The organism is Enterococcus sp. AZ077, from assembly GCF_051714965.1.
Taxonomy (GTDB): Bacteria; Bacillota; Bacilli; order Lactobacillales; family Enterococcaceae; genus Enterococcus_B; species Enterococcus_B hirae.
This window is the reverse complement of record NZ_JBIOSX010000001.1, coordinates 2,503,186-2,665,000: the sequence shown is the minus strand read 5'-3', so window position 1 is coordinate 2,665,000 and position 161,815 is coordinate 2,503,186. Positions and strand designations below refer to the sequence as shown.

119 protein-coding genes, 20 tRNA genes, 5 pseudogenes, 1 riboswitch and 1 other annotated feature (2 of these 146 running past the window's edge) are annotated in these 161,815 nt (G+C 38.0%); of the genes and pseudogenes, 121 read left to right on the top strand and 23 right to left on the bottom strand.

Features of this window, described 5'->3' with window-relative positions:
* The 24 genes from IGL28_RS12360 to IGL28_RS12245 form a co-directional block, all read left to right on the top strand.
* Positions 1-78: transfer RNA gene (locus tag IGL28_RS12360), tRNA-Leu, on the top strand; it begins 8 nt to the left of the window's first position.
* Positions 79-88: 10 nt separating this feature from the next.
* Positions 89-162: transfer RNA gene (locus IGL28_RS12355), tRNA-Arg, on the top strand.
* 10 nt (positions 163-172) lie between these two features.
* Positions 173-246, top strand: a tRNA-Pro gene (locus tag IGL28_RS12350).
* A 19-nt stretch (positions 247-265) separates the two neighbouring features.
* Positions 266-338 (top strand) — tRNA-Ala (locus tag IGL28_RS12345).
* Between the two features lie 28 nt (positions 339-366).
* Positions 367-440: transfer RNA gene (locus tag IGL28_RS12340), tRNA-Met, on the top strand.
* A 14-nt stretch (positions 441-454) separates the two neighbouring features.
* Positions 455-528: transfer RNA gene (locus tag IGL28_RS12335), tRNA-Ile, on the top strand.
* A gap of 24 nt (positions 529-552) precedes the next feature.
* A tRNA-Ser gene (locus tag IGL28_RS12330) sits at positions 553-642 on the top strand.
* 46 nt (positions 643-688) lie between these two features.
* Positions 689-762 (top strand) — tRNA-Met (locus tag IGL28_RS12325).
* A gap of 47 nt (positions 763-809) precedes the next feature.
* Positions 810-886: transfer RNA gene (locus IGL28_RS12320), tRNA-Asp, on the top strand.
* Between the two features lies 1 nt (position 887).
* Positions 888-958 (top strand) — tRNA-Gly (locus IGL28_RS12315).
* Positions 959-972: 14 nt separating this feature from the next.
* Positions 973-1,046 (top strand) — tRNA-Ile (locus tag IGL28_RS12310).
* A gap of 24 nt (positions 1,047-1,070) precedes the next feature.
* A tRNA-Ser gene (locus tag IGL28_RS12305) sits at positions 1,071-1,158 on the top strand.
* A gap of 16 nt (positions 1,159-1,174) precedes the next feature.
* A tRNA-Glu gene (locus tag IGL28_RS12300) sits at positions 1,175-1,246 on the top strand.
* Positions 1,247-1,264: 18 nt separating this feature from the next.
* Positions 1,265-1,354, top strand: a tRNA-Ser gene (locus tag IGL28_RS12295).
* A gap of 46 nt (positions 1,355-1,400) precedes the next feature.
* Positions 1,401-1,474 (top strand) — tRNA-Met (locus IGL28_RS12290).
* 43 nt (positions 1,475-1,517) lie between these two features.
* Positions 1,518-1,591, top strand: a tRNA-Asp gene (locus tag IGL28_RS12285).
* 3 nt (positions 1,592-1,594) lie between these two features.
* Positions 1,595-1,667: transfer RNA gene (locus IGL28_RS12280), tRNA-Phe, on the top strand.
* 4 nt (positions 1,668-1,671) lie between these two features.
* A tRNA-Gly gene (locus IGL28_RS12275) sits at positions 1,672-1,742 on the top strand.
* Positions 1,743-1,756: 14 nt separating this feature from the next.
* Positions 1,757-1,830, top strand: a tRNA-Ile gene (locus IGL28_RS12270).
* Positions 1,831-1,842: 12 nt separating this feature from the next.
* A tRNA-Glu gene (locus IGL28_RS12265) sits at positions 1,843-1,914 on the top strand.
* Between the two features lie 343 nt (positions 1,915-2,257).
* Positions 2,258-2,336, top strand: a riboswitch (SMK box riboswitch).
* The gene (gene metK, locus IGL28_RS12260) at positions 2,334-3,527 is read left to right on the top strand and encodes a methionine adenosyltransferase (RefSeq protein ID WP_034868017.1); all 1,194 of its coding nucleotides are present in this window, start codon (positions 2,334-2,336) and stop codon (positions 3,525-3,527) included. Its footprint overlaps the riboswitch before it by 3 nt.
* 168 nt (positions 3,528-3,695) lie before the next feature.
* Positions 3,696-5,171: an MDR family MFS transporter gene (locus IGL28_RS12255; protein ID WP_081128890.1), complete on the top strand. Its 1,476-nt coding sequence runs from the start codon at positions 3,696-3,698 to the stop codon at positions 5,169-5,171.
* Between the two features lie 154 nt (positions 5,172-5,325).
* Complete coding sequence (locus tag IGL28_RS12250; protein ID WP_010736957.1) at positions 5,326-6,114, top strand: alpha/beta hydrolase; 789 nt, start codon at positions 5,326-5,328, stop codon at positions 6,112-6,114.
* 131 nt (positions 6,115-6,245) lie between these two features.
* Positions 6,246-6,791, top strand: coding sequence for an acyl-CoA thioesterase (locus IGL28_RS12245; protein ID WP_010736958.1), 546 nt, complete (start codon positions 6,246-6,248; stop codon positions 6,789-6,791).
* Between the two features lie 153 nt (positions 6,792-6,944).
* Here the strand turns inward: IGL28_RS12245 and IGL28_RS12240 are convergent, their stop codons facing one another.
* Positions 6,945-7,601, bottom strand: a complete 657-nt coding sequence (locus IGL28_RS12240; protein ID WP_081128888.1) for a TetR family transcriptional regulator — start codon at positions 7,599-7,601, stop codon at positions 6,945-6,947.
* Between the two features lie 117 nt (positions 7,602-7,718).
* Between IGL28_RS12240 and IGL28_RS12235 the strand changes: the two genes are divergently transcribed.
* The 6 genes from IGL28_RS12235 to IGL28_RS12210 all read left to right on the top strand — a co-directional run bounded on the left by IGL28_RS12235 (position 7,719) and on the right by IGL28_RS12210 (position 19,959).
* Positions 7,719-9,431 carry an ABC transporter ATP-binding protein gene (locus tag IGL28_RS12235; protein WP_081204229.1) on the top strand — a complete coding sequence of 571 codons (1,713 nt, stop codon included), beginning with the start codon at positions 7,719-7,721 and terminating at the stop codon, positions 9,429-9,431.
* Between the two features lie 2 nt (positions 9,432-9,433).
* Positions 9,434-11,203: an ABC transporter ATP-binding protein gene (locus tag IGL28_RS12230; protein ID WP_081128884.1), complete on the top strand. Its 1,770-nt coding sequence runs from the start codon at positions 9,434-9,436 to the stop codon at positions 11,201-11,203.
* 236 nt (positions 11,204-11,439) lie between these two features.
* Complete coding sequence (locus IGL28_RS12225) at positions 11,440-16,254, top strand: prealbumin-like fold domain-containing protein (protein WP_438743404.1); 4,815 nt, start codon at positions 11,440-11,442, stop codon at positions 16,252-16,254.
* Positions 16,255-16,305: 51 nt separating this feature from the next.
* Positions 16,306-17,598, top strand: a complete 1,293-nt coding sequence (locus IGL28_RS12220; protein ID WP_081128880.1) for a pilin N-terminal domain-containing protein — start codon at positions 16,306-16,308, stop codon at positions 17,596-17,598.
* Positions 17,591-19,105 (top strand): SpaH/EbpB family LPXTG-anchored major pilin, encoded by a 1,515-nt coding sequence (locus IGL28_RS12215; protein ID WP_081128878.1) that lies wholly within the window; start codon positions 17,591-17,593, stop codon positions 19,103-19,105. Before IGL28_RS12220 ends, IGL28_RS12215 begins: the two co-directional genes overlap by 8 nt.
* A 26-nt stretch (positions 19,106-19,131) precedes the next feature.
* Positions 19,132-19,959, top strand: a complete 828-nt coding sequence (locus IGL28_RS12210) for a class C sortase (protein WP_081128876.1) — start codon at positions 19,132-19,134, stop codon at positions 19,957-19,959.
* A gap of 180 nt (positions 19,960-20,139) precedes the next feature.
* Here the strand turns inward: IGL28_RS12210 and IGL28_RS12205 are convergent, their stop codons facing one another.
* The 3 genes and pseudogenes from IGL28_RS12205 to IGL28_RS12195 form a co-directional block, all read right to left on the bottom strand.
* Positions 20,140-20,709, bottom strand: a complete 570-nt coding sequence (locus tag IGL28_RS12205) for a class I SAM-dependent methyltransferase (RefSeq protein WP_010721030.1) — start codon at positions 20,707-20,709, stop codon at positions 20,140-20,142.
* A pseudogene (locus IGL28_RS12200) lies at positions 20,709-21,664 on the bottom strand (TIGR01212 family radical SAM protein). The gene IGL28_RS12205 and the pseudogene IGL28_RS12200 overlap by 1 nt, the downstream one beginning before the upstream one ends.
* A gap of 246 nt (positions 21,665-21,910) precedes the next feature.
* On the bottom strand, positions 21,911-22,561 hold the full coding sequence (locus IGL28_RS12195; RefSeq protein WP_010721028.1) for a phosphatase PAP2 family protein: 651 nt from the start codon (positions 22,559-22,561) through the stop codon (positions 21,911-21,913).
* Between the two features lie 381 nt (positions 22,562-22,942).
* Here IGL28_RS12195 and IGL28_RS12190 point away from each other — a divergent pair, with 381 nt between their 5' ends.
* The 8 genes from IGL28_RS12190 to celB all read left to right on the top strand — a co-directional run bounded on the left by IGL28_RS12190 (position 22,943) and on the right by celB (position 37,301).
* On the top strand, positions 22,943-24,943 hold the full coding sequence (locus IGL28_RS12190) for a muramidase-2 (RefSeq protein WP_063627621.1): 2,001 nt from the start codon (positions 22,943-22,945) through the stop codon (positions 24,941-24,943).
* Between the two features lie 99 nt (positions 24,944-25,042).
* Positions 25,043-25,253, top strand: a binding site (T-box leader).
* Between the two features lie 125 nt (positions 25,254-25,378).
* Positions 25,379-27,793: a leucine--tRNA ligase gene (leuS, locus tag IGL28_RS12185; protein WP_081128873.1), complete on the top strand. Its 2,415-nt coding sequence runs from the start codon at positions 25,379-25,381 to the stop codon at positions 27,791-27,793.
* Between the two features lie 1,071 nt (positions 27,794-28,864).
* The gene (locus tag IGL28_RS12180) at positions 28,865-32,554 is read left to right on the top strand and encodes a hypothetical protein (protein WP_081128871.1); all 3,690 of its coding nucleotides are present in this window, start codon (positions 28,865-28,867) and stop codon (positions 32,552-32,554) included.
* A gap of 221 nt (positions 32,555-32,775) precedes the next feature.
* A complete protein-coding gene (locus IGL28_RS12175; RefSeq protein ID WP_010736972.1) occupies positions 32,776-33,090 on the top strand; it encodes a PTS cellobiose transporter subunit IIB in 315 nt (104 codons plus the stop codon).
* A 16-nt stretch (positions 33,091-33,106) separates the two neighbouring features.
* On the top strand, positions 33,107-35,086 hold the full coding sequence (locus IGL28_RS12170; RefSeq protein WP_081128869.1) for a BglG family transcription antiterminator: 1,980 nt from the start codon (positions 33,107-33,109) through the stop codon (positions 35,084-35,086).
* A gap of 24 nt (positions 35,087-35,110) precedes the next feature.
* Positions 35,111-35,425, top strand: a complete 315-nt coding sequence (locus IGL28_RS12165; RefSeq protein ID WP_014834421.1) for a PTS cellobiose transporter subunit IIA — start codon at positions 35,111-35,113, stop codon at positions 35,423-35,425.
* A gap of 14 nt (positions 35,426-35,439) precedes the next feature.
* Positions 35,440-35,958, top strand: a complete 519-nt coding sequence (locus IGL28_RS12160; protein WP_081128867.1) for a hypothetical protein — start codon at positions 35,440-35,442, stop codon at positions 35,956-35,958.
* Positions 35,958-37,301, top strand: a complete 1,344-nt coding sequence (gene celB, locus IGL28_RS12155; protein ID WP_010721020.1) for a PTS cellobiose transporter subunit IIC — start codon at positions 35,958-35,960, stop codon at positions 37,299-37,301. The genes IGL28_RS12160 and celB overlap by 1 nt, the downstream gene beginning before the upstream one ends.
* 157 nt (positions 37,302-37,458) lie before the next feature.
* On the opposite strand, the gene IGL28_RS12150 is transcribed toward celB, so the two are convergent.
* Together IGL28_RS12150 and IGL28_RS12145 are read right to left on the bottom strand one after the other, a co-directional pair.
* Positions 37,459-38,961 carry a UDP-N-acetylmuramoyl-L-alanyl-D-glutamate--L-lysine ligase gene (locus IGL28_RS12150; RefSeq protein WP_034700494.1) on the bottom strand — a complete coding sequence of 501 codons (1,503 nt, stop codon included), beginning with the start codon at positions 38,959-38,961 and terminating at the stop codon, positions 37,459-37,461.
* A gap of 277 nt (positions 38,962-39,238) precedes the next feature.
* Positions 39,239-39,832 carry a YitT family protein gene (locus IGL28_RS12145; protein ID WP_010736976.1) on the bottom strand — a complete coding sequence of 198 codons (594 nt, stop codon included), beginning with the start codon at positions 39,830-39,832 and terminating at the stop codon, positions 39,239-39,241.
* A 241-nt stretch (positions 39,833-40,073) separates the two neighbouring features.
* Between IGL28_RS12145 and IGL28_RS12140 the strand changes: the two genes are divergently transcribed.
* The 18 genes from IGL28_RS12140 to IGL28_RS12055 all read left to right on the top strand — a co-directional run bounded on the left by IGL28_RS12140 (position 40,074) and on the right by IGL28_RS12055 (position 59,109).
* Complete coding sequence (locus IGL28_RS12140; RefSeq protein WP_081128863.1) at positions 40,074-41,720, top strand: putative polysaccharide biosynthesis protein; 1,647 nt, start codon at positions 40,074-40,076, stop codon at positions 41,718-41,720.
* A gap of 83 nt (positions 41,721-41,803) precedes the next feature.
* Positions 41,804-42,529 carry a pseudouridine synthase gene (locus IGL28_RS12135; protein WP_010721016.1) on the top strand — a complete coding sequence of 242 codons (726 nt, stop codon included), beginning with the start codon at positions 41,804-41,806 and terminating at the stop codon, positions 42,527-42,529.
* A gap of 626 nt (positions 42,530-43,155) precedes the next feature.
* Positions 43,156-44,103, top strand: a complete 948-nt coding sequence (locus tag IGL28_RS12130; RefSeq protein WP_010721015.1) for an ABC transporter permease — start codon at positions 43,156-43,158, stop codon at positions 44,101-44,103.
* A 13-nt stretch (positions 44,104-44,116) separates the two neighbouring features.
* The gene (locus IGL28_RS12125) at positions 44,117-45,037 is read left to right on the top strand and encodes a carbohydrate ABC transporter permease (RefSeq protein ID WP_010721014.1); all 921 of its coding nucleotides are present in this window, start codon (positions 44,117-44,119) and stop codon (positions 45,035-45,037) included.
* Positions 45,038-45,074: 37 nt separating this feature from the next.
* Positions 45,075-46,529, top strand: coding sequence for an ABC transporter substrate-binding protein (locus IGL28_RS12120; protein ID WP_010721013.1), 1,455 nt, complete (start codon positions 45,075-45,077; stop codon positions 46,527-46,529).
* Between the two features lie 223 nt (positions 46,530-46,752).
* Positions 46,753-47,367 carry a YesL family protein gene (locus IGL28_RS12115; protein ID WP_081128861.1) on the top strand — a complete coding sequence of 205 codons (615 nt, stop codon included), beginning with the start codon at positions 46,753-46,755 and terminating at the stop codon, positions 47,365-47,367.
* Positions 47,360-49,087: a sensor histidine kinase gene (locus IGL28_RS12110; protein ID WP_081128859.1), complete on the top strand. Its 1,728-nt coding sequence runs from the start codon at positions 47,360-47,362 to the stop codon at positions 49,085-49,087. The genes IGL28_RS12115 and IGL28_RS12110 overlap by 8 nt, the downstream gene beginning before the upstream one ends.
* A 4-nt stretch (positions 49,088-49,091) precedes the next feature.
* Positions 49,092-50,540, top strand: a complete 1,449-nt coding sequence (locus tag IGL28_RS12105) for a response regulator transcription factor (RefSeq protein WP_034867981.1) — start codon at positions 49,092-49,094, stop codon at positions 50,538-50,540.
* Positions 50,541-50,726: 186 nt separating this feature from the next.
* A complete protein-coding gene (locus tag IGL28_RS12100) occupies positions 50,727-51,362 on the top strand; it encodes a DUF998 domain-containing protein (RefSeq protein WP_081128857.1) in 636 nt (211 codons plus the stop codon).
* Between the two features lie 132 nt (positions 51,363-51,494).
* A complete protein-coding gene (gene truA, locus IGL28_RS12095; protein WP_081128896.1) occupies positions 51,495-52,235 on the top strand; it encodes a tRNA pseudouridine(38-40) synthase TruA in 741 nt (246 codons plus the stop codon).
* A 192-nt stretch (positions 52,236-52,427) separates the two neighbouring features.
* Entirely contained in the window at positions 52,428-53,240 is an 813-nt protein-coding gene (msrA, locus tag IGL28_RS12090) for a peptide-methionine (S)-S-oxide reductase MsrA (RefSeq protein ID WP_081128855.1), read from the top strand.
* Between the two features lie 168 nt (positions 53,241-53,408).
* Positions 53,409-54,248 (top strand): GH25 family lysozyme, encoded by an 840-nt coding sequence (locus IGL28_RS12085; RefSeq protein WP_081128853.1) that lies wholly within the window; start codon positions 53,409-53,411, stop codon positions 54,246-54,248.
* Positions 54,249-54,427: 179 nt separating this feature from the next.
* Complete coding sequence (locus IGL28_RS12080) at positions 54,428-55,420, top strand: aldo/keto reductase (protein WP_081128851.1); 993 nt, start codon at positions 54,428-54,430, stop codon at positions 55,418-55,420.
* 53 nt (positions 55,421-55,473) lie between these two features.
* Complete coding sequence (locus tag IGL28_RS12075; RefSeq protein ID WP_081128849.1) at positions 55,474-56,148, top strand: DUF1003 domain-containing protein; 675 nt, start codon at positions 55,474-55,476, stop codon at positions 56,146-56,148.
* A gap of 280 nt (positions 56,149-56,428) precedes the next feature.
* Positions 56,429-56,749, top strand: a complete 321-nt coding sequence (locus IGL28_RS12070) for a PTS sugar transporter subunit IIB (protein ID WP_010721003.1) — start codon at positions 56,429-56,431, stop codon at positions 56,747-56,749.
* Between the two features lie 15 nt (positions 56,750-56,764).
* Complete coding sequence (locus IGL28_RS12065) at positions 56,765-57,082, top strand: PTS lactose/cellobiose transporter subunit IIA (RefSeq protein WP_010721002.1); 318 nt, start codon at positions 56,765-56,767, stop codon at positions 57,080-57,082.
* A gap of 34 nt (positions 57,083-57,116) precedes the next feature.
* Complete coding sequence (locus tag IGL28_RS12060) at positions 57,117-58,370, top strand: PTS sugar transporter subunit IIC (RefSeq protein ID WP_010721001.1); 1,254 nt, start codon at positions 57,117-57,119, stop codon at positions 58,368-58,370.
* Between the two features lie 271 nt (positions 58,371-58,641).
* The gene (locus tag IGL28_RS12055; RefSeq protein WP_010737001.1) at positions 58,642-59,109 is read left to right on the top strand and encodes a GNAT family N-acetyltransferase; all 468 of its coding nucleotides are present in this window, start codon (positions 58,642-58,644) and stop codon (positions 59,107-59,109) included.
* A gap of 296 nt (positions 59,110-59,405) precedes the next feature.
* Here IGL28_RS12055 and IGL28_RS12050 read toward each other — a convergent pair whose 3' ends face one another.
* Both IGL28_RS12050 and IGL28_RS12045 read right to left on the bottom strand, forming a co-directional pair.
* The gene (locus IGL28_RS12050) at positions 59,406-59,720 is read right to left on the bottom strand and encodes a YrhK family protein (protein WP_081128847.1); all 315 of its coding nucleotides are present in this window, start codon (positions 59,718-59,720) and stop codon (positions 59,406-59,408) included.
* Positions 59,721-59,747: 27 nt separating this feature from the next.
* The gene (locus tag IGL28_RS12045; RefSeq protein WP_010737002.1) at positions 59,748-60,881 is read right to left on the bottom strand and encodes an alcohol dehydrogenase catalytic domain-containing protein; all 1,134 of its coding nucleotides are present in this window, start codon (positions 60,879-60,881) and stop codon (positions 59,748-59,750) included.
* 250 nt (positions 60,882-61,131) lie between these two features.
* Between IGL28_RS12045 and IGL28_RS12040 the strand changes: the two genes are divergently transcribed.
* Positions 61,132-62,016, top strand: coding sequence for a hypothetical protein (locus tag IGL28_RS12040; protein WP_241546326.1), 885 nt, complete (start codon positions 61,132-61,134; stop codon positions 62,014-62,016).
* Between the two features lie 127 nt (positions 62,017-62,143).
* On the opposite strand, the gene IGL28_RS12035 is transcribed toward IGL28_RS12040, so the two are convergent.
* Positions 62,144-63,838 carry an oleate hydratase gene (locus tag IGL28_RS12035; RefSeq protein WP_081128845.1) on the bottom strand — a complete coding sequence of 565 codons (1,695 nt, stop codon included), beginning with the start codon at positions 63,836-63,838 and terminating at the stop codon, positions 62,144-62,146.
* Between the two features lie 53 nt (positions 63,839-63,891).
* Positions 63,892-64,020: a hypothetical protein gene (locus IGL28_RS12030; RefSeq protein WP_010720995.1), complete on the bottom strand. Its 129-nt coding sequence runs from the start codon at positions 64,018-64,020 to the stop codon at positions 63,892-63,894.
* A 674-nt stretch (positions 64,021-64,694) separates the two neighbouring features.
* Here IGL28_RS12030 and cas9 point away from each other — a divergent pair.
* The 6 genes from cas9 (at position 64,695) to IGL28_RS12000 (ending at position 72,016) form a co-directional block, all read left to right on the top strand.
* Positions 64,695-68,705: a type II CRISPR RNA-guided endonuclease Cas9 gene (gene cas9 / locus IGL28_RS12025; RefSeq protein ID WP_438843964.1), complete on the top strand. Its 4,011-nt coding sequence runs from the start codon at positions 64,695-64,697 to the stop codon at positions 68,703-68,705.
* Positions 68,687-69,553, top strand: a complete 867-nt coding sequence (cas1, locus tag IGL28_RS12020) for a type II CRISPR-associated endonuclease Cas1 (protein ID WP_081128841.1) — start codon at positions 68,687-68,689, stop codon at positions 69,551-69,553. Before cas9 ends, cas1 begins: the two co-directional genes overlap by 19 nt.
* Entirely contained in the window at positions 69,550-69,894 is a 345-nt protein-coding gene (gene cas2, locus IGL28_RS12015; RefSeq protein ID WP_081128839.1) for a CRISPR-associated endonuclease Cas2, read from the top strand. The genes cas1 and cas2 overlap by 4 nt, the downstream gene beginning before the upstream one ends.
* Positions 69,884-70,543: a type II-A CRISPR-associated protein Csn2 gene (gene csn2 / locus IGL28_RS12010; RefSeq protein WP_081128837.1), complete on the top strand. Its 660-nt coding sequence runs from the start codon at positions 69,884-69,886 to the stop codon at positions 70,541-70,543. Before cas2 ends, csn2 begins: the two co-directional genes overlap by 11 nt.
* Positions 70,544-71,295: 752 nt before the next feature.
* Positions 71,296-71,667 carry a DUF1622 domain-containing protein gene (locus IGL28_RS12005; RefSeq protein WP_010720990.1) on the top strand — a complete coding sequence of 124 codons (372 nt, stop codon included), beginning with the start codon at positions 71,296-71,298 and terminating at the stop codon, positions 71,665-71,667.
* Positions 71,657-72,016 (top strand): DUF1622 domain-containing protein, encoded by a 360-nt coding sequence (locus IGL28_RS12000; RefSeq protein ID WP_081128835.1) that lies wholly within the window; start codon positions 71,657-71,659, stop codon positions 72,014-72,016. The genes IGL28_RS12005 and IGL28_RS12000 overlap by 11 nt, the downstream gene beginning before the upstream one ends.
* A 233-nt stretch (positions 72,017-72,249) precedes the next feature.
* On the opposite strand, the gene IGL28_RS11995 is transcribed toward IGL28_RS12000, so the two are convergent.
* Positions 72,250-73,680 carry a helix-turn-helix domain-containing protein gene (locus tag IGL28_RS11995; RefSeq protein WP_081128833.1) on the bottom strand — a complete coding sequence of 477 codons (1,431 nt, stop codon included), beginning with the start codon at positions 73,678-73,680 and terminating at the stop codon, positions 72,250-72,252.
* Positions 73,681-74,175: 495 nt separating this feature from the next.
* Here IGL28_RS11995 and tdc point away from each other — a divergent pair, with 495 nt between their 5' ends.
* The 4 genes from tdc to IGL28_RS11975 all read left to right on the top strand — a co-directional run bounded on the left by tdc (position 74,176) and on the right by IGL28_RS11975 (position 81,743).
* The gene (gene tdc, locus IGL28_RS11990; RefSeq protein ID WP_081128831.1) at positions 74,176-76,008 is read left to right on the top strand and encodes a tyrosine decarboxylase; all 1,833 of its coding nucleotides are present in this window, start codon (positions 74,176-74,178) and stop codon (positions 76,006-76,008) included.
* Positions 76,009-76,323: 315 nt separating this feature from the next.
* Positions 76,324-77,754 (top strand): amino acid permease, encoded by a 1,431-nt coding sequence (locus IGL28_RS11985; RefSeq protein ID WP_063627606.1) that lies wholly within the window; start codon positions 76,324-76,326, stop codon positions 77,752-77,754.
* 16 nt (positions 77,755-77,770) lie between these two features.
* Positions 77,771-79,090 carry an amino acid permease gene (locus IGL28_RS11980; protein WP_081128829.1) on the top strand — a complete coding sequence of 440 codons (1,320 nt, stop codon included), beginning with the start codon at positions 77,771-77,773 and terminating at the stop codon, positions 79,088-79,090.
* Between the two features lie 109 nt (positions 79,091-79,199).
* Complete coding sequence (locus tag IGL28_RS11975) at positions 79,200-81,743, top strand: HAD-IC family P-type ATPase (protein WP_081204235.1); 2,544 nt, start codon at positions 79,200-79,202, stop codon at positions 81,741-81,743.
* Between the two features lie 137 nt (positions 81,744-81,880).
* On the opposite strand, the gene IGL28_RS11970 is transcribed toward IGL28_RS11975, so the two are convergent.
* Entirely contained in the window at positions 81,881-83,335 is a 1,455-nt protein-coding gene (locus IGL28_RS11970; RefSeq protein WP_081128825.1) for a helix-turn-helix domain-containing protein, read from the bottom strand.
* A gap of 256 nt (positions 83,336-83,591) precedes the next feature.
* Here IGL28_RS11970 and IGL28_RS11965 point away from each other — a divergent pair, with 256 nt between their 5' ends.
* From IGL28_RS11965 to IGL28_RS11895, 15 genes are all read left to right on the top strand, one after another.
* Entirely contained in the window at positions 83,592-84,191 is a 600-nt protein-coding gene (locus tag IGL28_RS11965) for an NUDIX hydrolase (protein ID WP_010720982.1), read from the top strand.
* Positions 84,192-84,288: 97 nt separating this feature from the next.
* A complete protein-coding gene (locus tag IGL28_RS11960; RefSeq protein WP_053766210.1) occupies positions 84,289-84,741 on the top strand; it encodes a MarR family winged helix-turn-helix transcriptional regulator in 453 nt (150 codons plus the stop codon).
* A 13-nt stretch (positions 84,742-84,754) separates the two neighbouring features.
* Positions 84,755-85,279, top strand: coding sequence for a GNAT family N-acetyltransferase (locus IGL28_RS11955; RefSeq protein ID WP_034700466.1), 525 nt, complete (start codon positions 84,755-84,757; stop codon positions 85,277-85,279).
* A gap of 13 nt (positions 85,280-85,292) precedes the next feature.
* A complete protein-coding gene (locus IGL28_RS11950) occupies positions 85,293-86,003 on the top strand; it encodes a B3/B4 domain-containing protein (protein WP_010737015.1) in 711 nt (236 codons plus the stop codon).
* Positions 86,004-86,291: 288 nt separating this feature from the next.
* Entirely contained in the window at positions 86,292-86,648 is a 357-nt protein-coding gene (locus IGL28_RS11945) for a VOC family protein (protein WP_010720978.1), read from the top strand.
* 102 nt (positions 86,649-86,750) lie between these two features.
* The gene (locus IGL28_RS11940) at positions 86,751-87,011 is read left to right on the top strand and encodes a hypothetical protein (RefSeq protein WP_010737016.1); all 261 of its coding nucleotides are present in this window, start codon (positions 86,751-86,753) and stop codon (positions 87,009-87,011) included.
* A 229-nt stretch (positions 87,012-87,240) separates the two neighbouring features.
* Positions 87,241-88,554 (top strand): NCS2 family permease, encoded by a 1,314-nt coding sequence (locus IGL28_RS11935; protein WP_010737017.1) that lies wholly within the window; start codon positions 87,241-87,243, stop codon positions 88,552-88,554.
* A 266-nt stretch (positions 88,555-88,820) separates the two neighbouring features.
* Positions 88,821-90,446 carry a glycoside hydrolase family 13 protein gene (locus IGL28_RS11930; protein ID WP_081128823.1) on the top strand — a complete coding sequence of 542 codons (1,626 nt, stop codon included), beginning with the start codon at positions 88,821-88,823 and terminating at the stop codon, positions 90,444-90,446.
* Positions 90,447-90,512: 66 nt separating this feature from the next.
* Positions 90,513-90,974: a LytTR family DNA-binding domain-containing protein gene (locus tag IGL28_RS11925; protein ID WP_010737019.1), complete on the top strand. Its 462-nt coding sequence runs from the start codon at positions 90,513-90,515 to the stop codon at positions 90,972-90,974.
* A 98-nt stretch (positions 90,975-91,072) separates the two neighbouring features.
* On the top strand, positions 91,073-91,489 hold the full coding sequence (locus IGL28_RS11920; protein ID WP_010737020.1) for a DUF3021 family protein: 417 nt from the start codon (positions 91,073-91,075) through the stop codon (positions 91,487-91,489).
* A gap of 3 nt (positions 91,490-91,492) precedes the next feature.
* Positions 91,493-91,930 (top strand): hypothetical protein, encoded by a 438-nt coding sequence (locus tag IGL28_RS11915; protein WP_010720972.1) that lies wholly within the window; start codon positions 91,493-91,495, stop codon positions 91,928-91,930.
* 424 nt (positions 91,931-92,354) lie between these two features.
* Positions 92,355-92,789 (top strand): MarR family winged helix-turn-helix transcriptional regulator, encoded by a 435-nt coding sequence (locus IGL28_RS11910; RefSeq protein ID WP_081128822.1) that lies wholly within the window; start codon positions 92,355-92,357, stop codon positions 92,787-92,789.
* A 79-nt stretch (positions 92,790-92,868) separates the two neighbouring features.
* On the top strand, positions 92,869-93,975 hold the full coding sequence (locus IGL28_RS11905) for an NADH-dependent flavin oxidoreductase (RefSeq protein ID WP_053766213.1): 1,107 nt from the start codon (positions 92,869-92,871) through the stop codon (positions 93,973-93,975).
* Between the two features lie 35 nt (positions 93,976-94,010).
* A complete protein-coding gene (locus IGL28_RS11900; RefSeq protein ID WP_010720969.1) occupies positions 94,011-94,688 on the top strand; it encodes a type 1 glutamine amidotransferase domain-containing protein in 678 nt (225 codons plus the stop codon).
* A gap of 345 nt (positions 94,689-95,033) precedes the next feature.
* Complete coding sequence (locus IGL28_RS11895; protein WP_081128820.1) at positions 95,034-95,855, top strand: hypothetical protein; 822 nt, start codon at positions 95,034-95,036, stop codon at positions 95,853-95,855.
* Positions 95,856-95,976: 121 nt separating this feature from the next.
* Here IGL28_RS11895 and IGL28_RS11890 read toward each other — a convergent pair whose 3' ends face one another.
* Both IGL28_RS11890 and IGL28_RS11885 read right to left on the bottom strand, forming a co-directional pair.
* Positions 95,977-96,606, bottom strand: coding sequence for an RNase A-like domain-containing protein (locus IGL28_RS11890; protein WP_143353211.1), 630 nt, complete (start codon positions 96,604-96,606; stop codon positions 95,977-95,979).
* On the bottom strand, positions 96,542-97,882 hold the full coding sequence (locus IGL28_RS11885) for a hypothetical protein (protein ID WP_438843963.1): 1,341 nt from the start codon (positions 97,880-97,882) through the stop codon (positions 96,542-96,544). Before IGL28_RS11885 ends, IGL28_RS11890 begins: the two co-directional genes overlap by 65 nt.
* 404 nt (positions 97,883-98,286) lie before the next feature.
* Here IGL28_RS11885 and IGL28_RS11880 point away from each other — a divergent pair, with 404 nt between their 5' ends.
* From IGL28_RS11880 to IGL28_RS11850, 7 genes are all read left to right on the top strand, one after another.
* Complete coding sequence (locus IGL28_RS11880; RefSeq protein WP_081128816.1) at positions 98,287-99,582, top strand: FAD-dependent oxidoreductase; 1,296 nt, start codon at positions 98,287-98,289, stop codon at positions 99,580-99,582.
* Positions 99,572-101,032 carry a helix-turn-helix domain-containing protein gene (locus IGL28_RS11875; RefSeq protein WP_053766217.1) on the top strand — a complete coding sequence of 487 codons (1,461 nt, stop codon included), beginning with the start codon at positions 99,572-99,574 and terminating at the stop codon, positions 101,030-101,032. The genes IGL28_RS11880 and IGL28_RS11875 overlap by 11 nt, the downstream gene beginning before the upstream one ends.
* Before the next feature lie 112 nt (positions 101,033-101,144).
* The gene (gene glpK / locus IGL28_RS11870) at positions 101,145-102,641 is read left to right on the top strand and encodes a glycerol kinase GlpK (protein ID WP_438843962.1); all 1,497 of its coding nucleotides are present in this window, start codon (positions 101,145-101,147) and stop codon (positions 102,639-102,641) included.
* A gap of 14 nt (positions 102,642-102,655) precedes the next feature.
* Positions 102,656-104,479, top strand: a complete 1,824-nt coding sequence (glpO, locus tag IGL28_RS11865; RefSeq protein WP_081128814.1) for a type 1 glycerol-3-phosphate oxidase — start codon at positions 102,656-102,658, stop codon at positions 104,477-104,479.
* Positions 104,480-105,196, top strand: coding sequence for an MIP/aquaporin family protein (locus IGL28_RS11860; protein ID WP_010720960.1), 717 nt, complete (start codon positions 104,480-104,482; stop codon positions 105,194-105,196). It begins immediately after the preceding gene.
* Between the two features lie 512 nt (positions 105,197-105,708).
* Positions 105,709-107,607, top strand: a complete 1,899-nt coding sequence (locus IGL28_RS11855; protein WP_081128812.1) for an endonuclease MutS2 — start codon at positions 105,709-105,711, stop codon at positions 107,605-107,607.
* A gap of 203 nt (positions 107,608-107,810) precedes the next feature.
* The gene (locus tag IGL28_RS11850) at positions 107,811-108,359 is read left to right on the top strand and encodes a CDP-alcohol phosphatidyltransferase family protein (protein WP_081128810.1); all 549 of its coding nucleotides are present in this window, start codon (positions 107,811-107,813) and stop codon (positions 108,357-108,359) included.
* A 141-nt stretch (positions 108,360-108,500) separates the two neighbouring features.
* On the opposite strand, the gene IGL28_RS11845 is transcribed toward IGL28_RS11850, so the two are convergent.
* A complete protein-coding gene (locus tag IGL28_RS11845; protein ID WP_010720957.1) occupies positions 108,501-108,812 on the bottom strand; it encodes a DsrE family protein in 312 nt (103 codons plus the stop codon).
* Positions 108,813-108,824: 12 nt separating this feature from the next.
* A complete protein-coding gene (locus IGL28_RS11840; protein ID WP_010737033.1) occupies positions 108,825-109,085 on the bottom strand; it encodes a metal-sensitive transcriptional regulator in 261 nt (86 codons plus the stop codon).
* Between the two features lie 171 nt (positions 109,086-109,256).
* On the opposite strand from IGL28_RS11840, the gene IGL28_RS11835 reads away from it, so the two are divergent.
* The 6 genes and pseudogenes from IGL28_RS11835 (at position 109,257) to IGL28_RS11810 (ending at position 117,602) form a co-directional block, all read left to right on the top strand.
* A complete protein-coding gene (locus IGL28_RS11835; protein ID WP_010720955.1) occupies positions 109,257-109,568 on the top strand; it encodes a rhodanese-like domain-containing protein in 312 nt (103 codons plus the stop codon).
* Positions 109,569-111,224 (top strand): FAD-dependent oxidoreductase, encoded by a 1,656-nt coding sequence (locus IGL28_RS11830; protein ID WP_081128808.1) that lies wholly within the window; start codon positions 109,569-109,571, stop codon positions 111,222-111,224.
* 75 nt (positions 111,225-111,299) lie between these two features.
* A pseudogene (locus IGL28_RS11825) lies at positions 111,300-113,434 on the top strand (HelD family protein).
* Positions 113,435-113,727: 293 nt separating this feature from the next.
* Positions 113,728-114,237: a hypothetical protein gene (locus tag IGL28_RS11820; protein WP_081128804.1), complete on the top strand. Its 510-nt coding sequence runs from the start codon at positions 113,728-113,730 to the stop codon at positions 114,235-114,237.
* A complete protein-coding gene (locus IGL28_RS11815; RefSeq protein ID WP_438843961.1) occupies positions 114,237-115,541 on the top strand; it encodes a glycosyltransferase family 2 protein in 1,305 nt (434 codons plus the stop codon). The genes IGL28_RS11820 and IGL28_RS11815 overlap by 1 nt, the downstream gene beginning before the upstream one ends.
* A 189-nt stretch (positions 115,542-115,730) precedes the next feature.
* Positions 115,731-117,602 carry a glycosyltransferase gene (locus tag IGL28_RS11810; protein ID WP_081128802.1) on the top strand — a complete coding sequence of 624 codons (1,872 nt, stop codon included), beginning with the start codon at positions 115,731-115,733 and terminating at the stop codon, positions 117,600-117,602.
* Positions 117,603-117,666: 64 nt separating this feature from the next.
* Here IGL28_RS11810 and IGL28_RS11805 read toward each other — a convergent pair whose 3' ends face one another.
* On the bottom strand, positions 117,667-118,545 hold the full coding sequence (locus IGL28_RS11805) for a cation diffusion facilitator family transporter (RefSeq protein ID WP_081128800.1): 879 nt from the start codon (positions 118,543-118,545) through the stop codon (positions 117,667-117,669).
* A 295-nt stretch (positions 118,546-118,840) separates the two neighbouring features.
* Here IGL28_RS11805 and IGL28_RS11800 point away from each other — a divergent pair, with 295 nt between their 5' ends.
* Positions 118,841-120,298 carry an NAD-dependent succinate-semialdehyde dehydrogenase gene (locus IGL28_RS11800; protein ID WP_010737042.1) on the top strand — a complete coding sequence of 486 codons (1,458 nt, stop codon included), beginning with the start codon at positions 118,841-118,843 and terminating at the stop codon, positions 120,296-120,298.
* A gap of 75 nt (positions 120,299-120,373) precedes the next feature.
* On the opposite strand, the gene IGL28_RS11795 is transcribed toward IGL28_RS11800, so the two are convergent.
* A complete protein-coding gene (locus IGL28_RS11795; RefSeq protein ID WP_002317103.1) occupies positions 120,374-121,330 on the bottom strand; it encodes a glycosyltransferase family 2 protein in 957 nt (318 codons plus the stop codon).
* Positions 121,331-121,500: 170 nt separating this feature from the next.
* Positions 121,501-121,854, bottom strand: a complete 354-nt coding sequence (locus tag IGL28_RS11790) for a PepSY domain-containing protein (protein WP_002317104.1) — start codon at positions 121,852-121,854, stop codon at positions 121,501-121,503.
* Positions 121,855-122,052: 198 nt separating this feature from the next.
* Between IGL28_RS11790 and pepA the strand changes: the two genes are divergently transcribed.
* The 4 genes from pepA to ytpR all read left to right on the top strand — a co-directional run bounded on the left by pepA (position 122,053) and on the right by ytpR (position 125,156).
* A complete protein-coding gene (gene pepA / locus IGL28_RS11785; protein WP_010720947.1) occupies positions 122,053-123,132 on the top strand; it encodes a glutamyl aminopeptidase in 1,080 nt (359 codons plus the stop codon).
* A 291-nt stretch (positions 123,133-123,423) separates the two neighbouring features.
* The gene (locus IGL28_RS11780) at positions 123,424-123,744 is read left to right on the top strand and encodes a thioredoxin family protein (RefSeq protein WP_002317106.1); all 321 of its coding nucleotides are present in this window, start codon (positions 123,424-123,426) and stop codon (positions 123,742-123,744) included.
* Between the two features lie 29 nt (positions 123,745-123,773).
* Positions 123,774-124,241, top strand: coding sequence for a universal stress protein (locus tag IGL28_RS11775; protein WP_002317107.1), 468 nt, complete (start codon positions 123,774-123,776; stop codon positions 124,239-124,241).
* A gap of 309 nt (positions 124,242-124,550) precedes the next feature.
* The gene (ytpR, locus tag IGL28_RS11770) at positions 124,551-125,156 is read left to right on the top strand and encodes a YtpR family tRNA-binding protein (protein WP_081128798.1); all 606 of its coding nucleotides are present in this window, start codon (positions 124,551-124,553) and stop codon (positions 125,154-125,156) included.
* 57 nt (positions 125,157-125,213) lie between these two features.
* On the opposite strand, the gene IGL28_RS11765 is transcribed toward ytpR, so the two are convergent.
* Entirely contained in the window at positions 125,214-126,497 is a 1,284-nt protein-coding gene (locus tag IGL28_RS11765; protein ID WP_002324312.1) for a S1C family serine protease, read from the bottom strand.
* Between the two features lie 452 nt (positions 126,498-126,949).
* On the opposite strand from IGL28_RS11765, the gene rlmH reads away from it, so the two are divergent.
* The 3 genes and pseudogenes from rlmH to IGL28_RS11750 all read left to right on the top strand — a co-directional run bounded on the left by rlmH (position 126,950) and on the right by IGL28_RS11750 (position 130,766).
* Complete coding sequence (rlmH, locus tag IGL28_RS11760) at positions 126,950-127,429, top strand: 23S rRNA (pseudouridine(1915)-N(3))-methyltransferase RlmH (protein WP_002317110.1); 480 nt, start codon at positions 126,950-126,952, stop codon at positions 127,427-127,429.
* Positions 127,430-127,592: 163 nt separating this feature from the next.
* On the top strand, positions 127,593-129,398 hold the full coding sequence (locus IGL28_RS11755) for a DUF262 domain-containing protein (protein WP_081128796.1): 1,806 nt from the start codon (positions 127,593-127,595) through the stop codon (positions 129,396-129,398).
* Positions 129,399-129,683: 285 nt separating this feature from the next.
* A pseudogene (locus IGL28_RS11750) lies at positions 129,684-130,766 on the top strand (ISL3 family transposase).
* Between the two features lie 304 nt (positions 130,767-131,070).
* Here IGL28_RS11750 and IGL28_RS11745 read toward each other — a convergent pair.
* A pseudogene (locus IGL28_RS11745) lies at positions 131,071-131,561 on the bottom strand (transposase); the annotation flags it as partial.
* 665 nt (positions 131,562-132,226) lie between these two features.
* On the opposite strand from IGL28_RS11745, the gene IGL28_RS11740 reads away from it, so the two are divergent.
* The 18 genes and pseudogenes from IGL28_RS11740 to IGL28_RS11655 all read left to right on the top strand — a co-directional run bounded on the left by IGL28_RS11740 (position 132,227) and on the right by IGL28_RS11655 (position 158,774).
* Complete coding sequence (locus IGL28_RS11740) at positions 132,227-132,430, top strand: helix-turn-helix domain-containing protein (protein WP_081128794.1); 204 nt, start codon at positions 132,227-132,229, stop codon at positions 132,428-132,430.
* A gap of 24 nt (positions 132,431-132,454) precedes the next feature.
* Entirely contained in the window at positions 132,455-133,405 is a 951-nt protein-coding gene (locus tag IGL28_RS11735; protein ID WP_232088603.1) for a restriction endonuclease, read from the top strand.
* Positions 133,406-133,407: 2 nt separating this feature from the next.
* Positions 133,408-137,646, top strand: a complete 4,239-nt coding sequence (locus IGL28_RS11730) for an Eco57I restriction-modification methylase domain-containing protein (RefSeq protein WP_081128792.1) — start codon at positions 133,408-133,410, stop codon at positions 137,644-137,646.
* Positions 137,647-139,697: 2,051 nt separating this feature from the next.
* Positions 139,698-140,659: pseudogene (locus tag IGL28_RS11725) on the top strand (type I restriction endonuclease subunit R, EcoR124 family); the annotation flags it as partial.
* Positions 140,660-141,456: 797 nt separating this feature from the next.
* Positions 141,457-143,106, top strand: coding sequence for a hypothetical protein (locus tag IGL28_RS11720; RefSeq protein ID WP_081128788.1), 1,650 nt, complete (start codon positions 141,457-141,459; stop codon positions 143,104-143,106).
* Positions 143,107-143,666: 560 nt separating this feature from the next.
* Complete coding sequence (locus IGL28_RS11715) at positions 143,667-144,362, top strand: DUF4767 domain-containing protein (RefSeq protein ID WP_081128786.1); 696 nt, start codon at positions 143,667-143,669, stop codon at positions 144,360-144,362.
* Positions 144,363-144,789: 427 nt separating this feature from the next.
* On the top strand, positions 144,790-146,430 hold the full coding sequence (locus IGL28_RS11710) for a hypothetical protein (RefSeq protein WP_081128785.1): 1,641 nt from the start codon (positions 144,790-144,792) through the stop codon (positions 146,428-146,430).
* A 388-nt stretch (positions 146,431-146,818) separates the two neighbouring features.
* Complete coding sequence (locus tag IGL28_RS11705; RefSeq protein WP_010720936.1) at positions 146,819-147,637, top strand: toll/interleukin-1 receptor domain-containing protein; 819 nt, start codon at positions 146,819-146,821, stop codon at positions 147,635-147,637.
* A gap of 733 nt (positions 147,638-148,370) precedes the next feature.
* On the top strand, positions 148,371-149,114 hold the full coding sequence (locus IGL28_RS11700) for a hypothetical protein (RefSeq protein ID WP_081128783.1): 744 nt from the start codon (positions 148,371-148,373) through the stop codon (positions 149,112-149,114).
* A 364-nt stretch (positions 149,115-149,478) separates the two neighbouring features.
* On the top strand, positions 149,479-149,796 hold the full coding sequence (locus IGL28_RS11695) for a PTS sugar transporter subunit IIB (protein WP_196763502.1): 318 nt from the start codon (positions 149,479-149,481) through the stop codon (positions 149,794-149,796).
* 6 nt (positions 149,797-149,802) lie between these two features.
* Positions 149,803-151,086, top strand: a complete 1,284-nt coding sequence (locus IGL28_RS11690; RefSeq protein WP_218619969.1) for a PTS sugar transporter subunit IIC — start codon at positions 149,803-149,805, stop codon at positions 151,084-151,086.
* A 14-nt stretch (positions 151,087-151,100) separates the two neighbouring features.
* Positions 151,101-151,448, top strand: a complete 348-nt coding sequence (locus IGL28_RS11685; RefSeq protein WP_010720932.1) for a PTS lactose/cellobiose transporter subunit IIA — start codon at positions 151,101-151,103, stop codon at positions 151,446-151,448.
* Positions 151,449-151,458: 10 nt separating this feature from the next.
* On the top strand, positions 151,459-152,904 hold the full coding sequence (locus IGL28_RS11680) for a glycoside hydrolase family 1 protein (RefSeq protein ID WP_010737052.1): 1,446 nt from the start codon (positions 151,459-151,461) through the stop codon (positions 152,902-152,904).
* A 113-nt stretch (positions 152,905-153,017) separates the two neighbouring features.
* Complete coding sequence (locus IGL28_RS11675) at positions 153,018-154,916, top strand: BglG family transcription antiterminator (protein WP_096708709.1); 1,899 nt, start codon at positions 153,018-153,020, stop codon at positions 154,914-154,916.
* Positions 154,917-155,253: 337 nt separating this feature from the next.
* Complete coding sequence (locus IGL28_RS11670) at positions 155,254-156,192, top strand: 2-dehydropantoate 2-reductase (protein ID WP_010720928.1); 939 nt, start codon at positions 155,254-155,256, stop codon at positions 156,190-156,192.
* Positions 156,193-156,205: 13 nt separating this feature from the next.
* The gene (locus IGL28_RS11665; RefSeq protein WP_081128778.1) at positions 156,206-157,258 is read left to right on the top strand and encodes a PTS sugar transporter subunit IIC; all 1,053 of its coding nucleotides are present in this window, start codon (positions 156,206-156,208) and stop codon (positions 157,256-157,258) included.
* Positions 157,259-157,519: 261 nt separating this feature from the next.
* Positions 157,520-158,437 (top strand): hypothetical protein, encoded by a 918-nt coding sequence (locus tag IGL28_RS11660; protein WP_010737054.1) that lies wholly within the window; start codon positions 157,520-157,522, stop codon positions 158,435-158,437.
* A 13-nt stretch (positions 158,438-158,450) separates the two neighbouring features.
* Positions 158,451-158,774, top strand: a complete 324-nt coding sequence (locus tag IGL28_RS11655; protein WP_010737055.1) for a hypothetical protein — start codon at positions 158,451-158,453, stop codon at positions 158,772-158,774.
* Between the two features lie 105 nt (positions 158,775-158,879).
* On the opposite strand, the gene IGL28_RS11650 is transcribed toward IGL28_RS11655, so the two are convergent.
* Both IGL28_RS11650 and IGL28_RS11645 read right to left on the bottom strand, forming a co-directional pair.
* On the bottom strand, positions 158,880-161,030 hold the full coding sequence (locus tag IGL28_RS11650; RefSeq protein ID WP_081128776.1) for a GH92 family glycosyl hydrolase: 2,151 nt from the start codon (positions 161,028-161,030) through the stop codon (positions 158,880-158,882).
* Between the two features lies 1 nt (position 161,031).
* Positions 161,032-161,815 carry the 3' portion of a GntR family transcriptional regulator gene (locus IGL28_RS11645; protein WP_010720919.1) on the bottom strand. It continues 263 nt past the right edge of the window, so the window shows 784 of its 1,047 coding nt (coding positions 264-1,047); the start codon falls outside the window, past its right edge; it ends in the stop codon at positions 161,032-161,034.

The following is a 161,815-nucleotide window of genomic DNA, read 5'->3' as shown; positions in this document are numbered from 1 at the left end:
GGCGGAACTGGCAGACGCACAGGACTTAAAATCCTGCGGTGAGTGATCACCGTACCGGTTCGATTCCGGTCCTCGGCATTACAAATATGCGCCCATAGCTCAACTGGATAGAGTGTTTGACTACGGATCAAAAGGTTAGGGGTTCGACTCCTCTTGGGCGCGTTTATATCAACGGGAAGTAGCTCAGCTTGGTAGAGCACTTGGTTTGGGACCAAGGGGTCGCAGGTTCGAATCCTGTCTTCCCGATAGATAATAATTTTCACACGGGGCCTTAGCTCAGCTGGGAGAGCGCCTGCTTTGCACGCAGGAGGTCAGCGGTTCGATCCCGCTAGGCTCCATTTCATTTGAATAATGAATATCTTTTTTCGCGGTGTAGCTCAGCTGGCTAGAGCGTCCGGTTCATACCCGGGAGGTCGGGGGTTCGATCCCCTCCGCCGCGATTTTTAAAGAGCCTGGACCTTTAGCTCAGTTGGTTAGAGCAGACGGCTCATAACCGTCCGGTCGTAGGTTCGAGTCCTACAAGGTCCATAGTGACGTTGTAAGTTCCATATTGGAGGATTACCCAAGTCCGGCTGAAGGGAACGGTCTTGAAAACCGTCAGGCGGGTAAAACCGTGCAAGGGTTCGAATCCCTTATCCTCCTTACTTTGTGAGTTACTATAAAGTAGTTGATTCGCAAATCATATTATCGCGGGATGGAGCAGTCTGGTAGCTCGTCGGGCTCATAACCCGAAGGTCGTAGGTTCAAATCCTGCTCCCGCAATTGACTTTGAATTTTTCAAAGTCGACAATTAAAAAAACTAAAATCATGGTTTGGTAGTTCAGTTGGTTAGAATGCCTGCCTGTCACGCAGGAGGTCGCGGGTTCGAGTCCCGTCCAGACCGCCATGCGGGTGTAGTTTAGTGGTAAAACCACAGCCTTCCAAGCTGTTGTCGCGAGTTCGATTCTCGTCACCCGCTTTTAGTTTTTTTATGGGCCTATAGCTCAGCTGGTTAGAGCGCACGCCTGATAAGCGTGAGGTCGATGGTTCGAGTCCATTTAGGCCCATTAGTACAAAACTTTATTGGTTTTGGGGAAGTACTCAAGTGGCTGAAGAGGCGCCCCTGCTAAGGGTGTAGGTCGGGAAACCGGCGCGAGGGTTCAAATCCCTCCTTCTCCGTTTCAATATTTTACCTGGCCCGTTGGTCAAGCGGTTAAGACACCGCCCTTTCACGGCGGTAACACGGGTTCGAATCCCGTACGGGTCATGATTATAGTTTTATATTGGAGGATTACCCAAGTCCGGCTGAAGGGAACGGTCTTGAAAACCGTCAGGCGGGTAAAACCGTGCAAGGGTTCGAATCCCTTATCCTCCTTTCTTTGAGAGTTACTACAAAGTAGTTGATTCGCAAATTATATTATCGCGGGATGGAGCAGTCTGGTAGCTCGTCGGGCTCATAACCCGAAGGTCGTAGGTTCAAATCCTGCTCCCGCAATTGACTTTGATTTTTCAAAGTCACCAAATAAGAAACTAAATATGGTCTGGTAGTTCAGCTGGTTAGAATGCCTGCCTGTCACGCAGGAGGTCGCGGGTTCGAGTCCCGTCCAGACCGTTTGGCTCGGTAGCTCAGTTGGTAGAGCAATGGATTGAAGCTCCATGTGTCGGCAGTTCGATTCTGTCCCGCGCCATAATGCGGGTGTAGTTTAGTGGTAAAACCACAGCCTTCCAAGCTGTTGTCGCGAGTTCGATTCTCGTCACCCGCTTTTAGTTTTTTTATGGGCCTATAGCTCAGCTGGTTAGAGCGCACGCCTGATAAGCGTGAGGTCGATGGTTCGAGTCCATTTAGGCCCATTAGTTTCACCTGGCCCGTTGGTCAAGCGGTTAAGACACCGCCCTTTCACGGCGGTAACACGGGTTCGAATCCCGTACGGGTCATTAAAGATACTTTCTAAAGTATCTTTTTTTATTTGTAAGAATGATTTCAAAAGACTTAAGATAGTTATCGTAGGCGATGATTGTTTTAGGTCTTTTTATTTGATTCTATAGGTGATCAGAAATAGAATGAAAAAAATTTGATTCTGCTACAAGGGATTTGTTGTATACTTATGCTCCTAAACTTTGAACCTTTTTTATTTGCTATTCTTTAAACATGTAGCATAGTGAAGCGAAATGATTACCTGGGATAAAGGAAATAACCAGCATAATCAGTGAACTATTCAAATTTTTAAGTAATTACGTTAAAAAAACAAGCGTAAATTTCAAATATCTGCTATACTTGGTTCGTTGCAAGTTCCCGAGAGGATCCGTCATCGACGGAGATGCCTTGTAACCGAATTTAACTAGGGGGAATCACTATGGGAGAAAGACATTTATTTACCTCAGAATCTGTTTCTGAAGGACATCCAGATAAAGTTGCTGATCAAATCAGTGATGCAATCTTGGATGCAATTTTAGCAAAGGATCCAAATGCACGTGTGGCTTGTGAAACATCTGTTACCACTGGTCTTGTATTGGTATTTGGAGAAATCTCAACCACTGCCTACGTGGATATTCAAAAAGTGGTACGTCAAACGATCAAAGAGATTGGCTACACACGAGCAAAATTTGGCTTTGATGGAGATACAGTAGCTGTATTAGCTGCAATTGATGAACAATCACCAGATATCGCTCAAGGTGTTGATGAAGCACTTGAGATTCGTGACGAAGCGAAGAGAGATGTATTGGATGAAATCGGTGCTGGAGACCAAGGATTGATGTTTGGTTTTGCAGTCGATGAAACACCTGAATTAATGCCTTTACCAATTGCATTAAGCCATCGTCTAGTTCGTCGTTTAGCTGATTTACGTAAATCCAATGAATTAACTTATCTACGTCCAGATGCAAAATCACAAGTAACAGTTGAATATGATGACAATGGTCAGCCAGAACGAGTGGATACCATCGTTATTTCAACACAACATGATGATGCAGTGGACAATGAAACAATTCGTCATGACGTCATTGAAAAAGTAATAAAAGAAGTTATTCCAGCTGAATTACTTGATGACAACACAAAATACTACATCAATCCTACTGGTCGCTTTGTTATTGGGGGACCTCAAGGAGATGCTGGGTTGACGGGAAGAAAAATCATCGTTGACACATATGGCGGCTATGCTCGTCATGGTGGTGGAGCATTTTCTGGGAAAGATGCTACTAAGGTTGACCGTTCAGCAAGTTATGCCGCTCGTTACATTGCGAAAAACATTGTAGCAGCTGGTTTGGCAAGAAAAGCTGAAGTTCAGTTAGCCTATGCGATCGGTGTTGCACAACCTGTATCTATTTCAATCAATACTTTTGGTACGTCAACTGTTCCAGAAGAAGACTTGATTGCCGCTGTGAGAGAAAACTTTGATCTACGACCTGCAGGTATTATTGAAATGCTTGATTTACGTCGTCCAATTTATCGTCAAACAGCAGCTTATGGTCATTTCGGTCGTACGGATATCGAATTGCCATGGGAAAAAACAGATAAAGTTGATGCAATTAAAGCAAGCTTAGCAAAATAGCTTTTTGATGGCTGGAATGGTTCTCTTTATGGGATCATTCCAGTTTTTTTTATCCAAACGACTGAAGAGAAATCCATGGTCGTTTTTGATTCGTGTTTTTGATAAATGATAAAGCCTATTTTTTTTGGCTAAAATTTATTTGGCAACAATAAAAAAAGGAGGAATAAGATGAAAAGAGAAACAAACGTCAAATTAGTAACGATCAGTGTGTTTATTGCAACTTTCATGACAGCAATTGAAGGAACGATCGTGACCACTGCGATGCCTACGATCGTCGGCTCTCTTCACGGTATGGAGATCATGAATTGGGTATTTTCGATTTATTTACTAACGAATGCGATGCTGACACCGATCTATGGCAAACTTGCAGATAAAGTGGGGAGAAAACCTATTTTTATCTTTGGAACGCTATTATTTATTATTGGTTCTTTATTTTGTGGACTTTCTCAAACCATGATGGGGTTGATTGCTGCTCGTGCTGTTCAAGGAATGGGCGCTGGAGCAATGATGCCAGTGGCGTTAACGATCATTGGCGATTTATATACGATTGAAAAAAGAGCAAAAGTTTTAGGTTTGAACAGTTCGGCTTGGGGAATTGCTAGTGTTTTTGGACCATTAGCTGGAGGTTTTATTGTAGAAACGATCAGTTGGCATTGGATCTTTTTTATTAATGTACCGATCGGGCTTTTATTGATGGTTTTGATCTGGCTTTATTTGAACGAGCCACAGAGAGAACATGAGTCGAAACCGATGGATCTATTCGGGAGCTTTAGTTTGATGGCGATGTTGGTTGCTTTACTTCTTGGATTTCAATTGTTAGGGGATCAAGGATTTACTCCAGTAGTGATCGGGCTTTTGATCGGAAGTCTTCTTCTATTATTTTTATTTATTGCAGCCGAAAAAAGAGCCAAAGACCCTGTGATCATGTTGCATCTTTTTGCTAATCCACTATTTGTGGTCGTGAATCTAGCAGCAGCTTTAGCCAGTGGGTTCTTAATGGGCATCGATGTGTATATCCCAATGTGGATGCAAGGGGTATTGGGGCTAAATGCTGCAGTAGGGGGATTGGTCTTAGCACCGCTTTCACTTGTTTGGATGGTCGGTTCTTTCTTAGCAAGTAAGTGGATGACTCAAATGGCAACGAATTGGGTATTACGAATTGGTCTGTTAATTGCTTCTCTAGGTGGTGCCTGGCTCTGGTTAATGCCATTTGAAAGTAATTTTTTATGGTTCTTTGCTATTTCAACGGTCATTGGTGTAGGACTAGGAATCACCATGACTACCTCAACTGTTAGTGCCCAAAATAGTGTGTCTCGAGATCAACTAGGGGTAGCTACCTCGTTCAATACATTGGTGCGGACGATTGGACAAACTGTGATGGTAGCAGTCTTTGGCTTATTGATCAATGGAGTAACACAACGGGAGCTGAATGCGACTAATTTGACGAATGATGCAGATATCATGAATAAGCTAGTCAACCCACAAACAGCTAAAAACATTGCGTCAGAGTTGATCACGCCTTTACGGAAGATTTTATATGAAGGATTGCATCAAGTCTATTTTGTGGGGCTATTACTAGTAGTGATCGCTTTTGCATTGACATTTGTCGTTCGTGAAAAAAGTGATAGAATAAGAGAGTATTAGTACAAGAAAGTAGTACTAAATGTTACTTTGTGAGGTCGTTTGACCAATTATTTCACAACGATAACCGGTGTTAGAATAGTTGTTTTATCAAAATTTGTCATTATTGGTCAGGTCAAAAACACTATTTTTCACACCTTAGAGAGGATGTTTCAACGTGGCATTTATTCAAGCAAATATTTATTCGAATGTTTTAGAGATGGAAGTAAACCTGAATGTAATCCTTCCACAAACAACAAATAAAGTGATCGGTACGAGTTCACAACAAGCGACAACAGATGTTCCTGTCTTATACCTTCTGCACGGAATGGGAGGAAATCATAGTGTCTGGGAGCGTCGGACGTCGATTGAAAGATATGTCGCAGACCATGGATTAGCGGTCATTATGCCTTCTACTGATCTAGGTTGGTATACCGATACGGCATATGATATGAAATACTGGACGTTTATTTCAGAAGAGCTTCCCGAAATCTGTCATGAACTGTTTCCACAATTAACGACAAAAAGAGAAAAGACTTATGCTGCTGGATTATCAATGGGTGGCTATGGTGCTTTGAAACTTGGACTAGCAAAACCAGAAAATTTTGCTGCAATCATTTCTTTATCAGGAGCCATTTCAGTAGGCAATCGGATGGATGATTTATTGATGATTCGAAAGGCAAAATTCTGGGAGGGCGTATTTGGACCGTTAGATCAGATTAAAGGTTCAGTTAATGATCCTCAGTATTTATTAGAAGAATTAGTAAAGAGTGACAAAACAGCACCTCGTATCTACTTGGCATGTGGGGAATCAGATTTTCTTTATCAAGCAAATCAAGAAATGACTGATTCATTGAAAGCAAATGGGATTGGCGTAACCTTCGAACATGGTCCTGGCGAACATAACTGGGTATTTTGGGATCAGTGGATTCAACGTGCTTTGGAATGGTTATTTGAAGAAAAATAGGTGAAGAACCCTTGATCTTTCTTAGCTTTTGAGACTATTTTTCAGGACGATCGCTAAGGCTGGGACATTGTCTTGGCCTTAGCTTTTTTCTAAGACGAATCATAAGGTAATAATTTGAAAGAGGTGTTTTTTTGGAAGAGATAAAACATTGTAAAGAATCGATAGTCATCCAAACACATCGGATTTTTCCATTCGATCTTAATCCTTTTGGGTTTTTATTTGGTGGAAAATTGATGACGATGATCGATGATGCTGCGTCGATCTCTGTGACAAGACATTGTCGTAGAGGTGCAGTTACTGCTTCTTTAGACAGCTTGAATTTTTTGAAGCCATTGCATGAAAACCATTCTGTGTGTGTAGAATCTTATGTAAGTGGTACTCATCATAAATCGATGGAAGTATTCGTTAAAATTATTGGGGAAAATCTGACAACTGGGGAGCGTTACTTAGCCGCAACTTGTTTTACAACATTTGTCGCTGTTCCGTCTCATATGAATGAAGAAACGGAATTTACAGTACCTAAAGTCATACCTGACACGGCAGAAGAAAAACTAGTGTGCGCAGGATACGAAAAACGGCGCAAACAGCGCTTACAAGAACGAGAAGACTACCGAGCTTTTGCTGCTCAATTATCAACAGATCTTCCTTGGTTAAAAAATGAAGGAATAGATGATTAGACTGCTTCATCTAGGATAAGTGAGATGGCTAAACTAGTAGCTAAACTGACTATTACTTGTGGAATAGGAAGTTTTATTCACGTAGTCAACTCAAACAGTAAACAAAAAATCATGAAGACAAGTTCGCGAACTTGCCTTCATGTCTTTTTTTGTTTACGATTCTTTTTGTACAGCCAACCCTTGAAGATAGATCGTCACGCTATCAAGAAAGAGTTGTTTTTCATTTTCTTGGTTCTGGTGAGCGGTGATACTAGCCTTTAGTCCAACTAGTGCATTTTCTTCGACATAACTTCTCATAGAAAGAATAGCATCTTTGAGTAAGTGATTACCGGCCATGATTTTGTGCCGAAGATTCTGTTCATGCTGTTGATCCAACAGTTGACCAATCAACAAGTGATGAAGAGCAAACACTGCTTGACGACTACGGTCAATCGAAAAGCCCGCTTGGATAAGAATCTGGATCATCATTTCTAAGTGTTCCAAACGACTCGCATAAGAAGGAACGGTATTGATTTCTAGCTCTGCACCACAAGGAAAGTGGGTGTAAAGGTCGTAGTAGTTTTCCATGAATTGAACAAGGCGTTCTTGCCAAGGTAAACGAGGCTCGGGAATGATTAGTTCATTTTCCATGAATTCAGCCATTTTTTGGAGCAAGTCTTGCTTATTTTTGAAATACCAGTAAAGCGCAGGGGCTTTTACTTGAACTTTTTGAGCAAGGTTTCGCATAGATAGTTTTGATAGTTCTTGCGTTTCTGCCAGAATCGCAAAAGCAGATTTGATAATCATTTCTTGGGAAAGCTTTGGTTCCAAATTTAATCAACCTCTTGTATTGCAATATTTTTTTAAACATGGTAAATTGTTAGTCGGCCTTATTTTACAGTGTTAAATAAGACCTGTCAATTTTAATAAAAAGGGGTGTAACAACCAATGGGCTTAATTTTAAGACATGCAAAAAAATACAAAGTTGCTGTATTTATTTCATTGTTTTCTGTAGCGATTATGGTAAGTGCCGCATTATGGCAACCGAAGCTTTTACAACAAGTATTAGAAGCTATTATTACAGAAGATAACGACAAGATGAAAACGATCGGTGTATACTTGATCAGTTTAGCTTTGTTAGGACTAGCAGCTGGAGTTTCAAATACGATTTTTTCAGCGAAAGTGGCACAAGGGATTAGTGCTGATATTCGGGAAGAAGCATTTCGTAAAATCCAGACTTTTTCATTTGGAAATATCGAAAAATTCTCTGCTGGAAATCTGGTAGTTCGACTAACAAATGATATTACACAAATTCAAAACCTAGTCATGATTTCTTTACAATCGCTCTTTAGAATTCCATTTCTGTTTATCGGGGCTTTTGTTTTGGCAATGATGACGATGCCGCAATTATGGTGGATCATTGTCGCATTGATCGTAGCAGTTTTCTTGATTACAGCTTTATCATTTACCAGAATGGGTAAACATTTTATGATCATCCAAAAACTGATTGATAAAGTCAATAGTATTGCCAAAGAAAATCTTATGGGGATCCGTGTAGTCAAATCTTTTGTCCAAGAAGACAATCAATTGAAAGAGTTTAGTAAAGTCAGCGAAGATCTAACGAAACACAACATCATTGTGGGAACCTTGTTTTCCGTGATGATTCCATCCTTTATGTTGGCTGCTAATTTAGCAGTAGTTAGCGCAATCTTTTTTGTTAGTGATTTAGCAAAAGATGATCCAACCTTAATCGGTGGTTTGGCTTCTTTCATGAACTATTTGATGCAGATCATGATGGCAATCATTATTGGTGGAATGATGATGATGATGACATCAAGAGCTGCAGTTTCATTGAAACGGATCAAAGAGATTTTAGACACAGAACCAGATTTAACATACCAAGATGTACCAGAACAGAATTTAACTGGATCAGTCACTTTTGATCATGTTTCTTTCCGTTATCCTGGCGATGATGCAGACACATTGAAAGACATCAGTTTTTCGATCCAACCAGGTGAAATGGTGGGGATTGTTGGTGCAACAGGAGCTGGTAAATCGACACTCGCTCAGTTGATTCCACGATTGTTTGACCCAACAGAAGGAAAAGTGGAAGTAGGCGGCGTAGATTTAAGACAAGTCAATGAAAAAAGCCTACGTCACACTGTATCCTTTGTTTTACAAAAAGCGATCCTTTTCTCTGGAACGATTGCGCAAAACTTGCGTCAAGGGAAAAAAGATGCTTCTGAAAAAGAGATGGAACATGCTTCTGCGATTGCTCAAGCACAAGAATTTATCGAAAAATTAGCGGATCGCTATGAGGCTCCTGTGGAAGAACGTAGTAGTAACTTTTCAGGTGGACAGAAACAACGGTTATCCATTACCCGAGGTGTCATTGGTGATCCTAAGATTTTGATCTTAGATGATAGTACCAGTGCATTAGATGCGCGTTCTGAAAAGTTGGTTCGTGAAGCATTAGCAAAAGAATTAAAAGGCACTACTACGATTGTGATCGCTCAAAAAATCGCTTCTGTTGTCAAAGCAGACCGTATTCTTGTATTAGATGAAGGCAGATTAGTGGGTGAAGGAACACACGAAGAACTAGTAGCAACCAATCGGGTGTACCAAGAAATTTTCGAAACACAAAAAGGAACGGAGGAGTAGCCATGACTGATTTAATAAAAGCCAGTAAGTTTTTCTATCACTATTTAAAACGGTATAAGGTCTCCTTTTTCTTTATTTTTGTTACAGTTATCATTGCCACTTATCTTCAAGTGAAGGCACCACAATATATCGGAGAAGCCTTTCAAGAACTAGCCAACTATGTTGGGGCTTTGATGCAAGGAGTCGATGATAAGAGTCGCTTCGTTTCCATTATTTGGAAACTATTAATGTTTTATGTTTTAGCGAGTGCCGCAAACTTCATTTACAGTATCTTATTTACGCAAGTGGTGGGTAAATCGACGAATCGGATGCGTATTGGTTTATTCAATAAACTAGAAAAATTGACGATCCGCTTCTTTGATTCTCATCAAGATGGGGAAATTCTTAGTCGATTTACGAGTGATTTAGATAATATCCAAAATAGTTTGAACCAAGCTTTGCTCCAAGTAATCACCAATATCGTTTTACTTTTTGGGATATTGATTATGATGTTCCGCCAAAATGTTGAGTTAGCTTGGGCAACAATTGCTTCTACACCAGTGGCAGTTTTGATTGCTGTTTTGATTATCCAAAAGGCAAGAAAATACGTTGATTTACAACAAGACGAAGTTGGGAAATTGAACGGCTATATGGATGAAAAAATCAGTGGGCAACGTGTCATCATCACCAATGGATTACAGGAAGAGACAATTGATGGTTTCTTAGAACACAATGAGACTGTTCGTAAAGCAACGTTTAAAGGACAAGCTTATTCAGGATTGCTTTTCCCAATGATGCAAGGGATGTCTTTAGTGAATACCGCAATCGTCATTTTCTTTGGTGGATGGTTAGCACTGAATGGGGATCTGGAACGCTCGGTTGCTTTAGGATTGGTAGTCACATTCGTTCAGTATTCCCAACAATATTATCAACCATTGATGCAAATTTCATCTGGTTATAGCATGATCCAATTAGCGATCACAGGAGCACGTAGACTGAATGAGATGTTTGCTGAAAAAGATGAAGTAAAACCAGCGAATGGTCAATCCTTTGATGGGATCGATAAAGGCTTATCTTTGGAACACGTTGATTTTGGTTATAACCCTGATAAATTAGTGTTAAATGATGTATCTATTGATGTAAATAAAGGCGAAATGGTCGCGTTAGTTGGACCGACTGGCTCAGGTAAAACAACGATCATGAATCTATTGAATCGTTTTTATGATGTGAATAGTGGTGCAGTAACGATTGATGGGACAGACATCCGTGAGTATGATTTAGATGCTTTACGAAAACATGTAGGAATCGTTTTACAAGAATCCGTCCTATTCTCGGGTACTATTCGTGACAATATTGTCTTTGGGAAACCTGATGCGACAGATGAAGAAGTGATCAATGCCGCTAAGCAGGCGAATATTCATGACTTTATCATGAATCTAGAAAAAGGGTATGAAACAGAAGTATCTGAAGAAAACAACTTGTTCAGTACCGGTCAGAAACAATTGATCAGTATTGCCAGAACGATCATTACGAATCCTTCATTGTTGATTTTAGATGAAGCAACAAGTAACGTGGACACAGTAACAGAAGCTAAAATCCAAAAAGCCATGGACGAAGCAATCAAAGGACGTACCAGCTTTGTGATTGCCCACCGGTTAAAAACGATTTTAAATGCGGATCGTATTGTTGTTTTACGTGATGGAAAAGTAATCGAAGAAGGAAATCATCATCAGTTGTTGGCAGAAGATGGCTTCTATGCTGAACTTTATCATAATCAGTTTGTCTTTGAATGATCTGTTTTTAATGAACAAATAAGCTAACTAATAGACTACTTAGAAGAGGGAATGGCTCTTTTCTAAGTAGTCTTTTTTTGTCTATGGAGATCTCTTTGACTTTAGCCATTGTGAGATAAGAATTGTTATTTTTCAGACTTGTCTGAAAAAGTTGAAGTAAGCTGTTTCAAGAAACCTGTTATATTTTGTGTTAAATAAGGCGCTCCTTAAAAACTATAAAAAGGCAGGTAATGGGTATGAAGGTAAAAATAAGGCAGGTGTGCTTACAATTGATGATGCTCTTGACGATTTTGGTTCCTTTGTCCAACCCGCTCTTTTTGATGGGACCGTTAGCACATGCTTCCTCAAATGGTCATTTCCATGTAACTGGACAACCAACAGGGTTTCAGTTAGGTGAGACTCACGGGAACAATGATAACGGCGTCCAATTGATGATCGATCCTGAAAAGGATGGCACGTATACGAGTGATTTGCCTGAAACAGGCGTTCCAAGTGATACGAATGTCCGCCTTAAAATCAATTGGTGGTTGGTCGATGACGATATTTATCCTAGCGGCGACCTAATGGCTAATGAACGCTATACGATCATTGAAAATATTCCTGACACGTTATTGATTCCAGCAGGTGGTCTATCGGGTGAATTAATGGATGAAACTGGACGATTTTCTTTTGGTACGTTTTATGTAAATGAAGATCGTAGTATAGCGATCCAATTTAATACCCGTATTTATAATTTTAGTGAGATCCAAGGCTCGTTTTCTATTGATACGAGTTTTGATAATATTACCGAAGAATTGATCGTAGATTTGGGAGAATATGGTGTAGTTGAAGTGCCAATCATTGTTAAAGGAGAAGAAATCGTTGAAAAGCAGGGAATTAGTTTTAATCGGGACACCGGAATTGTTGAATGGGAAGCGTTAGTCAACGAAGAACATCGAGCGCTGACAAATGTGAAAATCACAGATTTCTTTGGTGATAACCAGGAATTTGTGTCAGTTAGTATCCAAAAGAAAGAAGTGGAGGATGAACAGTTCCATCCTTTGTTAGCAAGTGATTATAGTCAAGCACAACAAGACAATCAAATAACTTGGACGATCAGAAATAATGAAACGCCTAAACGAACGGCTTATCGATTAATCATCCGTACCAGAGTCAAAGATCTGAGCCAACCAACTGTTCATAATCAACTCATTGTCGAAAGTGATGAATTAGGTCGGACAGAAACGAATGATGTCGAATTTGATATCGTAAAACAAGATTTTTCAAAACGAATAGCTAAAAATCCAAATGGATCAGACAAAATTGATTTTTATCAGGCGACAGATGAGCCTGGTCAACCAACAGGTAATCGAGAAGCGTATGACTATGTACTCGTGACTTGGCAAATCGACACGTATTATTACGTCGATGGTGAAAAAGACCCTATCGTCGATCGATTATCCGTCATTCCAGCAAATGCTGCGAGCCATACCTTTGAACAAGACTCACTGCAGATCACTGGAACGAATGCGGAGGGCTTTACAGTCGGTTTCAATGCAGAAAACACAGAGATGACGCTCACACCACCAGGGGATGCGAATGGCACCTACCGAATCACCTACCAAACGAGGATACAAACGACGGATGGACAGGTTTCAGCGGATACGATCCAGTTTTCCAACCATGCGATCCAAGGAAGTTTTGGTGAAGGTAGCGCTGGCGGAATTATTCCTAACCCAAGCATGCCAGGGATCGTAAAACGTGGAGTTGGGGGTGACCAGACTCAGCAGATCCAACATTGGGAGATTTTGTTCAATCAGGAAAATAAATTAGTTGAACAAGTAGAAATCCGTGATTCTTCCATCATCTTTGAAGAGGATCTCGTGCGATTGTTCGATCCTAATAACTATCACGGCTACTATGAGAACAATGTTCGTCCTTTTAAATGGATCTATTATGCTCGCTCATTACTAGAATCGACATTAATCATCACAGATGACGTAGGCAACACATTAGAAAAGGGTGTTGATTTTGAGTTGGTTTTGCATAATCTTTCTGAACCAGGCGAACGATTGATGTTGCCAGATGGGAGTTATTTACATCAAGCGAATAGTGCTTATCAAACAGGGTTTACGATCCGCTTGATTGGAGATTACGAAACAACGGATCGAACCATTAAGATTCATTTTTCAACGAAAGAGCATCAGTTATCTAGTAGAGGTTATTTAAAAATCTGGGATGAAGACCCTTCTCAGTTCAATAGAAGTAATTACTATTCCAGCGATCCAGTAGTCCAAGGGATCTATCCTTGGTTAGGTGGAACGTATATCCATCCAGATATTACGTTCTTCAACTACGCCAAAGCAACTTGGCGGCAAGGAGACGTTCAGTATTCTCAAGATTCAGTTGGTTATGGAACATTTGGCAATTGGCACTATAGCCTCATAAACGATGGACATAAAAAAGGGTTATTCCTACAGCCAGGGCAAAAGTATGAAGAAGCAATCGCTGAAGATGCAGAACAAGCTGATGCTGGAAATATCGGAACGTTTGAATATTGGACAGATGAAAGTTTTTCAAATGAGAGTCGACAACCGGTCTACACTGGAATCGTTGATCGCTACCAAACACTGTTTCGTCTAGAATTCAATCCTTCCAGTGGTCCATTACCAGCAGGAACCGTCATTGAAGATGATTTTTCGACCCTTGCTGGTTGGGAGTTTAAGCCAGACTCTGTTCACGTCTTTCAGGGGACCGCCAACCTAGCTGGTCCGATTGATCCTGATACGAATCAACACCGCTGGAAAATAGCGGCAGGAGATTATGCAGGGAATGAACGACTAGTGGAAGGTACGGATTATCGCCTAGAATATGATCCGCAAACACAATTGATGCGGATCGTTCTCTTAAAAGAGAGTCATCGACCAATCGTTATCTTCTTCATTGCCGATTATGTTACCACTCAAGAACTAGCTGATAATCCATTACTAGCAGGTTCTTATAAAAATATAGCGACACTGACAAGTCCTGGTGGGCGCAAGACAGAAGTAGAAACGCAAGTCACGATACCGACAGAAAGTTTAGTGATCAAGACGGGTGAAGTAGCAGACGACGGCGAACATATCACCTACCGCATGATCGTGAACCCAGGTGGCGCCAAATACCAGAATTTGTATCTCTTTGATCTCATGGATCATGAAGAAGAAACGACGCTTCTGCTAGATCCCGATACTGGAAAATATCGAATCAACGTTTTTGAAGGAAAATACAATCCCCAGACTCAGCAATTTGAAAAAATACGCCGTTTAATCGATGAACAAGATTTTCTACTGTTGGCACCACAACAACTCTTAGTCCCATATTTGCCAGAGTACATTGGCGTAGATGGGCGAGGTGCTTATCAAATCTTTGAATGGCAAGCAAATCCAGAAAATGACACAAGTGAAGCTCATTGGATCAGTCAGCAAACAGGAAGAGCTTTAAGTGAGCCAGGTGTGAAGGCAGAAACCGTCTTTGACCAGTTAGCTGCGGACGGTTTGATCAATTTATCGCAAAAAACCGCTCATTTCCAATTAGTTGTAGGTGATAATACCGGTCAGTCAGAAGTGACAGATAAAACATTGATCGTAGAATATACTGCCCAAACAACCGCTGATTCTGTCAATAATCGTGCAGGTGTTTTCTTGAATGGAAAACAAAAAGTGACGGAAGAATCCATTACGGACATCACGACGGGCGAAGGTTATGCTTCAGGAATCCACCGAATCGTGGAATTCTATAAAGCCGATCACGAAGGAAATGACCTTACAGGTTCAGAATTCCGTTTAGAGAAAAAATCTAAAGATTTTTTCCAAGAACAATTTCCTGAAAGAGTATTAGGGACATTTACGGTAGATAATCCTACTCAGATCGGTGGTGTTCATGAAGAAGAGGCTTATGGATTGACGAACGGAATCTATCGTCTGACAGAGATTACTCCACCAGCAGGTCCGTTTGCTGTACTACCAGAGCCCATTTATTTCAAGGTACAGGCATCAGGAACGACTAGTAGAGAAGAGGAAATTTTTTTCACCGATGAACAAGGGATTCCAGTGACACAAGAACGAGCAACGATCCAATTAGACAATGGACAGTTCAAGTTGACTGTTGAAAACCGACCAAAGCCTTTCATGATCGAAAAAAATTGGGATTTTACCACGCCTAATGCGGCAGTACCAGAGGAGATCAAAGAAGATTATGAAATTACGGTCAATTTATTAAGGGAACAACGGCATGAACAAAGCGATGAGTGGCGCTTGGATGCTTCATTCACACCCATGACTTTCACTTTAAATCAGGAGAATGAGTTTAAAGTGCTGGTCGAAGAGTTAGCCGATTTAGGTGAGGATTATCGTTATATCGTAAAAGAAACCAGCATCATCAATACCAAAACAGGAAAAAACCTGCAACCATATTTTGATTTAAGTAGTGGGGAAGAGGGCGATCAAGTTGATAATCTCAATAAGATCGTGAAAGATGCTAATCAGAATTGGCAAATCATCCTGAAAAATAGCACGACACCTGAAAGTACCCCTGAACGCGTCTATGTGGGATTTGAGAAACAATTTGAATTCAGCGATTTAGATTACTCGAGCATTAACTACATTACCTTTGAGTTATTTAGAAGTGTCGAAGAAGGGGAAAAGCAGAAAATCCAAACGATTCTCTTAACGCCAGGAGATACAGGTGAAGGGTTGAAATGGATCAGTAACCGCTTGGAGAAATTTACTCCAGATGGTCAAGCTTATCATTATTACATTAGAGAAATAAGTATTACTGATCACGAAGGTAGTGACCTTTCTGAACGATTTAGGCTAGCTGATACAGATTACATTTTGTTACAACCACATGAAGCTGTCCAAAACTTGGACGAAATGGAAGTCGTACCAATCATGAATACGGAAACGTCTGGCTTATTGCCAATGACAGGTGGACCTGGACTTCGCTTCTTTCTAATTGCAGCCCTCACTACCATTGTTTTATTACTAGGTTGGTTGTTCTATCGCTTGAGAAGTAAGCGAAATAGCAAATAGTAATTAGGACGGTCTGATGGCATTTCAGCAAATGAGAAAGGAGTAGAGGATATGCAGAAAAAAAGAATGTTTCAATGGCTGCTGCTAGGTCTGCTGTTAGTAACCGGATTCTTCCCATATAGAGGCTATGCTACTGATCCTGAGACTGTGACGTTCATCTTACACAAGAGAGTCCTTGTAGATGAGTCGATCACAGATCCACAGACCTCTCCATCAAATGGCAGACAATTGACAGAAAATGAATTGGCTAACTTAAATGGCCTTGGTCTGAGTGTTCCTTATAATGGCGCCACGTTTCATGTCTATCATTTGACGGATTACTATCTTCAAGCACAAGAAGATGCGCAAGCTTTAGCTAAACGCTTGGGACAGATGAACCCGATCCAGATCGAACAATTTATTGCAGAGCAGCAATTAGAAGAAGTGACAGGTAGTCCTGTCCTAACGCAGACTCATGCTGAATTTGGCGAAGGAGTGGGTGTGGTCGATGTTCCCAGAAAGCACAACGGTCACTATGGAATTTATCTGATCGTTGAGGATCATTCCCAGCAAACTAGTTATTTCAATGTGACAAATGCTGCACCGATAATGATTGGCTTGCCTCTAATGGACCCACTAAATGAAGTAGAGCTGACTCAGATTCATCTTTATCCTAAAAATGCTGGGTATTTTCGACAACCGTATTTTTACAAATATGGCAAAGAAGAAGACACTGAGCAGACCGAACCTCTCGAAGGTGTGATTTTTTCCCTGTTTCGTTATAACGAAGCTGGGGAAAAAATCTATTTAGCGCAAAATCAGGAGGCGTTAGGGGATGTGTGGAAACAAAGTGATGATCCCTTAAATGATGAAGCAATCGCAACCTTCATCTCTGATGCTGCAGGGCGTGTCAAGATAGCAGACCATTTTTTGATCGGTGGTGAATACTATTTTGAAGAATTGCAAACTCTTCCGGGGTATGAGATCAGTGAAGAAAATCGGCAGATCCCATTGTTTATCCCAAATACTTGGAAAAATGAAGCAGGCGAGTTTTTATTCATGACACTTAATGAACAAAAAATGTCGGAACCTTTTTCTGATGAACAGGACGAATCGGTAGAGAAAGGACCTAGAATCTATAACATTTCACGAGCAGGAGAGTCTCAAAAGGACGATGATCTGCCAACAGATGATGGGAGTGGACAAGGAGGGACAGCGACAGGGACGGAACAACTATTCAATCGTCTGTTACCACGTACTGCAGAAATGAGACAAGCGCTAGCTATTTTAGGTATTGCGTTGTTATTACTGGCTTACTTGTTAAGGAAGTACATGAACAAAACTAGGAGGGAAGAAGATGACTGAAAGTAAAAAGAATAAATTCAGGATATTCGTGATGCTTGCTACGTTGTTGTTTTCGGCATTCAGTCTTTTAGGAATGAGTCTTCCAGTAGCAGCAGCCCCAGAGCATGTGAATGTCACGCTTCATAAACGTGTTTGGCAGGATGAGATCCCGAAAGAAGCGTATCAACAAAATACTGGTGAACTAATGGAAAACTTTGGCGGTGATCCGTTAGACGGAGTGACATTTTCTGTCTATGATGTCACAGAACAATATTTTCGTTCTATCAGAGAGGATGGGAAAACAGCACGAGAAGCCTTGGAAAGAATCCAGTCTGATGCGGCTTTATATAAAAGAGCCCCTGATTATGCCAGTGGCCCTTTGCAGACTCAAGTGACAGCAACAGCAAGTGGCGAGACCGATCCAAACAGACAGGGGATTGCGGTCTTTGACCAATTACCTCGAAAAGATGCCCAAGGTAGAGATGCTGTTTATCTCTTTGTCGAAGAAGAATCACCAGCGAATATATATGAAATGGCATACCCACTACTTTTGGCTTTGCCAGTCTATGCTGGTGATGGAGAACTAACAGAGATCCACCTCTATCCTAAAAATATTTTGAAAGAACATTCGAAAACTTTAGTAGATAGCGGTCGGTTTAATGAAGTAACAATCACTCAAGATGGGAATCAAGTAACCTACTATGATGTTGGAACAGATGACATCTTAAATTATCTGTTGACGGTTGCTGTTCCCCGTGACTTAGGTAACAAAGCATTTTTCGAAATCACGGATACACCAACTAATGGGTTGCGACTAACGACCCCTGATTCAATCGAAGTATTGATTGATGGTGTAGCGGTACCTAGTAGTTATTTTACGATTGATACAGCTGCTCCGAATGGTGGGTTTACGATTACTTTCCACATTGACAATGAGGAAGTGGTTGAATTATTACAAGGAAAAACGCTCACGATTTCTTATGACATGTCGCTCACGGGTGATGCAATCACTCAACTATCTGATAATACCGCCACAATCGATTTTGGCTCGGATCCTACGATCTTAGATGGACCAAAAGTCAAGACGAATGAGCATCAATTTAGAAAGATCAATAGTCATGATGGCAATCCATTAAGTGGGGCGGTCTTTCGGATTTTTAAAGATTCTGATGGTCAAGTATTGTACGCACGTCTGAATGAAGAGAATGTCTTGATTGGTTGGGATGATGTCGGGACAGAAATAACCTCAGGACCAGATGGCTATTTTGATATTCGGGGCTTTAAAGCGGGAACCTACACGTTGGAAGAGGTGACGGCTCCAAGTGGTTACGTCATTTTAGATCCTTATACCACTTTTAAAATTGATTCAACTGCTTCAGAGACACCTTTAGTCACGATCGAAAACCAACCTCAAGGGCTTTTACCGGAAACCGGTGGTATGGGTATCTATATTTTCCTGCTGATTGGGGGACTGATTCTCTTAGCAGCCTACGTCGTTTATCGACAAACGAAAAAAAAGCCAATGTAAACAGGTTTTGAAGGAGGGAATATCCAATGTCCCAAAAACAGCGACCAAAAAAGTGGATTCGGATCGTGATGTATCTTCTTTTTTTAACAGGTGGATTAATTGCGAGTTATCCTTTTTATGTCAATGCCTTCAACCAACTCGTTGATCATTATCGTATCAATGAGTCTCAAAAAACAAAAGCAGAACAGCAACAGGCACGAGAAAGAGCCAAAAAGTATAATCAAGAACTAGCAGAAAGAGGCATGGGAGCGATCACGCTCCCAACCTACACTGGACGGAAAGAAGCGGACCTCGCTAATTATTTAGCAAATCACTTGATTGGTTCGATTCAAATTCCTAAGATTAGGGTCAGTGTTCCGCTGTTTGACCATGCAAGCCCAACGATCCTCCAATATGGTGCTGGAGTTTTGGAAGGAACGTCCTATCCTACTGGCGGCAAAAATAATCATAGTGTGATCTCTGCCCATAGTGGGATTCCTGAAAGAAAACTTTTTACGGATCTCGATCAACTGGAGTTGGAGGATATTTTCATTATCACCTATGCAGAAGAAAAGTTGGCCTATGAAGTGAATGACATCACTATTGTGACCCCTGACGACGTTAGCTCTCTAAAAATTTATCCAGAGGAAGATCTCGTGACTTTAGTCACCTGTACACCGTATATGATCAATTCCCATCGATTATTAGTCAGAGGACATCGAGTGCCTTATACAGAAGAACTAGCCCAAAAAGAAGCGAATGCAGAACAAAGACAATGGTGGCTCAATCTCATGATCTTACTCATTTTATTGCTCTTTGTAGGAAGTCTATCCCTGTTCATTCTGCGAGTCATACGTGAAAAGCCAATAGAATAGAAAAAGACATGTTGGATTACTTGAGAGAACCAATAATGAGAAAAAGCCCATAACCATAGAAAGCTTAGTGAAAACTTTCTAGTTATGGGCTTTTTTATATTCGTCAATTAACAAAACTGTCCAAAAAACATTGATAAGCCATAAAGAAGCGAACGGAGTAATTGAACAAAGCCAATTATTTCAACATTTTTTCTTCTCCACACAATACAAAATCGGTGGATTGTTTTTTTGATTAATAAATTGATAGTTTAAAACATTATACTGATCTTGAGGGAGCATTTGACAAAACTGTTGTACCATATCCAGTTCTGATTTCCCACCTTCATGACCATAGTAGACGACGATAATCATGCGTCCTCGAGGGGCTAAACGTTTCAGTATCTCTTCCATTGCGATTTTCGTTGTTTCAGGTAAAGTAATGATTGCTTTGTCACTCTTAGGAAGATAACCTAGATTGAAAATCCCTGCTTTGATTGGTTGCTCTGGAGCCACGACATTCCCCAGTGTCTCATGACCTTGTAAATAAAGAGAGACTCGATCGGTCAATGCTTGTTCAGCGAGTTTTTCTTTCGTGGATTGCAAGGCAGCAGGTTGGATATCAAAACTGTAAACATGTCCGGTCTTCCCGACCAATTCAGCCATAAAAAGCGTATCGTAGCCATTACCCATGGTGGCATCAATAGCATGGTCACCTGGTTGCAGGATTTCTGTTAATAACGTATGGCTAAAGTGTAAAGCAGTTTGTAGCATTAGCAACGCACTCCTTTACGAACATCAAATTTCCCTTGATAACTATTGCGACGAACCAATTCTTCATCTATCGCATTCAAGACTTCCCACTTTTCAAACTCCACATTGGTCCGATCAACGAATCCCAAGGGGCATCACCGGTAAGCCGATGGATAATGATTTCTTGAGGGATCATTTCCAATTGATCACAAATCACGTTGACATAATCAGGACGGGTCATCAGTTGTAAACGACCTTCATGATAATCACGAAGCATCCTTGTTTTGCGCATCAAGTGCATTAAGTGAAGCTTGATTCCTTGGATATCTGAATCAAGGATCGTACGTCGGACATTTTCACGCATCATTTCTAATGTTTCACCAGGTAAACCGTTGATTAAGTGAGTGCAGACACGAATGACATGTTTTCGTAATTTATTCACACCATCAAGGTAAGTTTGGTAGTCATGTGCGCGATTGATCAGTGTAGAGGTTTCTTCAAAAGTCGTTTGTAATCCTAATTCGACCCACAGATAAAGCCGTTCATTTAGTTCTGCGAGATAATCCACGACCGCATCTGGTAAGCAGTCTGGGCGAGTACCAATCGACAACCCGACAACACCAGGAAGGTTGATCACTTGTTCAAAACGCTCGCGAATGATTTCTACAGGTGCATGAGTATTCGTGAAATTTTGGAAATAAACGATATATTGGGTTACCCCTGGCCATTTTTGATGCATCATATCGATTTCTTTATGGAACTGAATAGGTAATGGGTCTTCGGGAGCGACGATCATATCACCTGATCCAGAAACACTACAAAAAGTACAGCCCCCGTGAGCCACTGTACCATCACGATTGGGGCAGTCAAATCCTCCATCGATTGGCACTTTGAAAATTTTCCCGCCAAATTCATTTCTTAACGCATAATTCCATGCGTGGTAGCGTTTATTTCCATCTGAATATGTAAATTCCATTGTTATCCTTCTTTCTTAATGGTGCTAAATTCATCACTTTCTTCTACTCGTATTGAACGATTCAGATCATTATACCTGATGAATGACGTAAAATCTAAGCACTTTATAACGAGAATCGTTCTTAGGATCAAGTAAAGAGACAGATTAACTAATCATCAAAGAAAAAAGTTAACTGTCTCTCCACAATTTTTTATTGATTTGGATGATTTGTAACAAAAGTTCTCACTAAAAAATACTTGTGTGAGATCAAGACGTTTTCTGCGTGTTTAGCCATTTTTCTTTTTGGGTTCGATAAATTGGATACGTGAAGCATAACCACGAGAGGCTAAGTAAAAAGCCACCTAGAATATCACTTGGAAAATGAACGCCTAAATAAATACGGCTAATCCCAACACTTACTATAATAAACGCTAGAAGTATTTGAATCAATGGACGAAAGACCTTTTTTTGAATAATGACAGGAATTAGAAAAATCAGTGTACCATATAAAATCATACTACCAGCTGCATGACCACTAGGAAAACTGTAACTGTGCTCTACCACAAGGTGTTCAAGGGTTGGGCGAACGCGCATCACGAATAGTTTGATCACAGGATTGATGATCCCAGCAATGGCAATAAAATTAACCGCTAACCAAATCATTTCAGGTCTTTTTTTCTTCCACCATAACAAAAATGAAACCAGCAAGAAGACTAAGATGACCGTGAGTGGATTGCCAAATTTTGTCATAAACAGCTGATAAGCATTCCAATGGGGGTAGGGAGCGCGGATCATTTCTGTTATTGATTGATCAAATCCCGCCAGTAAAGAAATACGGTATTTGACAATGTAGCCTAAGACTAAAAAGAGCAGTAAAAAACAAGCTCCAGCTACATGAAAAGTTGTACGTTGCTTCATAAATATCCTCCTTTTCAACAATGACTCATTATAGCATTATTCTCTCTATAAATAATATCCATAATTATTTATAGAATCGAGCACTTAATCAAAAAATAAAAAAGGTATTTTATTTGTAAATCACTTTGTAATCTCCTAGACATTTTCAAGTAATATAACTGACATACTTTGACTGGGAAAGTTTAAATCGATTATTTGTTAAAAGTCGTTAAAATCAAGCGGGGAAAGGTGCTATTTTTTTCTCAGTGTTGAACATTACGAAAGGTTACAGTCTGATTACAATAAGCAGTCACACACTTAAATAACTTTTAATAAAGATTAAGAGAAGTTATAATTATTATAATAGTATAGAAATTGTAGATAGAAGTTGGAGGATAGAAGATGGAAAACATTGCAAGAAAAGAACGTAGACGTTTAAATGAAACCAAACGTTTTCGTAAAGTAAAACGTAGTGCTGCACTTGTCGGTACGGCGATGGTCGGCTGTTCTGTGGCAGCGCCATTGATTCAGCCTGTACAGGTAGATGCTGATCAAACCCCCACACAATTCGGTGCCAGAATCAATACAGCAGCGTTTATTGCTGAGATTGCTACGTATGCACAACCAATTGCTCAAGCCAACGATTTATATGCCTCAGTCATGATTGCTCAAGCAGTCGTCGAAAGTGGTTGGGGAAGTAGTGCCTTGTCACAAGCACCTTACTATAATCTATTTGGGATTAAAGGAAGTTATCAAGGTCAAACTGTTTATATGGATACACTTGAATATCTTAACAATAAATGGGTATCTAAAAAAGAACCTTTCCGTCAGTACCCTTCTTTTGCAGAGTCATTTAATGACAATGCCTATGTTTTAAGAAATACCTCTTTTGGTAATGGCTATTATTATGCAGGTACTTGGAAAAGCAACACTAAATCTTATACTGATGCTACTGCTTGTTTGACAGGTCGTTATGCAACTGATCCAGGGTATGCTGGAAAACTAAACAATATTATTACAACCTATGGATTGACCAAATACGATACACCAGCTAGCGGCAACGCTGGAGGCGGTGCAACGATTGGAAATGGCGGGAATACGGGAAATACATCCAATTCTGGAAGTACTAGTGGGAACTCAGGCGGTTCTGCAACTACGACTGGTACGACTTATACCGTCAAATCAGGAGACTCCGTTTGGGGAATCTCTCATTCATTTGGAATCACGATGGCGCAGTTAATCGAATGGAATAATATCAAAAATAATTTTATCTATCCAGGACAAAAATTAACGATCAAAGGTGGCCAATCTGCAGGTTCTTCAACCACTAACACTGGTAATAATGCTTCTTCTGGAAATACTTCTGGCAACACGAATACGTCTGGCAGTACGGGGCAAGCAACTGGTGCAAAATATACGGTTAAATCAGGCGATTCTGTTTGGAAAATTGCGAATGATCATGGGATTTCGATGAATCAACTGATCGAATGGAATAACATCAAGAATAACTTTGTTTATCCAGGTCAACAGTTGGTTGTTTCAAAAGGTAGTTCTTCAGCAAGCGGTTCTACTTCTAATACATCGACAGGTAATACATCTAGTAATACGGCAAATACAGGAAGTACTACTTCTGGAAGTACTTATACTGTCAAAGCAGGCGAATCGGTTTGGAGTGTTTCGAATAAATTTGGAATTTCCATGAACCAACTGATTCAATGGAACAATATTAAAAATAATTTTATTTACCCAGGGCAAAAATTGATTGTCAAAGGTGGCTCATCTTCAAGTAATGCGTCCGCTTCGACAGCTAATAACAAGAACACCGCATCAAGCAATACCAGCTCAACTGCGACAGGGCAAGCGACTTATACTGTCAAGGCAGGCGAATCAGTATGGGGTGTTGCAAATAAAAATGGGATTTCCATGAACCAGTTGATTGAATGGAACAATATTAAGAATAACTTCATTTATCCAGGACAGAAATTGATCGTCAAAGGTGGAAGCAGTAAAGCAAGCGCAACAGCAACAACCAAACCAACAGCTTCAACGCCAGCTTCTACAACTCCAACGGCTTCTTCAACGGGTGATACGAAGTACACCGTTAAAGCAGGCGAATCGGTGTGGGGCGTTGCCAATAAACACCATATTACGATGGATCAGTTGATTGAATGGAACAACATCAAAAATAATTTTATTTATCCAGGACAAGAAGTCATCGTTAAAAAAGGCACTGCACAATCAACGCCAGCGAAATCAGATGAAAAAACCTATACCGTCAAAGCAGGCGAATCAGTATGGGGCGTTGCCGATAGTCATGGAATCACCATGAATCAATTGATCGAATGGAATAATATCAAGAATAACTTTATTTATCCGGGACAACAGTTGATCGTCAAAAAATAAGTAATGATACATGGCAGGAAATCAGTAAATGTGTGAAATAATATTTGAACTTGTAGCATTTATTTGTTACTATGAATCTACACTTTTGAGTAAATAAAAATCAACGCCTGAAAAGGAAGTAGTAAAAAGTCGAAAGTTTTAGAGAGCACATGGTTGGTGGAAATGTGTACGGACGCTTTTGAACTCGCCTTTGAGTTGCGCCTACTGAAATCACAAACAGAGTAAGTAGGAGCGGTGACGACCGTTACAACGTTTGAGGCCTTTGTGAAAAGGCAAAATTAGGTGGTACCACGTAGATTACGTCCTATAAAAAGAGCAATCTTTTTATAGGACTTTTTTGTTTTCTTCAGATGAAAAAAACAAAAAGGTGAGGCTAGACTTCACTAAACTTCGACAGATTAATGTGGAAGTACAAATAGATCAGGGGGATAGAAAATGAGTTATAACCATAAAAAAATCGAAAAGAAATGGCAAAAATACTGGGCAAAAAACAATACCTTCAATACCCATGATGATCCTGAAAAACCAAAGTTCTATGCGTTGGATATGTTTCCATACCCATCAGGTCAAGGATTGCATGTTGGACATCCGGAAGGCTATACAGCAACAGATATCTTATCTCGTTTTAAACGCAGTCAAGGATTCAATGTCTTGCATCCGATGGGATGGGATGCGTTTGGACTACCAGCCGAACAGTACGCATTAGATACAGGAAATGATCCAGCTGAATTTACACAAAAAAACATTGAAACATTTCGTCGTCAAATCAATTCTTTAGGGTTTAGTTATGACTGGAATCGTGAAGTCAACACAACTGATCCAGAATATTACAAATGGACACAATGGATCTTTACAAAATTGTACGAAAAAGGCTTGGCATATGAAGCAGAAGTAGCAGTTAACTGGGTACCTGAGCTTGGTACGGTGATCTCTAATGAAGAAGTGATCGATGGAAAAAGTGAACGTGGCGGCTACGATGTCGTCCGCAAACCAATGCGTCAGTGGATGCTGAAGATCACTGCATACGCAGATCGTTTACTTGATGATCTTGATTTAGTAGATTGGCCAGATAGCATCAAAGAAATGCAACGCAACTGGATCGGTCGTTCAGTAGGAGCAAATGTTGAATTTAAAGTTGCTGGAACAGATAAAACGTACACGATTTTTACCACACGACCAGATACACTGTTTGGCGCAACGTACTCTGTTTTAGCTCCTGAATTAGACTTGGTGCAAGAAATCACGACGCCAGAACAAAAAGCAGCAGTTGAAGCATACATCGAAGAGACAGCTAAAAAATCAGATTTGAAACGTACAGATCTAGCGAAAGAAAAAACGGGTGTCTTTACTGGAGCTTATGCCATCAATCCAGTTAATGGAAAAGAGATCCCGATCTGGATCGCTGACTATGTGTTAGCTTCTTATGGTACTGGAGCAATCATGGCTGTGCCTGCTCACGATGAACGTGATTATGAATTTGCAAAAACCTTTGATTTAGAAATTCTTCCCGTGATCGAAGGAGGAAATATTGAAGAGGCTGCTTATACAGAAGATGGTCCTCATATCAATTCTGAATTTTTGAATGGCATGAATAAAGCAGAAGCCATTGCTAAAATGAATGAATGGTTAGAAGAAAATAATTGTGGGAAAAAAGAAGTCAGCTATCGTTTACGTGACTGGTTATTCTCACGTCAACGTTACTGGGGGGAACCAATTCCGATCATTCATTGGGAAGATGGTACAGTCACAGCTTTACCAGAAGAAGAGCTGCCATTACGTTTGCCTAAAACGACTAATATCAAACCAAGTGGAACAGGAGAATCGCCACTTGCCAACATCGAAGAATGGGTGAATGTTGTCGATCCTGTGACTGGTAAAAAAGGTCGCCGTGAAACCAATACAATGCCACAATGGGCAGGAAGTTCTTGGTATTATTTACGTTATATCGATCCACATAATAAAACAGAATTAGCGAACTATGAGAAATTAGAACGCTGGTTGCCAGTAGATATCTACATTGGTGGAGCAGAACATGCCGTTCTTCACTTGCTGTACGCTCGTTTCTGGCACAAATTCTTATATGATATCGGTGTTGTACCTACAAAGGAACCATTCCAAAAATTATACAACCAAGGAATGATCTTGGGAGAAAACAACGAAAAAATGTCTAAATCACGTGGCAATGTCGTTAATCCAGATGATGTCGTGGCCAAATATGGCGCAGATACATTACGATTATATGAAATGTTTATGGGACCATTAGACGCATCGATTGCTTGGAGTGAAAATGGACTAGAAGGAAGCCGCAAATTCTTAGATCGTGTTTGGCGTTTGATCGTGGATGAAAACAATAAGATGCGTGATCGAATCACCACTTTAAATGATGGAAAATTAGATAAAGTGTATCATCAAACCGTCAAAAAAGTTACGGAAGATTACGAAAATCTTCACTTCAATACAGCCATCTCTCAATTAATGGTGTTTGTCAATGAAGCGTATAAAGTGGATGCACTACCTTATGAATATATCGAAGGATTTGTTCAATTGTTGGCACCGATCGCACCACACATGGGTGAAGAACTATGGGCAATCTTAGGAAATGAGGAAGGGATTTCTTACGCACCTTGGCCAACTTATGATGAGTCAGCTTTAGTCGAAGATGAAATCGAAGTTGTCTTCCAAATCAATGGTAAGGTCCGAGGAAAAGCTAATGTTTCACGTGACTTACCAAAAGATGAACTTGAAAAAATAGCGATGAACAATGAAACGATCAAAGAAAACATTGCTGGCAAAACTGTTCGTAAAGTGATCGTTGTACCAAATAAATTAGTAAATATCGTGGCTAATTAAAAAGCAGGAACAAGTGAATTATAAGAGATTGTTGAAGGAGCTTTCGATGAAACCCAGAGCCACTTTCAGAATGAAGAACAGATCATTAAAAACAATTTTGGCTGTTTCAGTATTTTAAGATGTTTTATAAGTCGCAATCAGTTCAGCAAGTTTATAACTGAATAAACAAAAAAGAGATTATGACAAAAGTGTCTAGCTCTGAGAAATAAGCCGGAAAAGAGGTTGAGCCATGTGTTGGCTCAACCTCTTTCTTCGGCTTATTTTCCGTTAGAGCTTGAAACACCGTGGATAAGATCGTGAAAGAGGCGGATAGCTCCGAGCAGATGCTTAAATACTATTTATTTGTCTTGGGTCGCTTCCTCTCAAACTCTTTTATAGAAAAATAAAGTGAAGAGAAACTAAAACAAAGAAAATATCAATTGAAGAGTTAGAACCATTCACCGAGTGGAAGTTTGCTGACGTTTTTTTTTGTGAATGACTATCCAAGATGAACAGTTATTTTTTGTTAGTTACAAAAGTGAAAAAAACAAAAAGTGTTTTATTAAAATTGCTTATGTCTCATAATATTTGCATCGTGATACCTTTTGAACGTAAACAAATGACACATTTTTTTAAAACATTGTTATTTTTATTTAGTTGGCATGTTTTCTTTTTTTTTAATACCAAGCTATAGTATTACGCTATTTTGTTTTTTTTATTTTAGAAAAATGACAGGCAGATGAAACAACCGCAAATCTGTTAAAAATTACCATTCTATCGGTAAAAAAAGGTTTTGTTCTAAGCGGATAATCGTAGATAATTTTAGTGTAGGTGTTTCATATGTTTTTGGAGGTGAGTATACGTAAGATTAAAATGAAAAATTTTTCTTTACATAGTGATTTTTGTTATGTTAATAGTCAAATAAACTATCATCTCATGAGCAAAAAAGTAACCTTTTACAAATATTAGGAACGTTCACATTAGGAATGTTCATAAGAAATAATAAAAATTTTGTTTATTTAATCTTTCCTTTTAGAGAATTTGAGCAAGGAAAAAGAGTGAGTGTATTAGTAAGAGAGGAGGACAGAAAATTTGAAAAGCAAGCATTTGCGAACGATAACAACCTCTTTGTTGTTGTTCCAAAATTGTCTTTATCCATTAACCGTTTTTGCTGAGGAAGCACCACCAGAACTAGATACGGAGTTTGTACAAGATTTACAAAATCAAGGGGAACAACCAGTGATGCAAGAACCTGTTTCACCTGAAACAGCTGCAAACGACTCAACAGAAGAGTCAATCGAGGTAGAGGAGCCAGTAGAAGAAAATACAGAGGAAATCGTAGAAGAAGCACCTGTAGTTGAGGAAGTACCGATCGTTGAAGAACAAGAAGTGGAAGAAGTACCAACTGAAACACCAACTGAACAGCCAACTGAAGTAACGGAACCTGTGACTCCATGGGAAGATCCTGTACCACCAGTCCTTCGACAAAGTGCTGAGTTAAGGAAGAATAATTTACCAAACCTAGATAAATATCGACCTGATCTGATAGCAAATGGGAAAAAAAGTTATATTGAGAAAACGTTAGCGACACAGATTAATCGCACTATTATGTTGGGAGCTGCCGTTGGTTCGAAGACTTCCTTTACTGTGAATGTGCCTACCTATGAGAAGGTCACTCAAGATAAAGATCATGGTTGGATTTCTTGGATAGCAAGTAATCTAACCACAACGGATGATTATCCATACGATACGATGTATTATGGGAATCATTCATCTTACCGCGGAACGTATACGTTAACGATTCCATCTGATCAAAGTGTCAATGGGTACCAAGTGACGGTTACGAAGCCTAGTATTTCTTCTTATGCCGCATCTTTTACCGTCACGATCACTAGGTTGGTATCGACCAGTGCAAAAGAAGATCGATTAGTACTTAACGGAGACGTGAAACTAGGGACGACGGCTGTAGCCTCCCAATACTCTGTTTTAGACTCGATCCCGATCGAAGATGTTTCGTATGTCAATGCTTTGCTGGGAACGATTACAGTGAAGAAAGAGCAACCTGAATTTGAGATTAAAAATGAAGTGACCGTTGAAGCACAGAGAGGAAAAGAACTGTCTACGAGCATCCTAAAATCGTGGTTTTCTACGATATCGGAGAATTCAGGGAATTATGACTATAGTCTGTCTTCCGGACCGGCAGAATGGGCACCTGGAGCAACTGGAAAAGCTACAGTTATTGTCAAAAATAAAACAACGAATAACACGCAAGAATTTACGACTAACTATACTGTTGTAGATACTACTGCACCAAAATACACAGTAATCAGGGATGCACCATTGGAGGCTAGACGAAAAGGGAGTCTCACTGATGAAGAACTAAGGAGTATATTTGAAAAACTAGAAGATAACTGGAGTAAACCGGAGGATCTCCAGATTGAGTTATTTGATTATAACGGTTCCAACGTTCCTTGGGAGATTGCTGGGACTCAACCAGGTGTTGAAATTGTCAAGGTACGTGTGACCGACCAAGCAGGGAATGCTGCTACGGGAAGTGGTTATCGTATCCAAGTGGTTGATACTACGCCTCCTGATGGGAAACTAAAAGACAAAATCGTGATTGAACAAGGAATGGAACTGAAAGATTTAAGAGGTTTACTAGAGGGTGATCCAACCGACAATTGGTCCTTGCCAGAAAAAATCAGTCTTTCGTTGGCTGTTGATGGCGGCAAGCAAGTCTCGGAATTACCTAGGGGAGAGCATAAATTTACGCTAACCTTGACGGATGAGGCTGGAAATCCTAAAGAGCTCAAAGGTACGTTACACGTCGGTGATGCGTTTAAAATCAAATCGGAAGTGGTTGTCCAAGCACAAAGAGCCAAAGAGCTATCAACTGAAATTCTCAAAAGCTGGTTTGAACAATTACCAAACAATCCTGACAGTTATGACTATCGTCTGTCTTCCGGACCGGCAGAATGGGCACCAGACACTAACGGACAAGCAACAGTCGCTGTCACAAATAAAGCAACAAATGAAACAAAAGAATATGAAACGAAATACTCCGTCGTAGACACTAAAGCACCCACCGCAACACTTAAAAAAGAGATCGTGTTTGAAGCAAGGCGTACAGGTGCGCTCACGCAAGCAGAACTACGAGAACTGTTGATTGAGAGTGATCTGCAAGATAATTGGAGTTTACCAGAAAAGATTACGATCGGATTGACTAACATCGGATCCGCAAATGAACCGTTTGAACTTGTTGGAAAGGCACCAAGTATGTACGGTAGTATCTTTGTTACTTTAACAGATGAAGCAGGAAATACGAGTCGATACATGAAAAATATTTCAGTCGTTGACACGCAAGCACCAGAGGGCAAGCTTAAGGAGTCACTGTTTTTTGAAAAAGGCAGTAAAGAGCCAGATTTACGAGAGTTATTAGATGGCGAACCCACCGACAACTGGTCGCTACCAGAAAATATCAAACTTGCGTTAAGCTTCAAGGACGGCAAGCAGTTTTCAGAATTACCTGAAGGGGCGCACGAGTTTACGTTAACCTTGACGGATGAAAGGGGAAATGCTAGAGAACTTAAGGGGAAGTTGTACATCGGTGAACGGTTTGAAATAAAGTCTGAAGTGGTTGTTGAAGCACAACGAAGCCAAGAATTATCTCGGGCAATTCTAGAATCATGGTTTGATAAACGACCAAAAGATACCGATGATTATGAGTATCGTCTGACTAATGGACCGAAAGAATGGGCACCTGGAGCAACTGGAGAAGTAACAGTTGCTGTGAAAAACAAAACAACGAATCACACGCAAGAACTTACTACTAAATATACAGTAGTAGATACGAAGGCACCGACAGCAGAGTTTGAACGGAGTGTGTCATTTGAAGCAAGACGTACAGGCAATCTTAGCCGAGAAGAGTTAATGAGTGTGATTAAAGAAGGGACTTTACAAGATAATTGGAGTTTACCAGAAAAGATTACGATTGGGCTGGAGGATCTTCAAGGAGGAAAGTTTGAAGTTGCTGGGAAAGTGCCTTCAGCTACTGCGTATGTTGTAGCCTCTGTTCTAACAGACGAAGCAGGAAACCAACAACACTTTTCACCTATAAATCTATTGATCGAGGATACAACACCTCCAGAAGGAAAGCTAAGAGATTCACTTGTCTATGAGCAAGGAAGTGAAATGCCGGATTTACGAGAGTTGTTAGATGGCGATCCAACTGACAATTGGTCCTTACCAGAAAATATCCGACTTGAGTTAACTTTCGAGAATGGCTTAGAATTTTCTGAGTTGCCTGCAGACGATCATCGATTTACGCTGAAATTGATTGATGAATTTGACAATAAAACAGAACTAGACGGAATATTGACGATTACATCTAACGCACAATACATCGATGTCACCATTCCTGCACGTATGAGTTTTGTACAGGAGGATATTCTAGCTGGTATCGCTTCACCAAATTATGAGATCAAAAATAATTCCAACCGTCCGGTATCCGTTTATGTGGATGCCGTGACTAGTCTTGAAGAAACCGAACGATTAACTGAACTGACATTAGGTTTGCAAAATACGGATCATGAACAAGAGGTAGTTTTAGTATCAAATGGTCAAAATCTATCAGAAACCGTTGAACTTGTCACTTTAACAAGTGAACAGAATGCTTATGAGTTCTCTTTCTTTGGAACAGCAGGTGACAACATCTTGTCGGAAACCTTAGATGCGCCAATCAGACCTAGTTACTTGATGCAGTTGCATTTTAAAACACCATGAGATATAGACCTATTCAAAAGAGATCGTGAAAGCATCGGATAGTTCCGAAAACAAACAGAAAGAATTTTTTAACCAACTAAAAAAGAAACTGAGGCAAGTTTTAGCTCAGTTTCTTTTTTTGTATGTTTTTTTCTTCCTAATCGATACGGAAGTATTTCTTTTGTAAAGAAAACGTTTACAATCTATACTTTAAATAGAACGAAAAGGAAGGAGCAAATAAAATGAAAAAAGCATTGATTATTTGTGCAGCAGGGATGTCATCTTCTATGATGGCTTCTAAGACCACGGATCTATTCAAACAAAAGGGGGAAGAAATCGAAGTCGATGCGGTATCTGCGACAGAAGGCGATAAAATGATCAAGTCAAGCGACTTTGATTTATTTCTCATTAGTCCTCAAACCACGATGTTTTTAGATAAGTTTGTTAAACTAGGAAAAACGGTTGATAAACCTGTGGTTAGTATCCCCTTTCAAGCGTATGTTCCGATTCCCACAGGTATTCAGAAATTAGCGGAATTGATTGAAGAAAATATCTAACTAGGAGCGGATAAAGATGAAACAGATCGAAAAAGCATTGTTAGGGCTATTGATCAACTACCAAAAAAAATATATCACTAGTCATGAGCTTGCTTCTGAATTGTCTTTATCTGATCGAACAATCCGTAAATACATGGTTGATGTCAAAGAGAAAATTGAAAAAAATGGGGCAAAAATCATTGCCAAACAAGGACAAGGATATCAGTTGGCGATCTTAAAGCCTTTGGCATTTGCATTTTTTTTAAAACATCAAAATATCGCAGCTGATCAAGGCATGTCTGAAATGGAATTTTTTGAAACTGAAGACAGGCAAAAATATCTGTTGAATAAGTTATTGCTAGAAGATGAAGCCATTTTTATGGATGAATTAGAGTCGGAACTCTTTATCAGCCGTTCTAGTTTATCCAATGATCTAAATGAAATAAAGGCAAAAATTGAGCCCTATGCGTTAAAAATTTGTTCTAAACCGCGACAAGGAATGTGGATCGAAGGATCAGAGCAAAACAAGCGCCATTTTATTATGGACACGTTTTTTGGTGATCAAGCAGCGAACTCTTTAAAAGATTATTTAGTGAACAGTCACTTTTTCAATGAATTCAATTTTGAAGAGGTTTTAATCATTATTTTAGATGAGATCCGAGAAGCAAATTTAAAAGTTTCTGATTTTATCATGCAAAATCTAGCATTACACCTAGCCTTAACGATCAAGCGAATCAACGAAGGATTCCCCATTGAAGCTTTAGATTTTAGTGAAGAGTTAGTGGATCGCCGTGAATATCAGGTAGCAAAAAAGATCGTTCAACGAATGAATCGTGTGACAAAAGTACCTTTTCCAGAAGCGGAAATTCATTATCTGACATTGCATTTGGTTGCTAAGTCTAATCCCATCGAAAAAATAAATGATGAGCTGCTTTACGAGGAATTAGCAAGAGTGATTGAGCAGCTTGCCGACTTTTTTGGCGATTCACTGATTGAGGATCAACAATTAAAAAATGGTCTGCTTAATCATTTGACGCCAATGGTGGTTCGTCTACGGCAAGGGATTACTTTAGAGAATCCGTTGACTGAGGATATAAAAAAAGAAAATATGGTCGCCTTTGAACAGACGAAAAGAATATTTAGTCAAATGCCTATGTTACGACAATTCACGATCAATGAAGATGAATGGGCGTATCTTACCTTACACATCATGGCAGCTTTAGAAAAAGTCAGAACAGCGAAAAAAATACGGGTATTGATCATTTGTGCAACTGGTTATGGAAGTGCGCAATTGTTGAAGAATCGTGTGCTTGCTGAGTTTGGCGAAATGCTCTTAGTGACCAATGTCAAAGGTTATTACGAGATCAATGAAATGACTTTGATGGGCGTAGATATGATTATTTCATCAATCGATTTATCAACGATGATTTTTAAGATCCCCGTATTACATGTGAGTGTCTTTTTGAATCCACTAGATAGCCAAAAAATTCGACAGACGATTGCGGACTTACAACCTTGTCCGTCAAAAAGAATAAAAACTATTTGCACAGATTCTCCGAAAAAAAGACAGGATTATCATGGCCAGCTTTCTGAAAGATGGTACAAAGTCTATTCTGAAAGACCAACTAAAGAGACGGTGATTTTAGACCTACTCTCGCTTTTAGAAAAAGACGAAGTAAAAGATTATACCCTTGAAATGATGGCACAAATCAGCAAGCGAGAGAAAATGGGACAGATTGTCTTCAGTGAAACCGTTGCAGTCCCACATCCAGCTATTCCAGTAGGGGTCACGACAAAAATTGCAGTCGCAGTGATTCCGGAGGGGATGTTTTGGGATGATTACCAACAGATCAAATTTGTTTTTCTCGTGTCCCCATCTTTTATTGAAAACGAAGAAATTACTATAGTGACAAAAACAATTGTGCAATTAATTGATCGCACAGATTTGCAACAACAAATTTTAATTGAACCAACGTTTGAAAATTTTAGCAATCATTTTGACGAGGTGATTGAATAAGGAGGAATACGTGTGACTGGAAATATGACGAGTGAAGAATTACAAGTCATCGCTTTTGATATTATTTTGCATAGCGGAAATGCCCGAACATTGATTCATGAAGCCTTCAAACTTCTACGGCAAGGAGAAAAAGCGGAAGCGAGTCAACAATTAGATAAAGCAAATGAAGCTATTTTAGAAGCGCATAAAGCCCAGACAAACTTGCTAAAAGAATATGCAAGTGGGCAAAAAATCGAGATGGAGATCATCATGGTCCATGCCCAAGACCATTTAATGACAACAATGACCCTTTTAGAAGTCGCAAATGAAATGAGTTATTTGTATCAACAAAAAGCTTGAAAGAGGAGATTAAGGTGGATGAAACTAAGAAGCAACAATTAGCTTTAGAAAAGAAACAATTTAGTTTGAAAATCATGTACTTCAATCGTTATCTTGTGATTCGTTATTTGACAGCCTTTTTCTTTTTCATCAATCTTAATTGGCTAGTACTACTATTAATCGCAAGAAGCAGTGCCTGGCTACTGCCGCTTAGCTTGCTGGGTTTGATCGTTCCTGCTATCGGTGAACAAGTCATACTTTATCGTACGCACACGAACCGAGCACCTTGGACGAGCAATTATTTTAAGCTTCAAGGAATGATGAACATAGGAATCAGTGGCTTACTACTTACCCCATGGTATCGCTCATTTTTTCCATTTATGTCTAATGATCATAGCGCCAAGCTATTTTTACTCGCATTATTTGTAAGCGGTATCTTTGTTTGTGGCTTTTGCTGGTTCCGCTTAGAAAAAATTGAACGTAATCAAGACCGTCAATATCAACGTGTTAAACAATATGAAAAGATTTCACAATTAGGGAAGGGGAGTAACTAATGTTTAAATTTTTGGAAAAGTATTTGATGGGACCGATGGGAAAAATTGCACAAATGAAAATCGTTCGGGCGGTAATGGCAGCAGGGATGGCTTCGATTCCATTTACGATTGTCGGGTCGATGTTTTTGGTTTTGAATATCTTACCTTTACCATTTCCATTTCTTGAAGGGTTTTTCAACGCTACATTTTTTAAAGTCAGTGATTTGTACATGATCATCAACACGATGACCATGGGGATTTTATCCATTTATTTTGCTATTGTTTTTGCTTATGAACTGACTTCAATCGAACGAGATGAACAAGGGTTGAATGTCAATCCTTTAACTGGTTCGCTGCTTGCGGTATTTGCTTTCTTCATGTGTATTCCGGAATTAGTGTTATCCGATGGGAAAGTAAGCTTGATCGCTAGTATCTCAGATACGGAAACTGTCGTGAACGGAATTCGGATGGGCTCATTTGTCGAGCGGCTAGGCACTTCCGGTATCTTTACAGCAATCATCATGTCATATATAGCTGTTGAATTATATTGCATCTGTGTCAAACGGAATTGGGTCATCAAGATGCCTGATGTAGTACCTCCAGGTGTTTCTCGTTCCTTTACAGCTTTGATCCCTACATTTGTGATTGGGTTCGTTGTGATGCTTGTTAATGGTCTGTTGGTTGTATTAGGAACAGATATCTTCAAAATGATTGCGATCCCATTCGGGTTTGTTACTCAATTAACGAACACATGGTTAGGGATCATGGTGATCTATTTCTTGATCCATGCACTATGGATCGTGGGTATCCACGGTGCCAATATCATTACTTCTTTCTTGACACCAATCGTATTAGCGAACATGGCAGCAAATGCACAGGGAGCGAATTTCCCGCTTGCTGGCGAATTTAATAATTCCTATGTGACAGTAGGAGGATCAGGGGCCACATTAGGATTAATCTTCTTCATTGCCTTTTTGGCTAAATCCGATCAATTAAAAGTACTAGGGAAAGCTTCACTAGTTCCAGGTATCTTTAATATTAATGAGCCAATTATTTTTGGGATGCCAATTGTTTATAATCCGTATCTGGCTGTTCCATTTTTCCTAGCACCGATGGCATCGGCTTCACTAGCTTATTTTGCCATTCGCTTCGAGATCGTTAAGCCAATGCTGGCGCAAATGCCTTGGCCTTCGCCAGTTGGTGTGGGCGCATTTGTCGGTAGTGGGGGAGACTGGAAGGCGGCTGTTTTAGCAGTATTATGTGCAATTTTAGCGTTCTTCATTTGGTTACCATTCATCAAATACTATGACAATAAACTATTGACTGAAGAAAGAGAAAAAGCAGCCGAATTAGCTGCGGAATAAAGCCATGTGATTTGCTTCAATTAATTCAATAAAAACAAAGATAGAAAACTACGATAAATATGAAGCGACCTCCAAAAAATCTAATTTTTGGAGGTCGCTTCAATACGTTTCGCATCTCGTATTTTTTATTGTAAACAAGTGGTATTCATTGAAATACTCAGTCTTCAATCAATTCTTTGACGACTTCATAATCGCCTTTATAAGGAACATCTATCCCATTGATTTTTTGATAAGGATCGACTCCTTTTCCAGCGACTACAACGGAATCTTCGGGATTGCTGATCGCTAATGCTTGTCTGATCGCTTCTGGGCGATCCATTTCATAATGAACCTCAAGTTCAGCATTAGTGATAGCTGCATTGATTTCTTCAGCGATTTTTTGCGGATCTTCAAACGCTGGATCATCCGCTGTTAAAAAGACGACGTCAGCTGTTTCTGATAATACTTTACCGAAATCCTGACGGCGAGAAACTGCTTTGTTTCCGGGGCTACCTAGAACAACGATGACCCGACCCTTCGGATGTTCTTTTTTGGCAAATTCTAATAATGTTTTTAAACTGAGATAATTATGGGCATAATCGACATAAACATGACTACCATTTTTTTGGATCAACTGATCCATCCGTCCAGGCACACGTGCTGCTTTGAGTCCTTTTTGGGCATCCTCGATGGAGGCGCCAGTCAACGCAGCCGCAATGATAGCACTTGCTGCATTTTCTTGGTTGAAATCACCGGCTAATTGGATCTCATAGTCTGCTTCGATATCAAGTTTTCCGTTGTGTTTGATCAAGTGAAAGGCATGGTTCCCTGAAGTTAAACTTTTTACTTCATAATCAGATTCGGCAGAACGTCCATAAGTGATGTAAGGGACGTTTGCTAACTCAGCCGTTTCCTGTAAAAGATCGAAATGATCACTTTCATGATCTAAAATCACAGTTTTAGAATTTAAAATCAATTGACGTTTGCAATAGAAATAATCATCAAAAGTTGGATGTTCAATGGGGCTGATATGATCAGGAGAGATGTTTAGGAAGATTCCTACATCTAGCGTTAAACCATATACCCGTTGCGTTTTGTAAGCTTGTGAGGATACTTCCATCACTAAATGTGTCATGCCATTTTTTACCGCTTCCGCCATCATGCGATACAAGTCTAATGATTCAGGCGTTGTTAAATGGGATTTAAAAAAAGTTTGTCCATCTAAAGTCGTGTTCATTGTTGAAAGCAACGCTGTTTTATTGTTTGTCGCATGATCTAAAATGGCTTTGGTAAAATAAGCTGCCGTTGTTTTTCCCTTAGTTCCAGTGTAGCCGATCACTTGCAATTGTTTTTGGGGATACTGATAAAAAGCCATGGAAAGGATCGCCATCGCTTTGCGAATATCAGTCACGATGATACCAGTTGCTGTATTTTCGTAAGGCTGTTCAGCGACGTAGTAGCTCAAACCATTCGAGATCGCACTTGTTAAATACTCTTCTTTGAAATTCAGACCTTTACAAAAAAACAACGTCTCATGATCTACTTGGCGTGAGTCATAACTTAACTTTTTGAATACAAATTGCTCAGGAGCATCTAAATGCCAACCTTGAACAGAAACAAATTCTTTTAATAAATTTTCTTTGATCAATAATTTACGGATATCTTCTAAAGAGAAGCTCATTGAATCATCCCTCACTTTATTATTCATTGGGTTCTGATTTATTATAGCATACTTCAAAAGAGTTGCTAAAAAGGGAATCAGCTATCTAAAAAGAGAATAGGAAAGAGAAAAAAACTCAAAACGACCGAACGTGTTGAGCTTTTTCTCTTTTTTATATAAAAATTACTTGTTACTTGCCTAGCATTACTGACCTATCTGAAACGAATGCATAACACATTGTTCCAACAGAACAGTTCTTGATTTTTTGCACGTAATTCTTGAATCAACAGTGAGAGCATCACGCCTCTAGATCATTTGTGATCGGATAGATCCGTCCCAATAGCTTTAAAAATAGTGAACTTAAAACGATAGAAAATAAGACATAGAGGGTTTCCCTCAATCCAAACACAAGATAATTCAACCAAACAATGATTAGATTCGTTAAGAGTAATCCTTTAGAAACCGGGATACGGAAGAACTTTTGGAGGATGATTGGTGGGATTGTCACGCCACCGTTTGATGCACCAACTGTATAAAGCGTATAGACACCCGTACTAAAAAGTAGACTTCCCATGATCAACGAAAGAAGATGAGAATAAAAAATCGGTGTTTTAGGAATCACATCTAACACAAGTGGAAAGAGCAAACTACCAAATACTGCTTTAATGAAGATCATTTTTCCTAATAAGAGTATAGCTAATAGCAGCATGATGACATTCACTGACCAAACCGTGATGGATCGTGGAATCAAAAAGGCGGTCTCAACTAAATGTCCGATCGCTCCGACTCCTGCTGAAGCAATGTCATGTGGCAGTAAAAACCAATTCAAACCAATGGCAATAAAAACGACACCAAGTAAAATGATCGGTGTTTTTTTCAATTCTTTCAGCATAAGCGCATCCTCCGTTCGCTAATTATAGAACTAGTATAGCATAAGAAAAAAACAACTCGTTAGTAATTATAAATGTTAAATAATAACGAACATTATTGAGGAGAAACTTTATAATAGCTAGAAAGAAAACGTTATCTTAAAAATGTTGAATTTACAGAAAAATCACACAAAAAAGATTGCCAGTTTTCCTTTTTACTATTAAACTGTTAGTAATGTTTTGAAGAAAGTTGGAATCTGATCGATGACTAATCAACGAAAACCAGCAATGGAAAATTTAACACCTCAAGAAAAAATGGCTCGTGGCTCTGCTTGGATGACAGCTAGTAATATCATATCCCGATTACTCGGGGCTATCTACATTATCCCTTGGTACGCTTGGATGGGGGAGAATGCGAAAGCTGCTAATGGATTATTCAATATGGGCTACAATATTTATGCTTTGTTCCTATTGATTTCGACAGCTGGGATTCCGGCGGCGATCGCCAAGCAAACCGCTCGCTACAATTCATTAAATGAATATGGGACTTCTCGGCGTTTATTTATTCGAGCATTACAGATGATGGGTGTACTAGGACTCTTATTTTCATTATTTATGTATGTGGCTTCGCCTTGGCTCGCACATGCTTCTGGTGGCGGAGCAGAATTGATTCCAACGATGCGATCACTCAGTATCGCGGTACTTGTTTTTCCTTGTATGAGTGTTATACGAGGGTATTTCCAAGGAAACCAAGAAATGATGCCGTATGCACTTTCCCAAATCGTGGAACAAGTCGCACGGATCTTTTACATGTTGCTTGCGACCTTTATTATTATGAAAGTCATGAAAGGCGATTATGTCACAGCAGTTACTCAGTCGACTTTTGCTGCATTTATCGGAATGTTAGCAAGTATTTTGGTCTTATTGTATTTTTTGAAAAAACAACAGGCGTATTCAGCGGCACGTGTCCAGTATAGCCATAACCAAGTCAATGTAGCGACAAAAGAATTGTTACTAGATACGATCAAAGAAGCGATTCCGTTTATTATTGTTGGGTCAGGAGTGACGATCTTTAAATTAGTAGATCAGTTTACCTTTATTAAAATCATGTCAGCAACGACTGAATATTCCAAAGATCAGTTATTGGATCTCTTTTCAATTTTCAGTGCAAACCCAGATAAATTGACGATGGTCGTGATTGCGCTTGCTACTTCCATCGCTTCTACTGGTTTGCCGTTGATCACCGAAGCGGTGACGATCAAAGATCATCGTGGTTTAGCGAAACTGACAAGTGGCAATTTACAATTGTTTTCGTTCTTTATGTTTCCTGCGACCTTTGGCGTGATCCTGCTAGCCTATCCTTTAAATACGTTGTTTTATGCACCTGATAAACTAGGAAGTCACGTGTTGATCCAAGCCAGTTTTGTGGGGCTGTTCCTTGGTCTATATATGTTAGTTTCCAATATGCTTCAAGGGATGTTTGAAAATGCCGCAGCGATCCGTTATCTTGCAATCGGTTTTGTCGTGAAGGTGATCTTGCAATATCCAGCGATCCGTCTGTTTGAAGTCTATGGTCCATTATTTGCGACGATGATCGGTTTTGCTGTTTCTTGCACGCTGATTTTAAAAAAAATGCGTCAAGTTGCACGTTTCAAACCAAGTTTTGTTTGGCGGAGAACGTTATTAATTTTTATTTTAACACTGATCATGCTGGTAGCAGCTGGAATCACGAAGTCTGTTTTCGGTTTATTCCTCAATCAAGATAGTAAAATTCAGTCATTGTTCTTGATTTTATTTGTAGCTGGTGTTGGCGGTACGGTGTACGCATACTTAGCGTTAAAAATTCGATTAGCAGAACGTCTTTTAGGGCCAAGTATGGTTCGATTACGCCATCGATTAAGGATCAAGTAGTAAATAAAATTTGAAAAAAGAAGTTAGGAATAATGTTCCCTATTATCCCTTAACTTCTTTTTTCAATCAAATGGAGGAAAAGCATGCGATTAGACAAATTTTTAGCGGATGTCGGATTAGGCAGTCGCAAAGAAGTCAAGGCACTGATCAAAAAAGGGCACATCAAAGTGAACGATCAAACCATTAAAAGTGACAAATTCCAAGTAGATGAATGGAAGGATCAAGTGACTTATGAAGGCGAACAGTTCATTTACCAAAAAGATTTTTATTATATCCTCAATAAACCAGCTGGAGTAATTTCAGCCACTCAAGACAACTACGATCAAACAGTGCTTGATCTATTCGACGATACTTCTTATCGGGAAGACCTTTTTCCAGTCGGGCGTTTAGATAAAGATACAGAAGGGTTATTGGTTGTGACAAATGATGGCGGTTTGGCGCACCGTTTACTTTCCCCAAAGAAACATGTCGAAAAAGAGTACTTCGCTGAAGTTAACGGTATCATGACCGAAGCCGATGTACAGGCATTTAGTCAAGGATTGACGATTGATGGTGGCGAAGAAACCAGACCTGCTCAGTTATCGATTGTTTCAGTCAATTCGGAAGATGAAACATCGGTGATTCGCTTGATCCTACATGAAGGAAAATTCCATCAAGTCAAACGGATGGTCAAAGCCGTAGGAAAAGAAGTCACTTATCTTAAAAGAATCCGAATGGGGAATTTCCTGCTCCCAGAAGACTTAGCACTCGGCGAATACCGACCAATGACAGCTGAAGAAGTCAAGCAGTTAGAGGGAAAGGAAATGTAATCGAACGAAATACAATGAAGAAACAAGAGCCAGCTAGCCTGTTTTTAGGCTCATTGTCAAATGATAAAATGATAGTTAGGGTATCTTTGATAAGCTAAGTAAAAGACATCTTGAATCCTTCGATGAATTGGTTCGCCCAATTCATTCTAAAGGAGTTCAGGGTGTCTTTTCTTATTACAGACACATCGCTTTAGTTTATATAAAGCAATATAGTTGCTGTTAACAAAAGAGTGAATAGAAGCAGTATAGGATTGATCGTCTGTTCAAAACTCCTGTTCAACTAATCGTGAGTATTGTCTATCTCAAAACGAATATATCTTGTACATTAGCAACTTAAGTACCTACTAGAATATCAGTGATTTTCATTCTAATGAGCGGCTGATTTTTCTGCATGTTCGACTTCTTTATCTATACCTAACACCCTTTTTTATGCTCATTTCATCCGTGTTTATTTAGAAATTACTGCCATTAGCCAACGATTTTTTGAAAAAATTGATCGCTAAAATTGAACCTCTGCCTAATTTTGTTATCTATATTTTGTATCATTTTATCTATAATTTGTTTATTTATTCCTTTTGTTGTAAGCGCTATAATTGGCTTGTGAATGACACGAAAGGAGTTTTACGATGAAAAAAAGAAAGGGGTTAAATCATTTTTTTGCTAATCTATGGCGCTACAAAGCTTTAGTACTGATGGCTGTGCCGGGGATGCTATGGATGATTTTTTTCTTTTATATCCCAGTATTAGCAAACGTAGTAGCATTTAAAAACTTCCATATTTCTGCTGACGGGTTTTTAGCTAGTTTAAGAGAAAGCCCTTGGGTTGGTTGGGAAAATTTCCGCTTCTTATTTACTTCTGATCAAGCTTTCTTGATCACTAAAAACACCATTTTATATAATGTTACTTTTATTCTTTTGAATTTATTGATTTCCGTTGTTTTTGCCATCATTATGAGTGAATTACGGAATAAACGACTGGTAAAAGTTTACCAAACAATGTCGTTACTTCCTTACTTTCTATCATGGGTCATCATTGGGTATTTTGTTTATGCCTTCTTGAGTCCTGACAAAGGAATCTTTAATCAGTGGATCACTGGGCATGGTGGAGAAGCGATCAACTGGTATAACGAACCGAAGTATTGGCCGTTTATTCTTGTCTTTATCGGTACGTGGAAAGGGATTGGCTATAACAGTATCATTTATTTTGCTTCTGTTATGGGGATCGATCCTACTTATTATGAAGCAGCGATGGTGGATGGTGCCAGCAAATGGCAACAAATCAAACATGTGACGATTCCACAATTGATTCCGTTGATGACGATCTTAACGATTCTAGCTGTCGGGAATATTTTCCGAGCAGACTTTGGTTTATTCTACAATATCCCGAGAAATTCCGGGGCACTTTATGATGTCACACAAGTATTGGATACTTACATTTATAATGGCTTGACCTCTACTGGTGACTTTGGAATGACAGCTGCAGCGGGATTGTATCAATCCGTTGTCGGGTTTGTTCTATTGATGATCACAAATACGATTGCTCGTCGTTTCGACAGCGAATCAGCATTGTTCTAGGGAGGAGAAAGAAATGAAAAAAAAGAAAGTCGAACGAGTACAGATTCGTTCATTTAACAAAACAACCAATTTTTTCTCTAACTTGTTGATCGCATTGTTTGCTCTTTCTTGCATCTTACCGTTTCTATTCGTGATTGCGATTTCTTTTACGAAAGAATCCGCTTTGACACAATATGGCTACAGTTTTTGGCCAAAAGAATTTAGTACATTTGGGTATACTTACTTATTCGGTCAAATGCAAGACAAGATTTTCCAAGCTTTATTTGTGACGATCCTTGTCACTGTTCTAGGGACTTTGATCAATAGTACAGCGACTTCTTTATACGCTTATGCGATTTCACGATCAAACTTCCCATTTCGGCGCTTCTTTACCGTATTTTGTTTGATCACGATGTTGTTCTCACCAGGGATGGTTGCGAACTATTTAGTAATGACGAATCTCTTGCAGTTAAAAGATACGATCTGGGCATTGATTTTGCCAATGGCGGTCAGCCCGTTCAATATCATCGTGATGCGAACGTTCTTCAAACGCTCGGTTTCAGATTCGATCATTGAATCTGCAAGAATTGATGGGGCTAGTGAGCTGCGAATCTTTGTGCAAATCGTTTTACCGCTGGCAATTCCAGGGATTGCAACGATCAGTTTGTTTGCTGCCTTAGGGTATTGGAATGATTGGTTTAATGCGTTGCTTTATATTCAAGATGATAAACTGGTTCCTTTGCAATATTTATTGATGAAGATCCAAAGCAATATTCAATATTTGACACAAAATTCAGGAGCGGGCAGTCAATTGACAGGCGGACTTGCTTCTGTTCCGGGAGAATCAGCTCGAATGGCGATCGTCGTGATTTCTACTTTACCGATTGCGATCAGCTATCCATTCTTCCAGAAACATTTTGTTAAAGGATTAACGATTGGTGGAGTAAAAGAGTAATGCAATAAAAATATAAAACAATTTAGGAGGAAGAAAAATGAAGTTATGGAAGAAATTAGCCTTTACTGGCGTTTCTGCAATGATGGTTGGAACATTGGCAGCCTGCGGATCGGGGACAAAAGAAAAAGCTGAAGCAAGTGATTCAACAACCCTTCAAATGTATCAAATCGGTGATAAACCAGAGAATTTCGATCAGTTAATGGATATTGCAAATAAACGGATCGAAGATAAAATCGGAGTCAAAGTCAACATCAACTACATCGGCTGGGGCGATTACGAGAAGAAAATGAATGTCATTATCTCTTCTGGTGAAAACTACGATATTGCCTTTGCCAACAACTATGTATCAAATGCGCAAAAGGGTGCATTTACTGATTTGACAGAATTAGCACCAAAATATGCGAAAGAAGCGTATGATTCTTTAGATGAAGCGTATATCAAAGGGAATTTAGTTAACGGAAAATTGTATGCCTTTCCAGTAAATGGCAACGTGTTTGCCCAACAAGTGTTGACTTTCAACAAGCCGTTATTAGACAAATACAATTTATCGATTGATGGGATCGAATCTTATCAGGATGCGGAAAAAGTGTTACAAGAATTCCATAAAAAAGACCCAAATACAGCTGCTTTTGCGATTGGACAAGGATTTAAGGTCCAAGGAGATTTCGATTATCCATTAGGGAATACATTACCATTTGCGGTTGATTTGAACGGCGATGACACTAAGATCATCAATCAATACGACAACAAAACGTTTATCGAATTATTACGTACGATGCACAGCTGGTATAAACAAGGATTGATTCCTAGCGATGCTGCTACTAGTAATAAAGATTACCCACTTGAAGGGAATACTTGGTTAATGCGTGGCGAAACGCAAGGACCATACGATTATGGCGATACGATCTTGACTAATGCAGCGAAACAAGAATTGGTTTCAAAAGCAATCACTGTTCCATTGAAGTCAACTGGACAAGCACAAATGGCCAACTTTGTCGTATCAAATACCTCTAAAAACAAAGAAAAATCAGTTGAATTTTTAGGTTTATTAAATAGCGATCCAGAATTATTGAATGGTTTAGTTTGGGGTATCGAAGGCGAAGCATGGAAAAAAGATGGCGATGACAAGATCAAATTATTAGATGGGTACCAACCAAACATGCACATGTCTGCTTGGAATACCGGTAACAATGAAATCTTATACACACAAGATACGATCACAGATGAAATGATCGCTGAAAGAGATAAATCAATCGAAGAAGCAAAAACTTCTCCAATCTTAGGCTTTAGTTTCAATACAGATAGCGTAAAAACAGAACTAAGTAATATCTCAAATGTCATGAATCAATACCTAGATGGATTAAATACTGGGACAGTTGATCCTGATGAAACATTACCAAAACTAAAAGATGCTTTGAACAGAGCAGGTTATGACAAAGTATTAACAGAAATGCAAAAACAATATGATGCATTTCGTAAGGAAAGTAAATAATTCAAGGAACTGAATCAGTTTCTAGAAAGAAGCAGAACTTTTTCCGAAATTTGCATGTCGAATTTTTGGAGAGTTCTGCTTTTTGATTAGTGTCCGAAGAAATGAAAGAAAAGCAACCAAGTAGCTAAAAGTTCATTAGGCTTTTTATCAAACTGGTTCTTTTACTTTTTTACTACTCTTGTATAATGAAAGGGAATACAATGTTTTTTATGGAGGGAATCGCATGTTAGGTAAAGCACTAGAAACATTATTTATCAGAGTGTGGGTGGTCATGAAATTAACTTTTTATTTTTGGATCTATACACTGATGGGAGCCATCGTATTAGGGATTGGACCTGCTTATAAAACAGTCAACGAATTGTTTTATCTTTATGGTTTTGAATATAAAGAGATTACGTTTAAGCGAGGGTGGGAAACATTTAAACAAACATTTGTCCGTGGGAATGTGTTGTTTGATTTATTTTTAGCGGGGACATTTTTGCTTGGCTATAATTTATACTTATCTGTTCAAATTCAAGGCATTCTTTTTTTGATTACTGATTTTATCCTGATTTTTAGTTTACTTTATATTTACTCCACTTATCAGTATAGCTTGATTTTAGATAGTGAATACGAAATTTCGATTCCTAACCTACTTAAGTTAAGTTTTGTTTCAGGCTTTTCCAGTTTTTCGACCTTTTTGAAATTGTTGATTGGCGGAGGCATTATTTTTTGGCTAACTTGGAATTATAAAGGACTGATTCTCTTTGGTGTGATTGGCTTATTGACTGTTTGGAATGGGCTGGTGACCAAACAATGGCGGGAAAAACTGGATATGCAGTTAGAAAGCTATGAATAAATGGCGTATTTTATTTTCACAAGGAACACTTCTGAATCGTCTTTTCCGAAAATATGCGCTCGTCCTGATTTTATTAACAACGGTGGCGACTGCTATCATCAGTGTTCATACGTGGGTACAAACGCAAGAGCAAGCTAAGCGAACAACAAGTGAGGCGTTACAAAGTACCAGTCGTACACTGAACGATAAAACGACACTAAGTAAAATCATTAAAGACCAATTATTGGGGAACTCTGATAAAATCGAGAATGCGACTACTTATCTGACAAAACCGATCAATGAATATTTGATGTACGCTTATGATCAACAACAAAAAACGACCGATTTTGTCTCTTTTCCTTATCTAATGAGAGATATTTATGTCAGCTATGAGGAAGTCAGCTCCGTCTATGTTGTTTTCAGTCAATTGCCTGAGTATCTGGAATCTTCTAGAGCAAATAAAGGTGGGGTGATTAAAAGTGGTACGCCTAAATTGACAGATGCGTTTTATATCAAAATGTCGATCACGCAAGGTGGAAGCGAAGTCGGGAGCATGTTCGTCGGTTTTGAAAAAGCGGAATTGGATGCGGCATTAAAGAGTTTGAATACCTTTAGCGGCTTATCATTGTATATGATCTCTGGTACCACCAACCGTTTATACACATTCCATGATCAAGGAATGACAAAGGATAAACTAGCAACCCAAGAACAATTGATTACAACCAGCCTTCAAGAAAATTCCACTTTGCCACTGATAAACCTTGAAAAAAATAATTTCATCCAGTACCAACAATTACCCGATGATTACCGGATATTGGCTACTTTAGATCGTTCGATGGTTAGACGAGCGGTTATCCAAGATTTAGCACCATTGATTTTCGGTGTATTTCTATTAGATGTCAGTCTGTTATTCTTTTTATACCAAACCTTCAAGCGCTATTCGCAACAAGTAGATCTCGTGATGGATGCAATGAATGAAACGGCCAAAGGGAATTTGGAGACGCGGATCGATACGACCCAAACGGAATATGAATTAAAAGACCTTTCTATAGGGATCAATGAGATGTTGGATAGCATCAACCAATATGTTGAAGATATCTATAAATTGGAAATCAAACAGCAAGATGCCCACATGCGTGCATTACAAGCACAAATCAATCCTCATTTTCTCTATAACACGTTAGAGTATATTCGGATGTATGCGTTAAGTGAAGGCAGCGAAGAATTGGCAGATGTGGTGTATGCTTTTTCGGCCTTGTTGCGAAACAATACTAATCAAGAAAAGACGATCAGTTTAAAGGAAGAACTGGACTTTTGCGAAAAATATGTCTATTTATATCAGATGCGTTACCCCAACCGGATCGCCTATCATTTTTCCATTGATCCATCATTAGCAAGTATCGAAGTACCGAAGTTTGTGATTCAACCATTGATCGAAAATTATTTTAAACATGGGGTCGATTTTACACGTTTTGATAATGTCTTAAGCGTGAAAGTGTTTCGTGAAGGGCAGCGAGTCCAGATTATTGTGAAGGATAACGGCAAAGGGATCACACCGGAACGCTTGGCAGAGATCGAATCAAGATTGGCGCATCCTAAAGTCGAATTGTATCAATCGATTGGATTGCAAAATGTGAATGAACGTTTGCGTGCTAGTTTTGGACATAGTTATCAGATGAAGCTAAGTACCAATCAAGAAGGAGGATTGTCTGTCACTATTACATTTAAAGAAAAGGGGTAGGAACATGTACCGAGTGTTATTAGTCGACGATGAATATATGATCTTGGCAGGGTTGCAAAAAATTGTTGATTGGGCAAGTTTGGGATTTCAGGTAGTCGCAACGGCAGAAAACGCGATGCAAGGATTGTCTGTTTTAGAAAATCAATCCATTGATTTAGTTATAACAGATGTCACGATGCCCGAAATGAATGGTTTAGAATTTATCGAGGCGGCTCAAAAGGAACATCATGCGTTTGAATTTATGATTCTTTCTGGTTATCAGGAATTTGATTATTTAAAAAGTGGGATGCAATTAGGGGCCATCAATTACTTGATGAAGCCAGTTAATAAAACCGAACTGATTGCTAGTTTAACCAAAGTGAAGCAGCAATTAGATCATCAAATTGAACAGAAAAACCAGCAAGAAATCTATCAAGAAGTCCTTTTTAGTCAGTGGCTCAATGAAGAATTAGATGAAGTGAGTGAAGAAGAGATTTTAGACAAAATCGGAGGGAAGCAGCGAAGAGTTTTACTCGCTCAAGTGTCTAGATCCGTCGGGAAATCAGTGAATCAGTGGCTGAAAAACCACCAAGAACTTTTTTATTATCAACGAAACTTTGGAGACATGGAACGCTTTACTTTGTTGCTGGAAGAAGCGTCAGTTTCTGCATTTTGCCGCTTCATTCAAGAGAAGAGTATGGAAGAAAACTGGTTGATCAGTATTGGAGATGAAACAGCAGATCCCGATAAGATCCCTGAGAGTTATCAACATGCCAAAGATAATTTACAACTGCATCAATTCTACGGTGAAAAAGACCAACATATCTTTTTTGCCGAACAAGAAGCAGCGAAAGAACAGGCAATTGATTTTTCTTCGTTTAATCGTGTGTTGAAAAGCGGGCAATTGGCTAGTGCTCAACAAATGATCACTCAATTTTTTGACCAATTCCAAACTGCTGTGATGACACCGGATGATATCCGTCATTTTAGTTTTTTGTTGTTTATGGATATCCACCGGGAATTGATTCGGCTAGAAGACGATGAATATTTAAAAGGGATTCAACAGATCAATCAAGCAAAAACAGTCCAAGAACTGCATCAACTTTTACTATCTTTGATCAAGGAACAGCAAAAACAAGTCCGATATAGCGAGAATGTCGAACGAGTGATGACGATCTTACACGAACACTACCGAGAACCTTTAACCTTGAAAGAAGTTTCAGAAAGCCTGCATTTGAATGTGATGTATTTGGGGCAATTATTCAAAAAAGAAACGAAAAAAAGTTTTTCAACTTATTTAAATCATCTCAGAATGGAACAAGCGAAATGGTTGCTGCTGCATAGCAATCAAAATATCAATGAAATTTCTAGTGAGATCGGCTACAACAACACAACCTATTTTTCAAAGTTGTTCAAAAAAATCGTCGGCAAGTCACCAAAAGAATATCGTGAAAAGAATGGAATGATCGTATAAAATCAGCTACTGTGGTTCAGAGGAAAGTGCTCATTACCCTCATCAAGTAAATCCAAGGTGCCGCATGTCTTGAAGCTTGTTTAAATTAGTATAATTCGGTACAATTTTCCTAGATGATGTCCAGAATGTTGAAAGAAAGCGAGCATGAAACTTTCTTTTTTCTGGTTGGTGAAAAGAGGATGCAGGATGGATTTTTTACGTAAATATGGATTTTATTTTTTATTGTCAGGAGTAGTAAGTGATTTTCTGACGCCGTATGTTTTAGGGATTTTTTATCCCAAACTTAATCAAATGACTGCTGTGATCAGTCTTTTTGGGGATGTTGGTAGTCCCGTACGAAAAGCATTTTTGATTTGGTCGGTCATATCTGGCTGCTTGTATGTTTTGGCAATGCCAGCGTTATATCAAGCTTTTGTTACTACTTCAAAACCACTTGCTCTATTAGTGACAGCTGCCATCGGTCTATATGGTGTTACAGATTGTATTTTTACCGGGTTATTTAGTGTGGACACGAACGAAACTTCTTGGAATTTTTCGACTTGGATCCACAATCTTGGTTCAGGGATTGGGTATGGTGGATTTATTTTGTTCCCTTTATTTGTTTTCTTATTGTATCGCAAAATGGGCGATGCACAATTAACTCAATCTTTTTTTATTTTACTAGTTGCCAGTTTGATTTTTGCAGGAATTTATGGCGCAGCACGTATTCCCGGATTAAATCAATTGCCGGTTTTGAATCAGTTAGGTTTTTGTCAACGGATCAGTTTTTTCTTTAATTATTTACCAATTGTGTGGTTAAGTATCTTACACATTAGGGCATAGCGGACTGTAGCCCTAATTAAATGCTGGAAATTAGTAAAACTGATTGAAACCACAGGATAAATGTGTCAGACTAAACCTTGACCGCACATCGTGATGTGCAAATGTATATCGTAGGGGAGTCTAATGAAAGACATGAGAAATATCAAATTAACGATCGAATATGATGGGAAACGTTACTCAGGCTGGCAACGTCTGGGAGATGACGATAAAACGATCCAAGGCAAAATCGAAGCAATCATCTCACAGATGACTGGAGAAAAAATTGAGATCATTGGATCGGGGCGCACGGATTCTGGGACACATGCCAGAGGACAAGTGGCAAACTTTAAAACGACTTCTCAAATGAGTCGTAATGAAATGCTAACTTTTCTCAACCGCTATCTACCAAGAGATATCGTGATCAAAAAAGTGGAAGAAATGCCTGAACGCTTTCATGCTCGATACAATGCGACAGGAAAAAAATATAGCTATTATGTGTGGAATAATCCCGTTCCAACTGTTTTTGAACGAAATCATAGTTTCTATTTTCCGCAAGAACTAGACCTGGAAAAAATGAATGAAGCTTGTCAAAAATTAATGGGAAGTCATGATTTTATCGGTTTTTCTGCCTTGAAAAAATCAAAAAAATCAACAGTTCGTACGATCCATGTGCTCTCAATCGAACAAGAAGGCGGCATGTTGCACTTTACCTTTGTGGGCAATGGCTTTTTGTATAAGATGGTTCGGATCTTGATGGGTACACTCTTGGAAATCGGTACAGGAAAGTTACCTGTTTCGGCGATTGATGATATTTTTGAGAATAAAGTAAGACAACAGGCAGGAGAAACCGTGCCGGCACATGGTTTATTTTTAGACGAAGTGTATTACCAATAAACATTCATATTAAATAGAACAAACTGAGAGAGTCGTTTGATTGCCTGTAGCAGGCAAAAGAATGGCTGTCTCAGTTTTTTTGAGTAGCCTACGCTCTCCCATGACTCCTCTAAGCGGTCTATTCGCAATTTCGCTAGTTTCGTGATACATTCAGGACGAATTTACATATTTGACCAAGAAGTGAGGGGAAAAGTGGTGGAGCAAGAGCTAGCAGAATTATACAATCTCATTTTAAACCCTAATACCCGTGAATGGGAGCGGACATTGTTGATCCAAGCGAAAAACCAAGCAGGGGAAAGAAAACAAAGAAAAGAAATCCTTGAAATGATTGAAGTCTCTTTACGACCACTAGCACTTCGGGGGAATTTGACGCCTGACGTCATGGACTTTTATTTGAAGATCACCCATGATCCGATGGGACAAGTGTCTTACGACTTTGCGAAACACCAGATCATCGATGAACGCTATCAAGAAAAAGCCGTCTTTGCCGGGGGCTGTTTCTGGTGCTTAGTCGAACCGTTTGAAACACGGCAAGGGATTATTTCCGTGTTGTCCGGATATACTGGCGGGGAGGTCGAACATCCTAACTATGACCAAGTTAGCAGTGGCACGACTGGGCATGTGGAAGCAGTGGAGATTATTTTTGATCAGCGAATGATAAACTATGAAGAACTATTAGCGATTTTTTGGCAAGTCACCGATCCAACAGATGCCTTTGGACAGTTTCAGGATCGTGGGAATCAATACCGCTCCATCATTTTTGTAGAAAATGAAGAACAAAAAATACTAGCAGAAAAATCCAAGCAACAAGTGATCGCTTCGCATCAGTTTGCGGAACCAATCGTCACACAGATTAAGCCAGCAACAACCTTTTGGCCTGCTGAAAATTATCATCAACAATTTTACAAAAAACAACAAAAACGTTATAAGAAGATCAAGAAGTCTCATCAACAATTTTTATTTTTTAAGCGGGCAAAGAAAAAATGGTCTGGGGAAGACGAATAAGTAATCGTGTAAGTGGAAGATGTTCTGTAAAAATCAGTCATTCCCTTAAAATTGCTAGATGATTTAATAACGATTAAAATCTAATAATACTTTTAAGTAAGCGCTGTTGATTAAGTGGTACACTTATTTGAGAAACCTCTCTCAAATAAAAGAAAGAAGGTACCTATGATGAAGAAAAGGCGTTTATTGGTTTTTAGTGTTCTTTTTTTATTTTCAGTATTTTCAATATTTTCAACATTTTTTGTGGTCCATACTTATGAAAAATCAGAAAGCACCCAAACAATTATCACTGAAAGCAAACAGCATTTACTAGACAATGTGGTGGCAAAACAACGTAATAATCGAGTAAATTTGTTGGATTCGGGGTCAGGCATTTCTGCTTCTGAAAATAGTAGACCGCCAAAAGATTTTATTGATGTTTCCTCACATAATGGTTATTTATCTGTCGAAGCATATGAAACAATGAAAAACTATGGGATCACAGGTGTAGTAGTTAAGTTAACAGAAGGGGATTCTTATAGGAACCCACTGGCCCCTGAACAAGTTGCGAATGCTATCCAGGCGGGGTTGAAAGTGAGTGTCTATCATTATGCTTGGTTTAATTATGCAGAAGACACCGAAAAAGAAGCCTACTATTTATTAGCCTATCTAAAAGAATTAAATTTACCTTATTCTACTGTAGTTGTGAACGATAGTGAAAATCCTCAAATGAATCTAGCAAGAGTGACTGAAAATGCGCAAGTGTTTAGTCAGGCCATTCAAGCAGCTGGTTTTTCCCAGGTGGTTCATTATTCCAATCTTTCATGGTTTACGAATGGAACTTTAGACTTGGATGTCTTAGGAAAAGAGAATTGCTGGGTAGCACAATGGCCTCAGAATCCTTCAGAAAACGAACTTTTACATATAGAAAAAGCTGCTTGGCAATGGGCAAGTGATTTATACTTTCCAGAATTTACCGAAAAACAATTCGATATCAACACCGATTACCTAGGGATATTTACCAAATGATCCATGGTGATGATTGAGGCTAAAGAGGATTTTTGTTAGTAATTCGCCAACGATAAGCGTATAATTCACATAGAACAATAGTTATCAACAACGAAATATCACATACGCAGATTAGGAAAAAAGAAGTGGTAAACCACATTTTTTTGAAAACGTATACTTGTTTAGGAGGAGAAGAATATATGTATGTAGCAAATCAGCAGCGATATGAAAAAATGACGTATCGAAAAACTGGAAAATCTGGGTTGAGATTGCCTTTGCTGTCTTTAGGATTATGGCAAAACTTTGGTGATTATGATCCTATAAGTAATCAACGGGAAATTTTACGTGGCGCCTTTGATATGGGGATCACACATTTTGATTTAGCCAATAACTATGGTGGTCCAGCAGGAGCAGCAGAGAAAAACTTTGGTCGGATCTTTAAAGAAGATTTTCAAACGTATCGTGATGAAATGATTATTTCAACCAAAGCAGGTTATCACATGTGGGAAGGGCCTTATGGAGAATGGGGTTCCCGTAAATCGATCATTGCTAGTTGTGATCAAAGCCTCAAACGGATGGGGTTAGATTACGTAGATATCTTTTATCATCATCGTCCTGATCCAGATACACCTTTGGAAGAAACGGCAGAAGCGCTTATGCAATTAGTTCGTCAAGGGAAAACACTGTATATTGGGATCTCCAACTACAACGGGGAAGACACGAAGAAAATGTCTGCTATCTTACGTGAAATGAACGCTCCATTTATTATCCACCAAATGCGTTACAATATGTTTTCAAGAGAATTATTAGAAAAAGATTTAGCACCTGTTTTAGAAGAGACAGGTCTGGGAGCTATTACTTTTAGTCCTTTAGCGCAAGGGTTATTAACTAAACGCTATTTACATGGGATTCCAGAAGATTCTCGAGCCCATCGTAAAGAAATTCCTTTTCTATCAGAAGATCAAGTGACACCTACATTGGGTAAGATCAAGCAATTACAGGATTTAGCTGATTTGCGTGGACAGACGTTAGCACAAATGGCTTTAGCATGGAATCTACGACAAGAGTCAGTGACCAGTGTGCTTGTAGGCGCTAGTCGACTTAGTCAATTAGAAGAAAGTGTTCGGATGATGGATAATCTTTCCTTCTCACCTGAAGAAGAACAGAAAATTGAACAAATCTTAGGACACTAATGAAAGCTGTTTTTTCCTTTTTCTCAGAAAAATAACGTAAAGGAGGAGTTGCCATGGCTCATCAAGATTACGTTCATCTGAAAACAATTGATACAGATATTCGTTCATTTATTTTACAAAAAAATAAGAAACTGACCATAGAGTCCCAAATCCCTTTTATTACTTTTATGAATTATCATTTTGAGTATATAAAAGAAAAAATCATTCAAGACCAGAATGAAACAAAAAAAATTAATCAAGAAATGCTAGAGCAGTTGAAAAATAAGCAAATCATTAGTCAAAATTTAAATACAACGATCAATCAAAAAGCGACTTTTGGTCAAAAATCAGCAGATGCAATTGCCAAGTTTGGTGGTAGTTGGCCGTTTATCTTTCTCTTTGTAGTGATTTTAGGTAGTTGGATCTTGTTGAATACGTTACATTTTTTTGGCCTATCATTTGATCGATATCCGTTCATTCTTTTGAACTTAGTGCTTTCTTGTTTAGCTGCTATCCAAGCACCGATCATTATGATGAGTCAAAACAGACAAGCAGCTAGAGATCGGATAGCAGCCGACCATGATTATCAAACAAACCTAAAAGCTGAGTTAGAAATTAGTTTGTTGCATGAAAAAATCGATTATTTGATGTCACAGCAATGGCAACAAATGCTGGAATTACAACAATTACAAATTGAGTTATTAACCCAATTAAATGAAAAATTCCAAGAAACGACAAAAAGTGAATAGTAGGACAAGCAGTTGAAAATAAGCTGGAATTCGCACAAAGGAGTCATTTTTGCGAAACTACGGCTTATTTTTTTTGATACCATGAATGAGCTACACAAATTTATCAGAGAAATGATCAACATTTGCACACTAATTTTAGTGTGCAAAGAAAAAAGAAGTGTGCATCTATACAGTGACCTCTTGAAAGCGTTAGCACGACAAGGGATTAAAGCGCTTTAAAAGTTGGCACGGTAATTGCTTTATATAAAAGTGTAAGATACAAGAAAGGGAAGTGTAGAAAATGGAAAAGAAAACAATCATGCTTGTATGCTCAGCTGGAATGAGTACTAGTTTATTAGTAACAAAAATGCAAAAAGCGGCAGAAGAAAAAGGAATCGAGGCTGATATCTTTGCAGTATCTGCTTCAGATGCAGACAATCAATTAGAATCAAAAAATGTAGACGTTTTACTTTTAGGTCCACAAGTACGTTTTATGCAAAATCAATTTGCTGAAAAATTAGCACCAAAAGGAATTCCTTTAGATGTAATCAATATGCAAGATTACGGAATGATGAACGGTGCCAAAGTATTAGAACAAGCAGAATCATTAATCAATAAATAATGGAGGAAACCAACAATGCAAGAGCAAAAAAATCTTGAAGCAATCATGGGTTTGATCATGTTTGGCGGAAATGCAAAAAGCGATGCAATGGAAGCGATTGCTGCAGCGAAAAAAGGAGATTTTGAGTTAGCTGATGCAAAAATCAAAGATGCGGAAGAATCTTTAGTGCAAGCTCATCACTCTCAAACAGAAATGTTAACACAAGAAGCACAAGGTAATCATATGGAAGTGACTTTATTAACGGTTCACAGCCAAGACCATCTGATGACTTCGATTGCATTTACAGATTTAGCAAAAGAAATCATTGATTTATATCGACGTTTAGATGCTTAAAGTAAACTGGTGAAATAGAAAAGAGGAAAGAAACATGGATAAATTTGTTGCATTTATGGAGAAACATTTTATACCTGTGGCATCAAAAATTGGTGCTCAACGTCATTTAGTAGCGATTCGTGATTCATTTATGGTCAGTATGCCTTTGATGATTTTAGGTGCGTTAGCAGTAATGATCAATAACTTGCCTATTCCTGGTTTCCAAGAATTAATGAATAAAATTTTTGGTGGCGAAGCTTGGAAAGGATTTGGCGCAGCTGCTTGGAATGGTACATTTGCGATTCTTTCAGTTTTGATCGCCTTTCTACTTGCTTATCATTTAGCAAATGGTTATCGTAAAGACGGCGTTTCTGCTGGAGTAATTTCTTTAGGTTCATTCTTCGCATTAGGCGGAGCGTTGGGCATGAGCTCAAATGGTTTATTTATTGCAATTATTGTTGGGATTATTTCAACAGAAATCTTTGTTCGTTTAAGTGGAAATGAAAAATTAATCATCAAAATGCCTGATGGCGTGCCACCAGCTGTAGCTAAAGCCTTTGCTTCATTATTACCTGCAATGATCACGATCTCATTCTTTGCTTTGATTGCTGCGATCTTTGCTGCATTTGGTGTAGATGATATCGTAGGCGCGTTTTATACAATTGTTCAAGAACCATTCATGGGACTAGCCAATTCTTATCCTTCAGCTTTGTTGTTAGCATTCATTACACCATTCTTATGGTTCTTTGGATTACACGGAGCAAATATGGTAGACCCTTTGATGCAAACAATCAATGCACCAGCAATCGAAGCGAATGTTAATGCGATTGCTGCTGGTCATAGCGCACCATACATTGTAAACAAACCTTTCTTTGATAGCTTTGTCAACTTAGGTGGTACAGGGGCAACATTAGGTCTGTTACTAGCGATTTATTTAGTGGGACGTAGAAATAAACCTTATATGGTTGTTACGAACTTGTCGATCGCACCAGGTGTTTTCAATATCAATGAACCAACAATGTTTGGTTTACCAATCGTATTGAACCCAATTATGTTTATTCCGTTTATTTTAACCCCAATGGTTTTAGTATCTGTTGCTTATTTTGCTACTGCTACCGGACTAGTTCCAGCTGCAACGGTGATGCCACCATGGGTAACACCACCAGTAATCGGTGGGGTATTAGCAACAAAAAGTATCGCTGGCGGTGTCTTAGCTGCTATCAACTTAATCTTATCTGTCTTGATTTACCTACCATTTGTGAAAGTAGCGACAGTTCAAGAAAAAAGAAAAGAAGCATTAAACGGCTAAAAGCACATAAAAGAAAGAAACAGCACATACAATCAAAAGTAGCTATTCTTTAGTGAAAAGATCTTGTTTCGTTTAATGAGCGATCAAAAAAAACAGTTGTCTGACAGAGGTCATGACAACTGTTTTTTTTTGGATAAATGGCTCAAGGATTGCTTTCTTTTTTCTTAGTGAAAAAGAAGGATAAAAGGAGGTTTTTTTGGAGTTTAAAAAAACCATTTCGATAACAAGCGTGCTATAATAGTGCAAATGTATAGGGGAGTGAAAGGACGAAATGAAAGGTTATGAGTTGGTTAAGATCAGAGAAAGACCTGAATGGTTGGAACAGGCAGCGCAATGGTTTACGTCAAAATGGCATCTTCCGCTTTCCTTTTACCAAGAGAGCATGGAAGATTCTCTTCAATCATCTAACGCTGTTCCTCAATGGTATATAGTCGTGACGTCAGAACAAAAAATTATCGCTGGAGCAGGGGTCATCGCGAATGATTTTCATGATCGTCCAGATTTGACTCCGAATGTTTGTGCGTTGTTTGTTGAAAAAGAATATCGTAATCAAGGAATTGCCAAAGAGATTTTATCATTTATTCGAAAGGATATGGGGGCGCTTGGGATTTCGCAGCTCTATGTAGCGACTGACCATACAGGTTTTTATGAAAGATATGAGTGGGAATATCTGACGACAGTGCAAGATAATGAAGGGATCCCGGTTTATTTATATCAACTAGCGATTTTTACAACGTGATCGGAGTTGATTACTCAAAAGGGTTCTTTGTCTGATCAGTAATCTTTTGTTTCTGGTGAGCAATGCCAAGAAAAATCGGAAATTGTTTCTTGATGCTATTTTTGTTGGTATATTGGTTATTCGAGTATTATTTAGTGGACGGTCCCATTTTTTAGCTTCAAAAAATTCCAGGAGCAATAGAAAGTTCTATCAGTCCTGGAATTTAGAATGGTTGATTTGTTGGAAAAGCATGAATGAGCTCGCTGTCCTAAATAGGCGTTCCGTCTTTTTACCGAAAAATTAGGAAGCTTTCTTATTCATTCTTTTTTTTCGCTCTTTTTTTGTTTTTTTTTCTCGTCATAGATGAAGACATTACGTACTATTTTCAAAATAGGTCGTGCAGTCAAAAAGATCGCTCCTACTAGATAACAATAGGTACTATAACGGTCTGGAATATCTGTTAACAACGCTACGCTTCCAAAAATATAAAAAATCCCTGTTAATAAATCAACTGCAAGAGACAATAATGTATAGCGGTTCTGGAAATAAAGACGAAAACGTTGTCCAGCAATTTCGATATCTTCTTCTTTCCCAATATCTATTTCATGGCTTTTTCGTTTTATTTCTGGCATCTCTCACTCACCTATCTGTGAACAAAGCTAAGGTTTCAAAACAACTTTGATATTTTTATCTTCTTTTTTGTCAAAAATCTCGTATGCTCGGGCAGCATCAGCTAAAGGCATCGCATGTGTAATGATTTGGGTTGGATCGAACAGACCCGCAGCAATCATCTCGTAAATTTTAGGCATCAAATGAACGATCGGTGCCTGACCATGCTTCACTGTGATATCTCTCATGAAAAATTCTTGTAGTGGGTACGAAGAAGCTGGGGTCATATAAACACCAGTGATTTGTACGGTTCCAAATTTTTTGACAGCTTGCGCAGCCATTTGGATCGGTGAAATCGTCCCGCTTTGCAAACTAACGAGATTCTTAGCTTTTTCTTTCACTGGTTCCAAGCCATCCATCCCTACACAATCAATGATGACATCAGCGCCACCTTTTGCTAATTCGTAAAGTTCTTTCCCAGCAGACTGAGTATCTTCTAACAAATAAGTTTCTACATGATTGTAACGAGCGGCTTTATCAATACGATGTTGGACCGGATCGACAGCAATCACGCGCTCTGCTCCTGCCATAGCGGCAAATTTTTGTGCAAACAACCCAACTGGTCCTGAACCTAAGACCACTACAGTGTCGCCTTTTTTTACGTTGGCATTTTGAACGCTCCAATAAGCAGTTGGAAGGATATCAGATAAGAAAAGGACTTTTTCGTCTGCAAGATCATTGTCAGGTACGATAAACGAAGTGCTATCAGCAAACGGTACCCGAAGATACTCAGCTTGACCACCCCAATGATTCCCATTTAAACGGCCAAAGCCAAATAAACCACCATAAAGTTGATCTGGATTTGAGCGATCACATTGACTTTCCATCTCATGGGTACAGAAATGACAATGCCCACAACTAATATTAAAAGGAATAACGACCCGCTGTCCCTTTTTTAGTTTTTTTACTGCAGGACCTACTTCTTCAACAATCCCCATTGGTTCATGACCAACGACATATCCTTTTTCTAAGACAGCCTCCCCATGATGATAGAGGTGAAGATCCGATCCGCAAATCGCAGTAGCGGTAATTCGAATAATAGCATCTGTCGGTTCCACGATTTTTGGATCATCTACGTTTCTGATTTCCATTTTTTGGTTTCCTTGCCAGGTAACAGCTTTCATGAAATAAAACTCCTTTCTTCAAACCCTATAACATGTCATTTTTTGAACGAACAGCTAATTTCATTCTAAAGGAGGAGCTGGCTTTTGAGTAGTGAAACGCTTTTAGTAAAGGGAAAATCACTTTAAAATAACTTGCGTATTATTTAGTTTACATTGAGAAGCTTTATAGTTAGAAGTATAATTAAATTATGTTGATTTCTTAGGTTAAGTAAATAACAGATTAAAAAATAGATCAAAAGGGAGGTTATTTGTGATAAAAGAAAAAAAGGGAGAACAAATCAGAAAACTGATGGTCACATTTGCTTGTTCAGTGACTTTGTTTGTGATTATTTCCGTAGGAATCATTCAAGTGACGTTTTTTGATCAGGCGTATTTACTCGGTCAAATCGAAAAAACAAAGTATAGCGAATTGGTCCTCGCAGAAGCTGCTCAGAATTTTCGGAAAGAAAACACAGAAGAAAGTGAATTTTCAGAGGTCGTTGCAACGGCACTTTCACCAAGTTTTGTCGAAGAAGCTCTTCGACCATTTATTCAACATACATATGAAGAAACAAATTATGAGCTAAGAGACAGCAATGAGGTGAGTGAGAAAATTGCTCAAGCGGTGGCTACAATTGCAACAAAAAAACAACTGACTATCGATAAAGAGGAAAAAAATAAAATCGAGACAATGATCTTTATTTACATGTATCACTTCCAAAGTGCATTAGGTGATCGATACTTGACTATTTTTATCGAAAACATCGTGTCTGCTCGAAAAATAGTGGTACCTCTTTTTTACATCTGTCTGGGTCTATTGGCGTTTTGGCTAGTCTATTTATATCGGTTAATTAACAAAACACCCTTTTCTTTCCTGCGTTACGGTATGTTTATTTTGGGAACGACTGGAAGTATGTTTTGTGTTTTAGCAGGATTGCTTTATATACAAGACGTTTTACATAATATAGCTTTTCATTCACAAGCGACTTTACAATTAATGACACATTACGTGCAAGATCTACTGATGTATCCAGCGATTATTGGGGGCATTCTTTTGTTTTGTGCTGTATTATTCGGTGGGGGAAGTAAGCTTCTGCAGAAACGGCAAAATAAAAAGTGGCTGAAAACTGGAAGCAGTACCTTAAAAAAAGCCTAAGATAATAGCTAAATAAAAATCATTCGTTGAATGATGAAATACTAAAAAACGACTGTCACTCCCGTTACTAGGAAGTGACAGTCATTTTTTGTTGCGGTTGTTCCTTGTTGATACCTTATTGCATCGATCATTCAAACATTTTCTTAGCAGCACGCATCAATGTAGGAATATCTTTGTCATATCTTGGAGTTTTAACAAGACGTGACATTGGAATACCAGCAAAATGGAAAGCAGCGATCTCGCCAGAGCGTACGGCGCTTTGTTCCGTAAAGATCATTTGATAAGGTTGTTCGACAAACTCTCCAGTAAATGCCAAGTTCGTTGAGTGTTGAGGAATCACTTTTGGTCGGTCGCTTTTTGCTCGATTATTAAATAATGCAGAAGCATAAGGCATATACACAGGAATATTATTCACAACGCTATCAAAAATCTCGGTTTCCTTCGTTCGAATATTTTCAGGACCAGGATCGACTTTCGAAAGTTGTCCGATCAGTTCTTCTAACATTTCTTTCCCAGTCATCTTGATATATTGCTTATCCACAAATTCTCCACGACGTCGAGGGTATAAGAAATATCCCCAAATGACGGTTTCGTTTGATTTTTGTGAAGTAAAATGTGGTTGGTGATGAACGACGATCGACATGTTGACATCTTTTTGTCCGAGTGGCGTGATTGGTGTAGTGGAGATAAATGAATTCAATGCATTACCAGGGACTTGTGTCGTGATCCGAGTAATTTCATTTAAAAGCAAATGATCCTTAGTTGTTAAAGTGAAACTAACCCATTCACTGGCATCACGATCGGCAAAAAATTTGTCAGGGTTACCTAAATTATAGAAACGTTCACTGGCTTTCTTCCACAAGCTAGAAGCAGCGCCATAATCCATATTTTCAACAGCTGGTGTATCGTAGTCACCTAGTGTAGCCGAATCAGTAATTGATCCGTTAGTGAAAAGCACACCCGTATCACCGTCAACCACGACGTGTTCTTCCTCATTGGTTAACGTGTTGATCATTTTTAAGCCAGTCACTGTAATTTCATCTTGCATTGGAGTTTCTTTGAATTCCCAGTCGACTACGCGGCGGTTCAAAATGATTTGACATCCTTGGTCTTTTAAATAATTGATCAATGGCAACATGATACTTTCATACTGATTGTAGCGAGTTCGGTTTACTCCTACCAAATGTTCGATTTGTGTAAATTCATAAATCATTTGATGCATATAGCGACGAAGTTCTTGGGCAGAACTACGAGTACGAAAAGCAAAAGTTGTTTCCCACATAAACCAAAAGTTTGTCTCAAAGAAGTGAGGATCATCTTTAAAGTATTCTTCAATTGTGACATTATCTAATTTTTCTTCTTCTGAATCAGGCATGGCGATCAGCTTAGTCAATAACAAACGATCTTTATTGTTAAATCCTAGTTTGCCTCCGTCAATAATTCCTTTGCCGCCTTCCATCAAACGTGCTTTATCAAATGTTCGGTGTTTTGCATCAAAATCTCTAGTATCTTCAGCCGCAGTCATTCCTGGTTCGGTGACAGAGGGGATTCGGCTTAAGAGATCCATCAAATCCACGTATGTTCGATAATTGAGCATACGTCCACCACGGGCGATATAGCCCTTTTTGTTTTCTAAGGGATGATTTTTATTCCAATATTCATCGACAACGGTATCCGTTGGGGCACCATCATTGGAGCCATGGTCATCTAAAGAATAAAACGTAATCTGATCACCACGCCAGTTTCCTTCTTGAATCAAATAAACAGCAGCTGCCATATTGGCGATTCCAGCGCCAATCATTATTGCTTTACTTTTTCTCATTGTGATTCCTCCAGTATTTTACAAGTGAACAGTCTGACGATTCGTTTCTTTGACTAGATCGATTCAAATTCATCATACAAATGACGATCATCTTCTAACAAGCCTGTCTTTTTACCAAGATAAACAGCACCCAATGTTAATATGCCTAGTCCAATACCTAGTTTGATCCATTTTTTACTCATAAGATGTTCCTCCTTTGTTTTTTCTCTCGTCCTTCTATGTAAAAGGATAGAACCTTTCATTCTAATTGCCAAATGATAGGGTAACCAAATATCCGAACTTTGGACAGATTGAACAGAGTGTCTAATTTTGAGCAAAAGTAAGTCAATGGAATCGAAAAGTTGGTCAGCTGAAAAAATGGAAAGCTTGGGAAGAAAATCAAGATTGGCAGAAAATCTGGAAAGAATGGTTTGCCAGATAGCAATGAAAGGATATGTAAGAGGTTTGTGTTATTTTATATCTGATGAATCATTAGGTAATTAGAATTATTTTTTTAAAAAAGTTTCATTAGATTTGATTTTAAAATCAAAATTCTAAATAAAATGCTTTCAAAAATAAAAATCGCATAAAAATTTTGTGTTATAGTAAAACTGTTAAAAATTCTATATATAACAAAAAAAGGCAAAATAAAAAAGCACCGAGACAGTGCTTGCTTTAAAAGCTGATAACGGACAATGCCTTATTTTAACTCGCTATGTTGATTTGAATGCTACCAACAAATTGATTATAGCATAATACCAAAGAGTTACAAGTAGAAAAAGAAAATCACTTTGTCTAACTATTCATGATGGTTGGCAATTGTAAAGAAGACAACTTGCTAAGTTGTGTAAATGTTAAAAGAAGGGATGGATAGTGAATGACAAAGGACTATACGATTGGTTTAGATATAGGAACCAATTCTGTGGGCTGGGCGGTACTAACAGATGATTATCAATTAATGAAAAGGAAAATGAGCGTTCACGGAAATACTGAAAAAAAGAAAATCAAAAAAAATTTTTGGGGCGCACGATTATTTGATGAAGGTCAAACAGCGGAGTTTAGAAGAACTAAGCGAACGAATCGCCGAAGATTGGCTCGCAGAAAATATCGACTCAGCAAATTACAAGATCTTTTTGCTGAAGAACTCTGCAAACAAGATGATTGCTTTTTTGTACGTTTGGAAGAAAGCTTCTTAGTTCCAGAAGAAAAACAATACAAACCAGCATCGATTTTCCCCACGTTAGAGGAAGAAAAAGAATATTATCAAAAATATCCGACAATCTATCATTTGCGCCAAAAGTTAGTCGATTCAACGGAAAAAGAAGATCTCCGTTTGGTTTATCTGGCATTGGCTCATCTATTGAAATATCGTGGTCATTTTTTGTTTGAAGGAGACTTGGATACGGAGAATACCTCTATTGAAGAAAGTTTTCGTGTTTTTTTAGAACAGTATAGCAAACAATCAGATCAACCACTGATCGTTCACCAACCCGTTTTAACTATTTTGACAGATAAATTATCGAAGACGAAAAAAGTGGAAGAAATCCTCAAATATTATCCTACAGAAAAAATCAACAGCTTTTTTGCTCAATGTTTAAAATTGATCGTTGGGAATCAAGCGAACTTTAAACGTATATTTGATTTGGAAGCAGAAGTAAAACTCCAATTTTCAAAGGAAACCTATGAAGAAGATCTGGAGTCTTTGTTAGAAAAAATCGGTGATGAGTACCTAGATATCTTTTTGCAAGCAAAGAAAGTCCATGATGCGATCTTATTATCAGAGATTATTTCTTCAACTGTCAAACATACGAAAGCAAAACTATCTTCAGGGATGGTCGAACGGTATGAGCGGCATAAAGCTGATTTGGCAAAATTCAAACAATTCGTGAAAGAAAACGTACCACAAAAATCAACAGCTTTTTTCAAAGATACCACCAAAAATGGTTATGCTGGTTATATCAAAGGAAAAACAACTCAAGAAGAATTTTATAAATTCGTCAAAAAAGAGCTAAGTGGGGTAGTAGGAAGTGAGCCTTTTCTAGAAAAAATCGATCAAGAAACCTTTTTATTGAAACAACGTACTTATACCAATGGGGTTATTCCTCATCAAGTACATCTAATAGAATTGAAAGCGATCATTGATCAACAAAAACAACATTATCCATTTCTAGAAGAAGCAGGACCAAAAATCATTGCGTTATTCAAATTTCGAATCCCTTATTATGTCGGTCCTTTGGCAAAAGAACAAGAGGCTAGTTCTTTTGCTTGGATCGAGCGGAAAACAGCTGAAAAAATCCATCCGTGGAATTTTTCAGAAGTCGTAGATATCGAAAAATCAGCGATGCGTTTTATTCAAAGAATGACAAAGCAAGATACGTATTTACCGACAGAAAAAGTACTTCCTAAAAATAGCTTACTTTATCAAAAATATATGATTTTCAATGAACTAACCAAAGTGAGCTATAAAGATGAACGAGGTGTGAAACAGTATTTTTCCGGTGATGAGAAACAGCAGATTTTTAAACAGTTGTTTCAAAAAGAGCGAGGGAAAATCACTGTCAAAAAATTACAAAACTTTTTGTATACGCATTACCATATTGAAAATGCCCAGATTTTTGGTATTGAAAAAGCATTTAATGCTTCGTATAGCACGTATCATGATTTTATGAAATTAGCAAAAACAAACCAAAAAGCCATGCAAGAGTGGTTGGAACAGCCCGAAATGGAACCGATTTTTGAGGATATCGTAAAAATACTCACCATTTTTGAAGACCGGCAAATGATTAAACATCAATTAAGTAAGTATCAAGAGGTCTTCGGTGAAAAGTTGCTCAAAGAATTTGCAAGAAAACATTACACTGGCTGGGGAAGATTCTCAGCTAAATTGATCCATGGCATCAGAGATCGAAAAACGAATAAAACGATCCTTGATTATCTAATCAACGATGATGACGTTCCGGCTAACCGTAACCGTAATTTGATGCAGCTGATCAATGATGAGCATTTATCTTTTAAAGAAGAAATTGCAAAAGCAACGGTGTTTTCTAAACATAAATCATTAGTTGACGTCATACAAGACTTACCAGGAAGTCCAGCGATCAAAAAAGGAATTTGGCAAAGTCTTAAAATCGTGGAAGAACTGATTGCGATCATTGGATACAAACCAAAGAATATCGTGATCGAAATGGCAAGAGAAAACCAAAAAACGCATCGGACGAAACCACGTCTTAAAGCTTTAGAAAATGGGTTGAAACAGATTGGAAGCACGTTATTAAAAGAACAGCCAACAGATAACAAAGCGCTCCAAAAAGAACGGTTGTACCTGTACTATTTGCAAAATGGCAGAGATATGTATACGGGAGAACCGCTAGAAATCGAGAATCTTCACCAATACGAAGTGGATCATATCATACCGAGAAGTTTTATTGTGGATAATTCTATTGATAACAAGGTGCTAGTTGCTAGAAAACAAAATCAAAAGAAGCGAGACGATGTGCCGAAAAAACAAATAGTCAACGAGCAAAGAATCTTTTGGAATCAACTGAAAGAAGCCAAATTGATTAGTCCAAAAAAATATGCGTATTTAACCAAAATTGAACTGACACCAGAGGATAAAGCTCGTTTTATTCAGCGGCAATTAGTCGAAACGAGACAAATCACGAAACATGTTGCGAATATTTTACATCAATCTTTTCATCAGGAAGAGGAAGGAACAGATTGTGATGGGGTACAGATCATTACGCTAAAAGCAACATTGACGAGCCAATTCAGACAAACTTTTGGGCTTTATAAAGTACGTGAGATCAATCCACATCATCATGCGCATGATGCGTATTTAAATGGTTTCATTGCGAATGTTTTGTTAAAACGGTACCCTAAATTAGCACCTGAATTTGTCTATGGAAAGTATGTCAAATATAGTTTAGCAAGAGAAAATAAAGCTACCGCTAAAAAAGAATTTTATTCCAATATTTTAAAGTTTTTTGAATCAGACGAACCGTTTTGCGATGAAAATGGGGAAATTTATTGGGAAAAAAGCCATCATCTCCCACGGATCAAAAAAGTTCTTAGCTCCCATCAAGTGAATGTAGTGAAAAAAGTCGAACAACAAAAAGGTGGTTTCTATAAGGAAACGGTCAATTCAAAAGAAAAACCTGATAAACTGATCGAACGGAAAAATAATTGGGATGTGACGAAGTACGGTGGTTTTGGAAGTCCAGTCATTGCCTATGCCATTGCGTTTGTTTATGCCAAAGGGAAGACACAAAAGAAAACCAGGGCAATTGAAGGAATTACCATCATGGAACAAGCGGCTTTTGAAAAAGATCCGACTACATTTTTAAAAGAAAAAGGCTTTCCTCAGGTGACAGAGTTTATCAAATTGCCAAAATATACCTTGTTTGAGTTTGATAATGGGCGCAGAAGATTCCTGGCAAGTCACAAGGAGTCGCAAAAAGGGAATCCTTTCATCTTATCGGACCAATTAGTAACCTTGTTATACCATGCGCAACATTATGACAAAATCACCTATCAAGAAAGTTTTGACTACGTCAATACTCATCTTTCTGATTTCTCAGCCATCTTAACCGAAGTTCTCGCTTTTGCAGAAAAGTATACACTTGCGGATAAAAATATAGAGCGAATTCAAGAACTCTATGAAGAAAACAAATATGGAGAGATTTCGATGATCGCACAATCCTTTTTGCAGTTGTTACAGTTCAATGCGATAGGTGCTCCAGCAGACTTTAAATTTTTCGGAGTAACGATCCCTCGAAAACGTTATACCAGCTTAACGGAGATTTGGGATGCTACGATCATTTACCAGTCGGTCACTGGTTTATACGAAACGAGGATAAGGATGGATGACTTATGGGCTGGCGAACAGTAGTAATCAATACCCATTCTAAACTGACTGATGCAAATAATCATCTGGTGTTTAAAAATGCGCAACAAACGGAAAAAATCCATTTGTCTGAGATCGATATCCTTATTTTAGAAACAACCGATATCACGATCACGACAATGTTGTTGAAGCGTTTAACAGATGAAAAAATCTTAGTGATATTTTGCGATGACAAGCGATTGCCGTCATCGCAATTATTCTCCTATTATGGGCGACATGATAGTAGTTTGCAGTTATCTAAACAAATTCAGTGGGAATCGGACTTGAAGGGCGTAGTTTGGACAACGATCATTGCCCAAAAGATCCATAACCAATGTCGTTTTTTACAAGAAAATGATTTTGTTGAAAAGGCATCTGCGCTTTCCAAGTTATCAGAAGAATTGGAAACATTTGATCCGACAAATCGTGAGGGACATGCGGCAAGAATCTACTTTCAAACGTTGTTTGGTAATCAATTCACGCGGGAGGAGTCGAATGAAATCAATGCGGGGTTAGATTATGGTTATACGCTGCTAATGAGTTTGTTTGCAAGAGAAATCGTTAAAAATGGTTGTATGACACAATTCGGTTTAAAACATGCGAACCAATTTAATGATTTTAATCTAGCAAGTGACTTGATGGAACCATTTCGTCCGCTAGTTGATCAAATTGTTTATACATATCGTGATCAACCTTTCCCGATTATCAAAAGAAGGCTGTTTGATTTGTTTTCACAAAAGTATTTATATGGGAAAAAAGAAATGTTCTTAACGAATATCGTGACGGATTACACCAATAAAACGATTAAAACATTGAATAATGAAGGGAAAGGAGTTCCTTATTTCGGAATATGAGTTATCGTTACATGAGAATGTTATTAATGTTTGATCTGCCAACAGAGACGAGCGATGATCGAAAAGTTTATCGAAGGTTCAGAAAGTTTTTACTGAGTGAAGGCTTTATCATGCATCAATTTTCAGTATATAGTAAGTTGTTGTTGAACGGTACTGCTAATCAAGCGATGCTCGGTCGATTAAAAGCCCATCATCCTAAAAAGGGCTTAGTTACCTTACTAACGGTCACTGAAAAACAATTTTCACGTATGGTTTATTTGTGTGGGGAAAAAGACCTGAGTCCAGCTAATTCAGACGAACGAGTCATTTTTTTAGGAGAGGATGTGGAGGATGTACCTTAACTTTTCATTATTAGAACAACCGATAAGCTTTGAAAAAGCGCTGATTTTTGTAATTGAAGATGTGGAAGTTTTTTCAAAAGTCGTTCATGGAGTTTACCAGTATGGTGAAAATAGCATGTTAAAGTTTTTCAATGATAAATTACAGCTACTCAAACCATCAGAATTGATGGTTGTGACGGATATCTTAAGTTTTGATAGCCAAGCTCCAACTACATTGAAGCTGATCTATGCTGACTTAGAGCAACAATTAAATGAAAACATCGAACTAAAATCAAGGATTGATCAATTAACCACCAGGGTTCAGGAATGGATTAGTGAGGAACTCTTAGAACATGAATTAGATTTAGTCTGTGAAGAAATGAGTATGGTTGAGCTATTCAAAGCATTAAAAATAAGAATTACGACGCAACCAGAATCAATCTTTCAAAAAATAATGGAGATTTTACAGATTTATAAGTATCTAGTGAAAAAGAAATGCTTGGTTTTTATCAATGTTGGAGCGTACTTAACAGCCACAGAAATGGCTGAACTACAGGAATATATTTCTTTGTGTCATATGCCTGTCCTTTTTATCGAACCACGAAAAATAAAAGGATTGAAGCAAACTGTTTTAGATCAAGACTATTTTTTGTGTGAAGAAATGTGGTAAAATAAGAACAATCAAAATAACAAAAAAACAGCATGAATGAAGCATTCAAGACGAAAGTTTTGCTATGGACGAGTAGCGCGATTACGAGATTTCGTGAGAAAAAAATTTTTCTGCGAGGTTTTAGAGCTATGTTGTTTTGAATGCTTCCAAAACAACCGCATTACCTTCAGAAGAATTTGCATTGTTTTAGAGCTATGTTGTTTTGAATGCTTCCAAAACTAAGGGTTCAACGCAGTACACATTGAGTTTGTTTTAGAGCTATGTTGTTTTGAATGCTTCCAAAACATCTAAGCGGTAAGTGCTTAGTAGCTTCAAGTTTTAGAGCTATGTTGTTTTGAATGTTTCCAAAATGTAGAAGCGTTGTGCTTTACTCGATCGCTGTTTTAGAGTTGTGTTATTTTGAGTGCTGACCTCATCAACTATGATAAGAGGTAGCTTTAGAGTTATGTTGTTTTGAATGAATGAAGATGCCTACTTTATCATGAAAAGTAGGCTCTTTTTTTACTTATATATAGGAAAGTGTCTTCGGTTGTTGAATCTGCTAAGTTTTGATCATTGAAAGGGGGAATCGTGCCTTTTAAAAATGAATGGGTATGTTTACGGAACAGGACACAATTGTTCAGTCTTTTCAACATTGAAACGAATTCATTTTCTCAAAGAAAAGATGAGTTGCTAATTTCGTGCTTTTTCTCTATCATCAAACAGTAGGCATTTGTTCGTGAACTAAAATGAATGTGAGAGGGGACAGTGAGATGTTTGATACAAATTTGATAACTTATTTGGACTGGTTGATCGCAATTTTAAATATTGCTTCAATCATTATTTTGCTGGTAGGGATTTTTTTAGTCTTAAAAAATCTTTTTGACTGGCACCCACTGAAAAAAGACTACGAACAGCGTAATTTCCGAAATGCGGAAGTACGTAAATTATTGGCTAGTTATATTTTGCTGAGTCTAGAGGTGCTAGTGGTAGCAGATATCATTGAATCAGTTATCAAACCAACTTGGACAGATATTTTAAAATTAGCAGTGATCATCATTATTCGAACGATTATTTCCTATTTCTTGAATTTAGAAACACAAGATAAAAAGCAAGTAAAGGTAGGAACACATAATGGAAATTAATTTGATCGAGAAACTTGCCCCTTATTTGGAACTATTAGTCATCGTATTAGACGTTTTTGCTATTTTAATCATTCTCTGGGGTGCTTGGTTAGCTATCAAAGATTTTCTCTACTTTTCTTTTACGGAACGAAGAATCAAAGCAGAGCGGATTAACCAAAACAATGCAATCAAAAAAATGTTAGGTGGCTATATCTTGTTGAGTTTAGAAGTCCTGATCTCAGCTGGTATCATTGAGTCCATTATCAAACCAACCTTGGAAGATGTCTTCCAGTTAGCTGCTTTGGTTGTGATCCGAACGATCATTTCGTTCTTTTTAAATAAAGAAATCGGCTCGGATGTACGACAATAAGTTATAAGTATCACTCAACTAGTTTTAATGGTGCGCCAACATAGAAACATTTGCAATATAGAAAAAATCTCAAAACGACTTTCTATGTTTTGAGATTTTTTGTTTTGCTTTTTAATTGCCTAACATCGGCCAGTTTATAGAACGAACGTTATTAAACAGTTGTGCTAACAACTTGGTTTCTTCACTGGAAGCTGGCTTTCAGCGAAGCATACGCCGGTTTTTCCCAGCACGGCTTATCGAACTGCTTGAACTGCCCAGACAATCGATTTTTCAATTGTGTCTACGGAAACGGGAACAATTGTCGGAAACTGTTCTGCTTCTGGCGTATAGAGAGTTTTTTCACATAAAATTCGAGTGTTTTCTTGTTGTGCAGCACTTTTTATCGCTTCGTCTAAGTGCTGATAAACAACGGGATCGACTTCCATATCGAAAGTAGTGACGGACTCTAAGGCTTCTCGGTAAATCAGATATTTTACGTCTGAGTTGGTAACGATACGGACGTGGAGTTTTGTTTTATTAATGCGTAAAATGCCACTTAATTCAATAACGAAAGCTTCCAAACAATTGATTTTAAGTCGTAGTCTATAAGGTAATTGGGCTAACCATTGGTTGAATAAAGGCTGTATTTCGGCTAATAAGGATTGCTGTTCTGGGGACAGAAGATAAAATTTTTCAGGTACAAAGAGTTGATAATTATCCCATGCGGTGCGCATCAAACGAATTAAAGCGCGTTCGAATGCTCGGTTACCGATGAATTTTCGATTGAAATAGCTTTCAAACTGGGTAATCAGTTGCTTGATTGATTGGCTATCTTCAATGAAAACTTGATGGAGGTGACAGAAGTCTTCTTCGATTGCTTGGTAAGAATTGAAGCCATAATCACTGAGATTAAATAAGATCAAAGCAAAGTATACTTCATTTTCTTGATAATAATGTTTTAGTTTAGTTGTATGCCATGCATCCATCACATATTGATAAATGGGGCGTTTTTGAAGTTCGGCTATAAAATCTTGTTCAATCGATAAGGGATGCCTTTTTTGAGACAAATAGCTGATCAACAATCCAATACGTAAGATCTCACGGTTGTCTTTATCGTAGATACGCCTACTATTAAAGGTTACCGATTCGATAAATTCATCTATTGCCAGGAAGTAGTCTGCTGGAAGTGTTGGGATCTTCAAGGTGCCCGTTCGATAAGTCACATTCAATAATAATAAACGACGTTCGATCTCCGTAAATCGTGGAGAGTGGTGTTGGATTTGAATGTCACAATCTTCAAAATAAGCAAGTACTTGTTTTTTTAATGAATACGCTTTGCTAACAGAAATATACTCGATTTCAGTCAGTTGGAGATAATTAGGTTCATTTTCAAGATATAACTGACAAGTTTTAAGAAATAAAGAAGGGCGTGCTAATTTTTGTATCAGGCGAAAACGAGGGATCGTAGGATCAAAATACAAGGAACAAGTATCTTTTTCTCGGTGGCTATAGATGATCTCATCCTTGAGTTCAGTTCGAATCGTTTTGATGTCATTGAGTAACGTTGTTTTGCAGACTTGTAATAAATGGGATAGTTCGTCTAAATCGATTTCTTTTTTGTGATAGAATTGACCGCAAAGAAATAACTGGCGTAAAATATTTTTTTCCAAATAGTCTTCAAACATTAAAACTCCTCCGCTTTGTAGATGGTTGAACAATGTACCATTCATTATGCCATGATTTAAAGTTTAAAACACCTTTATTTTTTTTCATATGAATGAAAAAGCTTGTTTTGACAAGCTTTTTTGTTATAAAACGATGTTTTATAAAAATATAAAGAGAAAAAATTCTTGTGAAAAAAATACAATAAAAGTAAAAAATGGATGAGTAAACGGATAAATAAAATAATTGTTTTTTTAATATACGTATTTATTTTTAAACACACTTAAGAAACAACAGTTTTTTATCTCATGTTTTTATAAAATATTCGTTATTATGAGTAGAAAATTCTGAAAAATCAGTCTTTCTTTATTTTTTTCTAAAAAAAGGGGTTATTTTACAATGTTATAAAAAAAATTATCTCATTTTTTGTTCTATAGTCAGTAGTGTGATACAGATGGATGGTTTCATCTGCAGTTACAAAATCGTTGGCCAACGAGAACAATATGGAGGTAATAGACATGAAAGATATGGATATCAAAGCCGTCTTTATTGGCGACAAATCAGAAAATGGCGCATTTTACAAAATGCAATTGAACAAGATGGTCGATGAACATTTAGGCTGGAGAGAGAATTATCTTCCTGGTGACGTTGCAGCCATTAGTGAAGCCGACAAACAAGCACCTCGATATATCGCCACTCGTGAGCATATGGTGGAAGTCTTGGATGAAGTCAGTCAACGGATGCGTGCAGGATCAATCCCTTGGCATTCTGCTGGGCGTTATTGGGGTCAAATGAACGCTGAGACATTGATGCCTGCCTTGCTTGCTTATAACTTTGCTATGCTTTGGAATCCGAATAATGTGGCATTGGAATCTTCTATGGCAACTTCACAAATGGAGGCAGAAGTAGGACAAGATTTTGCTGATTTATTCAATATGACCGGTGGCTGGGGCCATATTACAGCAGATGGCTCGATCGCAAACCTTGAAGGTCTTTGGTATGCACGTTGTATCAAATCTATTCCCCTTGCAGTGAAGGAAGTTTATCCTGAAAAAGTCAAAGATAAAACAGATTGGGAACTATTGAATCTTTCTGTCGAAGAAATCTTAGAAATGGTTGGAACCTTCAGTGATGAAGAATTAGATGCTGTCAAAGCAGCTTCATCTCGTAGTGGGAAACACCTCCAAGAACTTGGCAAATGGTTAGTGCCACAAACGAAGCATTATTCATGGATGAAAGCTTTAGACATTTGCGGGATTGGGTTAGATCAAATGATCGCTATCCCAGTTCAAGAAGATTATCGTATGGATGTTGCTATTTTAGAAAAAACGATCCGTGAATTAGCCGCACAAAAGATTCCAGTCCTAGGTGTGGTAGCGGTCGTTGGGACTACGGAAGAAGGCCAAGTGGATAGTGTAGATAAAATCGTCGAATTGCGAGAAAAATTATACAAAGAAGGAATTTATTTCTATCTTCACGTTGACGCAGCTTATGGCGGATATGCACGTACATTGTTCTTAAATGAAGCAGGCGAGTTTGTACCTTATGAATCTCTGCCAGACTTTTTTGAAGAACATCATGTATTTAATTATGATGTTTCCATTGATCAAAGTGTTTACGATGGGTTCAAAGCAATCTCTGAGGCAGATTCGGTCACGATCGATCCGCATAAAATGGGCTATGTTCCTTATGCAGCTGGAGGTATCGTAATCAAACACAAAGAAATGCGTAACATTATTTCCTATTTTGCTCCTTATGTTTTTGAAAAATCAGTAAAAGCACCGGACATGTTAGGCGCCTATATTTTAGAAGGATCAAAAGCCGGGGCAACGGCTGCTGCTGTTTGGACTGCTCATCGTGTATTGCCATTGAACATTACTGGTTATGGTCAATTGATTGGTGCCTCGATTGAAGCAGCTCAACGTTTCCGAGCATTTTTAGAACAATTGAGCTTTACCATCAAAGGGAAAACGATTGAAGTTTATCCTTTGAATCATCCAGATTTTAATATGGTCAATTGGGTATTTAAAGTCAAAGGATGCACGGATTTAAAAACGATCAATGAATTGAATGAAAAAATGTTCAATCGTTCTTCTTATATGGAAGGGGATGTTTATAGTGAACATTTCATTACTTCACATACGACTTTTATGAAAGAAGAATATGGAGATTCCCCACTTCCTTTCATTGAACGGATAGGTCTTTCGAAAGAAGAATGGCAAAAAGAACAAAAAGTGACATTGCTAAGAGCGGCAATTATGACACCATATCTTAATGATGACAAGATTTTCGAGTTCTATACGCAAGGCATTACCAAAGCCATGGAAAAAACACTCAATGAAATCTTATAACAATAAAAATTAACCGATAAACTGTCTAGTGAAGAACGGTGTTACAGGAAGCTATGATCAAAGAAGATAGATGATGCACGTTGAATTGTTGTATTCAGAGTAGAAAGAGTGAATGTTCAAACGCTTTTCCGATTCAAGATATCAAGATTATGTCAAACTCAGATAGTTGAAGACTAGTGAGTAATCGGATAAACGCAAGCAGTTCTTTTTCAAAATGAAATACTGCCATTAATTTTTTTCGTTCATAGCTTTTCCCCCCTGTAACGTTCAAATTAGATAGTTTATTCTGTGTTGATGGAAAGAAGGAAAATAACAATGACAGATTCGAAAACTTCACAAATCACTACACTGACATTCATCGGTATGACTTGTGCCTTAGTTGCTAGTGTTCGGAACATTCCTGATGTTGCAGCCACGGGTTGGACGATGCTTTTCTATATGCTTGTAGCGGTATTATTTTATGCTTTTCCTATTTCGTTGATCTCAGGTGAATTTGCTGGGATGTTTCCCCAAAAAGGTGGACCAGAACTCTGGGTCTCAAATTCTTTAGGACGAAAATGGGGCTTTGTTGTCTCATGGCTTTTATGGGTCCAAATGTTTCCAGGGATGGTGATGGTCGCTTCAGCGCTAGCACCTTTATTGGGTAATATGATTGATAACGTTCCTTTAGGGTTGAACAGTAAATTTACTTTGATCGTTATTCTAGTCGTGTATTGGATCATTACATTATTAAATTTGAAATTTGATATGGCTAAAATTGGTGGGAAGATCGGTGTTTGGTTAGGTCTATATATTCCATTAGCAATTATGCTTCTTTTAGGTATTTTTTCATGGATCAAAGTCGGTATCCAACCACATGCAACATTAGGTCATTTTTCTTGGGCTAAATTGATCCCTGATGCCGAAACAGCGAAATCATTCGTTTACTTTGCACCAATCATGTTTATCTTTACGGGGATCGAGATGTCTTCTGTCTACATCACCCGTTTGAAAAATCCTGTAAAAACTTATACTAAAGGGATCTTTGCTGCATTGATTTTTCTCTTCTTTGTGAATACGTTGAATGCGTTAGTCGTAGCAAATGTGGTACCTAAAGGCCAAATGGAGTTGAATAATATTGCGCAATCCATTTCAATCTATTGTCAGATTCTAGGATTACCACATATCATCGTTAATATTTTCAGTCTATTAGTCTTTGTAGGTGTAGCTGTCCAATTATCTGCATGGGCTTCAGGACCAGCCAAAACAGTCACTGCAAGTGCGAGAAAAGGAGCATATCCACCAAAATTCAATTTTTGGAAAACGAACCAATTTGATGTGTCAAAATCAGTGATCTTAACACAATCAACGATTATTTCGATCTTTGCTTTGTTTTATTTGTTGATACCAGGTGTCAATCAGGCATTTCTGATGTTAGTGAACTCCACGACAGTGATTTATTGTATTGTATATGTCATTATGGGGATTGCTATTTTGAAATTAAGAAAAGCCAAACCTGAACTTGCCCGACCATTTAGAATCGGTAAAAAAGGTGGCAAGGGTGATTTAGGTGCATGGATCGTTGTACTTGTTCTTTTTGCAGCAATTGGCTGTTCGGTAGGTTTGACGATGCAAGCTGGAACGTTGATCAACTTTATCGCAGTAACGTTGATTAGTTTGATCTTATTTATTGCCCCATTATGTATTGATAAAATCAGAAAACCATCATGGGAACAAGAAGTCCAACAAAAATTGAATCAAGAATAAAGAAAAGGTGAGTAAGATGGAAAGAACCACAATGAAGAAAACTTTGACGAACCGGAATATCCAGATGATTGCGCTAGGAGGTGCGATCGGGACTGGACTATTCTTAGGTTCTGCCAAAGCAATCAAGTTGGCGGGACCTGCTGTCTTGCTTACTTATTTTGTTTGCGGTCTCGCTATTTATGGGTTGATGTATGCGATGGGTGAGCTCTTTTTATCCAATAATGAGTTTCAATCGATCGGCGATTTCATCCAATACTATTTAGGTGAACGATGGGCATTTTTAGTCAACTGGACGTATTGGTTATGTTGGATGGGAGCTGGATTGACCGAATTGACAGCGATTGGTTTATATATCCGCTTTTGGTTACCAGCACTTTCTCCCTTAATCAGTGGGACCTTCGCACTTATTGCCTTAGTGATCATTAACGTAGTTGCTGTTCGCTGGTTTGGTGAGTTGGAATCCTTGTTTTCAACTATCAAGATTTTTGGGATTTTATTATTTATTCTTTTAGGGATTGGCGTTTGCTTTTTGTACTTCAAGTCACCAAGAATTGGTGTCAGAGAAAATTTTGATCAGCTTCAAACCATTTTTCCATTTGGACTAACCGGCTTAGTTGCTGCTTTTCCAATGGTTTTATTTAGTTTTGCCGGAGTTGAAATGATCGGTTTAACGGTGGGCGAAACAGCAAATCCACAGAAAAACCTTAAAAAAGCGATCCAATGCTTACCCGCACGTATCCTCTTTTTCTATATTGGAACGATCGTGGCGATTTTGTTAGTCGTTCCTTGGCAAACTTTAGATTTAAAAGAAAGTCCGTTGGTCACGATGTTACAGTTCATTCATTGTAGCAAAGGGGCAGGAGTCATCAACTTGATCATCTTGGTTGCTTCACTTTCTTCCACGAATAGTGCCATTTATAGTACGAGTCGTATCTTATATAATACGGCAAAAGAAAAAAATCTTTCAAAATGGTTTCTAACATTATCTTCTCGGGGTGTGCCCTTGCACGGTATCTTATTTACTGGAGGCATGTTTTTATTAGGTCTTTGTTTACACTTTTTTGTATCAGATAGTCGGATTTTATTTCAATTACTTGCAGGCATGACCACGATTTCGTTCTTATTTGTCTGGTCAGCTATTTTATTTGCCCATCTAAAATTAACGAAAAGTCAGTTGAAAAAATGGAAAGATCGACTCATTCTATGTTTTTTTGGTTTGGTAGGAATCAGTTTGTTTTTTGAACCAACTACTCGTGTGATTCCCGTAGTTTCCGTTGTTTGGTTTGGTGCCTTGAACTTGATCTATCAACGGATTCGTCAGACCGCTCCAAAATGATTCGATATTTTTCCCCTATTTTTTTCAGGGTCCTCTGAAATAATTGACGTTAAATCAAGTCTCTCCTACCTATAATAAAAGTATCACAACCGAAAGAGGAGGGATTGCGATGGTCTGGTATAAAGAAACAGCCCAAGAAGTGATGAAGACACTCAAAACGACTCCAGATGGGCTAAACCAAGATGAGCGTATCAGTCGTTTAAAAGAAAACGGCTATAATCATATAGAAGTAAAAAAGAAAGTTAGTCCATTACGAAAGTTTTTGAAGCATTTGACAGAGTTATTGATGATTATCTTATTGGTTGCTTCTTTGTTAAAATTTTTTACAGGAGAAGTGATTGAAGGCAGTATTATTCTGGCAGTCGTTCTCGTCAATAGTTTTGTTGGTTATTGGCAAGAGCGAAAGGCTGAGGAAGCGTTAAACGGCTTAGAAAAACTTTTAGGACAAAACGCGGTGATTTTCACAGAAGGGATCAAAGAATTGGTTCCAGCTAAAGAATTAGTGCCAGGTGATTTGTTAGCGTTGAAAGCAGGCGATGTTGTACCTGCAGACGTTCGCTTGATTGAGGTCCATGACTTCATGGTAGAAGAAGCCGCATTGACGGGGGAGTCGGAAGCAGTTGAAAAGACTAGCGAACGATTGACGACAACCGTCTCAACCGGAGATCAGAAGAATCTGGCATTTTCTGGTACCTTAGTTCAAACAGGGACTGCGATTGGTGTGGTCATCGAAACGGGAGATACCACTGAAATCGGGAAAATCAATCAGGCACTACAATCAGTCCAACAACAAACTACACCACTCGTTAAAAAAATCAACCAACTAAACAAGCAGATCTTTCGTGGGATTCTTTTCCTTAGCTTGTTCTTACTCTTTTTCACGACATTTAGATATGGCTTGGAAATGAACTTCTTATTTTCAACGATTATTGCTTTGATCGTTTCGATGATCCCGGAAGGTTTACCAGCAGTACTCACGATGATCCTTTCTTTAGGTGTGAACGAAATGGCTAAAGAGCAAGCGATTATTAAAGGTTTGCCTTCTGTGGAAACTCTTGGCTCTATGACCGTGATTTGTTCGGATAAAACAGGAACCCTGACAAAAAACGAAATGAGTGTTGTCGAAACAGTGACGGATCAAGAAGAAACCATGTTGGCAATCATGAAAAACTGCCAAGAGATCCAAACCAAAGCAAATCAAAACGTGGCCGAATTAACAGGAAACCCGACCGAACTTGCTTTACTACGTTACACGGCAAAAGCATCACTACCTTTGGAGCCAGTCAAAGGAAAAATCCCATTTAGTTCAAGCTATAAATACATGGCAACAATGCATGACAAACAGGAACATGCGATTGTTTATGTCAAAGGGGCACCAGAAGTATTACTAGCAAAAGCGAACTTGACACCGAAACAAGTCGGAAAATGGCAAGAGGAAGCGATGAAACTCGCCCAAAAAGGACAACGAGTCTTAGGCTTTGCTTATAAGACACTTGCTCCTGATCAAGAATTAGGTCATGATCAATTGAATGAACTGACCTTTGTAGGGATTGCAGGAATTATCGATCCACCAAAAGAGAGTGCGATCCGAGCAGTCAAAGAATGTCAAAATGCAGGGATCTCGGTGAAAATGATCACAGGAGACCATAAAGACACTGCGCAGGTAATTGCTGAACAAATCGGTCTCAAACACACAAAAAACGTGTTAGAAGGAATTGACATTGATCGTTTATCCGATGAAGAACTAGCGAAACAAGTGAAATCAGTAGATGTATTTGCCCGAACGACACCGGAACACAAGTTACGGATCGTGGATGCTCTTCAAAAAAATGAAGAAATCGTTGGAATGACGGGTGACGGTGTGAATGATGCGCCAGCTTTGAAGCGTGCTGATGTAGGAATCGCTATGGGAATCAAAGGGAGTGAAGTGAGCAAGCAGGCAGCGGACATGGTACTGGGTGATGATAATTTCCATACGATCGCTAAAGCGGTCAAAGAAGGGCGGAGGATTCTCGACAATCTTCAAAAAACAATCAATTTTTTCTTACCAACAGCTTTAGCCCAAGGACTGGTCATTATTTGGGCACTACTCGTTAACCAGCCGTTACCACTGACACCTGTCCAAATTTTATGGGTGAACATGGTTACTACGATCACGTTATCCTATGCTTTAGGATTTGAAAAAGCTGGTAAGGACACGATGAGTCGCTCACCGAGAGATCCAAAGCAAGGGATTCTCACCCGCTACAGTGTGTTTCGAATCTTTTATGTGTCATTGCTGATCATGATTCCTGCTTATTTACTAGCAATGAGCTTTGAAGGACAAGCGCTCCAACAAACCATGCTCTTACAAAATATCGTAGCTGCTCAAGCTGTGTATATGATCAATTGCCGCGAGTTACTTGATCCTTCGTTGAATCGAAGTTTATTTGAAAACAAAGCGTTGTTCTTGTCACTCGGGATGTTGATCCTCTTACAAGCAGGAGTGATTTACTTACCGATCGCACAACAGCTAATTGGGACAACAAGTCTTTCCCTGACAGAGCAACTACCGATCTTACTAAATATTCTATTACTTTTTGTAATCGTTGAGATCGAAAAGCGGATCAGTAAGATGATCGCCAAAAAAAGAAATGCTGAGTTACCCACGTAAAAAGTACCACCACAAACAGGAAATAAAAGCTTATAAACGTACTCTTTGGCCATTACCAAATAGACATTTATAAGCTTTTGTTAGTTACTTGATCATTGATCGATGTTAAAACAGAGCATAAAAAAACTAAGTGTGAGTTACAAATACGATCGCAACGATAAGTCACTTAAACGATCCAATTCATTTTTTGTCGGGATCGTCGAAAGATAAATGACAGGCATTGGCGGTGTATCGATCGGAATATTTGAAACTAATAAATCATTTTTCTTGATAGTGATATCTGACAATTGACTCAATTCAATTGGCTCCAAGATCACTCGCTTTCCTAAATAAGCATTTAATTCTTGTTGCAAAAAAGCTTTCCATGAAGGTTCCCCTTGAAAAATAAAATAAATCGTTGCTTGATACGGCTGCACGGCTAAAAGTGTCTGTTGGATCAATAAAGAAAGTAAATAAAAGAAATAAGTCTCATTGGTGACCTTTTTGACCATGCTCGTCGATTCTTTAACTTGTTGCAACAAAGCGAATTTATGAGGATATAACTCTGGGTATTCTTGTTCATATTCTTTTAAATAATAGTGATATTGTTTGGTTGTTTGTTCGATCAATAACGGTGATTCATAGTATTTCAGGAGTAGTAAAATCAAATTTTCCGGTAAGTTTGTTTGTTCTAACTCTTTGATAGCTAAGCTTTCTGATAGACGATTTACAAATTCACGAATGTTTGTTTCTGCAGGGTGACGGTGTAAAATATCCAAGATCATAGGCGGGTAAGAGTTGTTATAGTTCCAACTGTCAAGAAAACAGGAAAAAGCAAACGCTGCTTCTTTATCTTTAAGATAGACCCCTTCAGTTCGGTACAGTTTTTCTAATTCAGGAGCATAGAGTAAAAATAATTGATCCTGGGTAGAAAACAATGAAGTCGGGATTCGACAACCAGCTTTGATCCGAATCGTGTTGATAAAAAACCAACAAATCCCGAATACCTCTTCGGTGTCAACAGCTAACTCAGCTTGTCGTAAACGTTTGAGAAATCGGAAGTAGTGTGATTCATGGATCGAGTAATCCTCGAAAAAATAGTTGTTATGGGTAAACGGCATAAGTAACCGATGATAAAATAGCCTAATGGTTTCTTCTTCACCTGAAAACGACAAACGGTGGCGGTTTTGTTCAATCTGTAATTCGTAGACGACTAATTGTTGATTCAATTTTTTGACATGACGATTCAATGTTTCGTAAGACAAGCCGTTACGTGCTAAAAAGGTGGGGGTAGTGACTTCTTTAATCGTTAATAATTCTTTCAATAATTGAACACTGATCGACTGTGTCAGAAAAATTTCCCACAGTTCATTTGTCAGGAGATTCTGTTCGTTTTTTAGTTGAATCCCTGATTGGTCACTATTGATTAGCCAGCCTTTAGGTAATTGGGTTTTGATTGTTTGAAGATCAGAAAAAATCGTACGCTCTGTGGTATTGACAGCTTCGGCCAATTCGTTCACAGTTATTTGCGAGTGATTCAGTAATAGTTCCACTAAAGAGACTTGGCGTTTGATATCTTTTTCAGTAATGATTTTTTTCATTAAAGAATACATCGGATCAACCTTTCTTTGTTAAGTATGACAAGTGAGGAAGACACTCGTTTCGCCGTATCTTCATAATGAAACCTGATTATTTTAGATAGCGCTTACCATTAGTATAATGAAAAAAGGCACAATATCAAATAAAGGATGAGTTTTTTGGATTTTTTTACTTCAATCAGCCTTCGTTTATTTAAAGTAGAAGTTAGCTAAAAAATTTGACTTATACTAAAATAAGTAAAAAGATAGTCATGTGAGAGGAGTGAGTAGAATGGAAACTAGACTAAACGATTATCGCCGCTTACTAGCGATTGCTCAAGCTGGATTGCTTTATGGGAAAGACGTGTTTGACAAAGAACGATATGAAGAGCTGCAAGAAATCTCGTTGAAGCTGCTGAGTGAAGTGGGATTGGAAACAAAGGAAGAATGGACAAGCCTAATAGAAGCTCATGAAGGATATCCAACACCAAAAGTTGACGTACGTGCATGGATCAAACAAGACGAGAAGATTCTATTGATCGAAGATACAAAAACACAAGAATGGTCATTACCAGGAGGATTTGCAGAAGTTGGTTTGTCTCCTAAAGAAAATATACGTAAAGAAGTCAAAGAAGAAACTGGGTTAGAGGTAGAAGTAGGTCAATTATTAGCGATATTTGATACGAATCTGCGCACAGACATCCCTCAAGCCTTTCAGTACTATAAAATTGTTTTTTCTTGCGCTATCTTGTCAGGTACATTTGTGGCAAACCATGAAACTTCTAATATGAAATTCTTCCACTTAAATGATTTACCAAAACTCTCGCTGAAACGTACGACCAAAGAGCAACTATTGATTTTAGAAAAAGCTACCTTGCCTTATTGCGATTGATCAGGGAAGGTAGTTTTTTTATTTTTAGTGATTTTTTTGTTGCAAATGCAATAAAAAAGAGTAAAATCATACTAAAGCTAGGTAAGGGAGGGCCAAAATGGACGAAATCATTCGAGAGATTGGAGCAATTGCCCGTGCCTTGGACTCGATTAGTAACATTGAGTTTCAAGAAGTTGATTTGACAAGAGGACAATACCTGTATTTAGTACGAATCTGTGAACATCCTGGCATTATTCAAGAAAAGTTAGCTGAGATGATCAACGTTGACCGAACAACAACGGCACGTGCGGTGAAAAAATTGATAGCAAAAGACCTGATAAAAAGCATGCCAGATAAAAACAATAAAAAGATAAAAAAACTTTACCCAACGGATCGTGGAAAAAAAGTCTATCCGTTTATCCTTCGAGAGCATCATTATTCCAATCAAGTAGCTGTCAAAGGGTTATCCCAGCAAGAAGTTTTGCAATTACACACACTTTTGCAAAAAGTTCGGAAAAATGTGAGTGAAGATTGGCATTATATAAAAAAAGGAAACAAAAGAATTTATTGAAAGGACTGGAGCGGTGAAAACAATCGAAATCGTAGGGATCAAAGAAACGGAAGTAGAAAAATTACAGGCAATTAGTATCGAGACCTATCAAGCTACCTTTGGTGAACACAACAGTGAAGAATTGATGACGACCTATTTGGATGAAGCTTATGCGCTCGATAAATTGAGGCGAGAACTTCAAGAGGAACAGTCAGAATTTTATTGGGCAGTACTAGATGACCGGATTGCTGGCTATCTAAAATTAAATATAGGGCAAGCACAAACAGAAGCAATGGGAGAAGGATTTTTAGAGATCGAACGTATTTATGTCCGATCGCCATTTAAATCTAAAGGGATTGGATCTAGATTGATCGAATTTGCTGTGCAAAAAGCGCAAGAAAAACAAAAAGAGGCGATTTGGTTAGGGGTATGGGAACATAACTATCCTGCCTTAGCTTTTTATAAAAAACATGGATTCCAACATCATAGCCAACATATTTTTTATATGGGAGATGATGCTCAGACAGATTATCTATATGTCAAAAATTTACAGAAATAAAAGGAGTAGAAACATGGAAAAAATCATCGCAGAACAAAATTTTTGGGAAGTCTTTCCAGAAGCAACAATTGAAGTTTTGGTAGTCGAAGGTATCGATAATCATGTAGATAAAGCCAAAGAAGAACAATTCCATCAACTATTGAATGATGCAGCGAAAGAAGCAAGAGGATATTTGACAGAAGAAACATTCAGTCAAAATGAAGTCATTGCCCAATGGCGTCAAGCTTTTTCACGTTTTAAAACCAAAAAAGGAGCCCGTTCATCGATTGAAGCGTTATTAAAAAGAGCTAGCCAAGAACGTGAATTTTTCCCTATCAACCCATTAGTCGATATCTATAACAGTATTTCTCTAACATTTGGTGTGCCATGTGGAGGAGAAGATCAAGAAAAAATCAAAGGGGATCTTCATCTAGGAAAAGCTCATGGTGGTGAAAGTTTCTTACCTCTAGGAGCAGAAGCTGATGCACCAGCTTTACCAGAAGAAATCATTTATTACGATAACGAAGGAGCAATCTGTCGCAGTTTCAACTGGCGAGAAGCGCAACGGACAATGTTGACGGAAGACACGACTAAAGCCATTTTGGTTATTGAATCAGTCACAAAAGAGCAAGCATCACGTGGCGCAAAAGCAATGACAGAATTGAAAAAACGCGTGGAACAAACATTTGGCGTAGAAGGGAAAACATTTACGCTAACGAAGGAACATCCAGAAATGAACATTTGAAGTAGGAGCGAAACGTAGGAAGAAAAAGTAGCTCAACCAATAAGATCACATAGAAAAACGAGGGATTTTTCTATGTGATCTTGTTTTCTCTAACGAGTGTAGTTTTGAATGGTTTCGTTTCACTGTTGTGCCATCAAATCTTATCAAAACAAGACAAACTGACAAAGAATCGTCACAGTCTGTCAAATCTTGTCGGATTTTTCGATTCTTAAACCGAGAATTCTTTGATTATCCGCTTTCATGATATACTTAATGAAAAGGATCAACACCATCAAAGGAGGATCAGAGATGATCGGTAAAACCAGAGTCATGCTTTATGCAGAAAATGTTGAAGTGCTTAGTCAATTTTTTGTCGAAACTCTAGGCGCAACAGTTAGTGAAACGATTGAGTTACCAGAAGAATTTCAAAGTACGATCGTGCAACTTTCACCAGAATTTGAATTAGGGATTTTTCCAAAAGTTTTTGTCCAACGATTTTCGCCAGAAGTGTTAGGTACGACTCCTTCGATCATTTTCTTTACGGATCAATTTGAGGAGATCTATCAAAAAATAGAGAATGCTGGTGAAATCATGGAGAACAATGGCGTAGAGACGTTCAACTTTTCTGATCCAGAAGGAAACTACTTTGTGATCGGTAAGTTGTAATGTTTGAAATCAGAAGAGGTCCTGGTGTTTGAAAAGGAGATGCACAGGACAAGGAATTTAAATAAATGAATAACAAATTTTTGAAGAAAAGGAGAGACTGTCATGAATCTAATCGCAAAAATGGAAGAATATTCACAGAGACGACGAGAAGAAAAAAGTGAAAAAATCCGTATGAAAAACTTGAAGACAGGGAAAAAGCCAACAAAAGGTTGGGGGAAAATGGTAGATACAGGATATGGCGGCTTGAATTCGTTGACTAATTCTAGTGAAATTAGTAAATATTTTTCGGCAGAAAGTGACATCAAGGGATTCATTGCTGAAGAACAAAAACGCATCGGAAAAGAGCAGCTAAAAAATAGCTAAAGCAAACCGATTTGGTACGCTATTTTGTTTGAAATGCTCCTTTTCTATTAAAAAAACTGTTAAATCAGTTCATAACGATCAAAAAAACTTAAAGTTCGGATTTTGCTTAAAATCCGACTTTTTTGTTTACTTATGTTCTGATTTAGTATATGATTAAACACGTTGTTTTTAAATAATTCAAAATTTTGAGGGACTTTTTTATAAATGTTCGGTTTTAGGGGGATGAAAGATGAAGGAAAAACTACTTTCCTACTTCGAGATTGAAAAATTAGGTACCACCGTCAGAAGAGAAATACTTGCTGGTTTTACAACATTTATTTCAATGGCGTATATCTTATTTGTCAATCCAACAGTTTTAGGCGCATCAGGAATGGACGAAGGTGCGGTGTTTACGGCTACAGCATTAGCAAGTGCGATCGGCTGTATTTTAATGGGAGTCTTAGCACGTTACCCGATTGGTACTGCGCCAGCATTAGGGATCAATGCCTTTTTTGCTTATTCCGTTTGTTTGGGAATGGGGATTCCTTGGGAAACAGCTTTAGCAGGCGTGTTTGTTGCTTCTTTGATTTTTATTTTGATCACGATTTTCAAATTACGTGAAATGATCATTGATGCGATCCCAGCTGATTTAAAATATGCGATCTCAGGAGGGATTGGTTTATTTATTGCTTTCCTTGGCTTGAATGAAGGAGGAGTCATCGTTTCAAATGAATCTACATTAGTGGGGTTAGGTTCACTAAGCGTAGGTTCAACATGGTTGACGATTTTTGGCTTAGTTGTGACAGCGATCTTATTGATAAGACGAGTTCCAGGAGGTATTTTTATCGGGATGGTAGCTAGCACGATTCTTGGATTAGTGACTGGACTTATTCCTATGCCTTCTCAATTAGTTTCGGCTGCACCAAGTTTAAAGCCAACATTCTTAGTTGCATTGAAACATATCGGAGACATCAACTCGCTACAAATGTGGGTAGTCGTATTAACCTTTTTATTAGTTACATTCTTTGATACAGCAGGCACGTTAGTCGGTTTAGCTAATCAAGCTGGTTTTATGAAAGATAACAAAATGCCTCGTGTTGGGAAAGCGTTGGCTTCTGATTCAACAGCTATGCTTGCAGGTTCTTTATTAGGAACTTCACCAGTTGGAGCTTTCGTTGAATCTTCTGCCGGAATCGCTGTTGGTGGCCGTTCTGGGATCACTGCAGTAACGACCGGGATCTTATTCCTATTCGGTTTATTCTTTTCACCGTTGCTATCAGTAGTGACTTCACAAGTAACAGCACCAGCACTGATCATTGTCGGTGTATTGATGGCACAATCGTTGCGTCAAATCGAATGGGGTAAGTTAGAGATCGCCATTCCTGCTTTCTTAATCTTGATCGGCATGCCGTTAACTTACAGTATTTCTGATGGGATCGCATTAGGATTTATCTTCTATCCAATTACTATGATCGCAGCAAAACGCGGAAAAGAAGTATCACCGATCATGTATCTGTTATTCTTTGTCTTTATTGGCTTCATGTGGATACTGAACATTAGTTAACTTGATTTAGTTGATTAATTTTTATGATGTGTGACAAGTAAAAAAACCTTGGCAAATGGAGATCTCGCTATTGTTAACGAGAAAACAAATGCCAGGGTTCTTTTTTGGAAAAAATTGTTATCGGTAACAACTGAAAGTAAAAGACGATAGCATCAAGGTTTAGGCGTGGTGAAAGAAATAAGGAGAATAATGGCTATTTACTCTCGTTTTTGAAAGCGTTACAATTTTTGCGAGGCATCAATAATCTTTAACCAATGGAGGAAAGTATGGAGAAAAAATGGTGGCATCAATCAGTTGTCTATCAAGTATATCCTCGTAGTTTTCAAGATACGAATGGGGATGGAGTCGGGGATTTACAAGGAGTGATCGCTCGATTAGATTATCTGCATTATTTAGGGATCGATACGATATGGTTATCTCCCGTATATGAATCTCCTAACGACGATAATGGTTACGATATCAGTGATTATCAAGCAATCATGGCCGAATTTGGCACGATGGCTGATATGGAGGAACTGATTGCAGAAGCAAAGAAACGTGAAATAAAAATCATTATGGATCTCGTCGTCAACCACACATCAGATGAACATGCTTGGTTTATCGAAGCTCGTCAAAGTAAGGAAAATCCGTATCGGGATTATTACATTTGGCGTGACCCAATCAATGGAAATGAGCCTAATCAATTACGGTCGATATTCAGTGGCTCTGCTTGGCAGTTTGATGAAACAACTAGTCAGTATTATTTACATCTTTATAGTAAAAAGCAACCAGATTTAAACTGGGAAAATCCCCATTTACGTCAAGAAATCTATCAGATGATGAACTTTTGGATCGACAAGGGAATCGGTGGTTTCCGAATGGACGTGATCGATACGATTGGGAAGTTACCTGATCAAGAAATAACAAGTAATGGTCCCAAACTTCATGACTATTTACAAGAGATGAATCAAGCTACTTTTGGAAACAAAGATCTGATGACAGTGGGCGAAACTTGGGGAGCAACCACGGACATTGCCAAGCTTTATTCTGATCCCAAGAGAAATGAACTATCGATGATCTTTCAATTTGAGCATGTCGGTTTGGATCAACAGGCTGGAAAAGACAAATGGGATTTAAAACCATTAAGTATTCCTGAGTTGAAACAGGTATTATCAAAATGGCAAACTTCTTTAGGGAATGAAGGATGGAACAGTCTGTTTTGGAATAACCATGATTTGCCAAGGATCATCTCACGTTGGGGGAATGATCAAGATTATCGAGAAGAAAGTGGCAAAATGTTTGCGATTTTGCTTCATATGATGAAAGGGACACCTTATATTTATCAAGGAGAAGAAATCGGGATGACAAACTACCCGATCAAGGATATTTCTGAAGCGCAAGATATTGAAACGATCAACATGTATCACGAACGGTTAACTTTAGGATTTACTCCGGAAGAAATCTTGTGTTCGATCAATGCAAAAGGGCGTGACAATGCGCGTACACCGATGCAATGGGATAATAGTGAATATGCTGGATTTACCACAGGAACTCCTTGGCTACACGTCAATCCAAACTACCAAACGATCAACGTGAAAACAGCCTTAGCAAAGAAAGATTCTATTTTTTATACGTATAAGCAATTGATCGAGTTACGGAAAAATAATGAACTCATCGTCTGGGGAGATTACCAGTTGGTAACAGATACGCCCGATGACGTATTTGCCTATTATCGGACGTTGAATAATGAACAATGGTTAGTCGTTTGCAATATGTCTGAAAAAAATCAGCCATACACATTGGCTGATCAAGCGATGACACTAGTCATTTCAAACTATCCACAAAAACAGATACCAACAGGCAAACTGAATTTACGTCCTTATGAAGCTTTTGTTTTGAAGACGAGCAAATAAATGACTTGTCCGAACACCTCAAAAAAGAGTATGATAAAAGAAATTTAGACAAGTGTGAGGACCATGATGAAAGTATTGTTTGATTTGATTCCAAAAAAACAAGAGGAGATGGTACTTTTTCAAGTTCATGAAAAGGTGCCATTTTTAACTTCAATTGCTGATATTTTAGAGAAATACAAAGTGGAAACTATTTTAGTGAGAGACTATAAAAAAGAAAGAGATGTCTATTTAGATTTATTCTCGATTTTTTATATCGAATATCTTGATCGCAAATGTTTTTTTTATACGGAAAATGAAGTGTATGAGCGAAGATTGACACTAGCTCAGTTAATGAAAGAACTCCCAGAACCATTTATCCAAATATCGAAAACGACTATTTTAAATATCTATATGGTTAAAGAAATCAATTCGTCGCTTTTAAATGGAAATCTCTATGTCACATTACAAAATACAGAAGAGTTACTCGTTAGCCGTTATTTTTCCAAAGCATTAAAAGAAAAAATTGATCAGACTTTTCGCAACAAGTGACAAGAAAAATGCAAGAAATGACAATCAAACTAGCTTCAATAAGGAAACCTTGTAGAATAAATGTACCTGATAGCTGGTAAGATGAAAAGGAGAGCCTGATGAAATTGATACAACGTATGATGAGAAGTATTGGTATTGGAAGCTTTGCTTTCTTGCTGTTCAAATTAGTTTCACAAACCCATGAGATCACGAGAAATGAGATTCTTTTTGTCTTCTTTCTCTCGGCTTTTATTGGCGTAGTATCGCTGATCGAGCGAATTGAGAAGCTTAATTATCTTCAGATTATACTGCTGCATTTTATTAGTACGTATGCCTTTAGTTATTTCTTGTTGGTGCTGTTAAATGGAAGAGTTTCTGTTCATCTTGAGAGGTACACGCTAACCTTTGTGAGTATCTATTTCATTGTGTGGCTTTGTTTGATCATCAGGAACTTTTTACGAGCCCGATTGTTAAATAAACGAATCCAAATAATCAATACACGGCATTCAGGAATTTCAGGAAAGAAAGAAGAATAAAACGTGGAACATCTACAAAATTATCTCATTGTGTTAGTATTGATTCTCTTTTTTTTACAGAGATTACTTAAAGAAAGAGCAATCAAAGACACGATGAAAAGTGAAATCATCATTGTATTAGTTGGACTTTATTTAATCATAAGCAACTGGCAAGAAATCATTAAGACTAACCATACACTTATTCTTATTGTTTTGTCTGTTTTGCTGGGATTCATCTTTGGCGTGTTACGTGCCCAAACTGTAAAAATCTATCAAAGACAAAGTGACCAGCAATGGGTAAAAAAGGGAACTTGGCTGACCGTTCTTGTATTTATCATAGGGGTCATCATCAATCGTGTCAGCGTATTGCCTTTTGGTGAAAGCGTACCTGCAGTTGCTGAAACTTTGCATATCGGTGTCTCATTATTAGGTGCCAAAGCAGTTTATCTGAAAAAAGTATAAACCAATCAGCGCATAAACAATACCAATTAGTCGCATTTTTTTCTTATTCGGCGGTACCTAGTGACAATTTTTTTGAATCATTCTTTTATAAATGGAATAAGACCTCTCTTCAACAAGGAGAGCATGTGAAAAGATAACAGTATGAAACATCAAGAAAGTAAGAAGACTTCAAAAATGATAAGAAATACCAAGACAATTTTTTGCCGTATCTGTTCTCTACTTATCTTATTTCAAATTTTTGGTGCAGCTCATTGTTTGAAGGTGCTTGAATCTTGTTTCTGCGTTTTTATATCCCCTAAAACAGGTTATATTATTCTTTCTAGGAATTTTACATGCTCTTGTTTTCCCTTGTTACTACAGCCTTTTTTGACAAATAACAAAAATCATACTATGATATGTTACGCGGATATTAGGGGGAGAAAACATGGAGAAACCGATTGAACAAGCGTTAAATGATTGTCTGTTTTTTAGTGTGAAAAAATTAGATCGCCTGTTGAATAAAATGGCAGATGAAGCATTTAAGAAAACGGGTTTGACACCGACATATGGGTTTATTTTATTGATTTTAAAAGAAAAAGATGGGTTACCACAAAAGGATATCGCCCAATTACTTTGTTCTGCACCTTCAACGATTGCTCGTTTTGTCGAAAAATTGGAATACAAAGGCTATATCAAAACAGTCAGTGATGGACGCTTGTCATTAGTTTATCTGACGGATCAAGGACGGGAATTTGTAAAAGAAATCGATAGTAGTTGGGAAGAACTACATCATGCATATCAAGAGATTCTAGGATCTGTAGAAAGTGAATGTTTATCTAAAGCAATCAATTCAGCCACTGAAAAACTACAAAAAAAATAAATTTTTTTAATCTCGTTAGTTGTATGCGCAACTAATTATGTGTTTTAATAAACGAAGAGAACTGAATGGAGGAATCACCATGGCAAATTTTAACGAAACAATCACTTTTCCTTCTGGTGTGACATTACCTAACCGTTTGATGATGGCACCTATGACCACCCAGTTAAGTTTTTATAATGGTGTGATTACGGAAGATGAGATCACGTATTACCAAGAACGTTCGAAGGGACTAGGCGCTGTTATTACAGGGGCTGCGAATGTGCAAGATATAGGAAAAGGCTGGCCCGGTGAACTTAGCATAGCGCATGATGAAATGATACCTAGGCTCAGTGACTTGGCAAAGGCAATCAAAGAAAATGGGGCAAAAGCGATCGTACAAATCTTCCATGGCGGACGTATGACGAGTCGAGCAACGTTATCAGGCGAACAAACTGTTTCGGCTAGCGCAATCCCTGCAGAACGACCTAATGCGGAAACACCACGTGCCTTGTCAGAAGACGAAATCTTAGAAACAATCAAGGCTTTTGGTGAAGCAACTAGAAGAGCGATCGAAGCTGGATTTGATGGTGTAGAATTACACGGTGCTAATACGTATTTGATCCAACAATTCTTTTCGCCACATTCTAATCGTCGTGAAGATCAATGGGGCGGAAGCTTAGAAAATCGCTATCGCTTTATTGATGAAGTAGTGAAAAGTGTGTTTCAAGCTGTCGAAACATACGCAACAGAGCCTTTTATCGTAGGCTATCGCTTTTCACCAGAAGAATTTGAAACGCCTGGTATCCGTTTTGAAGATACCATATGGCTAATGGAAAAATTACGTGAAACAAAATTGGATTACCTTCATGTTTCATTAAGTACGTATGATCGTGTTGCTCGTTCTGAGCAATACAATGAGCAATCGATGCTTCACTATCTCCATGAAACATTGCAAGGAAAAATACCATTAGTGGGTGTAGGGAATGTCCGTAATCGCCAAGATGTTGAAGCGGTTTTATCTGATGCAGAGCTTGTCGCAGTTGGACAGCAACTATTAGTTGATCCCGAATGGGCGGTCAAATTAATGGAAAATCGCGATACAGAACTTGTGACCAAACCATTTGCAAAAGCATATCAAGAACTCTATTTACCTAATCCATTGTATAATTTTTTACAGATCCGTTATCAATCAAATACTAATAGATAAGTGAAGATCTATTAGTAAAGAAAGAAGAGAGAACAATGAAAGTATTGATCGTCTTAACGAATGTGGAAAAATATAAAGGAACCGACCGTCCAACAGGTCTGTGGCTGAGTGAGCTGACTCATTTTTACGATGCTTTAGTTAAAAATAATATCTCAGCTGATTTTGTCAGTCCTAAAGGTGGGTATGTTCCTTTGGAGCCGAAGAGTCTGGAAGCGATGGATGAAATCGATTGGACGTATTATCAGGACGAAGATTTCCGTAACCGAGCGTTAGGAAGCACCTTGAGTCCAGCTGAAGTCGACCCAAACGAGTATCGTGCGATTTATTATACCGGTGGACACGGAACTATGTGGGACTTTCCTGAAGCAACGGATCTTGGAAAAATTGCTTCATCGATCTACCAGAATGACGGAATCGTTTCAGCTGTTTGTCATGGTGTAGTTGGGTTGCTTCCTGTAGTTGACGTTTCTGGTCAACCGATTTTAGCGGGGAAAACGGTCACTGGTTTTAGTAACGAAGAAGAAACAGCGAATGGAACAACGGACAAAGTACCTTTTCTAACAGAAGATGCCTTGAAAGAAAAAGGAGCAAACTATCAAGCAGGACCAGCTTTTACAGCGGTCGTACATGCAGATGGACAGTTGTTGACCGGACAGAATCCTCAATCTGCCCATCAATTAGGAATCAAAGTCGTTGAATCTTTGAAGAAATAAGTTGTTAAGGGAAAAAGTTAAGCAAAAAACGAAAATAAACAGTTCCGACGTAGGCCCTCTTATTACAGCATTATAGTAAGACTGCCAAAAAACAATCCAATTTAACAATAGAAGAAAACTTTATAAAGTAGAGGGTGGAATCTGAAACGTCCTCCAAAATTTAGATTTTTTAGTCTAACTGTTTGGAGTCGCTTCAGATTTTGCCCTCTATTTCTATAAAAAAATAAAAAGAATGTACGACGTAAGTCTAAAAATTGATTTTTTTATGGAGTATGAGAGGTAAAAAATCATGGTAAAATAAAAGCGGATACATAAAAAGTAACTAAGGAAGAAAGGAATGATGAAATGGAATTGCTAGAAAAAGAAACGTTCTATTATAAGTGTAATTATCATCTGATTGAACCGGTCAATTGTGCTTTTTTTACTGAGGAAAAGGATCGAGGATACGAAAGTCATCGTGAAGCAGTACTTGCCTTTCTCACATATACTAATAGGGCATGGTGTATCTGGACACCAAAATTTGTGCCTGGGCTAACTCAAAAATTAGCCGGAGTACCAGAAGTTGAGATCACACTAACCCCAGAAGTCGAGGCAAAAATAGAAGCTGGTGTAGATGCCCAAATAAAAGCAGATATGCAAGGAAAGATCAGATACCTTCAAGCAGGCGGACGAAAAGTAGATCTCAAAAAACTACAAATGGAGTATGAAGAACGCAAACAAGAGCGTTACCAAATGGTAAAAGAGCTTAGAAAAGAGCGTGAAGCCTTATTGATTATGTTTCCTCAACTGTATGAACGAACTGAAGAAGTAACGCTTACTTATATGGAAGAAACCTCGTTTGATACTTATGACGGCTTTCCCATACGGGTCAATCCCGAAATGATGAAAGCTGATGAAATCAGTTCTACAACTTTTTTTGCCAAGGGTGGGGAATACCAAATTGCTTTTTGTAGTTATCTCCAGACCCATCGAACAATCGAAGATTTCCAACGAGTCAATCAACTCTTGTTTCCAGATCGAAGTGAGTTAGTCATTTATCAATGGAATACTGATTTTACCAATTTGTATAATGAACCCAGAAGAGATGATGGAGCGTATCTATGGTCGATCTATGACAAAAAAAGGAAACGATTTACAGTGATTGATATTGCCCTAATTATTCCATAGGTGGTAAAAAGTGTTTAAAAAAGGAGAGTCAAGGGAAGAACTTCCTTGGCTCTCTTTTCTTTAAGGGGAAATCAACAAAATCAAGTGAATGTTTGTAGTTCGATTCTTCCATACGACGCTATTATTCATAGATCAAAGTATTTGTTTCTTCTTTATATCTTTTTAGATCTGGAAAAGAAGTGACAATGTAATAATGCCGTTTTTTTCGGATTTCTTGATTGGTTTTTTGTATGATGACTTTGGCGCAAGGAATTGAAATATAATAGTTATACACATCTTTCTTTACTTTATAAACCCCACGCCCAAAAGACCAAGCTTTAATAGAATCATATTCGATCCGGTTTTTGGTTGAATCAAACGAACACTCCCCTAATGGCGCTTTGATCTTTCCATCTAAATAGCGTTGATTCGCGGTATAGATCCCTGCATTGATCGCAATTAGCGCTTGAACAGGATCATAGAAGGTCGAGGCATGAAGCAAAAAAGTACTTCCTTCAAGCCGCTGTTGTAACTCTTTTTCCGTCTTCCCGATATGTCGCATAATCGTGTGGCCTTTTCCGCCTTTTGCAAAAAATTCATCATAGACTAGATCGATGGGCGTATACCAACTAAATTTTTCATCGTCATCTTTATTGTTAGGGTCTTTCTCTTTCAGTTCTTTGATCCGCTCTTTCAGTAGAGCCATACTAGTTGCTGTCCAGGTAGCTCCTAGCGCCCCTTTGATCAAGACGTCCTTGGTCTTTACCGTCAATGATATCTCCGGTCTCTTCATCAAGCACGCCACGCCGACCATCAATGGTGAGGGCATCATCATATGGAATAGCATCGGCACTGTAAGAAATCTCAATGGCGTCCCAGTAGTAAGTAGGAACGGCTTGCTTCGTTTCTGCATAAATAAAGTTGCCTGCTTGATCTAACACCACGGCTTGTCCGTATAAGGAAGCAATCATCCCTGATGGATCAAAATCAATCCCATTATTATTCGGAGCGAGTGCCTCCGTTAAACGATTGGTGATTTGTGCTTTGCGTGTCGTATATTCTTTTGCCATTGCTTGTGCGGTTTCAACTGCTACTGCTGTTGAAGGCACATCAATTGCACCTAATGTATAGGTGGTTGTTTGTTGCACATAGCCAAGTAAGCCATCAAGAGTAGTAATTTGTTCTAAGGCTTGCGTCATAGAGATAGGTAGTTCTTTTGTATATAAAAAGGCTTGTGAGGCACCATTAGCAATATAGAATTTACCAACGATCTCTAAGATTGCTTGATCACTCGCTCTGGAAGGTTCCGCTAGTTCAATACTTTCTAGTACAAAAAATTGGTCGTCTGCATAAGTGTGTTTCGCTACAGATGCATCGCGTCCAAGAATGCAAGCTTGTCCTTGTTCAGACCATAGAAGGTTGTAACTGATGCGCCTACGATACATCGAAGCGTCACTACTTATGGAAAAGCGATAAGCGCCATGATCATTTGTGCCGGTGAGGTATTCACGCATTACCGCATGGCTGGTGACGTCCTGCGTATAGCGGGCTTGTAGATTTTGTGAAAAATTATACGTGCTTGTTGTGGAATTCATCCCAGAAAGTGCGAAATCTGTGAGATCTTGTTGCACATTGGAGGTAGAGCCTAATGATTCACGAAGCCCTTTACTGGTTTGAATAAGATCGTTTGTCATCACACCTAAATAGGAACCTAATTGGTAACTGCTATATGCGATACTAGCACCTAGCATGACGGGAATGATGAATGGGGCGGCAGCAGTTTCCAGAAAACTTGCGCCTAAAGTTGCTCCACCAGATAAGGCAGAAGCATATTCTGACAAAGATAAATGGTTAAAGATATTTAAAGGTGAGTCAATTGCTTGTTTTTCTGATGCAAGAGTTGAAGGAATTGGCTGTACCAAGGGAGGCATTTCTTCTTGCAAGACAGCTTGTGGTTCGACCGTGGTTTCTTGAGAATAGACACTCAGTGGGGACGAGAAAAAGGGCAAAAGCAACAACAAGGACATTAGTATAGATCTTTTTTTCATAATTAAACTCCTTTTGATTATTTTTTCACTAACCCAACAAACTTTAATGTTCTCCTTCCTTTGTATTCGCTTACATAAAAATTGTAAATGAGATAACTAATTAAATCAAAAATCATGTTATTAAAATAACGTTTATTTTTTTTGCTTTAAAATAAAAAAGTTTAGAACATTTTACATAATAGTATCTATTTTTTTAAAAAGTGCTAAAAAATAGAAGATTGAATAAAAATCAGTCAATTTTAAATAACTGGGTATATCTATTTTTCAACTGGCTTATTTGTGCCCTTTATTTTTTCATGGCTGTTCTTGTGATCGAAGATTTGCTTCGTTTTTGAGTACATTTTTTGAAACATTAACGGTTACATGATACTCTTCAAATAGGCTATTGGAAAAGAGGGAAATGGATGAGGATCGTGATCATTGGTGGTTCTTTTGCGGGGATCTATGCAGCAATTTCTTTGCGAAAAAGTTGTCCTGACAGTGAAATCATACTTTTGGAAAAACAGGACAAGATTGGGTTTATACCGAGTGGACTCAATTTACTGTTAAAAAAGCAACTCACAAATAAAGAGCAACTTTATTGGTTGACTAAGGAAGAATTGCAAGCGCTATACGCAATTGATGTGCAAGTACGCACGGAAGTCGTTTCACTTGAAATAGCCACGAAGACTGTGTTTATCCAAAATGGGCGACAGCTTACTTTTGATACATTGGTGATTGCAACGGGTTCGAGTCAGCAATTCAAAAATGGAAACAAAAGTACGCAGATCCGTTCTGTTAAAGATATCCACTTAAAAGAATCTTTGGAACAAAGTCTTGCGAAGGCACAAAAGATTGCTGTGATTGGTGCGGGACAAGTAGGACTTGAATTAGCAGAAGGGTTATATCATCAGCAAAAAGAAATCCATCTCTATGAAAGTCGACCAACATTGTTGTTCCGTTATTTCGATTCCGAAATGGTTCAACCGTTAACACATGAGTTATTGCAACGGCATATCCAATTGTTTTTGAATGAACAAGTGCAAACGCTCGAAGAAAACGAGCAAGTGGTCGTAGTGACGGATCAAAAAACAGAAAGCTATGATTTAGTTCTGCTAGCGAATCACACGCGTCCAGACCATCATCTCTGGCAAGATCAGTTGAAGCTAAATGAAGATGGTACGATTTGGGTCGATGAGTATTTGCAGACGTCAGCGAAGGATATTTATGCAATCGGTGATGCGATCCAAGTGACGTTCCAACCGACTCAAGAAAAAATGTATGTCTCTTTGGTCAATAATGCACTACGTACGGCACAAGTGGTCAGTCAAACGATTAGTGGCAAACGTACGAAAGATCCGGGAACCTACCGAGCAATTGGAAATCATTGGTTTGGTTATTTTCTGGGAAGTGTCGGGCTAACGGAAGAAGAAAGTATTTTTTATCCGCAGACTGTCCGTAAAACATATTTGCTTGCCCGCTTAGCTGCGATCAATAGTGAAACGGCGAAAATCAAAGTGATGTGCAATGAAAAGGGACAATTACTTGGTGCGCAGTTGCGAAGTCGTGGAGAGATATTCGATTTATTGGATCGATTCACTCTCGCTATCGAGGAAGGCTGGACGTTAGAGAAATTATTCGAACGGGAGTTATTCTTCCAGCCAGAATATCGGTTGCCGCTTCAATTGATAAAGGTGGTTGATACGCTCGATGAAGATTGAACAATTATTAGAGAAAAAAGAGCAGTTGCAAGTGTTGATTCTTAGGGAAATGGTGTTGCATGGTGGAACTGTAGGCACGAATCAATTAAGGGAACAAGTCAATCTTTCTAAAACATCATTTGATCAATATATAGCAGAAATCCCAATGATCGGTAGGATGATGGGGAAGAAAGTAGCAATCAAAAGAAATGAATTTCAAGTCACATTAGAGTTGGCTGAAGATGTCAGCTTAGAAAAAATCATTCTATTCTTAGTTCAACAAAGCTTGAAATTCAATCTGCTTGTTTATTTATTAGAACATCACCAAGCATCGATCGTTCGTCTAGCGACAGCTTTTAATATCAGCGAATCTTCTGTCTTTCGTAAGATCAAAGAATTGAATCAGTTACTGCAAGAATTTTCTCTACAAATCAAAAATGGCCAACTCTATGGCGAGGAATTGCAAGTTCGTTATTTCTACTATGTGTTATTCCAATTTATCTCTGAATCACAACGTCCCCTTTTTTTACAACAGACGCCTGATAAAGCGCCACTTATTTTAGGATTGGAGCGAGCCTTAGAAACGACATTCTCTCAAGAGTCAGCTAGTAAAATCGCCTGCTGGCTGGGGATCACTCGTAAACGGCTATTGAGTGAAAAAACGACGTTTGCTACATTGAAAGAAAAGAAAATACTTTACCAAAAGGATCGTTTGTATCAAGCACTTGATCCGGTCATTTCACTTTATTTAAGTCGGACAGCTGCTGAGATCAGTGGCTATGAGCCTTTGATGTTTTACAGTTTTTTTGTCTCGTTTGCTGTGTTATCAGAAGAACATTTTTATCAATATGATTTAACCCGAAGCAAAAAATTACCAACAGCTGTATTAGATACGTACATTAGAGAAACGATGTTGTGGCACTATCGTCCACGAAAGTTGAAGATCAAGGAAGAAAAAGCAGTCGGTTATCAATTAGCTCAAATCGATAATGAGTTTTATTTTTTTCGAGGAGTCATGATGATCTATGAGCCAGAACATCTCTTGCAACAACAGAAAAAGATGTTAGGCCGCTCCCTTAGTCAATTACTCGAACGATTGAAAGAAACAACGCTGACACAACTACCTGCTAAACAAGGTGAAGAAGCTGCTTTAAGTTATCTCATGATTCAGTATGCCAATATTCTTATGATGATCGATTTTTATATTGCGAAATCGGTCACTATCGGAATCGATATTGAAACATTACCGATTTATCGAGTGGCATTTCAACAATTTTTGTTAAGAGAGTTAAAAGGAATCAGTGGGATTGAGATTGAAAATCGACGACCAGGAAAAAAGTATGATTTAGTGATCACATTTAATCAAGAAGATCCTCATCAAAATTATTATTATTTATCAGAGTTTGCTTCAAGCTATGATATCGCAAGGTTAAAGCAAAAAATCGAAGAAGAAAAAAAAGCAAAAAATTAAAAACTGTCAAAAAAACAGAAAATAAATGTTTTTTTGGCAGTTTCTAAAAAATGAAACGGTGTAAGATAAAGATAAATTTAGAAAGCGTTTGCAGATAATGGAGGAGATCAGAATGACAGAATCAACATACATCATGGAGATTGACCAAGGAACGACAAGTTCACGAGCAATTATTTATGACAAAAAAGGTAGACATATCGGTAGTTCACAAAAAGAATTCACGCAATATTTTCCTAAAGAGAGCTGGGTGGAACATGATGCGAATGAAATCTGGAACTCCGTACAGTCGGTCATTGCAGGGGCATTCATTGAATCTGGGATCAAACCGAATCAAATTGCAGGCATCGGGATCACTAACCAACGTGAAACGACGGTGATCTGGGAAAAAGATACTGGACGTCCGATTTATCATGCTGTGGTCTGGCAATCTCGTCAATCTGCATCAATTGCTGATAATTTAAAAAAGGAAGGCTACCAAGACTTTTTCCATAAAAAAACAGGTTTAGTGATTGATGCCTATTTTTCTGCTACAAAAATACGTTGGATTCTTGACCATGTAGAGGGAGCGCAAGAACGTGCTGAAAAAGGCGAATTGCTTTTTGGTACGATCGATTCATGGCTGGTATGGAAATTAACAGACGGTCAAGCACATGTGACGGATTATTCCAATGCAAGTCGGACGATGTTGTTTAATATTCACGATCTTGATTGGGATCAGGAAATCCTTGATCTTTTGAACATTCCTCGAGCAATGCTGCCAAAACCGACTTCTAATTCAGAAATTTATGGTTATACACAAGGGTATCATTTCTATGGAAGTGAAGTGCCGATTTCTGGGATGGCTGGTGACCAGCAAGCTGCTTTGTTTGGACAAATGGCTTTTGAACCTGGAATGGTCAAAAATACGTATGGTACAGGATCATTTATCGTCATGAATACTGGGGAAGAACCACAACTATCCAAGAACAATCTATTAACGACGATTGGTTATGGAATCAATGGCAAGGTTTACTATGCACTGGAAGGGAGCATTTTCGTAGCCGGTTCTTCCATCCAATGGTTGCGAGATGGGTTACAAATGTTACAAAAAGCAAGTGATTCCGAAGAGGCAGCAAAACGTTCCACAAGTGAGGATGAAGTCTATGTCGTGCCAGCATTTGTTGGGTTAGGGGCACCTTATTGGGATCAAGCTGCGAGAGGTTCGATGTTTGGGTTGACACGTGGGACGACCAAAGAAGACATTATCAAAGCAACCTTACAATCGATTGCATACCAAGTAAGAGATATCATTGATACGATGCAAGAAGACACAGGGATCAAAATTCCAGTCTTGAAGGTCGATGGAGGAGCAGCGAATAATGAATATTTGATGCAATTTCAGACAGATATTTTAAATATTCCGATCCAACGAGCAGAAAATCTGGAAACTACGGCATTAGGTGCGGCATTTCTAGCTGGTTTAGCGGTTGGTTTTTGGAAAGATACAGATGAAATCAGAGAATTTTATGAAGCGGGCAAGATGTTTGAAGTAGAGATGCCTGAAGAACGTAGAGAAAAATTATATGGCGGTTGGAAAAAAGCGGTAGTAGCAACACAAGCATTTGAGTAAAGGGAGGGAATGTCATGTTTTCAAGAGGAACAAGACAAGAAAGTATTGAAAAAATGCAACACGAAAAGTTGGATCTGCTGATTATTGGCGGCGGTATCACAGGGGCTGGTGTGGCGCTTCAAGCCGCAGCATCAGGAATCAAAACGGGGCTAATCGAAATGCAAGACTTTGCAGAAGGTACTTCTTCACGCTCCACAAAATTAGTACACGGAGGGATTCGTTATCTTAAAACTTTTGACGTCGAAGTTGTAGCAGATACTGTAGGCGAACGAGCGGTGGTCCAAGGTATTGCACCGCACATTCCAAAACCTGATCCAATGTTACTACCGATCTATGAAGATGAGGGGGCAACGACATTTAATATGTTTTCAGTCAAAGTGGCAATGGATCTCTACGATAAATTGGCAAATGTGACTGGAACAAAATATGAAAACTATACGTTGACGCCAGAAGAAGTGTTAGAACGAGAACCATTTTTGAAAAAAGAAGGGTTAAAGGGCGCTGGCGTTTATCTAGATTTTCGGAACAATGATTCACGTTTAGTGATCGATAACATCAAAAAAGCAGCAGAAGATGGTGCTTACCTAGTAAGTAAAATGAAAGCGATTGGCTTTTTATATGAAGGAGATCAAATCGTGGGTGTCAAAGCACGTGATCTGCTAACGGATCAAGTCGTGGAGATCCACGCAAAAATAGTGATCAACACAAGTGGTCCATGGGTCGATAAAATCCGTAACTTGAATTTCAAACGTGCAGTATCACCTAAGATGCGACCAACCAAAGGTGTTCATTTAGTCGTAGATGCTAAAAAACTGCCTGTTCCACAACCAACATATTTTGACACGGGCAAACAAGATGGCCGAATGGTTTTTGCCATTCCACGAGAAAATAAAACGTATTTTGGAACGACAGATACGGACTATCAAGGGGACTATACGGATCCAAAAGTAACGCAAGAAGATGTGGACTATTTATTAGATGTCATTAATCATCGTTACCCAGATGCAAACATCACCCTCGCAGACATCGAATCAAGTTGGGCAGGGTTACGACCATTATTGATCGGTAATTCTGGTTCTGACTATAATGGTGGCGACAACGGCTCTATTTCAGATAAAAGCTTTAGTAAAGTCATTGATACGGTTACTGAATATAAAGAAAACAAGGCTTCTCGGTTAGAAGTAGAGGATGTATTGAATCATTTAGAAAACAGCCGTGATGAAAAAGCCCCTTCTTCGATTTCTCGAGGTAGCTCATTAGAACGTGAATCGGATGGTTTGGTGACACTATCAGGTGGGAAGATCACAGACTACCGTAAGATGGCAGAGGGCGCACTAAAATTAATCCGCCAGTTGTTGAAAGATGACTACCGGATGTCAGTAAAAGAAATCGATTCGAAACATTATCCCGTTTCCGGTGGAGATTTTGATCCAACGAAACTGGAGGAAACTGTGGAAGAATTGACAAAAATCGGAGTTGAATCTGGTTTAGCAGAAGCTGATGCAAAATACATTGCAGATTTTTATGGAACCAATGCGAAAAAGATTTTTGCTTTGGCAAAAGAAATGACACCGTATGAAGGACTAAGTTTAGCTGAATCTGCTCGTTTACGTTATGGGTTAGAAGAAGAAATGGTATTAGCACCAGGCGACTACTTGATTCGCCGCACGAATCACTTGTTGTTTGAACGTGATCAACTTGATGCAATCAAACAGCCGATCATTGATGCCATTGCGTCTTACTTCGCTTGGTCAGCAGAAGAGAAGAAGCGTCAAGAAGCTCATTTAGAAGAATTGATCGCAGAGTCGGATCTACGTGAATTGAAGGGGGAAAAATAGATGAGTGCAGAAATGACGCAGATCATGGGAGAATTTATTGGTACGATGATTTTAGTTTTACTTGGTGATGGGGTATGTGCTGCGGTTAACTTGAACAAGAGTAAAGCCCAAGCTTCTGGTTGGATCGTGATTGCTTTTGGTTGGGGACTAGCCGTTACAATGGCTGTCTATATTTCCGGATTTATGGGACCTGCTCATTTGAATCCAGCCGTATCTTTAGCGATGGCGATGACCGGTGCAATTGGCTGGAACCTAGTGATTCCGTTTATTATTGCGCAAATGTTAGGTGCGATCGTCGGTGCTGTTTTAGTTTGGTTGACGTATTTACCACATTGGAGTGTGACAAAAGACCAAGGCGCAATTTTAGGCACATTTGCGACAGGTCCTGCCATTCGAAATTATCCAGCGAACTTTATCACCGAGTTGATCGGTACTTTCGTTTTAGTACTAGGATTATTAGCGTTTGGACAAAACTCATTTGCCGATGGTACGAATGTCTTTGCTGTCGGAGGTTTGATCTTAGCAATCGGTCTTTCCCTAGGTGGACCAACTGGCTATGCGATCAACCCAGCTCGTGACCTAGGTCCACGTCTGACCCATGCGATTCTACCAATTGCAAACAAAGGAAACTCAGACTGGGGCTATTCATGGATACCAGTAGTAGCGCCAATGGTCGGAGCTGTCGTGGCTGTGGGCATGTACATGTTGATGGTATAAAAAAGCGATAAAGTGTGTTATTCCTTAATAAATAATATAGAAAACGGTAAAATAGGTCTTCTATTTTACCGTTTTTTAGCACTTGACAAAGAGCAGCGCTTTAAAAAATGGGTTATTGAAGATCGCAAAATCAACGGGGTGCTTTGCTGACAACCAGAAAATTTTTTTAGATTTGTTCATGGGTCTTGATTGAACTAACCAGAGTGAAATAAAGGGCTCTCGTTATTGATTGACAGTGACAGCTAAACTTGCTATAGTGAATTTGAAAATAAATAAAACCTAGATGAATGAGGTATTTTGATGAGTGTAGCAGGTATCTAACGTAGTAAGTTGAATAGCCAATAGAGCCGTAAGCTTATTTGGCATGCTTATAGATGATACCTGTCATTTCATAACCAACAATTCTATTAATGAGGGATGGGGCGCGTCTTATTTGAGATGTTCCTCATCTTTTTATTTTTCCTAGGTCTTATTTATTTTAGGACAGGTATCTCTTCAAAAAAGGAGAGAATATGAAACAAACAATCGATAAATTACAATTTAATCAAATCAAAGAAGAAGTGAAAAAACGAGCTATTGGACAATATAGCAAAAAGCGTATCGAAGAAATGACCCCGCAAACTAATCTACAGACAGTCAAAAATCGCCAAGAAGAAACAAAAGAAGCGCGACAAATCTTAGAAAGTCAGCAACACGTTCCCTTTATGGGATTGACACGGATTGATGCGTTGACTTCCCAAGTGAAAAAAGGCTTTTTACTGACACCAACTGAATTGATCGAGTATGCAGATTTTTTAAGAAGTAGTCGAATGATCCGGCGTTTTTTTGAAAAAAATCAATATCAAACACCCTTGTTGCATGTGTATAGTAAGAATATGCCTGATTTGTCGATGGTCGAAGAGTTGATCTATCAACAAATCAAGAACCAAAAAGTGAGTGATGAGGCCTCACGAAATTTACGAAAAGTAAGAAAACAATTACAATTAACAGAAAAAGAAATCCAGGATCGTCTTTTAAAGTTTCTAAGACATCCGCATAACAAAGAAATGATCCAAGAATCAATGATTGTTCAAAAAGGCGATCACTATACGATCCCAATCAAAGCTAGTTATAAAAACAAAGTGCCAGGCACGATTGTTGAACAGTCAAATAAAGGAACGACCGTCTTTATCGAACCAACGGCTGTGGAAAAAGCAAGTATGAATTATCAATTGTTAAAAGCAGAAGAAATAGCAGAAGAATATCAAGTTTTAGCTTATTTGACTGGTGCTTTAGCAGAACAAGAACAAGCAATCGATTTGATCATCGAAACGATCACTAGGTTAGATATCATTTTCGCCAGAGGGAAATATAGTCGCGAAATCCATGGTGTGACACCACGGATCAATCAATCAGAATACATCAAGATCAAACAAGGGAGGCATCCGCTGATTCAAGGGAAAGCTGTTCCGTTAGACTTTGAACTTGGTAATGACTATCGAGGATTAGTGATCACTGGAGCGAATGCAGGTGGTAAGACCGTCGTATTAAAAACAGTCGGGTTATTAACATTGATGGCGATGTTTGGTTTACAAGTTCCGGCGGCCGAAGGAACAGAGCTAGCTGTTTTCGATGAGATTTTTGTGGATATTGGGGATCAGCAAACGATCGAGAATGCGTTAAGTACGTTTTCTGGTCATATGCAAAATATTGCCGAGATGTTACGCAAGGTGAGCAGAAATACCCTTGTATTACTTGACGAGATCGGCAGTGGCACAGAACCTAATGAAGGAGCAGCGCTAGCAGTTGCTATCATGGAAGCCATGTATGAACAAGGGGCATTGATCGTTGCAACTACTCATTATGGCGAAATCAAAAAATTTGCGAATGATCATGAAGATTTTATTCCAGCCGCAATGGCATTTGATAAAGAAGCATTGAAACCTAAATACCTTCTTCAAGTGGGGGAAACAGGAGAAAGCCAAGCGCTATGGATCGCTCAAAAAATGAACATGTCGCAAACCTTGATCGAACAAGCCCAATATTATATCCAGCATAAAGCTTATCGGACAACCAAAAAAGTGTTTCAGACAACGAAAGTAAACGTGCCTAGGACGAAAACACAAGTGCAGCAATTTTCGAAAGGGGATCGAGTATATTCTGCGGTCCACCAACAAGAAGCCTTAGTTTATGAAGATACAGCAGAAGAAACGGTTACGATTTTCTTGGATAAAGAGTTAATCAATGTCCCACGAAAACGTCTCACGTTAAAGATGTCAGCAGAAAAGTTATATCCAGTCGGTTATGAATTAGACCATTTGTTTACAGACTTTCAAACTAGAAAATGGCAAAGAGATCTAGCGCGAGGATCGAAAAAAGCGCATAAAAAATTAGCCAAAGAAGCTAAAGAACGACGAGAAAAAAGAGACTAGGGGTTAAATGAAGACATTGTTTTAAAGAGGAATAGCCAATAGCTCTCGTCTTTTTTCGACAGTCGTTCCAGTAGTTTTTACGATCCAAGTATGCGAATAGCTAAATTGGAGTGTTACTCATGACTTTAGACAACGGGAAAAAATTGGCACTTGTACCGATTTAGGTTAAAATGGAACAAAGTTTATTTAGGGAGATGTCATGGATGAAACTGACTTCGAATTGGCGAAAAGAAATAGGAACGATCCCTAATCTCTTATCAATTTTTCGTGTGATTCTTTTGCCGTTTTATTTTTACTTTGTTTTAGAGCAATCGTTTATGCTTGCCGGTATCTTGATTGCTCTATCAGGAATCACTGACTTTTTAGATGGATTTATTGCTCGTAAGTTCAACCAAATCACGGAATTGGGGAAATTATTAGATCCAGTGGCAGACAAGTTGACGCAACTGGTCTTGATCCTTTCCATGGCTTGGTATCGACCGATGATTTGGTGGATATTCGGTTTATTTCTGATCAAAGAAGGGTTCATGTTTTTTGCTGGTATCATTGGATTGAGAAAAAATGTGAAATTAGATGGAGCAAAATGGTATGGGAAATTAGCAACTGCGGTCATTTACGCAGGCATGGTGCTTTTACTGTTGTTTCCCGATCTTTCGGCGGTCTGGGTCAATTGGATCTTTGGATTGATCACTTATAGCTTGCTTCAATCCTTCATTTTGTATATCCGTGAATATCATAAACTATTGAATTAAGAGAGTAATGTCTCAAATACAAATAAAAGAACTCAAACCAAGGAAGTGGTTTGAGTTCTTTTACTTGATGAGGGGATGGATTTCCGCTCATTGTTTTAAATTCTGTAGGAGAACCTTGCTTAACTCTCGAAGCTAGTAGTCTTAAGGTTTGATATAAGCATAGCCTTTTTCTTGTAATTCAATGAGGTCTAAAATACCAGCTGGTACCACGATGACTTTTTCAGGCAAGGATTCTGTACTGATATGATTGCCACGTAGCGCATTCGCACAAGCGTGGAAGGTAACCCCTAAAGCAAGAAATTCTTCATTTGCTGGATCAAGGTAGCCGGTGATGCCTTCACCGTTGACACTAACCACAATCGTCGTTTCAGGAGCGATTTTCAATAGGTTCTTGACGTTATTCATCGTTTCATGCCACTTTCTCGTTTCATCGATATGAAAAACAACTTTCATTTGAGTCTCTCCTTATTTTTTGATGATCAAGTTGATTGCTTGTTCCATTTTTTTGGCTTGCTCTTCTGCGCTGTTTTCTGGATGCTCCAAACAGTCTTTTAAGTTTTCTGCCACGATCATTCCCATGACACGATCAATGCTAGAACGAACGGCACTTAATTGTGTGATAATTGCCATACAGTCTTTCTCTTCTTCAATCATCTTTTGGATGCCGCGAATTTGTCCTTCTGTTCGTTTTAGTCGATTGATGATGTTCTTGTCATTGATTTCCATTTGAAAACCTCCTTTATGCTTCTAGTGAGATGATACCCTATGTAGGTATATTTTGTAAATAATTATGTCGATTTAAAAAAGCTAGAATTTGAATAGTTGACAATTCTCTCTTTTTTGTGTTGAATATACCCCGTAAGGTATTTATAAAAAATAAAAAAGGTGGAAATCAAGATGTCACTATTTCAAACAGTCAAATCAATCTCAACAGCGGAATTAAAAGAAAAATTGAATGGTTCTATTCAGTTGATCGATGTAAGAACACCAGCAGAATACCAAGGGGGGCATATCAGACAAGCGAAAAATATTCCACTTCAACGTATTCTAAGTTTCAAAGGAAAACAAGAAGCGCCTGTCTATGTCATCTGTCAATCGGGAATGCGGAGCAAACAAGCTACGAAAGAGTTGAAGAAAATGGGGTATGATGTTATCAATGTACGTGGTGGAATGAATCAATGGTTTGAACCAACAGTAGGAGGGAAATAAATGAAAATTGTTATTGTCGGCGGGGTAGCAGGTGGGATGTCTGCTGCCACTAGATTACGTCGTTTAAAAGAAGATGCTGAAATCGTCGTGTTTGAAAAAGGACCGTATGTCTCATTTGCCAATTGCGGGTTACCTTATTATCTCTCTGGTGAGATCAGCGAGAGAGAGAATCTTTTGGTACAAACACCAGAATCATTGGCTGCACGTTTTCAATTAGATGTGCGTCCCAATCATGAAGTCACAGCCGTTTATCCAGATGAAAAGAAAGTTGAAGTTTTATCTGACGGGAAAAAATGGCAGGAAAGTTATGATGTGTTGCTTCTTTCCCCAGGGGCAAAACCAGTCAGACCAGCTATTTCAGGATTAGCAGAAGCCAAAAATGTTTATACTGTTAGAAATGTACCGGATATTGATTTGGTAATGAATGCTCTTGAGGAACAACCCAAAAAAGCTGTCGTAGTAGGGGCAGGTTTTATTGGATTGGAAATGGCAGAGAATTTAAAAAAACGTGGACTGGCAGTTTCAATTGTGGAACTGGCACCACATGTCCTGCCTTCTTTAGATGAAGAAATGGCGGTGCATATCCAAAATGAACTCATTAAACAAGGCGTCCATGTCCAAACAAAATGTTCTGTCACTGCTTTTGAACATGGTGGCAAGCAGTTACGCTTGGATGATGGCACAACGATCGATTCTGATTTAACGATCCTCTCAGTAGGCGTTCAGCCAGACAGTACATTGGCAAAAATGGCTGGACTTGAAACGGGACTGCGTGGGGGGATCGTAGTCAATGAACACTACCAAACAAGTGATCCTTCCATCTATGCGGTGGGAGATGCCATCGTTGTCAAACAACAAATTACAGGTGCCGATGCATTGATTTCTCTTGCTTCTCCTGCTAACCGTCAAGGGCGACAAGCAGCAGATAATATAGCGGGAATCGTTCGTAACAATCGAGGAAGTCTTGGTACGTCAATTGTGCGGGTCTTTGACCTTGCTGCCGCTTCTACTGGATTAACAGAAAGAATGGCCCAACAAGCCAACTTACCTTTCTCAGTAGTCCATGTTTCTGGGAAAGACCATGCTAGTTACTATCCTGAAGCTACAGATATTTTGTTAAAACTGATCTTTCATCCTAAGACAGGTGAAATCTATGGTGCACAAGGAGTCGGTGCCAAAGGTGTTGATAAACGAATCGATAGTTTAGCCACAGCCATCAAAGGACAACTAACGATTTTTGATTTACCGGAATTAGAATTTACCTATGCGCCACCTTTTGGTTCTGCGAAAGATCCAGTGAACATGTTGGGATATGTGGCCATGAATGTCGCAGAAGGGCTAAGCGAGACGATCCAATGGCATGAATTGCCAGAAGCACTTGCACAAGGAAAAATCTTACTCGATGTTCGTAATGAAGGCGAGTTGCAAAACGGTGCTTTTAAAGATGCGCTGAATATTCCTTTAAATGATTTACGCTGTCGATTGGCGGAATTAGACCATGAGAAAGAATACATTGTCAGCTGTCATAGTGGACTGCGTAGTTACTTAGCAGAACGTATCTTGAAACAAGCAGGCTTTCATGTCCAAAATCTCGATGGCGCCTTTGCTTTGTATCACGCTGTTCGTCCAGAAGACTTGATTTATCCAGAAAAATAGAGCTTTGCCTTGCATTCTTAGTAAAATGGCGCTAGACTGGTTAGTTCTACTACTTCGAATCAAAGGAGAATGTGTATGGTCAACACACGAAATTTAGAAGAAGCCTATCTAGCGTCAGTTTATCGGCAATTACTAGAAAAGCAGGAAGAGTATCAGCAACTATTACAAGAAACCAGTGCGTACGGTCGGGACTCTCTACAAACGATGTCCGAAGATATTCGGATCAATTTTGATAGTTATTTAGACAATCTTGATACGTATTCACTGATTGAGATGAAAAATCGCGAAATCGATCAATTGAATCTCAAGATCCAATCAGCTAATGAGACTTTGAAAAAAATCGAACGGCTATTGATGAGTCCCTATTTTGGGAAGATCGAAATTGATTTTTTAGAGGAAGAAGCACAAGGAAAAAACAGTCACGAAGCTTTTTATATTGGGACGGCTAACTTTACTAATGATGAGGATGAAACCTTGGTTTATGATTGGCGTTCGCCGATTGCTTCTCTTTTTTATAACAACGATTTAGGTCATTCTTCTTATTTAGTGAATCAAAACCAAATCGAGGTAATGATCCATGAGCGACGTCAATTTATCATCAAAAAAGATCAATTGCTCCACTTTTTTGACACCTCGGTAGCAATCCAAGATGATGTCTTACTTGATGCTTTAGAACAAAGTGAGACGTCAGAGATGAAGGCAATCACGGCTACGATCCAATCCGAACAAAATACGATCATCCGAGACACTACAAGCCAAAATATCTTAGTCAATGGCGTTGCAGGCAGTGGGAAAACCTCAACGATCATGCAGCGAATTGCTTATTTGCTTTATCAATACCGAAACCAACTTTCTGCGGATGATTTGCTGATTTTGTCACCAAACCATCAATTTATTGATTATATCGGTAAGGTATTACCTTCGTTAGGTGAAAAAAATCCGTTGAATGTCACGATGCTTCAGTTGGTGGATCAACTTTTTTTAGGGAATGTTGAGTCAGAAAAGCTTATTTTCATCGGATTACGCAGACGGATATGGATGACCAGACAGCAGTTCTCAGAAGTCAGGCATTTATGAAGCAGATCGAGCAAGCGATTTCCTTGTTTACTGAACAGGCTGATTGCTTTTTAGCCATCAAAAAGAAGGAAAAAATCGTGATCTCAAAAGAAGTGATCAAAAAAATCTATGATAGCACGCCCGATTACCCGAATCTAAGAGAAAAACTTCAAGCGACTAAAGACCGATTGTTGCGCTACTGGGAAAAGCAATTGCTGAAACAAGCAGGTAGTGACGCCATTAAAGATCAATTATTATCCTTACCAGAAGAGATGCAACAACAGTATTTCCAACAGTTGATCACCGATGAATCGCCAGAAAAATTAGTCAGTTATGGCAAACAATTGCTTCAAAGAAAATATCGAACAGTAACGAAACAAATCAAACAGATGGCATGGGTCGATGAACAATTTTTATTTGAGGAGATTTATCAAAGTTATACTGGGAATAAGTATCAGCGAACAACTCCTTGTACATTAGATGAAGCCGTCGCACGTTTGCATGTACGCCATCTGCTGATCGAAAAAATCACCCAAGTCAAAAAGTTCGTGTTGATCGATGAGGTCCAAGATTATACGAGTGCGCAACTTTTGCTCTTGTTAAACGTATTCCCCAACGCTCGTTTTACATTCGTAGGAGATGAAAATCAGGGGATTTTTAATTCCACGACTTCTTTTGAAGCAATTGAAAGCTATTTTTCAACGGCTGGACGATCTGTGACGAGATATGATTTATTGAATAGTTATCGTTCAAGCGGGGCAATCACGACTCTCTTTACCCAATATTCAGGGGAAAAAGAAAAGATCGCTATTGTTCCCGTTCGTCCTTATGGGGAAGAGCCGGAATTTGTGGCTGCAGCGACTTTCGATCAGTGGCTCAGTCAGGTCAATGAACGACAACAGCACACGGGTGAACAATTAACAGTCATTACATTGGAAGAACAGCAAGCCACGATGTTACAGCAAAAAGTAGAGCGGAACAACCAGCTGAACATCCAAGTACGCCCGTTGAGTCTTTCTAAAGGACTCGAATTTGATCACGTACTGATTTATCTAACAGCTGAACCGAACACACCACGTGAAAGAAGGCAAATGTACACGGCTATATCTCGAGCAATGAAAACTGTCGTTATTTCTTTGGTAACAGATCAATAGAGAAAAAACAAGTTATCTTTAGTGAGACTCGCTAAGATAACTTGTTTTATATTTTTATTATTTTAGTTATTTTAATTTATTAAGAAAACCTTAACGTCAAGATCAAATCTCATACATATTTCAAGAAACAAGCTACTATTAAATAAACAAAATTAAATAAACACAATAAAAGTAAAGTATAAGTAAGGTCTAGTTGGTCATTTTGATGAATTGTTCGTCTAGCTGTCATCATCAAAAAATGTAAAGGTTTTTATAAAAGGGGACTAAATTTATTTTTTAAAGGTGGGAGAAAAATGAATACTCGAATAAAACGTGAAGAAGTAGCAACTCTTTTGATTAAGGATAAGTTTTTTGCCAAAGGAAATCGACGGTTAAAAATCAAGCAATGGATTGTTGCGATTCTAGGATGGTGTGGCGTGATTTTTCCATTCGTCTGGGTAATTATTTCGTTTCGGGCTTCAATGAAAGGGAGAGGATTACAATGGCATTCGTTTCCGGAAGAACGAAAAACGTTTTCTTTTTTGTTGCTATTTTTAGCGGTTGCTTTTTTAGGCTTTGTTCTTTTATTCTTATTCATGACTCGTTGGAATAATCGTCGTTACCAAACGATGCTAAGAAGTGAAAAAATGTATGATGAAGAAAAATTAGAAAAGCGTCGAGATATTTTAGAAACGGAATTCAGCATGCGCTTTGGACCTAAGGAAGAGCGTGAAGCGGTTTGCTATTACGTAGTATCAGAAGAGCAAAATCTTGAAAAAGATTTGATCGAAAACCTCTACAAAAATGAGGGGGTCGAACTCTAATGGTCAGAGTCATTCATACAGGTAATGAACTACTGGATTTTGTAGCTACGATCATTTATTTTATCCTTGTTTCTTATCCAATCCTTGGCAGTTTTGCATGGTTTATTGGGGTATTATGCTATTCGTTTTTATTTAAATATAAGCACATTGATTGGGCGGAGATTCCGACAGAGGTCGAACCGTTTATCACGATCATGGTACCGGCCCACAATGAAGAAGTGGTGATTGAAGACACAATCGATTATTTAATGACAAAAATCAATTATGGGAATTATGAAGTGTTAGTGACAGATGATGGTTCAACTGACGAAACCCCAGCAATATTAGCTCGTTTACAAAAAAAATACCCCAAATTACGAGTGATCCGCATTGATAAAAATAAGGGGAAAGCTCACGCATTTGATATTGGGATGGCTTTTGCCAAAGGTCGGTTGATCTTAAGCAATGATGCGGATACGGTACCTGAACCAGATGCTTTGTCAAATTATGTGAATTACTTTATTCGCCCTGGTGGTAGAAATATCTCTGCTGTTACTGCCAATATGGACGTGAAAAATCGTACGTCTTTACTTGGAAAATCCCAGACTGTTGAATTTTCGAGCATCGTAGGGATCATCAAACGAACACAAGCAGGTGTACTTGGCGGTCTTTATGCGTACAGTGGGGCAAATACCATGTATCGAAAAGACGCATTGATCGATGTTGGCGGCTTTCGTCAAGATCGGGCAACAGAAGATATCAGTATTGCGTGGGATCATCAGTTGAATGGCTGGATCTCGGTGTTTGCGCCAACCATCATATTTTTTATGGAAGTTCCAGTAAGTTTGCCGATGCTTTATCGTCAGAGAAAACGTTGGGCAAAAGGGGGGACGGAAGTCTGGTTGACGAATTTTAAAAAAGTCCTCTTCCATCCTTTTGAAAATATCGGCAGGACGTTCATGTTTATTGATCAAACTTTTAGTATTATTTGGTCGTTGTTCTTTTGTATTTCATTTTTCGTTTTTATTATTTTAATGGGTATTTATCTTTATCAAGGAAATTTTGAACAAATCTATCGGACATTGACGATTAGTTTTCTGTTTGTTTGCTTCGAAATGATCTCAGGCATCATTCAACTGATTGCATCTTTGGTGGTAGACGATCAAGGAAGAAAATTGAAATATATGTTACTTGCCCCATTGTATATGTTGTTATTCTGGATGGTCAATGCGATCACTATCATGACGACCTTTATCCCAGCAATCAAAACGATTTTAGGATACGGAAGCGGCACATGGAAAAGTCCAGAACGAAAAAGTGAATGATGCAACTGAAAAAGACTAGCAAACAAGTGACTGTAGCAGAAGACGAAAGCCGTCTTTTACTACAGTTTTTTTTGGTGCATAACTAAATGATCTTAAAAAAACAGCTAAATGATTCAGAGAAACCGTTTACTAACTGTTTTTTATAATAACCATTATAATGTTTAATATAAACATAAAGGAGGAGATAATATGGAATTGTACTATCTGACGGGGTTGTTTTTAATAATTATATTGTTGTATTTGTTGGCAAAAAAATATGATTTTGTCAAACAACTTTTTTCAAAGATCACGATTACTTTTTTAGTTGTTTATTTGATATGGCGTTTGTTTTATACCATACCAATAGATAGTTCTGTTTCTTTAATATTTGGGATCATTCTTTACATTGCAGAATTTATCGGGTTATTTGTCTACGGTTTTTTTATTTACCTATTTTCGAATAAATTGTCAAATGAACATCTCTATGAGGCCTATGACGAGAGTTTTCAACCAAGTGTTGCGGCGTTTATTTGTACGTATAACGAAAATAGTAAATTAGTGATCGCCACGGCTTTGGCTGTCAAAGCGTTACGATATCCCAATAAAAAAATATATATTTGCGATGACGGTCATCGTGAGGAATTAAAAGAGATGGCAGAACGTTTTTCCATCGGTTATTTATCACGAGAGGGCAATGAGCATGCGAAAGCTGGCAACATCAACTATGCACTCTCACAAACGACTAGTGACCTCGTACTACTATTGGATGCAGATTTTATTGTCAAAAAAAATATCATTTTTGAAGCCGTTAATTATTTCAAAAATCCTAAAATGGCACTCGTTCAATATCCTCAAACCTTCTATAATAAAGATCCATTTCAGCTTTTAAGAAATTCCTTTTATAATGAGCAAGAATTATTTATGCGCTTTTTGGAGCCAGCTCTTTCTCGAGAAAATGCCCTGATCCATATCGGGACAAATGCAATTATTAGAAGAAGTGCTTTAGAAGAAATCGGTGGGGTTCCAACGAATAGTATTACAGAAGACATGGCGACAGGGATGTTGTTACAAAATGCCGGTTACGAGACCCTCTTTATCAACAAGGCTTATGCATTGGGAATTACTCCTTATACAGCGAAAGAACTAGCTTCCCAACGCTCGCGTTGGGCACAAGGTACGAAGCAGATTTTTGACCACTTCAAGCCACGAAAGTTAAAAGGGTTGTCATTGATGCAAAAATTATGTTATTACAACTCTTATTTGTATTGGTTTACTTCTTTCCAAAAAATTATTTTTTTATTAGCTCCTACGCTGTTTATGGTTTTTGATATTTTTATTGTAAGAAGTAACAACCATCAATTGTTACTATTCTTTTTACCGCCGTTTGTTATGATCACCTTATCCTTTAGGTTATACGTGCCTAAAATAAGAAATCTAACGAGTTCTCACATTTATGATTGCTTTGTGGCACCGATCCACACAGGAGCATTATTAAAAGAATTTTTCAAACCACAAAAGAAATTCAACGTAACGAAAAAAGAAATTGTCGGGAGTAACGCATTTGATTGGCGTACGGTGTTCCCGCATATCGTTCTTTTTTGCTGGATTCTTTTTGCTTGTATCATTGCTCTTTACCGATTGATTCGTGGGGAAGGCTATGAATTTGGTTATATTGTTACGTTAGTATGGTCAGTCTATAATCTTTATGGCTTGTTTTATGCCATCACGATCGGTAAAAACCGAGATATCGAAAGTGACAGTGAAGCATTAAGTATCACAGTCAATCGTCAGTTATCCTATGATTCGAAAATCTTTGAGATGTATCAAATGAGTTTTAATGGCTTTCGGATCAGAACTGGCGGGGAATCATTCATTCCGGGAGAAAACTATATATTTGTTGATCAACAACAAGGGTTGCAGATTACTTCAGTGTGTCGAGAAACACAGGAAGCTTACACCACTTTCTCATTCGAAGATTTGACCCCACAATCAGCGGAAGAACTAGCGAGTTATTATAGTGACCAGCTGAATGCTGCCAAACAATTAGAGTTTGATATGGAAGATGATTTAGTAGAAAGCTAAAAAAAGAAGAATCACTCGCTTTTCAAAAAAGCGAATGATTCTTTTTTCATTTTTTATCAGCTATTCAAGACTTCTCCACAGGCTCGACATGAACGTCCGTTTCGTGAACTTGAAATTGTTCAAATAAAGTGTGTTCAATCAAATCAGAAATATCATGACTTTCTTTGACAGTCAAATTAGGGTCCATGGTAACAGTGATATCTACATAAGTATTGGAACCATAAGTACGCCCTTTGATACTTTTCACGCTTTGGACTTCAGGGATATTATTGACCGCTTGTTTGTAGCGCTCTAATTTTTTTTGATCAAACCCATCGGATAAAGAAAAGGAGCTTTCTCTAAAGATGTCAATCGCTGTTTTTAAAATCAATAAACCGACGACGATTGCAGCGACACTGTCCAACCAACCTAAATTGAAGGAGGCTGCAAATACAGCCACAGCTGTACCGATACTTGTCCATGCGTCACTAAGATTATCTTTCGCAGCAGCTAGTAAACCTGGACTATTGACTTTCGTGGCTAATTTTTTATTAAAGAGATAAACCCCGTACATGATCAGCGCTGAGACAATCCCCACAATGGCTGCGGTCATATCAGGTGATTCCATTTTTTTGTCAGTAATCGAGAGAATCGAAGAGTACAAGACTTCCAGACCAACCAATAACATAATAAACGAAGTGATTAAACTCGCAATATTTTCGGCTTTCCAGTGACCATAGCGATGTTCAGTGTCTGCAGGTTTGCGTGAGATTCTCAAACCAATCAATACAGCAACTGAAGCTAGGATATCCGTAAAATTGTTTAAGCCATCTGCTCTTAACGCTTCAGAATTTGCGAGATTCCCGATAGTCAACTTCAGTATCGAGACTACGATATAAGCGACAATACTGATGATTGCACCTAATTCTGCTTGTTTCAATTGTTTATATCTGTCTTTGTTCACACATTTTCACTCCAACATAAAGTATTTTATTATCTTATAATATTTTCGAATAAAATCACTAAAAGTGTGGAAAATATAATGGTTTTGGATAGGCGAAATTTGGAACTATCCCGAACTTAACTGAATCGATAGGAGCAGCGAATCAAACGGGTTTCAGCTATGATGACACCTGCAGTAGATTCAGTGATGAGCTAAAAGCAGAAAGCAGAAAAGTCATCTGATGCGTATGCTTTGAGCTTTAAATTTAACCGTGTTAGGGTAGATTTGTACCGAATAAGAAGGAGGAAAGAGACACATGGCAAAAAGAGATTTACCAAAAGTCGAAACTCGTCTTTATATCAATGGCAAATGGCAGACAGGAACAGAAGGTACCTTCGAGGTGATTAACCCTGCAACAGGTGAAACCTTAGCGAATGTTCAAAAAGGTGGAGAAAGTGAAACCCACGAAGCAATCAAAGCCGCTAAGAAAGCATTTGAAGAGTGGTCAAAAACTTCTCCTGCTCAACGGGCAAAATTAATGAACAAGATGGCAGATCTAGTGGAAGAAGACAGTGAACGTTTAGCTACGATCATGACGATGGAACAAGGAAAGCCACTCAAACAAGCTGCTTCAGAAATCAACACGAATGTTGAAAATTTGCGGTGGAATGCTGCCGAAGGGCAAAGAATCTTAGGCGAGATCATTCCTTCTCCGGCAACCAATGAATGGCAAGTACGCAAAGAACCAGTTGGAGTAGTAGGTGCAATCACTCCTTGGAACTTTCCATCCAATATGATTATCCGTAAGATATCTCCAGCAATCGCGGCTGGCTGCACGGTTATCTTAAAACCAGCAAAAGCGACACCGCTTTCTGCATTGGCGTTAATGGAGCTTTTTGATCAAGCTGGCTTTCCTCCAGGGGTCGTCAATATCGTGACTGGAGACTCCTCAACGATCGGTAAAATTCTAACCGAATCAGAAGACGTGCAAAAAATCACTTTCACTGGTTCGACAGAAGTAGGACAAATCTTAAATAAACAAGCAGCATCAACGTTGAAAAAAGTTTCCATGGAACTAGGCGGACATGCGCCGTTGATTATTTTTCCAGATGCAGATTTAGAATTAGCAACGGATCAATTGATCAAAACAAAATTCATCAATAACGGACAAGTATGTACGTCGCCTAATCGAATTTTTCTTCATGAAGCAATCAAAGAAGAAGCTACGAAATTGATCGTCGAAAAAATCAAACAAGTATCCGTTGGTAATGGCTTAGATGATCCAACGACAGGTCCTTTGATTAATCAAGAAGGTGTGGAAAAGGTAGAAGAACAAATCAAAGATGCCGTAGATAAAGGAGCCAAGATTTTAGCAGGTGGGCAACGACTGACAGAAGGCGAGTATGCGCATGGCTATTTCTTTGAACCCACTGTTTTGGACGGTGTCACGAAGGAAATGGACATCTTTTATCAAGAAACCTTTGGACCAGTGATTCCGTTGATTGCGTTTAAGGAAGAAGAAGAAGTGATCAAAGACGCCAATGATACCATCTTTGGGTTAGCTTCTTACTTCTTCGCAACGAATATCCACACGATCGCGAATGTTAGCCAAAAACTCCAATATGGGATGGTCGGTGTCAATGATACAGCTATTTCAAATTCAGCTACGCCATTTGGAGGGGTCAAGCATTCAGGCTTTGGTCGGGAAAATGGAACTTACGGTGTGGAAGAATATGTAGTAGCGAAGTTTGTGACGATTCGGACAGCTAAATAACTAGCGTATCAAAAAGCAAAAAAATAACCAAAGAAGCTAGATTCTTCCCAGCTAGTTTCTTTGGTTATTTCTACGTTATTTCTGTTGTTCTTGCTTTCGACATTCATGATAGACATGATAGAGATTTAGTTCATATTCTTTTTTGGCATTCGTTACAACAGTATCTAAAATCAACCCAGTAACTAATGAAAGTAAGGCAAGGATCATCAATCCGGTACTTAAAATAGCAGAAGGTACCCGTGTGATAAAGTGAGTCAGCATATACTCTCGGATCACTGGAACACCGGCAAATAAGCCGAATACAAAAAAGAAAAAGGTCCAGATGCCAAAAAACATCAATGGTTTGTAGTCTTTCCACATTTTAACGATCATCATGATCACTTTAAATCCATCAGAAAATGTATTCAGTTTCGATTCACTGCCTTCTGGACGGTCTCGGTAATCGATCGGCAATTCGACCAATTTGAATTTTTTGTCTAAGGCATGGATCGTCAGCTCAGTTTCGATTTGGAATCCGGAACTCATGATCGGGAAACTTTTGACAAAAATACGATTAAATCCTCGATAACCTGTCATGACGTCTCGTATTTTTGTTTTATATAATCGTGTGATTGTGTTTTTCACTAAATTATTCCCAAAATCATGAAACGGACGTTTGTTTTCGTCAAAGTAAGTCCCATTTGAAAGTCGGTCACCAATTACCATATCCGCTTCACCTGAGCGAAGTTTATCCAGTAATCCATGCACCGCTTCGGCAGGATAGGTATCATCACCATCCACCATGAGATAGTAATCTGCATCAATATCAAAAAACATTTGCCGAATGACGTTTCCTTTCCCTTGTCTTGGTTCTTTTTTGACGATTGCACCACACGCCACGGCAAGTTCATAGGTGGTATCAGTCGAATTGTTGTCATATACGTAAATCTCTGCTTCCGGTAATTCTCGTCTAAAGTCTGCAATGACTGTTGAAATCGTCGCTTCTTCATTATAACAAGGAATCAGAACAGCAATTTTCTCTTGTTGTTCCATTTTTCACTCTCCTTAAATCATAGAAAACAAAATCTCTATTAAGAATACTGTATCAAATTCTTAAATGCTAGTACCTAGAGAGAATTTTCACTTCTTTTTGTTTCTATTGTAAAAAGCCCCGTATAAAACCACTATTTTTATGTTCATGGTGATAGCTGAGGTTCGCTTTATTAAATCAACTCATTCTTTTTTCTTGAAATCTCTAACACGGTGCCGGTATACGCATCCGCTAAAAATTCGTAGCAAATGATTTCGCCATCTTCCAGGCGGGAAATCCCTCCACGATAAGCTTTGGAATGAATCGCAAATTTTCTAGTCGGTTCTTTTTCAAATGAGATCCAAGACCCCTCGATGGAGCCTTCTTTTAAGAATGATTCTTTGACTTGTTCTAAGACTTGATCGGCTGATAACGTTTTCTTACGTTGATACAAAACCATTGAAGTGATGCCACTGATTAAACCAAGTCCGATACCTATAGCAAGACCGTTTTTAAAATTATTTGACTCACATTCTTCAGAATACATACGTCTTACCTCCTTCTTTGTCCAAAAAGATTATCTTCATTTATTCTACCATACTCTGTGTTTTTCTTAGAAATAAATAACCGCTATCAATTAAAATAAGCTATAATAAATGTGAGTGATTGACTAAGAGCAATACAAATTAGTCAGTCAACTATAAATTTGAGAGGAGCATAGTCTGAATCTTAGGCGAACTTTATTATGGATGAAAAAACATTTCAACGAATCAAAGAGTTAACAGAACTTCAAGGAACAAGTGGTTTTGAACAAGACATTCGTGCGTATATGGAAGCGCACATGGAACCCTTAGTGGACGAATTACAACTAGATGGTTTAGGTGGAATCTTTGGCTTACGCCAACATGAAGAGGCAGATGCCCCACGTGTGATGGTTGCGGCTCATATGGATGAAGTAGGATTTATGCTAACCCAAATCCAGGACAACGGTTTATTCAAAGTTGTACCTTTAGGTGGCTGGAATCCGTATGTGGTTTCTGCTCAACGCTACACATTGAAGACTTCTTCTGGCAAAAATTACCCATGTATTTCTTCTTCTGTTCCACCACATTTATTACGTGGAACAAGCGGTCAAAAATCAGTGGAAGTAACAGATATCTTATTTGATGCTGGTTTTGAATCACGTGAAGAAGCAATGAGCTTTGGCGTATTGCCAGGCGATACGATCGTACCATTTGCTGAAACCATCAAAACGGCTAATGGCAAAAATATCATCAGTAAATCATGGGATAACCGCTATGGTTGTACAATGGTGTTAGAAGCGTTAGAAGCGCTGCAAAATGAAAAACTAGGTCATACATTGATCGCAGGAGCAAACGTGCAAGAAGAAGTTGGTTTACGTGGGTCAAAAGCTTCTGTCAATAAATTCAAACCTGATCTATTCTTTGCAGTCGATTGCTCAGCAGCAGACGATACGGTAACGAAAAAAGGGACATTCGGACATCTAGGTGAAGGAACGTTGATGCGTATCCAAGACCCAGGATTGATCATGTTACCACGCTTGCGTGAATACTTATTAGACGTGGCTGAAACAAACAACATTCCTTACCAATACTTTGTCTCAAAAGGCGGCACAGATGCAGGTGCGGCACATACACAAAACGAAGGAATCCCAAGTACGGTGATCGGAGTCGTAGGACGCTACATTCATACACATCAAACAATGTTTAGCATTCGTGACTTTGAAGCAGCAAGAGAGATGTTAATCCAAACATTAAAAGGATTAGACAAATCGACTGTCAATACGATCGTTTACGGAAAATAAGAATATATCCTTTAAACGAAGTGAAACGAGAACCATGGATCGTGGAACAGAGACTGAAGGATAGTGTAAATAGTTAAGAAGTTCAGAAATAGAGGAAGTCCTATTATTGGGCTTCCTTTTTAGGTCTTCTTGTTTTTTCGTCAGTCAGTAAATACGGGGGAAATCGGTGAATCGTTTTTTTTTGGTTGAAGCATCTGAATTTTTTGAATACAAAAGTGAGGACTGGTTAGGAGTTGGTGACTTTTAAAGAAAGGTGTATAATTTAAATATAAGAAGAAAAGAGGGACAGCAATGATTATTCCAGAAAACTTAGAAGAATTAGCAGGTTACGTTGAAAAAGGAAACAGTGTCTTTTTCTTTACCGCAGATTGGTGTGGCGATTGTCGCTTTATCAAGCCTCAAATGCCAGAAATAGAAAATGATTTTGCCGCATGGCGTTTTATTGAAGTCGATCGTGACAAATACATAGATGTAGCCGCTGAGTGGAACATTTTTGGAATCCCAAGTTTTGTAGTGATCAAAGACGGTAAAGAATTAGGTCGTCTAGTGAATAAAGATCGGAAAACAAAACAAGAAATCGAGGATTTTTTAAATCGTGTGACGAACGGCTAACATCTGGATATTTGTTAGGAGGGATCAGGATGGAACAAGAATATAAAAATATTTTGGTCGGGATCGATGGAAGTGAGCAAGCACTTTCTGCCTTTAAAAAAGCAGTTGAGGTTGCTCGAAGAAACGACGGAACCGTCTATGTAGCAAATGTGATCGACCAACAATTTTATAATTTCATGGGCTATGTCCCAATAGATCAAACGCTAGTTGACCAACAAACAGAAGCAGCGAAACAAATGATCGAAGACTGCAAAGCTTATGGAAAAACAGTTGACTATCAAAAAATCGAAGGAATCGTCGCTTATGGTTCTGTTAGAGAATCAATGGCAGTCAACTTACCAAAAAAATATGCGATCGATTTGATCATGGTCGGTCAATCAGGATTAAATGCGGTTGAGCGATTTATGACAGGTAGTGTTTCCAGCTATGTCATCCGCCGAGCACCATGTGATGTCTTGATTGTCTCTGATGAAGTGGAGAACAACACCGACAATTAAATACGTTAACTAAGAGATAGTGATAGGCCTAGATCTGAAAAATAAGCCGGAGAATCCAAAAATAGTTCCTCCTATTTTTGGGATTCTCCGGCAAATTTTCTGATAGAGCGACTTTTTGCATGCTGTTTACTCGTTTTTTAGAGTGAAGGGCAAGATATATTTCACAGGCTCGTTGCTATTGTAAATTCTTGCGATTCCATAACTTAGAAAATAGTTGTTCGCACTTTTTTTGAAGAATGAAAAAAAGCATGCACAAAAACTTTTTTTTTGTTAAGATAAATGTCAGCAAAGGATAATGGAGGAAAAAACATGATTTTTGCTTATAATAAAGCGCACGTGGGAGATACCTTGATGGTCATCGTCTCAAATGACAATGGAACCGAAAATACGGTCATCCGTAAATGGAATGTTGCTCAAATCAAAGATGAAACAGGACAAATCGTTGGCTGGAATTTTTTCCATATCTCCGACCATCTTACGATCGAAGGTAACGGACAAGTCAAACTAACAGAAAAACAAATTGCACAGTTGAACCGCTTGATCAAAGAAGCTGGTTTTGAAGAAACGTTAACAGAAGAAAATGAACCAAAAATCGTTGTTGGCTACGTCAAAACTTGCGTACCACATCCTGATTCTGATCACTTATCGATCACTGAAACACAAGTAGGAAAAGAGGAAGTCTTACAAATCGTTTGTGGTGCTCCGAACATCGAAGCAGGACAAAAAGTCGTTGTTGCCAAACCAGGAGCTATGATGCCTGATGGAATGATGATTTGGCCAGGAACATTACGTGGGGTTGAAAGTCACGGAATGATTTGTTCGGCGAAAGAATTACAATTACCAGATGCACCGAAAGAAAAAGGGATCCTTGTTTTACCAGAAGATGCAGTGATTGGCGAAGCATTTCCAAAATAAGCAAAAAACAGCACAGTTGCCGAGCAACCGTGCTGTTTTTGTATAGGAAATTAGTTATTAGTTACCAGAGTTCTCTGATTGACTTTGTTTTAATGCGGATTGATCAATTGTTAATTGAATTGTTGTTGTTTTCTTTTCTTTTCCGCGATAGTAAGTGACCTTCACTGAATCGCCGACTTTTTTCTGATACAAGACAGATTGTAATTCTACACCAGAAGAAACATCAGTATCATCGATTTTTGTAATGACATCATATTGTTTCAAGCCAGCTTTTTCTGCAGGTGTCGCCGGTTGAACGCTGGTAACAATCACACCATTTGTCACAGACTCAGGAATTTTCAAGATTTGTTCTTGTTGTTGGGTTGAAACGGCTGAAAGGTCAACCATTGTGATCCCTAGAGCAGGACGGGTTACTTTTCCATCTTTTTCAAGTTGGTTGATAATATTTACTACATCGTTACTTGGGATCGCAAAGCCCATTCCTTCCACGCTTACACCTGATGAAGAAGCAGAAGTACTTGCAATTTTACTTGAATTGATCCCGATCACTTGACCTTCAATATTAACTAATGGACCACCAGAATTACCAGGGTTGATCGCAGCATCTGTTTGGATCGCATTGATATTGACCGTTTGATTTGACTCGTTCGTGCTGGTTACTTGGCGATTCAATGAAGAGATAATCCCCGAAGTCACAGAGTTGGCATATTCAGAACCTAGAGGAGAACCAATTGCGATCGCCGGTTCACCTACTTTCAATGAATTAGAGTCACCAAATGAAGCAACTTTGTTCACTTTATCTGCACTGATTTTCAAAACGGCTAAGTCAGAATAAGCATCCGTCCCGACTAATTCAGCTTTGACTTTTGTTCCATCTTTTAATAAAACTTCTAATCCTTGTTGCCCTTCTACTACGTGATTATTCGTTACGATATAAGCGGAATTACCACTTTTTTTGTAGATGACACCACTACCTTCACTAGAAGCCTCTAGATTGCTATCATCAGAACTTTCTTGTTGTTGGCCAAACAGTTGTCCAAAGCCGTTGGTCCCTTGATTTTGGCTTTGAAGATTGATAACAGATACCACCGCATCTTGGACTTTATCGACCGCATTCGTAATATCTGAATCGACATTGACTTTGACATTCTCAACGACAGTTTCGCCCGCTGAATTTTGATGACCACCCGAATTTGACGCTGCGTTTCCAGAACCCATGACAGCATAAAAAATACCAGCCGTTACCAAGCCCCCAATAATTCCACCAACTAAGCCTAGACCCAGCTTACGCCAGATTCCATTATTCTTTTTCATTTTTGGTGTCACATCTTTTCTCTCCATGTGATCTGCCTCCATTTATCATTTTCTTCTATCTCTAAGTATAGACTTATTTGTTAAGATTAGTCTACTTGGAGACTATGAACTTTTTATGAAAAACTTTAGGAAAAATCATTGCGTTCAGATGAAAAAATAAGAAAAAAGTTTTCCACAAATCCTGTGTAGAAATCAGCGGAAAACTCGCAGAAAAACAATACCCTTTTTTATCCACAAGATGTGGACAACGTGGATAAATCGGTGCAAAACATACGTTTGCTTAAGAAATACTTATAAAATAAGCCAAAATCATCGTCTTTTCTGTGGATAAACCTGTGGATGATGTGTATAACTATGTGGGAATCTTTAAATAAATAAAAAATAACTCGCTTTTTCTTTTAGCAAACATTTCGTTATAATAGAAAAGAAGGAAATACGAACAACGAACAATGAAAAGGAAAAATGAAGGAGTAAAGCAATTGAATATCAAAATCATTTCAGTCGGTAAACTAAAAGAGAAATACTTGATCCAAGGAATCAATGAATACGTCAAAAGGCTGCAAGCATACGCTAAAATCGAACGAATCGAAGTCCCCGATGAAAAAGCACCTGAGAACTTGAGTGAAGCTCAAATGCGCCAAGTCAAAGAAAAAGAAGGCGAGCGGATCTTGAGCAAAATCAAAGAACAAGAATACGTCTACGCACTAGCAATCGAAGGGAAAAATCCAACCAGTGAAGCTTTTGCCAAAGAAATCGACCAACTAGGAATCCAAGGGAAAAGCCAGATCACTTTTGTCATCGGTGGCTCACTCGGCTTAAGTGAAGCCGTCATGAAACGCAGCAACGCCCAAATCTCATTTGGAAAAATGACCTACCCCCACCAACTCATGCGCTTGATCCTCGTCGAACAAATCTACCGTGCTTTTCGAATCAATGCGGGTGCGCCTTATCATAAGTGAGTTTTGTTTTCAGCTAGTTTAAATATATAAGAAAGAGCAAGAAATATAGGAGTGGAAAGAATTTACTACTTCTGGATTGTTCACACATTGAACATATCAGCTATGTTAGAATAAAGGAAACAGATTTATTTTTACAAATAGTGTCGTCTAGGAGGGTTAAAATATGTCAACGACAATTGAAGTGAACAAACAAAGCGTGAAGCAATTTCTTGAAACCGGAAAGATCAAAAAATTCATTATTCCAGAATATCAACGTCCTTATGCTTGGAATGACGAGCAAATTCAAGTACTGTTTGATGATTTAGCGGAGTACACGGCAAATAATAACGAGAGTACATACTTCTTGGGAAGCATCGTGGCTTATGAAAATGACCATAACGAGCAAGAAATCATTGATGGACAGCAACGAATAACTACGCTATTTTTATTTTTGAGAGCTATCTATGCTAAATTAGAAAATAGTGGTGAGAAGGAAGCCTTATTCTTGAAAAGACAAATTGAGCCTGCGTTATGGGAACAAGATGATTTAACAGGTGAGGTTAAACCAGATAAAATTCTGATTATGTCTCGAGTAATGGGGGATGAGGGAAATGATGAATTTGCTAGTATTTTAGTAAGTGGCGAAGCAGATATAAAATCAAAAACTAATTATTCAAAGAACTATATTTTAATTCAACATCTATTAAATGAGTATGCAACAAACGAACCACTATCATTTTATCGTTTTATCAGTAATATACTGAATAAGGCGATTTTATTGCCGATTACTGCAGATACTCAGGATACGGCGTTGACTATTTTTTCAACATTAAATGATCGAGGACTTGCACTATCAGATGCAGATATCTTCAAAGCAAAAATCTATAATCATTTGGATGTTCAAGGGAAAAATGATTTCATAGAAAAGTGGAAGCAATTGGATGAAGAAGCCACTAATGCGAATGAAAGTATTCAAAAACTTTTTTATTACTATATGTTTTATTTGAGGGCGCTGGAGAATGATCGGAATACTACAACACCAGGTGTAAGAAAATATTATTCAAAGAATAATTTTGAACGATTATATTCTGATGATGTACTGACTAATCTCAATACGATACTTAATCTGTGGATTGTGATCAACAATAGAAATTCACTTGATGGTGAACCATGGTCCGAGAATAAAGAGATTAAGCAAGTGCTTGATTGTTTAACTTCATACCCTAATGAATTTTGGAAATATCCAGTCGTGACTTATTATTTGAGTTATCATAAAAGTGATGAGTTTGAGCCTGATTTTTTAGCATTCCTTCGTCGCTTGTTTGCAACATTATCAGCACGCTATATTGTGACTCCAACAATAAATGCAGTAAAAAGAGGAATCTTAAACTTGAATGCAGAAATTGTCAAATCGTCTAAACCTAAATTTGATTTTACTCCGACTGATGAAAAAGACTTGAAAGAAAAAATAAAGGATGCTCATCGTAATACAGTACGCATGATATTGAAGATGATTTCATATCAACATCAGGAAGATCTACTACCTGAAAAGTGGGAAATCGAGCATATTTTCCCTCAAAAATGGCAACCAACATACTTCCCGACAACATCGGATAAAGAAGTAAGGAATCTTGTAGAGCATATAGGAAATAAAATACCATTCGAGAAAAAGCTGAATATTACTGCAAGTAATGGTTATTTTACAAAGAAAAAAGAGAGTTATGATAAATCGAAAGTAGGCATATTACGTGAATTATCAGATGCACATGAGGATTGGGGGCTTGATGACATTCGTGAACGAGATATACGGATTGCCGACGAATTATTTGATTTGTTAAGCCAATGGGGATTGTATCAAAGTGATTCTGCAGAAGGGGAAAATCTAATTCCAATTCCAGAAGAAAAATTCAATGACTATCAAAGATTTATCAAGATGTTTAATAAAGAGGACTCTGATGAAGCGAGACAAACGTTTTTAAATATGATCTAGGTGGGAATCGATTGTGGATAAGAAAGAAGAACTAGTAAATATTTTATTGAAAAAAGCTCTTTTTATCTATACTACGAAGAGCTATTCCACTTTATGAAGCAGGTTGTACTAGCAGTAGTCCAACAATTGAATGAACAGTCATATCCTAAATGAGGAAATGGGGCTCTATACTTTTTGATGTTGGTGAAATTCACCAACATCTTTTTTATGATGTAAAAACATAGAAAAGACACCCTGAAATCCTTTAGAATTAATTTGGCTAACCAATTCATAGGAGGATTCAAGATGTCTTATACTCAGCTTATCAAAGATACCCTAAATATTCTAGACCTAACTATCTATTTCGAGGAAAATTGTTTAACCAAAGAAAGATATAAAAGGCAAGTTTGCTTGATTTACAAAGGGACTCTTCAATACACGCCCGAAGAGTGTCCTCATTGTCTTTGTGTCGTTGATGACGGAAATCGCTCGTCAGAAAAATATTTCCACTTCTTCGGTTTATCGTGTCATGAAGAGATTTTACCGACCATTGAACCCTTTCAAACAGACTTTACCAAAGGTCTTATGCTTTGATGAATTCAAATCAGTTCGAAGTGTCGCAAGTGCCATGAGCTTTATTATGATGGATGGACAAAGGCACGAACTACTAGATATTGTTGAAAATCGACGATTGCCTTATTTAGAACGCTATTTTTCTCGGTTTTCCTTAGCGACTCGAAAAGCCGTTGAATTCATTGTTATTGATATGTATGCCCCCCTTATGTTTCATTGGTTAAAAAGCTTTTCCCAAATGCTCAGTTGATTATTGATCGTTTCCATATTGTCCAACATATAGGCAGAACCTTTTTAAACCATCGAGCGAAGGAAACCAATGCACGACTCAAAAGTACTTCTCAATACCAACGTGGGCTTGGTAGAAAAATGAAACGTTATTGGAAACTCCTACAAAAAGAAGAAGCAAAGTTGAACTATGAAAAACGGGTTTGGCGTGCCAGTTTCAAAGATTACTTAACTGAAAGTGAGATTGTCGACCGATTGTTAGCTACTTGTCCCAATCTACGACAAGGCTATCAGTTATATCAAGATGTTCTTTATGCAGTAAAGAAAAAAGATCATTCACTATTTGAGGACTGTTTATCCAGAGAAGTCAGCCAGCTACCTGAAACTTAGGCGACAACTTTGCGAACATTTAAAAAGTTTCTGCCACAGATCCAAAATGCCCTCCGCTACAGTTATTCAAACGGACCACTAGAATGTTTAAACAACCCTATTAAAGTATTAAAACGCAATGCTTATGGGTTTCGAAATTTTTATCATTTCAAACGACGGATCATGTTCTGCCACGGTAAAACCATTTTAACCAAATAAAAAGAACAGAAAGAAGTTTTTCTTCTTTCTGCCCAAATTATTCTAAGATTTCTCTTTACCAACATCATTTGACAAAGAGCCGGAAATGGCTGTTTTGTGTTAAAGCCCAAATGACGTTAATCATTAAGTAAGTGAGGATTTATAGTAATTATGTGTTGCGATTGTTTAAAAGAACATACATACCAAGAGGAGGGCATTTAGGATCCAGCCCTCTTGTATTTTTCACAAGTATCAAGGGACTGGGACAATAGTTCTTTCTCAAAAAGAAAATAAGTTCAATTTTGATGTTTATTGTCAAAATCGAACTTATTTTTTCTGTTAATTGTTCATAACGAGTTCCTGTTTTTCGCCAAACAAAACTGAATTTATTGGTATCTGCTTCGATTTTTTGCCATCAATAAAGAGGGCTTCATTATCTATCACTTGATTCGCAATCAATTGGCGATGATATAAAACAAAAGTTTCTGTTAATAGTTGAGCTGTCGTTTCCTGACTTCTGAATCGATTGATCGTGCGGTAACTCACTTGTTCATGGTTGGCTAGCCAGTGCATACGGTAGCTATCGTCTAATAAAAATTCAATCTTTCTGCCAGAAAAAACACGTTGCTTGTAGGCATAAAGAAGAATTTTCGACATCATTTTTTGGTGATAGGCTGGATGCCCCAGCTGTTGTTCAACTTTGTTGAAGATCGCTTCTACTAACGAGTGAACCGCAAAGGCAACATCCGTTTCTGGAATATAATGTTCTACATCTAGTGGTAAAGTTGTTTGGCTGATGGTATAATTTTTAAACATAATGCACACTCCTTTGATTTTTGTTTAGGCACTTTAAACATACAAGGTTGTGTGCTTTTTGTGTACCTTAAAATCAAAAAAATAGGGCAATAATCAGATTTTTTTCTGACTATTGTCCCACTCCCTTTTGTCTTGGGGCTGCTATTAAAAGAATGATTGAGCCAAAACTATGTGGAACATCCTCACACTTAGTTGGTGAATGAAAAACAGTCAGTAAGCTGGAATATATCTAAGACCTATTTTTATTGTGTCGAACAAGATTATTCCTTAAGAATAAGTTATTAATGTTTCAGCTTGTTAACGGAATGGAAGTGACGGTTGAGATTGGCGAGTGAATACCACATAGACGAGGTTAACTTGATAAAAAAATGACCTCACAGATGATGGCCTTTAGTTGATTATAAGAGAATGAAAAAGTTTCATCGTAAAATAAAATGACTCGACCTAGTCCACATAGTCTACAGGTGTGTCTAGTTGTCAAGTTTATTATATGAAAATCGATTTGCTATTATAAGGGAAAAGAGCAAATTTTAACATTTTTTTGACCTACTGTTGATAATTTATCAACTTATGAAATCCATAATGGATGAGAAAATGTTGATGAAACGTGATATGATATACATGTTGATTTTATGATTAAGCACCAAAACATATGAGGTGAAAACATGTCGATAATCTATAAAAAATTATGGAAGATCATGATAGATAAAGAAATGAGCAAAACTAAGCTCAAAGAAGTCTCAAGTATCTGCAGTACTGTCATCGCTAAGCTTGGTAAAAACGAACCCTTCTCAATGGACACGATGGTTAAGATTTGTCTGGCTTTAGACATGGATATTGTCGATGTGATCAGTATTGAGCAAAAATAAGATTAGGTATGTGAGGTGAACTGCTTGTTATTTAAAGAAGTAAAGAAAAATGAAAAAGAAACCGAAGAGTTAGAAGAGATTATAGAAAATATCAGCTCAACAGATATTCTTGAAAACACTATCCGTGAAACAATGCCGGCAATTCTCGATATCTTGTTAATTGACCGAACGACATCAACTGCGAACACAACTAAAAACATTATTTGGGCCAATGAGAATTATATTCAGTATGGGCAAAAATCATATGCAGCAACGGCTCAAATGCTTCCATCATTAGTAACGGGGCAAATGGGACAAATCATTATGCCTCGAGCATTGAAGTCGCGTGAGCTTCAAAAAGAACGGACGAGATCAAAGGCGGAGGTGTTCACAACAACCTGGATCGTGAAGAAACAAAATGATGAGATTGATAAAGACTACCAAGAAGATGAACTTGAGACTTATGTCAAACGCAAATGGTTAGAAATCACTTGTGGGGAAGCGCCCTATATGGTCACTCGCTATGACATGGAAACTGGGGAAATCGTTCCACTTGATGAACGCGTGGGTTTTGTCGACCGCAAGTTGAAACGAATTAATAAAGTGGTTGAAGACAAGGCTGAGTGGCAACGCTTAGTCGAAGAGGCCTATAAATCGAGCTATGGTTTTGAGTGGAGTGGGGACTCGCTTTTATTAGCTAGAGAAAATCTGCTTTACACCTATCGAGATTATTATTTCTCAAAATGGCTAGAAGAACCGTTGTATGGTTTATTTAAAAATATTGCTGAAATCATCAGCTACAATGTTTTTCAAATGGATGCATTGAAATACATCATCCCACTCTCTGAGAGACGAGACAAGATTGAAAGCTATCAGATGTCATTGTTTGACGATGAAAAACCATCTGAAGAGTGGATCATTAAACCAGGGAAACGCGTCAAATTGATGAATTGGGAAACGAATAAAATGGAGTTTTTTGATAAGGGGGTCAAATAAAAATGAGTGTTGTTGCTATTAGACCAGATACAACGAATTTTGAATTTCTAAAATTAGATTGGGATTTGCGAGAGGCTTATTACCGTCGTGCTAAATATGTTGAGGATTTTTACGTAGAAGGGAATTTTTCAAAAACAATTGAAGCAGCTGACAAATTTGAGATGGCTATGATTACTAACGGTGTTGTAAAAGAAATAGCAGAAAAATATTCAACTGGGAACGAACAACAAGATGCTTTGACTCGCTTGCGCACTCTTTATCAGACCTTAAAGCTAATTTCGATTAACGCTGGTCAACCCGTAAATAATGAATTTGAAAATCCAATTTCTGAAAGTCTTTATCAATCGAATGAGCGTAAAATGATTTACGTCCAAACAGCGGATAACTCTTCTGGCGATTGGGGTGTTTATGCAGGTTCAGAGAAGATTGGTGAAACAAAGGCTGATAGTAGTACAAATCCGCTAGATTTCCAACCAAACAGTGAATATTTAAGAAGTCAAGCCAATACACGTATTAGATCCTACATGACAACATCAGGTGTACCATATTCAATTGATTGGGCGGAGTTGGCGTATAGACCGCAGGATAAGTTAAATCCGTGGTTTGGCGATAATGATGTTCACGAAGTTCTTAAACGTTCAGGCTATAAAAAGAATAAAAAAGTTGAAGGGAACGAGTGGTGGAATGTTACTCTTGATGTGGCAAAACAAGCGATCGATGCAGTAAAAGAAAACCGTGAAGTAATCGAGGGGCCTATAATTAATAAGAGTAAAATTGTCCTTCGTCCGGAACAAAAGAATGCTGTTTCTCAAACTAAAAAGGTATTTAAAAAGAAAGACCGGATGCTTTGGAACGCAAAAATGCGCTTTGGTAAAACATTATCAACCTACCAATTGATAAAAGAGGAGGGCTACAATTCAGTATTGATCTTATCTCACCGTCCAGTAGTATCAGATTCTTGGTTTGAAGATTTTTCTAAATTAGAAATGAAAGAAGCAGGCTATCAATATGGCTCGAAGAAGCATGAGAGCATTGAAACCTTAATCAAGGATGGCGCGAAGTTTGTTTATTTTGCAAGTATTCAAGATTTGCGCGGTTCATCACAAATCGGCGGTAAGCAACGTCAGAAAAATGAACTCATATTTTCTACCGATTGGGATTTGATTGTCTTTGATGAAGCCCACGAGGGAACACAAACAGAATTAGCACAGAATGTTGAAGAGGCCGTCAAAAAGAAAAACACCAAAGTCCTTGAACTGTCAGGGACGCCGTTTAATTTGCTCGAACAATATGAAGAAGAACAAGTCTTTACGTGGGACTATGTGATGGAGCAAGAGGCAAAATTACGTTGGTCTACAGAAAAACCGGACGAGCCAAATCCGTATGAAACATTGCCTAAAGTTAACATGTTCACTTTTGAAATGGGCAACAAAGAAAAGTATGCAGATGATAGTAAGGCATTTAATTTTAAAGAATTCTTCCGAGTAAAAGATGATGGTTCCTTTGAACATGAATATGACGTGAATAATTTCTTAACTCAGATTACAAAGAAATCAACAACTAATTATCCTTATTCTACAGAAGAATTTAGGAACGAGCTGAGGCACTCACTTTGGCTGTTGCCAGGTATTGCCGAGGCAAAAGCATTGAAGAATTTGATGGATAAGCATCCTATTTTTGGTAAAGAGTACAAGATTATTAATGTGGTTGATAATGATGATAAGGAAATCATAAGTAAAGATGACCCAGATTTAGGTCGTGTTCGAAATGCGATCAGTGACAAACCGTGGGAAACTAAAACCATCACACTATCAGTCCGAAAATTAACAACTGGGGTAAATGTCAAAGAATGGACAGCTGTCATGTTCCTAAACAATACCACTTCAGCAATGAACTATCTTCAAGCAGCATTCAGGGCTCAAACACCTTATTCAAATGAAGTGCAGGGACAAAAAACCAATTCCTATATTTTCGATTTTGCGCCCGATAGGGCTTTAACAGTTATGGCAGAATCTGCGTCAATTAACTCAGGCGTTGGAAAGCGTAATACCCCAGAACAAAAGAAAAAAATGACCAATATGCTTAACTTCTTACCGATTATTGGTATGGACGGAAACGGAATGAAAACCTTCAGTGTCGATCGCATGTTGACACAACTTAAGAAAGTATATGCCGAAAAAGCCGTCCGTTCTGGTTTTGATGATGATAGTCTGTATTCTGATGCTTTGTTAACAATTAATCCTGAGGCAGCTGAGTTATTCGAAAAGCTTAGAGGGATTATTGGGAAGACAGGTGCTTCAAAAGTCACTAAGAAAGTTAAGGTTAATAATCAAGGCCTTACAGATGAAGAATATGAAACGGCAGAAAAAGCTAAAAAAAAGAAAAAACGGCAACGTACGCTTGAAGAACAGGAAGCGATTGATAAACAAAATCAAGCTAAAAAAGAACGACGTAATGCTATCTCTATTTTGCGTGGTATTTCGATCCGTATCCCACTGATGATTTTTGGCATGGAAGTTGATATTTCTAAAGATATTGACGTGGAAACCTTCGTGAACGAAGTTGATGATGCTTCTTGGGAAGAATTTATGCCAGTTGGTGTAACCAAGGAAGTATTTAGAGAGCAAGCTAAGTACTATGATTCTGAAGTTTTTATTGAAGCTGGAAGAATTATTAGGACGCGAGCAAAATCATATGATGATTTATCTTATACAGATCGTGCGGAACAAATTGCGCTTTTACATGGAACGTTTAAAAATCCTGATAAAGAAACTGTGCTTACTCCTTGGCGTGTTGTAAACATGCAATTAGCCTCAATGATAGGTGGATTATCTTATTACAATGAATATTTTTCTGATACATCTATTAACGGGACGTCAGCTCTTCATTGGGTTAGCCAAGAAGCCACCTCAAAGATTTATGGAAATAATAGTAAAATTTTGGAGATAAACTCTAAAACGGGGTTATACCCATTGTTTTGTGCCGTTAGTTTTTTCTTCAGACAACAAATGGAGTTTATCAATAACACTGTTGGAAAAATCACACAAATTGATGAAGAAAAAATTATCCAAAAAGTACTGAGAGAAAACATTTATGTAATCGCCAAAACACCTATGGCTAAAACGATTACTCAACGAACTTTGGTCGGCTATAAAGGTTGGGATACAAATATACTATTCATTCCAGACCTAGTAAAAAAAATTAGAACTAATATTCATGATGTCGAAAAATACGTTCAGAAAGGGTTTAAGGTAATGAAATTTGATGCTGTAGTAGGGAATCCACCATATCAGGAAAACGATGGTGGATCTGGTTCAAGTGCAACTCCCGTATATAATAAGTTCATTCAGCTTTCCGATAGATTATCGAATAAATATATTTCTCTTATCACACCCTCTAAGTGGTTTGCTGGTGGCAAGGGATTAGACCAATTTCGTGACTATATGCTTAATAACGATTCTATTAAAGTGATGGTGGATTATGATAATGCGAAAGAATTATTTCCAAATACTTCAATTGCCGGAGGGGTGAACTACTTCATTATTGATAAGGATTATCATGGGAAGGTGCAATTTACGAATGTTCATGATGGACGGACTACCACCTCATATCGGAAGATGAATGAATTTGATACTTTTGTTAGGTATAACGAAGCTGTTAGTATCATTCATAAAATCGGTAAGGTGGATACTGTCAGTGATTTTGTTTATCCTCGTAATCCATTCGGCTTTTCTTCAAAAGATAGGGGAGGAGTAGAAGGGGAGATTACTTTAATATCTAGCGCTGGAACAGGTAAAGTAAACCTTGGAGATGTCAAGTCAGGTAGCGAATTGATTAATAAATACAAGTTATGTATTAGTAAGGTAACATCAGAACATGCTAACGAACCAGATAAGAATGGTCAGTACCGAATAATTTCAAGCAATTTTGTCGTTCCTCCTCAATCTGTTGTGACTGATTCGTATCTTGTTATTTATTCAGATGAAGATGAAAATAAAGTGAGATCGTATTTGAAATATTTGAAGACGAAATTTTACAGAAATTTGTTATTACAGTCGGTAACTTCAATAAATCTCTCAAAAGATAAGTTTCAATTTATTCCATTACAAGATTTTAGTAAAACCTCAGATATTGATTGGTCTAGATCAACACTAGAGATAGATCAACAACTCTATACAAAATACGGTCTTGATAAGGAGGAAATCGCCTTTATTGAAGAGAAAGTGAAGGCAATAGATTAGCATGATTGAAGAAAATTTATGCGAATATTGCTAACTCTGATATTCTCGAAATCTCTGATATGGATATGGAAACACGAAAAGCATTGCTGTTAAATCAATTGTTGAAGCAAGGGATTGTTTCAATGATAAGAATTGAAAATCCGATGATAATTTTAGAGCAAAGTTAGGGAAAACATTTTCCGAAGCAGAAGATGATATCTTAGAAGTCTTTGATATCAAAAGATCTACTGAAAATCGCTCATATAACGAGTTGGCAAATATATTCCAAGAAGGAGATATTATAATCCCTGATATGCAAAGAAAATTTGTTTTTGATACAAGTAAGTATTCAAAAATCATAGAATCTGTACTAATTTGTTTGCCTATTTCACCACTTTTTTATGGATAAAGGAGAAAATTCGTATAAGATAATTGAGGGATTTCAATGTTTGATTGTGATTAGCAACTATATCCTAGGTAATCAATGGGGCATTGACAAATGACACGCAAAGGTGAATTCTAGCAATGCTTTCATCAAATGTTGACAGTTCAATTCTAAGAAAGCGTTTTGTCTAGCTGACTCTAGGACAGTAGAAGAAGTTAAAGCGTTCTACTGTTACCGATTATGGATTTCCGTCAAATAGTTCCTGAAAGTAATAAGGCTAAATATCTAATATTTGAACGAATCGACACTGGTTCTGAATTGTTGAAAATCCTATGCAGATTCGCAAAGCTCTAGCCTATGGGCGTTTTATGCCAAGTCTATATGATGTTAGCAATGTGTTGAAATCGATGTATAGCAAGTAATGGTTGAATAAAGATCGCTATGTTGAGCTTATGTTAGGTGTCTACGTAACGCTGAAGGTTCTGAAAAATGGATGTACACTCCAAGCTCAGTATCGAAAGTAAATTTTAAATGATTTTTGTAAGTCAAAACTAGACAAAATCATTGAACAAAAGTTTGTTGAGAAGTTTGATGAATATCTAAGCAAGCTGATCTAGATATTTGATAAAGATAATATTTTTAAAAAGGTAAATGAACATGGTCAATATCAAGGTAATCTGAGCACCAATATATCCAAAGTGATGTTTGAAGTAGCGATTATTGAAGATATTGATCTGCCAAGTGATATTGTTGTTAATTACAGGAAGGGAATCGCAGATTATAACGATAAGTTTATCCAAAATAAAATCAATAAGACTTATTTGACGGATAGATGTAATATCTGTAAAGCGATTTTAGGTATGTGATGGTTGGATAAGAAAATAAATGAGATTGATTTTATTGACAGAATCAATCAGTTGCAAACTAGTCACGAAAAGATTATTGTGGCGAAAAATTTCTTTTCCGATTTTTTCAACAGATATTTGACATGTAATTAATGATATCTCTTTTAGTGTGTATGTTTTTCATAACGTTAAAGAAGCAGTTAGAAAGGCAGAAAATACACTGCTAATAGATGCATACACAATTGTTGAACAAATGTTGAAAAATACAAAATACCAGCTTTTAGGTTATGATGAGACTGAAAAATCTGACTATCAATTATTTTTTTAATTATAAAATTGACTCAGAAAAAATTTCGCTCAATCCGAAAATTGATGAAATTAACAAGTTTTTGATTCGCTATAATTCAGCGAGACTATTTCTTAATAAACTACCATTGTATGACAAGAGTGATCGGAATTCTGAGAGACTTGGAATTTGAATATCACATGTTTCTTTCAACGAGCCTGTGGATCGAATTATTATATGAAATAAAGAAATGTGGCGATAAAGGCGTAACTCTCTAGCTGAGGCAATTGAATTTCGAAGCTACATTTCCACTGTTAGTCTCACTTGATGAAAAATCTAGGGATATTCTTTCATTTGAAATAACGTTAGCTAGTAAATATGACCTAAATGTTATTAATGAAATTCGACAACCATCAGAAATTGAAAGTTATGGAAAAAGGTTAAAGTCCTCCAGGAGTGTTGTCAAGAATGAATACAGTTAACAGCTAAAGCATGCCCAGCATCATATCAAGTCTCTTTGTCAAGAACTCATTAGTCCGTATTGACAAAGAGTCGGTTAGTTCAAGACTTTTCACGAACCAACTGAGCATATCCTGAAAAGAGTAAAGGCTTAGTTGTCACATTTAAAAAAACAGCAATAATGGTAATGATATGAAAGTTACAAAACTATATTCAGAAGTACAAGAAGAATCAAGGCGGATTTATCCTACCTACGAAGCATCAAAGATACGCTTTGAAAAAGCCTGTAAGCAATTACAAACATTTACCGTAATACCTGAACCAACTGAGAATACTCCGATAGAAACTCGAATAGATTATATAAAGGATTTCCAAGAGCTGAATAAGTCCCATGAAGCATTGGTTACGTATGACACTTACAATGAAGAAATGGAACAATCGGATTTTTTAAAAGAACAGGTTTCTATTTTAGAAAAACAAGGTGGTTTTTATGTAACAATCAAGGATTCTTTGGTAGATGGGAACGATGAGGAAAAAGGTATGGATTTCTCAACGATTGAATTCTATAATGAACATACGATTAAGTTGTACGATATTGATTCTACTTATATTGATCAATTACTAGGGACTTACGCGGCAAACAGTACCGATGCCCGGGAAGAAATTGAGAAAGCTTTGACGAAATTGAATAAAACTGAAGGTGTGAAAGAAGTTTATCGTCAAATTTTAAATGCGTTTGACCTAGGAACATTAGATAGTAAAGATGATATTTTTCTTATCAAACGTCACTACTTTACGCAAGCAAGAGATCAGTTGATTCATACTTTTTCTAATGAATGGTTCGTTTCAGAGAAAGAGTTACATGCTTCTAACATGCAATATATGCTCGGGGAGACTCAAATCCCTAATATGAAAGCAATTATCAACAGTAAGGATTACGAAGGATACAAAGCTAAACATCCAGAAGCGAAGCCTTTTAAATATCCACAAGAAATGAAACGAGCATGGCGCAAGATGTTAGATGATGAATTGATTCCTCTTGAGAATGAGTTGAGGTAAACTGGATTAGTTTCCAAAAAAATCATAGAGAGATTACTCATGTTACACATCCCACACCATAACCACCCCACCCACCAAACCAGGTTAACTCATGTACGAGTTAACCTGGTTTTTTACTCATATTCCAACATCTTAATAAATGTTTTTTACGTTTTTTTGAAAGAAAGTACGTTACTTAATGAAATTTGGCACGATAAAGTCTATCAATGGAGGTCTAGAGATAGGGAACTATTTTTTGTTGGTTTCGGCTTATTTCAAGGTACTACTGCTTAAATAGCGCTTTAGAGTTAGGGATAAGCTTGAGGTTCCAAAGAAATCTTTAATTAAAAATAACGATATTTTTAATTATCAACTTGGTGAAGCCTTTTCATGTCTATGTTGTAGGTTATTAAATGACAAAACTAGTTGTTTTTTGATAAAATCACATACGTTATAAATTGAAATCTGTCAGTCGTTTAGAAGGGAGAAGGGATCAATGAAACCATCTATTCGTCAATGGATAGCTTAGGATTTAATAATGGATTTTGAGGTAACTAACTCATATGTTGAAAATAATCACACCTTTTCATTATTCAAAAGATGAAAAAAATAATGAATGAGTGAGAGAATAGAAAAAATATTTTCTTGCTGATTAGGTATAGTGTATTTCATGTTAGTTAAGAAAAATAAGTATGTCATAAACATAACTAGCAAGCTCTTTTAATATGAAATGATAAAAATGAGAGTGATTCACCCAATGAATAATCACTGAGTCATTTCAAATAGAGTGACGTATGAAAGGAGAAATAAAAATTGTTATGAGATTCAATCGAAAAATCATTTTGTTTGTTCTGCTAATAGCTATTGCAAGCACTTATTCCTTTATCTTTTTTAATAATACAGAAAAGATCGCAACGACAGGAGATATCGCTTTTCATTTTTCCAGGATCAAAGGATTGGCTTCTGTATTTTCGGGTCCGATCAATTTTACTACATTCAATAGTTATGGTGGTGGGGTAAACTTTTTTTATCCTTATCTAACCCTATTTCCAGCTGTGATCTTTTACTGGATTACCCATAATTTGATCTTAAGTTATATGTTATATGTTTGGGTACTGAATGTGTGTACAATACTCATCACCTTCTATTACGGACGGAAATTTTTTAAACGTGTAGATGCGGCATTTTTATTTAGTTGTTTCTATACTTTTTACGGGTATCGAATGATCGATATTTACCAACGTTCAGCGATTTCAGAATCAATTGCTCTGACGATTATGCCAGTGGTCCTCTACTACACGTATAGACTTCTTTTTGAAAAGAAGAATTGTGTGATTCCTTTAGCTGTTAGTATGAGTTTGCTTATTTATACACATGCTCTTTTTACGTTTATGAGCGTAATAGTTATTGGGCTTTTGTTTATCGGTTCACTTTTGGCTAAACGAAAAAAGAAAGAAAATGTTTTGGACTTGTTTGTTGGAATGGCAAAAGCTGTCGGCTGGACGATTCTTTTAACAGCGTATGTTTGGTACCCAATGCTGCAGCAAGTCCTGCATCAAAGCATCAATCGTCCTTTCCGCACAAACCTTCAGGAGCGGGGAGTGAACATTTTTGAAAGTTTGTTTGGTGCGATGACTAATAATTTGACGACATTTACAATGGGAACGATTGGTGTCGTGTCATTAGTCCTTCCGCTTTTCTTTTTGAAAAGATTTGAACGAAGAGAAAGAGTCATTTATTTTTGTGCAGTAGCTACGTGGTTTTTATCGACGAATGTTTTTCCATGGTTTCTTTTCCAAAATACACCTATTCAATTGATTCAATTTCCTTGGAGAATCTTAGGGTTTCAAGTGCTTTTCGGATCATTGATCTTGGCGATGGTCTTTTTGAAATGCAGACCAGATCAGAAAAAAAGTATATGGTGGATTGGCGGAATCGTCCTCCTGCTTTTGACACTAACAGTAGTAACGAAAATAAATTATACGCAAAAAATCCAATCCTATAACGGTCGTCTGATTATGACAAAAAAAGAGATTAAGCATTACACGACTTCAGGGACAGGGGGACTTTATGATTATGCACCGTCTGATGCACTGAAATACAAAAAACAGTTGAAAAAACATGAAGTAAAAGTTGGGGATGAATGGAAAAATAGTTCTCATAAAGCGTATGATTCAAAAATCATTTATACAGTGGAAGATGCGCAAGGGCAAAAAATCACGTTACCTGTGTTTGATTATTGGGGAACCGTTGCGAAAGTAAATGGTCAAACGACTAGCATAGAAAATGATGACGGGTTAGTAGCGGTTAAAGGAAAAGAAGGAACGACTACGATTGAGGTTTCCTCTACCTATCCGCCAACGATGATTCTTGCATTACTAACAAGCGTTGGAACTTTTTTATTTATCTTTATTCGATATTTGCTAAGAAGAAAAAATTTAGTAAAAAGTAAAATGGTCCTCCGATGAAGGGATCTAAAGTGAATGGCAGTGCAGAACAAACGTGAAAAGAAAGAAAATTTATAGAGTTGCCTTTTATTTTATGGGTGAATAAATTGTCTATTAGAGACACCATTTTCAGCCATTTTTGAAATAGCAACCAATGATCGTATTCCTCAACGATACCGCTAGAAACAAGGTGGACGTTGAGGATTTTTTGTTAATTGTATCAGTCTATTTGTTTTAGCTGTTTCTCTTGTGCCTAATGGTTTAAGTTTTGTATATTTACAGCAATTACGGAGAATATCTGAACAAAGAGTTAGATGTATTTGATACTAGTCATAATTGATAAATGAGGGATTGCGTTTTTCCGTGTCTCTTTATAGTTGATCAGTATTTTCTATGGCGAACTACTCCTTAGAAACCTACATAAAACTTTTCTTGAGTATCTGATTCTGATTTCGTAACGGTTAAACCAATTTTATAGATTTCAGATGAGGGATTGGTTAGAAATAATTTTTCAAATTTTCGGCATAATCTCAAGTTTGGTTTGTTAGAATGAGTGAAACAATCAAGGAGGAGTTTTATTAATGAAAAAGGGGATATTGTTGGCTGTGGGGTTGTTGTTTGTGCTAGCTGGTTGTGGAACGGATCAGGCAAAAGATGTTTCAAGTAAATCGACAGACACTATTGTTACAAAAACAAGTAAGACAGGTTCAACAACGACGAAAGAATCTGATAAGACTGAATCATCCAGCTCATCAGAAACAAAGGTAAAAACAGAGTCCACGACGACGAGTACATCAGAGTCAACTCACACTACAACGGCTGAGTCTGCGACATCAAGTAATCAGCCAGTTGAAAAAAATAGCTGGGATGCGAGTAAAGCGACTGAATTAGCTACGTTTATGTCAACTTGGGGTCAGGAAATGGGACAACAGTATAGAAGCTACAATGATCATGTGAATGCTAATTATTATGGATTGCAAGTACCACAATACATTTTTGATGGGCAATGGTCTATGGTGATTGATCAAACACCGGTTACCGTAGAATGGTCAGAAAATGGCAGAGGACAAGCGGGATTTGAATTAGTGGCGATCTACTCTGATATCGATCATCCAAAACCGTCTGGAGCTCATTTGTATTTCTTTGGTTTCCAACAAAATCAACCTAAGGTATTGGTGACTCAGCAAAATCAAGGAAACCCAAACAATTATTTGTATTTCAAAGAAACTGAGAATAATGAATTGAAGAACGGTTTCGAGCGGATTGTGAATAGCTAGAAGAGACGTCCTTCCAAACTTAGAAAGAAAATTTCTTGGAAAAGAGGTTGTGAAAGCATTGGTTAGCTCCGATAATAATAAGAAAGAATTTTTAGAAACAGTTTCTCGTGTTTTTGAAAAATTTAGGCTTATTTCAAGGAGCTGATGCTTGAACACCATGGAACAGAGGTTGTGAAAGCATCGGTTAGCTCCGATGCCAATAAGAAAGAATTTTTTGAAACAGCTCCTCATGTTTTGAAAAATTCAGGCTTATTGCAAGGAGTTGATGCTTGAACACCATTTATCTGTTTCCAGAGCAAAGAGTGAGATGGATGTCTCAGTCTTTTTTTGTTTCTGAAAGGATAATTTGCTAAATAAAACAGAAAAATTTATGAAAAATTCCAAGAATTACGTTATACTTATTATGATTTTTTGAAAGGAGTCACTAATGAAAACAAAGAAAAAATTGCTCTTATTTGTTATATTAATACTTATTGCGGGTCTTTATTCTGTGAATTATTTTAGGCATGCACAAACGATTTCTACGACAGGAGATATCGCATTTCATCTTTCCAGAATTAAAGGATTATCCTCTATATTCTCAGGACCAATCAATTTTACGACTTTTAATAGTTATGGCAGCGGTGTGAACTATTTTTACCCCTACTTTACCCTTTTTCCATCGGTAATTTTTTATTGGATTACCAATAATTTGATCGTAAGTTATATTTTATACGTATGGGTGTTGAATGTTTGTACCATCCTATTGATGTTTTATTATGGTCAAAAATTTTTAAAGCGAGTAGATGCTGCCTTTTTATTTAGCTGTCTGTATACATTCTATAGTTATCGAACGATTGATATTTACCATCGTTCAGCGATTGCAGAAGCGATTGCACTGACGATTATGCCTGTAGTTTTGTATTATGCTTACAAAATGATCTATGAAAAAGCAACGGCTGCGATCCCGTTAGCAATCAGTATGAGTTTGCTTGTTTATACCCATGTTCTCTCTACTTTCATGTGTGCGTTTTTCATTGGAATGATGATCATAGGCAAACTGATTGTGAATAAACTAAATAAGGAAGAAACCATTCGCTTGGTGTTGGAGATGTCAAAAGCTGTGGGAATGACGATTCTTTTAACGGCCTATTTTTGGTATCCTATGTTCAAGCAAACCATGTATCAATCCATCAATCAGCCAGGAAAAACAGATCTGCAAAATCAAGCGATCAATGTATCTGATAGTTTGATTGGGGCCATGAATAATGATTTGGCATCCTTTACAATCGGGATTATCGGGATTGTTTCCTTGATTCTTCCGCTTGTGTATTTTAAAAAGCTAACGAGCAAGGAAAAAGTGATTTACCTGATCGCAGTAGCTACTTGGTTATTATCAACTAAGCTGGTCCCATGGGCACTATTGCAAAATACACCCGTTCGATTGCTTCAGTTTCCTTGGCGGATATTAGGGTTTCAGGTACTTTTTGGCTCATTAATTTTATCCATTGTTTTTAATAGGATGGTATTTGGACAGAAAAAAAGAATACTTAGTATCGCAGCGATTGTTTGTTTTATGTTTGTTGTTTCGGCAGCCACTAAAGCCAATTATAATCACAAAGTGCCAACACTAGGTGACCATTTAGAGGTGAATAAAGACACTCTAGGTAGTTACATCACTGTAGGTGTTGGAGGGGTCTTTGACTATGCACCACTAGAAGCCATGAAATATAAGGAGCATGTGCAAAAGCATGAAATAAGAGTAGACAATGAATGGCAAACAGCAGCATATAAAGCTTCTGATTCCAAAATAGTCTATACAGTCAAAGGTGCTAAAGATAAAAAAATCACGTTACCCGTGTTTGATTACTGGGGAACTACAGCAAAAGTGAATGGGCAAAATACCAAGATTGAAAACAATGAAGGATTAGCAACATTTGAAGGAAAAGCAGGAACAACGGTAATTGAAGTTTCTTCTAAGTATCCCTTTACAATGATTCTTGCTTTTATTGTCAGTCTAGTAAGCTATCTTTTTGTTTTTATTCGTTTCTTGATCGGCAAATGTTTCGTTTCGAAAAAAATTGCGTAACATAAATATTCGTACTAGGACAAAAAACTGAAAGATTCGTTTTTATTTGTAAAAGACGGGACACCGAAACATCTAGTGAGATCACTAGGTGTTTTTTTATTCTTATTTAGTTCATGGTGAATGACAGTAGAAAAAATAGACAACATCGAGTGATTGATTTTTAGAATAAAGTTGAACGATTATGATGGCAAAAGAACTTTTTATGAGTTTAAAGTTATTTAATAGTATTTTTCTAGTATTTTTATAGTGGGTTGCATTATATAAATATGTGGAAAAAGTATATACGTAGCTTTTTGTTTATTGATAAAAATAAACAATTTAGCTGTTGGAAATCCGATTTTAGCGAATGATGTTTATTGTTTAAGTATATAAAGAAGGAGAAAATATGATGTTTGAAATATTTAAAGGGAAAACTATTTCTCTAAGTAATCCGACTGTCTTATTAAGTCATAGTTCTAAAAATAAAAATTATGGTGATCTCATCCGAGACCTATTGGTAAGCTGTGGAGTTCCTAATGATATGTTATTGTATTCTTCTCATAAAATGAATGAAATACCAGTTGGCAATAACATTTTTGACTATCTCGAAAAAACTATAAAAGTAAAAAAACATGCAGTTTTTTTACTTTCTGATGACTATTTCGAAAGTACTGCTTGTTTAAATGAAATGGGAGCTATTTGGCTCAATCAAAATCAGTACACACAATTATTTTTACCTGATTTTGATTTAAAGCATCATAGCTATTTAAGCTGTTGTATAAATAGTAAAGACAAAGGGATATTTTTAACTGGAGATGACCGTTGTCAAAAGGGTTTAACAGATTTTGTAAGAAATATTCTAAGGGATAGCTTTTTATCATTTAATGAGACAGAACTGGCTTATAATGCGGAGATATGTTGTAAGAATTTAAGAGATTTAATCCCCAGAGATAAAGTATGGAAATCAAGAATTAGTGAAATAACGGAGAACAAAGGATATGTTTTCGCTAAAATTGAAAATTTAATTCCTACAGGAGAAGTTTTTAAAGAAGGTGAAAATCACTGGTTACAATTAAACACGAACTATTTTCCTGAAGCAGAATCAATGAAAGTGGGAGATAGGATAGCATTTAAAGTGAAGGATTTTACAGAGTGCAAAAGTTTTCAAGAGTTAAAAAATTATAGAAATATATATGCTTATAGAGAAACACTTGAGATTATTGATTAGTATAAGCTATATTAGGAAATTTTATGCTATTTTGTAGAATATATGTGTAATAGAAAATACAAGAATGACTTTTATTTATTAGAATATCAATGAATAAATTGGTTTGGCTATCCAACCGTATTAAATAAGAATAACGCATATTAGTGAACAGAAAAGGAGTCGCTTTCTGTTCATTTTTTATAAATTTTAAAAAGCTATCAAGTGATAACAGGTGAGACGTCCATTTAACTGTCAGTTATTTCTTCACAGTTGCCAGTGCCTATCAGTCTCATAAATGACATATAAGTCGTTAATCATATTCATAAAATTGAATATTCTTTAATGAAAAAACGGTTTGCTATTTTTAGAGAGAAATCCAGTTTTTTTTAATTTGTTTCATCAATGATTATTGGATAAGGCAATCTTTCAGATTCGACAGAGATTCTACGCTTATAAGCATTCTTTTTCACCCAGTCAATAGTTAATACAGAATTTGAATAGATCATCTTCTAGCGGTCTTGTTTTTAACGCATTGATTAACACTTAACAAGCAAAACTCCAGATTCGACATTCATTTGTTCGTTTATTAATTTTTTTTCATAACTAAGTTATTGCTAGTCAATTTATTGTAAAGTAACGTATGAAATAAATGGACTGATAACGTAGCTTCTGAAATTGCCGTTTGAGCTAGTGTAGCAATGAGGGATTTCAGCGTTAGATTGTTGCTAACAGAAGATGAATGGGGTGGGGGAACATGAAGAAACATTATTTGGCTTGTTTGTTGTGTCTATTCTTTTTATTTGCTTTGCCAGTACAGGGCTTTGCAGTAGCGGGTGGACATGGAGGTGGCTCAACGAGAAGCGGTGGATCTGGCGGAAGTTTTAGTGGTAGCTCGGTCGGACATCATTTTTATGACGATCGACCAATCATCGGACGATCACGAGGGTATTATCGATCGAGTTCATACGGTGACGTCGAGGACTATGTATTAATGGGGGCGTCTGTTGGTGGTTTTGCGGCGTTTGCTTTATTTAAAAGGAAGAAAGAACAGCGCAATGTGACCAGAGAGCTATTTTCTCGTATGCCGGGGAAAAAGAAAGCGAAGAAAAGATTGCTTTCAGAGATCGAAACCAGCTTCTTTGCGATTCAAAACGCTTGGGAACATGAAAAAATGGAAAAAGCCTCGCGCTATTATACGAAAAAATTATTTTTGGAGCATCAACAAGTCTTACAAAAGAATCAAGCAGAAGGTATTAAAAATCATACTAAAAAAATCGTCCTGCAACAGTTGGGGAACTATCGTCAAATAGAGGAAGACAGTTTCTCGATCCGAATTGATTTTAGTTGCTATGATTATACGATTGATCGAAAAAATAACCTGCTCTTATCAGGGTACAAGCATCAGCGACAATATTTTTCTCAGATCTGGTATTTCAATTATTCAGACAAAGAACAAAAATGGCAGGTAGATTATATCCAACCGATTTCATTGGGTTAAGGTAACGGTAGGAATGATTAGTGGATGCTGAGTTTATTGATAACAAAGCATAAATCAAAAAATGTCATAGTGGGGGAGCCGTGATCAGAATGAATCTGGTCGGCTCTCTTTTTTTGTGGGAATGTTTTTCTTTTTTAGTGAAGTACGGGGATACTCATAGGAATGTTAGCCAACAGAGGGGATGAACCTGGCTATCATAGTTCATTTTTCAACAGGACTTGTGGAGCAATGAAAAGTGGAGAGTGTACCCTATAATAGCTAAAAGAGAACCTCACGTTAATTAATTTCCGCTACCTAGGAAAAAAGTAAGTTTGAAAGCGCATACCTTGGTAGCTAAACTAAACGTGTAAGAAAAAAAGGGGAGATGGTAAAGATGGCAAAAAATATTTTGTTGATTTGTGGTTCTGGTGCTTCTAGTGGATTTATGGCGGCTGCTATTCGAAAAGCAGCGAAAAAAAGAGGGGAAGAAGTAACTGTAAAAGCGGCTAGTGAGTCGCAATTGGATGAACGGATCAATGAGATCAATTATCTGTTGATTGGTCCGCATTTGTCTTATATGTTGGCAGATCTCAAAGCACAAATTGAAGGAAAGAACGTGAAAGTAGCAGTCATTCCACAAGCAACCTATGGCACTTTAAATGGAGATAAGGCACTAGATCTGATTTTAAGTATGGAGGGCTAACGAATGATGAATAAAATTATGGACTTCATGACGAACAAATTTGCGCCAAAAGTAAATAAAATTGTCAAGAATCCTTGGGTCTCGGCGATCCAAGATTCGATCATGGCGGCTTTGCCGTTAGTTTTTGTTGGGTCATTAGTCACAGTGGTTTCTCTGCTAAAAAATCTTTTTGCAGGTTTACCTGATTTTTCAATGATTAGTAATTTTTCTTTTGGGATGTTTGGTTTGATTGTTTCTTTTTTGATTCCTTATTATCTCATGGAAAAAAAGGGAAACAGCGGTCAAAAGCTGATTTCAGGTGCTACCGGATTAGTGTTATTCATGATGTTACTATTTCCCACAGTATCTGCTGAAGGAAATGCTACGTTTATTCTTTCTCGGTTTGGCGCTACAGGCATGTTTCTTGCGATTATTTCGGGTCTTTTTGTTGCCTGTGTGATGAATTTTGCTGCTAAAAGATCATTTTTCGATGAAGATACACCGATCCCTGATTTCGTGGTGGGGTGGTTTAATAGTTTATTGCCGATTACGTTTATCTTGATCGTTGGTTGGTTTATCACGGTACAAATGAATGTTGACTTCTTTGAAGTGGTCGTTTGGGCATTCAGTCCATTGGCAAAAATCGTGCAATCTTACCCAGGTTTTGTCTTATCCGTTTTTATCCCAGTCTTTTTATATACGTTCGGTATTTCAGGTTGGGTGATGATGCCGGCTATCTATCCTGTATATATGGCTGGATTAGCTGCTAATGCTGAGGCTGTTGCAAATGGTGGACAAGCAATGAACATTGCTACTCAAGAAACTTGTTATGCTTTTTCATCAATGGGTGGTGTGGGGACTACCTTGGCCTTGTCTGTGATGATGTTGCTGCTAAGTAAATCAGCACAATTAAAAGCGATTGGTAAAGCGGTCTTTATTCCTTCGATCTTTAATATTAATGAACCGTTGGTTTTTGGGGCACCGATTGCTTTTAATCCTTACTTGATGATTCCTATGTGGATCAACGCACTGATCGTACCAACGATTTCTTATGTTGTGATGAATATGGGCTTCGTGAATATTCCTAGTCAATCATTCTTGTTGTGGTACATGCCATATCCATTTACATCTTATTTAGCCACTCAAGATTTCCGTGCGGTCATCGTCTGTCTGTTGATCTTTGTTATCACATGGTTTATCTTCTTACCATTTTTTAAAGCATATGATAGTTCATTATTAAAACAAGAAAAAATTGCTGAAGAACAAGAAGCGGCGCAAGCAAAAGCAATGCAAGCTTCAACGGCTCAATAATTGGAGGTAGTAGTATGTCACAACAGTTTGTGGAAGAAACAGATAGCCTAAACGAATTATCGATGAATATTTTGATCCATGCAGGTAATGCTCGTGAATTACTGGTAAAAGGTCTGAATGCACTGGAGGAAATGGCGTTCGATGAAGCAGAAGAATTGATTCAATCGGCACATAAAGAAGTGGTGATTGCTCACGGCTTGCAAACAGATACGTTACAAATGGAAGCTTCAGGAGAGCAGATCCGCTATTCTACGTTGTTCTGTCATGCGCAAGATACGTTGATGACAGCACAAAGTGAGATATTGATTGGTGAACATATGGTTCGGTTATTTCGGAACTTTTCAAAAAAATTAACTAAATAGGAGGTATTTCATGTTTAAAGAATACAAAATGCCAAAAGATTTTCTTTGGGGAGGGGCGATTGCTGCCAACCAAGCAGAAGGGGCTTATCAAGTTGATGGTAAGGGCATCAGCCTCGCTGATTTACATGTTTTCCATGCGGATAAAACAAATGCAGAAATTGCGGAAGAGCAACATAAAGGAATGTCTTTGGCTCAGTTGAAGGCGAATATGACAGATGAACAAGGCTATTATCCTAAACGCCATGGGATCGATTTTTATCATACCTATCCTGAAGATTTAGCGCTATTAGCAGAGATGGGCTTTAAAACGTTTCGGACGTCGATTGATTGGTCGAGGATTTTTCCTACGGGCGATGAAACGGAACCGAATGAAGCGGGTTTGGCTTATTATGATGCGTTGATTGATAAGATCCGTGAGTTAGGGATGGAGCCGATTATTACGATGCTTCATTATGAAACACCGGTAGACATTACTTTAAACTACGGGGGTTGGCATAATCGGAAAGTGATCGATCTATTTGTAAAATATGGAAAAACAATTTTAGATCGTTACAAAGATAAAGTGAAGTATTGGATCGTCATCAATCAGATCAACTTGATCCAATTTGAACCATTCAATTCAACTGCTATTCCTTATGATACGGTGGATCATTACGAAGAAGCTAGCTATCAAGCGATCCATAATCAGTTCGTTGCCAGTGCTAAAATCTATGAATATGGGAAAAAGCTCAACCCTGAAATGCAAATTGGAACGATGGTTGCAGATTGCACCGCCTATCCATTTTCTTGCGATCCAGATGATATCATTTTGGCTTTACGTCGTAATCGGATGGAGTATTTCTATACAGATGTGCAATTTCGAGGGGAATATCCTCAGTATGCGTTGAATTATTTTGCTGAAAATAATATCCATCTCGAGATCACTGAAGAAGACAAAGCCATTTTACAAGCGAATACGATGGATTATCTGGCTATTTCTTATTATTATTCGCAAATGGTCGACTCCAAGAAAAACGATATGAACCCTGCATCGGTGACACCTAACCCGAACTTGAAAGCTAATCCATGGGGGTGGGCAGTGGATCCTAAAGGGTTGTATCATTCACTGTCGCAATATTGGGATCGTTATGGTAAAGCGATTATTATTGCAGAAAATGGCTTTGGAATGTACGACCAGTTGGAAAACGGCAAGATTCATGATGATTATCGGATCGATTATCTGGCTAGTCACATTGAAGAAATGAAACGTGCGATGTATGATGGAGTCAATGTGATTGCTTATTGTGCATGGGGGCCGATTGACATTATCAGCTGTTCATCTGCTCAAATGGAAAAACGTTATGGATTTATCTATGTGGATCTGGATAATGAAGGAAAAGGTAGTGGTGATCGGATCAAAAAAGATAGTTTTTACTGGTACAAAAATGTGATTGAATCGAATGGAGAAAATTTGTAAAGTCGCCAGTTTAAAGAATAGGTGTGATGCGAGACATGGATTTCGTATCCACCTTTTTTTGAGATAGTGTGGCAAATCAATGGATAGCAACACATGTGTGGGGGAGATAGAAAGTGGCAACGAAAAGGCAAAGAGAGATTATCGCATATCTTGCAAAACGACAGCAGCATTGGGTCACTGCGACGGAACTAGCAACATTTTGTAACTGTACGACTCGAACCATTCGTAATCAAATCACAAAGATCAATGAGACGGAGCAACAAATTATTTCTAGTAATCAAGGGTATCGGATCAAACAAGCTACCCAGGATAATCAAGTGATCCAAGCAACGAATGACCGGCAATCACAGTTGTTTCTGACGTTGTTAAAAAGCAATCATGGCATTGATCTCTATGATCTGGCAGACACGATGTTTCTCTCTGAGTCAACGTTAAAAAATGACATCCAGCTTTTGCGTAACGAGATTCAAAACAAACAATTGAAATTAACGATCAAAGCCAATCAAATTTATTTAGAAGGATCAGAAAGTGATAAAAGGCGTTACATGATTTCGCTATTGTATGAGGAAGGCGATTATCAGGAAAAACTAAAGTATCATGTCCAAGATATGATTGGCACGCTTTCGCTTATTGATCTAGAGCGAACCATCCATGATGTCTTGGCTTCACACAAAATCAAAATCAATCGTTATTCGATGAACAATATTGTGCTTCATTTTGCGATTAGTATTGAACGGATTCGCCAAGGAAATGATCTGAAAAGCGTGAAGGACTTTCCATTAAGAAATGATGCAACGGAATTTCAATTGTGTGTGGAGATTACTGAACTTCTTTCAAATACTTATCACATTCATTTTTCTGATGCTGAAGTCAAGCAGTTATCCTTACTTTTTATTGGATTACAAAATGAATATCTTACGAATCGCAAAGAGCTATCCTTGTCCAAAATTGTTGAAGCTCGAGTGATTGAAACACTAAATGAAGTTTTAGAGAAAGTCAAAGAAACCTATTTGATTGATTTACAAGATGAAGCTTTTTTCAATAAATTAGCTATCCATCTGCAAAATCTTTATGATCGCTCTCAATATGAACGGTTCACCCGGAATAGCAGCCTTTTAGATATAAAAACAGCCTATCCATTGACGTATGACATTGCGGTTTACTTGTCGATGTTAGTTCAGGAAAAATTAGCGATTTGGTTTAATGAGGATGAGATTTCTTTTATTGCGTTACACATCGGGGCTTACTTAGAAAGCAAAAAAGAAAAAAGACCAAAGTTGCGAGTGCTAGTTGATCACAACAATTACCATGATTTTGAAGAAACAAACGTTCAAAATATTCGTAGTATGCTAGGGGAAGATGTGGAGATCGTGGCGGTTGATCATCATGAGGTAAGCGTACAAGAAAATGACGTGTATGTCTCTTCTGATCGTGACAGAGTGACTGAAATCAATGGCGCAGTATATGTCCATCCTATTTTGACGCGTAAAGATTTTGCAAAGATCCAAAAACGGGTGACTGCCAAGCGAAAAAGTAATTGGCGAAAACAGATGTTTCATTTGATTGATCGGTTTATTATTGAAGATCTCTATTTTAATCAATTTGATCCGACCGATCAGACACCTAAAATGATTCGGGAAAAATTGTTTGATCGATTGTTAGTGACAGGGTATGTGGAGGAAGAATTTTCCCAGAGGATGGAAAAACGAGAAGCGATGTCATCGACCAGTTTCCCATCAGGTATCGCAGTACCCCACTCGTTGGAACAACAGGCGAAAAAAAGTGCCCTTTCGATTATGACCTTGCAAGAAACCCTAAAATGGGACGAATATCCTGTTCAAATCGTAGCTTTAGTTGCCATTTCACAAGATGAAGCCAAAGAATTTAATGATTTTTTTGAAATGTTTATCGAAATCGTTTCTGATCCGATCAATGTGCGATTGTTAGCGGGTGCAGAAAATTTTACAGAATTCATCTTAAAAATGAAAATGTTGGTCGAAACGGAAGAATGATCCGTGAATGTTGAGGGCGTTGGTTTTATTCTTGTATGAGAGGAACGCTCGCTTTTGTCTTAGGGATCACTGCTAATCGATCATTGCCAAAGTAGCCGAAAGCTTTCTATTGATTTTTGGTTACTTTGTTTTTTTGTGCTTGCAGTGATTGAAGGAAGTAATTTAAAACATCTTTCTGCTAACTTCCAATTGAACGGAGAAGTTTAGGATTGCCCGTTTTTCTCTTAGGCAAGCTGATTTCACGTAAAGTAGTGTAAAAAGAAGGCTAAGCTATAGAATAAAATTGTGTAATAAATCTTAGATAGGTATAATGTAAGGCAAAAGGGAGGAATAAAACATGAAAATTGCAATTGCAGGAGCTGGAGCGATGGGAAGTCGTTTCGGTCTGATGTTACATCAAGGTGGAAACGAAGTACTATTGATCGACGGCTGGGCAGATCATGTCCAACAAATCAAAGAGCATGGGTTAAAAGCAGATTTCAATGGCGAAGAAGTAGTTGAGAAGTTACCAGTCGTTCTTCAATCAGAAGTAGGCGAAGAAGATCAGGTAGATTTGATCATCTTATTTACTAAAGCGATGCAATTAGAAAAAATGCTAACAGATATCCGTCCATTGATCAAAGAAGAAACGGAAGTATTATGCTTATTGAATGGTATCGGACATGAAGATATCATTGAAAAATTTGTTCCAATGGCAAACATTTATATTGGTAACACCATGTGGACGGCGGGCTTAGAAGGACCTGGAAAAGTCAAACTGTTTGGAAGTGGTTCAATTGAGCTGCAAAATCTTGGAGAAGGCAAAGAAGAACAAGCGAAAGCACTAGCTGAAAAATTATCAGAATCAGGCTTACATGCGAAATTCTCTGATAACATCCATTATTCCATTTACCGTAAAGCTTGTGTGAATGGCACGATGAATGGGTTATGCACGATTTTGGATGTGAACATGGCAGGGTTAGGTCAAACTTCGACTGCGCATAAGATGGTGGAAACGATTGTTCGTGAATTTGCGGCAGTGGCAGAAGCTGAAAACATCCACTTAGATATCCCAGAAGTGATCGCTCATTGTGAATCTTGTTTCGATCCAGAAACGATCGGATTACATTATCCATCCATGTATCAAGATTTGATCAAGAATCACCGCTTGACGGAAATCGACTACATCAACGGTGCGGTTTCAAGAAAAGGGAAGAAATATGGTATTGCAACACCTTATTGTGACTTCTTAACAGAATTGATCCATGCGAAAGAAGATAGCTTGCAGGTAAAATAAAGGGGGATAATTGATGGAACAGACACAAAGCATGTCACCAAAGATTTTTCTGAACAAAGTACTAGCTGGTACAGCAACGGGGATTATCATCGGATTGATTCCTAACGCAGTATTAGGGGCGATTTTAAGATACTTTAGTGGTTCTTCTTTTGCGATGGCTGTTGCTCAAATGGCGGTCATCTTCCAATTAGCGACACCGCTGATTATCGGTGGATTGATAGCTTTGCAATTTGGTTTTGCACCGATGAAGATGATGGTGGTGGCTGGTGCCGCATTTGTCGGGTCAGGGGTGGTGAAGTTTACTCCTGATCTTGGTGAAACAGGTGTGTACGTTGGTGCTGGTACAGGCGATATCATCAATACGATGATCACTGCTTCTATCGCAGTTGGGTTGATTTATCTGATTGGTGAACGGTTTGGTTCGGTAGCGATTGTGTTGACTCCGATCGTTGTTGGTGTAGGCGCAGGGGTGATCGGGTTTTATCTCTATCCTTATGTGGCAGATATTACCTCAGCTATCGGAACGGTCATCAATAATTTCACGACGCTACAACCTTTACTGATGTCGATCTTGATTGGCTGTTCTTTTGCCTTCTTGATCATTTCACCGATTTCCACCGTAGCAATCGGAGTGGCGATCCAACTAGATGGTGTTTCAGCAGGAGCGGCAGCAATGGGTGTCGCAGCAACGACTTTCGTTTTGATCGTGAACTCGTGGAAAGTCAATAAATCAGGAGTGACGATCGCCATTACGTTAGGAGCGATGAAGATGATGATGCCTAATCTGTTTCGCAGACCGATTATTCTCGTTCCTTGTCTGATCAGTGCAGTGATTACAGCTATTCCAGTTGCTTTGTTGTCTATTTCAGGAACCCCTGCCTCGGCTGGTTTTGGGATCGTTGGCTTAGTTGGTCCTTTAGCTTCTTTAGATGCAGGTCTAAATCCGGCTCTTGTTGTTTTGAGCTGGTTAGTCGTCCCAGTTGCGGCAGCATTGTTCACTCAGTTTTTATGTGAGAAAGTATTGAAACTATATGATCGAGCAGATGTGTTTGAATTCTTAGGCTAGTGAAACGGCTGATTTTTTGGCTGAGTCTGCTCCTTTGATAGTGAGACAAATCATCTCAATAAAAAAAGCTTGAATTTTTAATTCCTTTTTTCGAAGGAGATTAAAAGTTCAGGCTTTTTTAATATAAAAAACGAAATTTTTTGTGGATATAGATCAGTGTAGGTATTTTTTTGCTTCTTAGTAGCATTATTTAGTAATATTGATAGTATTTATTTTTCATTAAGCGGTATAATGTTTTTGAATATAATGGAGGGGCGTAATATGGAGATAATGCAAGCGGGTATCAGAGTTCCAAAAAACCAATTGGTAGAAAAAGTGAAGGAATTACATTTTTCAGAAAAAATTGTTAAACATTTAAATGGGGCAATAGTGACGAGTGGTACCGTCATGGAAATTATAAATAAAGGAGAATACGTATTAGATATTCCACCGGAAATATTAAAGGGACTAAAAAATGGAACGTATCGTTTTGTCTCTGGGAAAGATGGAGTATATGCACAGATTGCTGATAAAAAAAGTGGCGAATTTGTTAAAAATTTGACATTAAAAAATGGAACAAGCGTTTGTTCAGCTTTGGGTCCTGCAGCAATAGTAGTAGGAGTCATGTTAGAACTTAAAAAAATCGAAGACAAATTAGATGATCTTAATTTGAAAATAGACGAAGTAATCAAAAATTTTGAAAATGATCGTTATGCAGGTGTAGTTTCTGCTAAAGAGAAATATGAACAATCAGTGTTAATAAAAGATCCTCAAATAAAAAAACAGTTATTAGTTAATGTGCTAAATGATATCACTACTGTGAAATATCAATTGTTAAAACAGTTAGAAGGAAAGGTAATCAGTTACCGAAAAAACCGTATGAAATTTGGTGATAAAGAAAAGTCAGCAAATGATATTTTGCAAAATATTTTATTTATAAATGAGAGTTTTAATATCCAAGTAAATTGCCTTTCAGATTTAGATGAATATGTTGCTTTGAACTATAGCTTAAATCTCCATAAAAAAGATTTGGAAAGCATTTTGACTAGAGAAATGGCGTTAAAATTAGATGAGTATTTTCAAAAATCAACCAATCCAATAACAGAAGCAATTGATGATATTCATACGTTGATTCATACTATCTCTGATATGATCGAAGCGGATCCTGAGTATATTTTAAGTGGATATGTAACGGACTAATGGGGGGAAAGCAATGTATAAATGTACAAATTGTGGACGAGAAATATCTGAACCTAAAAAACTATGTGCATATTGTAAAAAAGAAAAAAATAGGATAACGAACGTGAGTAAACGAGCGTTAAAAAAGACAGTAGAATTTACGAATGAAAAGACAGAAGTAATCGGCAACAAGTTCTCTTCTTTGAAAATAAAACAATTGAAGTCATCAATAAAAATAAATACAAGCATGAAAGAAACAGGTACTAAAGTCAAAACAGAGGTCACGGATACACTAGCCAAAGTTACTGAACAACTAGTAAAAAAAGGAAATAGTCAAAAGAAAAAAAATAAAAAATAATCTTATCGAAAAATTCATTCTAAATCTATCAAAACACCTTCTTTGAGACTAAGAAATTCAAAGAAGGTGTTTTGTCTTATAGAACAACCAAATAAGTCAGCTTGTTTATTTGGTCAAAGAAAAAGGGAAGTCTTCAGCGTCGTGTTTTGTAGGATTAGGAACAATCCCCAACTGATAAGCAATCGTGCCACCAGTCAGCAAGTCTTCATGTGTAAAGAAGAGTTTGCGATAGCTAGTTTCATTTCTTGTGATCTCATGGATGAATTGTTGTTGTGGGTGATTAGGGTTTGTTTCGATTGTTAAATGTTCACCATTAGACAACGTAAGCACAGCTTTGTCGATTAAAGGCATCCCGATGACATATTCACCAGTTCCTGGCGTGACAGGATAAAAGCCTAAACTATTAAAGATATACCAACCTGCCATGCTCCCATTGTCTTCATCTCCTGGATAACCAGTCGGGGTATCATCGAATGTTTGTGTCAGCAATTGTTTGATCAATGGTTGTGCCATTTCGGGTTTACCAATATAACTGAATAAATAAGGATAGTGGAAGCTTGGTTGATTGGAGATGGCAACTTGTCCAAACTCGATCGCTGCCATTTCACTCATTTCATGGATCTCAAAACCATAACCGCCAACTTCAAAAGTCGGTGCTTGGTTACATAATTCAATCAGTTTTTCTTCAAATTGATCTGGTCCACCGTGAGCATTGATCAAACCAGCAAAATCATGGTAAACAGCAAAACTACTTTGCCAAGCGCTACCTTCTGCATAATCCTGACCCCAACGTGTGGAAGAAAACGGAGTACGGAATCTTCCTTCGGGATCTTTGGAACGCATGAAGCCGGTTTCCGGATCAAAGACATTTTGATAATTGAAAGATTGCTTTTGATAGTGTTGTGCGGTTGCTGCTTCATTCAAACCGGTGGCTACTTGGCTGATACAAAAGTCACTATAAGCGTAATCAAGGGTGTGGTTGATTGATTCGTGGTAAGTATTTGGTACATAACCATATTTTAGATAATCAGTCGTTCCTTGACGTCCGTAATTTTGTTTTTCACTTTGGATCGTAGCACCTTTTTTCATTGCTTCGAGAAATTCAGCCATTAAATCTTTACGGATTCCCTTAACCGAGGCATCAGCGATCACTGCATCAATCAATGTTCCTGGCATGAGTCCACGCTCATCTGGCGAAAGCCATTTTGGTAAAAAGCCAGTTTCACGATAGCTGTTCAAAAAGCCTTCAAGCATCTCTTCATATTTTTCGACAGCAATCAAAGAGTAAAGTGGATACACTGTTTTATAAGTATCCCAAAAACCATTATTGGTATAAAGTACACCTGGTTTTACACTTCGACTAGTGGTATCATAATGGATTTTTTGTCCGGTCGAGTCGATTTCATAGAACGTTTGTGGGAATAAAAATACACGGTAGAGATTGTGGTAAAACGTCCGTAACTGTTGCGGATCATGATGCTCGACTTTGATTCGGTCAAAATAGTTTTGCCATTGTTGTGAACTATTCAGCAAATAGTCATCAGGCGTTTGATGTAACTCTTGTTCTAGATTAAATGAAGCTTGTTCAGAACTGATGAAGGAAGTACCGAAACGAATGACTTGTTTTTTTACGTCGCCAAAATAAATCGGAACCGACCCAGCGTCATCGGCTGTTAACTGTGACAATTCCTTTGATTGGATTGGCTGTTCAAAATGTAAGACAAAATAGAAGGTAAAATCAGGATCTTCGGCGCCTGCGAAATGAGTGACTTGTCCTTCAATCGTATAGGGATCTTTTAGAACTAATTGATGTTTACCAGGAAACGACAAAAGTAAACCGCTCTCATTTTTGTGGTAATCAATGGTTAGGACACCACCGTACATGCTAGGGATCAACGTGGAGCGAATACTATCACGTAATTGGTTGATCGTTAAATGAGTCGGACAGAATGTGCTTTCTTCTGGACGATACGAACTTTGTGCATGGAACAGGGTATTCTCAGGTAATAACCCATTGATCGGAGTGAAGACAAAATAGCTGAAGTCACCCATCCATGGACTTGGCTGATGAGTCAAACGGTAGCCTTGGAAGGTGTGATCATCAGGATGGAACCACCAGCTACCTTTTTGATCAGTTGTCTGTGGGGCAAAGTAATTCATCCCAAAAGGAACACCAGTATAAGGCTGGCAGTTCCCATTTGAGAAGTTCGCTTGATTGGCTGTACCGTGACGAGTATCAATATGTTGAATGTTCATGTTAAATCTCCTTTGTTGAATGTCGTTTAATAAATGAGACTGGTTGGCTCGTATCTTCGGGAATGTTATTTGTTTTGAGCCAAGTGATCAAAGCATTTCCTGCAAGTTCTCCTAGTTGGTGGAAATCTTGAGCAATCGTTGTTAATGGTGGATCAACTAAAGCGGCTGCTTGGATATCATCGAATCCAACGATCGAAAAATCATCTGGGATACGATAGCCTTGTTGTTTTAAATGATTCATCGTTTGAATAGCTACCAGATCGTTTTCGCAGACAAACGCAGTGACCTGATGTTCATTGATGTAGGTCAGTAACGTTTCAATCGTAGTGCCTTTTGCATCTAAAGTTGTATGAAACGGCAAATTGGCTTTGTCCAAAGCTTCCAGGTAACCCAAGTATCGTTGTCGGACAGATTGTGGATGCGCCTGTTCACCAAAAAGATAGGCAATCTTTTTATGCCCTTTTGAAATCAAATGAGCCGTAGCCAAAGAACCACCTTGGAAATTATCTGAAAGGACAGTTGGAAAAGGAAGTTCATAGATTTTTTTATCTAAAACAACAACTGGGAATTGTTTCAATGATAATTCAAAGAGCAGATCCAGATGTTGATCGGTCGCAAACGCATAATAAATCATTCCGTCAAATTCTTGCATGATTTCCTTCGCCGTTTTGTTTGCCAGAAAATCAACAGTCGTCATCATGACCTCTAACTGATTTTCTTGCATCACTGGATTTAGTCCTTTTGTAAAATCTCCGACAGAAAGGTCAGATAAAAAGGGAAGTAGG

Coding starts and splice junctions, on each gene's coding strand:
- metK (WP_034868017.1), top strand. CDS start 2,334: ATGGGAGAAAGACATTTATTTACCTCAGAATCTGTTTCTGAAGGACAT.
- IGL28_RS12255 (WP_081128890.1), top strand. CDS start 3,696: ATGAAAAGAGAAACAAACGTCAAATTAGTAACGATCAGTGTGTTTATT.
- IGL28_RS12235 (WP_081204229.1), top strand. CDS start 7,719: ATGGGCTTAATTTTAAGACATGCAAAAAAATACAAAGTTGCTGTATTT.
- IGL28_RS12230 (WP_081128884.1), top strand. CDS start 9,434: ATGACTGATTTAATAAAAGCCAGTAAGTTTTTCTATCACTATTTAAAA.
- IGL28_RS12225 (WP_438743404.1), top strand. CDS start 11,440: ATGAAGGTAAAAATAAGGCAGGTGTGCTTACAATTGATGATGCTCTTG.
- IGL28_RS12220 (WP_081128880.1), top strand. CDS start 16,306: ATGCAGAAAAAAAGAATGTTTCAATGGCTGCTGCTAGGTCTGCTGTTA.
- IGL28_RS12215 (WP_081128878.1), top strand. CDS start 17,591: ATGACTGAAAGTAAAAAGAATAAATTCAGGATATTCGTGATGCTTGCT.
- IGL28_RS12210 (WP_081128876.1), top strand. CDS start 19,132: ATGTCCCAAAAACAGCGACCAAAAAAGTGGATTCGGATCGTGATGTAT.
- IGL28_RS12205 (WP_010721030.1), bottom strand. CDS start 20,709: ATGCTACAAACTGCTTTACACTTTAGCCATACGTTATTAACAGAAATC.
- IGL28_RS12195 (WP_010721028.1), bottom strand. CDS start 22,561: ATGAAGCAACGTACAACTTTTCATGTAGCTGGAGCTTGTTTTTTACTG.
- IGL28_RS12190 (WP_063627621.1), top strand. CDS start 22,943: ATGGAAAACATTGCAAGAAAAGAACGTAGACGTTTAAATGAAACCAAA.
- leuS (WP_081128873.1), top strand. CDS start 25,379: ATGAGTTATAACCATAAAAAAATCGAAAAGAAATGGCAAAAATACTGG.
- IGL28_RS12175 (WP_010736972.1), top strand. CDS start 32,776: ATGAAAAAAGCATTGATTATTTGTGCAGCAGGGATGTCATCTTCTATG.
- IGL28_RS12170 (WP_081128869.1), top strand. CDS start 33,107: ATGAAACAGATCGAAAAAGCATTGTTAGGGCTATTGATCAACTACCAA.
- IGL28_RS12165 (WP_014834421.1), top strand. CDS start 35,111: ATGACGAGTGAAGAATTACAAGTCATCGCTTTTGATATTATTTTGCAT.
- celB (WP_010721020.1), top strand. CDS start 35,958: ATGTTTAAATTTTTGGAAAAGTATTTGATGGGACCGATGGGAAAAATT.
- IGL28_RS12150 (WP_034700494.1), bottom strand. CDS start 38,961: ATGAGCTTCTCTTTAGAAGATATCCGTAAATTATTGATCAAAGAAAAT.
- IGL28_RS12145 (WP_010736976.1), bottom strand. CDS start 39,832: ATGCTGAAAGAATTGAAAAAAACACCGATCATTTTACTTGGTGTCGTT.
- IGL28_RS12140 (WP_081128863.1), top strand. CDS start 40,074: ATGACTAATCAACGAAAACCAGCAATGGAAAATTTAACACCTCAAGAA.
- IGL28_RS12135 (WP_010721016.1), top strand. CDS start 41,804: ATGCGATTAGACAAATTTTTAGCGGATGTCGGATTAGGCAGTCGCAAA.
- IGL28_RS12130 (WP_010721015.1), top strand. CDS start 43,156: ATGAAAAAAAGAAAGGGGTTAAATCATTTTTTTGCTAATCTATGGCGC.
- IGL28_RS12125 (WP_010721014.1), top strand. CDS start 44,117: ATGAAAAAAAAGAAAGTCGAACGAGTACAGATTCGTTCATTTAACAAA.
- IGL28_RS12120 (WP_010721013.1), top strand. CDS start 45,075: ATGAAGTTATGGAAGAAATTAGCCTTTACTGGCGTTTCTGCAATGATG.
- IGL28_RS12115 (WP_081128861.1), top strand. CDS start 46,753: ATGTTAGGTAAAGCACTAGAAACATTATTTATCAGAGTGTGGGTGGTC.
- IGL28_RS12110 (WP_081128859.1), top strand. CDS start 47,360: ATGAATAAATGGCGTATTTTATTTTCACAAGGAACACTTCTGAATCGT.
- IGL28_RS12105 (WP_034867981.1), top strand. CDS start 49,092: ATGTACCGAGTGTTATTAGTCGACGATGAATATATGATCTTGGCAGGG.
- IGL28_RS12100 (WP_081128857.1), top strand. CDS start 50,727: ATGGATTTTTTACGTAAATATGGATTTTATTTTTTATTGTCAGGAGTA.
- truA (WP_081128896.1), top strand. CDS start 51,495: ATGAGAAATATCAAATTAACGATCGAATATGATGGGAAACGTTACTCA.
- IGL28_RS12085 (WP_081128853.1), top strand. CDS start 53,409: ATGAAGAAAAGGCGTTTATTGGTTTTTAGTGTTCTTTTTTTATTTTCA.
- IGL28_RS12080 (WP_081128851.1), top strand. CDS start 54,428: ATGTATGTAGCAAATCAGCAGCGATATGAAAAAATGACGTATCGAAAA.
- IGL28_RS12075 (WP_081128849.1), top strand. CDS start 55,474: ATGGCTCATCAAGATTACGTTCATCTGAAAACAATTGATACAGATATT.
- IGL28_RS12070 (WP_010721003.1), top strand. CDS start 56,429: ATGGAAAAGAAAACAATCATGCTTGTATGCTCAGCTGGAATGAGTACT.
- IGL28_RS12065 (WP_010721002.1), top strand. CDS start 56,765: ATGCAAGAGCAAAAAAATCTTGAAGCAATCATGGGTTTGATCATGTTT.
- IGL28_RS12060 (WP_010721001.1), top strand. CDS start 57,117: ATGGATAAATTTGTTGCATTTATGGAGAAACATTTTATACCTGTGGCA.
- IGL28_RS12055 (WP_010737001.1), top strand. CDS start 58,642: ATGAAAGGTTATGAGTTGGTTAAGATCAGAGAAAGACCTGAATGGTTG.
- IGL28_RS12050 (WP_081128847.1), bottom strand. CDS start 59,720: ATGCCAGAAATAAAACGAAAAAGCCATGAAATAGATATTGGGAAAGAA.
- IGL28_RS12045 (WP_010737002.1), bottom strand. CDS start 60,881: ATGAAAGCTGTTACCTGGCAAGGAAACCAAAAAATGGAAATCAGAAAC.
- IGL28_RS12035 (WP_081128845.1), bottom strand. CDS start 63,838: ATGAGAAAAAGTAAAGCAATAATGATTGGCGCTGGAATCGCCAATATG.
- IGL28_RS12030 (WP_010720995.1), bottom strand. CDS start 64,020: ATGAGTAAAAAATGGATCAAACTAGGTATTGGACTAGGCATATTAACA.
- cas9 (WP_438843964.1), top strand. CDS start 64,695: ATGACAAAGGACTATACGATTGGTTTAGATATAGGAACCAATTCTGTG.
- cas1 (WP_081128841.1), top strand. CDS start 68,687: ATGGGCTGGCGAACAGTAGTAATCAATACCCATTCTAAACTGACTGAT.
- cas2 (WP_081128839.1), top strand. CDS start 69,550: ATGAGTTATCGTTACATGAGAATGTTATTAATGTTTGATCTGCCAACA.
- csn2 (WP_081128837.1), top strand. CDS start 69,884: ATGTACCTTAACTTTTCATTATTAGAACAACCGATAAGCTTTGAAAAA.
- IGL28_RS12005 (WP_010720990.1), top strand. CDS start 71,296: ATGTTTGATACAAATTTGATAACTTATTTGGACTGGTTGATCGCAATT.
- IGL28_RS12000 (WP_081128835.1), top strand. CDS start 71,657: ATGGAAATTAATTTGATCGAGAAACTTGCCCCTTATTTGGAACTATTA.
- IGL28_RS11995 (WP_081128833.1), bottom strand. CDS start 73,680: ATGTTTGAAGACTATTTGGAAAAAAATATTTTACGCCAGTTATTTCTT.
- tdc (WP_081128831.1), top strand. CDS start 74,176: ATGAAAGATATGGATATCAAAGCCGTCTTTATTGGCGACAAATCAGAA.
- IGL28_RS11985 (WP_063627606.1), top strand. CDS start 76,324: ATGACAGATTCGAAAACTTCACAAATCACTACACTGACATTCATCGGT.
- IGL28_RS11980 (WP_081128829.1), top strand. CDS start 77,771: ATGGAAAGAACCACAATGAAGAAAACTTTGACGAACCGGAATATCCAG.
- IGL28_RS11975 (WP_081204235.1), top strand. CDS start 79,200: ATGGTCTGGTATAAAGAAACAGCCCAAGAAGTGATGAAGACACTCAAA.
- IGL28_RS11970 (WP_081128825.1), bottom strand. CDS start 83,335: ATGTATTCTTTAATGAAAAAAATCATTACTGAAAAAGATATCAAACGC.
- IGL28_RS11965 (WP_010720982.1), top strand. CDS start 83,592: ATGGAAACTAGACTAAACGATTATCGCCGCTTACTAGCGATTGCTCAA.
- IGL28_RS11960 (WP_053766210.1), top strand. CDS start 84,289: ATGGACGAAATCATTCGAGAGATTGGAGCAATTGCCCGTGCCTTGGAC.
- IGL28_RS11950 (WP_010737015.1), top strand. CDS start 85,293: ATGGAAAAAATCATCGCAGAACAAAATTTTTGGGAAGTCTTTCCAGAA.
- IGL28_RS11945 (WP_010720978.1), top strand. CDS start 86,292: ATGATCGGTAAAACCAGAGTCATGCTTTATGCAGAAAATGTTGAAGTG.
- IGL28_RS11940 (WP_010737016.1), top strand. CDS start 86,751: ATGAATCTAATCGCAAAAATGGAAGAATATTCACAGAGACGACGAGAA.
- IGL28_RS11935 (WP_010737017.1), top strand. CDS start 87,241: ATGAAGGAAAAACTACTTTCCTACTTCGAGATTGAAAAATTAGGTACC.
- IGL28_RS11930 (WP_081128823.1), top strand. CDS start 88,821: ATGGAGAAAAAATGGTGGCATCAATCAGTTGTCTATCAAGTATATCCT.
- IGL28_RS11925 (WP_010737019.1), top strand. CDS start 90,513: ATGAAAGTATTGTTTGATTTGATTCCAAAAAAACAAGAGGAGATGGTA.
- IGL28_RS11920 (WP_010737020.1), top strand. CDS start 91,073: ATGAAATTGATACAACGTATGATGAGAAGTATTGGTATTGGAAGCTTT.
- IGL28_RS11910 (WP_081128822.1), top strand. CDS start 92,355: ATGGAGAAACCGATTGAACAAGCGTTAAATGATTGTCTGTTTTTTAGT.
- IGL28_RS11905 (WP_053766213.1), top strand. CDS start 92,869: ATGGCAAATTTTAACGAAACAATCACTTTTCCTTCTGGTGTGACATTA.
- IGL28_RS11900 (WP_010720969.1), top strand. CDS start 94,011: ATGAAAGTATTGATCGTCTTAACGAATGTGGAAAAATATAAAGGAACC.
- IGL28_RS11895 (WP_081128820.1), top strand. CDS start 95,034: ATGGAATTGCTAGAAAAAGAAACGTTCTATTATAAGTGTAATTATCAT.
- IGL28_RS11885 (WP_438843963.1), bottom strand. CDS start 97,882: ATGAAAAAAAGATCTATACTAATGTCCTTGTTGTTGCTTTTGCCCTTT.
- IGL28_RS11880 (WP_081128816.1), top strand. CDS start 98,287: ATGAGGATCGTGATCATTGGTGGTTCTTTTGCGGGGATCTATGCAGCA.
- IGL28_RS11875 (WP_053766217.1), top strand. CDS start 99,572: ATGAAGATTGAACAATTATTAGAGAAAAAAGAGCAGTTGCAAGTGTTG.
- glpK (WP_438843962.1), top strand. CDS start 101,145: ATGACAGAATCAACATACATCATGGAGATTGACCAAGGAACGACAAGT.
- glpO (WP_081128814.1), top strand. CDS start 102,656: ATGTTTTCAAGAGGAACAAGACAAGAAAGTATTGAAAAAATGCAACAC.
- IGL28_RS11860 (WP_010720960.1), top strand. CDS start 104,480: ATGAGTGCAGAAATGACGCAGATCATGGGAGAATTTATTGGTACGATG.
- IGL28_RS11855 (WP_081128812.1), top strand. CDS start 105,709: ATGAAACAAACAATCGATAAATTACAATTTAATCAAATCAAAGAAGAA.
- IGL28_RS11850 (WP_081128810.1), top strand. CDS start 107,811: ATGAAACTGACTTCGAATTGGCGAAAAGAAATAGGAACGATCCCTAAT.
- IGL28_RS11845 (WP_010720957.1), bottom strand. CDS start 108,812: ATGAAAGTTGTTTTTCATATCGATGAAACGAGAAAGTGGCATGAAACG.
- IGL28_RS11840 (WP_010737033.1), bottom strand. CDS start 109,085: ATGGAAATCAATGACAAGAACATCATCAATCGACTAAAACGAACAGAA.
- IGL28_RS11835 (WP_010720955.1), top strand. CDS start 109,257: ATGTCACTATTTCAAACAGTCAAATCAATCTCAACAGCGGAATTAAAA.
- IGL28_RS11830 (WP_081128808.1), top strand. CDS start 109,569: ATGAAAATTGTTATTGTCGGCGGGGTAGCAGGTGGGATGTCTGCTGCC.
- IGL28_RS11820 (WP_081128804.1), top strand. CDS start 113,728: ATGAATACTCGAATAAAACGTGAAGAAGTAGCAACTCTTTTGATTAAG.
- IGL28_RS11815 (WP_438843961.1), top strand. CDS start 114,237: ATGGTCAGAGTCATTCATACAGGTAATGAACTACTGGATTTTGTAGCT.
- IGL28_RS11810 (WP_081128802.1), top strand. CDS start 115,731: ATGGAATTGTACTATCTGACGGGGTTGTTTTTAATAATTATATTGTTG.
- IGL28_RS11800 (WP_010737042.1), top strand. CDS start 118,841: ATGGCAAAAAGAGATTTACCAAAAGTCGAAACTCGTCTTTATATCAAT.
- IGL28_RS11795 (WP_002317103.1), bottom strand. CDS start 121,330: ATGGAACAACAAGAGAAAATTGCTGTTCTGATTCCTTGTTATAATGAA.
- IGL28_RS11790 (WP_002317104.1), bottom strand. CDS start 121,854: ATGTATTCTGAAGAATGTGAGTCAAATAATTTTAAAAACGGTCTTGCT.
- pepA (WP_010720947.1), top strand. CDS start 122,053: ATGGATGAAAAAACATTTCAACGAATCAAAGAGTTAACAGAACTTCAA.
- IGL28_RS11780 (WP_002317106.1), top strand. CDS start 123,424: ATGATTATTCCAGAAAACTTAGAAGAATTAGCAGGTTACGTTGAAAAA.
- IGL28_RS11775 (WP_002317107.1), top strand. CDS start 123,774: ATGGAACAAGAATATAAAAATATTTTGGTCGGGATCGATGGAAGTGAG.
- ytpR (WP_081128798.1), top strand. CDS start 124,551: ATGATTTTTGCTTATAATAAAGCGCACGTGGGAGATACCTTGATGGTC.
- IGL28_RS11765 (WP_002324312.1), bottom strand. CDS start 126,497: ATGGAGAGAAAAGATGTGACACCAAAAATGAAAAAGAATAATGGAATC.
- IGL28_RS11755 (WP_081128796.1), top strand. CDS start 127,593: ATGTCAACGACAATTGAAGTGAACAAACAAAGCGTGAAGCAATTTCTT.
- IGL28_RS11740 (WP_081128794.1), top strand. CDS start 132,227: ATGTCGATAATCTATAAAAAATTATGGAAGATCATGATAGATAAAGAA.
- IGL28_RS11730 (WP_081128792.1), top strand. CDS start 133,408: ATGAGTGTTGTTGCTATTAGACCAGATACAACGAATTTTGAATTTCTA.
- IGL28_RS11720 (WP_081128788.1), top strand. CDS start 141,457: ATGAGATTCAATCGAAAAATCATTTTGTTTGTTCTGCTAATAGCTATT.
- IGL28_RS11715 (WP_081128786.1), top strand. CDS start 143,667: ATGAAAAAGGGGATATTGTTGGCTGTGGGGTTGTTGTTTGTGCTAGCT.
- IGL28_RS11710 (WP_081128785.1), top strand. CDS start 144,790: ATGAAAACAAAGAAAAAATTGCTCTTATTTGTTATATTAATACTTATT.
- IGL28_RS11705 (WP_010720936.1), top strand. CDS start 146,819: ATGTTTGAAATATTTAAAGGGAAAACTATTTCTCTAAGTAATCCGACT.
- IGL28_RS11700 (WP_081128783.1), top strand. CDS start 148,371: ATGAAGAAACATTATTTGGCTTGTTTGTTGTGTCTATTCTTTTTATTT.
- IGL28_RS11695 (WP_196763502.1), top strand. CDS start 149,479: ATGGTAAAGATGGCAAAAAATATTTTGTTGATTTGTGGTTCTGGTGCT.
- IGL28_RS11690 (WP_218619969.1), top strand. CDS start 149,803: ATGAATAAAATTATGGACTTCATGACGAACAAATTTGCGCCAAAAGTA.
- IGL28_RS11685 (WP_010720932.1), top strand. CDS start 151,101: ATGTCACAACAGTTTGTGGAAGAAACAGATAGCCTAAACGAATTATCG.
- IGL28_RS11680 (WP_010737052.1), top strand. CDS start 151,459: ATGTTTAAAGAATACAAAATGCCAAAAGATTTTCTTTGGGGAGGGGCG.
- IGL28_RS11670 (WP_010720928.1), top strand. CDS start 155,254: ATGAAAATTGCAATTGCAGGAGCTGGAGCGATGGGAAGTCGTTTCGGT.
- IGL28_RS11665 (WP_081128778.1), top strand. CDS start 156,206: ATGGAACAGACACAAAGCATGTCACCAAAGATTTTTCTGAACAAAGTA.
- IGL28_RS11660 (WP_010737054.1), top strand. CDS start 157,520: ATGGAGATAATGCAAGCGGGTATCAGAGTTCCAAAAAACCAATTGGTA.
- IGL28_RS11655 (WP_010737055.1), top strand. CDS start 158,451: ATGTATAAATGTACAAATTGTGGACGAGAAATATCTGAACCTAAAAAA.
- IGL28_RS11650 (WP_081128776.1), bottom strand. CDS start 161,030: ATGAACATTCAACATATTGATACTCGTCACGGTACAGCCAATCAAGCG.